Annotated in this window: 216 protein-coding genes, 2 tRNA genes and 1 pseudogene (2 of these 219 cut by a window edge); 134 read left to right on the forward strand and 85 right to left on the reverse strand. The window is 67.5% G+C overall.

What is annotated here, in order from left to right; genetic code table 11:
* The 3 genes from ACAM54_RS07055 to pbpC form a co-directional block, all read right to left on the reverse strand.
* Window positions 1-429, reverse strand: the 5' portion of a protein-coding gene (locus ACAM54_RS07055; protein WP_369650276.1) for a CynX/NimT family MFS transporter. It extends 852 nt beyond the left edge of the window; the window shows 429 of its 1,281 coding nt (coding positions 1-429); the start codon lies at window positions 427-429; its stop codon lies beyond the left edge, outside the window.
* A 61-nt stretch (window positions 430-490) separates the two neighbouring features.
* Complete coding sequence (locus tag ACAM54_RS07060; protein ID WP_369650277.1) at window positions 491-1,180, reverse strand: FadR/GntR family transcriptional regulator; 690 nt, start codon at window positions 1,178-1,180, stop codon at window positions 491-493.
* A gap of 112 nt (window positions 1,181-1,292) precedes the next feature.
* Window positions 1,293-3,548 carry a penicillin-binding protein 1C gene (gene pbpC / locus ACAM54_RS07065; protein WP_369650278.1) on the reverse strand — a complete coding sequence of 752 codons (2,256 nt, stop codon included), beginning with the start codon at window positions 3,546-3,548 and terminating at the stop codon, window positions 1,293-1,295.
* Window positions 3,549-3,814: 266 nt separating this feature from the next.
* Here pbpC and ACAM54_RS07070 point away from each other — a divergent pair, with 266 nt between their 5' ends.
* The gene (locus ACAM54_RS07070; RefSeq protein ID WP_186454143.1) at window positions 3,815-4,021 is read left to right on the forward strand and encodes a hypothetical protein; all 207 of its coding nucleotides are present in this window, start codon (window positions 3,815-3,817) and stop codon (window positions 4,019-4,021) included.
* 18 nt (window positions 4,022-4,039) lie between these two features.
* Here the strand turns inward: ACAM54_RS07070 and ACAM54_RS07075 are convergent, their stop codons facing one another.
* From ACAM54_RS07075 to mnmH, 5 genes are read right to left on the reverse strand one after another with little or no spacing between them, the layout of a single operon-like run.
* The gene (locus ACAM54_RS07075; protein WP_209499796.1) at window positions 4,040-4,666 is read right to left on the reverse strand and encodes a LysE family translocator; all 627 of its coding nucleotides are present in this window, start codon (window positions 4,664-4,666) and stop codon (window positions 4,040-4,042) included.
* Between the two features lie 28 nt (window positions 4,667-4,694).
* Entirely contained in the window at window positions 4,695-4,964 is a 270-nt protein-coding gene (locus ACAM54_RS07080; protein ID WP_018903218.1) for a DUF2277 domain-containing protein, read from the reverse strand.
* Between the two features lie 33 nt (window positions 4,965-4,997).
* Window positions 4,998-5,492 (reverse strand): GNAT family N-acetyltransferase, encoded by a 495-nt coding sequence (locus ACAM54_RS07085; RefSeq protein WP_145741367.1) that lies wholly within the window; start codon window positions 5,490-5,492, stop codon window positions 4,998-5,000.
* Complete coding sequence (locus ACAM54_RS07090; protein ID WP_209499792.1) at window positions 5,489-5,914, reverse strand: GNAT family N-acetyltransferase; 426 nt, start codon at window positions 5,912-5,914, stop codon at window positions 5,489-5,491. Before ACAM54_RS07090 ends, ACAM54_RS07085 begins: the two co-directional genes overlap by 4 nt.
* 33 nt (window positions 5,915-5,947) lie before the next feature.
* On the reverse strand, window positions 5,948-7,021 hold the full coding sequence (mnmH, locus tag ACAM54_RS07095) for a tRNA 2-selenouridine(34) synthase MnmH (RefSeq protein ID WP_369650279.1): 1,074 nt from the start codon (window positions 7,019-7,021) through the stop codon (window positions 5,948-5,950).
* 199 nt (window positions 7,022-7,220) lie between these two features.
* Here mnmH and ACAM54_RS07100 point away from each other — a divergent pair, with 199 nt between their 5' ends.
* The 4 genes from ACAM54_RS07100 to ACAM54_RS07115 all read left to right on the forward strand — a co-directional run bounded on the left by ACAM54_RS07100 (window position 7,221) and on the right by ACAM54_RS07115 (window position 9,064).
* Window positions 7,221-7,697, forward strand: coding sequence for a hypothetical protein (locus tag ACAM54_RS07100; protein WP_369650280.1), 477 nt, complete (start codon window positions 7,221-7,223; stop codon window positions 7,695-7,697).
* Between the two features lie 13 nt (window positions 7,698-7,710).
* A complete protein-coding gene (locus ACAM54_RS07105; protein ID WP_369650281.1) occupies window positions 7,711-8,160 on the forward strand; it encodes a ribonuclease HI family protein in 450 nt (149 codons plus the stop codon).
* 43 nt (window positions 8,161-8,203) lie between these two features.
* Window positions 8,204-8,452 carry a DUF3297 family protein gene (locus ACAM54_RS07110; protein ID WP_062362845.1) on the forward strand — a complete coding sequence of 83 codons (249 nt, stop codon included), beginning with the start codon at window positions 8,204-8,206 and terminating at the stop codon, window positions 8,450-8,452.
* Window positions 8,453-8,542: 90 nt separating this feature from the next.
* On the forward strand, window positions 8,543-9,064 hold the full coding sequence (locus tag ACAM54_RS07115) for an O-acetyl-ADP-ribose deacetylase (RefSeq protein ID WP_369650282.1): 522 nt from the start codon (window positions 8,543-8,545) through the stop codon (window positions 9,062-9,064).
* A 19-nt stretch (window positions 9,065-9,083) separates the two neighbouring features.
* On the opposite strand, the gene ACAM54_RS07120 is transcribed toward ACAM54_RS07115, so the two are convergent.
* A complete protein-coding gene (locus ACAM54_RS07120) occupies window positions 9,084-15,113 on the reverse strand; it encodes an alpha-2-macroglobulin (RefSeq protein ID WP_369650283.1) in 6,030 nt (2,009 codons plus the stop codon).
* Between the two features lie 152 nt (window positions 15,114-15,265).
* Between ACAM54_RS07120 and opgC the strand changes: the two genes are divergently transcribed.
* Window positions 15,266-16,408, forward strand: coding sequence for an OpgC domain-containing protein (gene opgC / locus ACAM54_RS07125; protein ID WP_145741380.1), 1,143 nt, complete (start codon window positions 15,266-15,268; stop codon window positions 16,406-16,408).
* Between the two features lie 19 nt (window positions 16,409-16,427).
* On the opposite strand, the gene ACAM54_RS07130 is transcribed toward opgC, so the two are convergent.
* Entirely contained in the window at window positions 16,428-17,213 is a 786-nt protein-coding gene (locus ACAM54_RS07130; RefSeq protein WP_209535461.1) for an SGNH/GDSL hydrolase family protein, read from the reverse strand.
* A 182-nt stretch (window positions 17,214-17,395) separates the two neighbouring features.
* Here ACAM54_RS07130 and ACAM54_RS07135 point away from each other — a divergent pair, with 182 nt between their 5' ends.
* Together ACAM54_RS07135 and ACAM54_RS07140 are read left to right on the forward strand one after the other, a co-directional pair.
* A complete protein-coding gene (locus tag ACAM54_RS07135) occupies window positions 17,396-17,932 on the forward strand; it encodes a hypothetical protein (RefSeq protein ID WP_145741382.1) in 537 nt (178 codons plus the stop codon).
* A gap of 17 nt (window positions 17,933-17,949) precedes the next feature.
* Window positions 17,950-19,251: a tol-pal system YbgF family protein gene (locus ACAM54_RS07140; RefSeq protein ID WP_369650284.1), complete on the forward strand. Its 1,302-nt coding sequence runs from the start codon at window positions 17,950-17,952 to the stop codon at window positions 19,249-19,251.
* 13 nt (window positions 19,252-19,264) lie between these two features.
* On the opposite strand, the gene ACAM54_RS07145 is transcribed toward ACAM54_RS07140, so the two are convergent.
* Together ACAM54_RS07145 and argH are read right to left on the reverse strand one after the other, a co-directional pair.
* A complete protein-coding gene (locus ACAM54_RS07145; protein ID WP_369650285.1) occupies window positions 19,265-20,743 on the reverse strand; it encodes a rhomboid family intramembrane serine protease in 1,479 nt (492 codons plus the stop codon).
* Between the two features lie 131 nt (window positions 20,744-20,874).
* Complete coding sequence (gene argH, locus ACAM54_RS07150) at window positions 20,875-22,272, reverse strand: argininosuccinate lyase (RefSeq protein ID WP_369650286.1); 1,398 nt, start codon at window positions 22,270-22,272, stop codon at window positions 20,875-20,877.
* A gap of 22 nt (window positions 22,273-22,294) precedes the next feature.
* Between argH and ACAM54_RS07155 the strand changes: the two genes are divergently transcribed.
* Genes ACAM54_RS07155 through ACAM54_RS07165 form a run of 3 tightly spaced genes read left to right on the forward strand, consistent with a single transcriptional unit; the run spans window position 22,295 to window position 25,388 of the window.
* Window positions 22,295-23,395, forward strand: a complete 1,101-nt coding sequence (locus tag ACAM54_RS07155; RefSeq protein ID WP_209499776.1) for a sensor histidine kinase — start codon at window positions 22,295-22,297, stop codon at window positions 23,393-23,395.
* Window positions 23,392-24,138, forward strand: coding sequence for a LytTR family DNA-binding domain-containing protein (locus tag ACAM54_RS07160; protein ID WP_012746510.1), 747 nt, complete (start codon window positions 23,392-23,394; stop codon window positions 24,136-24,138). The genes ACAM54_RS07155 and ACAM54_RS07160 overlap by 4 nt, the downstream gene beginning before the upstream one ends.
* Window positions 24,135-25,388 (forward strand): AI-2E family transporter, encoded by a 1,254-nt coding sequence (locus ACAM54_RS07165; protein WP_145741392.1) that lies wholly within the window; start codon window positions 24,135-24,137, stop codon window positions 25,386-25,388. The genes ACAM54_RS07160 and ACAM54_RS07165 overlap by 4 nt, the downstream gene beginning before the upstream one ends.
* Before the next feature lie 4 nt (window positions 25,389-25,392).
* On the opposite strand, the gene ACAM54_RS07170 is transcribed toward ACAM54_RS07165, so the two are convergent.
* Window positions 25,393-26,646 (reverse strand): MFS transporter, encoded by a 1,254-nt coding sequence (locus tag ACAM54_RS07170; protein WP_369650287.1) that lies wholly within the window; start codon window positions 26,644-26,646, stop codon window positions 25,393-25,395.
* Window positions 26,633-27,157: an N-acetyltransferase family protein gene (locus ACAM54_RS07175; protein WP_369650288.1), complete on the reverse strand. Its 525-nt coding sequence runs from the start codon at window positions 27,155-27,157 to the stop codon at window positions 26,633-26,635. The genes ACAM54_RS07170 and ACAM54_RS07175 overlap by 14 nt, the downstream gene beginning before the upstream one ends.
* A 49-nt stretch (window positions 27,158-27,206) precedes the next feature.
* Between ACAM54_RS07175 and ACAM54_RS07180 the strand changes: the two genes are divergently transcribed.
* On the forward strand, window positions 27,207-28,151 hold the full coding sequence (locus tag ACAM54_RS07180) for a LysR family transcriptional regulator (protein ID WP_145741398.1): 945 nt from the start codon (window positions 27,207-27,209) through the stop codon (window positions 28,149-28,151).
* Here ACAM54_RS07180 and ACAM54_RS07185 read toward each other — a convergent pair.
* From ACAM54_RS07185 to ppc, 5 genes are all read right to left on the reverse strand, one after another.
* A complete protein-coding gene (locus ACAM54_RS07185; RefSeq protein WP_209499766.1) occupies window positions 28,132-29,370 on the reverse strand; it encodes an MFS transporter in 1,239 nt (412 codons plus the stop codon). The two genes, ACAM54_RS07180 and ACAM54_RS07185, sit on opposite strands and share 20 nt — an antisense overlap.
* 167 nt (window positions 29,371-29,537) lie before the next feature.
* Window positions 29,538-30,077, reverse strand: coding sequence for a hypothetical protein (locus tag ACAM54_RS07190; protein ID WP_369650289.1), 540 nt, complete (start codon window positions 30,075-30,077; stop codon window positions 29,538-29,540).
* 30 nt (window positions 30,078-30,107) lie between these two features.
* Window positions 30,108-38,297: a glucoamylase family protein gene (locus ACAM54_RS07195; protein ID WP_369650290.1), complete on the reverse strand. Its 8,190-nt coding sequence runs from the start codon at window positions 38,295-38,297 to the stop codon at window positions 30,108-30,110.
* A 94-nt stretch (window positions 38,298-38,391) separates the two neighbouring features.
* Window positions 38,392-38,610 (reverse strand): hypothetical protein, encoded by a 219-nt coding sequence (locus ACAM54_RS07200; RefSeq protein ID WP_145741406.1) that lies wholly within the window; start codon window positions 38,608-38,610, stop codon window positions 38,392-38,394.
* 183 nt (window positions 38,611-38,793) lie between these two features.
* Window positions 38,794-41,637: a phosphoenolpyruvate carboxylase gene (ppc, locus tag ACAM54_RS07205; protein WP_369650291.1), complete on the reverse strand. Its 2,844-nt coding sequence runs from the start codon at window positions 41,635-41,637 to the stop codon at window positions 38,794-38,796.
* A gap of 83 nt (window positions 41,638-41,720) precedes the next feature.
* Between ppc and hemC the strand changes: the two genes are divergently transcribed.
* The 4 genes from hemC to ACAM54_RS07225 all read left to right on the forward strand — a co-directional run bounded on the left by hemC (window position 41,721) and on the right by ACAM54_RS07225 (window position 45,900).
* The gene (gene hemC, locus ACAM54_RS07210; protein ID WP_309924791.1) at window positions 41,721-42,647 is read left to right on the forward strand and encodes a hydroxymethylbilane synthase; all 927 of its coding nucleotides are present in this window, start codon (window positions 41,721-41,723) and stop codon (window positions 42,645-42,647) included.
* 17 nt (window positions 42,648-42,664) lie between these two features.
* Window positions 42,665-43,438 (forward strand): uroporphyrinogen-III synthase, encoded by a 774-nt coding sequence (locus tag ACAM54_RS07215; protein WP_209499760.1) that lies wholly within the window; start codon window positions 42,665-42,667, stop codon window positions 43,436-43,438.
* Window positions 43,435-44,526, forward strand: a complete 1,092-nt coding sequence (locus tag ACAM54_RS07220) for a uroporphyrinogen-III C-methyltransferase (RefSeq protein ID WP_145741413.1) — start codon at window positions 43,435-43,437, stop codon at window positions 44,524-44,526. Before ACAM54_RS07215 ends, ACAM54_RS07220 begins: the two co-directional genes overlap by 4 nt.
* 90 nt (window positions 44,527-44,616) lie before the next feature.
* Window positions 44,617-45,900 carry a heme biosynthesis HemY N-terminal domain-containing protein gene (locus ACAM54_RS07225; protein ID WP_145741415.1) on the forward strand — a complete coding sequence of 428 codons (1,284 nt, stop codon included), beginning with the start codon at window positions 44,617-44,619 and terminating at the stop codon, window positions 45,898-45,900.
* A gap of 116 nt (window positions 45,901-46,016) precedes the next feature.
* On the opposite strand, the gene ACAM54_RS07230 is transcribed toward ACAM54_RS07225, so the two are convergent.
* Window positions 46,017-49,229 (reverse strand): Rne/Rng family ribonuclease, encoded by a 3,213-nt coding sequence (locus tag ACAM54_RS07230; protein WP_369650292.1) that lies wholly within the window; start codon window positions 49,227-49,229, stop codon window positions 46,017-46,019.
* 559 nt (window positions 49,230-49,788) lie between these two features.
* On the opposite strand from ACAM54_RS07230, the gene ACAM54_RS07235 reads away from it, so the two are divergent.
* The 4 genes from ACAM54_RS07235 to ACAM54_RS07250 are packed head-to-tail and all read left to right on the forward strand — an operon-like array spanning window position 49,789 to window position 52,993.
* A complete protein-coding gene (locus ACAM54_RS07235; protein WP_369650293.1) occupies window positions 49,789-50,901 on the forward strand; it encodes an RluA family pseudouridine synthase in 1,113 nt (370 codons plus the stop codon).
* Entirely contained in the window at window positions 50,894-51,565 is a 672-nt protein-coding gene (locus ACAM54_RS07240) for an HAD family hydrolase (RefSeq protein ID WP_369650294.1), read from the forward strand. The genes ACAM54_RS07235 and ACAM54_RS07240 overlap by 8 nt, the downstream gene beginning before the upstream one ends.
* A 10-nt stretch (window positions 51,566-51,575) precedes the next feature.
* Window positions 51,576-51,947, forward strand: coding sequence for a Rieske 2Fe-2S domain-containing protein (locus ACAM54_RS07245; RefSeq protein WP_145741423.1), 372 nt, complete (start codon window positions 51,576-51,578; stop codon window positions 51,945-51,947).
* 2 nt (window positions 51,948-51,949) lie between these two features.
* A complete protein-coding gene (locus tag ACAM54_RS07250) occupies window positions 51,950-52,993 on the forward strand; it encodes a S49 family peptidase (RefSeq protein ID WP_145741424.1) in 1,044 nt (347 codons plus the stop codon).
* An 18-nt stretch (window positions 52,994-53,011) separates the two neighbouring features.
* Here ACAM54_RS07250 and ACAM54_RS07255 read toward each other — a convergent pair whose 3' ends face one another.
* From ACAM54_RS07255 to ACAM54_RS07265, 3 genes are read right to left on the reverse strand one after another with little or no spacing between them, the layout of a single operon-like run.
* Window positions 53,012-54,166 (reverse strand): MFS transporter, encoded by a 1,155-nt coding sequence (locus ACAM54_RS07255; RefSeq protein WP_369650295.1) that lies wholly within the window; start codon window positions 54,164-54,166, stop codon window positions 53,012-53,014.
* Between the two features lie 2 nt (window positions 54,167-54,168).
* Window positions 54,169-54,933 (reverse strand): SAM-dependent methyltransferase, encoded by a 765-nt coding sequence (locus ACAM54_RS07260; RefSeq protein ID WP_145741428.1) that lies wholly within the window; start codon window positions 54,931-54,933, stop codon window positions 54,169-54,171.
* The gene (locus tag ACAM54_RS07265) at window positions 54,930-55,511 is read right to left on the reverse strand and encodes a nucleoside triphosphate pyrophosphatase (protein ID WP_145741431.1); all 582 of its coding nucleotides are present in this window, start codon (window positions 55,509-55,511) and stop codon (window positions 54,930-54,932) included. Before ACAM54_RS07265 ends, ACAM54_RS07260 begins: the two co-directional genes overlap by 4 nt.
* A gap of 81 nt (window positions 55,512-55,592) precedes the next feature.
* Between ACAM54_RS07265 and ACAM54_RS07270 the strand changes: the two genes are divergently transcribed.
* The 22 genes from ACAM54_RS07270 to nagZ all read left to right on the forward strand — a co-directional run bounded on the left by ACAM54_RS07270 (window position 55,593) and on the right by nagZ (window position 75,030).
* Window positions 55,593-56,150 (forward strand): DUF177 domain-containing protein, encoded by a 558-nt coding sequence (locus ACAM54_RS07270; RefSeq protein ID WP_369650296.1) that lies wholly within the window; start codon window positions 55,593-55,595, stop codon window positions 56,148-56,150.
* Between the two features lie 146 nt (window positions 56,151-56,296).
* Window positions 56,297-56,479: a 50S ribosomal protein L32 gene (gene rpmF / locus ACAM54_RS07275; RefSeq protein WP_007830466.1), complete on the forward strand. Its 183-nt coding sequence runs from the start codon at window positions 56,297-56,299 to the stop codon at window positions 56,477-56,479.
* Window positions 56,480-56,540: 61 nt separating this feature from the next.
* On the forward strand, window positions 56,541-57,638 hold the full coding sequence (gene plsX, locus ACAM54_RS07280; protein ID WP_080515724.1) for a phosphate acyltransferase PlsX: 1,098 nt from the start codon (window positions 56,541-56,543) through the stop codon (window positions 57,636-57,638).
* Window positions 57,638-58,615: a beta-ketoacyl-ACP synthase III gene (locus ACAM54_RS07285; protein ID WP_209499755.1), complete on the forward strand. Its 978-nt coding sequence runs from the start codon at window positions 57,638-57,640 to the stop codon at window positions 58,613-58,615. Before plsX ends, ACAM54_RS07285 begins: the two co-directional genes overlap by 1 nt.
* Before the next feature lie 52 nt (window positions 58,616-58,667).
* On the forward strand, window positions 58,668-59,621 hold the full coding sequence (fabD, locus tag ACAM54_RS07290) for an ACP S-malonyltransferase (protein ID WP_369650297.1): 954 nt from the start codon (window positions 58,668-58,670) through the stop codon (window positions 59,619-59,621).
* A gap of 26 nt (window positions 59,622-59,647) precedes the next feature.
* Complete coding sequence (fabG, locus tag ACAM54_RS07295; protein WP_145741438.1) at window positions 59,648-60,391, forward strand: 3-oxoacyl-ACP reductase FabG; 744 nt, start codon at window positions 59,648-59,650, stop codon at window positions 60,389-60,391.
* A 98-nt stretch (window positions 60,392-60,489) separates the two neighbouring features.
* The gene (gene acpP, locus ACAM54_RS07300; protein WP_007830471.1) at window positions 60,490-60,729 is read left to right on the forward strand and encodes an acyl carrier protein; all 240 of its coding nucleotides are present in this window, start codon (window positions 60,490-60,492) and stop codon (window positions 60,727-60,729) included.
* 96 nt (window positions 60,730-60,825) lie between these two features.
* The gene (gene fabF, locus ACAM54_RS07305) at window positions 60,826-62,070 is read left to right on the forward strand and encodes a beta-ketoacyl-ACP synthase II (protein WP_145741440.1); all 1,245 of its coding nucleotides are present in this window, start codon (window positions 60,826-60,828) and stop codon (window positions 62,068-62,070) included.
* Between the two features lie 13 nt (window positions 62,071-62,083).
* The gene (locus tag ACAM54_RS07310) at window positions 62,084-62,566 is read left to right on the forward strand and encodes a hypothetical protein (RefSeq protein ID WP_145741442.1); all 483 of its coding nucleotides are present in this window, start codon (window positions 62,084-62,086) and stop codon (window positions 62,564-62,566) included.
* Between the two features lie 9 nt (window positions 62,567-62,575).
* Window positions 62,576-63,250 carry an RNA polymerase sigma factor RpoE gene (gene rpoE / locus ACAM54_RS07315; RefSeq protein WP_369650298.1) on the forward strand — a complete coding sequence of 225 codons (675 nt, stop codon included), beginning with the start codon at window positions 62,576-62,578 and terminating at the stop codon, window positions 63,248-63,250.
* 17 nt (window positions 63,251-63,267) lie between these two features.
* Entirely contained in the window at window positions 63,268-63,930 is a 663-nt protein-coding gene (locus ACAM54_RS07320) for a sigma-E factor negative regulatory protein (RefSeq protein ID WP_209499753.1), read from the forward strand.
* 30 nt (window positions 63,931-63,960) lie between these two features.
* Window positions 63,961-65,019, forward strand: a complete 1,059-nt coding sequence (locus ACAM54_RS07325) for a MucB/RseB C-terminal domain-containing protein (protein ID WP_369650299.1) — start codon at window positions 63,961-63,963, stop codon at window positions 65,017-65,019.
* 102 nt (window positions 65,020-65,121) lie between these two features.
* Entirely contained in the window at window positions 65,122-66,603 is a 1,482-nt protein-coding gene (locus ACAM54_RS07330; protein WP_209534756.1) for a DegQ family serine endoprotease, read from the forward strand.
* Window positions 66,604-67,125: 522 nt separating this feature from the next.
* Complete coding sequence (gene lepA, locus ACAM54_RS07335; RefSeq protein ID WP_012746544.1) at window positions 67,126-68,937, forward strand: translation elongation factor 4; 1,812 nt, start codon at window positions 67,126-67,128, stop codon at window positions 68,935-68,937.
* 8 nt (window positions 68,938-68,945) lie between these two features.
* Window positions 68,946-69,911 carry a signal peptidase I gene (gene lepB, locus ACAM54_RS07340; RefSeq protein ID WP_145741447.1) on the forward strand — a complete coding sequence of 322 codons (966 nt, stop codon included), beginning with the start codon at window positions 68,946-68,948 and terminating at the stop codon, window positions 69,909-69,911.
* Between the two features lie 31 nt (window positions 69,912-69,942).
* Window positions 69,943-70,311, forward strand: a complete 369-nt coding sequence (locus ACAM54_RS07345; protein ID WP_027729515.1) for a DUF4845 domain-containing protein — start codon at window positions 69,943-69,945, stop codon at window positions 70,309-70,311.
* Between the two features lie 17 nt (window positions 70,312-70,328).
* Window positions 70,329-71,015, forward strand: coding sequence for a ribonuclease III (gene rnc, locus ACAM54_RS07350; protein ID WP_145741449.1), 687 nt, complete (start codon window positions 70,329-70,331; stop codon window positions 71,013-71,015).
* A gap of 7 nt (window positions 71,016-71,022) precedes the next feature.
* Complete coding sequence (gene era, locus ACAM54_RS07355; protein ID WP_145741451.1) at window positions 71,023-71,988, forward strand: GTPase Era; 966 nt, start codon at window positions 71,023-71,025, stop codon at window positions 71,986-71,988.
* Between the two features lies 1 nt (window position 71,989).
* The gene (gene recO, locus ACAM54_RS07360; RefSeq protein WP_369650300.1) at window positions 71,990-72,763 is read left to right on the forward strand and encodes a DNA repair protein RecO; all 774 of its coding nucleotides are present in this window, start codon (window positions 71,990-71,992) and stop codon (window positions 72,761-72,763) included.
* Window positions 72,760-73,524: a pyridoxine 5'-phosphate synthase gene (locus ACAM54_RS07365; protein ID WP_209534759.1), complete on the forward strand. Its 765-nt coding sequence runs from the start codon at window positions 72,760-72,762 to the stop codon at window positions 73,522-73,524. Before recO ends, ACAM54_RS07365 begins: the two co-directional genes overlap by 4 nt.
* 13 nt (window positions 73,525-73,537) lie before the next feature.
* On the forward strand, window positions 73,538-73,930 hold the full coding sequence (gene acpS, locus ACAM54_RS07370; protein ID WP_145741456.1) for a holo-ACP synthase: 393 nt from the start codon (window positions 73,538-73,540) through the stop codon (window positions 73,928-73,930).
* A complete protein-coding gene (gene nagZ / locus ACAM54_RS07375) occupies window positions 73,927-75,030 on the forward strand; it encodes a beta-N-acetylhexosaminidase (protein WP_369650301.1) in 1,104 nt (367 codons plus the stop codon). The genes acpS and nagZ overlap by 4 nt, the downstream gene beginning before the upstream one ends.
* Window positions 75,031-75,037: 7 nt before the next feature.
* Here the strand turns inward: nagZ and ACAM54_RS07380 are convergent, their stop codons facing one another.
* The 4 genes from ACAM54_RS07380 to ACAM54_RS07395 all read right to left on the reverse strand — a co-directional run bounded on the left by ACAM54_RS07380 (window position 75,038) and on the right by ACAM54_RS07395 (window position 79,163).
* Window positions 75,038-75,568 carry a M48 family metallopeptidase gene (locus ACAM54_RS07380; protein WP_369650302.1) on the reverse strand — a complete coding sequence of 177 codons (531 nt, stop codon included), beginning with the start codon at window positions 75,566-75,568 and terminating at the stop codon, window positions 75,038-75,040.
* Window positions 75,565-76,827 carry an Hsp70 family protein gene (locus ACAM54_RS07385; protein ID WP_369650303.1) on the reverse strand — a complete coding sequence of 421 codons (1,263 nt, stop codon included), beginning with the start codon at window positions 76,825-76,827 and terminating at the stop codon, window positions 75,565-75,567. Before ACAM54_RS07385 ends, ACAM54_RS07380 begins: the two co-directional genes overlap by 4 nt.
* A gap of 2 nt (window positions 76,828-76,829) precedes the next feature.
* Entirely contained in the window at window positions 76,830-78,392 is a 1,563-nt protein-coding gene (lysS, locus tag ACAM54_RS07390) for a lysine--tRNA ligase (RefSeq protein ID WP_369650304.1), read from the reverse strand.
* A gap of 123 nt (window positions 78,393-78,515) precedes the next feature.
* On the reverse strand, window positions 78,516-79,163 hold the full coding sequence (locus ACAM54_RS07395; protein ID WP_369650305.1) for an LON peptidase substrate-binding domain-containing protein: 648 nt from the start codon (window positions 79,161-79,163) through the stop codon (window positions 78,516-78,518).
* A 49-nt stretch (window positions 79,164-79,212) separates the two neighbouring features.
* Between ACAM54_RS07395 and ACAM54_RS07400 the strand changes: the two genes are divergently transcribed.
* The gene (locus tag ACAM54_RS07400; RefSeq protein WP_307697515.1) at window positions 79,213-79,773 is read left to right on the forward strand and encodes a YggT family protein; all 561 of its coding nucleotides are present in this window, start codon (window positions 79,213-79,215) and stop codon (window positions 79,771-79,773) included.
* A 12-nt stretch (window positions 79,774-79,785) separates the two neighbouring features.
* Here the strand turns inward: ACAM54_RS07400 and accD are convergent, their stop codons facing one another.
* The 19 genes from accD to ACAM54_RS07495 all read right to left on the reverse strand — a co-directional run bounded on the left by accD (window position 79,786) and on the right by ACAM54_RS07495 (window position 99,356).
* The gene (gene accD / locus ACAM54_RS07405) at window positions 79,786-80,658 is read right to left on the reverse strand and encodes an acetyl-CoA carboxylase, carboxyltransferase subunit beta (RefSeq protein WP_012746558.1); all 873 of its coding nucleotides are present in this window, start codon (window positions 80,656-80,658) and stop codon (window positions 79,786-79,788) included.
* Window positions 80,659-80,750: 92 nt separating this feature from the next.
* Window positions 80,751-81,608, reverse strand: coding sequence for a tryptophan synthase subunit alpha (trpA, locus tag ACAM54_RS07410; protein ID WP_369650954.1), 858 nt, complete (start codon window positions 81,606-81,608; stop codon window positions 80,751-80,753).
* A gap of 71 nt (window positions 81,609-81,679) precedes the next feature.
* Window positions 81,680-82,957 carry a tryptophan synthase subunit beta gene (trpB, locus tag ACAM54_RS07415; RefSeq protein ID WP_369650306.1) on the reverse strand — a complete coding sequence of 426 codons (1,278 nt, stop codon included), beginning with the start codon at window positions 82,955-82,957 and terminating at the stop codon, window positions 81,680-81,682.
* Window positions 82,958-83,004: 47 nt separating this feature from the next.
* A complete protein-coding gene (locus ACAM54_RS07420) occupies window positions 83,005-83,700 on the reverse strand; it encodes a phosphoribosylanthranilate isomerase (RefSeq protein ID WP_369650307.1) in 696 nt (231 codons plus the stop codon).
* Window positions 83,697-84,509: a tRNA pseudouridine(38-40) synthase TruA gene (gene truA / locus ACAM54_RS07425; RefSeq protein ID WP_145741470.1), complete on the reverse strand. Its 813-nt coding sequence runs from the start codon at window positions 84,507-84,509 to the stop codon at window positions 83,697-83,699. The genes ACAM54_RS07420 and truA overlap by 4 nt, the downstream gene beginning before the upstream one ends.
* Before the next feature lie 33 nt (window positions 84,510-84,542).
* The gene (locus ACAM54_RS07430) at window positions 84,543-87,317 is read right to left on the reverse strand and encodes a FimV/HubP family polar landmark protein (protein ID WP_369650308.1); all 2,775 of its coding nucleotides are present in this window, start codon (window positions 87,315-87,317) and stop codon (window positions 84,543-84,545) included.
* Between the two features lie 167 nt (window positions 87,318-87,484).
* Window positions 87,485-88,627 carry an aspartate-semialdehyde dehydrogenase gene (gene asd, locus ACAM54_RS07435; protein ID WP_369650309.1) on the reverse strand — a complete coding sequence of 381 codons (1,143 nt, stop codon included), beginning with the start codon at window positions 88,625-88,627 and terminating at the stop codon, window positions 87,485-87,487.
* Between the two features lie 91 nt (window positions 88,628-88,718).
* Window positions 88,719-89,807 carry a 3-isopropylmalate dehydrogenase gene (gene leuB / locus ACAM54_RS07440; protein ID WP_145741476.1) on the reverse strand — a complete coding sequence of 363 codons (1,089 nt, stop codon included), beginning with the start codon at window positions 89,805-89,807 and terminating at the stop codon, window positions 88,719-88,721.
* Between the two features lie 40 nt (window positions 89,808-89,847).
* Window positions 89,848-90,498 (reverse strand): 3-isopropylmalate dehydratase small subunit, encoded by a 651-nt coding sequence (gene leuD / locus ACAM54_RS07445; RefSeq protein ID WP_369650310.1) that lies wholly within the window; start codon window positions 90,496-90,498, stop codon window positions 89,848-89,850.
* 19 nt (window positions 90,499-90,517) lie between these two features.
* A complete protein-coding gene (gene leuC, locus ACAM54_RS07450; protein ID WP_145741480.1) occupies window positions 90,518-91,939 on the reverse strand; it encodes a 3-isopropylmalate dehydratase large subunit in 1,422 nt (473 codons plus the stop codon).
* A gap of 48 nt (window positions 91,940-91,987) precedes the next feature.
* A complete protein-coding gene (locus ACAM54_RS07455; protein WP_369650311.1) occupies window positions 91,988-92,941 on the reverse strand; it encodes a LysR substrate-binding domain-containing protein in 954 nt (317 codons plus the stop codon).
* Window positions 92,942-93,057: 116 nt separating this feature from the next.
* On the reverse strand, window positions 93,058-93,198 hold the full coding sequence (locus tag ACAM54_RS07460; protein ID WP_145741484.1) for an entericidin A/B family lipoprotein: 141 nt from the start codon (window positions 93,196-93,198) through the stop codon (window positions 93,058-93,060).
* Between the two features lie 123 nt (window positions 93,199-93,321).
* A complete protein-coding gene (gltA, locus tag ACAM54_RS07465; protein ID WP_021006166.1) occupies window positions 93,322-94,632 on the reverse strand; it encodes a citrate synthase in 1,311 nt (436 codons plus the stop codon).
* A 24-nt stretch (window positions 94,633-94,656) separates the two neighbouring features.
* Window positions 94,657-94,980 (reverse strand): succinate dehydrogenase assembly factor 2, encoded by a 324-nt coding sequence (locus ACAM54_RS07470; RefSeq protein WP_145741486.1) that lies wholly within the window; start codon window positions 94,978-94,980, stop codon window positions 94,657-94,659.
* Window positions 94,981-94,999: 19 nt separating this feature from the next.
* Complete coding sequence (locus tag ACAM54_RS07475; RefSeq protein WP_012746572.1) at window positions 95,000-95,701, reverse strand: succinate dehydrogenase iron-sulfur subunit; 702 nt, start codon at window positions 95,699-95,701, stop codon at window positions 95,000-95,002.
* 27 nt (window positions 95,702-95,728) lie between these two features.
* Window positions 95,729-97,537 (reverse strand): succinate dehydrogenase flavoprotein subunit, encoded by a 1,809-nt coding sequence (sdhA, locus tag ACAM54_RS07480; protein ID WP_145741488.1) that lies wholly within the window; start codon window positions 97,535-97,537, stop codon window positions 95,729-95,731.
* A 7-nt stretch (window positions 97,538-97,544) separates the two neighbouring features.
* Window positions 97,545-97,910 carry a succinate dehydrogenase, hydrophobic membrane anchor protein gene (gene sdhD / locus ACAM54_RS07485; RefSeq protein ID WP_369650312.1) on the reverse strand — a complete coding sequence of 122 codons (366 nt, stop codon included), beginning with the start codon at window positions 97,908-97,910 and terminating at the stop codon, window positions 97,545-97,547.
* 13 nt (window positions 97,911-97,923) lie between these two features.
* Window positions 97,924-98,370: a succinate dehydrogenase, cytochrome b556 subunit gene (gene sdhC / locus ACAM54_RS07490; RefSeq protein ID WP_369650313.1), complete on the reverse strand. Its 447-nt coding sequence runs from the start codon at window positions 98,368-98,370 to the stop codon at window positions 97,924-97,926.
* Window positions 98,371-98,597: 227 nt separating this feature from the next.
* Window positions 98,598-99,356, reverse strand: a complete 759-nt coding sequence (locus ACAM54_RS07495; protein WP_209534768.1) for a GntR family transcriptional regulator — start codon at window positions 99,354-99,356, stop codon at window positions 98,598-98,600.
* Window positions 99,357-99,539: 183 nt separating this feature from the next.
* Here ACAM54_RS07495 and ACAM54_RS07500 point away from each other — a divergent pair, with 183 nt between their 5' ends.
* The 6 genes from ACAM54_RS07500 to ACAM54_RS07525 all read left to right on the forward strand — a co-directional run bounded on the left by ACAM54_RS07500 (window position 99,540) and on the right by ACAM54_RS07525 (window position 108,023).
* Window positions 99,540-100,526, forward strand: a complete 987-nt coding sequence (locus tag ACAM54_RS07500) for a malate dehydrogenase (RefSeq protein ID WP_145741494.1) — start codon at window positions 99,540-99,542, stop codon at window positions 100,524-100,526.
* Between the two features lie 15 nt (window positions 100,527-100,541).
* A complete protein-coding gene (gene tam, locus ACAM54_RS07505) occupies window positions 100,542-101,321 on the forward strand; it encodes a trans-aconitate 2-methyltransferase (RefSeq protein ID WP_369650314.1) in 780 nt (259 codons plus the stop codon).
* A complete protein-coding gene (locus ACAM54_RS07510) occupies window positions 101,318-102,316 on the forward strand; it encodes a CoA ester lyase (protein ID WP_369650315.1) in 999 nt (332 codons plus the stop codon). Before tam ends, ACAM54_RS07510 begins: the two co-directional genes overlap by 4 nt.
* A 31-nt stretch (window positions 102,317-102,347) precedes the next feature.
* Window positions 102,348-102,902: a hypothetical protein gene (locus ACAM54_RS07515; RefSeq protein ID WP_369650316.1), complete on the forward strand. Its 555-nt coding sequence runs from the start codon at window positions 102,348-102,350 to the stop codon at window positions 102,900-102,902.
* Between the two features lie 81 nt (window positions 102,903-102,983).
* Complete coding sequence (locus tag ACAM54_RS07520) at window positions 102,984-105,572, forward strand: bifunctional aconitate hydratase 2/2-methylisocitrate dehydratase (protein ID WP_369650317.1); 2,589 nt, start codon at window positions 102,984-102,986, stop codon at window positions 105,570-105,572.
* A 192-nt stretch (window positions 105,573-105,764) separates the two neighbouring features.
* Complete coding sequence (locus tag ACAM54_RS07525) at window positions 105,765-108,023, forward strand: acyl-CoA dehydrogenase (RefSeq protein WP_369650318.1); 2,259 nt, start codon at window positions 105,765-105,767, stop codon at window positions 108,021-108,023.
* Here the strand turns inward: ACAM54_RS07525 and ACAM54_RS07530 are convergent.
* A complete protein-coding gene (locus ACAM54_RS07530; RefSeq protein WP_209534775.1) occupies window positions 107,929-108,774 on the reverse strand; it encodes a helix-turn-helix transcriptional regulator in 846 nt (281 codons plus the stop codon). The two genes, ACAM54_RS07525 and ACAM54_RS07530, sit on opposite strands and share 95 nt — an antisense overlap.
* A gap of 132 nt (window positions 108,775-108,906) precedes the next feature.
* Here ACAM54_RS07530 and ACAM54_RS07535 point away from each other — a divergent pair, with 132 nt between their 5' ends.
* From ACAM54_RS07535 to ACAM54_RS07565, 7 genes are all read left to right on the forward strand, one after another.
* Window positions 108,907-109,320 (forward strand): hypothetical protein, encoded by a 414-nt coding sequence (locus tag ACAM54_RS07535; protein WP_369650319.1) that lies wholly within the window; start codon window positions 108,907-108,909, stop codon window positions 109,318-109,320.
* Between the two features lie 153 nt (window positions 109,321-109,473).
* A complete protein-coding gene (locus ACAM54_RS07540) occupies window positions 109,474-112,368 on the forward strand; it encodes an aconitate hydratase (protein ID WP_369650320.1) in 2,895 nt (964 codons plus the stop codon).
* Window positions 112,365-112,817, forward strand: a complete 453-nt coding sequence (locus ACAM54_RS07545) for a metallophosphoesterase family protein (RefSeq protein ID WP_369650321.1) — start codon at window positions 112,365-112,367, stop codon at window positions 112,815-112,817. The genes ACAM54_RS07540 and ACAM54_RS07545 overlap by 4 nt, the downstream gene beginning before the upstream one ends.
* Window positions 112,818-112,963: 146 nt before the next feature.
* Window positions 112,964-113,272 (forward strand): FeoA family protein, encoded by a 309-nt coding sequence (locus ACAM54_RS07550; RefSeq protein ID WP_026283843.1) that lies wholly within the window; start codon window positions 112,964-112,966, stop codon window positions 113,270-113,272.
* The gene (locus ACAM54_RS07555) at window positions 113,265-115,160 is read left to right on the forward strand and encodes a ferrous iron transporter B (RefSeq protein ID WP_369650322.1); all 1,896 of its coding nucleotides are present in this window, start codon (window positions 113,265-113,267) and stop codon (window positions 115,158-115,160) included. The genes ACAM54_RS07550 and ACAM54_RS07555 overlap by 8 nt, the downstream gene beginning before the upstream one ends.
* Window positions 115,161-115,223: 63 nt before the next feature.
* A complete protein-coding gene (locus ACAM54_RS07560) occupies window positions 115,224-115,517 on the forward strand; it encodes a DUF6587 family protein (protein WP_192326626.1) in 294 nt (97 codons plus the stop codon).
* Between the two features lie 5 nt (window positions 115,518-115,522).
* Entirely contained in the window at window positions 115,523-116,707 is a 1,185-nt protein-coding gene (locus ACAM54_RS07565; protein WP_369650323.1) for an FAD-dependent monooxygenase, read from the forward strand.
* 24 nt (window positions 116,708-116,731) lie between these two features.
* On the opposite strand, the gene ACAM54_RS07570 is transcribed toward ACAM54_RS07565, so the two are convergent.
* From ACAM54_RS07570 to ACAM54_RS07600, 7 genes are all read right to left on the reverse strand, one after another.
* Complete coding sequence (locus ACAM54_RS07570) at window positions 116,732-117,982, reverse strand: SMI1/KNR4 family protein (protein WP_369650324.1); 1,251 nt, start codon at window positions 117,980-117,982, stop codon at window positions 116,732-116,734.
* 73 nt (window positions 117,983-118,055) lie between these two features.
* Window positions 118,056-118,916, reverse strand: coding sequence for a tryptophan 2,3-dioxygenase (gene kynA, locus ACAM54_RS07575; protein WP_145741520.1), 861 nt, complete (start codon window positions 118,914-118,916; stop codon window positions 118,056-118,058).
* Window positions 118,913-120,199 carry a kynureninase gene (kynU, locus tag ACAM54_RS07580; RefSeq protein ID WP_192326618.1) on the reverse strand — a complete coding sequence of 429 codons (1,287 nt, stop codon included), beginning with the start codon at window positions 120,197-120,199 and terminating at the stop codon, window positions 118,913-118,915. The genes kynA and kynU overlap by 4 nt, the downstream gene beginning before the upstream one ends.
* A gap of 11 nt (window positions 120,200-120,210) precedes the next feature.
* Entirely contained in the window at window positions 120,211-120,864 is a 654-nt protein-coding gene (gene kynB / locus ACAM54_RS07585) for an arylformamidase (protein WP_369650325.1), read from the reverse strand.
* Window positions 120,865-120,942: 78 nt separating this feature from the next.
* On the reverse strand, window positions 120,943-121,260 hold the full coding sequence (locus tag ACAM54_RS07590; protein WP_369650326.1) for a YkgJ family cysteine cluster protein: 318 nt from the start codon (window positions 121,258-121,260) through the stop codon (window positions 120,943-120,945).
* Between the two features lie 24 nt (window positions 121,261-121,284).
* Window positions 121,285-122,220, reverse strand: a complete 936-nt coding sequence (gene argF / locus ACAM54_RS07595; RefSeq protein ID WP_369650327.1) for an ornithine carbamoyltransferase — start codon at window positions 122,218-122,220, stop codon at window positions 121,285-121,287.
* Complete coding sequence (locus ACAM54_RS07600) at window positions 122,217-123,425, reverse strand: aspartate aminotransferase family protein (RefSeq protein ID WP_209534783.1); 1,209 nt, start codon at window positions 123,423-123,425, stop codon at window positions 122,217-122,219. The genes argF and ACAM54_RS07600 overlap by 4 nt, the downstream gene beginning before the upstream one ends.
* A gap of 160 nt (window positions 123,426-123,585) precedes the next feature.
* Between ACAM54_RS07600 and ACAM54_RS07605 the strand changes: the two genes are divergently transcribed.
* Entirely contained in the window at window positions 123,586-123,906 is a 321-nt protein-coding gene (locus tag ACAM54_RS07605; RefSeq protein WP_145741530.1) for a DUF3579 domain-containing protein, read from the forward strand.
* Window positions 123,907-124,044: 138 nt separating this feature from the next.
* Here ACAM54_RS07605 and rpsT read toward each other — a convergent pair whose 3' ends face one another.
* Window positions 124,045-124,359 carry a 30S ribosomal protein S20 gene (rpsT, locus tag ACAM54_RS07610; RefSeq protein WP_007831346.1) on the reverse strand — a complete coding sequence of 105 codons (315 nt, stop codon included), beginning with the start codon at window positions 124,357-124,359 and terminating at the stop codon, window positions 124,045-124,047.
* A gap of 106 nt (window positions 124,360-124,465) precedes the next feature.
* Here rpsT and murJ point away from each other — a divergent pair, with 106 nt between their 5' ends.
* The 5 genes from murJ to ACAM54_RS07635 all read left to right on the forward strand — a co-directional run bounded on the left by murJ (window position 124,466) and on the right by ACAM54_RS07635 (window position 128,404).
* A complete protein-coding gene (murJ, locus tag ACAM54_RS07615; RefSeq protein ID WP_369650328.1) occupies window positions 124,466-126,019 on the forward strand; it encodes a murein biosynthesis integral membrane protein MurJ in 1,554 nt (517 codons plus the stop codon).
* 100 nt (window positions 126,020-126,119) lie between these two features.
* Window positions 126,120-126,971: a SirB1 family protein gene (locus ACAM54_RS07620; RefSeq protein ID WP_124957143.1), complete on the forward strand. Its 852-nt coding sequence runs from the start codon at window positions 126,120-126,122 to the stop codon at window positions 126,969-126,971.
* Window positions 126,971-127,399 carry a bleomycin resistance protein gene (locus tag ACAM54_RS07625; protein WP_369650329.1) on the forward strand — a complete coding sequence of 143 codons (429 nt, stop codon included), beginning with the start codon at window positions 126,971-126,973 and terminating at the stop codon, window positions 127,397-127,399. Before ACAM54_RS07620 ends, ACAM54_RS07625 begins: the two co-directional genes overlap by 1 nt.
* 129 nt (window positions 127,400-127,528) lie before the next feature.
* Window positions 127,529-127,957 carry a YciI family protein gene (locus tag ACAM54_RS07630; protein ID WP_369650330.1) on the forward strand — a complete coding sequence of 143 codons (429 nt, stop codon included), beginning with the start codon at window positions 127,529-127,531 and terminating at the stop codon, window positions 127,955-127,957.
* Between the two features lie 30 nt (window positions 127,958-127,987).
* Complete coding sequence (locus ACAM54_RS07635) at window positions 127,988-128,404, forward strand: YciI family protein (protein ID WP_309932948.1); 417 nt, start codon at window positions 127,988-127,990, stop codon at window positions 128,402-128,404.
* Between the two features lie 10 nt (window positions 128,405-128,414).
* Here the strand turns inward: ACAM54_RS07635 and ACAM54_RS07640 are convergent, their stop codons facing one another.
* Window positions 128,415-129,389 carry a formylglycine-generating enzyme family protein gene (locus ACAM54_RS07640; RefSeq protein ID WP_192326610.1) on the reverse strand — a complete coding sequence of 325 codons (975 nt, stop codon included), beginning with the start codon at window positions 129,387-129,389 and terminating at the stop codon, window positions 128,415-128,417.
* 44 nt (window positions 129,390-129,433) lie between these two features.
* Here ACAM54_RS07640 and ACAM54_RS07645 point away from each other — a divergent pair, with 44 nt between their 5' ends.
* Entirely contained in the window at window positions 129,434-130,729 is a 1,296-nt protein-coding gene (locus tag ACAM54_RS07645) for an RNA polymerase sigma factor (protein WP_369650331.1), read from the forward strand.
* A gap of 24 nt (window positions 130,730-130,753) precedes the next feature.
* Here the strand turns inward: ACAM54_RS07645 and ACAM54_RS07650 are convergent, their stop codons facing one another.
* The 5 genes from ACAM54_RS07650 to purM all read right to left on the reverse strand — a co-directional run bounded on the left by ACAM54_RS07650 (window position 130,754) and on the right by purM (window position 135,168).
* Window positions 130,754-131,746, reverse strand: coding sequence for a GlxA family transcriptional regulator (locus ACAM54_RS07650; RefSeq protein ID WP_369650332.1), 993 nt, complete (start codon window positions 131,744-131,746; stop codon window positions 130,754-130,756).
* Window positions 131,713-132,336: a DJ-1/PfpI family protein gene (locus tag ACAM54_RS07655; RefSeq protein ID WP_369650333.1), complete on the reverse strand. Its 624-nt coding sequence runs from the start codon at window positions 132,334-132,336 to the stop codon at window positions 131,713-131,715. Before ACAM54_RS07655 ends, ACAM54_RS07650 begins: the two co-directional genes overlap by 34 nt.
* Window positions 132,333-132,917 carry a cysteine hydrolase family protein gene (locus ACAM54_RS07660; protein ID WP_369650334.1) on the reverse strand — a complete coding sequence of 195 codons (585 nt, stop codon included), beginning with the start codon at window positions 132,915-132,917 and terminating at the stop codon, window positions 132,333-132,335. The genes ACAM54_RS07655 and ACAM54_RS07660 overlap by 4 nt, the downstream gene beginning before the upstream one ends.
* 103 nt (window positions 132,918-133,020) lie before the next feature.
* Window positions 133,021-134,085 (reverse strand): AI-2E family transporter, encoded by a 1,065-nt coding sequence (locus ACAM54_RS07665; protein ID WP_369650335.1) that lies wholly within the window; start codon window positions 134,083-134,085, stop codon window positions 133,021-133,023.
* A 42-nt stretch (window positions 134,086-134,127) separates the two neighbouring features.
* Window positions 134,128-135,168, reverse strand: a complete 1,041-nt coding sequence (gene purM, locus ACAM54_RS07670; protein WP_369650336.1) for a phosphoribosylformylglycinamidine cyclo-ligase — start codon at window positions 135,166-135,168, stop codon at window positions 134,128-134,130.
* Window positions 135,169-135,287: 119 nt separating this feature from the next.
* On the opposite strand from purM, the gene hda reads away from it, so the two are divergent.
* The 5 genes from hda to ACAM54_RS07695 all read left to right on the forward strand — a co-directional run bounded on the left by hda (window position 135,288) and on the right by ACAM54_RS07695 (window position 140,017).
* On the forward strand, window positions 135,288-135,974 hold the full coding sequence (gene hda, locus ACAM54_RS07675) for a DnaA regulatory inactivator Hda (RefSeq protein ID WP_369650955.1): 687 nt from the start codon (window positions 135,288-135,290) through the stop codon (window positions 135,972-135,974).
* Window positions 135,975-135,993: 19 nt separating this feature from the next.
* Window positions 135,994-137,637 (forward strand): polynucleotide adenylyltransferase PcnB, encoded by a 1,644-nt coding sequence (gene pcnB, locus ACAM54_RS07680; protein ID WP_369650337.1) that lies wholly within the window; start codon window positions 135,994-135,996, stop codon window positions 137,635-137,637.
* On the forward strand, window positions 137,634-138,233 hold the full coding sequence (folK, locus tag ACAM54_RS07685; protein ID WP_369650338.1) for a 2-amino-4-hydroxy-6-hydroxymethyldihydropteridine diphosphokinase: 600 nt from the start codon (window positions 137,634-137,636) through the stop codon (window positions 138,231-138,233). Before pcnB ends, folK begins: the two co-directional genes overlap by 4 nt.
* Before the next feature lie 115 nt (window positions 138,234-138,348).
* A complete protein-coding gene (locus ACAM54_RS07690; protein ID WP_012746613.1) occupies window positions 138,349-138,993 on the forward strand; it encodes a DUF47 domain-containing protein in 645 nt (214 codons plus the stop codon).
* Between the two features lie 13 nt (window positions 138,994-139,006).
* Complete coding sequence (locus ACAM54_RS07695; RefSeq protein WP_145741555.1) at window positions 139,007-140,017, forward strand: inorganic phosphate transporter; 1,011 nt, start codon at window positions 139,007-139,009, stop codon at window positions 140,015-140,017.
* Window positions 140,018-140,041: 24 nt separating this feature from the next.
* Here ACAM54_RS07695 and ACAM54_RS07700 read toward each other — a convergent pair whose 3' ends face one another.
* Window positions 140,042-140,488, reverse strand: coding sequence for an NINE protein (locus ACAM54_RS07700; protein WP_145741557.1), 447 nt, complete (start codon window positions 140,486-140,488; stop codon window positions 140,042-140,044).
* Entirely contained in the window at window positions 140,485-141,009 is a 525-nt protein-coding gene (locus ACAM54_RS07705) for an N-acetyltransferase family protein (protein ID WP_369650339.1), read from the reverse strand. Before ACAM54_RS07705 ends, ACAM54_RS07700 begins: the two co-directional genes overlap by 4 nt.
* A gap of 183 nt (window positions 141,010-141,192) precedes the next feature.
* On the opposite strand from ACAM54_RS07705, the gene rpsP reads away from it, so the two are divergent.
* From rpsP to hisC, 7 genes are all read left to right on the forward strand, one after another.
* Window positions 141,193-141,456 carry a 30S ribosomal protein S16 gene (gene rpsP / locus ACAM54_RS07710; protein ID WP_007831311.1) on the forward strand — a complete coding sequence of 88 codons (264 nt, stop codon included), beginning with the start codon at window positions 141,193-141,195 and terminating at the stop codon, window positions 141,454-141,456.
* Between the two features lie 16 nt (window positions 141,457-141,472).
* Window positions 141,473-142,027: a ribosome maturation factor RimM gene (gene rimM / locus ACAM54_RS07715; RefSeq protein WP_025569496.1), complete on the forward strand. Its 555-nt coding sequence runs from the start codon at window positions 141,473-141,475 to the stop codon at window positions 142,025-142,027.
* Window positions 142,028-142,043: 16 nt separating this feature from the next.
* The gene (gene trmD / locus ACAM54_RS07720) at window positions 142,044-142,790 is read left to right on the forward strand and encodes a tRNA (guanosine(37)-N1)-methyltransferase TrmD (protein ID WP_145741561.1); all 747 of its coding nucleotides are present in this window, start codon (window positions 142,044-142,046) and stop codon (window positions 142,788-142,790) included.
* 110 nt (window positions 142,791-142,900) lie between these two features.
* On the forward strand, window positions 142,901-143,284 hold the full coding sequence (gene rplS, locus ACAM54_RS07725) for a 50S ribosomal protein L19 (protein ID WP_018903298.1): 384 nt from the start codon (window positions 142,901-142,903) through the stop codon (window positions 143,282-143,284).
* Window positions 143,285-143,432: 148 nt separating this feature from the next.
* Window positions 143,433-144,152 carry a CoA pyrophosphatase gene (locus ACAM54_RS07730; protein WP_369650340.1) on the forward strand — a complete coding sequence of 240 codons (720 nt, stop codon included), beginning with the start codon at window positions 143,433-143,435 and terminating at the stop codon, window positions 144,150-144,152.
* Between the two features lie 48 nt (window positions 144,153-144,200).
* Window positions 144,201-145,202: a CobD/CbiB family protein gene (locus ACAM54_RS07735; protein WP_025569489.1), complete on the forward strand. Its 1,002-nt coding sequence runs from the start codon at window positions 144,201-144,203 to the stop codon at window positions 145,200-145,202.
* Window positions 145,203-145,222: 20 nt separating this feature from the next.
* On the forward strand, window positions 145,223-146,311 hold the full coding sequence (gene hisC / locus ACAM54_RS07740) for a histidinol-phosphate transaminase (protein ID WP_369650341.1): 1,089 nt from the start codon (window positions 145,223-145,225) through the stop codon (window positions 146,309-146,311).
* Here the strand turns inward: hisC and rsgA are convergent.
* From rsgA to ACAM54_RS07755, 3 genes are read right to left on the reverse strand one after another with little or no spacing between them, the layout of a single operon-like run.
* The gene (gene rsgA, locus ACAM54_RS07745) at window positions 146,305-147,261 is read right to left on the reverse strand and encodes a ribosome small subunit-dependent GTPase A (protein WP_025569485.1); all 957 of its coding nucleotides are present in this window, start codon (window positions 147,259-147,261) and stop codon (window positions 146,305-146,307) included. The two genes, hisC and rsgA, sit on opposite strands and share 7 nt — an antisense overlap.
* 15 nt (window positions 147,262-147,276) lie before the next feature.
* A complete protein-coding gene (locus ACAM54_RS07750) occupies window positions 147,277-147,627 on the reverse strand; it encodes a 4a-hydroxytetrahydrobiopterin dehydratase (RefSeq protein WP_025569483.1) in 351 nt (116 codons plus the stop codon).
* 28 nt (window positions 147,628-147,655) lie between these two features.
* Window positions 147,656-148,921 (reverse strand): M48 family metallopeptidase, encoded by a 1,266-nt coding sequence (locus tag ACAM54_RS07755; protein WP_309932940.1) that lies wholly within the window; start codon window positions 148,919-148,921, stop codon window positions 147,656-147,658.
* 58 nt (window positions 148,922-148,979) lie between these two features.
* Between ACAM54_RS07755 and orn the strand changes: the two genes are divergently transcribed.
* The 6 genes from orn to ACAM54_RS07785 all read left to right on the forward strand — a co-directional run bounded on the left by orn (window position 148,980) and on the right by ACAM54_RS07785 (window position 155,663).
* A complete protein-coding gene (orn, locus tag ACAM54_RS07760; RefSeq protein WP_369650342.1) occupies window positions 148,980-149,576 on the forward strand; it encodes an oligoribonuclease in 597 nt (198 codons plus the stop codon).
* Between the two features lie 233 nt (window positions 149,577-149,809).
* A complete protein-coding gene (locus tag ACAM54_RS07765) occupies window positions 149,810-151,705 on the forward strand; it encodes a DEAD/DEAH box helicase (protein WP_369650343.1) in 1,896 nt (631 codons plus the stop codon).
* Between the two features lie 212 nt (window positions 151,706-151,917).
* Complete coding sequence (locus ACAM54_RS07770; RefSeq protein ID WP_209499731.1) at window positions 151,918-152,991, forward strand: NAD/NADP octopine/nopaline dehydrogenase family protein; 1,074 nt, start codon at window positions 151,918-151,920, stop codon at window positions 152,989-152,991.
* A complete protein-coding gene (locus ACAM54_RS07775; RefSeq protein ID WP_209499730.1) occupies window positions 152,981-153,988 on the forward strand; it encodes a 3-hydroxybutyryl-CoA dehydrogenase in 1,008 nt (335 codons plus the stop codon). Before ACAM54_RS07770 ends, ACAM54_RS07775 begins: the two co-directional genes overlap by 11 nt.
* Window positions 153,985-154,788, forward strand: a complete 804-nt coding sequence (locus tag ACAM54_RS07780; RefSeq protein ID WP_145741574.1) for an alpha/beta fold hydrolase — start codon at window positions 153,985-153,987, stop codon at window positions 154,786-154,788. The genes ACAM54_RS07775 and ACAM54_RS07780 overlap by 4 nt, the downstream gene beginning before the upstream one ends.
* A complete protein-coding gene (locus ACAM54_RS07785; RefSeq protein WP_369650344.1) occupies window positions 154,785-155,663 on the forward strand; it encodes a zinc-binding alcohol dehydrogenase family protein in 879 nt (292 codons plus the stop codon). The genes ACAM54_RS07780 and ACAM54_RS07785 overlap by 4 nt, the downstream gene beginning before the upstream one ends.
* Here ACAM54_RS07785 and ACAM54_RS07790 read toward each other — a convergent pair.
* Complete coding sequence (locus ACAM54_RS07790; RefSeq protein WP_025569755.1) at window positions 155,660-156,136, reverse strand: MarR family winged helix-turn-helix transcriptional regulator; 477 nt, start codon at window positions 156,134-156,136, stop codon at window positions 155,660-155,662. The two genes, ACAM54_RS07785 and ACAM54_RS07790, sit on opposite strands and share 4 nt — an antisense overlap.
* A 159-nt stretch (window positions 156,137-156,295) precedes the next feature.
* Here ACAM54_RS07790 and ACAM54_RS07795 point away from each other — a divergent pair, with 159 nt between their 5' ends.
* From ACAM54_RS07795 to ACAM54_RS07905, 23 genes are read left to right on the forward strand one after another with little or no spacing between them, the layout of a single operon-like run.
* Window positions 156,296-158,488, forward strand: coding sequence for a thiamine pyrophosphate-dependent enzyme (locus ACAM54_RS07795; RefSeq protein WP_369650345.1), 2,193 nt, complete (start codon window positions 156,296-156,298; stop codon window positions 158,486-158,488).
* A gap of 4 nt (window positions 158,489-158,492) precedes the next feature.
* Window positions 158,493-160,001, forward strand: a complete 1,509-nt coding sequence (locus tag ACAM54_RS07800; RefSeq protein WP_369650346.1) for an indolepyruvate oxidoreductase subunit beta family protein — start codon at window positions 158,493-158,495, stop codon at window positions 159,999-160,001.
* 20 nt (window positions 160,002-160,021) lie between these two features.
* Complete coding sequence (locus ACAM54_RS07805) at window positions 160,022-161,014, forward strand: 2Fe-2S iron-sulfur cluster-binding protein (protein ID WP_369650347.1); 993 nt, start codon at window positions 160,022-160,024, stop codon at window positions 161,012-161,014.
* A 19-nt stretch (window positions 161,015-161,033) separates the two neighbouring features.
* Window positions 161,034-162,347 carry a Rieske 2Fe-2S domain-containing protein gene (locus ACAM54_RS07810; protein ID WP_369650348.1) on the forward strand — a complete coding sequence of 438 codons (1,314 nt, stop codon included), beginning with the start codon at window positions 161,034-161,036 and terminating at the stop codon, window positions 162,345-162,347.
* The gene (locus ACAM54_RS07815) at window positions 162,347-162,835 is read left to right on the forward strand and encodes an aromatic-ring-hydroxylating dioxygenase subunit beta (RefSeq protein WP_369650349.1); all 489 of its coding nucleotides are present in this window, start codon (window positions 162,347-162,349) and stop codon (window positions 162,833-162,835) included. Before ACAM54_RS07810 ends, ACAM54_RS07815 begins: the two co-directional genes overlap by 1 nt.
* A 7-nt stretch (window positions 162,836-162,842) precedes the next feature.
* Complete coding sequence (locus ACAM54_RS07820) at window positions 162,843-164,471, forward strand: AMP-binding protein (protein ID WP_369650350.1); 1,629 nt, start codon at window positions 162,843-162,845, stop codon at window positions 164,469-164,471.
* On the forward strand, window positions 164,468-165,640 hold the full coding sequence (locus ACAM54_RS07825; RefSeq protein WP_369650351.1) for a thiolase family protein: 1,173 nt from the start codon (window positions 164,468-164,470) through the stop codon (window positions 165,638-165,640). Before ACAM54_RS07820 ends, ACAM54_RS07825 begins: the two co-directional genes overlap by 4 nt.
* Window positions 165,637-166,890, forward strand: coding sequence for an SDR family NAD(P)-dependent oxidoreductase (locus ACAM54_RS07830; RefSeq protein ID WP_369650352.1), 1,254 nt, complete (start codon window positions 165,637-165,639; stop codon window positions 166,888-166,890). The genes ACAM54_RS07825 and ACAM54_RS07830 overlap by 4 nt, the downstream gene beginning before the upstream one ends.
* Before the next feature lie 16 nt (window positions 166,891-166,906).
* Window positions 166,907-167,719 carry a cyclase family protein gene (locus ACAM54_RS07835; RefSeq protein WP_209534811.1) on the forward strand — a complete coding sequence of 271 codons (813 nt, stop codon included), beginning with the start codon at window positions 166,907-166,909 and terminating at the stop codon, window positions 167,717-167,719.
* Window positions 167,716-168,447 (forward strand): SDR family NAD(P)-dependent oxidoreductase, encoded by a 732-nt coding sequence (locus ACAM54_RS07840; RefSeq protein WP_369650353.1) that lies wholly within the window; start codon window positions 167,716-167,718, stop codon window positions 168,445-168,447. Before ACAM54_RS07835 ends, ACAM54_RS07840 begins: the two co-directional genes overlap by 4 nt.
* A 53-nt stretch (window positions 168,448-168,500) precedes the next feature.
* Window positions 168,501-169,667, forward strand: coding sequence for an ABC transporter substrate-binding protein (locus ACAM54_RS07845; RefSeq protein WP_369650354.1), 1,167 nt, complete (start codon window positions 168,501-168,503; stop codon window positions 169,665-169,667).
* A gap of 25 nt (window positions 169,668-169,692) precedes the next feature.
* Entirely contained in the window at window positions 169,693-170,838 is a 1,146-nt protein-coding gene (locus ACAM54_RS07850; protein WP_369650355.1) for an ABC transporter substrate-binding protein, read from the forward strand.
* Between the two features lie 18 nt (window positions 170,839-170,856).
* Window positions 170,857-172,182, forward strand: a complete 1,326-nt coding sequence (locus ACAM54_RS07855) for an aromatic ring-hydroxylating dioxygenase subunit alpha (protein WP_369650356.1) — start codon at window positions 170,857-170,859, stop codon at window positions 172,180-172,182.
* Complete coding sequence (locus ACAM54_RS07860; RefSeq protein WP_369650357.1) at window positions 172,179-172,646, forward strand: aromatic-ring-hydroxylating dioxygenase subunit beta; 468 nt, start codon at window positions 172,179-172,181, stop codon at window positions 172,644-172,646. Before ACAM54_RS07855 ends, ACAM54_RS07860 begins: the two co-directional genes overlap by 4 nt.
* Window positions 172,647-172,697: 51 nt before the next feature.
* Window positions 172,698-173,861, forward strand: a complete 1,164-nt coding sequence (locus tag ACAM54_RS07865; protein ID WP_369650358.1) for an ABC transporter substrate-binding protein — start codon at window positions 172,698-172,700, stop codon at window positions 173,859-173,861.
* Between the two features lie 52 nt (window positions 173,862-173,913).
* Window positions 173,914-174,969 (forward strand): branched-chain amino acid ABC transporter permease, encoded by a 1,056-nt coding sequence (locus tag ACAM54_RS07870; RefSeq protein WP_369650359.1) that lies wholly within the window; start codon window positions 173,914-173,916, stop codon window positions 174,967-174,969.
* Entirely contained in the window at window positions 174,966-176,753 is a 1,788-nt protein-coding gene (locus ACAM54_RS07875; protein ID WP_369650360.1) for an ATP-binding cassette domain-containing protein, read from the forward strand. Before ACAM54_RS07870 ends, ACAM54_RS07875 begins: the two co-directional genes overlap by 4 nt.
* Window positions 176,750-177,481 carry an ABC transporter ATP-binding protein gene (locus ACAM54_RS07880; protein ID WP_209499712.1) on the forward strand — a complete coding sequence of 244 codons (732 nt, stop codon included), beginning with the start codon at window positions 176,750-176,752 and terminating at the stop codon, window positions 177,479-177,481. The genes ACAM54_RS07875 and ACAM54_RS07880 overlap by 4 nt, the downstream gene beginning before the upstream one ends.
* Complete coding sequence (locus ACAM54_RS07885) at window positions 177,471-179,075, forward strand: ATP-dependent acyl-CoA ligase (RefSeq protein ID WP_369650361.1); 1,605 nt, start codon at window positions 177,471-177,473, stop codon at window positions 179,073-179,075. Before ACAM54_RS07880 ends, ACAM54_RS07885 begins: the two co-directional genes overlap by 11 nt.
* Entirely contained in the window at window positions 179,072-179,833 is a 762-nt protein-coding gene (locus tag ACAM54_RS07890) for an SDR family NAD(P)-dependent oxidoreductase (protein WP_369650362.1), read from the forward strand. The genes ACAM54_RS07885 and ACAM54_RS07890 overlap by 4 nt, the downstream gene beginning before the upstream one ends.
* A 52-nt stretch (window positions 179,834-179,885) precedes the next feature.
* Window positions 179,886-180,662, forward strand: a complete 777-nt coding sequence (locus ACAM54_RS07895; RefSeq protein ID WP_369650363.1) for an SDR family NAD(P)-dependent oxidoreductase — start codon at window positions 179,886-179,888, stop codon at window positions 180,660-180,662.
* Window positions 180,662-181,189, forward strand: coding sequence for a MarR family winged helix-turn-helix transcriptional regulator (locus tag ACAM54_RS07900; protein WP_145741612.1), 528 nt, complete (start codon window positions 180,662-180,664; stop codon window positions 181,187-181,189). The genes ACAM54_RS07895 and ACAM54_RS07900 overlap by 1 nt, the downstream gene beginning before the upstream one ends.
* Window positions 181,189-181,647 (forward strand): acyl-CoA thioesterase, encoded by a 459-nt coding sequence (locus ACAM54_RS07905; RefSeq protein ID WP_369650364.1) that lies wholly within the window; start codon window positions 181,189-181,191, stop codon window positions 181,645-181,647. The genes ACAM54_RS07900 and ACAM54_RS07905 overlap by 1 nt, the downstream gene beginning before the upstream one ends.
* A 6-nt stretch (window positions 181,648-181,653) precedes the next feature.
* On the opposite strand, the gene ACAM54_RS07910 is transcribed toward ACAM54_RS07905, so the two are convergent.
* Window positions 181,654-182,046 carry a hypothetical protein gene (locus ACAM54_RS07910; protein WP_369650365.1) on the reverse strand — a complete coding sequence of 131 codons (393 nt, stop codon included), beginning with the start codon at window positions 182,044-182,046 and terminating at the stop codon, window positions 181,654-181,656.
* Window positions 182,047-182,541: 495 nt separating this feature from the next.
* Between ACAM54_RS07910 and ACAM54_RS07915 the strand changes: the two genes are divergently transcribed.
* Window positions 182,542-182,748 (forward strand): short-chain dehydrogenase, encoded by a 207-nt coding sequence (locus ACAM54_RS07915; protein ID WP_145741618.1) that lies wholly within the window; start codon window positions 182,542-182,544, stop codon window positions 182,746-182,748.
* Window positions 182,749-182,790: 42 nt separating this feature from the next.
* Window positions 182,791-183,198, forward strand: coding sequence for a hypothetical protein (locus ACAM54_RS07920; protein WP_369650366.1), 408 nt, complete (start codon window positions 182,791-182,793; stop codon window positions 183,196-183,198).
* A gap of 54 nt (window positions 183,199-183,252) precedes the next feature.
* Here the strand turns inward: ACAM54_RS07920 and ACAM54_RS07925 are convergent.
* A tRNA-Lys gene (locus tag ACAM54_RS07925) sits at window positions 183,253-183,328 on the reverse strand.
* A gap of 136 nt (window positions 183,329-183,464) precedes the next feature.
* On the opposite strand from ACAM54_RS07925, the gene ACAM54_RS07930 reads away from it, so the two are divergent.
* From ACAM54_RS07930 to ACAM54_RS08010, 17 genes and pseudogenes are all read left to right on the forward strand, one after another.
* Window positions 183,465-184,172 carry an SDR family NAD(P)-dependent oxidoreductase gene (locus ACAM54_RS07930; protein WP_192324975.1) on the forward strand — a complete coding sequence of 236 codons (708 nt, stop codon included), beginning with the start codon at window positions 183,465-183,467 and terminating at the stop codon, window positions 184,170-184,172.
* 257 nt (window positions 184,173-184,429) lie between these two features.
* Window positions 184,430-184,576, forward strand: coding sequence for a hypothetical protein (locus ACAM54_RS07935; RefSeq protein ID WP_164547758.1), 147 nt, complete (start codon window positions 184,430-184,432; stop codon window positions 184,574-184,576).
* Window positions 184,577-184,589: 13 nt separating this feature from the next.
* Window positions 184,590-185,174, forward strand: coding sequence for a prepilin peptidase (locus ACAM54_RS07940; protein ID WP_369650367.1), 585 nt, complete (start codon window positions 184,590-184,592; stop codon window positions 185,172-185,174).
* 39 nt (window positions 185,175-185,213) lie between these two features.
* Window positions 185,214-186,056, forward strand: a complete 843-nt coding sequence (gene cpaB / locus ACAM54_RS07945) for a Flp pilus assembly protein CpaB (protein WP_145741624.1) — start codon at window positions 185,214-185,216, stop codon at window positions 186,054-186,056.
* Window positions 186,057-186,080: 24 nt separating this feature from the next.
* Window positions 186,081-187,592 carry a type II and III secretion system protein family protein gene (locus tag ACAM54_RS07950; RefSeq protein WP_369650368.1) on the forward strand — a complete coding sequence of 504 codons (1,512 nt, stop codon included), beginning with the start codon at window positions 186,081-186,083 and terminating at the stop codon, window positions 187,590-187,592.
* A gap of 20 nt (window positions 187,593-187,612) precedes the next feature.
* Window positions 187,613-187,894, forward strand: coding sequence for a hypothetical protein (locus ACAM54_RS07955; RefSeq protein WP_369650369.1), 282 nt, complete (start codon window positions 187,613-187,615; stop codon window positions 187,892-187,894).
* A 129-nt stretch (window positions 187,895-188,023) separates the two neighbouring features.
* Window positions 188,024-188,233 (forward strand): Flp family type IVb pilin, encoded by a 210-nt coding sequence (locus tag ACAM54_RS07960; protein ID WP_145741630.1) that lies wholly within the window; start codon window positions 188,024-188,026, stop codon window positions 188,231-188,233.
* Window positions 188,234-188,311: 78 nt separating this feature from the next.
* Window positions 188,312-188,491: a Flp family type IVb pilin gene (locus tag ACAM54_RS07965; RefSeq protein WP_145741632.1), complete on the forward strand. Its 180-nt coding sequence runs from the start codon at window positions 188,312-188,314 to the stop codon at window positions 188,489-188,491.
* Between the two features lie 90 nt (window positions 188,492-188,581).
* Complete coding sequence (locus tag ACAM54_RS07970; RefSeq protein ID WP_145741633.1) at window positions 188,582-188,758, forward strand: Flp family type IVb pilin; 177 nt, start codon at window positions 188,582-188,584, stop codon at window positions 188,756-188,758.
* A 46-nt stretch (window positions 188,759-188,804) separates the two neighbouring features.
* A complete protein-coding gene (locus ACAM54_RS07975; RefSeq protein WP_369650370.1) occupies window positions 188,805-190,067 on the forward strand; it encodes a pilus assembly protein TadG-related protein in 1,263 nt (420 codons plus the stop codon).
* A 5-nt stretch (window positions 190,068-190,072) separates the two neighbouring features.
* The gene (locus ACAM54_RS07980) at window positions 190,073-190,537 is read left to right on the forward strand and encodes a TadE/TadG family type IV pilus assembly protein (RefSeq protein ID WP_369650371.1); all 465 of its coding nucleotides are present in this window, start codon (window positions 190,073-190,075) and stop codon (window positions 190,535-190,537) included.
* Complete coding sequence (locus ACAM54_RS07985; protein ID WP_369650372.1) at window positions 190,534-190,962, forward strand: TadE/TadG family type IV pilus assembly protein; 429 nt, start codon at window positions 190,534-190,536, stop codon at window positions 190,960-190,962. Before ACAM54_RS07980 ends, ACAM54_RS07985 begins: the two co-directional genes overlap by 4 nt.
* Before the next feature lie 19 nt (window positions 190,963-190,981).
* Window positions 190,982-192,133 carry a CpaE family protein gene (locus ACAM54_RS07990; RefSeq protein ID WP_369650373.1) on the forward strand — a complete coding sequence of 384 codons (1,152 nt, stop codon included), beginning with the start codon at window positions 190,982-190,984 and terminating at the stop codon, window positions 192,131-192,133.
* 54 nt (window positions 192,134-192,187) lie between these two features.
* Window positions 192,188-193,561: a CpaF family protein gene (locus ACAM54_RS07995; protein WP_369650374.1), complete on the forward strand. Its 1,374-nt coding sequence runs from the start codon at window positions 192,188-192,190 to the stop codon at window positions 193,559-193,561.
* A 9-nt stretch (window positions 193,562-193,570) separates the two neighbouring features.
* Entirely contained in the window at window positions 193,571-194,563 is a 993-nt protein-coding gene (locus tag ACAM54_RS08000) for a type II secretion system F family protein (protein ID WP_145741645.1), read from the forward strand.
* A gap of 12 nt (window positions 194,564-194,575) precedes the next feature.
* Complete coding sequence (locus tag ACAM54_RS08005; RefSeq protein WP_145741647.1) at window positions 194,576-195,484, forward strand: type II secretion system F family protein; 909 nt, start codon at window positions 194,576-194,578, stop codon at window positions 195,482-195,484.
* Window positions 195,485-195,599: 115 nt separating this feature from the next.
* Window positions 195,600-196,001 (forward strand): annotated as a pseudogene (locus ACAM54_RS08010) (type II secretion system F family protein); the annotation flags it as partial.
* A gap of 30 nt (window positions 196,002-196,031) precedes the next feature.
* On the opposite strand, the gene ACAM54_RS08015 reads toward ACAM54_RS08010, so the two are convergent.
* Window positions 196,032-196,721: a response regulator gene (locus ACAM54_RS08015; RefSeq protein ID WP_369650375.1), complete on the reverse strand. Its 690-nt coding sequence runs from the start codon at window positions 196,719-196,721 to the stop codon at window positions 196,032-196,034.
* An 18-nt stretch (window positions 196,722-196,739) separates the two neighbouring features.
* Complete coding sequence (locus tag ACAM54_RS08020; RefSeq protein WP_369650376.1) at window positions 196,740-198,428, reverse strand: sensor histidine kinase; 1,689 nt, start codon at window positions 198,426-198,428, stop codon at window positions 196,740-196,742.
* A 459-nt stretch (window positions 198,429-198,887) separates the two neighbouring features.
* Here ACAM54_RS08020 and ACAM54_RS08025 point away from each other — a divergent pair, with 459 nt between their 5' ends.
* The 4 genes from ACAM54_RS08025 (at window position 198,888) to ACAM54_RS08040 (ending at window position 202,797) form a co-directional block, all read left to right on the forward strand.
* Window positions 198,888-200,042 carry a site-specific integrase gene (locus ACAM54_RS08025; protein WP_369650377.1) on the forward strand — a complete coding sequence of 385 codons (1,155 nt, stop codon included), beginning with the start codon at window positions 198,888-198,890 and terminating at the stop codon, window positions 200,040-200,042.
* 275 nt (window positions 200,043-200,317) lie between these two features.
* Window positions 200,318-200,731 carry a LexA family protein gene (locus ACAM54_RS08030; RefSeq protein WP_369650378.1) on the forward strand — a complete coding sequence of 138 codons (414 nt, stop codon included), beginning with the start codon at window positions 200,318-200,320 and terminating at the stop codon, window positions 200,729-200,731.
* A 39-nt stretch (window positions 200,732-200,770) separates the two neighbouring features.
* Window positions 200,771-201,517, forward strand: coding sequence for a DUF5131 family protein (locus ACAM54_RS08035; RefSeq protein ID WP_369650379.1), 747 nt, complete (start codon window positions 200,771-200,773; stop codon window positions 201,515-201,517).
* An 8-nt stretch (window positions 201,518-201,525) separates the two neighbouring features.
* A complete protein-coding gene (locus ACAM54_RS08040) occupies window positions 201,526-202,797 on the forward strand; it encodes a three-Cys-motif partner protein TcmP (protein WP_369650380.1) in 1,272 nt (423 codons plus the stop codon).
* A gap of 44 nt (window positions 202,798-202,841) precedes the next feature.
* On the opposite strand, the gene tcmP is transcribed toward ACAM54_RS08040, so the two are convergent.
* From tcmP to ACAM54_RS08055, 3 genes are all read right to left on the reverse strand, one after another.
* The gene (gene tcmP / locus ACAM54_RS08045; RefSeq protein ID WP_369650381.1) at window positions 202,842-204,020 is read right to left on the reverse strand and encodes a three-Cys-motif partner protein TcmP; all 1,179 of its coding nucleotides are present in this window, start codon (window positions 204,018-204,020) and stop codon (window positions 202,842-202,844) included.
* An 80-nt stretch (window positions 204,021-204,100) separates the two neighbouring features.
* Complete coding sequence (locus ACAM54_RS08050) at window positions 204,101-204,658, reverse strand: hypothetical protein (RefSeq protein WP_369650382.1); 558 nt, start codon at window positions 204,656-204,658, stop codon at window positions 204,101-204,103.
* A gap of 2 nt (window positions 204,659-204,660) precedes the next feature.
* A complete protein-coding gene (locus ACAM54_RS08055; protein ID WP_369650383.1) occupies window positions 204,661-205,239 on the reverse strand; it encodes a ComF family protein in 579 nt (192 codons plus the stop codon).
* A gap of 653 nt (window positions 205,240-205,892) precedes the next feature.
* On the opposite strand from ACAM54_RS08055, the gene ACAM54_RS08060 reads away from it, so the two are divergent.
* The 3 genes from ACAM54_RS08060 (at window position 205,893) to ACAM54_RS08070 (ending at window position 207,169) form a co-directional block, all read left to right on the forward strand.
* Window positions 205,893-206,132, forward strand: coding sequence for a helix-turn-helix domain-containing protein (locus ACAM54_RS08060; protein WP_369650384.1), 240 nt, complete (start codon window positions 205,893-205,895; stop codon window positions 206,130-206,132).
* Window positions 206,133-206,306: 174 nt separating this feature from the next.
* Window positions 206,307-206,546, forward strand: coding sequence for a hypothetical protein (locus tag ACAM54_RS08065; protein WP_369650385.1), 240 nt, complete (start codon window positions 206,307-206,309; stop codon window positions 206,544-206,546).
* A gap of 197 nt (window positions 206,547-206,743) precedes the next feature.
* A complete protein-coding gene (locus ACAM54_RS08070) occupies window positions 206,744-207,169 on the forward strand; it encodes a hypothetical protein (protein ID WP_369650386.1) in 426 nt (141 codons plus the stop codon).
* A gap of 332 nt (window positions 207,170-207,501) precedes the next feature.
* On the opposite strand, the gene ACAM54_RS08075 is transcribed toward ACAM54_RS08070, so the two are convergent.
* From ACAM54_RS08075 to ACAM54_RS08100, 6 genes are all read right to left on the reverse strand, one after another.
* Window positions 207,502-207,729 (reverse strand): type I toxin-antitoxin system ptaRNA1 family toxin, encoded by a 228-nt coding sequence (locus ACAM54_RS08075; RefSeq protein ID WP_369650387.1) that lies wholly within the window; start codon window positions 207,727-207,729, stop codon window positions 207,502-207,504.
* 69 nt (window positions 207,730-207,798) lie between these two features.
* Window positions 207,799-209,499, reverse strand: coding sequence for a P-type conjugative transfer protein TrbL (trbL, locus tag ACAM54_RS08080; protein ID WP_369650388.1), 1,701 nt, complete (start codon window positions 209,497-209,499; stop codon window positions 207,799-207,801).
* Window positions 209,499-209,741 carry an entry exclusion lipoprotein TrbK gene (trbK, locus tag ACAM54_RS08085; RefSeq protein ID WP_369650389.1) on the reverse strand — a complete coding sequence of 81 codons (243 nt, stop codon included), beginning with the start codon at window positions 209,739-209,741 and terminating at the stop codon, window positions 209,499-209,501. Before trbK ends, trbL begins: the two co-directional genes overlap by 1 nt.
* Complete coding sequence (trbJ, locus tag ACAM54_RS08090; protein ID WP_369650390.1) at window positions 209,741-210,562, reverse strand: P-type conjugative transfer protein TrbJ; 822 nt, start codon at window positions 210,560-210,562, stop codon at window positions 209,741-209,743. Before trbJ ends, trbK begins: the two co-directional genes overlap by 1 nt.
* A gap of 83 nt (window positions 210,563-210,645) precedes the next feature.
* The gene (traJ, locus tag ACAM54_RS08095) at window positions 210,646-211,014 is read right to left on the reverse strand and encodes a conjugal transfer transcriptional regulator TraJ (RefSeq protein WP_369650391.1); all 369 of its coding nucleotides are present in this window, start codon (window positions 211,012-211,014) and stop codon (window positions 210,646-210,648) included.
* Window positions 211,015-211,392: 378 nt separating this feature from the next.
* On the reverse strand, window positions 211,393-211,650 hold the full coding sequence (locus ACAM54_RS08100) for a hypothetical protein (protein WP_369650392.1): 258 nt from the start codon (window positions 211,648-211,650) through the stop codon (window positions 211,393-211,395).
* A 112-nt stretch (window positions 211,651-211,762) separates the two neighbouring features.
* On the opposite strand from ACAM54_RS08100, the gene ACAM54_RS08105 reads away from it, so the two are divergent.
* Window positions 211,763-212,500: a hypothetical protein gene (locus ACAM54_RS08105; protein ID WP_369650393.1), complete on the forward strand. Its 738-nt coding sequence runs from the start codon at window positions 211,763-211,765 to the stop codon at window positions 212,498-212,500.
* A 296-nt stretch (window positions 212,501-212,796) separates the two neighbouring features.
* Here ACAM54_RS08105 and ACAM54_RS08110 read toward each other — a convergent pair whose 3' ends face one another.
* Both ACAM54_RS08110 and ACAM54_RS08115 read right to left on the reverse strand, forming a co-directional pair.
* Window positions 212,797-213,759, reverse strand: a complete 963-nt coding sequence (locus tag ACAM54_RS08110; protein WP_369650394.1) for a replication initiator protein A — start codon at window positions 213,757-213,759, stop codon at window positions 212,797-212,799.
* A gap of 767 nt (window positions 213,760-214,526) precedes the next feature.
* Window positions 214,527-214,602: transfer RNA gene (locus ACAM54_RS08115), tRNA-Ala, on the reverse strand.
* A 94-nt stretch (window positions 214,603-214,696) separates the two neighbouring features.
* Here ACAM54_RS08115 and ACAM54_RS08120 point away from each other — a divergent pair.
* Complete coding sequence (locus tag ACAM54_RS08120; protein ID WP_369650395.1) at window positions 214,697-215,563, forward strand: alpha/beta hydrolase; 867 nt, start codon at window positions 214,697-214,699, stop codon at window positions 215,561-215,563.
* A gap of 12 nt (window positions 215,564-215,575) precedes the next feature.
* On the opposite strand, the gene ACAM54_RS08125 is transcribed toward ACAM54_RS08120, so the two are convergent.
* Window positions 215,576-216,553 carry a GMP reductase gene (locus ACAM54_RS08125; protein ID WP_145741655.1) on the reverse strand — a complete coding sequence of 326 codons (978 nt, stop codon included), beginning with the start codon at window positions 216,551-216,553 and terminating at the stop codon, window positions 215,576-215,578.
* Window positions 216,554-216,896: 343 nt separating this feature from the next.
* Here ACAM54_RS08125 and azu point away from each other — a divergent pair, with 343 nt between their 5' ends.
* Complete coding sequence (azu, locus tag ACAM54_RS08130; RefSeq protein WP_192325004.1) at window positions 216,897-217,358, forward strand: azurin; 462 nt, start codon at window positions 216,897-216,899, stop codon at window positions 217,356-217,358.
* Window positions 217,359-217,417: 59 nt separating this feature from the next.
* Window positions 217,418-219,847 carry a UvrD-helicase domain-containing protein gene (locus ACAM54_RS08135; RefSeq protein WP_145741657.1) on the forward strand — a complete coding sequence of 810 codons (2,430 nt, stop codon included), beginning with the start codon at window positions 217,418-217,420 and terminating at the stop codon, window positions 219,845-219,847.
* A 23-nt stretch (window positions 219,848-219,870) separates the two neighbouring features.
* Here the strand turns inward: ACAM54_RS08135 and ACAM54_RS08140 are convergent, their stop codons facing one another.
* Both ACAM54_RS08140 and ACAM54_RS08145 read right to left on the reverse strand, forming a co-directional pair.
* Window positions 219,871-220,695, reverse strand: a complete 825-nt coding sequence (locus ACAM54_RS08140) for a BPSS1780 family membrane protein (protein ID WP_145741659.1) — start codon at window positions 220,693-220,695, stop codon at window positions 219,871-219,873.
* Window positions 220,696-220,705: 10 nt separating this feature from the next.
* A protein-coding gene (locus ACAM54_RS08145; RefSeq protein ID WP_192325006.1) for a homoserine kinase crosses the window boundary here: on the reverse strand, window positions 220,706-221,700 show its 3' portion. It continues 52 nt past the right edge of the window; the window shows 995 of its 1,047 coding nt (coding positions 53-1,047); its start codon lies off the right edge, out of view; its stop codon occupies window positions 220,706-220,708.

Raw genomic sequence — 221,700 nt, forward strand, 5'->3', positions numbered from 1 at the left:
CACCGCGATGCCGCTGCCCGCGATGGCCGAGGCCATGAACAGCAGCGGGATGCTGCCGGTGCCGCGCAGCAGCGTGCCCACCAGGATGAGCACCATGCAGGCGAGCAGCGTGCGCTCGGTGCCGAAGCGCCGGCCCAGGCCCGGCGCCAGCGGCGCGAACACGCCGAGGCAGACGATGGGCAGCGTGGTCAGCAGGCTCGCGGCGGTGGCCGAGAGTCCGGTGGCCGCGATGATCTCCGGCAGCACGACCGACAGGCTGGCGAACACCGGCCGCAGGTTGAAGGCAATCAGCACCACGCTCGCGCCCAGCAGGATGCGGCGGCCCAGGCCGGCCGCGGGCGTGGGGCGCGGCGCGGGCGTGCTGTCGGCCTCGGCGTCGATCAGCAGTTCGTCGGCGGCACGGGCCGCCCGGAACGCCACCGCGCTCATAAGGCAACCTCCGTGCTTCGCACTGCGGTGCGAGCCCCCTTCGGAGCGGCCGGGCGTGGGCTCATCGGACAAGCTCTGCGTCTTGTACCAGCGCGTCGATCATGGGCGACATGAAGGCGCGCACCGCCTCGGCGGCGCGGTCGGGGTCGCGGCTTGCAATGGCCTCCATGATGGCGGTGTGCGCGGCCGTGTCGGGTTCCGGCAGGCTGGTGCCCATCGTGCTCGCGATGGTTTCCTTGATGTAGCCGGCGATGAAGCGGCAGGTCTCGGCCAGCGCCAGGTTGCCCGAGATGTCGACGATGGCAAGGTGAAAGGCCAGGTCGCGTTCGATGAAGCTCGCGCCGCCGTCCTTCGCGTCGGGTACGCCGCGCTTTTCGAGCAGGGATTGGAGGCTGCGCAAATCCTTGGCGGTGTGGCGGACGGCGGCCAGCCGTGCGGCCTCCACCTCGAGTGCGCGGCGCACTTCGAACTGGTCCCGGAGGCTCGCGCGCCGCATCTTCTGCAGGCTGACCGAGGGATCGAAGCCCGAGCGCACATAGGTGCCCGAGCCCTGCCGCACTTCGAGCAGGCCGCGCGACACCAGCGTCTTCACGGCTTCGCGCACCGTGCCGCGGCTCACGCCGAGCAATTGCGCGAGCTGCGGCTCGATCGGAATGCGCGATCCGACGGTCCAGCGGCCGGCCGCGATCTCGGCGCGGATGCTGTTGGCGGCACTGTCGGCCAGGGAGGTTCGGGGGGCTTGGAGAAGCATATGAATAAGAAAGACCTAATTCATTCAATCATTGGATGAATTCTCGCGCGACTGCAATGCCGCAGTCGAAAGAAGGGGGATTGCGGCTAGGGGCCGGTGGCGGCCGCCGCGCTCATCGGCGCGCGCTTTTCGCGACCACGCCCGCGCCGCGCACTTCGAGCTTGCGCTGGTCGACGACCTTGCCGGTGGCGTCGACGAGTTCGATCACGTGGCGCCCGGGCCATGGCAGCCACTGCGCGCTGGTGCCGCGCGCAAAGTGCTTGCCGTCGATGCGCCATTGCACGCCGCGGCCTTCGGCCTCGAAGCGCACGCGCTGGTGCAGCGGCGGGATGTCGGGGTCCAGCGCGATGATGGTGCCGTCGGCCGGCGCGGTGATGCGCGCGGCCGCCGCGCCTGCCGGGGTGCCTGCGCCGGCGTTGTCGAGCGCGAAGAGCGGCTGCTCCGTGCCCTGCAGAAACCATTCGCTGCGCGCCGCCTCGAGCGGATTGCCGTCGGCGCCCGGACCGAACGCCACCGGCGCCTCGACCAGGCCGGCCGGCGGCCTGGGCGCGCGGCTCGGCTCGCGCGCGTGCAGGAAGCGCATCACCTCGGCCCACACCGGCGCCGCGCCGCTGGTGCCGCTCACGTCCCACATCGATGCGCCGCTCGCGTTGCCGACCCATACGCCGACGGTGTAGCGCTGCGACCAGCCCACGGCCCAGTTGTCGCGCATGTCCTTGCTGGTGCCGGTCTTCCCCGCGGTCCAGAAGCGCGTGGAAAGAATGCTGTCGAGACCGAAGGTGCGCGTGCGTGCGTTCGCGTCGGACAGGATGTCGCCCACGATGAAGGCCGCGCGCGGATCGACGATGGGCGCGGCGTCGTCGCCGGCCCCGGCTTTCGCTGCCAGAGCCCGCGCAGTCAGCGTGGGCTGCCCGTAGCGCCCGCCGTTGGCCAGCATGCGATAGGCATTGGTGAGCGACAGCAGCGACACCTCGGCACTGCCGAGCGCGAGGCTGTAGCCGTAGTAGTCGCCGCTTTCGCGCAGCGGCAGTCCGGCCGCACGCAGCTGGCGCGCGAAGGATTCGGGCGACACCATCACCAGCGTGCGCACGGCAGGGACGTTGAGCGAGGCGGCGAGCGCGGTGCGCGCCGACACCGGCCCCTTGAACTGGCGGTCGTAGTTCTGCGGAATGTAGAGCCCGCTCGCGGTGCTGATCTGCGCCGACGAATCGTCGATCAGCGAGGCCGCGGTGAGCCGCCGCTCGGCGATCGCCTGCGCATAGAGCAGCGGCTTGAGCGTGGAGCCGGGCTGGCGCAGCGCGGTGACCGCATCGACCTCGGCCGCCTGGCTCAGCGGGCCTGACGAGCCGACCCAGGCAAGCACTTCGCCGCTCGCGTTGTCGAGCACCACGAGCGCGCCGTCTTCCACGTGGCGGCCGCGCAACTCTTTCAGGTGGCGCTGCAGCGTGGCCAGCGCAAAGCGCTGCAGCGGTGCGCGCAGCGTGGTCCGCACGGCGGCCTCCCTGCCGGCTGCCGTCTGGCGGGAAGTCGGTGCGGCCGTTTCGCCGGCCTCGCGCAACTCCTTCAGCGCACGCCGCGCCGCATGCGGCGCAATGCCTTCGGTCGCATCGAAGGCACGCCGCTGCACCGCCGCGCTCGTGAACATGTCCAGCGCGTCGCAATCGATCTTCTGCCCCGGCTCCATCGCGCGCATCACCTCGCAGGCGCGCTGCGCCACCAGCGCCGGCTTGGCATTGGGCGCGCGCACCAGCGCCGCGGCCACGCTGGCCTCGCGCGCGTCCAGGCCGCTGGGCGCCTTGCCGAACAGCGTGCGCGAGAGCGCGTCGATGCCCACGATCTCGCCGCGGAACGGCACGGTGTTGAGGTAGGCCTCCAGGATCTGGTCCTTGCGCCAGCTGCGCTCCAACTGCGCGGCCGCCATGGTCTGGCCGATCTTCTGCGTGAAGCTGCGCCCGCTGTTGGCGCGGCGCAGGTCGTCGTCGAGCAGGCCCGACAGCTGCATCGTGATGGTCGATGCGCCGCGCGTGCGGGTGTTCCACAGGTTGCCCCAGGCGGCGGACGACACGGCGCGCCAGTCGATGCCGCTGTGCTCGTAGAAGCGCCGGTCTTCGCTCAGCACCATGGCCATGCGCAGCGCGGGCGAAACATCGGCCAGCGCCACCCACTGGCCGCGCCGCACGCTGGCATCGGTGCGCATGCGCTGAAGCAGCTCGCCGTTGCGGTCGAGCACGGCGGTGTCGGACGGGCGGAACTCGCGCTTCACCTCTTCGAAGCTCACGGCGCCGGCAACAACCGGCAGCGCGCAGGCGATGACCGCCAGCGCTGCGGCAAGGCAGCTGCGGCTGGCGGGGAAGGGCAGGCGGGGCATGGCGGTGGAAAACGGGAGTCGGCGGCGCGGCGGCGCCATTCTCGGCGAAGCGGCCACGGGAAGTGCACCTACTTGCGAACGGGTGCGCCGCCGCCTGCCACGGCAGGAACTTAGCGCCAAAGTTTGCAGCACGTTCCACATCCGGTAACGAACTTCACGCCCCGGCCTCATGGCGGATACGCAGCCGAGACGGAGCTGGCCTTCAATGCAGATGCCGGCTTGCGGAGGCAAGCCGTCTTTCTAGAACTCCAAGGAGAAACCGAATGATGATCAAGACATTGGCCGTTCTGCTTGCCGCATCGGCCGCGCTGGCCGGCTGCGTCGTTGCACCCTATGACCGTCCGGCACCGCGTCCGCACTATGGGTACGGAGACCGCGACCGCGACGGCGTGCCCAACCGCTACGACCGCGATCGCGACGGCGACGGCATACCGAACCGCTACGACCGCAACCCGAACAATCCTTACCGCTGACCTTGGCCGTCGCGCGCCTCAAGCGGGGCGGCGCGCGAGCAGCGCCCACACGCCCGCTGCGCTCAGCAGCGAGCCGCCCGCCAGATTGAAGCGCCGCTGCGCGCGCGGCGAGGAAAGCAGCTTGCGGGCCGATCCCGCGAACACGGCGTAGAGCGTGGCATTGAGCGCCGCCATCGCCACGAAGGTGACCGCCAGCACCCAGAGCTGGCGGGTCACGCCGGCCGCGGGGCTCAGGAACTGCGGCAGGAACGCCACGAAGAACACGATGCCCTTGGGGTTGAGCGCCGTCACCAGGTAGGTGTTGGCGAACAGCCGCCAGCGCGAATCAGGGGCGGCAGGCGCCGCGATCTCGGCGCCGCCGATGCCCGCGCGCAGCAGCTTGATGCCGAGGTAGAGCAGATACAGCCCGCCCGCCCACTTCACCACCGTGAACCAGAACGCCGATGCGGCCAGCAGCGCGCCGAGGCCGAGCAGCGAAACCACCAGCGCGGTGGAATCGCCGAGCGCCACCGCCGCCACCAGCGGCACATTCGCGCGCCGGCCGTGCGACATGGAATAGCTGATCACCGTGAGGATGGTCGGCCCCGGAATGACCAGCAGCACGGACGATGCGGCGACGAAGGCAAGCCAGAGTTCGATCGGCATGGGTTCTCCAGAAAATAACGGTTGGCTGTCAGGTGCCGAAGCGCGCGGCCGACCTGGCCTTTGCGCGCTCGGCCTCGATGGCGCGGTCGCGCGGCTCGGCCGTGGTGACCAGCGAGCCGATCAGCCGTGCGGCACTCGCGGACATCTCGTCGACCGCGCGTTCGAAGGCTTCCTGGTTGGCCTTGGACGGCACGCTGAAGCCGCTGAGCTTGCGCACGAACTGCAGCGCGGCGGCGCGGATCTCCTGCTCGGTGGCGGGAGGCTCGAAGTTGTAGAGGGTCTTGATGCTTCTGCACATGGGCGCGCTCCGGGGGGCAACGGACGCTCCAGTCTAGCGAAGCAGCGCCATCGCGTGGGCGTCGTGGTAGATGCCGTCGATCAGGCTCGCATGGCGCAGCAGGCCTTCGTGCTCGAAGCCGAATCGCTCGTACAGCGCCTTCGCCTTCGGGTTGTCCGCGCGAACGGAGAGTTCGAGGCGGGTCAGTCCGCGCGCCCATGATTTGTCGATGGCCGCCTGCAGCAGCTGCGCGCCGAGTCCGCGCCCGCGTGCCTCTGGCAGCAGCGCGATGCCGAGCACGCCGATGTGGGCCCTCGAGTGGCCGAAGACCGGCGATACGTCGCACCAGCCCACGACCTTGCCGCTGCCATCGACCGCCACGAAATGGGGAAAGCCCGCTGCCAGCACGTTGCGGTAGAAGGCCAGCGATTGTTCCCATGGCGGCGCCTGCGTCAGCGCCAGGTACTTCTGTTCGCGCGCCACCGCGTCGAGCGCCTTGTGCAGGCTTTCGAAGTGGCGCTCTTCGGTGGAAACGACGCAATGGTTCATTCGACCAGGCCGCGTTCGACCGCCTGCGCCTGGTTCTCGAAGATCGCCATCGCGGTCTTCATGCGCCTGAAGCCGAGCTTCCCGTAGAAGGGCTCCTTGCCGGCCACCGCATAGAGAATGATCTTGCGGTGCCCGCGCGAGAGTTCCACCAGCCGCGAGACGATCTGCCTGCCAAGTCCGATGCCCTGATGGCTCGGGTGCACCGCCACGTCGCAGATGTAGGAGCAGTCGAGCCCGTCGGCCATGGCGCGGCCCGCGCCGACGAGGCGGCCCGCGTCGAACACCAGGCACTTGAACATGCTGTTGCCGAACACGAGCTTCAGGCCGTCGGGCTGCTTGTTGCCCAGCGGTGCGGCCTGGTAGAGCCGAGAGAGTTCGTCCCAGTCGAGGCCTTCGAGCGAATCGCGCCATTCGAGTGTCATGAGCCTGCCTTGCCGTTGCCGTGGATGCGCCCGCTACCCCGCGGCGTTCAACCGGAGGATGGCATCCGCCACCGCGTCGATGCCCGCGTCCGTCAGGTCGGGCGCCGCCACCTGCTGGCGCAGCAGCCACTTCTCGAAATGGCGCGCCTGCGAGCGTTCGTAGTGCGGATCGTAGTGAAGCGCCATCAGTTCGGCAAAGAGCTGCGGCAGCTCGCCCGCGAGCGCCCATTCCTGCCAGCGCTGCACCACCGCCTTGCCCTGCATTTCCTTGAGCCTGTCGAGCTGGGCCGCCAGCGCGGCGCGGTCGTCGCCCAGGTAGGCGTAGTCGCGCAGCAGGTAGTCGAGCCGTGCGGCCGCGTCGGCCTGGACCTCGATGCAGTCGGCGGCGCGCATGTGCGCGACCAGCGGGATCGGCACCGAAAGCCGGCCGATGCGCGCGCTCTCGCCTTCGACGTAGAGCGTGCGCGAGACGTCGAGCGCGTCGAAGCAGGTGGCGATGCGGGTCTCGAACTGTTTTTGCGAGGGCTGCGGCACGCCGGGCAGGGCGCCCAGCAGCGAGCCCTTGTGGCTCGCGCAATGCTCCAGGTCGAGCACCTGTTCGCCGCGCGCGGCCAGCGCCTGCAGGACGCGCGTCTTGGCGCTGCCGGTGGCGCCGCAGATCACCTTGAGCCGGAGCTTGGGCACCGTGGCCTCGATCTGCGCCAGCACGTGCTGGCGATAGCTCTTGTAGCCGCCGGCGAGCTGCTGCGCGTCCCAGCCGACCAGGCGCAGCCAGGTCACCATCGAGCCGCTGCGCAAGCCCCCGCGCCAGCAATACACGAGCGGGCGCCAGTTGGCGGGCTGTTCGGCAAAGCGTTCGCGCAGGTGCCGCGCGAGGTTGGCGGCCACCATGGCACCGCCCACGCGCCGCGCCTCGAAGGCGCCGGTCTGCTTGTAGATGGTGCCGACGATGCGGCGCTCCTCGTCGTCGAGCACCGGGCAGTTGATGGCGCCGGGAATGTGGTCGAGCGCGAACTCGGAGGGCGAGCGCGCGTCGATGAGGGTGTCGAAGCGGTGCAGGTCGGCCACGCGCGTGGGCTGGTGGCGCGGGTTGTCGTGCTCACGCATGGGTTTGCCCCTGGTGGCGCCGCAGCCGGCCGCTTGCCGGGCCGGCACCGGCGGCCAGGGCGAACATTGCAATCGATACGGTCATGGCCTGGGTGCGGTTGGAGGAAGGAGCGGACAACCTTCGATTGTAGAAACCCGGCCAGAATGCAGGGCAGGGGAGACACTGTCGTCTTCGGCTGCCAACGGCGGAGGTCGCATGATGCGCACATCGGTTCTGTTCATTCCGGTCTTTTTGGGCGCGGCGGCCGCAGCCATGGGCGCGCAGGCGGCCGAGGTGGTGCGCTGCACCGATGCGAGCGGAGGCATCGTCTACACCGACGGCCCTTGCCCCGCCGGCAGCCGGCTCTCGCGCCAGGTGCCCCTCACCGAACCGCTGACGGTGACCCCGCCCGCTTCTCCCGAAGAAGCGCGCCGGCCGGCGTACACGCCACCGCCGCCGCCGCCCGCAGCCAGCAATGCGCCGCAGGGCCCGGCCATCATTCCGCGCAACGTCGACGAGCCGCAGCGCCCCGCGCCAGAATCGCCGCCGGTCTATAGCTGGGGGCCGGACCCGTACTACGATGCCGGCCGTCCGATTGTCCGCCCGCCACGGCCTCCACGCCCGCAGGATCCGGGACCGCCTCCGGGCCAGCGGCCGTGCCAGAACCTCGCGGGCATCAAGCGCAACAACTGCTGAATCGACGGAGCCGATGCAACTTCCCCACTGGACCGTGTACTGCGACGGCAGCGCGATGCCGAACCCCGGCCGCATGGGCGCCGGCGCGGTCATCACCGAGCCCGACGGCACCCGCCACACCCTGTCGCTGGCCAGCCATGCGACGGGCTGCAACAACGAAGCCGAACTCAGGGCGCTGACCCTCGCGCTCGAGGACCTCAAGGCCAGGGGCGCGACCGCGGTGCGGGCCTATACCGACAACAGCATCCTCGTCGAGCAGCTCGGCACGCCCGGCGCCCGGCCGATCGCGCGCATGGCCGGCTTGTTCGACGACGCCCGCGCACTGCTCGGCTCGTTCGAGGAGGCGAGCCTGCGCTGGGTGCCGCGGCATCGCAATCACGAGGCCGACGCGCTCGCGCGCGCCTCGCTGGGCTTTGCGCCCAAGCCGGCGGCCCGGACGGCGAGGAAGAAGAAGCGGCGCTAGCTGCGGCCAGGGGGCCCGGGACAGAGGCCATATCATCCGCGTCATGACCGAAGCCAATTCTCTCCCCCCTCTTCCCGACCACCTGTCCACCGACCCGCGCAGCCCCCATCACGTGGCGGCTGTCTTCGAGCACGACATCGGCATCCGCTTCAACGACAAGGAACGCCTCGACGTGGAGGAATACTGCATCAGCGAAGGCTGGATCAAGGTGCCCGCGGGCAAGACCGTGGACCGCAAGGGCAAGCCGCTGCTGCTCAAGCTGAAGGGCCGGGTCGAGGCGTTCTACCGGTAACAGAACCCACCGCGCGAGCGGCCGGGCATTCGACACGGGCCTGGCGCCGGGAGTAACCTGCCAACCATTCCATTCGACGCAGATCAAGCCATGCAGAAAGCTCTTCGCGCTGTGCGCGGCGACATCACCAGGCTGCAGGTCGATGCCATCGTCAACGCGGCCAATTCATCGCTGCTTGGCGGAGGCGGCGTCGATGGCGCCATCCACCGCGCGGCCGGACCCGAGCTCCTGCACGAGTGCCGGCTGCTCTCGGGCTGCAAGACGGGCGATGCCAAGTTGACCAAGGGCTACCGGCTGCCGGCCCGCTTCGTCATTCACACCGTCGGGCCGGTCTGGCGCGGCGGTGCGAGCGGCGAGCCGGAACTGCTGGCCTCGTGCTACCGGAAGTCGATGGAAATCGCCGGGCAGCACGGCGTTTGCAGCATCGCGTTTCCCTCGATCAGCACGGGCATCTACGGCTACCCGATCGAACGCGCGGCACCCATCGCGGTGGCCACGGTCCGATCGGCGCTGGCTGCGAGCGCCAGCGTGCAGGAAGCGACGTTCTGCTGCTTCTCGGACGCGGACCTTGCGGTGTACGAAGCAGCGCTTGCGGCAGCGGGGGCGGAATAGGGACCGACCCCGCCGCGCCTTACTTCGCCGCCTCCACCTTCACGCGCGCATTCGGCGTCTCGCCGAACATCTCGGGCGCGTACATGGCTTCGACACGGCTCGGCGGCAGCGCGAAGTCGCCGACGTTGTTGAGGCGCACGGTGTATTCGATCTTCACGACGCCCTTGGGCAGGTACTCGTAGTAGCTGCGGAAGGCCTCGAAGCTGCGCTCCTCGAAAGCCAGCCAGCCCGCGCCCGACTTGCGCTCGCCCTGCGTGGCGATCTGCGAGTCGCGGCCCAGGCCCGTGCCGAGGATGGTGGCGCCGCCCGGGATCGGGTCGCTCACCACGACCCAGGTCATGTCGGTGCTGGCATTCACCTCGACGGTCACGCGCAGCACGTCGCCGCGCGTGTACTTGCCCGCGGTGGCCTGCTCGACCGGCGTGATGGTCTTCTTGATGGCGTAGCCGGCAGCAAACGGCGCCTTCAACTGCACCGCGGCAATCGACTGCATCGTGAGCCACGGCTTGCCGCTGCCTTGCTGGGTGACCAGCAGGGTGTCGCGCACCGGCGCGCCGGCAGGCGATGCGGCCCAGGGCAGGAACATGGTGTTGTTCTTCAGGTTGCCCGGCGACGCGGGCGCGCCGAAGAAGGTGCTCTGGTTGGGCGCGCCGGCCGCGTCGGTGGTCTTCACGCGCTCGACGCTGCGCCAGTCGACCTGGGCCTTCACGGCGCCGAGCGTGGCGGCCGTGACGCCGGCCACCGGCGTGCTTTCGAACACCTTGGAGAACTTCTCGAGCGCCAGTCCGCCCCACAGGTTGGCGGTGGTGGTATGCCAGGCGCCGTTCTGCTGGCGGCCGATGAAGCCGTTGGCGAGTTTTCCGATGTCGTCCTTCCAGGCCGGATCGTCCATCACGCTGAGCAGGAGGCGCGCGGTGTTGACGTCGCCGTTGGTCATGAGCCACCACCAGTAGTCGTCCTGCTCGGTGCTGAAGACCAGCTTGGTGCCCTGGTAGGACAGGCGCGCCTTGAGCACGTTGCTGGCTTCATCGAGCCGCTGCTGGCGCTGCGGCACGTCCGGCACGCGCTTCAGGATGTTGAGCCAGTCGATCACGGCGCTGGTGGGCCACTGGTTGGGCGCGATGGTGATGCTGCCGAGCATGCTGCCCTTGGCCGTGCCGTAGCGCGACAGGGCCTCGAGCGCGGCGAGCTTGCGCACGTCCAGGTCCTTGCGCGGGCTCCAGAACTCGCGCTGGATGCGGCCTTCGACGAAGGCGATGAGGCCCGACTCCATCGGCGCGCGCGCCGCGTCGGGCAGCGCGAAGGCGGGGTTCAGCGCCGCCGCCTCGTGGGTGGCCGCCAGCAGGTACGAGGTGAGGATGTCGCTGCCGCGGTTCGATTCGCCGTCGCGCGGCGGAAAGTAGCTGGCCAGGCCGTCGCTGTCGAGGTAGGTCGGCAGCTGGGCCAGCACGCCCTGCCACATCTTCGCGTCGCGCAGGCCGACCGACTTGCTGGTCTTCTGTTCGAGGCAGATGAACGGGTAGTTGGCGAACCAGTCGCGCACGCCCGGCAGGCCCTCGGCCAGCCTGGGCTGCAATGCGAGCTTCAGGCCGCCGCGGCCGGGCAGGGCATCGGCAGGCGGCGCCACGTCGATGGTGAATGGCCCGTCGAGCTGCACCAGCGTGGCCTGCTGCACCGTGAGCGGCACCGACGGGATGATGCGCTGGCGCACCTTGAGCGCATCGCGTGCGCCGCCGAGGGTGTCCTTGGCCTCGATCTCCCACAGGATGGCTTCGGCGCGCGTCTGCGCGAGCTGCGCGGGCGCGGTCACGGTCCAGGCCACTTCACGCGCCTCGCCGGCCGGGATGTCCACCGTCTGCGGCTCCAGCGTGAGCAGCGTGGCGCGCGGCGCGGCCTCCACCTTCATCGGCTTCTGCGTGGTGTTGCGCAAGGTGATCTGGGCGTGGAACTGGTCGTCCTCGCGCACCAGCGGCGGCAGCCCGCTGATGATCTGCAGGTCCTGCGTGGCCTGGATGCTGGCCTGGCCGGTGCCGAACAGGCTGGTGCCCGAATCGGCCACGGCCACGATCCTGAAGGTGGTGAGCGCGTCGTTGAGCGGCACCGTCACCACGGCCTGGCCGTTGGCGTCGAGCACCACCTTCGGGTTCCACAGCAGCAGGGTGTCGAGCAGCTCGCGCGTCTGGCCCTTGCCGCCGCCGCCGCCCGCGGGCACGGCCTTGCGCCCGTAGTGGCGCCGGCCGACGATCTCCATCTGGGCGGTGGAGGTGGAGACGCCCCAGCTGCGCCGCTGCAGCATCGCGTTGAGCAGGTTCCAGCTGTCGTTGGGCATCAGCTCCAACAGCGCCTGGTCGACCGCGGCCAGCGCCACTTCGGCGCCGGCCGCGGGCCTGCCGTCGGGCAGCTTGGCGGAGATGGTGATCTGCGCCTTGCTGCGCACCGGGTAGCTGGGCTTGTCGCTGGTGACGGTCACGTCGATCTGGTGTGCGCGCGTGCCGACGCGGATCTCGGCCATGCCCAGGCGGTAGGCGGGCTTGCTGAGGTCGACCATCGCGGTGGGCGCGACGTATTCCTTGCCTTCGTACCAGAACGCGGTCCACCACTCGCGCGGTGCCTTGAAGCCCCAGGTGAAGAAGCTGTACCACGGCACCTCGCGCAGCCGCCCGCGCAGCGCGAGCACGCTCACGTAGGCATTTGGCCCCCATTCGGGCTTGACCTGCAGGCTCACGGTCGGGTCCTTGCCGTCGAGCTGCACCACATGGGTCTCGATGATGCCCTCGCGTTCCACCGACACCAGAGCGGTGGCAAAGCGGAAGGGGCTCCTCACCTGGAACTTGGCAACCTCGCCGGGCTGGTAGCTCTTCTTCTCGGGCAGCACGTCGATGCGGTCGTTGTCCTCGCCGCCGAACCAGAGTTCGCCCTGCTTGGTCACGTACACCGAGCTGGCGGCGCGGCTGTCGCGGCCTTCGCTGTCGGTGGCGCTGGCCACCAGCTCGACCTCGCCGGCTTCCTTGAGCTCGGACTCGCACAGCAGCAGGCCGCGCGCATCGCTCTTGCCGCTGCAGACGGTGCCGATGTCCTTGGTCTCGGTCTTGTTGTCGTAGGTGTAGAAGCCGCCCACCATGCGCTTGCGGCTGGTGGTGGTGATGCGCGCGACGGCGCGCACGTTGAGCGTGACGCCGGCCTGCGGCTTGCCCGAGAGGTCGAGCGCGAGCGCCTGGTACTTGAGCTTCTGGCTGGTCGAGACCCAGCCTTCGGTCTTGATGCCGGCAATCACCGAGGCGGGCCACAGCGTCTGCGTGCTGCGGATGGTCTGAACCTCGCCGTTCGGGTCGGCATAGGTGGCTTCCAGCAGCAGCTCGCGCGCGGCCTTGACCTTGGGCACCTTGTCGATCGTGACCTTGCCGGCGCCGTCCTTGTTGAGCGTGAGCGGCAGCTTGTCGGCGATCACGCGGGTGTCGCTGGCGCTGTTGATGTCTTCCTCGGCGCCTGCGGTGTCGGCGGCCGCCGCGGCGGGCGCTTGCGAGCTCTCGGCCTGCGCGCGCGGCGGGGTGAAGCTGAAGGCCTCGTGGTCGGCAAAGCTCAGGCTCTTGCCGCGCACCATCGCCGACACGCGCACCGGCAGGTTGGCGGCGCCGCCGCCGGCCACGTAGTTGATCTGCACGTCGGTGGGCACCGAGGCCACGCTCACCAGCGGCTTCTTGTCGGTGGGCGCGATGCGGCCCTCGAGCACGGGCAGGCGGAATTCTTCTACGCGGAACTGGCCGGTGGAGAAGCTGCGGCCGTAGCCGCCGTCGTCGCCTTCTTCTTCAGAGCCGCCGCTGTTGGCGTCCTTGCCCTTGCCGCTGCGCAGCATCACTTCGTACACGCCGAGCTTGGCGGCCGGCGGAATGGCAAAGGTATTCTCCGCGCTCAGGCCGCCGGTCGGCGTCTTGCGCCAGGCCAGCGGCTGCGTGAAGCGCTGGCCGCTGCCGGTGTGGGTGACGACCAGCGTGTCGGGCCGGTTCTCGGGCAGGCCGAAGCCCTTGCTGGTCTGGGTGCGGATCAGGTGCTTCATCGACACCGTCTCGCCGGCGCGCAGCAGGGTGCGGTCGAAGATGGTGTGGGCCACGCGGTCGGGCTCGGCCTGCAGGCTGGTGGGCACGTTGAAGCGCCAGGGCTCGATGCCGCGCTGCCAGTCGCTCCAGGTGAAGGCCAGGTCCTCCACGCCCTTGTCGTCCTTGGCGCGGGCGCTGACGAACCAGGCACCCGCGTTGTATTCGTCCGGCCCGTTGCAGTTGGGCGCGTCGGGCGCGATGCCTGCCAGCGTGACGATGCCGTTGGCGTCGGTGGTGCCCGATGCGACGGCAACGCCGCGGCAGTCGGACACGCGCACTTCGGCGTTCGGCACCACCTTGCCCTTGTCGAGCGTGGTGACCCAGGCCATCGAGTTCTCGCGGCCGAGCTTGAAGTGCACCGCCAGGTTGGTGGCCAGCGCGGTGGTGCGCACGTACATCGTGCGGCTGGCGCCGTAGCGCTCGTCGAGCAGCGCGTCGCCGAGTTTTTGCGAAGCGATCTCGAGCACGTGGAAGCCCGGCGTCAGCGGAATGCCGATGACCTCGAACGGGCGCGGATCGCCGCTCTCTGCCTTGGGCATGTCGAGCGCCTTCACGCCCGGCTGGCCCGCGAGCAGGGACAGCATGCGGCTTTGCACACGCGTGCGTTCGCCGGTCTCGATGACGGCGGGCAGTGCGCCCTTCACGTCCTTGCGCGCCTGTTCGCGGCTCACGGTGTATTCGTCGTAGCGGCGCACCTTGCGGAACCACGCGATGATCTCGGCGTCGGTCTTCGGGTTCATGTCGCTGACCTTGCCGGGCGTCAGCGCCTGCACCATCAGCGCGGGCTCCACGCGCCGCACGGTCACCGGCATCATGGCCGGCGTGCCGGGTTCGGCCAGCCGCTCGACCACGCCGAAGGGCGAGGCCGCGAACTTGGCCAGCGGCGGCATCGCGCCGGTGGCTACCTTCAGCGGAAAACTGCCGGGCGAAGCCAGCGGCCGGCCCGAGGCGTCTTCGAACTTGGCGGGCAGTTCGATGGTGAACTTGGTGTCTTCGGCGAATGGCGGGCTGAAGCTCGCGGCGCTGACCACGTCGTCTTCGCTGGGCGTGCCGCCGTCGTTCTCGAGCGTGGCGGCGATCGACTTGCCGCCGCCCTTGAGCTGGACCTGCCCAGCCATCTTGCGCGTGACCGGTGCGTTGAACTGCAGCTGCATCGGCCGCAGCGGCAGGCAGGCGGCCTGCGCGTTCTCGCGCTCGCAGCTGAAAGACACGGCAAAGGGTTCGCGCACCTGGAAGCTCAGGCGACGCTCCACGTTGTTGGCCACGCCCGAGGGGGTGGCCACGCCCTTGCCGTAGACGATCTGAACCTTGCTGCCCGGCGTGAGCGTGCGGTTGCATTGCAGTGCAATGAAGCGCAGCGGGTCCTTGGCGGCTTCCTTCTCGCGGCCGAAGGCCTTCAAGAGCCCGGTGCGCTGCTCGCCTTCGAGCAGCCGCACGGGAATGCGCTCGCCGATGCCGTCGGCCGCGCACCAGACGTTCTGGCGCACGCTCTCCACGGTGGCGGCGCCGTTGAGCTCGAGCACGAACATCTGCTGCTCGTCGATCCGGCCATAGCTGCCGGGCATGAAGTTGCGCACGAACGGTCCGCCGCTATTGAATTGGTAGCGCTCCGGCCCGGTCAGCTCGCCGCCCGAACCGGACTTGAAGCCGGGAATCCGGGTGACGGTGCAGCGCACGCCGGGCGGCAGGTCGTTCTCGAAATCCCAGACCCAGGCCTTCGCATCGGTCCAGCGGCCGGTGCCCTTGCCGGCCTGCGCGTCGGTGCAGCTCACGGCAAGCGGCGCGGGCGCCTTCGGATCGCCGAAGTTGACGGCGGGTTGGTCGAACTTGGCGACCACCTGGCGCACGCGCGCCACCTCGCCCTGCGGCGTCAGGCTGGTGATCTGGAGGGCGAGCGCCGGGACGGCGAACAATGCGCTGCCGGCCAGAAGCAGCGCTGGAATGGTTCTTTTCAATTTTTTTCTCCACCTGGAAGCAGCGCGCAGCGTAGCCGATTTGAATGTCGCTCCGGCAGTGCCGGACGTCATATGCCTCGGCCGCTCTTCATACAATCGGCCCTGTCGTGCGTGCGCCGCGCGGACCGCCACCAAGACCTCGCCGCCGACCGATGAAACGCTACTGGGAAATAGACGCCTTGCGCGGGCTGATGCTCGTGCTGATGACCGTCACCCATCTGCCCACCCGCCTGACCGACCCGCTGGGCCAGCCCTTCGGCTTCGTCTCGGCCGCCGAAGGCTTCGTGCTGCTGTCGGCCTTCGTGGCCGGGCTGGTCTACAGCCGCATCGGCTATGTGCGCGGCGTCGACCCGATGCGCCAGGCCTTCTGGCGGCGGGTGCTCAAGGTGTACCTGTGCCAGGCGGCGATCCTGCTGTTCCTGTTCACCGTCATTGCGGCGCTCGGGCTGCACATCGACCAGCCGGCGGTGAAGAACCTGGTGTCCTACTACCTGGCCGAGCCGCGCGACGGGTTCCTGTTCGGGCTGCTGCTGATCTACGAGCCCGCGCTGCTCGACATCCTGCCGATGTACATCTTCTTCATGCTGATGAGCCCGTGGGTGCTGGCCTTTGCGATGCGCCACGGCTGGACGCTGGTGATGGCCGCCAGCGTCACCCTGTGGGCGCTCGCGCAGTTCGACCTGAGCGAATGGATCTACGGGCTGGCGGTGCACTACCTCGGCCTGCCGGTTCCGTTCCACGAGATGGGCGCCTTCAACAGCTACGCCTGGCAGTTCCTGTGGTTTGCGGGCCTGTGCCTCGGCGCCAGCCGCAACCTCCCCGGCGCGCGGCCGCTGCGCTTTCCGGCCTGGCTGTGGATGCCCGCGCTGGCCATTGCGCTCTACGGCTTCTGGTGGCGCCACCACGGCATCAACGGCCAGGCGCCGTTCGGCGGCGACGTGGAACTGAACCTGCTGTTCGACAAGTGGCAGCTCGGGCCGCTGCGCCTCGTGAACCTGGTGGCGCTGGGCATCCTGGCGGTGCGCTTCGGGCCCGGGCTCATGCGCCGGATTCCGCGCCTGCACTGGCTCGAGGCCATGGGTGCGGCCTCGCTGCCGGTATTCTGCGCGCACCTGGTGGCGGTGCTGCTGGTGCTGGCCTTCTACGGCGACAGCCAGACCGCGCGGCCCTGGTGGGGCGACGGCCTGCTGCTGCTTACGGTGTTCGCGGGCATGTACGCGGTGGCGCGCTTCACGCGCGGGGCCGACCTGCCGCCGCCGGCGGAAGACGTGCCGGCGGAGGCCGCGCGGGCCTGAGGCCGGTCCGGAGCGCCGCTCAGGGCAGGGCAGACGCCGGCGCCGCGACCGGCACGGGTGCCGCCACGGCCCCCGGCAGGTGCCCCGCGATGACCGACTGCCAGAGCCGGTAGCCTTCGTCGGTCATGTGCAGCCGGTCGTTCCTGAACAATTCCGGCCGCGGACGGCCATCGGCACCGAGCATGGGCGTGAAGACGTCGATGTATTCACTGTCGGGCAGCCGGTTGAGGTAGGCCGAGATCACGTTGTTGGTTTCGCGGATCTTCGGCATCAGGTGCTCGCGCGAGGGGCTCGGCTTGATCGAGATGAAGCTGATGCGCGTATTGGGCAGCTCGGCGCGCACCGCGTTGGCAAAGCGCGCAAAGCTCTCGAGCACCTGCAGCGGCGTGCGGCCTTCGGCCAGGTCGTTGTCGCCGGCATACACCAGCACCTGCCGCGGCCTGTAGCGCACCACCAGGTCGCGCGCGAACAGGCTGCAGTCGGCCAGGGTCGAGCCGCCGAAGCCGCGGTTGACGATGGCGCCGGGCACCTGGCGGAAATCCTGGCCCAGGTTCTTCCACATGCGCACGGTGGAACTGCCCACGAACACCACGCCGCCGGGCGCCGGGAACTGCTGCTGGTCGGCCCGGAAGAAGGCGGCCAGCTCGTTGTGCCAGCGCGCCTTGGCCGCGAGGTATTCGGAGGAGGCGGCCGCATCGGCCGCCGTGCTGTCCAGCGACTCGTAGGGCAGGACGGCGTTGTGGTTCTGGGCCTGGGAGGCGAGTGCGGTTGTCAGCAGCAGCGCGGCGGCCAGCGCGGTTTTCATCGAAGGCATCGGAAAGGCAGAACGCTGATCGGATCGTATCCGCGGATTGTGGGGCATGAAGCGCCAGCCCGGATGCGGCTGCGCCACGCCGTCCGGACCCGCCCGAAGCGCCCTCAAGAAACATTCCGCAACGTATACTGCCTCGAAAAATCGGAGCGGGGCGCACGGCGTGCGGGCGGGGAATGAAGCAAATTGCGATCGTTGTCGCGCTCTGCGTGGGCGCGTGGTACTTTTTCATCGGCGGGCGCAAGCTCGACGAGGCCATGGTGCGCAAGTACTACGAGAACGAGGCGCACGCCATCTACTCGCGTGACGCGGAGAAGCTGTGCAAGCAGCTCAGCAAGAAGGCCGTGATCCAGAGCAAGACGATCATGATGGGCCGCACGCAGGAGACCACCAGCGACCGCGAGCAGGCCTGCGAGGCCGCGCGCAAGACCTTCAAGATGTTCGAGTCGGTGGGTGAGCGCATGGGCGGCATCCTCACCATCGAATACGAGTACCACATCGACAGCATCGAAGTGGCGAGCGACCGCAAGAGCGCCACTGTCGAAGGCACCAGCGTGCTCAAGATGGGCGAGGCGGCCATGCAGTTCAAGAGCAGCTTCACGCAGCGTCTGGAGCGCGAACTGGGCCAGATGCGGCTCGTGCGCGGCGACGACGTCACGGTGGTGCGCCTGGGCGGGCGCGGCGCCATGAGCCAGAGCGATTTCTTCAAGTAGCCGCAGGCTGCGCCATCATGCTCATCAAGGAATCGCTTCCGCCCCCGCCGCCTTTCTGGCACCGCCTCAACAGCTTCTTCGCGTTTCCGCTCCAGCTGCGGCCGTTGATGTATGGCCTGGCGCTCGCGTTCTGCAGCCTGCTGTTCGAGGCCATTCCTTTTCTGCATCCCGGCCTGTCGCTGGTCGTGATCGAGCTGGGCATCGTGCTGGCGGCCAGCCGCTACGGCTTCAAGGTCACCGCGCTTGGTTCGCGCGGCATCTGGCGCTCGGCCGATTTCCCGCGCGAGCTGAATGAAGACTGGGTCAACCTGCCCTGGAAGCTGTTCGCCATTTCGGTGGTGCAGGGCGCCCTGGTCGGCTGGCTGGCCTGGTACGAACCGGTGCTGGGCACCGTCGCGGTGTTCGTGGTGTCGTTCACCTTTCCGGCCGCGATGATCGTGCTGGTGCAGTCGGGCAGCTTCTTCCAGGCCATGAACCCCGGCCACGTGATGGATGCGATGCGCATCATCGGCTGGCCCTATGCGCTGCTGTGCTTCTTCCTGTTCCTGCTGAGCGCGGGCGCGCAGATCGCCATCGGCATGCTGCTGCCGATGATCGACGGCCTGATCGTGCTGCCGATCGCCAATTTCGCCTTCATCTACTTCGGCTGGGTGATGTCGAGCCTGCTGGGCTACGTGATGTACCAGCACCACGACGCCTTCGGCATCGACCTCCTGCCCGGCGGCGGCGTGGACGACGGCGCGCCGGTGGACCGCCGCACGCCCGAGCAGATCGCCGCGCAGCGCACCGATGCCGAAGTGGCGCAGCTGATCACCGACGGCGACGTGGCCGGCGCACTTGGCATCGCCTACGAGGCACAGCGCGTGGCACCGGCCGACGACCTGGCGGCGCAGCGCCGCTACCACCGCGTGCTGCTGCTCGCGCCCGAGAAGGCGTCCACGCTGCTCGACCAGGCGCGGCGCTTCATTCCGCTGCTGCTGCGGCGCGACCTGGCATCCGAAGCGCTCAAGGTCTTCAAGGCCTGCCGCGAAAAGGACAAGAGCTTCGTGCTCGACGACGCCCCCGCGGTGATGACGCTGGCCAGGGCCGAATGGCGCAATGGCGACGCGCACGCGGCGCTCGCGCTGCTGTCGGGCTTCGACCGGCGCTTTCGCGGCCATGCGGCCATTCCGCAGGCCTACGAACTGGCGGCCCGGGTGCTGGTGCAGGGGCTTGGCCGCGCCGACATGGCGCAACCGATCCTGGCCACGCTCGAATCGCGCTTTCCGGACAGCGAGCAGACGCAGGAAGTGCGCTGGCTGCTGCGGCCCGCGGCCTGATCTTCAGCCGCAGTCAGGCGCGCTCGAGGGCGCGCGTCACCATGTCGTTGGGCGCGATCCGCAGCAGGTGCGGCAGCCAGCTGACAGCCATGTCGCGCTCGCCGGCGTGCAGCAGGCCGTTGGCGCAGACCGACAGTGTGTCGGCCAGCTCCGGATGGTCGGGCGCGGTCTTCAGCAGCACGCGGCACAGCTTGTCGGCGTCCTGGAACTGGCGCACGCGCGTGAAGCGGCGCGCCAGGCGGGCCATGTCGTCGGGCTTGAGGCGCGCGCCCGGCTTGGCCTGGTCGAGGTAGGTGGTGTAGCTGGCGTGCTGCAGCGCCAGGGTGTCGGGGTCGGTGGCGGGCAGGCGGAAGATGCGGCGCGCAGCCTGGTGAAAATCTTCGCTCGCGGGCTGCAGCCGCGCGGTGTTGAACCAGGCGCGCAGCGTGTCGGCGTCGCCGGGGCGCAGGGCGGCGGCGGCGCGCCATTCGGCTGTGGCCGCCTCGAACTTCATGGCTGCGCCCAGTCGGCGTGCCGCGGCCACGTGGCGGTTGAATTCCTCATCGCCGTTCGATTGTTCCGAGACCACGGCCTCCGGCGTCTTCACCTTGTTGAGCGCCATGGCGCCGGCCATCAGGGCCGCGCCGGTCAAGAGTCCGCCCAGGTGCGCCATGTAGGCGATGCCCTGGCCGCCCACCGCGTGCTGCAGCAGCTCGTTGGCAATCCAGGCCGGCAGCAGCAGCAGCGCTGGCGCCGTGACGTAGTTGAAATAGAAGAACAGCTGGTAGAAGAACCGGATGCGCCGCAGCCGGTACATCACCGCGTACATGCCCATCAGCGCCGACACTGCACCCGAGGCGCCCAGGCCGTAGCTGCCCTTGCCTGCATAGGCCCAGCCGGCCAGCATCGAGGCACCTGCTGCGCCCAGGATGTAGAAGCCCAGGTAGGTGCCGCGGCCCAGCGCCAGCTCGACCGAAAAGCCGAACAGGAAGAGGAACAGCATGTTGCCCAGCAGGTGGCCGGTGCTGCCGTGCAGGAAGGCGGCGGTGACCCACGTCCAGGGCTTGAACTCCGCGTCCTTGGTGTAGTCCTGCGCCCAGCGCGTGGTGAACGGCACAGGCCGCATCGCCTCGTACTGCCGGCGGTCGCGCTTCCATTCGGCGTAGCGCGGGTTCGCGGGCGTGATGACCTCGTCGGCCTGCAGCTTGTGCAGGAACTTGCTGTCGTTCTGCAGAGCGTCCAGCAGCTGCGGATGGGCTTCCTCGTGCGGCAGCATGCGCCGCGCCGGCTTGCCGCGCTGGGGGTCCGTCTTTTCTAGCCACGCCACGAAAGGCGGCAGCTCCAGCTCGGGCAGCACGCTGTTCACGTAGTAGTGGGCCGCGCGCTCGTCGGCCTTTTCCTCGCTGCGCTGCGGTCCCCAGAACACGATCATGTTCACGAGGATCAGCAGCACCGTCATCCACGGCGGATTGCGCCAGCTCGGTCGGTTCTCGAGCGGGATGGCGTAGAACAAATGCGGCCTTGAATGTCAGTTGGTTCGAACGGCCGCGGAGCAGGCCATGCCAGTGCACCCACGGAACCGGCTTTGCCGGGCCGCAGGGTGCGCCCCCCGGTGGGGAGAGGCGCCGCAGGCGCTTCGGGGGGTCATCCCAACCTTGCGCGATGGCGCGCGATCTGCGCCTTCACTTGCGTCGGCGCGGTACCGCCGAGGACGTTGCGCGCGTTGAGCGAGCCGCGCAGGCTCAGCACGTCGTACACGTCCTTCTCGATGCTCGGGTTGAACTGCTGCAGCACGGCCAGCGGCAGCTCCGCGAGGTCGACCTTGTGCGAGGTGGCGGCCTTCACCGCATGGGCCACGGTTTCGTGCGCGTCGCGGAAGGGCAGGCCCTTTTTCACGAGGTAGTCGGCCAGGTCGGTGGCGGTGGCGTAGCCGCGCAGGGCGGCGGCTTCCATGGCCTCGGGCTTCACGGTGATGCCGCCGATCATCTCGGCAAAGATGCGCAGCGTGTCCTTGAGCGTGTCGACGGTGTCGAACAGCGGCTCCTTGTCTTCCTGGTTGTCCTTGTTGTAGGCCAGCGGCTGGCCCTTCATCAAGGTGATGAGCGCCATCAGGTGGCCGACCACGCGGCCGGTCTTGCCGCGGGCCAGCTCGGGCACGTCGGGGTTCTTCTTCTGCGGCATGATCGAAGAGCCGGTCGTGAAGCGGTCGGCGATCTGGATGAAGCCGAAGTTCTGGCTCATCCAGAGAATGAGTTCTTCGCTCATGCGGCTGATGTGCACCATGCACAGGCTCGCGGCGGCGGTGAACTCGATGGCAAAGTCGCGGTCGCTCACGGCGTCCAGGCTGTTCTGGCACACGCCGTCCATGTTAAGCGTTTTGGCGACCAGTTCGCGGTCGAGCGGGTAGCTGGTGCCGGCCAGCGCAGCGGCGCCCAGCGGCAGCCGGTTGACGCGCTTGCGCACGTCCTGCAGGCGCTCGGCATCGCGGCTGAACATTTCGACGTAGGCCAGCATGTGGTGGCCGAAGCTCACCGGCTGCGCCACCTGCAGGTGCGTGAAGCCGGGCAGGATGACCTCGATGTTCTTCTCGGCGATGTCCACCAGCGACACCTGCAGCGCCACCAGCAGTTCGGCAATCAGGTCGATCTCGCCGCGCAGCCACAGGCGCACGTCGGTGGCGACCTGGTCGTTGCGGCTGCGGCCGGTGTGCAGGCGCTTGCCGGCGTCGCCCACGAGCTGGGTCAGCCGGGCCTCGATGTTCAGGTGCACGTCTTCCAGGTCGAGTTTCCACTCGAAGGCGCCCGATTCGATTTCAGCGCGGATCTGCGCCATCCCACGCTCGATCTCGGCGTGGTCCTGCTTGCCGATGATGCCCTGCGCGGCCAGCATGCCGGCATGCGCCAGGGAACCCTCGATGTCGGCCTGCCACAGGCGCTTGTCGAAGAACACGCTCGCGGTGTAGCGCTTCACGAGGTCGCTCATGGGTTCGGAGAACAGGGCCGACCAGGCTTCGGATTTCTTGTCGAGTTGGTTTTGAGTCATGGGAGCCGTGCTAGAGGCAATAATGGGTTGGTTACCCAATGTATCTGTAATGCGCAACCCGTCGATTTTATCGGCCACCTCCACCTCCACGCCTGCGGCCCCGCCGGAAAGAGGGCGTTTGCCCGTGCGCGGCAGCCCGGGGCTGTTCGACGCCTGCCAGATCGGGGTGGTGCTGCGCGCGGTGCTGTTCGTGGAGGCGCTGGTGGCGACCGCGACGCTGTTCGTGTCGTCCTCTCCTGGGGAATGGCTGGTGCAGACCGCCACCGTCACGGGCGGCGCGCTGCCTGCGACGCTGCTGTGGCTGGTGGCGGCCTGCGGGCTCAAGAAGCCGCTGGGCCGTCTGCCGCGGCAGGCGCAGTACGCGGCCGGTGCCGCGCTGGGCGCCGTTTCCTCGCTCTACGGTTGCGGCCTCTTGCGGCTCACCGGCGTCCTGGGCACGGCGCCGTGGCTCGCCAGCGCCGTGGCGGGCGCGTTCATCGCGGGCATGGTCATGGCGGCGATGGTGCTGCGCGCGCGCGGCCAGACGCCGGCCGCCATGACGGCCCGGCTGGAGGAACTGCAGTCGCGCATCCGCCCCCACTTCCTGTTCAACACGCTCAACAGCGCCATTGCGCTGGTGCGGGAAGAACCCGCCAAGGCCGAGACCATGCTGGAAGACCTGGCCGAACTGTTTCGCCAGGCGCTGGCCGACCCCGGCGAATCCGGCACGCTGGCCGACGAAATCGCGCTCGCCGAGCGCTACCTGGCCATCGAGCAGGTGCGCTTCGGCGACCGGCTGCGCATCCGCTGGGACCTCGATGCCGCGGCCAGCAGCGCCAGGCTGCCGCCGCTGCTGCTGCAGCCGCTGGTGGAAAACGCCATCAAGCATGGTGTGGAGCCCAGCCCCGAGGGCGCCAAGCTGCGCATCCGCACCGAACGCCGCGGCAGCGTGGTGGTGATCGAGGTCGTCAACAGCCTGCCGCCGCTGCGCTGGGCCGACGAGCCCCTGCCGCGCGGCCATGGCATCGCCTTGGCCAACGTGCGTGACCGGCTGCGGCTCCTGCACGACATGCAGATGCAGTTCAGCGCCGGCATGGACCAGAAGAACTACCGCGTGCGCATTGCCATTCCCGCCGAATCATGACCCTCAAGACCTTGATCGTTGACGACGAAGCCTTGGCCCGCTCGCGCCTGCGCACGCTGCTGCGCGACTGCCGCTCGCCCGCCGCCGAGGTGGTGGCCGAGGCCGCCCAGGGCGCCGAGGCGCAGCAGCATCTCGCGGGCATGGCGCTGGACCTGGTGCTGCTCGACGTCCACATGCCCGGCATCGACGGCATCGAGGTGGCGCGCGCCCTGCGCGGGCGGGCCGATGCGCCGGCCGTGGTGTTCGTCACGGCCCATGCGGCCCATGCCGTGACGGCCTTCGACCTCGATGCGGTCGACTACCTGACCAAGCCGGTGCGCGCCGAGCGCCTTCAGCAGGCCCTGCAGAAGGCCGAGCGCTTCCTGAAGGAGCGGCGCGCGCTGCAGGCCGACGCGCTGCAGGAAAGCGTGCTCATCCAGGACCGCGGCCGTGCCGAGCGGGTGCCGCTGTCGGAGGTGCTCTACCTGAAGTCCGAATACAAGTACCTCACGGTGCGCACCGCCACCCGAAGCCACATCCTGGACGGCTCGCTGAACGAATTCGAGGAGCGCTATCCCACGCGCTTCCTGCGCGTGCACCGCAATGCGCTGGTGGCGCGCTCGGCCATCCGCGCGCTCGAGAAATACGACGACGGTGAAGACGCCGAAGGCTGGGCCCTGCGGCTCGACGCGATTCCCGAACCGGTCGCGGTGTCGCGGCGACAATTGGCTGCAGTGCGCGAAGTGCTGAAGGAAGCGCGATGACCGACGACAAGAAAACGGCCGGAGAGACACCGGCAACGCCGCAGCCCACGCCACCGCCCGCGGACGCGCCGCCCGAGGTGCCGCCGGAGCCCGTGCTGGAGTCCCCGCCCGAAGCGGTGCCGCCGGAACTGGCGGCGGAGCCCGAGCGCCTGCTGCTGCACATGCCGGTCGACGTGCGCAGCGCTTCGCTGGTGGTGCTCGCCGTGCTGGGCAGCGTTTTCGCGCTGCGATGGGGCCAGGCCGTGTTCATCCCGCTGATGCTGAGCCTGATGCTGACCTACGCGTTGTCGCCGCTGGTCGAGCAGCTGCACCGCCTGCGTCTGCCGCGCTGGATCGCTGCGGCGCTGATCCTCGTCGGCCTGTTCGGCGGCCTGGGCTGGACCGGCTACTCGCTTTCGGGCAATGCCACGCAACTGGCCGAATCGCTGCCCGTCGCGGCCCAGAAACTGGGGCAGGCCATGCGCAGGAGCAGGGGCGCCAGCGCCACGCCGCTCGACAGCGTGCAGCAGGCGGCCGCGCAGCTCGAGAAGGCGGCCGAGGAAAACTCCGCGCGCGTCGCGGCCCGCAAGGGCGTCGCGCGCGTCGTGATCGAGCGGCCGTCCTTCAACGTGCGCGACTACCTGCTGAGCGGCACTGTTGGCTTGCTCGAGGCGATCGGACAGCTCACGCTGGTCGCCTTCCTGACCTACTTCGCACTGTGCTCGGGCGACACCTTCCGGCGCAAGCTGATCAAGATCACCGGCCCGAGCCTGCAGAAGAAGAAGGTCACCGTTCATGTGCTCGACGACATCACCCGCAACATCGAGCGCTACCTGCTGGTGCAGATCCTCATCAGCGCGCTGGTGGGTGTGACGACCGGCCTCGCCTTCTGGGCCATCGGGGTGGAGAACGCGGCCGTGTGGGGAATCATCGCGGGCGTGACCAACCTCATTCCCTACGTCGGCTCGGTGATCGTGATGGTGGCCGCGGGGCTGGTGGCCTTCCTGCAGTTCAACAGCCTGGAGATGGGCGTCCTGGTGGGCGGCGTGTCGCTCGCCATCCACACGCTGGTCGGCAACCTGCTGATGCCCTGGCTCACCAGCCGCACCAGCCGCATGAATCCGGTGGCCGTTTTCGTGGGCGTGATCTTCTGGGGCTGGCTCTGGGGCGTGTGGGGGCTGCTGCTGGGCATTCCGATCACCATGGTGATCAAGTCGATCTGCGACCGGGTCGAAGACCTGCAGCCGATCGGGGAACTGCTGGGGGAGTAGGGGCTCATCCGGCACGCCGGCCGCGCTCCAGCCGGCCGAAGCGCACGATCATCCACGGCCCCAGCAGCGCGCCAAGTCCGACCGAACTCCATGCCGCCACCCAGCTGTACGTGCTGCCGAGGCCGAAGCGCGTCTGCCCCCAGTCCAGCGCAAGGCCGAACACCCACGGACTCAGCGCGCCGGCGCCGAAGCCCATCACCGAGCGCACCGAGTACGCCACGCCCAGCCGGTGCGGCGCCACCACGTCGGCCAGCGCGGTCGAATAGACGGAAGAGTCCGCGATCGCGAGCAGGTTGTAGATGGCGGCCATCGCGGCCAGCAGCCACAGCGGCCAGGTCCACATCCAGCCGAACGCGAAGGACATGCACAGGCTCATGAGCGTGGCGGCCATCATGATGCGTGCTCGGCCGAAGCGGTCGGACGCGGCACCGCCCCCGATGCTGCCGAACACGCTCACCAGGTGCGCGAGCGCCGCCAGCGCAATGCCCGCGCCCTGCCATGGGGCGGCGCCGCCGGCCGAGGCGACCAGGTAGGCCGGCAGCCAGGCCCACAGGGCCATCAGCTCCCAGCAGTGGAAGGCATAGGCCCAGTTGCCGGCCATGGCGGGTTTGTCGCGCACCGTCTCGGCCAGCGCATGCCAGGTGCCTTCGCGCGGCGTTCCCGTGCCGGCAGGCGGTGCGGGCGGCCGCATGCGCCGCAGTGCCGGCACCGTCAGCAGCGCACCCGCGAAGGTGCAGCCCGCCGCTGCCAGCAGGCCGAACCGCCAGTGCAGGGCATGGCTGAAGGCCGCCACCACCGCCAGCGACAAGGCGTAGCCCATCGACGCCGACCCAAGGAAGAGCCCCATCGCCCGGCCGCGCACGGCGGGCTCGGCGTTGCGCGCGAGCAGCTGCAGGCCCGGCGTGTACGAAGCGCCCGCGCACAGCCCGGCCAGGCCGTAGAGCAGCAGCGCCGAAAGATGGTCGTGCGCGAAGGCGGCAAAAGTCAGTGCCGAGCATGCGCTGACCGCGCTGCCGATGAAGAAGACGCGGTGCGGGCCGTAGCGGTCGGCCAGCAGGCCCACGGCAAACAGCGAGCTCATGTAGCCGACGTGCCATGCGCTCTGGATCGAGCCGGCCTGCGCGGCCGTCATGTGCCAGTCGGCCATCATGAAAGGCAGCACCCCGGAATAGGCGGTGACCACCATGGCCTGCAGCAGCCGGCTCGCGCACAGCAGCGCGAGCCATCCGCGCGCGGGGGCCGGTTCAGCGCAGCGCACGTTGCATGAGCACGGTGTCGACCCACTGCCCGAACTTGAACCCCACGTTGCGCAGCACGCCCACCGTTTCGAAGCCCAGGCCCTGGTGCACGCGCTGCGAGCCCGCGTTGGCACTGTTGCCGATCACCGCCACCATCTGCGCGAAGCCGCTGCCGGTGCAGCGCCGGATCAGCTCCTGGAGCAGCGCGCGGCCGATGCCATGGCCCTGCATGCCCTCTGCGACATAGATCGAGTCTTCGACCGTGTGGCGGTAGGCGGAGCGGCTGCGGTAGGGGCTCGCATAGGCGTAGCCGGCCACCTCGCCGTCCTTCACCGCAACAAGGTAGGGGAGGCCGCGCGCAAGCACGCCGGCGCGGCGCGCCTGCATCTCTTCGACGCTGGGCACCTCTTCCTCGAAGGAGCACAGGTCGTGCAGCACGTAGCGGCTGTAGATGGCCTGTACCGATGGCATGTGGTGCGCCCCGGCGTCGAGGATTTCAATGGCGGCGAGTGCTTGGGTTGGCGGAGGCATGGCGCCGATCTTGACGCTGCACTGTCAATAAGTGAAGCTTCGCTCACTGATGCAAGGCATAAGAAATACTTTGGACAAGACACTGAACCTCGATCAGCTCCGGTCTTTCGGCCTGGTGATCGAAACCGGCAGCTTCTCGGCCGCGGCCGACCGGCTCGGCCTCACGCAGCCTGCGGTGAGCCTGCAGATCCGCCAGCTGGAGCGCAGGCTCGCGGTGCGCCTGGTCGAGCGCGTCGGCAAGCGCGCCAGGGCCACGCCGGCCGGCGCGGAGCTGCTGCGGCACAGCCACCACATCGAGACCGCGGTGGAGAACGCCATCGACGCGCTGGCGGACCACGCGAGCGGCATCACGGGCCGCGTGCGGCTGGGCACCGGCGCCACCGCCTGCCTGTATTTCTTGCCGGCCGTGCTGCGCAGCCTGCGCGAACAGTTTCCGGCGCTCGGCATCGTGGTGAGTACCGGCAACACCGACGATCATGTCCGCAAGGTGGAAGAGAACAGCAGCGACCTTGCGCTGGTGACGCTGCCGGCCGCGGGCCGGTCACTGAGCGTCGTGCCGGTGCTCGACGACGAGTTCATCGCCATCGGCCGCAGCGATCTCGCGCCGCTGAAGGCGCGCGTGGCGCCCGCCGATCTGGCTGCGCTGCCGCTGGTGCTGTTCGAGCCCGCGGCCAACACGCGCAAGCTGGTCGACCGCTGGTTCGCGGCCGAAGGCCTGCAGCCGCAGCCTGTCATGGAGCTGGGCAGCGTCGAGGCCATGAAGGAAATGGTGGCTGCGGGGCTGGGCTACGGCATCGTGCCGCGCATGGCGATGACGGGCCGCGGCGCGCACCCCGGCCTGAAGATCAGCCGGCTGGACCCCCGCATGCACCGCACGCTCGCCGTGGTGATCCGGCGCGACAAGCCGGTCAACAAGGCCCTGCGCGTGGTGCTCGATGCGATCCTGGCGGCGGGCGCAGAGGCCGGCCGCGCTGCTACTCGGCCGAAGAAGTAGCCAGGGCGGCGCCGCCGCGCGCCCGGCCCAGCGTTCCGACGATGAGCGCCGCAATCAGCACCAGCACGCCGCTGAGCACCATCGCGCTGGAGATGCCGTGGTTGTCGACCGTCACGCCGCCGATCAGCGCGCCGGAAGCGATCGCCACCTGGAAGCCGCTCACGAGCAGAGCCTGGCCGGCTTCGGGAGCGTCGGGCACGGCCTCCATCATCCAGCCCGTGAGCGCGACAGGGATCAGGCCGAAGGCCACGCCCCAGATCACGACCACCACCGCGCCGGGCACGAAGCCGGAGCCGATCACGGTCGAAAGCAAGAGTGCCGTGGCCAGCATCAGCGCCGCCAGCAGGGTGGTGCCGCGCACGCTGCGCGCCACCAGGCTGCCGCCGAGGAAGGTGCCGACAAAGCCCACCGCGCCATAGACCAGCAACAGCGTCGAGACCGAGTTGGGCGCGAGCCCGAACACCTGCTGCAGCAGCGGCTTCAGGTAGGTGTAGGCCGCGAAGTGGCCGGCAATGAAGAACAGCACCGCGAGCAGCCCGACCTGCGCCATGCGGCGCGTCAGCGGCGTGAGCAGGTCGCGCGCACCGATGGCGCGCACCGGCGGTATCGCGGGCAGCAGCCACAGCTGCACCAGCAGCACCGCGGCTGCGAGCGCGCCGGTCACGGCGAACGAGGCGCGCCAGCCGAACTGCGTGCCCAGGAACGAGCCGGCGGGCACGCCGAGCACGGTGGCGGCGGACACGCCCGCCAGCACCAGCGACATGGCGCGCGCCTTGGAGGCGTCCGGCACCAGCTGCGTGGCGGCGGCCGGCGCGAAGGTCCAGAAGCCGCCCACGCACAGGCCGAGCATCAGGCGTGCGACCAGCATGGTCGCGAAGTTGGGCGCAAAGGCGGCCAGCAGGTTCGAGGCGATCAGCAGGGTGGTGAGCGCGATCAGCACGGTGCGCCGGTCGAGCCGGCCCGAGGCCACGATCAGCGCGGGGCCGGCAAAAGCCGCCAGCACGCCGGGCATGGTGATCATCAGGCCGGCCGTGCCGTCGGACACGTTCAGCCCGCGGGCGATGTCGGTCAAAAGGCCGATGGGCATGAACTCGGTCGAGACCATGGCAAAGGTGCCGACGGCGATCGAGCCGACCGCAAGCCAGGCGGAGCGGGCGGTCCTGGCGGGTTCGGGCGCAAGATCATCGATGCAGGGGTTGCTGCTGGGTGAATTCGTCATGGGAAGAGGTCCTGGGCCGCGTCGGCAAGCGCATACCGACACGTTGTTGCGAAAGGCTGCCCAGTGTCGGAGCGGACGGGTCCGCGACAAAGGGGCCTGCCGGCAGTAGTCAGTTTCCCGGCGGAGAACAATCGACCTTTTTGCCGTTCGCCGCCTTCCCGGTTCCGCTAGATGTGCGGTGCGCGAAGCTCCAGCACCCGCCCATCGGCAATGAACGAATCGCCCACCAGCACGCGAAAGGCCGCACCTGCGGGAAACCGCGCCGCTGCAGTTTCCGGCGACAGAAGCTCGATGCCGAGCGCATGCGGCTTTCCCCTTGCGAGCACTTCTCCCTGCGGCACGAACCAGCGCGCGGAGAAGCCTTCGCTGCCGACCACCAGCGCGCAGCGGTATTCGCCCGCGGCCAGCGGTACGTCGTGCGAAGGCAGCGCCGGCGGGCGCAGCGTGAGCTCGGCCAGGAAGTGGGGCGCGAACGCGCGCGTCGCATCGAAGGTCGCGGGCTCGGCCGGCGGCGCGCGACGCGGCAGCTTGCCGATGAGCCAGGCAATGACGTTGCCGATGATCGGCACCCACAGCACCATCAGCAGCGTGCCGATGTCGCGCGTGGTCGTGCCGCGCTCGGCGTAGTGCCGCACGATCGCGCCCGCGACCGCCACGCACAGCAGGATGAAGACGATGAGCTTGCGACGGGACTGGATGGTGGTCATGGACAGGGAAATGGAATCGGCCCGCGGACCTTAACTCACCCGCAGCACCGCATCCGCCGGCAGCGCCTGCCAGTCGATCCATTCGCCGATGGCGGCATGGTGCGTGGGCGTTCCGGCGGCATCGGGCGTTCCCCATTGCAGCGTCAGACGCCGCTGCCCGAGCCGCAGCGCAATCTCGAATCCCGGCCAGTGCGCGGGCACGCGCGGCGTCAGCGCGAGCATGCGGCCCTTCACGCGCAGGCCCAGCAGCGTTTCGACTGCGGCGCGGTGCAGCCATGCGGCCGAGCCGGTGTACCAGCTCCAGCCGCCGCGCCCGACATACGGCGCGGCGCTGTAGATGTCGCCGGCCATCACGTAGGGCTCCAGTTCGTAGGCGGGCCCGCGCTCGGGATGCATCGCGCGGTGCGCCGGGCTCAGGCCCTCGAAGCTGCGCCATGCCGCTTCATGGTCGCCCTGGATTGCCTGCGCCATCAGCGCCCACACCGCGCCGTGCGAATACTGCCCGCCGTTCTCGCGCACGCCGGGCGGGTAGGCCTGGATGTAGCCCGGATTGTTGGCCGAGTGGGCGAAGGGCGGCGCCAGCAGGCGCAGCAGGCCGGCCGGCCCGTCGTGCAGATGCGTCTTGACGGCGGCCATCGCCGGGCCGGTGCGGGCGTCGTCCGATGCGCCCGAGAGCACTGACCACGCTTGCGCGATCAGGTCGATGCGGCACTCGTCATTGGCCGACGAACCGAGCGGCGCGCTGTTGTCGAAGAAGGCGCGGCGGAACCAGGCGCCGTCCCAGCCGGCATCGTGCAGCGCGGCGATCCAGCCTCGCCGCGCCTCGTTCCAGCGCGCGGCCCTGGCGTGCTCGCCGCGCGCCTGGGCGATCGGCGCGTATTGCTCGACCACGCTGCACAGGAACCATGCCAGCCAGACCGATTCGCCGCGGCCTTCATGGCCGACCCGGTTCATGCCGTCGTTCCAGTCGCCGGTGCCCATCAGCGGCAGGCCGTGCACGCCGGTCTTCAGGCTGCGGTCGATGGCCAGCGCGCCGTGCTCGAACACCGTGGCCGTGCGGCCGCTGTGCTGCGGCGCGTAGTAGGCGTCCTCGGCGCCCGCGGGAATCGCGGGGCCTTCGATGAATCCGACCACATGGTCGAGCAGCGCGGCATCGCCGCTCACCTCGACGTAGTGCGCCGTCGCAAAGGGCAGCCACAGCAGGTCGTCCGAAAAATGCGTGCGCACGCCGGCGCCGCCGGGCATGTGCCACCAGTGCTGCACGTCGCCCTCGGGGAACTGGCGCGCCGCGTTGACGATGATCTGCTCGCGCAGCCGCGACGGATCGGTGAGCGCAAAGGCCATCGCATCCTGCAGCTGGTCGCGAAAGCCGAAGGCGCCTCCGGCCTGGTAGAAGCCGGCCTTCGACCAGAGCCGGCAGGCCAGCGTCTGGTAGACGAGCCAGCGGTTGGCCATGGCATCGAACAGCGGGTCGGGCGTGCGCACCTGCAGGCGGCCCAGCAGCTCGTCCCAGAAGCCGCGCACCTGCGCCAGCGCTTCGGACACGTCGCGTTCGCGCCAGCGGCGGGCGAGGGCGAGCGCCGCATCGGCGTCGTCGGCGTGGCCCAGCACGAAGGTGAAGCCGACGCTCTGGCCGGCGCCGACGACCAGCTCGCCGCCGACCGCCGCGCAGGCATCGAGCCCGCTGCCGGCCCGGCGCGCCAGCGTGTCGGGCACTTCGACGATGCCGCGCCCCGCGAAGAACTCGTTGCGGTCGCAGGTCCATTGCGTGGCACCCGGCAAACCTGCCAGCAGCAGGAAAGCCGTGCTGCCGCCAAAGCCCGTGCTCGATTCACGCTGCTGGCCGAACACCGCAGGCTGGTCTTCGGGCTTCCAGCAATGAACGGTGCGCCGGTCGCCGCGCGCGGCGCCGAGCTGCCACTCGGCCATGCCGAGCGCGCGCAGGCGCCGCTGGCCGGAGCCCTGGTTGTGCACGCGCACGTGCACCAGCTTGACGGCGTCGTCCCGGTCCGCGAAGAAGGTGGTCTCGATGGCGAGCTCCCGCTGCCGGCCCTCGAAGACCGTGTAGCCCTGGCCATGCCGCACGCGATGCCGCACTTCGCCGCCATCGCCCGCACCCTGGCCCGCCGGCGTGAGCGGCAACAGCACGCCCGAGGCGAGGTCCTGCAGCAGGTAGTGTTCGAAGGCCGGATCCTGCACCGGATCGTTCGACCATGGCGTGAGCTGGTGCATGCGGCTGTTGCCGGCCCAGGTGAAGCCGGTGCCCCATTCGGACACCTGGAAGCCGAAGCCGGCGTTGGCGATCACGTTGATCCAGGGGCGCGGCGTGCGGTGGCCGGCGCCGACCTCGAAGCGGAACTCGCCGCTGTCGGCATCGAAGCTTCCAGCAGGCGCTGCCGTGGACGGTGTCGCCGCGGGCCGGACCAGCAACGCGGCACGCGACGATGCGGCCGGGGCCTCGGCGTCCGTGCCGGCATCGACCCGCGCCTCGTGCAGAGCCGCCACCTGCGTCTCGAGGGGGCGCCCGTCGGCGGTGAACACCACGCGCGCCAGCTTCGAAAGCGCCGCCTTCTCCGAGGCCGCCACCTCGTGGTCGCGCAGCAGGTAGAAACCTGCCGTGTCGTTGCGTGGAAAGCTGTTCTGCGTCTGGTGCGCAACGCGCAGGCGCAGCGCCTCGATCTCGCGCTGCAGCGGCATCAGGTAGGAGTTCGGCTCGCCGTTGAGCACCACCAGGTCGCAGGCCACGCCGCCGAAGCCCCACCACGGCTGCGCACGCAGCAATGCGTTGATGAGCCCCATGCCGTCCATCGAATGGATCGCGACCAGCACGATGGGCTTGTCGCCCGAGATGCCGAAGCGCCAGATCTGCCGCAGGTCGACCAGTCCGCGGTCCTTCATCACGCGCGGCGTGGTGTAGGTGAGGATGGTCGTCAGGTCCTGCAGCGCAAAGGTCTGCGCGGGTGCGATGCTCAAGTCGCGCAGCCGCACCTGCGCCAGCGTGGCAGCCATGCGCGTGGCGCGTTCGACGTGCATCGGCTCCAGGTAGCGGTCGATGCTGGGCATCAGCGCCTCGATGCTTGCGTCGGCTGCGGTGGCGAAGCTCAGCCGCGCGGTGGCCCCCGGCGCGATCGACAGGCGCACGCGCAGGCATGCGATGGGATCGAGCCCGTTCACCGGCGTACCGTCGGCCGCCAGCGGCTGCGCATCGAGCGCGGGGTTCGCGAGCGAGCGGTTGCGGCCGATGAAGGCGCGCCGGTCGGTCATGCAGTCGATGGAAAGCACATGGGCATCGACCGAGGCAAGGAAGTGCGCGGCGGCCACCACCGGGTCGCCGTGCAGGCGCGGCTTGCGCGCCATCAGCAGCGCGCGCCATGCGGGTTCCCAGCGCGACTCGACGAACAGGTTGGCGAAGGCCGGATGCACCTCGTCGGCCTTGGGATTCGACAGCACCGGCTCGAAGTAGGAGACGAGTTCGAGCGTGCGGGTCTCTCCGCCGCTGTTGTGCAGCGTGATGTTGCGCAGCTCGGTGTCGTCCTCCGGGCTGATCAGCACCGTGGTGCGCGCTTGCAGGCCGTCGCCGGCCGCATCGAACTGCACCTGCTCGGCGAGGAAGCGGGTGCGGTAGGTCCAGCCGGCGCCGGGCGCGGGCAGGGCCGTGAGTGAAACGGGCTCCTGCCGGCCTCCATCTTTTTTGGTATCGCGCAGGTAGAAGAAGGTCCCGTGGCTGTCGCGCAGCGGATCGTCGCGCCAGCGGGTCACGTTGAATGCGTGCCACCGGCTGACGCCCGCGCCATTGGCGCGCAGGGCCACCGTGTAGCGCCCGTTCGACAGCAGGTGGGTGGGCTGGAAGCGGGACGCCGTCGGGTCCACCGCGCGGGGCTGGAACAGGGGCGCCAGTTCGGTCTGGCTGGGCTCGGGCGGCGTGCGCGGGTCGGCGCTGCCGATGATCTGCCGCGGCGTGCGTTCGTGCAGCAGCGATTCGTGCGCTTGCACCAGCGCGGCACTGCCGAACCAGCGGCGCGGCGCCTCGGTGCGCAGCACATGGCACAGCGCCACCAGCGACATGCCCTGGTGGTGCGCCATGAAGTTGCGCACCACGGTGAAGTCCTGTCCCTCGGCCTGGCGCGAGGTGGTGAAATCCACCGCGTCGTGAAAGCCGAATTCCCCGCGCGCGCCGAGCGATTCGAGCAGCTCCAGGTTGGCCACCGCCGCGGCCGGTTCGAGCACGGCGGCCATGGCGCTCGCGTAGGGCGCCACCACGCGGTCGGTGGGTGGCGTGCGGCGCAGCGCGAGGCGTGGCACGCCGAACGGCGAATACTGGTAGGCCAGCGAGTGGTCCTGCGCGAAGTAGGCCGACTCCGAAATGCCCCATGGCAGGCCCAGCGAACGGCCGAAGGCCTGCTGCTCGGCGATGGCCGCGGCGTTGGCCACCTGCAGCAGGCCGTCGGCAGGCTCCGGCATCACGAGCGCGGGCATCAGGTACTCGAACATCGAACCGGACCACGACTTGAGGCCGGGCTGGAAACCCACCAGCAGGAACGGCCGGCCCAGCGCCATCCAGTGGCGGCGAGGTACATCCCCCTTCGCAATCGCCAGGAAGCTCAACAAGCGCGACTCGGAGGCCAGCAGGTCGTAGTAGCTGGCATCGAGCACGTTCTCCTCGACACGCAGGCCGATGTGGAACAGGTGCCGCTTGGGGTCGTAGAGGCCGCTGAAATCCATGCAGGCGTGCAGCGCATCGCAGCGCTGAGCCAGCGCCTCCAGCGCGGGTTCCTCGTGGCGCTGGCAGCCCTCGGCAGCAAAGGCGCGGCAGGCCTGGGCCACGGCCACCAGGTGGCCCGCGAGGTTGCCGCTGTCCACGCTGGATACGTAGGCGGGCGGCAGCAACTGAAGCGTCTGCGTGTCGTACCAGTTGAAGAGATGGCCCTGGTGCTTCTGCATGCGGTCCACGGTGTCGAGCGTGGCCGTGATGCGCGCGAGCAGCGCCGCGGTGTCGATCCAGCGGAACTCGCGCGCGCAGCAGGTGGCCAGCAGGTACATGCCGATGTTGGTCGGCGAGGTGCGGTGGGCGATGGTCGGCCGCGGCTCGAGCTGCAGGTTGTCGGGCGGCAGGTGGTTGTCTTGCGGGCCGACCACGTGCTCGAAGAAGCGCCAGGTGTCGTGCGCCAGTTTCTCCAGGTAGGCGCGTTGTTCGGCGCTCAAAGGATCGGGCACCTGCGCATCGACGCGGCTGCTCCACCACGCCGCGAACGGCGCCAGCGCCCAGGTCAGGAACAACAGAGGCCCGGCCACCGGGTAGGCGCTCCAGCGCGCCGCCAGCGCGGCCAGCGCCAGGCAGAGCAGGCTGCTGAGGGCCGCGTTGCGCAGGAAGGGCAACAGCTGCTGGCTGGACTGGGCCTGGGCCTGGGCGGTCGTGGTCCATTGAAGCAGGTGCCTGCGGCTGACGGTCAGCCGCCATGTCGCCAGGAACATCGCATCGAGCAGCAGGCGCGCCTGTGCCGCCAGCTGCACGAACTGCCAGGCTGCGCCGGCCATGGCCCGCAGCAGTTCCACCGCACCGACGTCGAAGAAGTGGCGCAGCTCGATGGCGCGGCGCGTCGGTACCAGTCCCGCCAGGGCGCCGAGCAGCGGTCCGAGCATGAGCGCCGCGGCGACCGCGGCCAGCGCCCATCCGAGCGGCATGGCCTGCGTGAAGACCACGAGCACCAGCAGCGCGAAGGAGGCGGGCACCACCAGCGAGCGGCGCAGGTTGTCGCCCATCTTCCAGAGCCCGAGCGCATCGATGCCGAAGTGCCTGGCGCGCCACAGCAGCGGCAGCAGCTGCCAGTCGCCGCGCACCCAGCGGTGCACGCGCGATGCGGCCACGCCGGAGTGGTGCGGGTGGTCCTCGATCAGCACCACGTCGCTCACCATCGCGCAGCGCGCGACCGTGCCTTCGAGCAGGTCATGGCTCAGCACCGCGCCTTCGGGCAGGCGCCCGTCGAGTGCGGCATGCACCGCGCGCACGTTCAGCAGGCCCTTGCCGGTGAAGGAGCCGCTGCCGAACACGTCCTGGTAGATGTCGGATGCGCCGCTGCCGTAGGGGTCGAGCCCGCACTGCCCGGCAAACATCCAGTGGAAGAAGGAGCGCTCGCTGCGCATCGGAAACGGCGTCACGATGCGCGGCTGGAGGATGCCGAAGCCCGCGACCACGCGCCGCCCTTGTGCGTCGATCTCGGGGGCATTGAGCGGATGGGCGGCGATCGACACCAGGTCGCGCAGCGCGCCCGGCGGCAGGCCCGTGTCGCTGTCGAGGGTCAGCACATAGGGCGTTCGTCCCGGGGCCAGCTGCTGGCCCGGCGCAAGCGGCAGGAAGCCGCTGGCGTCGCCGCTTGCCAGCAGGCGCATCAGCATTTCGAGCTTGCCGCGCTTGCGCTCCCAGCCCATCCAGCGTTCTTCGGTACCGCTCCAGCTGCGCGGCCGGTGCAGCAGCAGGAAGCGCGGGGCCGCGCCGGCGGGCGCCGGATATCTGGCGTTGAGCGCGGCGATGCGCGCAACGGCATCGTCGAGCAGCGGCGCGTCTTCCGGCAGCGAGGCTTGCGGGGCATCGGCCCAGTCGGTCAACAGTGCGAACTGGGCGTGCGCCTCACGATTGGCGAGCCAGTGCAGTTCGAGCCGGTGCGCGAGCTGCGCGGTGTTCGCGGGTGAGCTCAGCAGCGTGGGAATGACGACCAGCGTGCGATGCCGTTCGGGAATGCCGGCCGCGAAGTCGAGGCGAGGCAATGCCTGCACCCGCACCGACTCGGCCACGATGCGCTGCGCCAGGGCGATCAACGCCTCCGAAAGCGGCCATGCGAGCAGTGCCATCGCTGCGATGGCGGTCCAGCCGCGCGGCGGAGGCAGGCCGTGCGCGACGGTCGCGAGCAGCCACACCGTGCCCAGGACGATGGACAGCACATAGGCGAGCAGGCGCCAGCCGCGGCGGCCATGCAGCCGCCGGGCCCTCGCCGGCCGGCCGGCACGGCCCGCCGGCGCATCGGACTGCAGCGCCGCGACCAGCGCATCGCGCCCTTGGCCGAACAGGTGGTAGCCGGCGGTGCTGTCGGCGCGATCGGTGCCGGCGCTGTCACGGCCGGCCGGCGCGGCGGCCGCGAGCCGCACCACGGCCTGGGCCACTTCGCGTTCGGATCGGCCGCAGTCGCGCGCGATCCGCTCCATCGCATGCGTGATCTGCTGGCGCGTGAGCTCGCTTTCATCGGCGAAGCTGGGCAGCTCGTGCAGCGCGCGCAGCGAGCGGCTGACGGGTTCGATCAGGCCGCTCCACTCGACCTGCCCGATCATGCGCAGCGTGGTGATGATGTTGCCGACCGTGAGGTTGGCCGCGGCCTGCGCGTTCTGCGCCTCGCCGATCAGCGCCGGCCCGTTGGGGCAGTGCTGCTCGGTCCAGCGCACCAGCGCCGGCGTGTTCTCTCCGTGCTCCACCGGCAGGCGCTGCCAGAGCTGCGTGAGGTACGCATCCTGCAGGTTGTGGCTTTGCAATGCGCGGTACAGCGTGTCGAGGTCCTGCGTCGACAGATGCGGTGCCGCGTCCCAGACCGCGTGCGCTATTTCGCGCGCCACCTTGTTCTCCGCAATGCTCTCGGCCACGCGGCGCAGGTTTTCGAGCAGCACCACGCGCAGGGTGGTGGGCAGCGCCCAGAGTTCGCCGAGCGTGAGCTCGTCGATGTCCTGGTAGGCGTTCAGAAAGGCGGTGAACAGCGTCTTGTTGAGCACGCTGTCGGTGTGGGCCACGTAGGCCCAGGCAATGCCGTAGACGCGCGGCAGGCCCGCGAGTGGCGGCGTGGCGAGCTTGGGCAGCCGCGCGTAGTAGCTGCGCGGCACGCCGTCGTGGATCTGCTGGAGCTGCGCCTCCACAAGGTGGAAGTTGTCGAGCAGCCATTCGGCTGCGGGAGATACATAGCGCCCGCTCTGCGAGATCAGTGCGATGTAGTCGAAAGCATTGCGCAGTGATTCGAGGTTTTCGTCCACGCGCGGGAAAAAGGGCGCTCCCTCGCGCGCGCGGCGCGGGTCGAGTTCGACCACCTGGGCCCGGGCCAGGCTGTGACCGTGCTGTTCGAAGCGCTGGGCTCCGAAGAGCTCGGCGCGGATCGGCAGCGCCACCGGGTCGTGGGGCGCAAGGAGCAGCGCGCGCGCGTACGCACTGAGATCTGCGAGCCGGTCAACGACAAAGGCGGCGCTCATGGCGCCGCCTTTGTCTGGAGTTCGAGGAGGGGGCCGCCTATTTGCCCCCTCTCGGGGGAAATTGCAGCCCGTGTCGCTTCAGGGTCTGCCACCCTCAAGCGACGGCGAACAGCCCGATACCGAAGGCGACCGCAACGAAAGCCATCGTGACGATCCGGCCCGCAGCGAGCGCGCGCACCCGCTGCATGTGGCTTCGCACCGAGAACCATCGCCCGTGGGCGCGTGCGCAATGGCGCATGTGAGAGGCCAGCGCTTCGAAATCGTGATGGACGAAATCGATCTGCGAATGAGTCAGCGACTGCGGGGTAGACATTGCAACGGGCTCCTGAATACGACTCGAGCTGCCGCGCGATTGCGAGAGATAGCGAGAAACTTTGAACGTCCCCCGACCCTACTCTCTTAATTGACCTTACGGGTTGCTATCCCGCGTTCCTTGCGTAGGAAAGGGCGCACAAAACGCCCTTTCCTGGCTTGCTCGATCGATCCGGAGATCTGCTCAACCCGTGTTGCGCAGGCCGGCCGCCACCCCGTTGATCGAGATGTGGATGCCGCGCTGCAGCCGCTCGCCGCCTTCGCCCGCGCGGTAGCGGCGCATCAGCTCGACCTGCAGGTGATGCAGCGGATCGATGTACGGAAAACGGTGGCGCACCGAGCGCTGCATCTCGGCGTTGCCCTCGAGCCTCTGCTTGGCGCCGGTGATGAGCGTGAGCGCGTCGGAGGTGCGGTGCCACTCGGTATCGATCATCGAGAACACCTTCTGGCGCAGCTTGCGGTCGGTCACCAGTTCGGCATAGCGCGACGCCAGCGCGAGGTCGCTCTTGGCCAGCACCATGTCCATGTTGGAGAGCAGCGTGCGAAAGAACGGCCACTGCGCATACATGCGGCGCAGCAGCGCGGTGCGCTCCTTGCGCGCGGCCGGCGTTGCGGCCGAGGCCAGGAACTGCTCCACGCCCGAGCCGAAACCGAACCAGCCGGGAATGGTGAGCCGGCACTGGCCCCAGCTGAAGCTCCATGGCACGGCGCGCAGGTCGTCGATCTTGTGGCTCGGGTTGCGCGAGGCGGGACGCGAGCCGATGTTGAGCTCGGCGATCTCGCGGATCGGCGTGGAGCCGAAGAAGTAGTCGCCGAAGCCCGGGGTTTCGTAGACCAGCTTGCGGTAGGCCGACATGCTCGCGGCCGACAGCTCCCCGGCCGCCGACAGGAAGGTGGCGGGCGCCGACTTGGCCTGCGGCAGCAGCGTGGCTTCGAGCGTGGCGGCCACCAGCGTCTCGAGGTTGCGCCGGCCGATCTCGCGGTTGGCGTACTTCGAGCCGATCACCTCGCCCTGTTCGGTGAGGCGGATCTGGCCGCGCACCGTGCCGGGCGGCTGCGCGAGGATCGCCTGGTAGCTCGGTCCGCCGCCGCGTCCCACCGTGCCGCCGCGGCCATGGAACATGCGCAGGCGAATCGGATGGGCCTTTTTCCTGTTGAGCTCGTCGAACAGTGCGACCAGCGCAATGCCTGCGCGGTAGAGCTCCCAGTTGCTCGTGAAGATGCCGCCGTCCTTGTTGCTGTCGCTGTAGCCGAGCATCACGTCCTGCTCGGCGCCCGAGCGCTCGATCAGCGCCTGGATGTTCGGCAGCGCATAGAAGGCACGCACGATGGGGGCGGCATTGCGCAGGTCCTCGATGGTTTCGAACAGCGGCACCACGATCAGGTCGCAGGTGGCGTTGCCGTCCATCTTGCCGCGCAGCAGGCCCACTTCCTTTTGCAGCAGCAGCGCCTCGAGCAGGTCGCTCACCGTCTCGGTGTGGCTGATGATGTAGTGGCGGATGGCGGCCGCACCGTAGCGCGCACGCGCGGTGCGCGCTGCCGCGAAGATCGCGAGCTCGCTCTGCGCGAGCGGCGAGTATTCGGCATCGGGCACACGCAGCGGGCGCGCGTCGTCGAGCAGCTTGAGCAGCAGCGTCTGCTTGGCCTCCTCGGCCAGCGAGGCATAGGCGGGCTCGATGCGCGCGGTGGCCAGCAGCTCGGCGATCACGGCCTCGTGCTTGTCCGAGCTCTGGCGCAGGTCGACCGTGGCCAGGTGAAAGCCGAACACCTCGACCGCGCGGATCAGCGGCCGCAGGCGCGGCGCCGCCAGCACGCTGCCGTGCTTCTCGACGAGCGACTCTTCCACCGTGTGCAGGTCGGCCAGGAATTCCTCGGCCTTCGTGTAGGGGTTTTGCGGCGGCACGGCGTGGCGCGCGGCTTCGCCGCCGGTGAGCTCGCGCAGCGTGGCCGCCAGCCGCGCATACACGCCGGTGAGCGCGCGCCGGTAGGGCTCATCCTTGCGGTGCTCGCTGGTGTCGGGCGAGCGCTCGGCCAGCGCCTGCATCTCGACCGACACGTCCACCAGCGTGGCGGACAGCGAGAGCTCGCCGCCCAGGTAGTGCACTTCGGTGAGATAGTGGCGCAGCGCCAGCTCGGCCTGGCGGCGCAGCGCGTATTCGAGCGTTTCGGCCGTCACGTTGGGATTGCCGTCGCGGTCGCCGCCGATCCATTGGCCCATGCGCAGGAAGGGCGCGACCGAAGGCACCACACCGCCCTGGCCCAGCGCCTTTTCGAGGTCGGCATAGACGCGCGGAATCTCGCGCAGGAAGGTGGCTTCGTAGTAGCTCAGCGCATTCTCGATCTCGTCGGCCACGGTGAGCTTGGAAAAGCGCAGCAGCCGCGTCTGCCAGATCTGCGTGACGCGGATGCGCATCTGCGTTTCGTTCTCGGCAAACTCGAGCGGCGTGAGCGCGTCCTTGGCGCCGGCGTAGGCGCTCTGGCGCAGCTTGATCTCGTCGCGCGTGGTGAGCAGCTGCGCAATGGCGCGCTCGGCATCGAGGATGCTCTTGCGCTGCACCTCGGTCGGGTGCGCGGTGAGCACCGGCGAGACATAGCTGCGTGCCAGCGAGGCCACCACTTCGTCGGGCTTGACGCCGGCCTTGCGGATGCGCGCGAGCGCGGTCTGCAGATCGCCGTCGGCGTTTTCGCCGGCGCGCTCGGCCTCGGTGCGGCGGCGGATTTGGTGGCGGTCTTCGGCCAGGTTGGCCAGGTGGCTGAAATAGGTGAAGGCGCGGATCACGCGCACCGTCTGGGCCGCGCTCAGGCCCTTGAGCAGGTTCTTGAGCGCGCGGTCGGCGGCGTGGTCCGCATCGCGGCGGAAGGCCACCGACAGCGTGCGGATCTTCTCGACCAGCGCATAACTCTCCTCGCCCTCCTGTTCGCGGATCACGTCGCCGAGGATGCGGCCCAAAAGCCGGATGTCGTCGATCAGCGGCTGGTCTTCGGCTTGCCGGCGCCTGGGCGGCGCAGGAGTCTTGCTGGCTTTCATTTCGATGTTTTTCCTGGTCTAGAAAAGAATGCGCCGCCTGCGTTGTTGCGGCGCAACATGCTAGCATTCCGGAGGTCTTCAACATGTACTTTTTGGGAGCGGCCTTGAGCAATATCGTGATCGCCACGCGCGAAAGCCGGCTCGCCCTGTGGCAGGCCGAACACGTGCAGGCGCTGCTGCAGGAAAGAGGCCACGCGGTCAGCCTGCTGGGCATGACCACGCGGGGCGACCAGATCCTCGACAAGTCGCTCAGCAAGGTGGGCGGCAAGGGCCTGTTCGTGAAGGAGCTCGAACTCGCGCTCGAGGAAGGCCGCGCCGACATCGCGGTGCATTCGCTGAAAGACGTGCCGATGGACCTGCCCGAGGGTTTCGTGCTGGCCTGCGTGCTGGAGCGCGAAGACCCGCGCGATGCGCTGGTGTCGCCGCGCCATGCCTCGCTCGACGAGCTGCCGCAGGGCGCCGTCGTCGGCACCTCCAGCCTGCGGCGCGTGGTGCTGCTGCGCGCCCTGCGGCCCGACCTGCGCATCGAGCCGCTGCGCGGCAACCTCGACACCCGCCTGCGCAAGCTCGACGAAGGCCAGTACGACGCCATCGTGCTCGCGGCGGCCGGACTCAAGCGGCTCGGGCTCGAACACCGCATCCGGGTCGCGTTCGATCCCGACACCATGCTGCCGGCCGCGGGGCAGGGCGCGCTCGGCATCGAGGTGCGGGCCGACCGCACCGAGCTGATCGCGCTGCTGGCCACGCTGGCGCATCCGCGCGATTGGCTGGCCACCGCCGCCGAGCGCGCGGTGAGCCGGTCGATGGGCGGCAGCTGTTCCATGCCGCTGGCAGCCCATGCGCGCTGGCAGGCCGATGGAGCGCTGCGCATCGATGCGGCCTGGGGCGACCCCGAGGGCAATGCCGCGCTGGTGCGGGTTCAGGCGCAAGCACCGGCCGCCGACTTCGCGCAGGCCGGCGCGCTCGGCGAACGTGCCGCTGCGCTGCTGCGCGACGCTGGCGCGCACTGACGATTTTTCAAACAACGATGGCTGCCAAGCCCGTCATCGTCACGCGGCCGGCGCGCGAGGCTGCGCAATGGGCGGACGAGTTCCGGGCCGCGGGGCTGGATGCCGCGGTGCTGCCGCTGATCGCCATCGAGCCCGCCATCGACGCGGAGCCGCTGCGCGCAGCGTGGAAGCGGCTTGCGGACTACGCGGCGCTGATGTTCGTGAGCGCCACCGCGGTCGAGCATTTCTTCCTGCATGCGGAAGAAGGGCAACGCGCAACCGGCCCGCGCTTCTGGGCCACGGGGCCCGGCACGGCACGCGCACTCTTGCGTGCCGGCGTGCCGCAAGGCGCCATCGACGCACCGCCTTCCGACGCCGCCCGCTTCGATTCCGAGGCCCTGTGGGAGCGCGTGAAAGGGCAGGTGGCCCAGGGCGTGCGCGTGCTGATCGTGCGCGGCGGCGATGCGGCCGGCCACCCGAGCGGACGCGACTGGCTCGCCCACGAGATCGATGCCGCCCAGGGGCTGCGCGACACCGTGGTCGCCTACCGGCGCCTGCCGCCATCCTTCGACGACGCGGCGCGTGCGCTGGCGCTCGATGGCGCCGCGGGGCGCGCGGTCTGGCTGTTCAGCAGCTCGGAGGCCATTGCCAACCTGTGCGATGCCATGCCGGGCACCGACTGGCATGCGGCCGTTGCGGTGGCGACCCATGCGCGCATCGGCGAAGCCGCGCGGGCCGCGGGATTCGGTTCGGTGCGCGTGTGCCCGCCGCTGCGGGAAGCCCTGGTCGCGTCGATAGAATCCTTCACATGAGTGCCGCGTCCCCGTCCGACGACTTCTCCCCCCCATCTTCCGCCGCGCCGGTGCCCGCCACGCTGGCGATGGCGCAGTCGCCGGAGTCGCAGGCGGCCGCCGCAACGATGCTCTCGCGCATCGGCTTCGGCCTGCTGGCCATCGTGGCGCTGGCGGCCCTGGTGACGGCCATCTCCCTGTGGCAGAAGGTCAGCGGCATGCAGGAGCAGCTGGCGCGCCAGAGCGCCGATGCGCTGGCCCAGTCGCTCGAGGCGCGCACGCTCGCGCGCCAGGCCATCGACACGGTACGCGAGACCGCAGCCCGCGCCGCGCTCACCGAAACCCGGGTTGCCGAGGTCGCGCTGCAGCGCTCGCAGCTCGAAGAACTGATGCAAAGCCTCTCGCGCTCGCGCGACGAGAACCTGGTGGTCGACATCGAATCGGCCGTGCGCCTGGCGCTGCAGCAGGCGCAGGTCACGGGCAGCGTGGAGCCCCTGCTGGCCGCCCTCAAGTCCGGCGACCTGCGTATCGCGCGCGCCGCGCAGCCCCGGCTGGCGCCGCTGCAGCGCGCCATGCAGCGCGACGCCGACCGCCTGCGCAGCAGCGCCAGCGCCGACAGCGGCGAAGCGCTGCAAAAGCTCGACGAGCTGATGCGCAGCGTGGACGACCTGCCGCCGCTCAACGCCGTGGCCATGCGCGGCTCGGGCCTCAATGCCTGGCAGCCCGAGCCCATTCCGGCCGATGCGGCCTGGTGGGAAAAACTGCTGCTGACGGTGCGCGCCGAAGCGCGGTCGCTGGTGCGGGTCGGGCGCATCGAACGTCCCGAGGCGGTGCTGCTGGCACCCGACCAGACCTATTTCCTGCGCGAGAACCTCAAGCTCAAGCTGCTCAATGCGCGGCTCTCGCTGCTGTCTCGGCAGGTGGACGCCGCGCGCAGCGAACTCGCCACGGTGGCCGCATCGCTGAACCGCTATTTCGATCCCGCATCGCGGCGCACGCAGGCCGCCGCCACGCAGCTGCAGCAGTTGCAGGCGCTCGTGAAGACCTCCGAACCCCCGCGCATCGACGACACGCTGTCGGCGCTGGCCACGGCGGCAGCGGGGCGCTGACGTGAGCCCCCACGTTCATCACTTCGTGTATTTGCTGCCCCCCAAAGGGGGCGCAGGCCTCCCTTGGGGCGGCCCGGCGAGGGGCCTGACGTGAGAGCCGCACTGTGGCTCCTCGCGCTGTTCGCCGTTGCGGCGGCTGTGGCGCTGTTCGCGGGCAACAACCAGGGCACGATCACCGTGTTCTGGCCACCCTGGCGCGTCGACCTGTCGCTGAACCTGGTGCTGGTCATCCTGCTGGCCGCGTTCGTGCTGCTCCATCTTGCATTGCGCGGCCTGGCGGCGCTGTTCTCGCTTCCGACCCAGGCGCGCCAATGGCGGCTGCAGCAAAAGGAACGCATGCTGCACTCGGCCCTGCTCGATGCCATGGTGCAGTTGCTCTCGGGCCGCTTCTCGCGCGCGCGCAAGGCCGCGCAAGCCGCGCTGGTGCAGGAAAAAACGCTGGCCGCGCTCGGCGCGAGCCTGCCGCAGGCCCAGCAGGTCCGCGTGCTGTCGCACCTGCTGGCTGCCGAGAGCGCTCAGGCCCTGCAGGACCGGGCCGCGCGCGACGCGCACCTGCAGCAGGCGCTCAACGAAAGCGTCGACCGCATCGTGCTGGCCAGTCCCGAAACGCGCGAAGGCGTGCAGCTGCGCGCGGCGCGCTGGGCGCTCGAAGACCGCGATCCCGCGGGCGCCCTGGCTCGGCTCGAGGAGCTTCCCCAAGGCGTGCAGCGGCGCACGCTCGCGCTGCGCATCCGCCTGAAGGCGGCGCGCCAGGATGGGCGCACGCTCGAAGCACTGGAAACGGCGCGCCTGCTGGCCAAGCACCGGGCCTTTTCCGAGGGCGCAGCGCAGAGCATCGTGCGCGGCCTCGCCACCGAGCTGCTGTCGGGTGCGCATGACCCGGCACAGCTGCTTCGCGCCTGGGCCGAGCTCGACGACGCCGAGCGTGAAATGCCCGAGGTCGCGATTCACGCCGCCCAACGCATGGTGGCACTGCGCGGCGATCTGTCGCTGGCGCGCGGCTGGCTGCTGCCGGCCTGGGAGCGCATGGTGTCGCAGCCCCGGGGCCTGGGCGATATGCTGCGCGTCAAGATGGCGCGCGCGCTCGAGGCGGGGCTCGATTCGGTGGATGCCGACTGGCTGGCCCGCATCGAAACGGCGCAGCGCAACAACCCGCGCGACCCCAACCTGCAGTACCTCGCGGGCATGGCCTGCATGAAGCGCCAGCTCTGGGGCAAGGCCCAGCAACTGCTGATGCAGGCCGGCCTGGGCCTGCAGGACACGGAGCTTTACCGGCGCGCCTGGCTGGCACTGGCCGAACTGGCCGAAACGCGCGGCGACGAAGAGCAGGCCGCAGCGGCCTGGAAGCGCGCGGCGCAGACCGAGAAGGTCTGACCGGCAATCGGTCCCGCGCTGCGGCGCTTGCTGCTCTCTCTTGCATTCCCCATAAAAAAACGGCGCCGATGTGGCGCCGTTCTTCATTGTTCCCGGGCCCTCGGGCCCGGGCTTCTTCAGTTCACGCCTTGCGCGTCGGAAGGCGCCTTTTCGAACGGCAGCGTCATCGCGCCGAGCTCGCGGCGGGTTTCAACCAGCACCAGCGGACCGTCGTCGAGCACGATCGCGGGCGGGCGCTCGCGCGGCACATGCACCGGCTTCGGCTCGGCCGCGATCGCTGCGCGGGCCTGTGCAATGCGCTCGGCGTCCGAGTTCACCCATTGCAGGCCCGAGCTCTCGGCGATCTGCGCGAGTTCGGTCAGCGGCAGTTCGAAGGGTTGCACCTTCGGCAGTGCACGGCCATTGGCCGCGGGCTTGCTGCTGCTCTCGACGGCGACAGGCACCGCCGCGACTGCAGCGACCGCGACCGCGGGAGTTGCGGGAGCGGCAGGAGCTGCTGCGGCCGGGCGATCGAAGTAGCTCCGCGGTGCCGGTTCGCGTGCTTCTGCTTCGGGCACTGCGGTGCGTTCGGCCATTGCGAGCGGCTGGGCCGGCTGGCGTGCCGGTGCTTCGCCGGCCTCGGCGTTGTCGGCCGATGCGCCGGCCACGCCGGTTTCGCTGTCGTCGCGCGGACCGCGCTCGCGGCGATCCCGGCCGTAGCGGTCGCGCGAACGGCCGCGGCGCTCTTCGCCTTCGCGGCGCGGTGCCTGCTGCTCGCCGGTACCGGCTTCGCCTTCATTGGCCGGTGCCATTTCGGCGGCTTCGGCAATGCGGATGTCCGCTTCGTCGAGATTGGCCGGGGCCTCGCCGTTGGCGAAACGCGGCTGGCCTTCGCTGCGGCGCTCGCGGCGGCCGTCGTTGCGCTCGCCTCGCGGTGCGCGTTCTTCGCGGCCGCCGCGCGGCGCACGTTCGGCTTGCGCGCCGTCCTGCGGGGCGACGTTGTCGCCGCCGGATGCGTCGCGCGGTGCATCGTTGCCATTGCGCTCGCCGCGCTCGGCCCGCTCGCCACGTTCACCGCGCTCACCGCGTTCCCGGCGTTCGCCGCGTGCGCGCGGCGCGCGTTCTGCCGGCGCATTGCCTTCATCGCCAGCGGGTGCGCCCGATGCCGGTTGCTGCGCTTCGAGGTTGCCGTCGACCAGTTCGGCCGATGCCGGCCGTGCCTCGCGGCCTTCGCCTTCGCGGCGCTCGCCGCGGCCACCGCGGCGCTGTTCGCCGTCGCGCGGGCCGCGTGCTTCACGGGGCTCGCGAGGTTCGCGGAGCTCGCGCGGCTCGCGTTGTTCGCGCGGCTGGGCGGCTTCGCTGCGGATCTCGCTGCCGCGTCCTTCACGGCGCTCGCCTCCGCGGCCACCGCGGCGTTCGCCGTCGCGGCCACCGGAGCGGCTGCCGTTTTCACCGCGGCCTTCGCCGCCGCGGCCACCGCGGCGCTGTTCGCCATCGCGGGCGCCGCGCGCTTCGCCGTCGCGGCCCGGGCGGCCGCCATCACGGCGCGTGGGCTTCGGAGGCTCGACCGGGATCACGGCCGGCGCGGGCGCCGGTGCCGGCGTGCCGCCGAACCAGCTCTTGATGCGGGCGAAGAAGCCGGTCTCGGCCGGTGCCGGTGCGCTTGCGACGGGGGGCGCAACCGGTGCCGGGGCCACGGCGGCCGGGGCACGCGCCGGTTCGGGCCGGGGCGGCACCACGGGCGCGGGCGCATCGGGCAGCACGCCCTTGATGACCGGCGTCTGCTTGTTGGTGGGCTCCTGCGAGCGGCGCGTGACCGAGGTCGGGTCCTCGATCTCGTCGGCCATCTTGTAGCTGGCTTCGATGTGGTCCAGGCGCGGATCGTCGTGCTTCAGGCGCTCGAGCTTGTAGTTCGGCGTTTCGAGCGTCTTGTTCGGCACCATCAGCACGGTGACGCGTTGCTTGAGCTCGATCTTGGCGATCTCGGGGCGCTTTTCGTTCAGCAGGAACGAGGCCACTTCGACCGGCACCTGCACGTGCACGGCAGCCGTGTTGTCCTTCAGGCACTCTTCCTGGATGATGCGCAGGATCTGCAGCGCGCTCGATTCGGTGTCGCGGATGTGGCCCGAGCCGCCGCAGCGCGGGCAGGGGATCGACGAGCCTTCGCTGAGCGCCGGCTTCAGGCGCTGGCGGCTCATTTCCATCAGGCCGAACTTGCTGATCGAGCCGAACTGCACGCGGGCGCGGTCTTGCCGCAGCGCGTCGCGCAGGCGGCTTTCGACTTCGCGGCGGTTCTTCGACTCGTCCATGTCGATGAAGTCGATGACGATCAGGCCGCCCAGGTCGCGCAGGCGCATCTGGCGGGCCACTTCGTCGGCGGCTTCGAGGTTGGTGCGCGTGGCGGTTTCCTCGATGTCGCCGCCCTTGATGGCGCGCGCCGAGTTCACGTCGACCGAGACCAGCGCCTCGGTGTGGTCGATCACGATGGCGCCGCCCGAGGGCAGCTGCACGGTGCGCGCATAGGCGGATTCGATCTGGTGCTCGATCTGGAAGCGGCTGAACAGCGCCGCGTCGTCGCGGTAGCGCTTCACGCGGGCGGCATGCTCGGGCATGACGTGCGCCATGAACTGCTGCGCCTGCTCGTAGATGTCGTCGGTGTCGATCAGGATGTCGCCGATGTCGTGATTGAAGTAGTCACGGATGGCGCGGATGACGAGCGAGGATTCCTGGTAGATCAGGAAGGCGCCCTTGCCGCCCTTGGCCGCGCCGTCGATGGCGCTCCAGAGCTTGAGCAGGTAGTTCAGGTCCCACTGGAGCTCGGGCGCCGAGCGGCCGATGCCGGCGGTGCGCGCGATGATGCTCATGCCCTTGGGGTACTCGAGCTGGTCCATCGCCTCCTTGAGTTCGGCGCGGTCGTCGCCCTCGATGCGCCGGCTCACGCCGCCGCCGCGCGGGTTGTTGGGCATCAGCACCACATAGCGCCCGGCCAGCGAAATGAAGGTGGTGAGGGCCGCGCCCTTGTTGCCGCGTTCTTCCTTCTCGACCTGGACGACCAGCTCCTGGCCTTCCTTGATGACGTCCTGGATGCGCGCCTGGTTGGCGGAAACGCCTTCGGCGAAGTATTGCTTGGAGATTTCCTTGAACGGCAGGAAGCCGTGGCGGTCTTCGCCGTAGTCGACGAAACAGGCTTCGAGCGAAGGCTCGACGCGCGTCACGACGGCCTTGTAGATGTTGCCCTTGCGCTGTTCGCGCCCTTCGATCTCGATTTCGTAGTCGAGGAGCTTTTGCCCGTCGACGATGGCCAGGCGGCGTTCTTCGGCCTGCGTGGCATTGATCAGCATCCGCTTCATGATGCGTTGTCCTTATATGTATCGTTCTACCGGCCCATGACGGGCCAACGATGCACGGACGACGCCCGCGAAACGAGGGGAATTGCCGCTTGGCCCCGGATGTTGTCGCTGCCGCGCCGAGCGCGGACAGGCCTCTTGAGCGTCAGCTCAGGAAGACAACCGGGGTGGGGGCGCGTGGATGGGCGCGAGCCAGGTTCGGTGTTGAGCAGCTATCTTATTGATAGCTGGTTGCGCAATGGTGGCGCGCGGTGCGGATGACTCAATGCCTGAGGCCGCTGGCAGAAGCCAGGTGGGCCAGCGCAGGCACATTTGAATCAGCAGCATCAACACAAGGGACTCGCTTCGATCCGCCGGCAGCTTGGAAGCTGCAGGCTGGGTATTCCGTATCGGTGTTTCGTGGGTGTCGGCTTGACTTGGGCGCCACGCCTGCCACTTTGCGCAATTGCGCGGGGTTTGCAGGTTCGGCGCCAAAGCGGCATCGACCTCGCAGCATGGTCCTGGGCGTTTGACTGCAGTGATCTAAACTTCTGTCTAATCAAGCACTTACACGACCGCGCTGGTGAAAAACATTATAGGTGCGAAGCGAAGCCCCGCGGCCGCTCCAAATCCCGCAGTTCCAGACTCCGCAGTCCAAGACGCTGCGGCGGAGGCTGGCGCGCCGCATGCGGCCATCAGATTCATCACCGTCGATGCGGAATCCGCGGGCCAGCGGCTCGACAACTTCCTGTTCCGCCACCTGAAGGGCGTGCCCAAGACGCATGTCTACCGGATCATCCGGTCGGGCGAGGTGCGCATCAACAAGGGGCGGGTGCAGGCCGAGACCCGCATCGAAGCCGGCGACGTGCTGCGGCTGCCTCCCATACGGATATCACCGCGGGCCGAAGAGGGCGCCGCGCCGCCCGCGCCGGCGCGCGAATTCCCGGTGCTGCTGGAGGACGACGCGGTGCTGGCCATCGACAAGCCCGCCGGCGTGGCCGTGCACGGCGGCAGCGGCGTGAGCTTTGGCGTGATCGAGCAGCTGCGGACGGCGCGCCCGGGCGCCAAGTTCCTCGAACTGGTGCACCGGCTCGACCGCGAGACCTCGGGCATCCTGCTGGTGGCCAAGAAGCGCAGCGCGCTCGTGGCGCTGCAGGATCAGTTCCGCGAACGCGAGACCGGCAAGACCTACCTTGCGCTGGTCGAGGGCGCCTGGCCTGCCAACAAGAAGGTGCTCGATGCGCCGCTCGCCAAGTACCTGCTGCCGGGCGACGGCGCGGGCGCCGGCGAACGCCGCGTGCGGGTGGTCGCCAAGGACCATCCCGATGCCATGCGGGCCGTGACGCTGGTGCGCGTGCTGGCGCGGCTCACGCTGCCGGGCGACGCCGCGCCGCTGTCGCTGCTGGCGGTCACCATCAAGACCGGCCGCACCCACCAGATCCGCGTGCACCTTGCATCGGCCGGCCATGCCATCGCGGGCGACGACAAATACGGCAACTTCGAGCGCCAGCGCGTGTTGCAAAAGCTCGGCCTCAGGCGCATGTTCCTGCATGCCTGGCGACTGCAGTTCACCCACCCCGCCACGGGCGAGCGCGTGGCGCTGCAGGCCGGCCTGCCGCCCGAGCTGCAAGCGTTGATGCCGCCCCAGGCGATCGAAGCGCTTGCCCAACATCCCACTCCCACGGCCAATGACTGATTCCTCCAGACCCCTGCGCTTCGACCTGATCGCCTTCGATTGGGACGGCACGCTCTACGACTCCACGCGGCTCATCGTGCGCTGCATCCAGGCGGCGGTGATCGACGTCGGCGGCGCCAAGCCGAGCGAGAACGACGCCGCATGGGTGATCGGCCTGGGCCTGGCCGAGGCCCTGGCGCGCGCCGCGCCCGATGTGCCGAAGGAAAAATACGCCGAGCTCGGTGCGCGCTACCGCTACCACTACCTGCAGCACCAGGACGACCTCGTGCTGTTCGACGGCGTGCTGCAGATGATCGACGCCCTGCGCGCGCGCGGCCACAAGCTCGCCGTGGCCACGGGCAAGTCGCGCCGCGGCTTGAACGAGGCGCTGAAGTCGGTCGCGCTGCGCGACCGCTTCGACGCCTCGCGCACCGCCGACGAAACCTTCGGCAAGCCGCACCCGCGCATGCTGCTCGAACTCATGGAGGAGCTCGAGGTGCCGCCCGAGCGCACCCTGATGATCGGCGACACCACGCACGACCTGCAGCTGGCGCTCAATGCCGGCTGCGCGAGCGTGGGCGTGAGCTATGGCGCGCACGAGCCCGAGAGCTTCGACGAACTGAAGCCGCTGTTCGTCGCCCACTCGGTGGCCAGCCTGGAGACATGGCTTCTCGCCAACGCCTGAAAATCGCGGCATGAGCGAAGAACAGCGCATTCCCCTGTGCAATGCCGCGGAGCTGGTCGAAGGCGGCCGGGCCGTCCCTTTCGATGTGGTCTATGGCGGCGAGACCTGCCGGGCCTTCGCTGTGCGCTTCGAAGGGCAGCCGCATGCCTACCTCAACCGATGCAGCCACGTGGCCATGGAGCTGGATTTCCAGCCCGACCGCTTCTTCGACGACAGCGGCCAGTGGCTGCTCTGCGCCACCCACGGTGCGGTCTACCGGCCGGACACCGGCGAATGCGCCGGCGGCCCATGCCGCGGCGGGCTCGTGAAGATCGCCCTCAGCGAACGTGACGGCGTGGTGCACTGGCATACTGCCTGGAACCTCCATCCCCTGATTTTTTGACAATGACCGACCCGAACCGCACGGAACCCGAAGGTTTTGATCCTTTTGAGCCGGCCACCCCCATTGCGTCCTCGCAGGGCGCGCCGAGAAACATGGCCAAAGACCCCACGCAGCGTCCCGGATGGGAGCGCGCAACGCTCGAGAAGCTCGCCTTCGCTTCGCTCAACGAGCAGAAGGCGGCGCGCCGCTGGAAGACCTTCACGCGCCTGTCGTGGCTCGCCTTCTTCATCTTCCTGGTCTGGCTGGCGATGTCGCGCAACGCGCCGAGCGCCGCCAAGACCACGGCCCACACGGCCGTGGTCGAGATCAAGGGCGAGATCGCCAACGGCGGCGACGCCAGCGCGGAATTCGTGGTGGCGGCCATGAAGACGGCCTTCGAGGACGAGGGTGCCAAGGGCATCGTGCTGCTCATCAATTCGCCCGGCGGAAGCCCCGTGCAGGCGGGCATCATTAGCGACGAGATCAAGCGCCTGAAGGCCAAGCACAAGAAGCCGATCTACGCGGTGGTCGAGGAAACCTGCGCCTCGGCCGCGTACTACATCGCCGCCGCCACCGACAAGATCTTCGTCGACAAGGCCAGTATCGTCGGCAGCATCGGCGTGTTGATGGACGGCTTCGGCTTCACTGGCGTGATGGAAAAGGTCGGCGTCGAGCGCCGGTTGCTGACGGCCGGCGAGAACAAGGGTTTCCTCGACCCGTTCAGCCCGATGAGCGACGCGCAGCGCGCCCATGCCCAGGCCATGCTGAACCAGATCCACGCGCAGTTCATCAACGTGGTGAAAAGCGGGCGCGGCGACCGGCTCAAGCTCGACACCCCGGGGCTTTTCAGCGGCCTCTTCTGGAGCGGCGAACAGGCCGTCGAATTCGGCTTGGCCGACCAGCTGGGCAATGTCGACTTCGTAGCGCGCGAAGTCATCAAGGCCGAAGAGGTCACCGACTACACCCGGCGCGACAACGTGGCCGAGAAACTTGCGAAGAAATTCGGCGCCGCCATGGGCGCGGCCACCGTCCGCTCGCTGCAGTCCGCCACGCCGGCGCTGCGCTGAGGCCGGCGGCCAGTCGCTTCAAGACCGTTTGCCGTCCTCGCCCGTGAGGCGGGCCGAGGCCGCCAGCGCCGCGGCAAAGACCACGACCACATAGAGCGCGGCCGTCAGCGAGCTGGCCCGCGCGAGCAGGCCGATCACCGCCGGGCCGGCCATGAAACCCAGGTAGGCCACGGCCGAGACGGCGGCAATGCCGATGGCGGGTTCAATGCCGGGCACGCGCGCCGAGGCGCCGAACAGGATCGGCACCACGTTCGCAAAACCGATGCCGACGCCCGCGAAGCCGAGCAGCGCGAGCCAGGGCAGGTCGGTCAGCAGCACCAGCGCCATGGCCGCGGCCGCCAGAATGCCGCTGCCGCGCAACAGTGCCGTCGGCGAGAAGCGCGCGCGCATGGCGTCGCCGCCGAACCGCGCCGCCGCCATGGCGGCGGAGAAGCTCGCGTAGGCCAGCGCGGCCTGCTTTTGCGGGCTGCCGAGTTCCTGCTGCATGTAGAGCACGCTCCAGTCGTAGATGGCGCCTTCCGCAATCAGGCCCAGCGCGGCGAGCACGCCAAGCACCGCCAGCGTGCCGCGGGGCAGCCGGAAGCGATGGTCCGCCGGGGCGGCATCGCTCGCGGCGGGCGGCCTGGGCAGCATGCGCGTCGACGCGACGGCAACCACCAGCACCATTGCCGCTGCCACCCACAGCAGATGCGCCTGCGCCCCGAGCCCGGCGGCCAGTGCCGCGCTGCCACTCGCGGCGCCGGCCATGCCACCCAGGCTGAACATGCCGTGCATGCCGCTCATCAGGGGCTTGCCACCGTGCAGCTCCAGCTGCGCCGCCTCGGTGTTGATGGCCACGTCGAACACGCTGGTCACCAGGCCGAAGACCGCCAGCAATGCCAAAAGGAAAAGATAGCCCGGCATCGCGATCAGGCCGGCAAGCAGCAGGGCATAGACGCAGCCGCAGAGCGCGGCCATGCGCCGCGGGCCGTGGCGGCCGATCCAGCGGCCGGCGCTGGTCAGCCCGAACATCGCGCCGGCGCCGGCCGCGAGCAGGGCCAGCCCGAGCTCGGCTTCGTCGATGCCGTAGTGCGCCTTGACCGTCGGAACATGGACGCCCCAGGTCGCAAAGATGAATCCGGACGAAAAGAACTGCGCGCGCGAGGCCCAGCGCGTGCCGGCGGTCACCCCCATCGTCAACGCCCGATCGCGAACACGGCCGGCAGGCGTTCGTCCAATGTGCCCGGCTGCGCCTTGGCGCGCCAGGATTTCACGGTTTCGCTGCGCACGTGGGCGCTGGCGAGCGTCAGGCCGCGTGCTACCGCGAGCCGGGTGTTGTGCTGCAGCGTTTGCACCAGCGCCTGAAGCAGCGCGGCGTTGCGGTAGGGCGTTTCGATGAACAGCTGCGTCTGGCCCGTCTTGAGCGCCAGCGCCTCGAGCTCGCGGATGCGCACCTGGCGCTCGCCGGCATCCTGCGGCAAGTAGCCGACGAAGGCGAAGTTCTGCCCGTTGAGGCCGCTCGCAGCCAGCGCCAGCAGCAGCGAGACGGGCCCGGTGAGCGGCACCACGGCAATGCCCAGGTCATGCGCGGCGCGCGCCACCGAGGAGCCGGGGTCGGCCACCGCCGGCATGCCGGCCTCACTCAGCAGGCCGACGTCGTGGCCTTCGAGCGCGGCGGCCAGCAACGGGCGGGCATCGAACTGCCCCGCGTGGTCGCCCTTCTTGTGCACCTCGCGCGGCAGTTCGCGGATGTCCTGCGCCTGCAGCGGCGCCGCCAGTGGCGCGACGGCATCGATCCGCTTCAGGTAGGCGCGGGCCGACTTGGCGTTCTCGCAGATCCAGTGGGTGATCCCGGCGGCGGCCTGGATCGTGCCCAGCGGCAGGGCGTCCTGCAGCGGCGCCTGGGTGTCGCAGCCGAAGTCGAGCGGCGCGGGAACGAGGTAGAGCTTGCCGTGCGTCACAGGAGTTCGACCCCCGCGGCGCGCAGCATCCGGCAGGTGCGGATCAAGGGCAGGCCGACCAGCGCCGTCGGGTCGTCGCTGTCGATCGCGCTCAGCAAGGCGATGCCGAGCCCTTCGCTCTTCGCGCTGCCTGCGCAGTCGTACGGCTGCTCGGCCTGCAGGTACTGCTCGATGGCGGCATCGCTGAGTTCGCGGAACACCACCCGCACCGGCGCCAGGTCGCGCTGGACGAAGCCGGTGGCCTCGCAGACCACGGCCACCGCGGTCTGGAACACCAGTGTCTGGCCGCGCATCCGGCGCAGTTGGGCCGTGGCGCGCGCGTGGTCGCCGGGCTTGCCGAGCGCCTCGCCCGCCAACTCGGCCACCTGGTCCGAGCCGATGACCACGGCTTCCGGAAAGCGTGCGGCTACGGCGCGCGCCTTTTCGAGCGCCAGCCGCTCGGCCAGCTCGCGCGGCGTTTCGCCGGCCAGCGCCGTTTCGTCGACTTCGGGTGCCTGTACATCGAAGGACAGGTGCAGGCGGTTCAGCAGTTCGCGCCGGTAGCGCGAGGTCGAGGCGAGGATCAAGGGGCGTTGCATGGGCCAGATTGTGCGGGAGCCGCGCAAAACCCTCGGGCATGCCTTTGGGGGTGACGCGGCCGGCGCGCTAGACTGGCGCGGATGAAGAGAGAATTTCCCCCCCAACGGCTCGACGTGGCCGGCTTTGCCGCCGCTGCCGCCACCCTGGACGCCACCGACCCGGTTCCGAGCTATGTGCGCCTTGCCGCCGAACTGGCGGCTCCGGCGCCCGATGCCGTGGTCCGCTGGACGGCGACCGGCGAAGAACGCCCGGGCGCCGACGGCAAGGCCGTGCCCTGGCTGCACCTGGAAGCCGAAGCGACCGTGCCGCTGACCTGCCAGCGCTGCCTGACGCCTGTGGAGACGCCGCTGGTGGTGGACCGCTGGTTCCGCTTCGTTGCCGACGAGGCCACGGCGGAGGCCGAAGACGAGGAGTCCGAGGAAGACCTGCTCGTCATGAGCCGGGACTTCGATCTGCCCACCCTGATTGAAGACGAGCTCCTGATGGAGATTCCCGTCATGCCCGTGCACGAGGTCTGCCCGGTCCCGGTGCGGCTCTCTTCCAGCGACGATGACTTCCAGGCGGCCGAAGAGGCCAAGCCGAACCCCTTCGCGGTGCTCGGCGCGTTGCGTTCGCGCAAGCCCGAAGAGGGCAAGTAGCCCTTTTTCGCCGCCTGGGCTATAATCATGGGCTTCGCGCGCGCCGCCGTGAGCAGCAAGACAGGCAAGGGCATTCCATGCATGCCCCTGGATTGCCACCGCAAGAGAGCGCATCCAATCACTCACCTAACAGTCCAGGAGCCATCATGGCCGTCCAGCAAAACAAGAAGTCGCCTTCCAAGCGCGGCATGCACCGTTCCCACAATGCGCTGGTCGTGCCCGGCATTGCCGTTGAGCCGACCACTGGCGAAACGCATCTGCGCCACCACATCAGCCCCAACGGTTTCTACCGTGGCCGCCAGGTGCTCAAGAACAAGTCTGAAGCCTGATCTCGCATCCCAAGGCCGAGGCCCGAAGCTACTTTTGCCGTAGCGTCGGGCCTTTGTTTTGATGGCTACGCCTTCTTCCCCCGAATCCACTGCTGCGCCTTCCGCAATCACGCTCGCCGTGGATTGCATGGGAGGTGACCATGGGCCGCGCGTCACGCTTGCGGCCTGCCGCGCGTTCCTCGAGCGGCACAGCGAAGCCTCGTTGCTGCTGGTCGGCGCGCCGGCTGCGCTGGCAGGCTTTGCCGCGCATCCGCGCGCCCGCATCGTCGCGGCCAGCGAGGTGGTGGGCATGGACGACCCGATCGAAATCGCCCTGCGCAAGAAGAAGGATTCTTCGATGCGCATCGCGATCCAGCAGGTCAAGGATGGCGCCGCCCAGGCGGCCATCTCGGCCGGCAACACGGGCGCCCTCATGGCCATTGCCCGCTACCTGCTCAAGACGCTCGACGGCATCGATCGCCCGGCCATCGCTCCTCAGCTTCCCAACGCCAAGGGCGGCGCCACCACGGTGCTCGACCTGGGCGCCAACGTCGATTGCGACGCGGAAGACCTGCTTCAGTTTGCCGTGCTCGGCTCGGCGCTGGTTTCGGCGCTCACGGGCAACGAGGCGCCTTCGGTCGGCCTGCTCAACATCGGCGAAGAGGCGATCAAGGGCAGCGAAACGATCAAAAAGGCCAGTCAACTGCTGCGTACGGCCGCCAACTCGAAGGATCTGAACTTCTACGGCAACGTGGAAGGTAACGATATTTTCAAGGGCACGACCGATATCGTCGTTTGTGACGGTTTTGTCGGAAACGTGGCACTGAAGGCGAGTGAAGGCGTGGCCTCGATGATCGGCGAGTTCATCCGCGTGGAATTTTCGCGGAGCATTTTCACGAAAGCGGCGGCAATTGTTGCCTATCCGGTTCTAAAAGCGTTTAAAAATCGGCTCGATCACCGTCGGTACAACGGTGCGGCCCTGTTGGGCCTGCGTGGCCTGGTTTTCAAGAGCCATGGCTCGGCCGACGAAGTGGCTTTCGGCCATGCGCTGGATCGCGCTTATGATGCCGCTCGCAACAACCTGCTCGATCGCGTGCGGGCCCGCATCGCTCACGCCGCGCCATTGCTCGCGCGGCAGGAGCCCGCGGTGCCAGCCGACGCGACGGCCCTTCACGTTTGATGAGCTCTTATTCACGCATCACCGGCACCGGCAGCTACCTGCCGCCGCGCCGGGTGACCAATGACGACCTTGCCAAGGAATTGGCAACGCGCGGCATCGAAACCTCGAACCAGTGGATCGTCGAGCGCACCGGCATCCATGCGCGGCACTTCGCAGCGCCTGAGGTCACGAGCAGCGATCTCGGCCTCGAGGCCGCCCGCCACGCACTCGAAGCCGCAGGCCGCAAGGCGGAAGACATCGACCTGATCATCGTCGCGACCTCGACGCCCGACATGGTGTTTCCTTCGTCGGCGGCCATTCTCCAGAACAAGCTTGGCGTGGCCGGCTGTCCGGCCTTCGACGTCCAGGCGGTCTGCAGCGGCTTCGTCTATGCGCTGACCGTGGCCGACGCCATGATCCGCACCGGCACCGCGCGTTGCGCGCTGGTGGTCGGCGCCGAAGTGTTCTCGCGCATTCTCGATTTCAACGACCGCACCACCTGCGTGCTGTTCGGCGACGGTGCCGGCGCCGTGGTGCTCGAGGCCAGCGAGGAGCCGGGCATCCTGGCGAGCGACCTGCATGCGGACGGCAAGCACGTCGGCATTCTTTGCGTGCCGGGCCACGTCTCGGGCGGCAATGTGCTGGGTACGCCGCTGCTGCACATGGACGGACAGGCCGTGTTCAAGCTCGCGGTGCGCGTGCTCGAGGATGCCGCCCGCGCCACGCTGGCCAAGGCGGGCAAGACCGAGGCCGACATCGACTGGCTCATTCCGCATCAGGCCAACATCCGCATCATGGAAGGCACGGCCAGGAAGCTGAAGCTCCCGCGCGAGAAGCTCATCGTCACGGTCAACGAGCATGGCAACACCTCGGCCGCCTCCATTCCGCTGGCGCTCGACGAGGCCGTGCGGTCCGGCAAGGTGAAGAAGGGCGAAACCGTCATGCTGGAAGGCGTGGGTGGTGGCTTCACCTGGGGCGCGGTGCTATTGAATCTGTAGTGCATCGCGATGCCCCTCCGGGCTGCGATGCGACACGACGCTTTTGATAAAAATGAAATCCTTTGCTTTTGTCTTCCCGGGTCAGGGCTCCCAGGCCGTCGGCATGCTCGATGCCTGGGGCGATCATCCGGCCGTGGCCGAAACCCTGCGCGAAGCTTCCGAAGCGCTGGGCGAAGACATCGGCGGGCTGATCAAGAACGGCCCGAAGGAAGAACTGGCGCTGACCACCAACACGCAGCCGGTGATGCTGGTGGCCGGCGTTGCCGCCTGGCGCGCCTGGCTGGCCGAAGGCGGGCCCACCCCGTCGATGGTGGCGGGGCATTCGCTGGGTGAATATTCGGCGCTGGTTGCGTCCGGCGTGCTGACGCTCGCGCAGGCCGCGCCGCTGGTGCGCTTTCGGGCGCGGGCCATGCAGCAGGCGGTGCCGGTCGGCGTCGGCGCCATGGCGGCGGTGCTGGGCATGGACGCCGCCAAGGTGGTGGCGGGCTGCGCGGAAGCCACGGCGTCCTTCGGTGCAGGCAGCGCCGAGATCGTGGAGGCGGTGAATTTCAACGATCCGATGCAGACCGTGATCGCGGGCAGCAAAGCGGCCGTCGACAAGGCCTGCGAACTGCTCAAGGCCGGCGGTGCCAAGCGCGCGCTGCTGCTGCCGGTGTCCGCGCCCTTCCATTCGAGCCTGATGAAGCCCGCCGCCGAGGCATTGCGCGAAAAGCTCGCCACCCTCACGCTGGCGGCGCCGCAGATTCCGGTGCTGAACAACATCGACGTGGCGGTCGAGACCGATCCCGCGCGCATCCGCGACGCCCTCGTGCGCCAGGCCGCCGGTCCGGTTCGCTGGGTCGAAAGCGTGCAGGCCTTGAAACTGCGCGGCGCAACCTCCATCATCGAGTGCGGGCCGGGCAAGGTGCTGGCCGGCATGGTCAAGCGCATCGCCCCCGAGCTGCAAGCCGCGTCGGTGTACGACCCGGCAACGCTCGCGGACACCCGACAATCGCTCGCCGGCTGAACGGCGCGGGCCCAGACACTTCTTTTATGAGCATTCCCAAATTCGAAGGGCAGGTCGCCCTGGTCACCGGCGCATCGCGCGGCATCGGCGCAGCCATCGCGCTCGAGCTGGCGCAGCGTGGCCTCAAGGTGGTCGGCACCGGCACCACCGAGGACAGCGCGGCCAAGATCACTTCGGCGCTCAGCGCCTTCGACGGCCGCGGCCGCGCACTCGACGTGAACGACGCCGTCGCGGTCGAGGCGCTGATCGACGAGATCGTGAAGGCCTACGGCGCCATCCACGTGCTGGTCAACAACGCCGGCATCACGCGCGACACGCTCGCCATGCGCATGAAGGACGACGACTGGGACGCGGTGCTCGACACCAATCTCAAGGCCGTGTTCCGCCTCTCGCGCGCGGTGATCCGCCCGATGATGAAGCAGCGCTACGGCCGCATCATCAGCATCACGAGCGTGGTGGGCGCCTCCGGCAATGCCGGGCAGGCCAACTACGCGGCAGCCAAGGCCGGCGTGGCGGGCATGACCCGCGCGTTGGCGCGCGAGCTGGGCAGCCGCAACATCACGGTCAACTGCGTGGCGCCGGGCTTCATCGAAACCGACATGACGGCCAGCCTGCCCGAGGCACAGCAGCAGGCGCTGCTGCAGCAGATCCCGCTGGGCCACCTGGGCAAGCCGGCCGACATCGCACATGCAGTGGCCTACCTCGCGTCGCCCCAGGCGTCCTACGTGACGGGGCAGGAGCTGCACGTCAACGGCGGCATGCACATGTAGCCGCAAGGCGCAAACTTTTCCCGTACCGGGCGCACGGCAAATGCCACAATGCGCCCGGCTAAAATCCACTGTTACCTACAACCCTCAGAGGGAACCAAATGAGCGATATCGAAGCACGTGTCAAGAAAATCATCGCCGAGCAACTCGGCGTGGAAGAGTCCCAAGTAACCAACGAGAAGGCCTTCGTGGCCGACCTCGGTGCAGACTCGCTCGACACGGTCGAACTGGTGATGGCACTCGAAGACGAATTCGGCATCGAGATTCCCGACGAAGACGCCGAGAAGATCACCACGGTGCAAAACGCCGTCGACTACGCCACCAAGAATCAAAAGGCCTGATCGGCCAGCTGACACTGCAACGACGGCCGGCGGCTCTTTTTTCAACCGCCCGCGCCGCTCGGCAGCTGTTCAGCGCTTCCAGAAAGGTTTGCCGGCATGACCAAACGCCGCGTCGTCGTGACCGGACTCGGTTGCATCGCTCCTGTCGGAAACACCGCAGCCGAATCCTGGGCCAATCTGCTGGCCGGGAAGTCGGGCATTGCGAACATCACCGCGTTCGATGCAAGCGCCTTCGCCTGCAAGTTCGCCGGTGAGGTCAAGGGTTTCGACATCACCCAATACATCTCGGAGAAGGAAGCGCGCCACATGGACCGCTTCATTCATCTGGGGCTTGCCGCCGCCATCCAGGCGGTGCAGGACAGCGGACTGCCGACCGGCGAAGCGCTGTCCTATGAGAAGGCCGTGCGCATCGGCTGCAACATCGGCTCGGGCATCGGCGGGCTGCCGATGATCGAAGAGACGCACGGCGAATACGCGAGCCGCGGACCGCGCCGCATTTCGCCGTTCTTCGTACCGGCTTCGATCATCAACATGATCTCGGGCCACGTCTCGATCAAGTACGGCTTTAAGGGTCCGAACATCGCCGTCGTGACCGCCTGCACCACGGGTTTGCACGCCATCGGCACGTCGGCACGCATGATCGAATACGGCGACGCCGACGTCATGATCGCGGGCGGCGCCGAGTCGACCATTTCTCCGCTCGGCATCGGCGGCTTCACCGCGCCTCGCGCGTTGAGCACCCGCAATGACGATCCTGCCACGGCTTCGCGTCCCTGGGACAAGGACCGCGACGGCTTCGTGCTGGGCGAGGGCGCCGGTGTGGTCGTGCTCGAGGAGTACGAACACGCCAAGGCGCGCGGCGCCAAAATCTATGCGGAAGTCTCGGGCTTCGGCATGACCGGCGATGCGTACCACATGACCGCGCCTGACGTCGACGGCCCGCGCCGGTCGATGGCCATGGCGCTGGCCAATGCGGGCGTCAACCCCGACGAGGTCCAGTACCTGAATGCGCACGGCACCTCCACGCAGATCGGCGACGTCAACGAGACCAATGCGGTCAAGCTGGCTTTCGGTGATCACGCGAAGAAGCTCGTCGTCAATTCGACCAAGTCCATGACCGGCCACCTGCTGGGCGGCGCCGGGGGCATTGAATCGGTGTTCACGGTGCTCGCGCTGCATCACCAGAAGAGCCCGCCGACCATCAACATCTTCAACCAGGACCCGGAGTGCGACCTCGACTATTGCGCCAATCAGGCGCGCGATCTCAAGATCGATGTCGCGGTCAAGAACAACTTCGGCTTCGGCGGCACCAACGGCACGCTGGTGTTCAAGCGCGTTTGAATCTTGCTCTTCCATGTACAGCGCACCCTCGGTGACCTATCCGGTGGGGCGCTCGCGCGGTGCGACCCGGATCCTGATTGCCACCTGGGCCCTGGGCGCCTGCTGCGCAGGTCTCTCGTGCTATTTGATCGATAGTGTCGGCTGGCGCCAGCTGCTGCTGGTGCTGAGCGTCCTGTTTTCCGGCGCTGCGGCCGGACTCGGGCTGCGAAGCGACGGTGCCGGCGTGCTGCACTTCGACGGCCTGTGCTGGAGCCTGACGGGCGCCGATCGCGGCCGGGCCGTTCATGCGGCGCGCGCCGCGGTGGCGCTCGACCTGCAATCGCTGCTGCTGGTCCACCTGACCCAGCCGGGCCGTGCCGGACGATGGATATGGCTCGAACAGCGCGCCATGCCGGAGCGCTGGCGCGATGTACGCCGTGCGGTATATTCGCGCGCCCCGTCCGCCTCGCCTGCGGGCGAGCCGTGGCGAGCAACCGCGCCTGCCGATGCGCCCTGAACCTCCCCGATGACAACTTCTCCCCCGCCAGTGCCACCGGACTCCGGCTTGCCCGATGGGGCCGCCGAGGCGCCGCGCCCGGGCGAGGTCGACCTCCAGCTGGTCCAGCGCACGGTCGCGGGCGACCAGAAGGCCTTCGAGCTGCTGGTCATCAAGTACCAGCGCCGGATCGAGCGCCTGATCGGACGCATGGTGCGCGACGTCGACCTGGTCGAGGACATCGCCCAGGAAACCTTCATCCGGGCCTATCGCGCGCTCCATCAGTTCCGCGGCGACGCCCAGTTCTACACCTGGCTCTACCGGATCGCGGTCAACACCGCCAAGAAGGCGCTGGTCGACATGAAGCGCGACCCGACCATCTCCGAAAGCGCCCTGCGGCCGTCTTCTGACGAGGACGATGAAACTTACCGCCCTGGAAACGAACCAATCAGCGACGAAACCCCCGAATCAGTCTTGGCAGCCAACGAGATCGCCCAGGTGGTCGAGGCGGCCATGGAAGCATTGCCGCCCGAATTGCGCCAGGCGGTCACCCTGCGCGAGATCGAGGGCATGAGTTACGAAGAGATCGCCGAGGTCATGGATTGCCCGATCGGCACGGTGCGCTCGCGTATTTTCCGGGCGCGTGAGGCCATTTCGGCCAGGGTCAAACCGCTGCTGGACAACCAGTCCGGCAAGCGTTGGTAGGTAAGCAGGTGAATGAAATGAATCAGACGATGACGGTTCGTGAACAGGTGTCCGCACTGGCGGACGGTCATTTGCATGGCGAGGACTTTGCGCGGGCCATCGACACCGTCTGCGCGGAAGAAGACGCGCGCGGTGCCTGGCGCGCCTATCACCTGGTGGGCGACATCCTGCGCTCGGGTGCCCATTCGCCCTGCAGCGACAGCAATGCATTCCTGGCCCGCTTCCAGCAGCGCCTGGCCGCGGAGCCCGTGATCGCGGCACCGGTGCCGGCCGCGGCCCCCGCGGTGCTGACGGCGCGGCACAGGGCCGAGGCAGCCAACGAGCCGGTGTTCCGCTGGAAGCTGGTGGCCGGCGCCGCGTCGCTGGTGGCGGTGGCCGCGATCAGCTGGACCCTGGTCGGAAACGGCATCGGTGTGCCGTCGCCGGGTGCCCAGATTGCAGCAGCGCAGCCGCAGCCGGCCGCCAATTCCGTGCTGGCCGCCGCTGCCGCCAACAGCCAGCTTCCGCCCACCGCCGCGCTCACGCCAACCCGCGTGATGGTCGGCAACGGCAGCCCGCAGGTCATGCTGCGCGACCCGCGCCTCGACCAGCTGCTCGAAGCGCACCAGCAAGCCGGTGGTGCATCGCAAATGCCCTCGGGCTTCCTGCGCAACGCGACCTTCGAAGGCCCTGCGCGCTGATCCGCGCCCGTCTCTCTAATGACCGTTCAGATGCCGATCTCCGCACGCGCGTTCGCGCTGGTGTTCGCTGCTTTTTGTTTTGCGCAGATCGCGGCCGCGCAGACCCGGCCCGGGCTGGCGAACGCCAAGGGGGCGGCCTCGGCCCAGGCGGGCGATGCGCCGCCCTCGATGAGCGTCGTCGAATGGCTGCAGCGCATGCACACGGGGGCCCGGCAGCGCAATTACGTCGGCACCTTCGTGGTGTCGGCCGCGGGCGGCGACCTGTCGAGCGCGCGCATCTGGCATGTGCGCGACGGCGACCTGCAGATCGAGCGCATCGAGGCGCTGTCGGGGCCACCGCGCTCCACGTTCAGGCGCAACCACCATGTGATGACCTTCCTGCCCGAGGCGAAGGTCGTGAAGGTCGAGAAGCGCGAAAACCTCGACCTGTTCCCCAATCTGCCCGACAAGCCCGACTCGTCGATCGGCGACTTCTACGACGTTCGCGCCGTCGGCAAGGACCGCGTGGCGGGCTTCGATGCCGACGTGGTGCAACTGGTGCCGCACGACGCACTGCGCTTCGGCTACCGCATCTGGAGCGAGCGCCGCTCCGGCCTCGTGGTGAAGCTGCAGACCGTGGACGCCGAATCCCGCGTGGTGGAGCAGTCGGCGTTTTCAGAATTGCAGCTCGACGCGCCGATCAAGGCGCAGGCGCTCGCGCAGATGATGACCAATACCAGCGGCTACCGCGTCGAGAAACTGGAGCTCGAACGCACCAGCGCGCAGGACGAAGGCTGGGTGCTCAAGGCGCCGGTGGCCGGCTTCAAGCCGCGCAGCTTCTACCGGCGTCCGGCCGGCAGCGACAGCAAGGCGGGGCAGGACCGCACCGTCCAGTGGACCTTCTCCGATGGCCTGGCCTCGGTGTCGCTTTTCATCGAGCGTTACGATGAAAAGCGTGCGCCGCGTGATGGCGTGCTGACGATCGGGGCCACCAACGCCATTCGCCGGCGATTGCCCGAGCCGGCGAGCGACTGGTGGCTGACCGCTGTGGGCGAGGTGCCGCAGCAGACGCTCAATGCGTTCGCTCAAAGCCTCGCGCGCACGCGCTGACCCGCTGCGCCTGCGCTGTAGTAGATGGCGCTGAACCAAGTCCGTATCACCGACTCATAGCTCTTCTTCTTTTGGCCGCTCTGTTCTTTTGAAAGAAAACCGATGATGTTCAAAGTCGAGGGACACAAGCTTCGTTCCTATCTCTTCGCATTCGGCATGGCCTGCTCGGCTGCCGTGGGTTTCGTGCCGGCAGCGCCGGCCATGGCGCAGACGCGCGGATTGCCCGATTTCGCCGATCTGGTGGAGCAGGTGGGGCCGGCCGTGGTCGGTATCCGCACGGTCGAGAAAGTGGCCTCGGGCGGCGGCAGCGGCGAAATGGACGAGGAGATGCAGGAGTTCTTCCGGCGCTTCTTCGGGCAGCCGCTGCCGGGCAACCCGCGTCCGGGCCCGCGCCCGAACCGGCCGCAGCAGCCGCAGGAGGAAGAGCGCCCGCGCGGCGTGGGCTCGGGCTTCATCCTGTCGGCCGACGGCTATGTCATGACCAATGCGCACGTGATCGAGGATGCGTCCGAAATCCTCGTCACGCTGACCGACAAGCGCGAGTTCAAGGCCAAGCTGATCGGTGCCGACAAGCGCAGCGACGTCGCCGTGGTCAAGATCGAGGCGACCAGCCTGCCGGTGGTGAAGATCGGCGACATCTCGAAGCTGCGCGTCGGCGAATGGGTCATGGCCATCGGTTCGCCCTTTGGCCTGGAGAACACCGTGACCGCCGGCATCGTGAGCGCGAAGCAGCGCGACACCGGCGACCTGGTGCCCCTGATCCAGACCGACGTGGCCATCAACCCCGGCAACTCGGGCGGCCCGCTGATCAACCTGCGCGGCGAAGTGGTGGGCATCAACAGCCAGATCTATTCGCGCTCGGGCGGCTACATGGGCATCTCGTTCTCGATCCCGATCGACGAGGCGATCCGCGTCAGCGACCAGCTGCGCGCCACCGGCCGCGTTTCGCGCGGGCTGATCGGCGTGACCATCGGCTCGGTCTCCAAGGACGTGGCCGAATCCATCGGGCTCGGCAAGGCGCGCGGTGCGCTCGTGAGCAGCGTGGTGCCGGGTTCGGCAGCCGACAAGGCCGGCGTGCGCGAGGGCGACATCATCACCAAGTACGGCGACAAGCTCATCGAAACCCCCAGCGACCTGTCGCGCTCGGTGGCCAGCACCAAGCCCGGCTCAAAGAACACGCTGACGGTGTTCCGCAACGGCAGCACGCGCGAGCTTTCGGTCACCGTGGCCGAGGGCGATGCGGAAGCCAAGCCGGCCGGCAAGCGCCAGCCCGAGCGCGAGGAGCCGCAGGCCAAGCCGTCGGCGGCCGGCAAGGCGCTCGGCCTGGTGGTCAGCGACCTGACCGAGGCCCAGAAGAAGGAGCTCAAGATGCGCGGCGGCGTGCGTATCGAGTCGGCGAGCGATGGCGCTGCGCGGGCCGGCCTGCGCGAAGGGGACGTGATCCTGGCCGTGGGCAACATCGAGGTATCGAGCGTCAAGGAATTCGAGTCCGCGGTCGCCAAGGCCGACAAGGGCAAGCCTCTGAGCGTGCTGTTCCGCCGTGGCGAGTGGGCCCAGTACGCCCTGATCCGCCCCGCACGCTGATCCGGCCTTTTCCGTCAAGTGGCCCCACCCGTCACTCGGGTTTGGGGCCTTTTTTTGAGGTGTTTGCGACGCTCGAGCGCCCGGTTTCAAAAAAAATTCCAGGCCAAAAGCGGGCGAGTTTTGTTTGTATCCACTAACTTATGAAGAGGCTTAGGACGATTTTCGGTAGAATAGAAGCCATTGGGCGGCGGGTCCGCGCATAAGGGGAGAGCTTTCCTCCACCATGCGAGATGTCAGACAGCAGTCCACCGGCGCTCCACAGATCGCCCACAAGTTGTTCATGGAGTGCTCCACCGATCTTGTGGATAAGTTGTTTATATCTTTGATGTTGTGGACCTGCAACGACCCGTTTTGACCCTGTCCCCGGATGTACGTGCCTCCCTTTTTGCCTACAATGAAGTTCCAACTACTGCAGTTGCCATTGCTTGTTGGTTCAGGGCGCGTCTCCAGAAGACGCGCCCTTTTTTCTTGCCTGTCGCACTCTGCGCACGAGCCAATTCAAGTACTTAAGCGTTCCCGTTGATGAATCACATCAGAAATTTTTCGATCATTGCGCACATCGATCACGGCAAGTCGACGCTCGCGGACCGCCTGATCCAGCGTTGCGGCGGCCTCGCGGAACGCGAGATGGAAGCGCAGGTGCTCGACTCGATGGACATCGAAAAAGAGCGTGGGATAACCATCAAGGCGCAGACCGCCGCGCTGCACTACAAGGCACTCGATGGGCAGGTCTACAACCTCAATCTGATCGACACGCCGGGCCACGTCGACTTCTCTTATGAAGTGAGCCGCTCGCTGTCGGCGTGCGAAGGTGCGCTGCTCGTCGTCGATGCATCGCAAGGCGTCGAAGCGCAGACCGTGGCCAACTGCTACACCGCGCTCGACCTCGGCGTCGAGGTGGTGCCGGTGCTCAACAAGATGGATCTGCCCAATGCGGATCCCGACAACGCACGCAGCGAGATCGAGGACGTGATCGGCATCGACGCGACCGATGCCATTCCGTGTTCCGCCAAGACCGGCCTGGGCATCGACGAGATCCTCGAAGCCATCGTGCACAAGATGCCTGCGCCGCGCGGCAATCCCGACGGCCCGCTGCGCGCGATGATCGTCGACAGCTGGTTCGATCCCTACGTCGGCGTGGTCATGCTGGTGCGCGTGGTGGATGGCCGCCTGGTGAAGGGCGAGCGCATCAAGATGATGGCGTCCGGCGCCATGTACAACGCCGACAACATCGGCGTCTTCACGCCGGCCAACGAACCGCGCGCGTCGCTCGAGGCCGGCGAGGTGGGCTACATCATCGCGGGCATCAAGGAACTGCAGGCCGCCAAGGTCGGTGACACCGTGACGCTGATCAAGCCGGGCACGGGCGGCGCGGCCGCCACCGCCACCGAGGCGCTGCCGGGCTTCAAGGAAATCCAGCCGCAGGTGTTTGCCGGCCTCTATCCGACCGAGGCCAGCGAGTACGACTCGCTGCGCGACGCGCTCGAAAAGCTCAAGCTCAACGATTCATCGCTGCGCTACGAGCCCGAGGTGAGCCAGGCGCTGGGCTTCGGCTTCCGCTGCGGCTTTCTCGGCCTGCTGCACATGGAGATCGTGCAGGAGCGCCTGGAGCGCGAGTTCGACCAGGACCTGATCACCACCGCGCCGAGCGTGGTCTATCAGGTGGTGCGCAACGACGGCGAAGTCATCATGGTCGAGAACCCGTCCAAGATGCCCGACGTCGGCAAGATGAGCGAGATCCGCGAGCCGATCGTCACCGTGCATCTCTACATGCCGCAGGAATACGTCGGGGCGGTGATGACGCTGGCCAACCAGAAGCGCGGCGTGCAGATGAACATGGCCTACCACGGCCGCCAGGTGATGCTGACCTACGAGATGCCGCTCGGCGAAATCGTGCTCGACTTCTTCGACAAGCTGAAGTCGGTGAGCCGCGGCTATGCCTCGATGGACTACGAGTTCAAGGAATATCGCGCGTCCGACGTGGTCAAGGTCGACATCCTGCTGAACGGCGAAAAGGTCGATGCGCTGTCGATCATCGTGCACCGCAGCCAGTCGCAGTACCGCGGCCGGGCGGTGGTCTCGAAGATGCGCGAGATCATTTCGCGCCAGATGTTCGACGTGGCGATCCAGGCGGCCATCGGGGTCAACATCATCGCGCGTGAGACAATCAAGGCGCTGCGCAAGAACGTTCTAGCCAAGTGCTACGGCGGCGACATCACCCGCAAGAAGAAACTGCTCGAGAAGCAGAAGGCGGGCAAGAAAAGAATGAAGCAGATCGGCTCGGTCGAGGTCCCGCAAGAGGCCTTCCTCGCGATTCTGCAAGTCGAAGACTGATCTCAAAAATGGCATTCATCACTTCCCTGGTCCTCGCGGCCTTCGCCGGCTATGTCGGTGCCTGGTACTTTGGTGCCATCGAGGGCAATTTCGCGCTCTTGCTGTTCCTGGCCACAGTGGTCACCGGCCTGTACTGGCTGGCCGAGCGCTTCTACTTCCTGCCTCGGCGCGAGCGTGCCGCCGCGGCGCTCGAGGCCTCCCTGAGCGAGCGCAACGCGCGCCTGGCCGGCCAGGGCATCACGCAGGTCGACACCGTCGACGCCAAGGCCAGCGAGCGGCTGCGGATGCAGCCCTGGTGGCTCGACTGGACGGCGGGGCTCTTCCCGGTGATCCTGGTGGTGTTCCTGCTGCGCTCGTTCCTGTACGAGCCCTTCAAGATTCCGTCGGGATCAATGATGCCCACGCTGCTCACGGGCGACCTGATCCTGGTGAACAAGTTCACCTACGGCCTGCGCCTGCCGGTCATCAACACCAAGATCACCGAGGGTACGCCGCTGGCGCGCGGCGACGTGGTGGTGTTCCGCTACCCGCCCAAGCCGAGCATGGACTACATCAAGCGCGTGGTCGGCATCCCGGGCGACGAGGTGGCCTACCTGAATAAGAAGCTCACGATCAACGGCCAGCCGGTGTCCAAGAACCCGATGCCCGACTATCTCGACAGCGAGTCGATGCGTCTGCTCAGGCAGTTCAGCGAAGACCTCGGCGGCAAGCAGCACAGGCTGCTCAACGACGATGCCGGTCCGGCTTTCGTGCAGGGCGCGACCGACTTTCCGTACCGCGAGAACTGCCGCTACTCCGTTGAAGGCGTGGTGTGCAAGGTGCCGGCCGGCAACTACTTCATGATGGGCGACAACCGCGATAATTCGGCGGACTCCCGTTTCTGGGGCTTCGTTCCGGACAAGAACATCGTGGGCAGGGCGTTCTTCGTCTGGATGAACTTCGGCGACCTGGGTCGCATCGGTCCATTCCAATAAGCAGTCAGCATTGTTCGAGGGGTAAGAGGGCATGAGAACAAATCGGTCCATCCGCAGCAGGGCCGCGCACCAGCGCGGCATCTCGTTCATCGGTCTGGTGTTTGTCGCCGTGGTGCTGGGTTGCGTCGGCGTCGTCGTCGCGCAGGTCATCCCGACGCTGATCGAATGGCAGGCCATCGACAAGGCCGCCAACAAGGCCAAGGAAGGCACCACCGTGCCCGAAGTGCGCGCCATCTTCGATCGGGCCCAGGCCATCGACGACTTCCAGTCGGTCTCGGGCAAGGACCTCGACATCAAGAAGGTCGGCGACAAGGTGGTCGTCTCGTATGCCTACGAGCGCGAGATTCCCTTGTTCGGGCCGGCCTATCTGGTGCTCAAGTACAAGGGCCAGACCCGCTGAACGCGGCGACACGCAAGGTGGACGGCGGCCTCACGGCGCTGCAGGAGCGCCTCAAGCATTCGTTCTCCGACGCGCGGCTGCTCCAGCTCGCGCTCACGCACCGCAGTTTTTCGGCCGACCACAACGAGCGCCTGGAGTTCCTTGGCGACTCGGTGCTCAACCTCGCGGTCTCGCACCTGCTCTACACCCGCCTCTCGGCCCTGCCCGAAGGCGACCTGTCGCGCGTGCGGGCCAACCTGGTCAAGCAGGACACCCTGCACCGCCTGGCGCTGGAACTGCAGCTGTCGCCGCTGCTGCGGCTCGGCGAGGGCGAGGCGCGCTCCGGCGGGCCCAACCGGCCCTCGATCCTGGCCGACGCGCTCGAAGCGCTGATCGGCGCGGTCTACCTCGATGCCGGCTTTTCGGCCGCCGAGGCGCTGGTGCGGCGGCTCTACGAGTCGGTCGAGATCAATCCGCGCATGGACGCGGTGGCCAAGGATCCGAAGACCGAATTGCAGGAATGGCTGCAGGGTCACAAAATGAAGCTGCCGGTGTACCGCGTGGCGGCCACGCTCGGCGCAGCGCACAAGCAGACCTTCGATGTCGAGTGCGAGGTGCCGGAGCTGGGCCTGCGCGAACGCGGCATCGGTGGTTCGCGACGTGCCGGCGAGCAGGCTGCCGCGGCGGCCATGTTGATCCGGCTCAAGGCACGCGGGGCCGCGTGAAACCAGAATGAACGACGCTATCAATTCAGCAGCAGACTCCCAGGGCCCGGCGGGCGATACGGGCGCAAGCGGCCCTCAGCACTGCGGCCTGATCGCCATCGTCGGCAAGCCCAATGTGGGCAAGTCGACGCTGCTCAATGCGCTGGTGGGCCAGAAGATCAGCATCACCTCGCGCAAGGCGCAGACCACGCGGCACCGCATCACGGGCATGCGCACGCTGGGCGCCACGCAGTTCGTGTTCGTCGATACGCCGGGTTTCCAGACCCTGCATGCGAACGCGCTGAACAAATCGCTCAACAAGACCGTGCAGGGTGCGGTCGGCGACGTGGACCTGATTCTTTTCGTGGTCGAGGCCGGCAGCTTCACGCCGGCCGACGAGCGGGTGCTCAAGCTGCTCGGCAAGGGCATTCCGACCGTGCTGCTGGCCAACAAGCTCGACAACGTGCACCGCCGCGGCGACATCGCGCCCTGGCTGCAGAGCATGCAGGCGAAGCACTCCTTCGCTGAGTTCGTGCCCATGTCGGCCAAGAACCCGAAGGACGTCGAGCGCCTGTTCGGCATCTGCGAGAAGTACCTGCCCGAACAGCCCTGGTTCTACGCCGAGGACGAGCTCACCGACCGCAGCGAGAAGTTCCTCGCGGGCGAGCTGGTGCGCGAGAAGCTGTTCCGCCTGACCGGCGACGAGCTGCCCTACACCTCGACCGTGATCATCGACAAGTTCGAGGAAGAGCCGCCGCAGAAAAAGGGCCAGAAGCGCCTGCTGCGCATCGCGGCCACCATCGTGGTGGAACGCGACGGCCACAAGGCCATGGTGATCGGCGACAAGGGCGAGCGCATCAAGCGCATCGGCATGGAAACCCGGGTCGAGCTCGAGAAGCTGGCCGACGCCAAGGTTTTCCTCGAACTGTGGGTCAAGGTGCGGTCCGGCTGGGCCGACGACGAAGCCCGCGTGCGCTCGTTCGGCTACGAATGAAGTGGCAACTGCCCACCGCGTTTCGCACGAACCGGCGTACGTGCTCCATCGCTACGACTGGAGCGAGTCGAGCCTGATCCTCGAGGTCTTCACCCGCCACCACGGGCGCATCGCGCTGGTGGCCAAGGGGGCGAAGCGGCCGAGCTCCAATTTCAGGCCGGTGCTGCTGCCGCTGCAGCCGCTGCAGCTCAACTACGGCGGCGACGCCGAGATCCGCACGCTCAAGGGCGCCGAGTGGATGGGCGGCCATGTCATGCCGACCGGCGAGGCGCTGCTGTCGGGCTACTACGTCAACGAACTGCTGCTGCGCCTGCTGGCGCGGGACGATGCCCACGAGGCGCTGTTCGATGCCTATGCGGGCGTGGTCCAGGTGCTGGCGGGCGACCACGCCGGCGCGCAAGCCGCCACCCAGGCTGCCGCGCTGCGCGCCTTCGAGCTGCTGCTGCTGCGCGAAGTGGGCCTGCTGCCGTCGCTCGACGCGCAGACCCTCACGCTCGAGCCGCTGGTGGCCGACGCCCGCTACACCCTGGTGCCGGAAGCCGGCCTGCGGCTGGCGGGCGAGGACGAGGCGGCGCTGGCCGGTGCCGGCTGGCAGTCGCTGCAGGGCGTGCTCGACGATCGCGCGCCCTTCACGGCCACGCTGCGCGAGATCGCCACCATGAATGCCGGCAGCAACAGCGCCCTCAGGAACCAGCTGCGCGCCCTGCTCAACTACCATTGCGGTGTGTCCACGCTGCGCACGCGGCAGATGATGAGAGATTTGCAAGCCCTATGAGCACTTCCGGCCAATCCGCTACCACCTCGCTGTCGGTCAACCTCAACAAGGTGGCCCTGGTGCGCAATACGCGCGCTCTCGGCATTCCGAGCGTGATCACCGCCGCCAAGGCCTGCCTTGCCGCCGGAGCGCAGGGCATCACCGTGCACCCGCGGCCCGACGAGCGCCACATCCGGCCGCATGACGTGAGCGACCTGGCCGCGCTGCTGGCCAGGGACTGGCCCGCGATCGAGTTCAACATCGAAGGCAACCCCTTCCACAACCTGATGGACTTCGTGCGCGCGTTGAAGCCGCACCAGGCCACCTTCGTGCCCGACAGCGAAACCCAGTCGACCAGCGACCATGGCTGGAGCTTCCCCGAAGACGCCGACCGGCTGCGCCCGCTGATTGCCGAAGCCCAGGCCCTGGGCGTGCGCGTGAGCCTGTTCATGGACCCCATTCCCGAAATGATGGCCGCAGCCAAGGCGGTGGGCGCCGACCGCGTCGAGCTCTATACCGAAGGCTATGCCGCATCGCGCGGCACGCCAAACGAGCAGGCCGTGCTGGCGCGCTATGTCGAAGCGGCACGCGCGGCGCAGGCGGCGGGCCTCGGCCTCAATGCGGGCCATGACCTGAGCCGCGACAACCTCACGCCGTTCCTGCGCGCGGTGCGCGGCGTCCAGGAAGTTTCCATCGGGCATGCCTTCATCGCCGATGCGCTCGAACTCGGCTACGCCGCCACCACCAAGGAATACCTGCGCTGCATCGAAGAAGCGCAGTGAACGCTGGAGCGGCATGATCTACGGCATTGGTACCGACATCTGCGACCTGCGGCGCATCGCCGCAACGTTCGAGCGCCAGGGCGAGCGCTTCGCCCACCGGGTGCTCAGCGACGCCGAATTCGCGGTCTGGAAGGCCCGCAGCGAGCGTTGGCCCAAGCGCGGCCTGAGCTACCTCGCCACGCGTTTTTCCGCCAAGGAGGCCTTCAGCAAGGCCATCGGCCTGGGCATGCGCATGCCGATGAGCTGGCGCCTGTGCGAGATCGCCAACCTGCGCAGCGGCAAACCGGTCATCGTGCTGCATGGCGAACTCAAGGAGTGGTTCGAGGCCAGAGGCCTCACGGCCCACGTCACCGTGACCGACGAAACCGAATATGCCGCGAGCTTCGTGGTAGTGGAGAAGCCATGACCGCTGGGCCCACCCGTTCCCATGCGCCGCTGATCATCGACGTGGCGGCCACCGGGCTGAACGACGCCGACCGCCGGCGCATCGCCAACCCGCTGGTCGGCGGCGTGATCCATTTCGCCCGCAACTGGCAGGACCGTGCGCAGATGGGCGCGCTCAATGCCGAGATCAAGGCGATCCGCCCCGACCTGCTGATCTGCGTGGACCACGAAGGCGGGCGCGTGCAGCGCTTTCGCACCGACGGCTTCACGCGCCTGCCTTCGATGCGCTCGCTGGGCGAGTTGTGGATGCGCGATGCCATGCGCGCGACGCAGGCCGCAACGGCCGCCGGCCAGGTGCTTGCCGCCGAACTGCGCGCCTGCGGCGTCGACTTCAGCTTTGCGCCGGTGCTCGACCTGGACTACGGCGGCAGCAGCGTGATCGGCGACCGCAGCTTCCACCGCGATCCGCGCGTGGTGGCGCTGCTGGCCAAGAGCGCGATGCACGGCATGCTGCAGATGGGCATGCGCAACTGCGGCAAGCACTTTCCGGGGCACGGCTTCGTCACCGCCGATTCGCACGTGGAAATTCCGGTCGACCGGCGCGGCCTCAAGGCCATCCTGGCCGACGATGCGCGGCCTTACGACTGGCTCGCAGGCACGCTCACGGCGGTGATGCCGGCGCACGTGATCTATCCGAAGGTCGACAAGCGGCCCGCGGGCTTTTCGTCCAGGTGGCTCAAGGACATCCTGCGCAGCCGGCTGGCCTTCGATGGCGCCATCTTCAGCGATGACCTGAGCATGGAAGCGGGGCGCTACATCGACGGCGAGCTGCTGAGCTATGCCGATGCCGCGCTGGCGGCGCTCGATGCGGGCTGCGACCTGGCGATGCTGTGCAACCAGAGCATCGGCGATGGCCGGACGCTCGACGAACTGCTCGACGGCTTTGCCGCGGCGGCCAGGGCAGGGCGCTGGAAGCCCGATGCAAAGAGCGAAGCACGCCGGCGGGCGCTGCTGCCGGAAACGCCGCCGCCCGACTGGAACGCGCTGGTCGATTCGGCGGGGTACCGGCACGCGAGGCAGGAGCTCGCGCAGGCCGGGCTCGCAGCGCCGCACGGCGCCTGAGGGACGGCTACGGCGTAGCCGGAGCCGGCAGCGAGCTCGCCCACAGGCGCTCGCCACCCGAATCCAGGTGCGTCAGGTACAGCCGGACGTCGAATTCGAGCCGGTGGTAGTCCGGCTCCATGTGCTCGCAGAGCGCATAGAAGCTCTTGTCATGGTCCCGCTCCTTCATGTGCGCGAGCTCATGGACCACGATCATGCGCAGCCATTCCAGCGGCACTTCCCTGAACAGGCTCGCCACCCGGATTTCGCGCTTGGTCCTGAGCTTGCTGCCCTGCACGCGCGAAACGGTGGTGTGGGTGCCGAGCGCGTTGCGGATCACATGCAGCTTGCTGTCGAACGCCACCTTGGAAAGGGGCGGGGCCTTGCGCATGAAATCGCTCTTGAGTGCGCTCACGTAGTCGTAGAGTGCACGGTCCGTCTGCACCTCGTGCAGGGGGCCGGGATAGCGCTTGCGCAGCAGGGGAGCGAGCCCTTCGGTGGCGACCAGCTGCTGCACCTGCGCCAGCAGCGCGGGTGGGTAGCCCGCGAGGTATTTCATGCCACCGGTCCCGCGCAGGCGAGCCCGGTCGCCACGCCGCCGAACAGGTCGCCCTCGACGAGGGTCACGCCTGCGAAGCTCCTGCGCAAGGCCTGCTGGAACGGCCGCAGCGCCGAGGAGCCGCCCGTCAGGTAAATCGCGTCGAGGTCGCCGCTGCGCAGCCCGGCGCGCTTGACGCAGGCATGCGCGCAGGCAATCACGTTCTCGAGCAGCGGAGAAAGCTGCTGCGCCATGTCGGCGGGCGAGAGCGAGGCGGCCAGGCCCGGCTCGGCGCACGAGAGGTCGATGGCGGTGGCCGCATCGTTCACCGAGGCATCGATCTTCGCCTGCTCGACCTCGCTCGCGATGCGGTGGCCGTGCCGCTCTTCGAGCACCGTCATCAGCCGGTCGTGCAGCCGCGTGTCGCTGTAGCTGGTGCGCAGGTCCTTCGCCTGCCGCACCGCCTTGGCGGCATAGAGCCAGTTGATCAGGTGCCAGGACGAAAGCTCGAAGAACACCTTGCTCGGCACTTCGCGCCCCTGCGCGCCCGTATGGCGAAAGCCGAATTCCGGCATGACGCGGTCGAGGTTGAGGCGCTGGTCGAAGTCGGTGCCGCCAATGTGCACGCCGCTGGTGGCCAGCACGTCGCTGCTGCGGTCCTCGCGCGCGGCGCGGTCGGGGCCCACGCGCACGACGGTGAAGTCGGAGGTGCCGCCGCCAACGTCGACGATCAGCACCAGCGACTCCTTCGCGATGCGCTGTTCGTAGTCGAAGGCCGCGGCAATCGGCTCGAGCTGAAAGGCGATGTCGCGGAAGCCGGCCGCGCGGGCCGCGTGGCGCAGGCTTTCTTCGGCGCGCTCGTCGCGTTTGGAATCGTCATCGACAAAGTGCACGGGCCGGCCAATCACCACGCGCTCGGGCACCCGGCTCAATTCGCGGCCCGCGCGCACCGCGAGCTCGCGCAGGAAGCGCGCGATGATGTCCTCGAAGCTCACGAGGCCGTCGTAGATGGCCGTTTTCTCCTGCATCAGCGCGCTGCCGAGCAGGCTCTTGAGCGAGCGCATCAGGCGGCCTTCGACGCCCGCAAGGTAGAGCGCCACCGCCTCGCGGCCGAAATGCGTCGTGCGGTCTTCGGCGTTGAAGAAGATCGCGGTCGGCAGCGTGGTGGCCGCGCCTTCGATGGGCAGCAGCCGGGCCGCGCCGTCGACCCGGCAGGCCACGGCGGAATTGGAGGTGCCGAAGTCGATGCCGATCGTCGGCAGCGACGACGGTGACTTCACGCTCAAGATTCCCTGCGCAGCGCCGGGAACAGGATCACGTCGCGGATGCTCGGCGAATCGGTCAGCAGCATCATCAGCCGGTCGATGCCGATGCCGCAGCCACCGGTGGGCGGCATGCCGTACTCGAGCGCACGCACGAAGTCGTGGTCGTAGAACATGGCTTCGTCGTCGCCGCTGTCCTTGGCGGCCACCTGCGCGTTGAAGCGCGCGGCCTGGTCCTCGGCGTCGTTGAGCTCGCTGAAGCCGTTGCCGAACTCGCGGCCCGTGATGTAGAGCTCGAAGCGCTCGGTGACCTCGGGGCGCTCGTCGTTGGCGCGCGCCAGCGGCGAGATCTCGGTCGGGTGCTCCATGATGAAGGTCGGCTGCCAGAGCTTCTCTTCCACCGTCTCTTCGAAGTACATCACCTGCAGGCTGGCGAGGCTGCGCTGCGAGAGCTTGTCCTTCTCTTCGTTCAAGCCGAGCTTGCGCAGCGCGTTGACGAGCCAGGCGCTGTCGTCGACGCCGGTGCTGGCGTCCGTGTACTTGAGGATGGCTTCGCGGATCGTCAGACGCTCGAAGGGCTGCGTCAGGTCGACCGGCTTGCCCTGGTAGGTGAGCTGCTGCGTGCCCACGGCCTTGTCGGCGATGGTGCGGATCAGCGTCTCGGTGAAGTCCATCAGGTCGCGGTAGTTCCAGTAGGCCGCGTAGAACTCCATCATCGTGAACTCGGGGTTGTGCCGCACCGAGATGCCCTCGTTGCGGTAGCTCCGGTTGATCTCGAACACGCGCTCGAAGCCGCCGACGATCAGGCGCTTGAGATACAGCTCGGGCGCGATGCGCAGGAACATCTCCTGGTCGAGCGCGTTGTGGTGCGTCTTGAAGGGCTTGGCATTGGCGCCGCCGGGAATCGGGTGCAGCATCGGCGTCTCGACTTCGAGGAAGCCGTGGGCCACCATGAACTCGCGCAGCGCGCTCACGGCCTTGCTGCGCGCGGTGAAGCGCACGCGGGCGGTTTCGTCGGTGATCAGGTCGACGTAGCGCTGGCGGTACTTCTGCTCCTGGTCGGCCATGCCGTGGAACTTGTCGGGCAGCGGGCGCAGGCTCTTGGTGAGCAGGCGCAGCCTGGTGACCTTGACCGACAGCTCGCCGGTCTTGGTCTTCATCAGCGTGCCCTCGGCGCCCACGATGTCGCCCAGGTCCCAGCGCTTGAACTCGGCGTAGGCCTCTTCGCCGATGGCATCGCGCGTGACGTAGAGCTGGATGCGGCTGGTCGCGTCCTGCACGGTGGCGAAGCTGGCCTTGCCCATCACGCGCTTGAGCATCATGCGGCCGGCCACGCTCACGGCGATGGCCTGCGCCTCGAGGGCTTCGGCATCGGCGGCGCCATGCGCCTCGATCAGCGCGGCGGCGCGGTGGCCCGGCTTGAAGTCGTTCGGGAACGCGACCCCCTTGCCCTCGGCCTGGGCGGCGCGCATCAGCTTGAGCTTTTCGCGGCGCTCCGCGATGAGCTGGTTGTCGTCGACGGCGGGCGCGGCGGCGGGAGCCGCGGCGGGCGTGGGAATGGAGGGGATCAGGTGGTCGGACATGAAGAGCGGGTGGGGGCGCAACAAAAGCGAGCGCAACCGGGCATTTTAGCCGATCGGGTGCAAACGGAACCGGCCTCCAGTGCCCGCCAATCCTGCGCGAAACGCTATGAAAGAAGTAGCAATCTATTCAGTGATGCCCGCACGTGCCAGCAGATCGCTGACCAGTTCGAGCCGCATCAGCGGACTGTCGAGTTCCATGAGCCGCTGCCGCAGTTCGAGCTGCATGGGCACCAGTTCGCACCAGCGGTTGGCCACCCAGCCGCAATCGTCGAAGCGGTAGGGCTCGCCGATGGGCAGGCGCAGGGCCTCGGCGCCCTGTACGTGGCGGCGTTCTTCGAGGGTGTCGACGAGGCGCCGCAGCGCCGTGGCGGTGTGCTGGAGGTCGCCTGGAATTTCGAGCGCGGTGTCTTCGGCCATGGCTTCCACTTCGGCAACCCACAAGCCGTATTTCTGCAGTTCGGCGGCGCGGACCCGGAAGCGCTGCGTGCCGACGCACTCGATCTGCAGCAGGCCGCTCTGCGGCGAGTCGAATTCGCGGATGACCGCCAGCGTGCCGACGGCTGCGAAGCTCTCCGCCTCGGCGCCGGCCTTGCGCACTTCGCTGCCGCTCGTGAGGCTGACCACGCCGAAGGGGGCGCCGGCCTTGCGGCATTTGCCGATCATGTCGAGATAACGCACCTCGAAAATGCGCAGTGGAAGCACGCCGTCCGGAAACAGAACGGTGCCGAGCGGGAACAATGGCAGTGAATGCAAAAGGGGCTGTGTCGTCATCAAGGAACCTTGCATGGCTATCATCGCATTCCCCTCACGACCACGCCCCATGCTCTACCAGATCCCCTCGTTCCTTCTCGACGTGATCGTCGGCCTGCTCGGCGGCGCCTGCCTGCTGCGCCTTTACATGCAGTACCACCGCGTGCCTTTCGGCAATCCGCTCGGGCGCTTCATCTTCGCGATCACCGACTGGATCGTGCTGCCGCTGCGCCGCATCGTGCCGCCGGTGAAGCGCTGGGACCTGGCGAGCGCCATTGCGGCCTGGCTGCTCGTGCTGGCGAAGTTCCTGCTGCTGTGGCTCTTGATCGGCAACCTGGGGCGGATCGCCGCCTTGCCGCTGGTTTCGCTGGTGGGGCTGCTGCAGCTCGCGGTTTCTGGCCTCACGGCGCTGCTGGTGGTCTATGCCGTGCTGTCGTGGATACCGGGCGCGTCGCCGATGCTGCTCGACCTCATTTCCCGGCTGGCCGAACCGCTGGTGCGGCCGTTTCGGCGGTTCATTCCGCTGATCGGCGGCGTGGACCTGTCGCCCCTGGCCGCCATCGTGGTGCTGCAGGTGATTGCGATCGTGCTGGGCAACCTGCTGGTCTGGGCTTACCGGCTGGGCGCCTGAGCGATCTCCTGGTCAGCTGACTGCGTCGGCCGGCTGGCGCAGCAGCATCGCGAGGGTGCTCGCAATGGTCTTGCGCAACTCGCGGCGGTCGCTGATGAAGTCGATTGCGCCCTTGGTCTGCAGGAACTCTGCGCGCTGGAAGCCTTCGGGCAGCGTCACGCGCACGGTCGATTCGATCACGCGCGGGCCGGCAAAGCCAATCAGCGCCTTGGGTTCTGCAATGACCACGTCGCCCACGAAGGCGAAGCCGGCCGAGACGCCGCCCATGGTCGGGTCGGTCAGCACGCTGATGTAGGGCAGGCCCTTCTTCGCGAGGCGGGTGAGCGCAGCGTTGGTCTTGGCCATCTGCATCAGCGACAGCAGGCCTTCCTGCATGCGCGCACCGCCCGTGGCGGTGAAGCAGATGAACGGCACCTTCTGCTCGATGGCGGTCTCGACGCCGCGCACGAAGCGCTCGCCGACCACGCTGCCCATGGAGCCGCCCATGAACTCGAATTCGAAGCAGGCCACGACCACACTGATGCTGTGGACCGAGCCGCCCATGACGACCAGGGCGTCGGTCTCGCCGGTGTTCTCCAGCGCTTCCTTGAGCCGTTCGGGGTACTTGCGGCTGTCCTTGAACTTGAGCGCGTCGACCGGCAGCACTTCCTGTCCCACTTCGTAGCGGCCTTCGGCGTCGAGGAAGGCGTCGAGCCGCGCGCGGGCGCCGATGCGGTGGTGGTGGCTGCAGCTCGGGCAGACGTTCTGGTTGTGTTCGAGGTCAGTCTTGTAGAGAACGGTCTCGCAGGCGGGGCACTTGATCCACAGGCCCTCGGGCACCTGGCGGCGCTCCGACGGGTCGGTTTGTGCGATCTTGGCGGGTAGCAGTTTTTCAAGCCAGCTCATAGGACTCCGAATTTTTCAGGAAGGATGCCTTCCTGACGATTAGCTCCCTCCCCCGCGTGCGGGAGAGGGGCTGGGGGTGAGGGGCAGCGTGATTATCGGCCAGCCGCGTTCTTGGGGGTAGCCGCCGGCAGCGCGTCCAGCGCCTCCCGGATGCCGGCCAGGAATTCGCGCACCGCGGGCACCACCTTCTCGCGCGGCTGTCCGTCAATCAGCTGGATGATCTTCGTGCCGATCACGACCGCATCGGCGGCCGAACCCACGGCCTGGGCGGTGCGCGCGTCGCGGATGCCGAAGCCCACGCCCACCGGAATGCTCACGTGCTCGCGGATGCGCGGGATCATCTGGCCGACCGCTTCGGTGTCGAGGTGGCCGGCGCCCGTCACGCCCTTGAGCGACACGTAGTAGACATAGCCGCTCGCGATGCGCGCGACCTGCGCCATGCGCTCGCTGGTGCTGGTGGGGGCGAGCAGGAAGATCAGGTCGATGCCCGCGGCCTTGAGGTCGGCGGCGAAAGCCTCGCACTCCTCGGGCGGGTAGTCGACCACCAGCAGGCCGTCGACGCCCGCGGCCGATGCGTCGCGGATGAAGGCTTTCTTTCCGTGCACGAGGTCGTAGCGCTCGACCGGGTTCGCGTAGCCCATCAGCACCACGGGCGTGGTCGCGTCCTTCTGGCGGAAGGCGGCCACCATGGCGAGCACCTGCTTCATGCCGACGCCAAGGGCCAGCGCGGCCTCACCGGCCTTCTGGATCACCGGGCCGTCGGCCATCGGGTCGGAAAACGGCACGCCGAGCTCGATCACGTCGGCGCCCGCCTCGACCATGCCGTGCATCAGCTCGGGCGTGATGTCGGCAAAGGGGAAGCCGGCCGTGACGTAGGGAATCAGGGCCCTGCGGCCTTGCGACTGGAGTGTCTTGAAGGTAGCGGCAATGCGGCCGGTACGGGCCCCCACGCTTGCCACTTCGTGTGCTGCGCTGCCCCCCGAGGGGGCGTTCGCACCTTGGAGCGGTCCTGCGGTGCTCATCACTTGCCTCCCTTCACGCTCAGGCCGCGCATCGAGGGCCGGTCGTAGAAATCGACGCCCGACAGGTCGGCGACGGTGCCGATGTCCTTGTCGCCGCGGCCCGAGAGGTTCACCAGGATCGACTGGTCCGGCCGCATGGTCTTGGCGAGTTTCATGGCGTAGGCCACGGCGTGGCTGGATTCGAGGGCCGGAATGATGCCTTCGGTGCGGCACAGGTAGTGGAAGGCTTCGAGCGCCTCGGTGTCGGTGATGCCGACGTACTCCGCGCGGCCGATGTCGGCCAGGTAGGCGTGCTCGGGGCCCACGCCCGGATAGTCGAGGCCGGCGCTGATGCTGTGGGTTTCGGTCACCTGGCCGTCCTCGTTCTGCAGCAGGTAGGTGCGGTTGCCGTGCAGCACGCCCGGGCTGCCGCGCAGGATGGACGCCGAGTGCTTGCCGCTGTCGAGCCCTTCGCCCGCGGCCTCCACGCCGATCAGGCGCGTGCCTTCGAACGGAATGTAGGGATGGAAGATGCCCATCGCGTTGCTGCCGCCGCCCACGCAGGCCACCACCACGTCGGGCTGTCGGCCCTCGGCTTCGCCGGTGATCCCTTGGGCCGCGAGCATGGCGGGCATCTGGTCGATGCACTCGGTGCCGATCACGCTCTGGAAGTCGCGCACCATGGTCGGGTAGGGGTGCGGGCCGGCCACGGTGCCGATGATGTAGAAGGTGTTCTCCACGTTCGTGACCCAGTCGCGCATGGCTTCGTTGAGGGCGTCCTTCAGCGTCTTGCTGCCCGACTCCACCGGCACCACGGTGGCACCCAGCAGGTTCATGCGGTAGACGTTGGGGCTCTGGCGCTTGACGTCCTGGCTGCCCATGTAGACCACGCATTCGAGGCCGTAGCGCGCGCAGATGGTGGCGGTGGCCACGCCGTGCTGGCCGGCGCCGGTCTCGGCGATGACGCGGGGCTTGCCCATGCGGCGCGCGAGCATCGCCTGGCCGATCACGTTGTTGATCTTGTGCGCGCCGGTGTGGTTGAGGTCTTCGCGCTTCAGGTAGATCTGCGCGCCGCCCATTTCGCGGCTGGTGCGCGCGGCGTGGTAGATCGGCGAGGGACGGCCGACGAAGTGCTTCAGCTCGTAGTGGAATTCGGCAAGGAAGGCCGGATCGTCCTTGAACCTGGCGTACGCGTCGCGCAGTTCGTTGATCGCGTGGGTGAGCGTTTCGCTCGCGAAGGTGCCGCCGTAATTGCCGAAATGGCCGGTGGCGTCGGGTTGCTGGTAGTTGCTTTGCATGGTTCTCGATCGGTGGGCCGCAGCCCGACATCGATCGGCTGCGGCGGCTAGCTGGAGAAGGACGCGTCGGCCGCCCTGACGGCTGCGACGAATTGCCGGATCTTGCCGGCGTCCTTCAGGCCCTTGTTCCCGGGACCGTCGATTTCGACGCCCGAGCTCACATCAACGGACAGCGTCTTGCAGCGCGTCCGCAGGATGCGAATGCCATCGCTCACGTTTGCAGGTGTGAGCCCACCACTCAAGACGAGGTGAGCGTCGACGGCGGGTGGAAGAAGTGACCAATCGAATGCCTTGCCGCCACCGCCATAACCTTCGACATGGGCGTCGAGCAGGATGGCCTGGGCGTGGGAGTAATCGGACGCGTATTTTACGAGGTCGAAGCCCGCTCCGGCGGCGCCCAGCGGAATACGGGCCGCGCGCATGTAGCGAAAGCGCCCCGGGCCGGTGGCCTGCTCGCACTGTTCGGGCGTTTCTTCGCCGTGGAACTGCGCGATCGCGCCCTTCATGCGCGAGAGGGCTGCTATGACTTTGGAAGCATCCTCGTTCACGAACAGCAGCACCGGCGTGATGAAGGGCGGCAGGCGGGAGGCGAGTTCGGCGGCGCGCTCGGCCGTCACGGCGCGGGGGCTTTTCGCGTAGAGCACGAAGCCGATGGCATCGGCGCCGGCCTCGATGGCGGCATCCACGTCGGCCTCGCGCGTGAGGCCGCAGATCTTGATGCGGGTGCGGGGAGCGGCAGTCATGGCGGCCCATCATAAGGAGCGCCGCCGGCCTGCAGCGTGGCCTCGGCCGGCAGACCCCACTTGGCGTCGTACAACGGCCCGAGAAAATACAACCCGTTGGCCGAGAAGGTCGGCGCCGCCACCTTGCGGCTGCGCGCCTCGAGCACCTCGGTGATCCATTCGGGCCGTTCGTCGCCGCGGCCGATGCGCACGAGGCAGCCCATCAGGTTGCGGATCATGTGGTGCAGGAAGGCATCGGCCTCGAACTCGAAATGCCAGCGGCAGCGGTCGCCGCTGCCGTGGCGCGTGATTTCGATGCGCCGCAGGTCCTTGACCGGCGAGCGCGCCTGGCAGGCCGAGGCGCGGAACGAGCTGAAGTCGTGCCGGCCCACCAGCAGGGCGGCGGCGGCGCGCATCGCATCGCCGTCGAGCGGATGCATCGACCAGCCGACCCGGCCCGAATCGAGGCTGGGCCGCACGGGCGACTGCGACAGCACGTAGAGATAGCGCCGCGCGAGTGCGCTGGCGCGGCAATGGAATTCGCCCGGCACCGGCTGGGCCCACTGCACGGCGATGTCGTCGGGCAGGAAGCGGTTGGTGCCGCGCACCCACGAGAAGGGCTCGCGTTCGACGGCGGTGTCGAAGTGCACCACCTGCATCAGCGCATGCACGCCGGCGTCGGTGCGGCCGGCGCACAGCGTGCCGATGGGCTGCGCCGCGAACTTGGCGAGGGCCGCCTCGAGCTTGTCCTGCACCGTGCGGCCCGAGCGCTGGCTCTGCCAGCCCTCGTACGCCTGGCCGTTGTAGCGGATGCCTAGCGCCAGCCTCACGAATTCAGGAAGAACAGCGGAAAAAGCCGCTCGTCAGCGCAGTTCGGCGAGCAATTGCCTCGCCTGCGACTTGAGGTCGCCGGCGCTTTCGGCTTCGACTTCCTCGACCAGCGAGCGGGCGCCTTCGACGTCGCCAATGGCCTGCAACTCGCGCGCCAGCGACAGCTTGACGGCATGGGGGCTCTCGTCGCCATCGTCGTCCTGCGCGGCTTCGGCAGCGGGCCTTCCTGCGGTTTCGGCGGTGCCGGCCACCGGGCGGGCGGGCAGGCCGGCCAGCGCGCTCATGTCGAATTCGATGAAGCCCGAGTCCGCGGGCAGGTTGCCGCGCAGCCCGGCCGGGCGGGTGTTGGCATCGGCTTCGCCGAGCGCGCCGGGGCGGGTGATCGGCGACAGCGCGCCGGGGGCGGTGTCGAAGTCGTTTTCCAGGTCGACCGGTGCCGTGGGCGCATGGGCATGGCCGTTGGACAGTGGGGCGCTGCTGGCGGCCGGCGGCGCATAGGCCGTCTTCGGCAGGCTGGCACTCACCGGGGCCGGGGCGGGTGCCGGCGGCTGGCTCAGGTCCAGATCGAAGTCCAGCGGCGCGACCGAGGGCACGAAGGCTGGCGTGGCCGCGACGGGCGCGGGCACCGGCGCTGGCGCGGGCTTGGCTGCTGCCGTGGCCAGGGCGCCCGCAAAGGCGGCGCTCTCGGCCGGGCTCACGCCGCGGGACGCGCCCGAGTCGTACAGCGGATTGCCCGGATCGAGGTCCTTGCCCATCTCGACCACGCGGTTCCAGTCGGCACCGGTGCCGTTGGTCAGCTTGTGCACTTCGGCCGCAAGGCCTTCATAGGCGCGGACGTCGCGGCGCTTGGCATGGATTTCGAGCAGCTTGAGGTGAATGGCCGTGCGGTCCGGATTCACGCGCAGGGCCTCGCGGAGGATCTCCTCGGCCTGCAGGTCGCGGCCGTAGGCCAGGTACACGTCCGCTTCGGCCACGGGATCGACATCGCCCGCATCGAGCTGGCTCGGCGAGTACGACAGCGACGACACGGTGGAATCGCCGCGCTGCTTGGTGTCGACCGATTCGCCGCCGCTGGCGCCGAAGAACGAGTCCTTCGGAATGCGGCTTTCGAGGAACACGCTCTCGCTCATTTCTTCGCGGCGGCGGCCCAGCACGCGGTACAGCAGGAAGCCGACCAGCAAGGCGATCAGCGCCGCGCCGCCGAGCATCAGCGGGTTGTCCATCAGCTCTTCGAAGAAGCCGCGCTCCACCGGAGGCGGCGGAGGCGCTGCCTTGACGACCGGCTTGGGCGCCGGTGCAGGGGCGGCGGCCGCGGCGCTTGCCGCCGCTGCGGGAGCGGCCGGCGCAGCTTCGGAAGTTGCAGCAGGCACGGGCTCGGCCGCCGGAGCGGCCGGTGCCGCTGCAGCTGGCGCGGGAGTCGCTGCGGGTGCTGCCGGTGCCGAAACAGCAGCGGGGGGCGTGGCGGGGGCGACGGGCGCAGCCACCGGGGCAGGGGCGGCGGCAGCAGGCGCCGCAGCGGCCGGTGCCGTGGTTGCGGCGACCCCCGGGTTGGGAACCGGAATGCCGGGGGCTGCCGGGGCGGGTGCCGGCGCCGAGCCAGCGGCTGGCGCCGCCGAACCGGTGGCTGCCTTGAGCTTGGCCAGTTCGTTGATGTTCTTCGACAGCTCGGCAACGCGGTTGTTGCTGTCCTGCGCCTGGCGGGCCTGCGCGACCTTTTCCTCGGCGGCGCGGGCTGCTGCGCTGCCCTGCGAGATCGTCAGCTTGTCAGGGGCGCTCGCCGCGGCGTTGCGGTCCTCGACATTGGCCTGCAGCTTGCCCGAAGCCTTGCGGTCGGCGGCGGCCACGTTGGACGTGGGTGCATTTTCGGCAAGGCGCTGGCGGTAGGCGCCGAAGTCGCGGCTCTGCGCAGTGATGGTGCGGCGCGCTTCCGACGGAAGAATGGCGCCGGCTTCGGCGGCGCTCGGCAGATCGAGCACGGCGCCGGCCTTCATGCGGTTGACGTTGCCGCCAACGAATGCATCGGGATTGGCAAGCAGGAGCGCCACCAGCATCTGGTCGAGCGAGATGTCGGCGGGCTTGTGGGCTCCGGCGATCTTGCTGGCGGTATCGCCGCGCTGGACCGTGACCTGTTCGCCGCCGCCAGCCGGGCGAGCCGGTGCTGTGGCGCCGGGCGCCTGCGGTGCGGCCGTGGCGGGCACCGGCGCGGCCGGGGCTGTAACCGGTGCGACGGGCGCGCGCTCGCGGCGTGCGCGTGCTGCCGCGGCAGCCGGACGTTCCACAGGCGGCGGCGTGCTCACCTGGGGCGTGGCGGGCGCGATGGACGCGCTCGGCGCCGCCTGGCGCGTGGCCGGCGGATCGAGCAACACGGTGTAGTCGCGCACCATCCGGCCCGACGAGCCGTTGGCTTCGAGCAGCAGGTCGACGAAGGGATCGTTGAGCGGACGGCTGCCGGTGAGCCGGACGACGTACTGGCCGCCCGCGCGGCGCTGCAGCGTGGCCTTGACGTCTCTCAACGCATCGTTGTAGGGGACGCCCGCGTTCTTGAAGGCGTCGGCACTGGCGACGTTGATCTTCAGGCTCTCCGCTTCGGCGGCAGCCATTTCGGTCACGTCGATTTCGGCGCGGAGCGGTTCGCCCAGTGCTGACTGCACCTTCAGCTGCCCGAGCGCGAAGGCGCTGGCGCCGGTGCTTGCAATACCCAGGACCACGGCGACGGCCGTACCCAGAACGGAGAGGCGAAGGCCGTTCAAGGGCAGGGAGGGGCGAGCGGCCGATGGGCGGGCCGCGGGCAACAAATGTCTTGTCATGCTGATAGGGGCGGCTCAGGCCCAGAATTTGTAAGAGGACGTTAGCATCATCACCGGGTACTGACAAGGCAGTGCGCCTGTTCTACCCAGTGCGCGCATACTTACGCACACATTCAGTGTTGCCGCATGGCAACACTTGGGGTCCATGGAGAGCCTGCGCGCCCCCATCAAGCCTCGAGCAGGATGCGCAGCATGCGGCGCAGCGGTTCCGCCGCACCCCACAGCAACTGGTCGCCGATGGTGAAGGCGCCGACGTACTCGGGGCCCATTGCCAGCTTGCGGATGCGGCCGACCGGGATGTTCATGGTGCCCGTCACCGCCACCGGCGTCAGGTCCCTCAGCGTTGCTTCACGGGTGTTCGGCACGACGCTGGCCCAGGGGTTGTCCGCGGCAATCATCGCTTCGATGTCGGCCACGGGCACGTCCTTCTTGAGCTTGAAGGTCAGCGCCTGGCTGTGGCAGCGCATCGCGCCGATGCGCACGCAGAAGCCGTCGACCGGCACGGCGGCGGTGCCGAAGCCCGCGCCCTGGCCGAGGATCTTGTTGGTTTCCGCGCCGGCCTTCCATTCTTCCTTGGACATGCCGTCGCCCAGGTCCTTGTCGATCCAGGGAATCAGCGAGCCGCCCAGCGGTGCGCCGAAGTTGGCGGTTTCGGAAGCGCTGAGGTTCTGCTGCCTGTGCAGCACCTTGCGGTCGATCTCGAGGATGGCCGACTTGGGGTCGTCGAGCAGCGCGCGCACCTCGGCGTTGAGCGTGCCGAACTGGGTCAGCAACTCGCGCATGTGCTGCGCGCCGCCGCCCGAAGCCGCCTGGTAGGTCATGCTGGTCATCCACTCGACCAGGCCCGCCTTGTAAAGGGCGCCCACGCCCATAAGCATGCAGCTCACGGTGCAGTTGCCGCCGATCCAGTTCTTGCCGCCCTTGGCGAGCGCGTTCTGGATCACCGGCAGGTTGACGGGATCGAGCACGATGACCGCGTCGTCCTGCATGCGCAGCGTGGAGGCGGCGTCGATCCAGTGGCCGCTCCAGCCGGCGGCGCGCAGCTTGGGGAACACCTCGCTGGTGTAGTCGCCGCCCTGGCAGGTGATGACGATGTCGCACTTCTTCAGTGCTTCGATGTCGTTCGCATCCTTGAGCGCGGTCTCGTTCCTGGCCATGGCCGGGGCCTTGCCGCCGGCGTTGGAAGTCGAGAAGAAGACCGGCTCGATGAGCCCGAAGTCGCCTTCGGCCTGCATGCGGTCCATCAGAACCGAGCCGACCATGCCGCGCCAGCCCACGAGGCCGACCAGAGGTTGAGATGCGTTCGCCATTTCAGTTTGCCCTTATGAAAAAAGAAAGAAGTTGTCTTTTCTTGCCCCCGACTCGTCGAGCCGGGGAGGGGCGTGACGAAGCGGGCTGCGGTTAGCCGGTAATCGTCTTTTTGGTGATTGCTGCAACAACCGCATCGCCCATTTCGCGGGTGCCGACGCGCTTGGTGCCTTCTGACCAGATGTCACCGGTGCGCAGGCCGGAGGCGAGCACGTGCTTGACCGCCGACTCGATCCGGTCGGCAGCTTCGGCTTGGTTGAGTGAAAAACGGAGCATCATGGCAGCGGACAGTATTGTAGCCAATGGATTGGCAACCCCTTTGCCGGCAATGTCGGGCGCGCTGCCGTGGCTGGGCTCGTACAGGCCCTGGTTGCTCGAATTGAGCGAGGCCGAGGGCAGCATGCCGATGGAGCCGGTGAGCATGGCGGCCTCGTCCGAGAGGATGTCGCCGAACATGTTGCCGGTGACGATCACGTCGAACTTCTTGGGTGCCTTCACGAGCTGCATGGCCGCGTTGTCGACGTACATGTGGTCGAGCTCGATGTCCGGATAGTCCTTGTGCACCTCGGTCACGATGTCCTTCCAGAACTGGAAGGTCTCCAGCACATTGGCCTTGTCGACGCTGGTCACGCGCTTGCTGCGCTTGCGTGCGGCCTCGAAGGCGACGCGGGCGATGCGCTCGACCTCGGGGCGCGAATAGCGCATGGTGTCGAAAGCCTCGTCGGCACCCGGAAAGTGTCCGTCGACGGCCGTGCGGCGGCCGCGCGGCTGGCCGAAGTAGATGTCGCCGGTCAGCTCGCGGATGATGAGGATGTCCAGGCCCGAAATCAGCTCGGGCTTGAGGCTCGAGGCACCCACCAGCTGCTCGTAGCAGATGGCCGGGCGGAAGTTCGCGAACAGGCCCAGGTTCTTGCGCAGGCCCAGGATGGCCTGCTCGGGCCGCAGCGGGCGGTCGAGCTTGTCGTACTTCCAGTCGCCGACCGCGCCGAACAGCACTGCGTCGGCTTCCTTGGCGAGCTTGAGCGTGGCTTCGGGCAGCGGGTGGCCGTGCGCTTCGTAGGCCGCGCCGCCGACCAGCGCCGTTTCCATCTCGAAAGAGAGGTCGAGCGCGTCGAGCACGCGGATGGCTTCGGCCACGATTTCGGTGCCGATGCCGTCGCCCGGGAGAACTGCGATTTTCATGATTGGGTCTGAGGTTTTTTGAAAAAGGAAATGCGGTCGATCACGAGATCATCGTGTGCGCGAGCCAGGGCTTCTGCGCCAGCCGCTCGGCCTCGAAGGCCTTGATCTTGTCCTTGTGGCGCAGCGTCAGGCCGATGTCGTCCAGGCCGTTGATCAGGCAGTACTTGCGGAAGGCCTGCACGTCGAACGCGAACTCGCTGCCATCGGGCTTCACGACCACCTGGCGTTCCAGGTCGATGGTGAGCGTGTAGCCGGGGAAGGCGAAGGTCTCATCGAACAGCTGCGCCACCTGGGCCTCGGGCAGCACGATCGGCAGCAGGCCGTTCTTGAAGCTGTTGTTGAAGAAGATGTCGGCATAGCTCGGCGCGATGATCGCGCGGAAACCGTACTGGTCGAGCGCCCACGGCGCATGCTCGCGCGACGAGCCGCAGCCGAAGTTCTTGCGCGCCAAAAGGATCGAGGCGCCGGCGTAGCGCGGCTGGTTCAGCACGAAGTCGGGGTTCGGCTTGCGGCTGGCCGGGTCCTGGCCCGGAAAGCCGGCGTCCAGGTAGCGCCATTCGTCGAACAGGTTCTGGCCGAAGCCGGTGCGCTTGATCGACTTGAGGAACTGCTTCGGAATGATCGCGTCGGTGTCGACGTTCTCGCGGTCCATGGGGGCCACGAGGCCCTTGTGCACGGTGAATTTCTGCATGTGTTGCTCCAGATCCGGATCAGGCGAAGGTGCGCACGTCGACGAAGTGGCCGTGCACCGCGGCCGCGGCGGCCATGGCCGGGCTCACGAGGTGGGTGCGGCCGCCGGCACCCTGGCGGCCTTCGAAGTTGCGGTTGCTGGTGGAGGCGCAGCGCTCGCCGGGCTCCAGGCGGTCGGCGTTCATGGCCAGGCACATCGAGCAGCCGGGCTCGCGCCATTCGAAGCCCGCGGCCTTGAAGATCAGGTCGAGTCCTTCGCGCTCGGCCTGCTCCTTCACCACGCCCGACCCGGGCACCACCAGCGCGAGCTTGACGTTCTTGGCCACTTTCTGGCCCAGCTTCTTCACCACGGCGGCGGCTTCGCGCATGTCCTCGATGCGGCTGTTGGTGCACGAGCCGATGAACACCTTGTCGACGAAGATGTCGTTCATCGCCTTGTTCGGCTCCAGGCCCATGTAGACCAGCGCGCGCTCGATGGCGCTGCGCTTGCTGGCGTCCTTTTCCTTGTCGGGATCGGGCACGCGGCCGTTGATGTCGACCACCATCTCGGGCGAGGTGCCCCAGGTGACCTGCGGCTGGATCTGCGTGGCGTCGAGTTCGACCACGGCGTCGAACGTGGCACCGGGGTCGGACTGCAGCGTGCGCCAGTAGGCCACGGCCTGGTCCCACTCCACGCCCGTGGGTGCAAGCGGCCGGCCCTTGACGTAGCTGATGGTCTTCTCGTCGACCGCCACCAACCCGGCGCGCGCGCCGGCTTCGATGGCCATGTTGCAGACCGTCATGCGGCCTTCCATGCTCAGGTCGCGGATCGCCGAGCCCGCGAACTCGATCGTGTAGCCCGTGCCGCCGGCCGTGCCGATCTTGCCGATGATGGCCAGCACGATGTCCTTGGCGGTGCAGCCGAAGGGCAGCTTGCCCTCGACCTTCACGAGCATGTTCTTCGCCTTCTTGCCGAGCAGCGTCTGCGTGGCCATGACGTGCTCGACCTCGCTGGTGCCGATGCCGTGCGCGAGCGCGCCGAAGGCGCCGTGGGTGGAGGTGTGCGAGTCGCCGCAGACCACGGTCATGCCGGGCAGCGTGGCGCCCGATTCGGGCCCGATCACGTGCACGATGCCCTGGCGCTTGCTCAGGAACGGAAAGAACGCGGCGGCGCCGAATTCCGCGATGTTCTTGTCGAGCGTGGTGACCTGCTCCTTGCTGGTCGGGTCGGCGATGCCTTCATAGCCGCGCTCCCAGCCGGTGGTCGGCGTGTTGTGGTCGGCCGTGGCCACCACCGAGCTGATGCGCCACAGCTTGCGGCCGGCCACGCGCAGGCCCTCGAAGGCCTGCGGGCTGGTGACTTCGTGCACCAGATGGCGGTCGATGTAGAGGATCGCGGTGCCGTCTTCCTCGGTGTGGACGACGTGTTCGTCCCAGATCTTGTCGTAGAGCGTGCGTGCCATGTCGTTCTCTTCTCTTGTCTTTCGTGGGGAGGTGGATTGTCTTGCGTTCTAGGCGGCGAGCGGCTCGGCGGCATCGTGGGCGGCCGTGGGCGTGTGCAGATGGTTGACCAGCGTGCGCGCGGCCACCGGCAGGGTGGAGAAGTCGCGCGCCACCAGGCGGATCTCGCGCCGGGACCAGGCGTCGTTCAGCGCCACGCTGCGCAGGCGGCTGCCGATGCCTGCCTGCAGCAGTTCGAAGGCGCGCTGCGGCATCACGCCGATGCCCAGCCCGTTGTCGATCATGCGGCACATCGCGTCGAGCCCGGTCACGTGGATGCGCAGCTTGACGCTGCGGCCCGCCTCGAGCGCGGCCTGGTGCATGGCCACGTAGATCGAGCTGTTGGTGTGCAGGCCGACATGGTCGAAATCGAGCGAGGCGGCGAAATCGATCGGCCCCTGCGTGGCCAGCGGGTGCCCGGCGGGCGCGATCAGCACGAGCCGGTCGTGGCGGTAGGGCAGCGTCTGCAGCTCGTTGGTGCCGTCGGGAATGTGGCAGATGCCGAGGTCGGCGGCGCCTTCCTGGACCGCGCGCACCACTTCGTTGCTCAGGTGCTCCTCGAGGTCGATCTTGATCGCATCGTGCTCGCGCGTGAAGGCGCCGAGGTCTTCCGGCAGAAACTGCACGATGGCCGAGATGTTGGCATGCACGCGCACATGGCCGCGCACGCCCTCGGCGTATTCGCTGAGCTCGCCCTGCATCTTCTCGAGGCTGTAGAGCACCGAGCGCGCATGGTGCAGCAGGCTTTCGCCCGCAGGGGAAAGATCGACGCCGCGCGCATGGCGGTAGAGGAGGGCGGTGCCCAGCGTGGCTTCGAGGTCCGACAGCCGCTTGCTGATGGCCGATGCGGCAATGAATTCGCGCTCCGCGGCGCGCCCGATGCTGCCGAGTTCACAAACGGCCACGAACAGCTGCAGCGACGTGAGGTCGATGCGCCGGGCGAAATTGCGTTCGGAAGGGGTCATACGGGTCTTGGCATCTCGTATGGAGATGGAAGCCCGTATTTTCCCCTTGTTTTCAGGCCTGAGTCATCGTCATGCGCGATGACATTACTGTCGGCGCGCGATGAGCAAAAGAGGCGTCATTGACGCTTCTTGGCCGAATCCTCCATCTTTTCACCTGCCTTCTGCACGTCCTGGCCGGCTCCCCTCCAAGTGTTGCAACCCGACAGTGGCACGGCAAGAGCAAATGCGACGGCGAACAATGCGACAAGCGATTTCATGATGAAACTCCTTCGACTAAGTGCTCTGCAGGCTATCGCCGGCTTCGCGGCGCCGGATGTCAGCCAAGACGCAAAAAAGCTGCCCGAGGGCAGCTTTCCGGCTTGAGCGCAAGCAGCGCGCGTTCAGCGCTTGCCGATGGGCTGCACGTCGCGCTTGGGCGAGCCTTCGAACAGCTGGCGCGGGCGGCCGATCTTGTACTCGGGGTCGCCGATCATTTCGTTCAGCTGCGCAATCCAGCCGACCGTGCGGGCCAGCGCGAAGATCGCGGTGAACAGCGGCACCGGGATGCCGATGGCGCGCTGCACGATGCCCGAGTAGAAGTCGACGTTCGGGTAGAGCTTGCGCGACACGAAGTACTCGTCTTCCAGCGCGATCTTCTCGAGTTCCTTGGCGAGCTTGAACAGCGGGTCTTGTTCCAGGCCCAGCTCGGTCAGCACTTCGTTGCAGGTTTCCTGCATCAGCTTGGCGCGCGGGTCGTAGTTCTTGTACACGCGGTGGCCGAAGCCCATGAGCTTGACGTTCGAGTTCTTGTCCTTGACCTTCTTGATGAACTCGCCGATCTTCTCCACGCCGCCTTCCTTCTGGATGTCGTAGAGCATGTTGAGCGCCGCTTCGTTGGCGCCGCCGTGGGCCGGGCCCCACAGGCATGCCACGCCGGCCGCAATGGCCGCGAAGGGGTTGGTGCCCGACGAGCCGCACAGGCGCACGGTCGAGGTCGAGGCGTTCTGCTCGTGGTCCGCGTGCAGGATGAAGATGCGGTCGAGCGCGCGCTCGAGCACCGGGTTCACCTTGTACTCTTCGCACGGCGTGGCGAACATCATGTGCAGGAAGTTGCCCGCATAGCTGAGGTCGTTCTTCGGGTACATGTACGGCTGGCCGATCGTGTACTTGTAGGCCATGGCCACGAGCGTGGGCATCTTCGCGATCAGGCGGATCGCGGCGATCTCGCGGTGCTCGGGATTGTTGATGTCCGTGCTGTCGTGATAGAAGGCCGACAGGGCGCCCACCAGGCCGGTCATGATGGCCATCGGATGCGCGTCGCGGCGGAAGCCGCGCAGGAAGAACTGCATCTGCTCGTTGACCATCGTGTGGTTGGTCACGAGCTTGGTGAAGTTGGTCTTCTTGGCCTGGTCCGGCAGCTCGCCGTAGAGCAGCAGGTGGCAGGTCTCGAGGAAGTCGCAGTTGGTCGCGAGCTGCTCGATGGGGTAGCCGCGGTACAGCAGTTCGCCCTTGTCGCCGTCGATGTAGGTGATGGCCGACTGGCAGGCGGCGGTCGACATGAAGCCCGGGTCATAGGTGAACATGCCGGTCTGCGCATACAGCTTGCGGATGTCGATCACGTCGGGGCCGACGGTGCCCTTGTAGATCGGCAGTTCGACGCTGTCTCCGCCGTTGCTGAACGACAGCGTGGCCTTGGTATCGGAAGCTTTCATTTCGGGTTTCTTTCAGAGGAGTATTCAGGAGGGCGAAGAGGAAACGGAGGTTGCGGGACGCTGCGCGCCGTCGGTGCGCATCAGCTGCAGCAACTCGACCACCTCGGCCCCGGCCCATGCGGGCTCGGGCTCCTTTCTTCGCAGGAGAAGATCGAGGAGATCGTTGTCCGACAGGTCCATCAAGGTCTCCATCGCTCCCGCCTGGCCGTTGGTCATGCGGGATTCGTGCCGCTCGAAGAAGCGGGCGATGAACAGGTCGTTCTCGAGCAGGCCGCGCCGGCAGCGCCATTTCAGCTTGCTCAGCGCGCGTTCGCTGATCAGCTCGGACGGGTCGGCGGCGGTTTGCATGGTTTCTCTCGGAAAAGGATCAGATGGCGCGGCGCACCATCAGTTCCTTGATCTTGCCGATCGCCTTGGTCGGGTTCAGGTTCTTCGGGCACACATCGACGCAGTTCATGATCGTGTGGCAGCGGAACAGGCGGTACGGGTCTTCGAGGTTGTCCAGGCGTTCGGCGGTGGCTTCGTCGCGGCTGTCGGCGATGAAGCGGTAGGCCTGCAGCAGGCCGGCCGGGCCCACGAACTTGTCGGGGTTCCACCAGAAACTCGGGCAGCTGGTGGAGCAGCTCGCGCACAGGATGCACTCGTACAGGCCGTTGAGCTCGTCGCGCTCCTCGGGCGACTGCAGGCGCTCCTTCTCGGGCGGCACGTTGTCGTTCTGCAGGTACGGCTTGATCGAGTTGTACTGCTTGAAGAACTGCGTCATGTCCACGATCAGGTCGCGGATGACGGGCAGGCCCGGCAACGGCTTGAGCACGATCGTGCCCTTGAGCGTGAGCATGTTGGTCAGGCAGGCGAGGCCGTTCTTGCCGTTGATGTTCATCGCGTCGGAGCCGCAGACGCCTTCGCGGCACGAGCGGCGGAACGACAGCGTGGGATCCTGCGCCTTGAGCTTCATCAGGGCGTCGAGCAGCATGCGCTCATGGCCGTCGAGTTCGATCTCGACTGTCTGCATGTAGGGCTTGGCGTCCTTGTCCGGGTCGTAGCGGTAGATCTGGAATGTGCGCTTCATCGTGAAACCTTGTGATGTTGTTCTTGTTTAGAACGTACGGACCTTGGGAGGAACGGAGTCGACCGTCAGCGGCTTGAGGTTGACCGGCTTATAGGAGAGGCGGTTGTCCTGGCTGTACCAGAGCGTGTGCTTCATCCAGTTGGCGTCGTCGCGGCCGAGCGGCGCGACCGGGTCGTCGGCCGGGCGCTCGTAGTCCTCGACCGTGTGTGCGCCGCGGCATTCCGTGCGGGCGGCGGCCGAAACCATGGTGGCCTGCGCCACTTCGATCAGGTTGTCGACTTCGAGCGCCTCGATGCGTGCCGTGTTGAACACCTTCGACTTGTCCTTCAGGCCGATGGCGTTGACGCGCTCGCGCACGGCGGCGATCTTGACCACGCCCTCGTCCATCGAGGCCTGCTTGCGGAACACGGCGGCATGCTGCTGCATGACGGCGCGGATCTCGCCTGCCACGTCCTGCGCGTACTCGCCACCGGTGGCGGCTTCGAGGCGGTTCAGGCGCTCCAGCGTGCGGTCGGCGGCATCGGCCGGCAGCGGCTTGTGCTCCTTGTGCTTGTCGTTGAACTCGACGATGTGGTTGCCGGCCGCGCGGCCGAACACCAGCAGGTCGAGCAGCGAATTGGTGCCCAGGCGGTTGGCGCCGTGCACGCTCACGCAAGAGCATTCGCCCACCGCATAGAGGCCGTTCACCACGGCGCTGTTCTGGTCGCCCTGCTGCACCACGACCTGGCCGTTGATGTTGGTGGGGATGCCGCCCATCTGGTAGTGGATGGTCGGCACCACGGGGATCGGCTCCTTGGTGATGTCGACGTTGGCGAAGTTCACGCCGATTTCGTACACCGAGGGCAGGCGCTTGTGGATGGTCTCGGCACCGAGGTGGTCGAGCTTCAGCAGCACGTAGTCCTTGTTGGGGCCGCAGCCGCGGCCTTCCTTGATTTCCTGGTCCATTGAGCGCGAGACGAAGTCGCGCGGCGCCAGGTCCTTCAGCGTGGGCGCATAGCGCTCCATGAAGCGCTCGCCGTTGCTGTTGAGCAGGATGGCGCCTTCGCCGCGGCAGCCTTCGGTCAGCAGCACGCCCGCGCCGGCCACGCCGGTCGGGTGGAACTGCCAGAACTCCATGTCCTGCAGCGGAATGCCCGAACGCGCGGCCATGCCCAGGCCGTCGCCGGTGTTGATGAAGGCGTTGGTCGAGGCCTGGAAGATGCGGCCTGCGCCGCCGGTGGCCAGCAGCACGGTCTTGGCCTGCAGGATGTGCAGGTCGCCGGTTTCCATTTCGAGCGCGGTCACGCCGACCACGTCGCCTTCGGCGTCGCGGATCAGGTCGAGCGCCATCCACTCGACGAAGAACTGGGTGCGGGCTTCGACGTTCTTCTGGTAGAGCGTGTGGAGCATCGCGTGGCCGGTACGGTCGGCCGCGGCGCAGGCGCGCTGCACGGGCTTCTCGCCGTAGTTGGCCGTGTGGCCGCCGAAGGGACGCTGGTAGATGGTGCCGTCGGGGTTGCGGTCGAAGGGCATGCCGAAGTGCTCGAGCTCGTACACGACCTTCGGGGCCTCGCGGCACATGAATTCGATCGCATCCTGGTCGCCGAGCCAGTCGGAGCCCTTGATCGTGTCGTAGAAGTGGTAGTGCCAGTTGTCCTCGCTCATGTTGCCGAGCGAGGCGCCCACGCCACCTTGGGCCGCGACGGTGTGCGAACGGGTGGGGAACACCTTGGAGAGCACGGCCACGTTCAGGCCGGCACGGGCCAGTTGCAGCGAGGCGCGCATGCCGGAGCCGCCGGCACCGACGATCACGACGTCGAACTTGCGCTTGGTGATTTGTTCTTTTGTGTAGGTCATGGTGGGGTCAGATCTTCCAAAGCACTTGAATGGCCCAACCCGCACAACCGACAAGCCAGACGATGGTGAAAATTTGCAGGGCAAGGCGAATGCCGACGGGCTGGATGTAGTCCATCCACACGTCGCGCATGCCGACCCACACGTGATAGAGCAGGGCGGCGATCACCGAGAAGGTCAGCACCTTCATCCACTGCGCCGCGAAGATGCCGGCCCAGAGGTCGTAGCCGATGGGGCCGCGCGTGAAGATCAGCTGCGCGAGCAGGATGATCGTGAAGAGCGCCATCAGGCCGCCCGTGATGCGCTGGCTGAGCCAGTCGCGCAAACCGTAGTGCGCGCCGACGACGATGCGCTTGGAGCCGTAATTCACAGACATGGTTGGCTCCTTCTCAGTACAGGCCGAACAACTTGGCGCCGAGCACCAGGGTGAGCAGGATGCTCAGGGCCAGCGTGACCATGGCGGAGGTATGGCCGAACTCCTTGGTGACGGCGGCGTGGCTCACGTCCATCCAGAGATGGCGCAGGCCGGCGATGAAGTGGTGCAGGTAGGCCCAGATCAGCGCGAGCGCCACCAGCTTGATGAACCAGCCCGGAACGAAACCAAGGCCGCTGTTGAATGCGGCCTTGAACCTGGCGAAGGAGTAATCGGATGAAAGCGAGGTGTCGAACATCCAGATGATGAACGGCAGCAGCAGGAACATGAGGATGCCGCTGACGCGATGCAGGATCGACACGATGCCGGCCGGCGGCAGCCGGTAGGTCGTGAGATCGGTGAAGGCATTGATGTTCCGGAATTCGCGGCGCGGCGGCCGGGGGGGAGTTGCAAGCTCTGTCATTGGGGGGAAGGCTTTCGTGGCTTGATGGCTTGTTCTGAGAGCGAACGCTTTTGTTTCTTCTCGGGGAATGCAAACAACGCAAAATTCTATTGCAATGCACCATTGCGTGGCGGAGGTGCCCGTGTCGGCGCAGCGCTGCAGTCGGATGCTAGGGAGTTCGCGGCGTGTTGCGCACGAATCTTTGGCGCTGCGATGCTGTGGGGTCGTGATGCCATCTGGATGCGCGCTCAGCCGAGCTGGTTGCGGTAGTGGTGCGTGTCGGTGCGATAGAGGCCGCGGCGCAGTTCCATCGGCGTGTCGTGGTAGGTGTGGGCCAGGCGCTCCACGCTCAGCAAAGGCATCTGCAGCGGCACGTCGAGCAGCGCGGCCTGCTCGGCATCGGGCAGCACCGCGCGGATCTTTTCTTCGGCGCGCACCATGCGCACGCCGAATTCGGTTTCGAACATGGCGTACATCGGGCCCGGCCAGGCGCGCAGCCGCTCGGCCGTGAGACCCTTGAACGGCGCGCCGGGAAGCCAGAGGTCCTCGAGGATGGTCGGGATGCCGCCGTAGGCGAGCACGCGCCGCACCTGCAGCACCGCGTCGCCCGTGCGCAGGCCCAGGGCGCGCGCCACATCGGCCGAGGCGCGCTGGCGGCGGCAGTCGACGATGGTGCGCTCGGCGGGGCCTTCGGTGCTTGGCGTGCCGACATCGGGCACGAGCTTGAGGAAGCGGTATTGCACATGCTGCTCGGCATGCGTGGCGACGAAGGTGCCCTTGCCCTGGCGCCGCACCACGAGGTTTTCGGCCGAGAGTTCGTCGATGGCCTTGCGTACCGTGCCCTGGCTCACGCGGTAGCGTACCGCCAGGTCCATCTCGCTGGGAATGGGCTCGCCCGGCTTCCACTCGCCGGCCTGCAGGCTCTGCAGGATCAGCGTCTTGATCTGCTGGTAGAGCGGACTGAAGGAGGGCGTCGCAGAATCTTCGAGGACGGTGGGGACATTCATGGCAGCGGTGGAGGCGCCGTGGCGGAACCCCGGAGCATATCTTATATAAGACATAAGACGAGGCTCGTCGAATCGGCTTAAAATGCGGGCCGGCCTGCGCCGCGGGAAGGATTCCCGCCCTGCAGGACCATCGGCGCCACGCGCGCCCGCCGATACCGTTTCACCACCTTCTGGAGTCTTCCCATGAGCAAAAAACCCGTCCGCGTTGCCGTCACCGGTGCCGCCGGCCAAATCGGTTACGCCCTGTTGTTCCGTATCGCGTCCGGCGAAATGCTCGGCAAGGACCAGCCGGTCATCCTGCAACTGCTCGAGATCCCCGACGAGAAGGCCCAGAAGGCGCTCAAGGGCGTGATGATGGAACTCGACGACTGCGCCTTCCCGCTGCTGGCTGGCATGGAAGCCCATGGCGACCCGATGACCGCCTTCAAGGACGCCGACTACGCCCTCTTGGTCGGTTCGCGTCCGCGCGGCCCGGGCATGGAGCGTGCCGAGCTGCTGGCCGTCAACGGCGCCATCTTCACGGCGCAGGGCAAGGCGCTCAACGCCGTGGCCAGCCGCAACGTCAAGGTGCTGGTGGTGGGCAACCCGGCCAACACCAATGCCTACATCGCCATGAAGAGCGCACCCGACCTGCCGCGCAAGAACTTCACCGCCATGCTGCGCCTGGACCACAACCGCGCCGCCAGCCAGATCGCCGCCAAGACCGGCAAGCCCGTGGCCGACATCGAAAAGCTCGTCGTCTGGGGCAACCACTCGCCCACGATGTACGCCGACTACCGCTTTGCCACCATCAAGGGCGAGAGCGTCGCCAAGATGATCAACGACCAGGAATGGAACGCCAACACCTTCCTGCCGACCGTCGGCAAGCGCGGCGCGGCCATCATCGAGGCCCGTGGCCTGTCGTCGGCCGCCTCGGCCGCCAACGCCGCCATCGACCACATGCGCGACTGGGCCCTGGGCACCAACGGCAAGTGGGTCACCATGGGCATCCCGTCGGACGGCCAGTACGGCATTCCGAAGGACACGATGTTCGGCTTCCCGGTCACCTGTGAAAACGGCGAGTACAAGCTGGTCGAAGGCCTGGAAATCGACGCATTCAGCCAGGAACGCATCAACAAGACGCTCGAAGAGCTGCAAGGCGAACAAGCCGGCGTTGCGCACCTGATCTAAGCAGGACCGGCCGGCATGCTCGACTGGAACCCCGCGCTCTACCGTCGCTACGAGGACGAGCGCACCCGCCCTGCACAGGAACTCCTGGCGCGGGTGCCGTTGTCCGGAGCGGCCCGCGTGGTCGACCTCGGCTGCGGCCCGGGCAATTCCACCGAACTGCTGGCCAATCGGTTCCCGCAGGCGCAAGTCGTCGGGACCGACAACTCCGAAGCCATGCTGGCCAGCGCGCGCGAGCGCCTGCCGCAGGCGCGCTTCGAGTTGAGCGACATCGCGACCTGGGCGCCGCAAGACGAAGCGCCCGACCTCATTTACGCCAATGCAGCCCTGCAGTGGGTGCCGGATCACGAGCAGCTGATCCCGCGCCTGTTCGCTGCGCTGGCCCCCGGTGGCGTGCTCGCCATCCAGATGCCCGACAACCGCGAGGAGCCCACGCACCGCCTGATGCGCGCCGTGGCCGCCGAGGCGCCCTGGGCCGAGCCCATCGGCGATGCCGACCGGCTGCGCACCTTGCTGCTGCCGCTGGGCGGCTACTACGACCTGCTCGCGCCCGTCGCGGCCAGGGTCGATGTGTGGCACACCATCTACCAGCACCCGATGGCCGATGCCGCCGCCATCGTCGAATGGGTGCGCGGCACCGGGCTCAAGCCCTTCGTCGACCGCCTGCCGGCCGACCTGCAGGCCAGCTACCTGGCCGAGTACGAGCGCCGCGTGGACCAGGCCTATCCGGCGCGCACCGACGGCAAGCGGCTGCTGGCCTTCCCGCGCATGTTCATCGTGGCGCAGAGAAAAGCATGACCAAGAGCGCTCATCCCGCGGAAGTACTGCTAGGCGCGCAGGCCGGCGCTGTGACCTTGCCCGTGTGCGACCACTACAGCGGCGTCGAGGCGCGCATGAAGAAGAGCCTGGCGCTGCAGGCCGAGATGGCCGACGAATTCGGCGCCTGCGTGTTCGACGTCACGCTCGATTGCGAGGACGGCGCCCCCGTGGGCGGCGAGGCGGAGCATGCCGCGCTCGTGACCGAACTGGCATTGGCCGCCAAGCCCGGCATGCGCGTGGGCGTGCGCGTCCACCCGGTGGACCATCCCGCCTTTGCCGGTGACGTGATCACCATCGCCGGCCGCGCCGGCCACCGGCTCAGCCACCTGATGGTGCCCAAGGTCGAGTCCGCGGCCGACGTGGCGCAGGCGGTGGCGGCGCTCGAGGCGGCCGATGCCGATGCGCTGCCGCTGCATGTGCTGATCGAATCGCCGCTGGCCGTGCACAACGCGTTCGAGATCGCCGCGCATCCGCGCGTGCAATCGCTGAGTTTCGGCCTGATGGACTTTGTCTCTGCCCATGCGGGCGCCATTCCCGCCGATGGCATGGGGGCCGTCGGCCAGTTCACGCATCCGCTGGTGGTGCGCGCCAAGCTGGCCATCGCCTCCGCTGCGCATGCATACGGCAAGGTGCCTTCGCACTGCGTGGTCACCGAGTTCAACGACACCGACGCCATGCGCATGGCAGCCCGCAAGGCGGCCGCCGAATTCGGGTATACGCGCATGTGGAGCATTCACCCGAACCAGATCCGGCCCATCCTGGAGGCGTTTGCGCCCGATGAGGCGCAGATTCAAATTGCCATAAAAATCATTACAAATGCGGCTCTCGCGGATTGGGCTCCGACCCAAATTGATGGCACATTGCACGACCGCGCGAGCTATCGCCATTTTTGGCAAGTGCTGACGCGTGCCCACGCAACAGGGCGCGCGTTGCCTCCCGAGGCGAAAGCCTGGTTTGCACTCGCGGCCTCCTGAAACTTCCGAATCCAGCCCCAAGGAAACACCCATGAAGAAAATTGCCCTGATCGCCACCCTGGCCCTGGCGCTTCCGTTCGCCGCCATGGCGCAGACCACCACCCCTGCCAAGCCGGCTGCCAAGACCGAGGCCAAGAAGGCGCCCCCCAAGAAGCAGGTCACCCGCAAGGCCGCCAAGGCCGTCGAGGAAGTGACGCCCATTGCCGATGAAACCAACATCGTGCTGACCGAGGCCGACCTGGCCGTCGCCAAACGCGTCTCCGTCGGCAAGGCCCAGTGCGAACTCGGCGCCGACGTGACCGTGGACGCCGACGAGAAGAAGCCGGGCTTCTTCAATGTGTCGACCAAGGGCGTGAAGTACCGCATGCACCCGGTCGAAAGCCGCACCGGCGCCATCCGCCTCGAAGACCCGCGTGCCGGCGCCATGTGGCTGCAGCTGGGCAACAAGTCGATGCTGATGAACCAGAAGGCGGGCCTGCGCATTGCCGACGAATGCCAGACGGCCGAGCAGGTCGCGTTTGCCGAAGAAATGAAGAAGAACCCGCCGAAGAGCCTGTTCGAAGGCGCTGACCCGGCCAAGAAGTAAGAGAGTCCCACACACGGGGTGCGGCGCGGCTCTTGCTTGCCGTGCCGCACACCCGCAAGCCCAGTTTCCGGAGAAAAGAAGATGTTGCAAGCCTACGTTGACCATGTTGCCGAACGCGCCGCGCTCGGTATTCCACCGCTGCCATTGAGCGCGAAGCAAACCGCCGAAGCCATCGAGCTCCTCAAGAGCGCGAATGCCAAGGATGGCGCCTTCCTGCTCGATCTGCTCACCCATCGCGTGCCTGCCGGCGTCGACGACGCGGCCAAGGTCAAGGCGAGCTACCTGGCGGCCGTGGCCCATGGTACCGAGAAGAGCGCGTTCATCTCGCGCGCCCGCGCCACCGAATTGCTCGGCACCATGCTCGGCGGCTACAACATCAGCCCGATGATCGACCTGCTCGACGACGCCGAGGTAGGCGCCGTGGCGGCCGAAGGCCTGAAGAAAACCCTGCTGATGTTCGACCAGTTCCACGACGTCAAGGAAAAGGCCGACAAGGGCAACGCCCACGCCAAGGGCGTGCTGCAGAGCTGGGCCGATGCCGAATGGTTCACCAGCCGCCCCGAAGTGCCGCAAAGCATCACGGTCAGCATCTTCAAGGTGGCCGGTGAAATCAACACCGACGACCTCTCTCCCGCACCCGACGCCACCACGCGTCCCGACATTCCGATGCATGCGCTGGCCATGCACAAGAACGCCCGCCCCGGCATCGTCCCTGAAGAAGACGGCAAGCGCGGCCCGGTGAAGTTCATCGAGGACCTGCGCGCGCGCGGCCATCTCGTGGCCTATGCCGGCGACGTGGTCGGCACCGGCTCCTCGCGCAAGAGCGCCACCAACTCGGTGCTCTGGTTCACCGGCGAAGACATTCCCTTCGTGCCCAACAAGCGCTTCGGCGGCGTCTGCCTCGGCGGCAAGATCGCGCCGATCTTCTACAACACCATGGAAGACTCGGGCGCGCTGCCCATCGAGCTCGACGTGAGCCAGATGAACATGGGCGACGTGGTCGAGCTGCGCCCCTACGAAGGCAAGGCCCTGAAGGACGGCAAGGTGATTGCCGAGTTCAAGGTCAAGAGCGACGTGCTGTTCGACGAAGTGCGCGCCGGCGGCCGCATTCCGCTGATCATCGGCCGCGGCCTCACGGCCAAGGCGCGCGAGGCGCTGGGCCTGCCGGCCTCGACGCTGTTCCGCCTGCCGCAAAGCCCGGTCGACACCAAGAAGGGCTTCTCGCTCGCGCAGAAGATGGTCGGCCGCGCCTGCGGCCTGCCCGAAGGCCAGGGCGTGCGCCCCGGCACCTACTGCGAACCCAAGATGACCTCGGTCGGCTCGCAGGACACCACCGGCCCGATGACGCGCGACGAGCTCAAGGACCTGGCCTGCCTGGGCTTCTCGGCCGACCTCGTGATGCAGTCGTTCTGCCACACGGCGGCCTACCCGAAGAAGGTCGACGTCAAGATGCACCATGAACTGCCCGAGTTCATGGCCAACCGCGGCGGCGTCTCGCTGCGCCCGGGCGACGGCGTGATCCATTCCTGGCTCAACCGCCTGCTGACGCCCGACACCGTCGGCACCGGCGGCGACAGCCACACCCGCTTCCCGATCGGCATCAGCTTCCCCGCAGGCTCCGGCCTCGTGGCCTTCGCGGCCGCCACCGGCGTGATGCCGCTGGACATGCCCGAATCGGTGCTCGTGCGCTTCAAGGGCAAGATGCAGCCCGGCGTCACGCTGCGCGACCTGGTCAACGCGATTCCGCTGTACGCCATCAAGAGCGGCCTGCTCACGGTCGAGAAGAAGGGCAAGAAGAACATCTTCTCGGGCCGCATCCTCGAGATCGAAGGCCTGCCGGACCTGAAGGTGGAACAGGCCTTCGAATTGAGCGACGCGTCCGCGGAGCGCTCGGCCGCCGGCTGCACGGTGCACCTGAACAAGGAACCGATCATCGAGTACATCAACAGCAACATCACGCTGATGAAGTGGATGATTGCCGAAGGCTACGCCGACGCCCGCACGCTGCAGCGCCGCATCGCCGCGCAGGAAGCCTGGCTCGCGGACCCGCAGCTGCTCAAGGGCGATGCCGACGCCGACTACGCCGCCGTGATCGAGATCGACCTGGCCGAGATCCACGAACCCATCGTGGCCTGCCCGAACGACCCTGACGACGTGAAGACGCTCAGCGACGTGGCCGGCGCCGTGATCGACGAAGTGTTCATCGGCTCGTGCATGACCAACATCGGCCACTTCCGCGCCGCGTCGAAGCTGCTCGAAGGCAAGCGCGACATCCCGGTCAAGCTGTGGATCGCACCGCCCACCAAGATGGATGCGCAGCAGCTCACCGAGGAAGGCCATTACGGCGTGTTCGGCAATGCCGGTGCACGCACCGAGATGCCGGGCTGCTCGCTGTGCATGGGCAACCAGGCGCAGGTGCGCGAAGGCGCCACGGTGATGTCCACCAGCACCCGCAACTTCCCGAACCGCCTGGGCAAGAACACCAACGTGTACCTGGGCTCGGCCGAACTGGCCGCGATCTGCTCGCGCCTGGGCCGCATCCCGACGCGCGAGGAGTACATGGCCGCGACCGGCGTGCTCGATGCATCGAGCGCGCAGATCTACCAGTACCTGAACTTCGACAAGATCGACGACTACAAGACCGAGGCCGGCGCCGCCGTCGCGGCCTGATCCTCAGGCGATCCGCGCATTGGACAGGGGCCCCGCTTCGGCGGGGCTTTCTTGCGTCTGGGGTGCCGCTTTTGACTGCCTCCCCGGCCGTCTCCGACACGCAAGGGCGCCCTCGGCCGGCCGGGAGAGCGGGCCTCTCCGACAAGAATGGCTTGTCTCCGCCGCTTGTCGCGGAGAACAAGGAGACACGCCATGCCTTTGGCCTCTCTGGTCGGCCGATGGGCCATGCGGCCGTTTTCCAGGGCGCTGCCGCCGCTCGGCGACACCGAACGCGCCGCGCTCGAGGCCGGCACCGTCGGCTTCGAAGGCCTGCTTTTTGCGGGGCGTCCGGACTTCGACCTGCTCTCGGCCATGGGGTCCAACCGGCTCAGCGAGCGCGAGCAGTCCTTTCTGGACCGCGAGGTGCGCGAGCTGTGCCGCATGCTCGACGACCACGCCATCGACCAGGCGCGCGACCTGCCGCCCGAGGTGTGGCGCTACCTGCGCAACAAGCGCTTCTTCGGAATGATCATTCCCGAGCAGTTCGGCGGCCTCGGGTTCGGCCACTACGCGCACGCCACGGTGGTGGCGCGCATCGCCACCGTCAACATCGCCGCTGCCGTGACCGTGATGGTGCCCAACTCGCTTGGCCCGGCGGAGCTGCTGCTGCGCTACGGCACCGACGCGCAGAAGTCGCGCTACCTGCCACGCCTGGCCGATGGCCGCGAGCTTCCGTGCTTCGGGCTGACCTCGCCCTACGCGGGCTCCGATGCGGCGGCCATTCCGGACCGCGGCGTCATGGTCGAGCGCGAGTTCGGCGGCCGGCGCACGCGCGGCTTCCTGGTCGATTTCGACAAACGCTACATCACGCTCGCGCCCGTCGCCACCGTCGTGGGGCTCGCCTTCCATGCGGTGGACGAGAGCAGGCCCGAGGGCGAGCGCGAGCTCGGCATCACCTGCGCGCTGATTCCGGTGCCGCACGAAGGCATGGAGATCGGCCGGCGCCACCGCCCGATGGACAGCGCCTTCATGAACGGTCCGATCCATGGCCGCCAGGTGTTCGTGCCGGTGGACTGGGTGATCGGCGGCGAAAAGCAGGTGGGCCAGGGCTGGCGCATGCTGATGGAGTGCCTGGCCGCGGGCCGCGCCATCTCGCTGCCCGCGCTCGGCTCGGCCATGCAGCAGACCGCGCTCTACGTGAGCAACGGCTATGGCCAGATCCGCGAGCAGTTCGGCCTTCCGATCGGCAAGTTCCATGCGGTTGCAGGGCTGGTCGCGCAGATGTCGGCCGAGCTCTATGCGAGCGATGCGGCGAGGCGCTTCACCGCGGCCGCGCTGGACAAGGGCGAGCGGCCGAGCGTGGCCAGCGCGATCCTCAAGGTGCAGCTCACGGAGGCCGGGCGGCGGGCCGTGAACCACGGCATGGACATCCTGGGCGGCAAGGGCATCATCGCGGGGCCGTCGAACCTGCTCGGCGTGTCGTACCGGCAGGCGCCGATCGCCATCACGGTGGAGGGCGCCAACATCCTGACGCGCGCGCTCATCGTGTTCGGCCAGGGCGCGATCCGCTGCCACCCGCATGTGCTTGACGAAATGGCGGCCGTGCAGGCGCGGGACGAGACGGCGCTGGGCCGGGCACTGATCGCGCACGGCAAGCACGTGGCCGCCAATCTGTGGCACAGCCTGTTCGGTGCGCCGGTGCTGGGCGAGCCGCCCGAGGCGCTGGCCCGCGAGGCGCGGCTGATCGCGCGCATGAGCGCCAAGTACGCGCTCACCGCCGACCTGGCCATGGGCCTGCTCGGCGGCCGGCTCAAGCGCATGGAACTGCTGTCGGCGCGGCTGGGCGACGTGCTCGCGCACCTGTACCTGGCCAGTGCCAGCGTGTGGCGCTATCGGGTCGATGCGGCGCCCGAATTGCTGCCCTTTGCGCAGGCCGCGATCCGGCTGCAGCTGGACGAGGCGGGGAAGATCCTGCGCGACCTGTATGCCAACCTGCCGACCGCCGGCCGGCGCGTGATCGGTGCGCTGGTGCTGCGCCGCTCCGCGCACCTGGCGCCGCTGCGCGACGTGCAGCTGATGGCGCTGGCCGAGCTGCTGCGCACCAATCCGCGCATCGTCCAGCGGCTGGCGCCGGACCTCAGCGAGCCCGCGGCCGGCGGCCTGCGCGACCTGATGCGCGCGATGGAACTGGGCGAGCAGCTCGGTGGCGACACCGCGGCCGTGCTCAACAAGGCGCTGCGGCGTACCCGCTCGTTCGAGGAGGCCGCATGCTCGGCACCCGATCCGGGACTGGCGCTCGCCTATCTCAAGGCCGCCGACAAGGTGATCCAGGTCGACGACTTCGAAGGTCCCGCGCAGCAGCAGGCGCGCGCGGCGCTCAGCCGGCCGGCTGCGCCGCCAGTGCAGCCAGCGCCGCGGCCGTCTGGCCATCGGCCGGAAAGAAGGACTCCACCGCCAGTTCCTGCAAAGTGACGTCCACCGGCGTGCCGAAGATGGTGGTGGTGCTGATGAAGCTCAGCACGCCGCTCGGCGTGGCCAGCTGAAAGGGCACCACCACGCCCGAAAGCTCCGTGTCGGCAGCGGGCGTGTCGTGGCTCACCTGCGGCGCGGGATAGGCTTCGAGCTCGTCGTGCAGGGCCTGCAGCACCGCGTCGCCGGTCGCCGCAATCTGTTGCTGCAGCCGTTCGAGCAGATGGGCACGCCACTGCGCGAAGTTGGCGATGCGCGAAGCCAGGCCCTCGGGATGCAGGCTCAGTCGCAGCACGTTGATGGGCGCCTTCACCAGTTCGGGGGCGGCGCCGGCCATCAGCATCGGCACCAGCGCGTTGTGCGCCACCAGGTTCCAGTGCCGGTCGACGGCCAGCGCAGGGAACGGCTCATGGCCCTTGAGCACCAGGTCCACCGCGCGCCGGGCCGAGGCCATGGCCGGATCGTCGAGCGAGCGCTGCCGGTACATCGGCGCGAAGCCCGCGGCCACCAGCAGCGCATTGCGCTCGCGCAGCGGCACGTCGAGCCGCTCGGCCAGGCGCAGCACCATCTCGCGGCTGGGCGCGGCGCGGCCGGTCTCCACATAGCTCAGGTGGCGGGTCGAGACCTCGGCTTCCTGCGCCAGGTCGAGCTGGCTGAGCCGGCGGCGGGTGCGCCAGTGCCGCAGGTGGGCGCCGAAGGGATCGCGCGCGCCGGGCTGGCCGGCCGGGGTGGAGTGGGTGCGGGTGGTGTTCATGGACGGCATTCTGGCGCGGTGCCGATGCGGCGCCATGACCTCCGAGGTCATCGACGCGACGCATGCCGGACGGAATCATTGGCTCCAACGCGGCAGGACTGGCTTGCGGCGTACCACCCGAAGGAGATTCTCATGTCCGTCTTTGCATCCCCCCGCTTCCTGCCCAACGTGATGTGGGCCGACGCCGCGTCCTGCGCCGCGACCGGTGCGCTGCAGGTCGGGTTCACCGGCGCGCTTGCCGGGCTGACCGGCCTGCCGGCGCCGCTGCTCATGGGAACCGGTGTGTTCCTGCTGGCCTATGCCGCCGCTGCGGCCTGGATGGCCAGCCGCCGCACGCCACCGCGCACGCTGATCGGCCTTGTGGTGGCCGGCAACTTCGGCTGGGCCGTGGCCTGCGTCGCGCTGCTGGTGAGCGGCGCATTCGCAGTCACCGCACTGGGCACGGCCTGGGTGCTGGCGCAGGCGCTGTGCGTGGTGGTGCTGGCCGAACTGCAATGGACCGGCCTGCGCCGCACCCGCGGCGGCGCGGACATGGCCTTGGCCTGAGTCCACGGGATGCCGGCAACGCCCATCCATCCGGCATTTTTCGCGATGAGGAACGCCGCGTGTCGAAGGACCGGGTTGGAAGACAGACTACAGCAGCTGACATCGTTCCCCGCTATCCTTGAAGAGCTTCCACGAACAATCAGGAGTTCCTCAATGGCCAAAGCACCGGCGCACGCTTTTGCGTCCACCCTCAAGACCTTCAAGACCGCATCGGGCAAGTCCGGCAAGTACTGGTCGCTGAAGGAACTGGCCAGGCAATATCCCAGCGTCGAACGGCTGCCGGTGTCGATCCGCATCGTGCTCGAGTCGGTGCTGCGCAACTGCGACGGCAAGAAGGTCTCGGCCAAGCATGTCGAAGAGCTGGCCCGCTGGGCGCCCAATGCGGACCGCATCGACGAGATCCCGTTCGTCGTCACCCGCGTGGTGCTGCAGGACTTCACCGGCGTGCCGCTGCTGGCCGACCTGGCCGCCATGCGCAGCGTGGCCGCCAAGCTCGGCAAGTCGCCCAAGACCATCGAGCCGCTGGTGCCGGTCGACCTGGTGGTCGACCACTCGGTGATGGTCGACTACTACGGCACGCCCAAGGCGCTCGACCTCAACATGAAGCTCGAGTTCCAGCGCAACAACGAGCGCTACCAGTTCATGAAGTGGGGCATGCAGGCCTTCGACACCTTCGGCGTGGTGCCGCCGGGCTTCGGCATCGTGCACCAGGTCAACCTCGAATACTTTGCGCGCGGCGTCTACAAGAGCTCGAGCGACGATGCCGAGGTGCCGGTGTACTACCCCGACTCGCTGGTGGGCACCGACAGCCACACCACCATGATCAACGGCGTGGGCGTGGTCGGATGGGGCGTGGGCGGCATCGAGGCCGAGGCCGCCATGCTGGGCCAGCCGGTGTACATGCTGACGCCCGACGTGGTGGGCTTCGAATTGACCGGCAAGCTGCGTGAAGGCGTCACGGCCACCGACCTGGTGCTGTACGTCACGGCCATCCTGCGGGCCGAGAAGGTGGTGGGCAAGTTCGTCGAATTCTTCGGTCCCGGCGCCGCCTCCATCGCGGTGCCCGACCGCGCCACCATCGGCAACATGGCGCCCGAGTACGGCGCCACCATGGGCTTCTTCCCGGTCGATGAAATGACCGTGGCCTACTTCGAGGGCACGGGCCGCACCCGGGAGGAGGTCGAGCGCTTCGAGGCCTACTACAAGGCGCAGGGCCTGTTCGGCATGCCGGCGCCCGGCGACATCGACTACACCAAGATCGTCAAGCTCGACCTGGGCACGGTGTCGCCGAGCCTGGCGGGCCCGAAGCGGCCGCAGGACCGCATCGACCTGGGTCACCTGTCGACCAAGTTCGCCGAACTCTTCAGCAAGCCCAACGACGCCAACGGCTTCAACCAGCCGGCCGAGCGGCTGAAGCTGCGTTATCCGCTCGCCGTGAACGGCCAGGGCGACGACGAGGAGGCCGCGCCGCCGCCGCCGGGCGCGCCGCGCGACGTGGTCGAGATGGTGGCCAACCGCTCGACCAAGGCGGCCGCCCATGTGAGCGCCACGGCGCCATCGTCGCCCAAGAATGGCGTGACCATCGGCAACGGCGACGTGCTGATCGCGGCGATCACCTCGTGCACCAACACCTCCAACCCGAGCGTGATGCTCGCGGCCGGCCTGCTGGCCAAGAAGGCGGTGGAGGCGGGCCTCACGGTCAAGCCGCACGTCAAGACCTCGCTCGCGCCGGGTTCGCGCATCGTCACCGAATACCTCGAGAAGGCGGGCCTGCTGCCGTACCTCGAGAAGCTGGGCTTCTACCTGGCCGGCTACGGCTGCACCACCTGCATCGGCAACGCGGGCGACCTCACGCCCGAGATCAACGACGCCATCGTCAAGAACGACCTTGTCGGCGCGGCCGTGCTCTCGGGCAACCGCAACTTCGAGGCGCGCATCCATCCGAACCTGAAGGCCAACTTCCTGGCTTCTCCGCCGCTGGTGGTGGCCTTCGCGATCGCGGGCAACGTGATGGTCGATCTCATGACCGAGCCCGTGGGCAAGGGCAGGAACGGCAAGGACGTGTACCTGGGCGACATCTGGCCCAGCCCGAAGGAGATCGACCAGAACCTGCGCCATGCGATGAACGCCAAGTCGTTCCGCGCCAACTACGACAAGGTCAAGACCGACCCGGGCAAGTTCTGGAGCAGCATCAAGGGCACGACGGGGCAGGTCTACGACTGGCCCAAGTCGACCTACATCGCCGAGCCGCCGTTCTTCGAGGGCTTCAAGATGGAGCCGCACGCCTCGGACGCAGGCTTCAAGGGCGCGCGGATCATGGCGCTGTTCGGCGACTCGATCACCACCGACCACATCTCGCCGGCCGGCTCCATCAAGGAAAGCTCGCCCGCGGGCATCTGGCTCAAGGCGCACGGCGTGGCCAAGGCCGACTTCAACAGCTACGGCTCGCGGCGCGGCAACCACGACGTGATGATGCGCGGCACCTTCGCCAACGTGCGCATCAAGAACCTGATGATCCCGCCCGACGTCAACGGCACGCAGGAAGAGGGCGGCGTCACGCTGCACTTCCAGCCCGGGGCAAGCAACGGCTCGCCGAGCGAGCCGGAGAAGATGTTCATCTATGACGCCGCCATGAAGTACATGGAGCAGGGCGTGCCGACGGTGGTCTTCGGTGGCGAGGAATACGGCACCGGCTCGTCGCGCGACTGGGCTGCCAAGGGCACGCAGCTCCTGGGCATCAAGGCCGTGGTGGCGCGCAGCTTCGAGCGCATCCACCGCGCCAACCTGGTCGGCATGGGCGTGCTGCCGCTGCAGTTCCGCGGCGCCGATTCATGGCAGACGCTGGGCCTCGTGGGCGACGAGAAGATCGACGTGGTGATCGGCGGCGAGCTCAAGCCGCAGATGGACGTGAAGCTCGTGGTGCACCGCGCCGACGGCAGCCATCAGGAAGTGACGGTGCGCCTGCGCATCGACACGCCGATCGAGGTCGACTACTACAAGCACGGCGGCATCCTGCCGTTCGTGCTCAGGCAGCTGCTCGCGGCTTGACCCGCGTCGGCCTCATCTCCGACACCCACGGCCTGCTGCGCCCGGAGGCCGTGGCGGCGCTGCAGGGCAGCGACTTCATCGTGCATGGCGGGGACATCGGCGATGCCGGCATCCTCGAGGCGCTGGCCGCCATCGCGCCGTTGACGGTGGTGCGGGGCAACAACGACCGCGAGCCCTGGGCCGAGCGCATTCCGGAAACGGCCCTGCTGAACGCCGGCGGCGTGCTCGTGCATGCGATACACGACCTGTCCCGGCTCGCCGCCGCCTCCGCCGGGGTTCGCGTGGTGGTCTCCGGCCACTCCCACAAGCCGAAGATCGAGGGGCGCGGCGGCGTGCTCTACGTCAACCCGGGCAGCGCCGGGCCGCGCCGATTCAAATTGCCAATTGCAGTGGCCGAACTCATTGTCGATGGCGATGCCGTGTCGGCGCGCATCATTGAACTGGGCTGAATGCGTCGTGAGCAGCCGGGATTCCGGCCAAAAAAGAACCCGGCCCGCGAGGTCAAAGGGGCTTCGTCAGGTTTCTGCGATTGAGAATTGATAGCATCTAGCTTTTGCTCCATTGGCGCGCCTGGAATCCGGCGCACTTTCTTACCGTGCAAACCAACCATTTCGGGGCCGCGCCGGCATCTTCCGGCCTGCGGCTCGACCAGCTTCCCGACAACCAATGGGCCACCGTGCTCGACGTGGCACGGCCCGAGGGGGCGGACGACCGCGAGCTCGTGCTGCGACTGACCGAGATCGGCTTCGTGCCGGGCGAGGCCGTTCGCATCGTGGCCCGCGGCCTGCCGGGGCGTGAACCGCTGGCGGTGCGGCTGGGCCACACCACCTTTGCATTGCGGCGCCATGAGGCCGCATTGATCCACGTGGCGCCGGGTTTGGCGGAGGGCGCAAGCCATGGTTGAGGCTGTCATCCAGGGACCGGGGCGCCTTGCGGCCACGGCGCAGCCGGCGCGCATCGCGCTGCTGGGCAATCCGAACTGCGGCAAGACGGCGCTGTTCAACCTGCTCACCGGCAGCCGCCAGAAGGTGGCCAACTATGCCGGCGTGACGGTCGAGCGCAAGGAAGGCTCGCTTCGCACCGCGTCGGGCCGGCGCGTGTTCGTGCTCGACCTGCCGGGCGCCTACAGCCTCAACGCGCTCAGCGTGGACGAGGCCGTGACGCGCGACGTGGTCACGGGCAAGAGCAGCGAGCCCCTGCCCGACCTGCTGGTGTGCGTGACCGACGCCACCAACCTGCGGCTCAACCTGCGGCTCGTGCTCGAAGCAAAGCGCCTGGGCCTGCCGATGGTGGTGGCGCTCAACATGACCGACATGGCCAGGAAGCAGGGCATCGCGGTCGATACGGCCGTGCTGTCGCGCGAACTGGGCGTGCCGGTCATCGAGACCGTGGGCGTGCAGTCGGGCGGCGCGCAGGGCCTGCTCGAAGCCCTCGATGCGCCGGTGGCCGCCGCGGCGCCGCTGCCCTGGCAGGCGCCGGGGCTGGACGACGTGCTGGCCACGCAGCGCGAAGTGCGCCGCATCCTGGCGCTGGCCGTGCGCGAGCCGGTCGGCAGCCTGGCCGCCAGCGACCGCATCGACCGCGTGGTGATGCACCCGGTGTGGGGCCTGCTGGTGCTCGCGGTCACGATGTTCCTGATGTTCCAGGCCGTGTTCAGCTGGGCCAACGTGCCCATGGACGCCATCAAGGCCGCGACCGAGGGCCTGGGCAGCCTGCTGAAGGCCCACATGCCCGAAGGCATGCTGCAGAGCCTGCTGGTCGATGGCGTGATTGCCGGAGTGGGCGGCGTGATCGTGTTCCTGCCGCAGATCCTGATCCTGTTCCTGTTCATCCTGGCGCTCGAAGACTCGGGCTACCTGCCGCGCGCGGCCTTCCTGCTGGACCGTGTGATGGGCACGGTGGGGCTGTCGGGCCGCTCCTTCATTCCGCTGCTGTCGAGCTTCGCCTGCGCCATTCCGGGCGTGATGGCCACGCGCACCATCAGCAACTGGCGCGACCGCATCACCACCATCATGATCGCGCCGCTCATGACCTGCTCGGCGCGCCTGCCGGTCTATGCGCTGCTGATCGCGGCCTTCATTCCGGCGCGCACCGTGGGCGGCGTGTTCAACCTGCAGGGCGTGGTGCTGTTCGCGCTCTATGTCTTCGGCATCGTGTCGGCCATGGCGGTGGCGTGGGTGATGAAGCGCTTCCGCGACAACAAGCAGCACTCGCCGCTGATGATGGAGCTGCCGGCCTACCGCTGGCCCAATGTGCGCAACCTGGCGCTGGGGCTCTACGAGCGGGCGTGGATCTTCATCCAGCGCGTGGGCACGATCATCCTCACGCTCACGATCCTGCTGTGGTTCCTGTCGACCTTCCCGTCGCCGCCCGAAGGCGCCACGGGGCCGGCCATCCAGTACAGCCTGGCGGGCATGATCGGCCGCGGCCTGGAGCACATCTTCGCGCCCATCGGCTTCAACTGGCAGATCTCCATCGCGCTGGTGCCGGGCATGGCGGCGCGCGAAGTGGCGGTGGGCGCGCTCGGCACGGTGTATGCGCTCTCGGCCAGCGGCGACGACGTGGCCGGCCAGCTCGAGCCGCTGATCGCGGGCAGCTGGTCGCTCGCCACGGCGCTGTCGCTGCTGGTCTGGTACGTGTTTGCGCCGCAGTGCATCTCGACCTTGGCGGCGGTCAAGCGCGAAACCGGCTCATGGAAGTACGTCTGGATCATGGCCGGCTACCTGTTCGCGCTGGCCTACCTGGCATGCTTCATCACCTACCACGTGGCGCTGGCGCTGGGCGCCGGATGACCTGCCGCAAGCTTTGCGCGATGTTTCTGGGTTAGTCTCGAACGCGCCTTGGAGTAAACGGACATGACACAGCAATTGATCGTGGGATTGATCGTCGCGGCCGCCGCGTTCTATGCGGTCTGGCGCTGGATGCCCGCGGGCTGGCGGCGCAGTGCCGCGCACAAGCTCGCGGCCGGCACGCACCGCGCCGGGCTGGTCGACCAGCAGCGCGCCGAGCAGCTGGCGGCTTCGCTTGCCAAGACCTCGGGCTGCGGCTCCTGCGACAGCTGTGGCAGCTGCGGTCCGAAGACGCCCGCCAACAAACCATCCGAATCCGAAAAAGCCGGCCACAGCCCGCTGTCCACGCACAGCCGCTGAGGCCGATGCCCACGCACGTCCTCGTCGTCGGCGGCGGCATCGGGGGGCTTTCTGCTGCGCTGGCGCTGTCCCGCGGCGGCCACCGCGTCGATGTCTTCGAGCAGGCGCCCGTGTTCGCCGAGATCGGCGCCGGCATCCAGATGGGGCCCAACGTCACGCGGCGTCTTGCGCAACTGGGCCTGGCCGAAGGCCTGGAGGCCATCGCCGCGCGGCCCGATGCCCTGGTGGTGCAGAGCGCGGGCAGCGGCGCCGAACTGGCCCGCCTGCCACTGGGCGATGCCATGCGCGAGCGCTACGGCGCTCCCTACCTTTGCGTACACCGCGCCGACCTGCATGCGCTGCTGCTCGAAGCGGTGCGCGCCCGCGGCAGGGGCACCCTGGTGACCGATGCGCGCATTGCGCAGGTCGAGACCAGCGACGATCTCGTGTGCATCTCGAGCAGCGGTGCGCGGGCCTGGGAGGGCGAGGCACTGATCGGTGCCGACGGCCTCTGGAGCGTCGCGCGGCAGCGCCTCGATGTGCCATCCGCAGCCGAGCCGCCACGCGCCACCGGCCACACGGCCTGGCGGGCGATGGCCGAGCAGGCCGCGCTGCCGCAGGCCCTGCGCCGCGGCCGGATCGACGTGTGGCTCGGTCCGCAGCTGCATGCGGTGGCGTACCCGGTGCGCGGCGGCGCCTGGCTCAACGTGGTGGTGATCGCGGAATCGGCACTGGCCGGGGATGCACGCGACTGGAACCAGGCCAGCAGCCTCGCCGCGCTGCAGAAGGCCACGGGCCGCAGTGGAGGCGCCTTGCAGGCACTGCTCGAAGCCATGCCCGGCTGGCGCGCCTGGACGCTCAGCGACCGGCCGCCGCTGGCTTCCGCGGCCGAGATGGCCCACGAGCGCGTGGCGCTGGTGGGCGATGCCGCGCATCCGATGGTCCCCTACCTGGCGCAGGGCGCAGGCATGGCCATCGAGGATTCGGTGGCCCTGGCCGAGGCGCTGGGCCAAGGCGATGCCACCGACGTGCCGGCCGCCTTCGCCCGCTATGCCGAAGCGCGCTGGCAGCGCAATGCGCTCGTGCAGGCCAAGGCCCGGCGCAACGGCCAGATCTTCCATGCGGCCGGCGCGGTGCGCATCGGCCGCGACCTGGCGATGCGCACGCTCGGCGCACGCCTGCTGGACCAGCCCTGGCTGTACGGCGGCTGAGGGCGACCGCGCCACAGGGGCGGTTCAGAGCCTGAAGGTCTGCAGGTGCTCGATGCGTTCGGCCAGGCCCTCGGCACCCAGGTAGTGGCCATGCGTGCCTTCCCGGACCTCGAGCAGTGTGGCTTCGAGTTCGGCCAGCGTCGCATCGCGTTCGATGACAAAGGCGGGCGGCACGTCGATGCCCGCCTCGGCGCATGCATCGGCGATCAGGTGCGCGCTGGCGGGCGCACCGCAGGCCGCGCACTTGACGATGGCCGCCACGCTGGGCTCGGCGCCGTTGGCGAGCAGCGCACTCGTGAGTTCGGGCGAGATCTGCCCGTCGACATTGCCCAGCGCATCGCGCGCCACCGGCGCGCCCGCGCGCACCAGCGCCATGGCCGCGGCGAAGGCGCCCTGGCCGATGGCCACGTCGGTGGCCAGCGCGCTGCCCTGCTGCGGGCCGTCGAAGCTCACGCCCGCGGCCGCGAGTTCGGCCACCAGCTCCGCGTCGTCGGTGCCGATGGCGTGGTGCAGCGCGGCACGCGCGATGGCCGGCAGCCGGCGCAGCGTGCCGTCTGCCAGCGGCGTGCGCCAGTCGACCACGGCGCGGCAATAGAAGGCCACCAGCTTGTCCATCAGGTCGAGGTCCAGCCCGTGGTCCTGGTGCCGGTCGTCGAGGTATTGCAGCAGATCCTGGCCCGAGAAATAGTCCCCCGTGGGCGCCAGCGGATCCTCGTCCAGGTGCAGCGCCGCGAAGGCGCCGCGCAGGTCGGGCGCGATGGTGCTCACGCTGTCTTCGTGCAGCGCATGCGTCCAGGCGGGCGGCAGCCCGTGCTTCCACGCGACGATGCGGCCGTGCTCGGGGCCGGGCTCGACCACCGCATAGACGCGGTCGCAGTATTCGAAGCCGCCGAAGGGCAGGTGCGTGAGCTTGCCGCTCCAGGCGCGGCCTTCTTCCTTGGCGGCCTCTTCGGCCAGCTCCTGTTCATGTTCGATCCAGCCCTGCAGGTCGCGGTAGCCGTCGCTGCCGTCCCAGAACAGCTCCGACCAGCTGATCGATTCCACGTTGCCGCCCATCGGCAGCGACAGGTCGTAATCGAGCCGCCCGCCCGCCGTCTGCCGCCACAGCGCGGCCAGCGCCTCGGGCAGCGGGCCGGCGCACAGCGCCTCGATGGCGGCGATCCGCTGCGCCGGCATGGGCGGCTGGGCCTCGAAGATCACGCGGTCCGCGAACAGGACCACACCATGCTCGCGCAGGGTTGCGAGCTCGTCGGGCGAGAACTGGACATCGTTCATGGCGGGGCCTCCGTTGTTGTTGCCAACCAATGTAGCGCTTCAGGCAGATGGGGCAAGCGGGGCAAGCGATAGCTCACAGGTCGGTACGCAGCTTCCAGATTTCGGGGAACAGCACCACATCGAGCATCTTGCGCAAGTAGCTCACGCCGCCGGTGCCGCCCGTGCCGCGCTTGAAGCCGATCACGCGCTCCACCGTGGTCACGTGGCGAAAACGCCAGAGGCGGAAGGCGTCTTCGAGGTCGGTGAGTTTTTCGCCGAGCTGGTACAGGTCCCAATGGTCGTGCGGGTTGCGGTACACCGTGAGCCAGGCCGCTTCCACGCCGTCGCTGGCTTCATAGGGCAGGGTCCAGTCGCGCTCCAGGTGATCGGCGGGCACCGGCAGGCCATGGCGTGCGAGCAGCTTCAGCGACTCGTCGTAGAGCGAAGGCGAGCGGTAGGCCGCGTCCACCTGCGCGAGCAGATCGGGCCGGTGCGCATGCGGCTTGAGCATGGCGGCGTTCTTGTTGCCGAGCGCAAACTCGATGCAGCGGTACTGCGCGCTCTGGAAGCCGCTGGAGTTGGCAAGGTAGGGGCGCATCGCCGTGTACTCGGGCGGCGTCATGGTCGAGAGCACGGTCCATGCGCTCACCAGCTGCTCCATGATGCGGCTCACGCGCGCGAGCATCTTGAAGGCGTCGGCCAGCTTCTCCTCGGCGATGCAGGTGGTGGCGGCGCGCAGCTCGTGCAGCATCAGCTTCATCCAGAGCTCGCTGGTCTGGTGCTGCACGATGAACAGCATCTCGTCGTGCGCGGGCGAAAGCGGATGCTGGGCATTGAGGATTTCATCGAGGTGCAGGTAGTCGCCGTAGCTCATCGACGCGCTGAAATCCAGCTGCGCCTTTTCCTCGTGGACGATCTTCTCGGGGCTCTGGCCCGTGCTCTTTTCGGTGCTCATGTCACTGCGTTCTTGCGGTTGAATTCGGCGCGTTGCCACTCGCCCGTCCGGAGCACCTGCACCAGATGCTCGACCGAGTTCCACACATCCTCGAAGCCAAGATACAGCGGCGTGAAGCCGAAGCGAAGGATGTCGGGCATCTGCGAATCGCCGGCGCGGTAGTCGCCGATCACGCCGCGCGCGATCAGCGCCTGCACGATGGCGTAGGCGCCTTCGTCGCGGCTCAGGCACACCTGCGAGCCGCGGCGTGCGTGTTCGCGCGGCGTGACGAGCGCGAGGCCCTGGCCCGCGCAGCGTTCTTCCACCAGCGCGATGAACAGGTCGGTGAGCGCGAGCGACTTGGCGCGCAGCGCGGCCATCGCGCCGTTTGAACCGTTGAAGACTTCGGCCGCGAGCACGGTGTCGAGTCCGCATTCGAGCCCCGCCAGCGCGATGACCGGCTGCGTGCCGCAGAGATAGCGGCCCACCCCCGGCGCGGGGCGGTAGTGCGGCGTGAACTCGAAGGGCGCGGCATGGCCCCACCAGCCCGACAGCGGTTGCTCGAACTTGCCCGCATGCCGCGTATGCACCCAGGCAAAGGCCGGCGCGCCGGGGCCGCCGTTCAGGTACTTGTAGCCGCAGCCGATGGCGTAGTCGGCATTGCTGTCGTTCAGCGCGACCGGCACCGCGCCCGCGCTGTGCGCCAGATCCCACACCGTGAGCGCGCCGGCGGCGTGCGCGGCGGCGGTGATGGCCTTCATGTCGTGCATGGCGCCGGTGCGGTAGTTCACGTGCGTGAGCATCAGCACGGCCACTTCGTCGGTCAGCACCGAATCCGGGCCTTGCAGTTCGCTCGCATCGATCAGCTTGAGCGTGAAGCCGCGTTCGCGGCACAGCGACTCGGCAATGTAGAGGTCGGTCGGGAAGTTGCTGCGCTCGCTGACCACCAGCCTGCGCCCGCTGTGCGTCTGCTGCGAGAGCGCCGCGAACAGCACCTTGTAAAGGTTGACCGAAGTGCTGTCGGTGCACACCACTTCGCCGGGCGCGGCGCCGATCAGGCGAGCCACCTTGTCGCCCAGGCGCTGCGGCAGGTCGAACCAGCTGGCGGTGTTCCACGAGCGGATCAGGCCTTCGCCCCATTCCTTGGCCACCACTTCGGCAATGCGTGCCGGCGCGGCCTTCGGCAGCACGCCGAGCGAGTTGCCGTCGAGGTAGAGCACGCCCTCGGGAATGGTGAATTGGTCGCGCAGGGCGCGCAGCGGGTCTTGCGCGTCGAGCGCGCGGCAGTCTTCGAGGGTCGTCATGATGGAGGTTTTCAGCGGGGAAGCTCGCGCAGCACGGCGCGAACCGGGGAGGCATCGGCGCTGACCAGCCTGAGCGGCAGCGCGATGAGTTCGTAGTCGCCCTCGGGCACCTCGTCGAGCACGAGGTTCTCGAGCACGCGCAGGTCGAGGCGGCGGATGCGCTGGTGGCTTTGCAGCGTCTTGCTGTCGGCCGGGTCGATGCTGGCGGTGTCGATGCCGATCAACTTCACGCCCATGGCCGCGAGCCTTTCGACGGTGGCGGGCGCGTAGGCCGCGAGCTGCGGGTCCCAGTGGGCGACGGGCATGGCGGTGTAGGTACGCACCAGCACGCGCGCGGGCAGGGTGCTGTCGATGGCGTGGGCGATGTGCTCCCACTCGATCAGCGGCCCCTTGGCGATGGCATGGATCACCCGGCAGGGGCCGAGGAAGGGTGCGAGGTCCACGAGGCCGATGGCCTGGCCTTCGGGGTCGTAGTGCAGCGGCGCGTCGGCATGCGCGCCGACGTGGGGCGAGAGCTTGATCTCGCTGACGTTGACCGGGCAATCCGGCGAAATGGTGGCTGCCCAGCGCTGCTGGTAGGGCGTGTCGCCGGGGAACACCGGCGTGCCTTCATGCACGGGCGGCGAGATGTCCCAGAGGCGGGGTTGGGGTTGCAGGGAACGCATGGCGCGAAGTTAGCGCCGGGCGGGGCGTCGTGGTGTCGGTTATTTCCAACACACGGCGTGACGAGATGATCGATCGGCTCAGAGGGGCAGCGACGCCAGGCCGGGCAGCCCGTGCCGTGCGCGGGCCCGCTCGCAGGCGTGGCTGCCGGCCTGCAGCTCATGACAGGGGTTGGGGCGCCATTCGTAGATGCCACAGGCCACGGCCTGGCCGATCTTGCCGGTGAGCGCGGCGCAGCGCGGCGGCGTGTGATCGGTACCGCGCATGCGGCAGAGGGTGTGGTTCACTTCGACGGCAAGGCCGGACGGCACCTGTCCGCCGTTCTCGTCGAGTTCGTGGATGCTGAAGTCGACGCGGTAGCTGGCGCAGCAGGCGCCGCATTGCTGGCAATGGGACACGTGGCCGCACCTTCGGTCAGATGCCTAAAGCCGCCCCAGCAGCAGGAACTCCATCAGCGCCTTCTGCGCATGGAGCCGGTTCTCGGCCTCGTCCCACACCACCGACTGCGGGCCGTCGATGACCTCGGCCTGCACTTCCTCGCCGCGGTGCGCGGGCAGGCAGTGCATGAAGAGGGCGTCGGGCTGGGCGATGCGCATCATGTCCTCGTCGACGCACCAGTCGGCAAAGGCCTTGCGGCGGGCCTCGTTCTCGGACTCGTAGCCCATGCTGGTCCAGACGTCGGTGGTCACCAGGTCGGCGCCGTGGCAGGCTTCCATCGGGTCCTTGAAAACCTGGTAGCTGTCGGCCGAGCGCAGGCCCGCCACCGACTGGTCGACTTCGTAGCCGCTGGGCGTGCTCACGTGCACCTTGAAGCCGAGGATCTCGCTGGCCTGCAGCCAGGTGTTGGCCATGTTGTTGCCGTCGCCCACCCAGGCCACCGTCTTGCCCTGGATCGAACCGCGGTGCTCGATGTAGGTGAAGATGTCCGCGAGGATCTGGCAGGGGTGGAACTCGTTGGTCAGGCCGTTGATCACCGGCACGCGCGAGTGCGCGGCGAAGGTGTCGATCTTGGTCTGCTCGTAGGTGCGGATCATCACGAGGTCGACCATGCGGCTGATGACCTTGGCGCTGTCCTCGATGGGCTCGGCGCGGCCGAGCTGGCTGTCGCCGGTGGTCAGGTGCACCACGCTGCCGCCGAGCTGGTACATGCCGGCCTCGAAGCTCACGCGGGTGCGCGTGCTGGCCTTCTCGAAGATCATGGCCAGCGTGCGGTCGGTCAGCGGTTGGTGCTTCTCGTAGGTCTTGAACTTCTTCTTGATGATCGCCATGCGATCGAAGAGGTAGGCGTATTCATCGGCCGTGAAGTCTGAGAACTGCAGGTAGTGGCGGATGGCATTGGGCGTGGCGGCGGTCGTCATTGCGCTGCAGGCTCCGACAGGAATGTTTTGACGATGGGCGCGAGGATGGCGACGATCTCGTCGGCCTCGGCAATGCTCAGGATGAGCGGCGGCACCAGGCGGATCACCTTGTCGGCCGTCACGCTCAGCAGCAGGCCGGCGTCGCAGGCGCGGTTCAAAATGACGCCGCAGGGCCGGTCGAGCTCGATGCCCAGCATCAGGCCCTGGCCGCGGATTTCCTTCACGCCGGCCAGGCCGCCGATTTCGCGTTCGAGCGCGGCCTTCAGGTGCTCGCCCACGGCGGCGGCGTTCTCGAGCAGCTTGTGCTCTTCCATGATGCGGATGGTTTCGATGCCGGCGCGCATCGCGAGCGGGTTGCCGCCGAAGGTGGTGCCGTGGTTGCCGGGGCCGAAGATGTGGGCGGCCTTGGGGCCAGCTACCACGGCGCCGATCGGCACGCCCGAGCCCAGGCCCTTGGCCAGCGGCATGACGTCGGGCTTGATACCGGCCCACTGGTGCGCGAACCACTTGCCGGTGCGGCCCATGCCGCATTGCACTTCGTCGATCATCATGAGCCAGTCGCGCTGGTCGCACAGGGCGCGCACCTGCCTCAGGTACTCCCAGCGCATCGGGTTGATGCCGCCTTCGCCCTGGATGGTCTCGAAGAACACGGCGACCACGTTGGGGTTGCCTTCGGTGGCCTTTTTCAGTGCCTCGATGTCGTTCAGCGGCACGCGGATGAAGCCCTCGACCAGCGGGCCGAAACCGGCCTGCACCTTCGGGTTGCCGGTGGCCGACAGGGTGGCGATGCTGCGGCCGTGGAAAGCGGCTTCGTACACCACGATCTCGGGCCGCTCGATGCCCTTGTCATGGCCGAACTTGCGCGCGAGCTTCAGGGCGGCCTCGTTGGCCTCCAGCCCGGTGCAGCAGAAGAAGGCATTGGTCAGGCCCGAGAGCTCGGTCAGCTTGGCGGCCAGCTGTTCCTGGCCGGGCACGTGGTAGTAGTTGGAGCTGTGGATCAGCTTGCTGATCTGGTCCTGCAGCGCGGGCACCAGCTCGGGGTGGTTGTGGCCCAGCGTGTTCACGGCAATGCCGCCGAGGCCGTCGAGGTAGGCCTTGCCCGCGGTGTCCCAGACTCGGCAGCCCTGGCCGTGCGACAGCGCGATCGGCAGGCGACCGTAGGTGTTCATGACGTGGGGCGAGGTGGGCTGGGCGGTAGCGCTCATTCGGTTCTCCAGATAGGGAACCGCGGATTCTAGGCGTGCGCCTTGACGGCTTCGTTGAGGATTCCGCATTACAGCAATGCCCGCTGCCCGGGAGGCGAAAGGCGCCCGGATAGAATCGCTTGTTGCACCGCAGCACCTGCTGCGGGCGCCTCATTCAACGATGATTTCCCCCACTGCCAAAGAAATCTTCATCCAGGGCATCACCCGCGATGGCCGGACTTTCCGCCCCAGCGACTGGGCCGAGCGGCTGGCCGGCGTGATGTGCTCCTTCCGCCCCGGCGGCGCCTATCCGGGCAGCCACCTGAGCTATTCGCCCTGGTGCATTCCGACCACCATCAACGGGGTCAAGTGCGTGGTGGTGAACCGCGCCCTGCGCGACGCCGAACCCATGGCCTGGGACTTCTGCGTGAACTTCGCGCGCGACAACGACCTGCAGGTGGCCGAGGCCTGCCTGGTGCCCGACGTGCCGCCCAAGGCCTGAGCGGGCGGCTTCCTCCGGCAGGACGGAAGCGATCGGACATGAAAAAACCGCCCGAAGGCGGTTTTTTACACTTTGCTGCAGCGCACCCCGATCAAACGGCGGACCGGAGAATTCCGGTCCGGGCTTGCCTGACAGGTGTCAGGCGGCGGCCTTTTCAGGCGCGAGGGCGAGGGCCTTGACCTTCGCCGACAGGCGGCTCTTGTCGCGAGCAGCCTTGTTCTTGTGGAAGATGCCCTTGTCGGCGACGGTGTCGACGATGCTCTGGGCCTTCGCGAAGAGTTCGCTTGCCTTGGTCTTGTCGCCGGCCAGGACGGCCTTCTCGACATTCTTCACGGCGGTGCGGTATTTGGAGCGCAGCGAGGTGTTCGCAGCGTTGAGCTTGGTGTCCTGGCGGACGCGCTTACGGCCGGAGGCGAGGCGCGGGTTCTTTTTCTTGGGCTTGGCGGATGCCATGGTTTGGTTCCTTAGGTGTCTGAGGATGATGCAGCAAAGCCCTCCATTATAGGCCGGGTTGCCTTTTTCGCCGAATCGGGGCTTGCCGGGCCCTACACTCGCCCCCGTGTCCCTGTTCAAATCCGCTTCCACCGTATCCCTGCTGACCCTCGCTTCGCGGATCACGGGCCTCGTGCGCGACGTGCTTTTTGCCTCGGTGTTCGGCGTCAGTGCGCTGACCGACGCGTTCAACGTCGCCTTCCGCATTCCCAACCTGTTCCGGCGGGTTTTCGGCGAAGGCGCCTTCAGCCAGGCCTTCGTGCCGGTGCTCGCGGCGCGCAAGACCGAAGCCGGCCAGGAGGGCGCCAAGGCGCTGATCGACCATGTCGCCACGCTGCTGACCTGGGCGCTGGTGGTGGTCTGCGTGGCCGGCGTGGCCGGCGCGCCGCTCCTGGTGTGGGCCATGGCCAGCGGGCTGGCGGGCTTCGATGCCGCCGTGGTCATGACGCGCTGGATGTTCCCCTACATCGGCTTCATGTCGCTCGTGGCGCTGGCGGGCGGCATCCTGAACACCTGGCGCAAGTTCGCGGTGCCGGCCGCCTCGCCGGTGCTGCTCAACATCGCGCTGATCCTGGCAATCGTCGTCGGGGCGCCGTTGTTCCGCCGCTACGGCATCGAGCCGATCTATGCCCAGTGCGTGGGCGTGCTGGTCGGCGGCGTGCTGCAGCTGGCCATCCAGATTCCGGCGTTGCGTGCGCTGGGCCTCCTGCCGCGCATCGGTGCGAGCTTCAAGGCCCTGGGCGACGCCTGGCGCGACCCCGCCACGCGCCAGGTGCTGAAGCTGATGCTGCCCGCCCTGCTGGGCGTGAGCGTGGCGCAGATCTCGCTGCTCATCAACACGCAGATCGCCTCGCATCTTGCGGTCGGCAGCGTGACCTGGATCGGCAATGCCGACCGCCTCATGGAGTTTCCGACCGCGATGCTCGGCGTGGCGCTCGGCGTGGTGCTGATGCCGCAGCTGGCCGGCGCCCGCGCGGCGAAGGACGACGCGCGCTACTCGTCGCTGCTCGACCTGGGCCTGCGGCTGGTGGTGCTGCTGTCGGCGCCGTGCGCCGTCGCGCTGCTGCTCTTTGCCCAGCCGCTGGTGGCCGTGCTGTTCCACAACGGCGCCTACCAGGGCGAGGACGTGCAGCGCACCACCGTGGCGCTGATGGGCTACGGCGTCGGGCTGATCGGCCTGGTGGCCATCAAGGTGCTCGCGCCCGGCTACTACGCCAGGCAGGACACGCGCACGCCCATGCTGATCGCCGTGGGCGTGCTGGTGCTGACCCAGGTCCTCAATTTCTTCCTGGTGCCGGTGCTGCAGCATGCGGCGCTCACGCTGACCATTGCCATCGGCGCGCTGGTCAATGCGGTCTGGCTGCTGGTCGGGCTGATCCGCCGCGGCAGCTACAAGCCCGAACCCGGCTGGGGCAAGTTCGCGCTGCAGGTGCTGGCGGGAATGCTGGTGCTCGCGGCCCTGCTGGCATGGGGTTCGCGCCACTTCGACTGGATCGGCCTGCGCGAGCAGCGCTTCCTGCGCATCGGCCTGCTGGCCGCGCTGATCGCCGGCGCGGCGCTGCTGTATTTCGCGGTGCTCGCGGCCGTGGGCGTGCGGCTTCGCAGTTTCGTGCGCCGGTAAGAGGCCTTGCGGTGCGGCTTTCCGCAACGCAGCCGTTTTCGAACTGCGCAAGCTGAAAACACCGCCTTGACGCTCCCCGAATGCTCCTCTACAAAGACACATGACGTTCAGCTTTCAGGTTCCCACGGCCCTGGCGTATTTCGAATCGCTGGTGCAGAGCGACGAGCACTTTCCGCTGCTGGAGGCTGCCGCCAGCCTCGCGCAGGACGAATACCCCGACCTCGACGTGCAGCAGGTGCTGGGCGACGTCGACCAGCTGCTCGCGCGCCTGAAGCGCCGGCTGCCGGCCGATGCTGCGCCGCTGGCCCGGCTGCGCGCGCTCAACCAGTTCTTCTTCAACGACCTGAACTTCGGCGGCAACGTCAACGACTACTACGACCCCGACAACAGCTACCTGAACGCCGTGCTGCGCACGCGCCGCGGCATTCCCATTTCGCTGGCGGTGCTGTGGATGGAGCTCGCGCAGGGGCTGGGCCTGCAGGCGCGCGGCATCGGCTTTCCGGGCCACTTCATGCTCAAGGTCACGTTGCCCAAGGGGCAGGTGGTGATCGATCCCTTCACCGGCAAGTCGCTCTCGCGCGAAGAACTCGGCGAGCGGCTCGAACCCTACAAGCGCAGCAACGGGCTGGTCGGCGACTTCGACGTGCCGCTGGGCCTGTACCTGCAGCCCGCCAGCTCGCGCGAGATCATCGGGCGCATGCTGCGCAACCTGAAGGAAGTGCACCGCGCGCAGGAAGACTGGCAGCGAGCCATCGCCGTGCAGGACCGCCTCATCGCGCTGTTGCCCAACGCCTGGGGCGAGTACCGCGACCGCGGCATCGCGCATGCCGAGCAGGGCAACACGGCGGCCGCCGTGCGCGACCTCGAAACCTACCTCGAGCATGCGGAAGACGCGCTCGACGTCGATGTCATTGCAGAGCGCGTCGCGGCGCTGCGGCGCGAATCCGACTGATGGCCACCAGCACCGGCGTGGCAGACGCCCCCGATCTCGGCACCCTGCATGAGTTTCACGGCGTGCAGCCCGTGCTGCCGGTGTCCGACGCCGCGCGCGCCGCGCGCTGGTTCCGCGACGTGCTGGGCTTCGAGATCGACTTCATCGCCGGCGAACCGCCGAGCTATGCGCGGGTCAAGAAGGGCGACCGCAGCTACGGCGACCCGGTCTACCTGCGCCTGTGGCAGTGCAACACGCGCGGGGCGCCGCCCTGGCGCGGCGAGATCGTGATCCACGTGGGCAAGGACATCGACGGCCTGCACGCCGCCTACGCGAAGCGCGGCGTCACGGTGATCGAGCCGCCCGTCTCGCAGCCCTGGGGCCTGCGCGAATTCGCCATCCGCGAGCCCGACGGGCATGTGCTGCGCTTCTGCGGCTATCTGCCCTGAATTCTGATACATAAAATTACAAATAGATCGAGACGGGCGTGTCGATCAGGCTTGCGCTCGCGCGACGTGTGAACAGGAGCGCGCAAATTCCAGCACCTCCCGACTTCATCAACCTTCAGGAGAAACGACATGCGATTCATGGTTCTGGTCAAGGCCAACAAGGATTCCGAAGCCGGCGTGATGCCGAGCACCGAGGTGCTCACCGCCATGGGCAAGTTCAACGAGGAACTGGTCAAGGCCGGCGTGCTGCTGGCGGGCGAAGGGCTGCATCCGTCTTCCAGGGGTGCGCGCGTGCGCTGCGAAGGCCTCAAACGCACCGTCATCGACGGTCCTTTTGCCGAAACGAAGGAACTACTCGCGGGCTTCTGGCTGCTTCAGGTCAAATCGAAGGAGGAAGCCATCGAGTGGATCAAGCGCAGCCCGTTCCAGGAGGGCGAGATCGAGATCCGCCAGGTGTTCGAAGCCTCCGATTTCGGCGACTCGATGACGCCCGAACTGCTGGCGCAGGAAGAGCGCCTGCGCGCCGAATCCGAGGCCCGGGCCAAGGCCGGCAGCTGAACGGCAAGACTGCACCGAAGGAGATCCGCCATGCGATTCATGCTGCTGATGATTCCCCACGGCTACGAGACCGCCGCGCCCGGCACCATTCCCGACGACGTCGATGCGGTGGCGGCCATGATGGCCTACAACGAGTCGATGCAGAAGGCCGGCGTGCTGATCAGCTGCGACGGCCTGCATCCGCCCTCGATGGGTGCGCGCGTGAGCTTTCCGGGCCGCAAGCCCAAGGTCGTCGACGGTCCTTTCGCCGAAGCCAAGGAAGTGCTCGGCGGCTACTGGATCATCGACGTGCCCTCGCGCGCCGATGCCATCGAATGGGCCACGCGCTGCCCCGGCAGCGAGAACGAGGTCATCGAGGTCCGGCAGATCCAGGAAATTGCCGACTTCCCGCCCGACGTGCAGGCCCTGACCGCCGAATTCGCGTCGATGCAGGCGGTCAAGAAATAAGACCCGCTGATCAGTCCTCTCGCACCAGCCGGATGCCCACCAGCGTGTAGCGCGTGTCCGGCGCGTTCCAGTTGCGATAGGCCGCCCGGGCATAGAAGGCCCAGGTGTGCCAGGAGCCGCCGCGGCGTACCCGCACTCCGCCTTGGGCGGGGCCCTGCGGGTCGTCGAGTGGCGACTGCGCGTAGTATTTCTCGCCATGCCAGTCGGCTACCCATTCCCACGCATTACCGTGCATGTCGTAAAGGCCCCAGGCGTTCGGCGCAAAGCTGCCGACCGGCGCGGTGAACGCGTAGCCATCGTCGCCGTCCAGCGCCATCGGCTGCCAGCGCGGCCAGTACCGGGCGCTGTTCGCATCGAACACGTTGGCCGCGCCCAGCAGCGAATGCGGGTCGTCGCCCGAGCTGTAGCGGCTGCGCGTGCCGGCGCGGCAGGCGTATTCCCATTCGGCCTCGGTCGGCAGCCGGTAGCGGCGGCCCTCGGTCTTGCTCAGCCAGGCCGCCAGCGCCTGGGCGTCGTTCCAGGTCACGTTGACGACCGGATGGTCGTCGCCTTGCGCGAAGCCGGGGTTGCGCCAGGAGTAGCGCGGGTCGCGGCCCTCGAAGGCGTCGCCGCGCTTCGTGGTGGCCGGGTCGTAGTCGGCGCGCCAGCCGTAGCCGCCGGTTCCGTCGGCCACCGACTCGGGCACGTAGCCCGAGGCTTCGACGAAGCGCCGGAACTGGCCGACCGTCACCTCGTGCCGGCCCATCCAGAAGGAGTGGGTGATGCGCACCCGGTGAACCGGCCCCTCGTCGCCCAGCTGCGCGAATCGCTCTCTCGGCAGCTGCCCATAGGCGGCGGCCAGCGATTCGGGCGGTTCGTCGCTGCCCATCAGGAACTCGCCGGCCGGCAGCCTGACGAAAGCCATGCCGAGGCTGTTGCGTTCGACCTCGGCGGCTTGGGCACCGCCGAGGACCATGGCCAGGATCAGGAGGCAGCACTGCTTCATGTGCGGATGCTATTGCACCCCCTGGACAATGAGGAAGCGCACGCATGAGCAATGGCAGGAACCAGGAAGCGGTCAGCCGCACCATCGAGGCGGTATGGCGCATCGAATCCGCCAGGATCATCGCCACCGTCGCGCGCATGGTGCGCGACGTGGGCCTCGCCGAGGAACTGGCGCAGGACGCGCTGGTGTCGGCCCTCGAGCAATGGCCCGAAAAAGGCGTGCCCGACAACCCCGCCGCCTGGCTCACCGCCGTGGCCAAGCGCCGCGCGCTCGACCGGCTGCGCCACCGGCAGCTGGCCGAGCACAAGGCGCCCGAGATCGGCCGCGAGCTCGACGCGCAGCACGAGATGGCCCAGGCCGACTTCGCCGAAGCCGTCGATGCGGCCATCGACGACGACATCGGCGACGACCTGCTGCGGCTGGTGTTCACCGCCTGCCATCCCGTGCTTTCGACCGAGGCGCGCGTGGCGCTCACGCTGCGCCTGATGGGCGGCCTCGGCACCGACGAGATCGCCCGTGCCTTTCTCGTGCCCGAAGCCACCGTGGCGCAGCGCATCGTGCGCGCCAAGCGCACGCTGCTCGAAGCGCGCGTGCCCTTCGAGGTGCCGCGCCGGCATGAACTCGAAGCGCGGGTCGCCTCGGTGCTCGAGGTGCTCTACCTGATCTTCAACGAAGGCTACTCGGCCACGGCCGGCGACGACTGGATGCGCCCTGCGCTGTGCGAGGAAGCCATGCGCCTGGGCCGCATCGTGGCCGAGCTGATGCCCGATGCCTCGGAAGTGCATGGCCTGGTGGCGCTGATGGAAATCCAGGCCTCGCGCACCGCCGCCCGCGTGGGCGCCTCGGGCGAGCCGGTGCTGCTGCTCGAGCAGAACCGCGCGCGCTGGGACCACATGCTGATCCGGCGCGGCCTGGCGGCACTGGCGCGTGCCGAGGCGCTCGGCGGCGCCTTCGGCCCGTATGCGCTGCAGGCGGCCATTGCCGCCTGCCATGGCCGCGCGCGCACGGCAGAAGACACCGACTGGCCGCGCATTGCTGCGTTGTACGACGCGCTGGCCGAGCTGTCGCCATCGCCCATCGTCGAATTGAACCGCGCGGTGGCGCTGTCGATGGCTTTCGGGCCGGCCGCGGGGCTCGAGGTGGTGGATGCGCTCGTGGGCGAGCCGGCGCTGCGGGCCTACCACCTGCTGCCGGCGGTGCGCGGCGACCTGTTGCTGAAGCTCGGGCGCCGCGACGAGGCGCAGAAGGAATTCGACCGCGCCGCCTCGCTCACGCGCAACACGCGCGAGCGGACCCTGCTGCTGGCGCGTGCGCGAGCCTGTGCGGCTGCGCAGGGCTGAGGTTCCTCAAGAGGCCGGCGGCCGCTACGCCTTCAACGCCGAGGCCGAAGGCGAACCGGGCAATCCGAACTGGTGCCAGGCGCGCCGCAGCTGCGTGTCCGAGCCGAAGCCCGAGATTTCCGCCGCCCGCGTCACGCTCGCGCCCGAGGCCAGCGCAAGCTGCGCGGCCGCCAGCCGCAGCCGCCGCAGGTAGGCCAGCGGCGCCACGCCCGCATGCTCGACGAACAGCCGCGTCAGGTGCCGTGCCGAGGTGTGGGCCACTTCCGCCATCCGCGGCACGCTCCAGTCGGCCTGCGGCTGCTCGCTGACGGCGTCCTGCACGCGGTGCAGTGCGGCGTGCAGGTGGTTGCGGTAGGCCAGGAAGGGCGACAGCTCCGGATCGTGCGGACCGCGCCGCTGCGCCACCACCATCGCCTGTGCCACCTGGGCGGCCAGTGCTTCGCCGCACACGTCGGCGATGCGGTGCAGCACCAGGTCGATGCCGGTGGTGACGCCCGCGCTGCTGTACACCGGCGGATCGATCACGAACACGCGGTTGGCCACCACCTCGCAGCGCGGCTCCACCGCGCGCAGTTCGTCGAGGTGATGGTGGTGCGTGGTGGCGCGCCGGCCGGAGAGCGCACCGGCGTGCGCGGCCAGCAGCGCGCCGGCGCAGACGGTGACCAGCTCGAGCCGGCCGGGTTCGAAGCGCTGGCCGCGCAGCCAGTGCAGCAGCTCCTGCGTTTCGGCGTTGTCGATCGGGATGGCGTCTCCGGGCAGCCCGACCAGCACGAGCCAGGCCGGGCCCGGCCATTGCGTCGGCAAGGGCGCGATGTTGGCGAGCGCAACGCCCACGGATCCGATCGAGGTGGGACGCGGGCCCGCGAATTCGATCTCGAAGCGCTCGGGCTGGCCGGCCGCGCGCAGCCGCTGGTTCGCGATGCGCAGCGCTTCGGCCGGGCCGGCCCAGTCGAGCACCAGGCTGCCCGGCAGCAGCACGAACACTACGCGGATGGGCTGCGGCTGTTGGAGGTCCATGCGTAGTCCATCTGGCGCGCCGTGCGTTCGGCCAGCGTGCGGTCGGCCAGCCGTTCGACCAGGTAGAGGCTCATGTCGATGCCCGCGCTGATGCCCGCGGAACTGACGATGCGGCCGCTGTCGACCCAGCGCTCGTTTTCGCGCACGTCGAGCGAGGGGAACTGCTCGCGCAAGTCTGCAATGTCTTCCCAGTGCGTGGTGACGGCTTCGCGCGTGGCCACGCCGCTCTTGGCGAGCAGGAAGACGCCGGTACAGACCGAGGCGACGAGCTGCGCGCCGGCCGCGCAACCGGCGATCCAGCGCAGGGTGGCGGCGCTTGCCATGGGCGCATCGACCACGCCGCCGGGCACGATCAGCAGGTCGGCCTTCGGAGCCGCGTCCAGGTCGTGGTCGGCCAGCAGGCGCAGGCCGGCGCGTGCCTGCACGGGCTGGCTGGCGCTCGCCGCCACCGAAGCCACCTCGAAAGGCGCCGGCGTACCGGGATCCATGCGCTGGCTCACGCGGCTCGCGGTGGTGAACACCTCGAACGGCCCCGCGAAGTCGAGCGCCTCGACGCCGTCGTAGGCGAGGATCAGTACGCGAAGGCTCATGCGGCCAGGCTTTCCGTGGCGTGGGCGTCGGCGCGCTCGAGCGCCTGCGCCACGCTGCAGACCGTGGCGAACCGGCCATCCAGCACAGCCGCCGTGCGCGCCTTGATATCGGCGGCGGCAAGCGGCCGGCCGTCGGGTTGCGGCATGTCGAAGGTCAGCGTGGCCTCGGTCACGTAGTCGACCTCCCAGCCCAGGTCCGAGGCGTGGCGCGCCGTGGTTTCGCAGCATTGCTCGGTGCGGATGCCGCTCACGATCAGCCGGCCGATGCCCTGCTGCGTGAGCCAGATGTCGAGCCCGCTGTTGACCAGCGCGCTGTGGCGGTGCTTGGTGAAGGTGGCCGCCGCCTCAAATGGCGCCAGGCCGTCGATCGGCCGCACGAAGCCCGACTCGACCGCGAAGGGATGGCTCGCGGCAGCGGGACCGTCGACGTGGAAGACGCGCACGATCGGAAGACCGGCGGCCAGGCAGCCCTCGATCAGCGCGTTCTGGGCAGCGAAATAGGGCTGCGCAACGCGCTCGGACCAGTACGCGCGCTGGCGAAACGATTCCTGCGCGTCGATCACAATCAGACAGGATTTCATGGCGTTGGCTCGAAACGGCGAAGTGGATGATGCCGCCTATTCTTCTGCGCCGCCAGGGCACGGTCCGCGCCGAAGCGGACCAGAACCGATCAAATCAGGACATCTAGACAAGCCCCGCGGCCTGCAGCTCTTTCTTGAGGTACGCGTAGAAAAGCGGCGCCGCCACCAGCCCCGCCGGGCCGAACACCGCCTCGGCCACGAACATCACCGCCAGCAGTTCCCACACCCGCATCTGGGTGCGGCTGCCGACCACCTTGGCGTTGATCACGTATTCGGCCTTGTGGATGAGGATCAGGAACGCCAGGCAGGCCAGCGCCGTCACGGGCGACACCGACAGCGCCACCAGCGTGATCACCGAGTTGCAGACCAGGTTGCCGACGATGGGCACCAGGCCCGCCACGAAGGTCAGCGTGATCAGTGCCGGCGTGTAGGGCAGGTGAGGACCCCAGAGCGGCATCAGGAACAGCAGGAAGATGGCGGTCAGCAGCGTGTTGAAGGCGGCGATCCAGAACTGCGCGGCCACGATCTGGCCGAAGGCCTCGCCGAAGATGGCGATGCGCCGGTGCAGCTGCGCGGCGAGCGGCCGGCGCTGCAGCGGCGAGGGTGCGATGGCCGCCAGCCCGCCGACGATGAGCCCCACGTAGGCAAACAGCAGGCCGCCGAGCCACGCCCGTCCGGCCAGCGCCAGCGATCCGGCCTGGGCACGCAGGTAGTTGGCGACCACGCGCTGCACCTCGGCCGCGCCTTCGGGCAGGTAGACCGCAATCTCGGGCGGGAGCTTGAGCCGCAGTTCGAGCACCGTGCGCGCCGTGTAGTCGAGCAGCTCGCGGTATTGGTCGGGCGCGTCGAGGATGTACTCGCGCGCCTGCGACAGGCCCAGCGAGATCAGCGCAATGGGCGCCAGCAGCACCAGCGTGACCGCCAGCACCCGGGCCAGCACGTCGGCACGCCCGGGCGGCAGCTTCAGCCGCGCCAGGCCGGCGCCGATCAGGCGCGCGAACCAGCGGGTGGCCAGGAAGCCGATGCACACGCACAGCAGGCCGGGCAGCAGGTGCTGCCACATCACCAGCAGCAGCGCGGCCGGCATCAGCAGGTAGCTGGCCAGCACCACGTTGCGCGAGGCGGCCTGGGGCTTGGTCTCGAAGGTGGCGAGGGAGGGTTTGGCCATCAGGTTCCGGGTGCTGCGCTTGCGAGCCTGGCAGCGGGGAGATCAGCCAACCACGACGGCGGCGCCCGCGCCGCGTTCGGCGATGGTGCCGATCTCGAACACCGATTCGCCGGCCGTGCGCAGCGTGGCGGCGCAGGCGGCGGCTTCGGCCGCGTCGATCACCACCACCATGCCGATGCCGTTGTTGAAGGTGCGGTTCATCTCGATGTCGTCGATGCCGGCCACCTTCTGCAGCCAGGCGAAGAGTTCGGTCTGCGGCCAGCTGCCCTTCCTGAGGTGGGCGGCCGTGCCTTCGGGCAGCACGCGCGGGATGTTCTCGAGCAGGCCGCCGCCCGTGATGTGGGCCAGCGCCTTGATCGGATGCTTGGCCAGCGCCTCGAGCACCGGCTTCACATAGAGATGGGTGGGTTCCATCACGGCTTCGCGGAACGGCTTGCCGTCGAGCGTGGCGGGCAGATCGGCCCCCGCGCGCTCGATCACCTTGCGCACCAGGCTGAAGCCGTTGGAATGCACGCCGGCCGAGGCCAGGCCCAGCACCACGTCGCCCGGCTTCACGTTCTGGCCCGTGAGGATCTTCGCCTTTTCGACCGCGCCAACCGCAAAGCCCGCCAGGTCGTACTCGCCGGCCGGGTACATGCCGGGCATTTCGGCGGTTTCGCCGCCGATCAGCGCGCAGCCGGAAATCTCGCAGCCGCGGGCGATGCCGCCGATCACGGCCGCGGCCGTGTCCACGTCGAGCTTGCCGCAGGCGAAGTAGTCGAGAAAGAAGAGCGGCTCGGCGCCCTGCACCAGCACGTCGTTGACGCTCATGGCCACCAGGTCGATGCCGACCGTGTCGTGCATGTTCCATTCGAAGGCCAGCTTGAGCTTCGTGCCCACGCCGTCGGTGCCGCTCACCAGCACCGGCTCCTTGTAGCGCTTGGGCACCTCGAACAGCGCGCCGAAGCCGCCGATGCCGGCCAGCACGCCTTCGCGCAGTGTCTTCCTGGCGAGCGGCTTGATGCGGTCGACCAGTGCGTCGCCGGCATCGATATCGACACCTGCATCCTTGTAGCTGAGCGGGGTGGGCGTGGGGGAAGTCATGGTCGGACGGTGTCGAGAAGGGCGGGAAGGTGGAGGCGCCGGCGACCGAAGCGGCCGGGCCGATAGAATTCCCGTTGATTTTAAGGGCCCCAGCGGCCCCCTCCATGAACCTTCCCGGGATGAAACAGCTCGCGCTCGATATCGGCATTGCGACGGGCCCCAGCTTCGACGCCTTTTTTGCCGGCCCCAACGAGGCGGCGCTGCGCCACCTGCAGGTGTGGGTGGGCGGCGCCGGCAGCCCTGCGCTGCACTCGCCGGTGCCAACCTATCTGTGGGGCGAAGGCGGCAGCGGCAAGACCCATCTGCTCGAATCGGTGCGTGTCGCACTGCGCGAGCAGGGCGCGAGCGTGGGCTGGCTGCATGCCGGCCTGCTCGAGCCGCCCGAATTCGACGAGCGCTGGGGTGCCGTGCTGCTCGACGACGTGCACCTCTATACCGCCGTGCAGCAGCATGCGGCCTTCAACTGGTTCGTCAACGCGCAGACGCTGCAGCGCGGCGTGGTGGCCGCGGGCGCGCTGCCGCCGGCCGACCTGCCGCTGCGCGAGGACCTTCGCACCCGGCTGGGCTGGGGCCATGTGTTCCACCTGCAGGTGCTGAGCGAAAGCGAACGCCGCGCGGTGCTGCGCCAGGCCGCCGACACGCGCGGCGTCATGCTGTCGGACGAGGTGCTCGACTACATGCTGCACCGCTTCAGCCGCGACCTGGGCAGCCTGATGGAGCTGCTCACGCAGCTCGACGGCTATGCCCTGCAGACACAGCGCGCGATCACGATCCCGCTGATCCGATCCATGCTCGAAAACGAATAGAGAAGAGCTTCAACCAACAATGATCAAGAAATTCATCGACAAGCTGCTCGGCAAATCGGCCGGCGGCGCACAGGGCAAGAGCCGCTTCGGCAAGCGCCAGGAGGTGCCGGCAGAGGTTCACAAGATCGATCCAGCCCTGGTCGACGAACGTGCCAGGAACGTCGTCACCACGCTCCAGCAGGCCGGCTACGAGGCCTACGTGGTGGGCGGCGCGGTGCGCGACCTGCTGCTGGGGCTGCGTCCCAAGGACTTCGACGTGGCCACCAACGCCACGCCCGAGCAGGTCAAGTCGCTCTTCCGGCGCGCCTTCATCATCGGGCGGCGCTTTCGCATCGTGCACGTGGTGTACGGCCGCGGCCGCGAGCACGAGGTGATCGAAGTCTCCACCTTCCGCGCCTACATGGACAACGCCGCTGCCGAGCAGGTGGCCGGCAACGAGCGCACCAGCAAGGGCGAGCTCGCGAGCATGAAGCATGCGGTGGATGCCAGCGGCCGCGTGCTGCGCGACAACGTCTGGGGCCCGCAGGAGGAAGACGCCGCGCGCCGCGACTTCACCGTGAACGCCATGTACTACGACCCGGCCAACCAGGTCGTGGTCGACTACCACAACGGCATCCGCGACGCCCAGAAGCTCACGCTGCGCATGATCGGCGATCCGGCCACGCGCTACCGCGAAGACCCGGTACGCATCATCCGCGCGATCCGTTTCTCGGCCAAGCTCGCGGCGCTCGGCTTCAAGATGGAAGCCAAGACGGCCGCGCCGCTGGTCGAGTCGAGCAAGCTGCTGGCCGACGTGCCGCAGAGCCGCCTGTTCGACGAAATGCTCAAGCTGCTGCAGACCGGCCACGCCATTGCCACCGTCGAGCAGCTGCGCAAGCTGGGCCTCGCCAAGGGCATCTATCCGCTGCTCGACGTGGTGGTGGAGCGGGCCGACCAGCCCTTCGTGAAGGCGGCGCTGCAGGACACCGACCGCCGCGTCGGCGAAGGCAAGCCCGTGGCGCCGAGCTTCCTTCTGGCCTGCGTGCTGTGGGCCGACGTGCGCGACGGCTGGGCGCAGCGTGTCGAGGGCCGGCATGGCCAGCGGCCGCAGCCGCCGTTCCCGGCGCTGCAGGATGCGATCGACGACGTGTTCAACGCCCGCATCGGCGACGTCTCGGGCCGCGGCAAGCTCGCTGCCGACATGCGCGAGATCTGGATGATGCAGCCGCGCTTCGACAAGCGCACCGGCTCCACCCCCTACAGCCTGGTGGACCAGGCGCGGTTCCGCGCCGCCTTCGACTTCATGCGGCTGCGCGCCGACGTGGGCGAGGTCAGCGAGGCCATTGCCGAGTGGTGGCAGGAGTTCAGCACCGCCGACGACATCCGCCAGCAAGACCTGCTGGAGCAGGTGCGCGACGAGCAGAAGACCCGCCAGCGCGTGCGAATGCGCGAGCCGGCGGCGCCCAAGCCCTCCCGCGGCGAACCGGCGGCGCGCCAGCGCCAGCCCGATGCCGACGCGCGGCAGGACGACGAGGCCGAGGAAGTCGAAGTCGAGGCCGGCGCCGTGCCGCCCGATGGCGAACCGGCTGCGCCGCGCAAGCGCCGCCGTCGCCGCAAGCCGCGCACCGGAGGTGGTGGTGGTGAAGGCGGCGGCGGGGGCGGCGGGAGCGCCGCAGCCGAATGAGCGCACCGAACCGGCCGAAGGACGGCAAGAGCGGCGGCGGCCAGGGCGGCCGGCCGCCGTCGCGCGGCGGCTCTTCGCCGAAGCCGAGGAGCAGCGGACCGGCGCCCGCGCGCCGCACGCGCGAGGACTATCCGACCGTGCAGGCCTTCGTCGCCATCGGTGCCAACCTGGGCGACGCCCAGGCTGCCGTGAAGGCGGCCATGGACGCCATCGGCACCATCGAGCGCACCGTGGTGACGGCGCGCTCGTCGCTCTACCGCAGCGCGCCGGTCGATGCGACCGGGCCCGATTTCATCAACGCCGTGGTGGCCGTGCGGACCGGGCTCACGGCCGAGGCGTTCCTTTCCGAACTGCACCTGCTCGAGGAGCAGGCCGGCCGCGAACGGCCTTTTCCCAATGCGCCGCGCACGCTCGACCTCGACCTGCTGATGCACGGCAACGCGGTCAAGGACACGCCCGCGCTGGCCTTGCCGCACCCGCGCATGCGCGACCGCGCCTTCGTGCTGAAACCGCTCGCCGAGATCGCGCCCGACAAGGTGCCGCGCGCGGCGCTTGCCCGCGTTTCCTCGCAGGTCATCGAGCGGATTCGCGACTGAGCAGTCGGGGCGGTGAACCCCGTTGGCCGGGCGGCTTTGCTCCGCCCATTACACTTGCGCGGTTTTTCATGACGTTGTCACGCATTTGTGGCAGCCGCGAACCCAGGAGAGCGCCATGTTCGGCAAGCTGCTGCCCCGCGAGGGGAATTTTTTCGAGATGTTCAACCAGCACGCCGAGCGCATCGTCGAAGCGGCGCGGGCGTTCGAGCAACTCGTGGCCAATTACAGCGACGTGCACCTGCGCGAGCAGTACAACCGCGACGTCGACAATGCCGAGCGTGCGGCCGACCGCGTCACGCACGACGTCAACCGGCTGATCCACAAGACCTTCATCACGCCGATCGACCGCGAGCAGATCCACAAGCTCATCAACACCATGGACGACGTGGCCGACCTGATCCAGGACTCGGCCGAGACCATGGCGCTGTACGACGTGCGCCACATGACCGACGAGATCGTGCGCCTCACCGCCCTGAGCGTGAAGTGCTGCGACCGCCTGAAGGACGCCGTCAAGTTCCTCGGCAAGATCGCCGATCCGGCGGTGGCCGAGGCCACGCTCAAGACCTGCGAGGAAATCGACCGCCTCGAGTCCGACGCCGACCGCGTGATGCGCAGTGCCATGAGCAAGCTGTTCCGCGAGGAGCCCGACGTGCGCGAGGTGATCAAGCTCAAGGCAATCTACGAATTGCTCGAGACGATCACCGACAAGTGCGAGGACGTGGCCAACGTCATCGAGGGCATCGTCCTCGAGAATTCCTGAGCGGTAACCATCGATGGCAACGGTTCAGGTCGCCCTCTGGGTGGTGATGGTGCTGGTCGCGCTCGCGATCCTGTTCGACTTCATGAACGGCTTCCACGATGCGGCGAACTCTATCGCCACCGTGGTGTCCACCGGCGTGCTCAAGCCGGGCCATGCCGTGCTGTTCGCGGCTTTCTTCAACCTGATCGCGATCTTCATCTTCCACCTGAGCGTGGCGGCGACGGTCGGCAAGGGCATTGCCCAGCCGGGCGTGGTCGATGTGCACGTGGTCTTCGGTGCGCTCGTGGGTGCCATCAGCTGGAACCTCGTGACCTGGTACTACGGCATCCCGAGCAGTTCGTCGCATGCGCTGATCGGCGGCATCGTGGGCGCCGTGATCGCCAAGACCGGCACCGGCGGCCTCGTGGCGTCGGGCATCTGGAAGACCGTGGCCTTCATCTTCGTTTCGCCCTTCCTCGGTTTCGTGCTGGGCTCGATGATGATGGTGCTGGTGGCCTGGGGCTTCCGGCGCGCCACGCCGTCGCGCATCGACCGCTGGTTCCGGCGGCTGCAGCTGGTGTCCGCCGGCGCCTACAGCCTGGGCCATGGCGGCAACGACGCGCAGAAGACCATCGGCATCATCTGGATGCTGCTGATCGCCACCGGCTATGCCTCGGCCACGGACTCGAGCCCGCCGACCTGGACCATCGTGAGCTGCTACGCCGCGATTGCGCTGGGCACCATGTTCGGCGGCTGGCGCATCGTGAAGACCATGGGCCAGAAGATCACCAAGCTCAAGCCTGTGGGCGGCTTCTGCGCCGAGACCGGCGGTGCGCTCACGCTGTTCCTGGCCACCGCGCTGGGCATTCCCGTGTCGACCACCCACACCATCACCGGCGCCATCGTCGGCGTGGGCTCGGCGCAGCGCGCAAGCGCGGTGCGCTGGGGCGTGGCGGGCAACATCGTCTGGGCCTGGATCTTCACGATCCCGGCGTCGGCTTTCGTGGCCGCCATCGCCTACTGGCTCAGCCTGCAGCTTTTCTGAGCTTCCGGCGCGCGCAGCGGCCAGCTACTGCGAAATCTTCCGGCCTTCCTCGACCTGGTGTTCGAAGTAGCGCTGGAAGCTGAACACGATGCTGGCCATCAGCACCGTGGTGCCGAACAGGAGCGCCAGCACCACGGCGCCGATCGTGGCCCAGTTCGTGCGGCCCGGCGCGGCGTCCGAAGGCGCGCTGCCGTTGAATCGGGCATTCCACTTCTCGGGCGTCATGAGGCCGTAGACGATGGCCGTCAGCGCGCATCCCGCGATGGTGAAGCCCAGCAGCGGAATCAGCACCCAGCTCCAGCCGTCGTCCAGGCCGTACATGCGCGCGCGCTCGATGCCGTACAGGCCCAGCGCCGTGGGAATGGGCAGCAGCCAGCCGAGCCAGTCGCCCATGCCGCGAAGGTAGAAGCGGTGCAGGCCCAGCGGGCCGCCCAGGAAGGAGAGCCAGGCGGCAATGGTCTTGTTTTTCATTCGGGTTGGGTGGTGCTGCCTTCGCCCAGCACTTTTTCCATCAGGACCACGTCGCGCCATTGGCCGAACTTCCAGCCGCAGTCCTTGAGCACGCCCACGTGCGTGAAGCCCTGGCTGCGGTGCACGCCGACCGAGCCGGCATTGGCCGAATCGCCGATGACGGCGATCAGCTTGCGCACGCCCGCCGCTTCGGCGGCCTGCGAGAGGGCGGCCAGCAGCCGGGCGCCCAGGCCCTTGCCGCGTGCGGCTTCGGAGATGTAGATCGAGTCTTCGGCCGAAAAGCGGTAGGCCGGGCGGGGCTTGAACCAGTTGCAGTAGGCAAAACCCAACACCTCGCCGTCTTCTTCGGCCACGAGGTAGGGCAGGCTCTTGCCAAGAACGTCGGCGCGCCGCGCGGCCATGTCCTCGGCCGAGGGAGGCTCGGTCTCGAAGGTGCCGGTGCCGTTGAGCACGTGGTGGGCGTAGATGGCCGTGACGGCCGCGATGTCTTCGTCGCGGCTGGGGCGGATGGTGAGGGTCATGCAGGTGGCAAACGGAATGCGGCAAGCGCGGAAATTCGGAGAAAACGCAGGTCGGGCTATAATCGCAGGCTTTTCAGCGTGTCGCTGGCCGGGTGGCCATGTCGCGTGTCTCGACGTTGAAAGAACACTGTGAGCGGGCCTCTGTCAAAAAAACGGGCTTGCTGCACCACCCAAGGATAAATCATGGTCGTCATTCGACTTTCCCGCGGCGGCTCCAAAGGCCGTCCGTTCTTCAACATCGTCGTGTCGGACAAGCGCGTTCGCCGCGATGGCCGTTTCATCGAGCGCCTGGGTTTCTACAACCCGACCGCCAAGGAAAACGAAGAAAGCATCCGTATTGCCCAGGACCGCCTGGCCTACTGGAAGAGCGTCGGCGCACAAGCTTCGCCCACGGTCCTGCGCCTGATCAAGCAAGCCGCTGCAGCGGCTCCCAAGGCGGCGGCTTAAGCCGTCCGGCACGCCAATGCTGCCCGCACTCGAAGCCGCCGAATTGCCGGCGGATGCGATCGAGGTAGGGCGCATCGCCGATGCATGGGGCATCAAGGGCTGGTTCAAGGTCCTGCCCCACAGCGCCCAGCCCGAGGCGCTTTTTTCTTCCAAGCGCTGGTTCCTGCAGGCTCCCGGAGCCTCGGCAACCGCAGCTTTCCGGCTCGCGATCCGCGAAGCCAAGGAACATTCCGACTGCATCGTCGCCTCGTCCGAGGATGTGCCCGACCGCAATGCGGCCGAGGCGCTTCGCGGCGCGCGCGTGTTCGTGCCGCGCTCGAGCTTTCCCACGGCCGGCGACGACGAGTACTACTGGGTCGACCTGATCGGCCTGTCGGTGGTAAACCGCGAAGGCGTGGCGCTCGGCACGGTGCGCGAACTGCTCGCCACCGGTCCGCAGACCACGCTGGTGCTCGCGGCCGAGGAAGACGGCAAGGCCATCGAACGCATGGTGCCCTTCGTCTCGGTCTTCGTCGACAAGGTCGACCTGGCCGGCCGCCTCATCACGGTCGACTGGCAGCCCGATTTCTGATCTGGGGCTCGCGCGCATGCGCTTCGACGTCCTCACGCTGTTTCCCGAGCTGTTCGCGCCCTTCATGGCCAGCGGCGTGACGCGCCGCGCCTACGAGTCGAAGCAGGTCGAGGTCGTGCTCTGGAACCCGCGCGACTTCGCGCAGGGCAACTACAAGCGCGTCGATGACCGGCCCTTTGGCGGTGGCCCCGGCATGGTGATGATGGCTGAGCCGCTGTCGGCCTGCCTTGACGCGGCGCTGGCCGCGCGCGGTTCCCAGGCGCCGGTCGTGCTGTTCTCCCCGATCGGCCAAACCTTGCGCCACGAAGCGGTCGAGCGCTGGTCGGCCAGCGAAGGCGCGGTGCTGGTCTGCGGCCGCTACGAAGGCATCGACCAGCGCTTCATCGACACTCGCGTGACGCACCAGATCAGCCTCGGCGATTTCGTTCTCTCGGGCGGCGAGATCGCGGCCATGGCGCTGCTCGATGCCGTGGCGCGGCTGCAGCCCGGCGTGCTGGGCGACGAAGCCAGCCACGTGCAGGACAGCTTCAATCCTTCGCTCGACGGCCTGCTCGACTGCCCGCACTACACCCGGCCGGAGCAATGGAACGGGCAGGGCGTGCCGGCCCCGCTGCTGTCGGGGCACCACGTGCAGATCGAGCGCTGGCGCCGCGACCAGCGCCTGGCCATCACCGCCGCCCGGCGGCCCGACCTGATTGCCGCCGCACGCGCCGCCGGCCGCCTGAGCAAGGCCGATGAGGCGGTCCTGAAAAAAAAGCTATAATCTTCGGTTCCCCGATCCTCTGCCCGGCCGCGCCTGGCTTTTATTGCGTTCAGCAATAGATCCAAAGGCGCCTTTTGTGTAGCGCGAGCATGATCGAATATCAGGAAATCATGAACCTCATCGAAACCCTCGAGCAGGAAGAAATCGCCCGCCTCGGCAAGAAGATCCCCGATTTCATGCCCGGTGACACGGTCATCGTCAGCGTGAGCGTCGTCGAAGGCACCCGCAAGCGCGTGCAGGCCTACGAAGGCGTCGTGATCGCCAAGCGCAATCGCGGCCTCAACAGCGGCTTCACGGTGCGCAAGATCTCCAGCGGCGAAGGCGTGGAGCGTACGTTCCAGACCTACAGCCCGCTGATCGCCGGCATCGAAGTCAAGCGCCGCGGCGATGTCCGCCGCGCCAAGCTGTACTACCTGCGCGAGCGCAGCGGCCGTTCGGCACGCATCAAGGAAAAGCTGCCGGGCAAGTCGCAAGCAGCATCGGCCGCCAAGTAAGCTGCCTTTTCCTGCCGTGCAAAAAGCCGCCGCTCTGGCGGCTTTTTGCGTTGTGCGCCGTGCACGCTTCTTGCAAAAAGACAGCGCGGCCTTTTTACGCTCTACTCTTTCACTGAAACTCTCTCACTTGACCCACTCCACCGCCCCCATGCAATTCGCTCCCGTCGAACCCGTCAATGCCGTGGTGCCGCCCACGCTGCTGCCGTTCGACCCGCGCGAGGCGCCTGTGGTCGGCGGCCCCGATGGCCTGCCGGCCGTGGCCACCGCGCAGTTGACCACCGAGTCCCTGCGCAGGCGCTTTGCCGCGCCGCCCGAGTGGACGCCCGAATTGCGGCGCGAGCCGCGCCTGACCGACCGTGTCCCGGCGCAGGCGGCCGTGCTGGTGCCCATCGTGCAGCGCCCGCAAGGCGCTACCGTGCTGCTGACCGAACGCACGGCGCATTTGTCCAATCATTCGGGGCAGGTGGCGTTTCCGGGCGGGCGCGTCGACCCCGAGGACGCCAACATCGCGGCGGCCGCACTGCGCGAGGCCTGGGAAGAGGTGGGACTCTCGGCCCAGTACATCGAAGTGCTTGGCAGCCTTCCGACCTACACCACCATCACCTCGTTCATCGTGACGCCCGTGGTCGCGCTGGTGAAGCCCGAATTCGAGCTCACCATCAACCCCTACGAAGTGGCGCTGGCCTTCGAGGTGCCGCTGGCCTGGCTCATGGACCCGGCCAACCATCGCCGCCATACCGTGCCCGCGCCCGACGGCACCCGCCGCGAGTGGTATTCGATGCCCTACCGGGACGGGACCGAAGAGCGCTTCGTCTGGGGCGCCACCGCGGGCATGCTGCGCAATCTCTATCGTTTCCTCAGCGCCTGACTTCGCCCCGGGGCGAGTCGCGGCAGGCGCCCTCGCTATCATCGAAGGATGAGCTTCTTTGCCATCCTGTGTGCGTTGCTGATCGAGCAGGTGAGGCCGCTCGCCTCCCACAACCCGGTGTACGCCGGCGTGCTGGCCTGGACGCGCTGGACCAGCCGCAATTTCGACGCAGGCAAGCCGCACCACGGATGGGTTGCATGGGGCCTTGCGGTGCTCATGCCCACGCTGATGACGCTGGGCATCCACCTGCTGCTGGTGTTCACGGTGGGGCTGCCGTTCGCGGTGCTCTGGAGCATTGCGGTGCTCTACGTCACGCTCGGCTTCCGGCAGTTCAGCCACCATTTCACGGACATCCGCGATGCGCTCGACGAAGGCGACGAGCCGCTCGCGCGCTCGCTGCTGGCGCACTGGCAGGGCGTCGATGCGGCCGAGCTGCCGCGCAGCGAAATCGTGCGCCACGTGATCGAGCATTCGGTGATTGCGGCGCACCGCCATGTGTTCGGCGTGCTGGCCTGGTTCTCGGTGCTGGCCGCGCTCGGCTTGGGGCCGGCCGGTGCGGTGTTCTATCGCATGAGCGAATTCGTCTCGCGCTACTGGCACCACAAGAATGGCGCGGCGGTGCAGCCCTCGAGCGTCTCGGTGCAGCGGGCCGCGGAGCGCGCGTGGCACGCGATCGACTGGCTGCCCGCGCGCATCACCGCACTGGGCTTTGCCGTCGTCGGCAGCTTCGAAGAGGCGATCGACTGCTGGCGCAACGACGCGCGGCGCTTTCCGAGCGAGAACGACGGCGTGATCCTCGCGGCGACCTCGGGCGCGGTCAATGTGCGCCTGGGCGGCGGCGCGCTGAGTCCGATCCCGGTCACCGATCCGCTGCCGCGCGCGCAGGCCGGCGATTCGATGGCCGATGGCCGCCGCCTCGACAGCGGCAGCACGCCGGGCCGCGAGCCCGAGCCCGGCCACCTGCGCAGCGTGGTGGGCCTGGTGTGGCGCTCGGTGGTGATGTGGATGGTGCTGCTGGCCCTGCTCACGCTGGCCCGCCTGCTCGGCTGAGCGGCGGTCCCCCAGAAATCATGACCACCCCCGCACCGGCCTTCTGGAGCCCGCGCATCGCCGCGCTCGAACCCTATGTGCCCGGCGAGCAGCCGCGCATCGCCAATCTCGTCAAGCTCAACACCAACGAGAACCCGTACCCGCCGTCGCCGCGCGCCATCGACGCCATCCAGCAGGCCGCGGCGAACGGCCTGGAGCGCTATCCGGATCCCGCCTCGCTCGCGCTGCGCGAAGCGGTGGCGCGGCAGGCCGGCCTGCTGGATGGCCAGGTCTTTGCGGGCAACGGCTCGGACGAGGTGCTGGCGCACGCCTTCTTCGCCTTCTTCCAGCAGGCCGAGCCGCTGCTGATGCCCGATGTGAGCTACAGCTTCTACCGGGTCTATGCGCAGCTCTACGGCATCGGCTGCGAGCTGCTGCCGGTCGACGAAGGCCTGCGCATCGACGTCGATGCCATGGCAGCCCGCGCCTGCAGCGGCTGCGCAGGCCTGGTGATCGCCAACCCGAATGCGCCCACGGGCATCGGGCTGCCGCTCGCGCGCATCGAGCAGCTGCTCGCGGCCTGCCCCGAGCGCGTGGTGCTGGTCGACGAGGCGTACGTCGATTTCGGCGGCGAGAGCGCGCTGCCGCTCGTCGGCAAATATCCGAACCTGCTGGTGGTGCAGACCTTGTCCAAGTCGCGCTCGCTGGCCGGCCTGCGGGTCGGTTTTGCCTGCGGGCAGGCGCACCTGATCGAGGCACTGGTGCGCGTCAAGGACAGCTTCAACTCCTATCCGCTCGACCGGCTTGCCACGGCCGGTGCGGTGGCCGCGCTCGAAGACGAGGCCTGGTTCCAGACCACGCGCGACAAGGTCGTCGATACCCGCGAAGGCCTCAGCCTGCAGCTCGAAGACCTGGGCTTCGAAGTGCTGCCTTCGCAAGCCAACTTCGTGTTCGCGCGCCATCCGGAGCGCGACGCCGCCGAGCTGGCGGCGCTGCTGCGCGAGCGCGCGGTGCTGGTGCGGCACTTCAGGCAGCCGCGCATCGCGCAGTACCTGCGCATCAGCATCGGCACGCGCGAGCAGTGCGGGGCGCTGCTGCAGGCGCTCGAATCGATCCTGGGCGTTCAGTAGCGCGACTGGCTGAGCTCGGCGAAGAGTTCGCCGTAGATTTTGTAGCGCGTGGCGCTGATCGGCCCCGGCTTGCCGGGCGCGTCCACATTCGCGATCACGCCGCAGCCCGGCTCGTGCAGGTGGGTGCAGTTGTAGAACTTGCAGTCGTTCGCATGCGCGGCAATGTCGGGCATCAGGCCCGCGAGCTGCATCGGCGCGATGTGATTGAGGCCGAATTCCTGGAAGCCCGGCGAATCGATCAGGCTGGTGGTGCGCGCCTCGTCGACCCAGTACCAGGTGGTGCTGGTGGTGGTGTGCTTGCCCGAATTCAGCGCCTGCGAAATTTCGCCGGTCAATGCGGTGGCACCGGGCACCAGCAGGTTGATGAGCGTGCTCTTGCCGGCGCCCGAGGGCCCCAGAACCAGCGTGCTCTTGCCCGCGAGCAGCTTCATGAGCGATGCGTAGTCGGCCTCGCCCGACGCCTTGAGCGAGAGCGGCAGCACGCCATGGTGCATGCGGCGGTAGGGCGCAAGCTTGTTCCAGGCGCGCTCGAAGGGCTCGGCCAGGTCGCTCTTGTTGAGCGCGATGATCGGCGTGATGCGTTCGGCCTCGGCGGCAATGAGCGCGCGCGCGAGTTGATGCTCCGAGAACTCCGGCTCCGCCGCGATCAGGATCAGCACATGGTCGAGATTGGCCGCGAACGACTTGGTGCGGATTTCGTCCTGGCGGTAGAAGAGGTTGCGCCGCGGCACGACTTCTTCGATGGTGCCTTCGTCCTCGCTGGCCTGCCAGCGCACGCGGTCGCCGACCACGGCCTGGCTCTTCTTGCCACGCGGATGGCAGATCAGGCGCTCGCCTGCGGGCGTTTCGACCAGACAATGGCGGCCGTGGCTCGCGATCACCAGGCCGTCGTGAAGAATGCGCGCGGAGGTGCCGGCCCCCTTGGCGGGAGTGCGGCCCGGCTTAGCCAACGGCGGGTTTCCTCATCACGGTGCCGGACTGGCAGCGACCAGCGCATTGGCCTGGCGCGCGCATTCGAAGTCGGTGCTCGAGAGCCCGCCCACGTCGTGCGTGTTGAAGCGCACCACGCAGCGGTTGTAGTGCACCGACAGGTCCGGATGATGGTCCTGCGTGTGGGCAATGAAGGCCAGCGCGTTCACGAACGCGATGGTCTCGAAGTAGTCGGCGAAGCTGAAGGTCTTCTCGATTGCCACATTGGCACCGTCGCCGTCGAGCTTCCAGCCATCGAGCTTGGCGAGGCCGGAGACGATCTCGGTGGCGCTCAGTGCCTTGCGGGGGATGTTTTTCCAGTCTTTGGGCTTGAACATGCTGCTCATGGTCTGGGCTTTCCGGCAAATGTCTTCTTCAGGCCGCCGTCATGCGCGCGAGGCGCTCGGAGGCCGGGGGGTGGGAATAGTAGAACTTGACGAACACCGGGTCGGGCGTGAGCGTCGACGCGTTGTCCTGGTAGAGCTTGAGCAGGGCGGCCGACAGGTCGGCACCGCTGGTTTGCGCCACCGCATAGGCATCGGCCTCGAACTCGTGCTTGCGCGACAGGCGTGCGGGCAGCGGCGCGACGAAGAAGCCGAACACCGGCACCGCGAGCATGAAGAGCAGCAGCGCGAGTGCATCGTTGGGCGCCGTTGCCGCCATGTTGGGCTGCACGCCGAGCCCCGTGTAGAACCAGGCCTGGGTCGACACCCAGCCCAGCAGTGCGAAGCCCGCCAGGCTCAGCGCGAACATCGCAACGAGGCGCTTCACGATGTGGCGGTGCTTGAAGTGGCCGAGTTCGTGCGCCAGCACGGCCTCGACTTCGGCCGCGTCGAGCTGGCGCAGCAGCGTGTCGTAGAACACCACGCGCTTGCTGGCCCCAAAGCCGGTGAAATAGGCATTGGCGTGGGCACTGCGGGTGCTGCCGTCCATCACGAACAGGCCCTTGGCGGCAAAGCCGCAGCGCTTCATGAGCGCCGTCACGCGTTCCTTGAGCGTGGGATCGTCGAGCGGCTTGAACTTGTTGAACAGCGGCGCAATGAAGGTGGGGTACACCAGCATCCCCAGCAGGTTGAAGCCCATCCACACGGCCCAGGCCCAGAGCCACCAGGTGGTGCCGGCCGCGCCCATGAGCCACAGGATCAGCGCCGCAATCGGCAGCCCGATCGCGGCGCCGAGCGCCGTCGACTTGAGCGTGTCGGCCAGCCAGAGGCGCAAGGTCATCTTGTTGAAGCCGAAGCGCTCCTCGAGCCTGAAGGTCTGCCAGAGCGTGAAGGGCAGTTCGAGCAGGCCGCCGATGACCGCAAAGGCCGCCAGCAGCGCCAGCTGCTGCACCATGCCGCCGCCGAGCCAGCCCAGCAGTAGCCGGTTGAGCGCGTCGAGTCCGCCCAGCAGCGTCCAGCCCAGCAGCAGTGCGGTGCTCCAGGCCATTTCGACGAGGCCGAAGCGCGCCTTGGCAATGGTGTAGTCGGCCGCCTTCTGGTGGGCGGCAAGGCTGATGGTGTGTTCGAAAGCCGCCGGCACCGCGCCGCGGTGCCGCGCCACGTGGCGCACCTGCCGCGAGGCGAGCCAGAACTTCACGAGCAGGCCCGCGACCAGTGCAACGGCGAAGGCAGTGGTGAAGATGAGCGAATAGGACATGACTGGCGAGTTTAGCCCTCGGGTCCGGCCGGCGCAGGCCTTCGACGACAATCCAGCCATGTCCGAATCCCTTGACCCCACGACCGTCGCAACCCTCCCTGTCCTCAAGAAAAGCGACCAGAACCTGGTCTGGCTCGACTGCGAAATGAGCGGCCTCGACCCCGAGAAAGAGCGCCTGCTCGAGATCGCCGTGGTTGTCACCGGCCCCGACCTCACCCCCCGCATCGACGGCCCCGTGCTGGTCATCCACCAGAGCGACGCGGTGCTCGACGCCATGGACGCCTGGAACAAGGGCACGCACGGCCGCAGCGGCCTGATCGACAAGGTGAAGGCCTCCACGCTGGACGAAGCCGTCGCCGAGCAGCAGCTGCTGGAATTCGTGGCCCGCTATGTTCCCAGGAGCGGCTCGCCCATGTGCGGCAACACCATCGGGCAGGACCGGCGCTTCCTGGTCAAGTTCATGCCCAAGCTGGAGGCGTACTTCCACTACCGCAACCTCGATGTCAGCACCTTGAAGGAGCTGGCCAAGCGCTGGAAGCCCTCCGCCTACAGTGCCTTCAAGAAGCAGCAGGCGCACACCGCGCTGGCCGACGTGCACGAGTCCATCGAGGAGCTCGCGCACTACAGGGAAACCTTTTTGAAATTGACGGATTAGGTAAAAACCCCGAGTCGTGCCATAATCGACGGCTTCGCTGATCTGGGGGATTTTCCGGTCAGCGTCTCTTGCATCTCCCTATCTTGCACACCGCGCCCGATCGCATCCGCTGATCAAAAAGGGCCGCAGCCTCCGGCGGAAGCCAGAAGTTGAATGTCGTTGGATGGTTGATGTTTTTAACCACCAACGGGGCGCCGCCCACGGCAGCGCTCGCGTTTGAGATTGATATCTACATGACCGACGCTTTTGAAGCGCAGGGCGAGTTCGCGCCTGTGCAATCCACCAACAACAACGAATTCATCGCCGCCCCGGACACCGTGTCCGAAGCGCCGATCCTCGAGGCGCTCGACGCCGCGGCGCCTGAAGCAGCCGTGGCCGAAGAAGCCCGCGTGCCCAATGGCTTCATCAAGCTCGGCCTCGCACCCGAACTGATCGCCGCCGTGGCCGACCTGGGCTTCACCCAGCCCACCACCGTGCAGGACAAGGTGATCCCGCTCGCGATGGGCGCTGAAGCCGGCCAGGACGGCAAGGCCCGCTTCGTCGACCTGATGGTCTCGAGCCAGACCGGCTCGGGCAAGACCGCCGCCTTCCTGCTGCCCGTGCTGCACACGCTGCTCAAGCGCCAGGCCGAGGCGGAAGCCGAAGCCAAGGCCGAATTCCAGCGCCTGGCGGCCGAAGCCGCTGCCCGCGGCGAAGCCGTGCCGAAGAAGCCCAAGCGCAAGGACCCGACCAACGCGCGCCATTTCAAGGCCGCCACACCCGGCGCCCTGATCCTCTGCCCGACGCGCGAACTCGCGCAGCAGGTGGCGCACGATGCCATCGAGCTGGTTCGCCATTGCCGCGGCCTGCGCGTGGCCAACGTGGTGGGCGGCATGCCCTACCAGCTGCAGATCGCCAAGCTGCAGAACGCCGACCTCGTGGTGGCGACGCCCGGCCGCCTGCTCGACCTGCAGCGCTCGCAGCAACTCAAGCTCGACCAGGTCAAGTTCCTGGTGGTCGACGAGGCTGACCGCATGCTCGACCTCGGCTTTGCCGACGACCTGGCCGAAGTCAACCAGCTCACCATCGAGCGCCAGCAGACCATGATGTTCAGCGCCACCTTCGCGCCGCGCATCCAGCAGCTGGCCCAGCGCGTGATGCGCGAGCCGCAGCGCATCACCATCGACAGCCCGCAGGAGAAGCACGCCAATATCAAGCAGTCGCTGTACTGGGCCGACAACAGCCAGCACAAGCGCAAGCTGCTCGACCACTGGCTGCGCGACACCAGCATCAACCAGGCCATCGTGTTCGCGAGCACGCAGGTCGAGTGCGACGGTCTCGCCAATGACCTGCAGCAAGAAGGCTTCAGTGCCGTCGCGCTGCACGGCGCCCTGAGCCAGGGCCTGCGCAACCGCCGCCTGATGGCGCTGCGCCAGGGCCAGGTGCAGATCCTGGTGGCCACCGACGTGGCCGCCCGCGGCATCGACGTGCCCACCATCACCCACGTCTTCAACTTCGGCCTGCCGATGAAGGCCGAGGACTACACCCACCGCATCGGCCGCACCGGCCGTGCAGGCCGCGACGGCCTGGCCATCACCTTTGCCGAGTTCCGCGATCGCCGCAAGATCATGGACATCGAGCAATACAGCCGCCAGCAGTTCAAGGCCGAAGTGGTGGCCGGCCTCGAGCCGCAGCAGCGCATGCCGCAATCGCGTCCGCCGATGGGCGAGTACCGCGGCGGCCGCGGCGACAACCAGTCGCGCGACCGCAAGTTCGGCAATGGCGGCGGCGGTGGTTACCGCGGCGGCAACAGCGGCGGCTACGCCGGTGCCAGCGGCTTCAACGACCGCAACGCACGCGGTCCGGCCGCACCGGGTCCGCGCGGCTTCCAGGGCGGCAACAACGCCGGCTTCGGCGGCGGCCGTGACGATGGCGGCAATGGCGGTGGCTACGGCCGCAAGCCGGGCTGGGGCGACAGCGCCCCGCGCGGCGGCCACGGCCAGGGCCACCACGGTGGTGGCCGCGGCGACGGCGGCTTCGCGCCCCGTGAAGGCTTCGCTCCGCGCGGCAATGGCGCAGGCCATGGCGGCCCGGGCAAGGTGTTCGTGCCGCGCGACGCCCAAAAGCGTGCGTTCAAGCCCACGCGCTGATCCATTTCCAAGCGGCCGGCCGGCCGCTTCGCCCCAGAAAAGCCCGCGCTTCCCACGAAGCGCGGGCTTTTTCATTGCGGGTTTCCGCGGGGGCCGCAGGCACGAAACTTGATTGACACATGAATCGATGAAAAGTAATGTATTGAGGCATTGCTTCCCCGGTCCGTACCGCGGCTGCCGGTTCATCGACGTCTGCCTTTCAAAGTTCGAACATGAAAATTGCGATTCTTGGTGGTGGCCACGGCGCCTATGCGGCCGCTGCGGACCTGTCCGAAGCCGGCCATGAGGTGCGCCTGTGGCGCCGCGATGCGGCCGCGCTCCGGCCGGTGGTGCAGGCCGGCGCCATCACGCTGAAGGACGCCGGCGGCGCGCGCGAGGTGCCGCTGGCGCTGGCCACCGCCGACATCGCCGCGGCGCTCCAGGGCGCCGAGCTGATCGTCATTCCCACGCCCGCCATCGCCCAGCACGACATCGCGCTGGCCATGGCGCCGCACCTGGCCGACGGCCAGGTCGTCTTCCTGCCGCCGGGCACCTTCGGCAGCTATGTGATGGCAAGGGCGGTGAAGCAGGCCGGCAGCCGCGCCGACGTGGCCTGGGCCGAAACCGGCACCCTGCCGTACCTCGCGCGCAAGCACGGCGAGCGCGAGGTGAACGTCACGATCCGCGCCATCCGCCTGCCGACCGGCGTCTACCCGGCGCGCAAGGAGGCCGAGGCCATCGAGCTGATCCGCCGCGCCTACCCGGCGGTGCATGGCTGCGGCAATGCGCTCTCGGGCGCGCTCATGAACGCCGGCCCCGTCATCCACCCGCCGCTGATGGTGATGAACGCCGCGCCGCTGCAGCACTTCGAGCGCTGGGACATCCACAACGAAGGCACGCAGCGGGCCGTGCGCGACGTGACCGACCGGCTCGACCAGGAGCGCATGGCCGTGCGCGAAGCCTTCGGGCAGGGCGCGCCGCACTATCCGCTGGCCGACCACTACAACAACGACCAGTGGATGTACGGCGACGCGCACAAGCAGCTCGTCAAGTCGGGCGACTGGCGCGAGAACATCGACCTGCACACGCACCGCTACATCACCGAGGACACCGAGCTCGGCCTCGCCTTCCTGGCCTCGGCCGCGCGCCATGCGGGGGTGGACGCGCCCATCGCGCACGGCCTGCTGGCGATCGTCGGCGGCTTTCTCGGCCGCGACCTGCGCTACGGTCCGCGCACTTTCGAGAGCCTGGGCCTGGCCGACCTGAGCGCGGCGCAGCTCGCGCAGAGGCTGCACGATGGTGAATGAGCGCATGTCGTTGCCCCGCTTCGCGGCGGTTGGCGCGGGCCGCATGGGGCGCGGCATCGCGATCGCCTTCGCCTACGCGGGCCACCGCATCTCGCTGGTCGACCTGCGCCAGCGCAGCGATGCAGCCTGGCAGCGGTTGCAGGACGAAGCGCAGGCCGAGATCGAAGCCAGCCTCGCCGGCCTGGCGCAGCTCGGCGTGATCGATGCGACGCAGATCCAGTCCATTGCCGCCCGCGTGGACGTCGTGAGCGCCGCCGAAGCGCCCCAGGCGCTGGCCGCCGCCGAGCTGGTGTTCGAAGGCGTGCCCGAAACCCTGGAGGCCAAGCGAGAGGCCTTCGAGCAGCTCAACCGCCATTGCCGGGACGACGCCATCCTCACCTCCACTACCAGCAGCATCCTCGTGACGCAGCTGGCGGCGCTGGTGCGGCTGCCCGGGCGCTTCCTGAACATGCACTGGCTCAATCCGGCCTATGTGATTCCGGTGGTGGAGCTCAGCTGCCACCCGGGCACCGATGCCGCCGTGCTCGCGCGCACCAAGGCGCTGATGGAAGCCATCGGCAAGCTGCCCGTGGTCTGCGGCGCGTCGCCCGGGTACATCGTGCCGCGCCTGCAGGCGCTGGTGATGAACGAGGCGGCCCGCATGATCGAGGAGGGCGCCGCCACCGCCGAGGAAATCGACAAGGCCACGCGCTACGGCCTCGGCCTGCGCTTTGCCGCGCTCGGTGTGGTCGAGTTCATCGACTTCGGCGGCTGCGACATCCTGCACCACGCGAGCCGCGAGATGTCGGCCTCGATCGACAAGGGCCGCTACACCGCGCCGGCCATCGTTGATCGCATGGTCGAGGAAGGGCGGCTCGGCCTGAAGAGCGGCAGCGGCTTCTACGACTACCAGGGCCGCGACATCGCGGCCTACCGGCGCGACGTGCTGTCGCGCACGCTCGGCGAGTTGAAGCACGCGGGCCTGTGGCGCGCGCCGGCCAGCGAGACGCTGCCGTGACCATCCGCCGCGCCTTTGCCGACCTGTCGGTGGGGCAGGTGCACTACGCGGCATGCGGCGATGCGAGTGCGACGGCCGTGCTGCTGCTGCACCAGTCGCCGCGCAGCTGGGCCGAATACCGCGCGGTGCTTCCGCTGCTCGGCGCGCGGTACCGCGCCATTGCCATGGACACCGCGGGCTTCGGCGATTCGGCGGACGGCGGCGTGCCCGCGGGCATCGCGCAGTGGGCGCGCGTGGCCTGCGAGCTGCTCGATTCACTCGGCATTGCGCGGGCCGACGTGGTGGGGCACCACACGGGCGGCGTCATCGCGGTCGAACTCGCGGCGGCGTTTCCGGACCGCGTGCGCAGCCTCGTGCTGTCGTCCACGCCGTACACCGGCGAAGCCTTTCGCATCGCAAGGGCCGAGAGGCCGCCCATCGACGAGGTCGCCCCAAGCGAAGACGGAAGCCATCTCGCCGCACTCTGGCAAAAGCGCCAGGGCTTTTATCCCGAAGGGCGCCCCGACCTGCTCGAGGCCTTCGTGCGCGATGCATTGAAGGTCGGCCATCGCGTGGAGCAGGGGCACCGCGCCGTCGCGTCCTACCGTATGGAAGAGCGCATCGGCCGCGTGACGCAGCCCGTGCTCATCGTCCGCGCCACCGCCGATCCGTTTGCCGCCCCGCATGCAGAGGAGCTGCTCCACCACCTGCCGCAGGCACGCATCGTCGACATCGAAGGCGGCATGGTCCCCTTGCCGGACCAGATGCCTGAAGCCTTCGCGCAGGCGGTGCTCGACTTTCTTTCGACGCTGCCCTCATGAAAGCCATCCGCATCCACGGCTTCGACGCGGTGCCCGTGCTCGAAGACCTGCCCGACCCGGCGCCGCGGCCCGGCCGCACCATCGTGCGCATGCAGGCCGCCACCGTCGGCCACATCGACCGCACCGTGTGGCGCGGCAGCTTCCTGCGCCATCCGCCGCTGCCCTACACGCCCGGCGTGGAAGCCGCAGGCGTTGTCCTCGCCAGCGGGCGTTTTGCCGCCGGAGCGCGCGTGTGGCTGCGCGGCAGCGGCCTGGGCACGCTGTTCGACGGCACCTGGTGTGAGCAGATCGATGCACCCGACGAAGCGCTCGGCTTGCTGCCCGATGCACTGCCGATGACGGTCGGCGCCGCGTTCTTCTCGCCCACCACGTCGGCCTGGGTGGCGCTGCATGAAGTCGCGAAGCTGCAGGGCGGCGAGCAGGTGCTGGTCACGGGGGCGAGCGGTGCGGTGGGCTCGCTCGCCGTGCAGCTGGCGCGCGAGCTTGGCTGCACCGTGAGGGCGGTCGATCCGGACGCCGAAGCCCCGCCGCCCGCGAGTGCAGACCTGCTGATCGACACGGTCGGCGGCAGCGTTCTTTCGGCGGCCTTGCCTGCCGTGCGGCCCGGCGGGCGTGCCGTGCTCATCGGCTACACCGCAGGCCCCACGCTGCAGCTGGACATCGCGCACTTCCTGCAGCGCGACGTGGCGCTGCTGCCGCTCAACATGTTCAGGCGCGAAGCCGCCGGCCGGGCCGTGGCGCCCGAGCTGCTCGCGCGGCTGGCCGACGGCCGCCTGCACCTGGAGGTGCGCAGCTTCGCCCTGGCCGATGCCGCCATGGCGCTCGAATGGATCGCGCAGCGCGGTCATCGCGGCCGCGCGGTGCTGGTGCCCTAGTCTTCCTCCGGCTCCTCGACTGGCACATGCACGTGCAGGTCGATCATCTGCCGCAGGGTCTGCTTCAGTTCTTCGGCGCGCCGCAGGCCGAAGGGTTCGAGCACGCGCCGCTCGTGGTCGCGCGCGAGTTCCATCAGGTGCTCCACCGCCTTCAAGCCCTTGCGCGTGATGCGCACCAGCGTGATGCGGCGATCACTTTCATGGGGCAGCCGCTCGACCTGTCCGCGTGCCTCCATGCGGTCGAGCAGCCGCGTGACGGTCGGCTGCTTGGTCACCGTCACCTGCGCGAGCTGGCCGATGCTGATCGGCTCGCTGCCCGCGAGCGAGGCCATCACGCGCCACTCGGACACGGAGAAGCCCTGCTGCCGCGCCACCTCGTGGAACTCCGAGGAGATCAGCTGGCTGGCCTGCGCCAGCAGTGCCGGCAGGTAGTCATCGACGAAGCGATGCGTTTCAGGAGAGGGCTCGGCCATAGAGGCACCTCACGGCCAAGCGCCTCGAACCAGCCGCGGGCACGCTGTTTGCATGTCTAGGGTAATTCATGATTGTGGATACATTCATTTGTCAACATTATAGAAAGCACGGTGCGGCAGCTTGCACGCACCGTCCCACGAGAGAGAACAAGGACCGACATGGCTGAGCGTTCGTTCGTCGAAGAAGTCAAGAAGCTGCGGCTTTCTGGCGGAGATGTGTTTCGCGGTGAAGGCATTCTGGCGGTCACCAAGGCCTTGCTCGAATCGGGAGTTTCCTATGTGGCGGGGTACCAGGGGGCACCCATCTCGCACCTGATGGACGTGCTGGCCGATGCGCAGGACATCCTCGCCGAGCAGGGCATCCGCTTCGAGAACAGCGCGAGCGAGGCCACCGCAGCCGCCACGCTGGCCGCTTCCGTCAACTATCCATTGCGCGGCGCCGTCACCTTCAAGGCTACCGTGGGTACCAACGTGGCCTCGGACGCGCTGGCCAACCTGGCCTCGGGCGGCGTGACCGGCGGCGCGCTGATCATCGTGGGCGAGGACTACGGCGAGGGCTCGTCGATCATGCAGGAACGCAGCCATGCGTTCGCGATGAAGTCGCAGATCTGGCTGCTCGATCCGCGGCCCAACCTGCCGAGCATCGTCGATGCGGTGAAGCAGGGCTTCGACCTTTCGGAAGCGAGCCATACGCCCGTGATGCTGCAGCTGCGCATCCGCGCCTGCCACGTGCACGGCCACTTCATTGCCGGCGACAACAAGCGCGCGAAGTTCACGCTCAAGGACGCGCTCGAGAATCCGCGGCGCGACGTCGGCCGCATCGTGCTGCCGCCCGCGAGCTTCGTGCACGAGCAGGAGAAGGTGCGGGACCGCTGGCCCGCGGCCGTGCGCTTCATCGAGGAGCGCAAGCTCAACGAATTCTTCTCCGAGGACGCCGACGACATCGGCATCATCGTGCAGGGCGGCAGCTACAACACGCTGCTGCGCGCACTCGAGCGGCTCGGCCTGGCCGACGTGTACGGCAACACCCAGGTGCCGCTCTACGTGATGAACGTGGCCTACCCCGTCATCGAGAGCGAGGTGATCCGCTTCTGCGAAGGCAAGCGTGCGGTGCTGGTCGTGGAAGAGGGCCAGCCCAACTTCGTCGAGCAGAACCTCGCGACCATCCTGCGCCAGGCCGGCTCCACCACCGCGCTGCATGGCAAGGACATGCTGCCCGTGGCCGGCGAGTACACCGCATCCGAACTGCTGAAGGGCGCGCGCAGCTTCTGCGAGCGCTACGAACGCCTGGCGCCGCTGCCGGTGCCCGTGCCGGTGCGCAAGGTGATCCCGCTGAAGGAGGTGGCCGCCATCGGCGTCGATGCCGCACCCGAGCCGGCCATGCCGTCCTCCTCGCTTGCCGAGGTCGTGCATGCGCGCCCGCCGGGCTTTTGCACCGGCTGCCCCGAGCGGCCGATCTTCAGCGCGATGAAACTGGTCGAGCGCGAGCTTGGTGCGCACCACGTGAGCGCCGACATCGGCTGCCATCTGTTCTCGATCCTGCCGCCCTTCAACATCGGCAACACGACCATGGGCTACGGGCTCGGCGGCGCCGGCGCCTCGGCGCTCAATGCGCCGGCAGGCAAGCGAGCGATCTCGATGATGGGCGACGGCGGCTTCTGGCACAACGGCCTGACCAGCGGCGTGGCGAATTCCGTCTTCAACAAGAGCGACAACCTCACCATCGTCGTCGACAACAACTACACCTCGGCCACGGGCGGCCAGGACATCCTCTCGTCGAACGCCGTCAACAGGACGCGCAGCACCGGCCACGAGATCGAGCGCGCCGTGCGCGGCGTGGGCGTCGAGTGGGTGAAGACGATGCGCCGCACCTACGACGTCGCCGGCATGCGCGACGCGCTGAAAGAAGCGCTGACCACGACGAAGAAGGGCCCCAAGGTCCTGATCGCGCAATCGGAATGCATGCTCAACAAGCAGCGCCGCGAGAAGCCGCTGGTGCGCAAGGCCATCGCCGACGGCAAGCGCATGGTGCGCGAGAAGTTCGGCGTCGATTCCGACACCTGCACCGGCGACCACTCGTGCATCCGCCTGTCGGGCTGTCCCTCGCTGTCGATCAAGCCGAATCCCGATCCGCTGCGCACCGACCCGGTCGCGACGGTGCTCGACAGCTGCGTGGGCTGCGGCGTGTGCGGCGAGGTCTCGCATGCCGCGGTGCTGTGCCCCTCGTTCTACAAGGCACAGATCGTGAGCAACCCGAGCCGCTGGGATGTGCTGCGCGAGCGCCTGCGCAGCGCCATCATCGGCTGGCTGCAGCGCGGCGAAGCGCGCCGCCGCGAAACCTATGCCTTCTGACGCGATGACGAACAAGGCGCAACCGATAAAAATCGCGATCCTTGCCATGGGCGGGGAAGGAGGCGGCGTGCTGGCCGACTGGATCGTCGACATGGGCGAGGCCAATGGCTACGTCGCGCAGACCACCTCGGTGCCCGGCGTCGCGCAGCGCACCGGCGCGACCATCTACTACGTCGAGCTGTATCCCAATGCGCAGGCCGAGGCGGATGGCGGCCGTCCCGTGCTCGCGCTGATGCCGCTGCCGGGCGACGTCGACGTGGTGCTGGCGTCGGAGCTCATGGAGGCGGGGCGCGCGGTGCAGCGCGGACTCGTCACCAGCGACCGCACCACGTTGATCGCCTCCACGCACCGCGTGTTCTCGATCGCCGAGAAGAGCGCGCTCGGCGACGGCCGCGTCGACAGCGCGCAGCTGCTCGCGCACACCGCGCGGGCCGCCAAGCGCTTCATCCGCTTCGACATGGCGCAAGCCGCCGAAGCCGCGGGCAGCGTGATCAGCGCCGTGCTGTTCGGCGCGCTGGCCGGCTCGGGCGTGCTGCCGTTCAGTCGCGCGCAGTTCGAGGCCACCATCGAGCGCGGTGGCGTGGGCGTGAAGCCCAGCCTCAAGGCCTTTGGCGGCGCATTCGCCCGTGCCCAAGGCGGCGACGATGGCGAAACGCCACCCGAAACCGCTGCGGCCACATCGGCCCCGCAACCGCGCCACCCGGCCGTGCGCGCGCTGGTCGAACATGTGCAGCACGGCTTCCCGCCAGCCGCGCAGGACTTCCTGCTGGAGGGCGTGCGCCGCCTCATCGACTACCAGGACCCGGCCTATGCCGGCCTGTACCTGGATCGCATGGGCGCGATCGCTGCCCTGCCGAACAACGGCGATCACCGCCTGCTGCGCGAAACCGCGCGCTATCTCGCGCTCTGGATGTCGTACGAAGACACGGCCCGTGTCGCCGCGCTCAAGACCCGTGCCACCCGCTTCGAGCGCGTGCGCGGCGAGGCGCGCGTGCAGCCCGGCCAGGTGCTCGCCATCAACGAGTACATGCATCCGCGCCTGCAGGAAATCTGCGAGACGCTGCCGGGCGGCCTGGGCCGCTGGCTCATGAATTCCACGCTGCCGAAGAAGATCGTCGAGCGCTTCACGCAGCACGGCCGCGTGATCCGGACCAGCTCGCTGCGCGGCTACCTGATGTTGCGCACGGTGGCCGCCATGAAGCGCTGGCGCCGCTCGACCATGCGCTATGCGGAAGAGAACCGCCGCATCGAGGAATGGCTGCAGCGCATTGCCGCCACCGCGCAGCGCAACCCCGAACTGGCCGTCGAGCTCGCGCAGTGCCAGCGCCTGGTCAAGGGCTACAGCGACACGCACGAACGCGGCATCCGCAACTACGACACCGTGATGCGCGCGGTCGAGCGCGCCGGTGCGGCGCTGGCCCCGGCCACGCTGCGCGAGCTGCGCGATGCGGCGCTGGCCGACGAACACGGCCACAAGCTGCAGGCTGCGCTGGCGCAGCACGCATTGGCCTGAAGAGACATAACGGACGCACGATGACCGCTCCCACCGCCACGCTCCAGCTTCGCGTTGCCGAAGCGCGCCAGCTCAATCCGCTGATCCGCATGCTGCGGCTGCGCGCCGAGGACGGCCGCGCGCTGCCTGGCTTTACGGCGGGCGCCCACATCCGCGTGCAAGTATCACTGCCCGAAGGCAAGACCGACTGGCGCCACTATTCGCTGATCAACTTTGCGACGGCGCGCAACGCCACCAACGCGCCGACGGAATACGTGATCGCCGTGCGCAAGGAGGCCGAGGGCCGTGGCGGCTCGCGCTTCATGCACGAGCAACTGAAAGAGGGCGACACCCTCGCCATCGAGGCGCCGAAGAACGACTTTCCGTTGCACACCGGCCCGGGCGGCTCGGTGCTGGTGGCGGGTGGCATCGGCGTCACGCCGCTCGCCACCATGGCCGCGCGCCGCCGCGCCGAGGGCGCCCCGGTGCGCATGCACTATGCCGGCCGCAGCCGCGAACTGATGGCCTTTTTGCCCGAACTGCAGGCGCTGCTCGGCGACGACCTGCGCGTGCATGCCGACGCCGAAGCAGGCGCGCCGCTGGATATCGACGCGTTGCTCGACGGCGTGCCCGCGGGCGACCGCCTCTACGTCTGCGGTCCCAAGCTCATGCTCGACGCCATGCTGGCCCGCACCCAGGCGCGCGGCTGGGAGCACGACCGCGTGCACTTCGAGCTCTTCACCGAGCCGGTTGCGGAAGAGGGCGACCAGCCCTTCGAGGTGGAACTCGCGCAATCGGGCCAGCGCTTCACCGTGCCGGCCGACCAGAGCATCCTCGACTGCCTGATCGAGCACGGCTGCGACCCGATGTTCGACTGCAAGCGCGGCGAATGCGGCGTGTGCGCCACGCCCGTGCTCGAAGGCGAGATCGACCACCGCGACTACGTGCTGACCGCCCGCGAGAAGGCGGAAGGCAACGTGATGCAGATCTGCATCTCGCGTGCCAAGGGTGCGCGCCTGGTGCTCGACATCTGAAGCAGGAGCCACGAGAACCATGACCTCGTACCGAGACAACCCCGATGCCATCCGCGCGCTGGTTCAGAACGACCGCGTGCACCGCGACCTGTACACCAGCCAGGAACTGTTCGAGCTGGAGCAGGAGCACTTCTTTGCCAACACCTGGAACTACGTCGGCCACGAGAGCCAGCTGCCGAAACCCGGCGACTGGATCAGCAACGAGATCGCCGGCCGCCCGCTGATCGTCGTTCGCCACGCCGACGGCAGCGTGCGCGCGATGATGAACCGCTGCGCCCACAAGGGCTCGCGGCTGGTGAACGGGCCTTGCGGCAACACCGGCAAGTTCTTCCGCTGCCCGTACCACGCCTGGACCTTCAAAACCGACGGTGCGCTGCTCGCCATTCCGCTGAAGACCGGCTACGAGAACACCGCGCTGCACGCGTGCGAATCGGCCAAGGGACTGACCACGCTCAGCCATGTGCGCAGCCACCGCGGCTTCATCTTCGTGAAGATCAACGATGCGGGGCCGGACTTCGACGCGTACTTCGGCGATTCGCTGAGCTCTATCGACAACATGGCCGACCGCTCGCCCGAGGGCGAACTCGAGATCGCGGGCGGCTGCCTGCGCTTCATGCACCAGTGCAACTGGAAGATGTTCGTCGAGAACCTCAACGACACCATGCACCCCATGGTGGCGCACGAATCCTCGGCCGGCACCGCCAAGCGCATGTGGGCCGACAAGCCCGCCGACGAGCCCAAGCCCATGGCGGTCGAGCAGTTCGTGCCCTTCATGTCCGACTACAAGTTCTTCGAGGACATGGGCATCCGCACCTACGACAACGGCCACAGCTTCACGGGCGTGCACTTCAGCATCCACAGCAAGTACAAGGCGATCCCGGCCTATGACGACGCCATGAAGGCGCGCTACGGCGAGGAAAAAACCGCGCAGATCCTCGGCATGGCGCGCCACAACACGGTGTACTACCCGAACCTCACGATCAAGGGCGCGATCCAGGCGATCCGCGTGGTCAAGCCGATCTCGGCCGACAGGACGCTGATCGAGAGCTGGACCTTCCGCCTCAAGGGCGCGCCGCCCGAGCTGCTGCAGCGCACCACCATGTACAACCGGCTCATCAACTCGCCGTTCTCGGTGGTGGGGCATGACGACCTGCAGGCCTACCGCGGCATGCAGGCCGGCCTGCATGCGAGCGGCAACGAGTGGGTGAGCCTGCATCGCAACTACGACCCGTCGGAGCTGAAGGGCGGAGAGATCACCACGGGCGGCACCAACGAGCTGCCGATGCGCAACCAGTACCGCGCATGGGTCCAGCGCATGATGGAGACCATGTGATGGCCGGCATCGAAGTCACCCGCCAGGTCCTGATCGATTTCGTCGTGAACGAAGCGCACCTGCTCGACACGCGCCGCTACGAGGAGTGGAACGCGCTCTTTACCGACGATGCCTTCTACTGGGTGCCGCTGGTTCCCGACCAGGAAGACGGCCTCAACCACACCTCGCATCTCTACGAGGACAAGCTGCTGCGCGAACTGCGCATCGAGCGCCTCAAGAGCCCGCGCGCCTTCTCGCAACAGCCGCCGAGCCGCTGCCACCACCTGCTGCAGGTTCCGGTGGTCGAGCAGTTCGATGCCGAAGCCAACCGCTTCGTGGTGCGCACTGGATTCCACTACACCGAATCGCAGGGCGACGAGCTTCAGTTCTACGTCGGCACCTTCTTCCATCACCTCACGGTGCGGGACGGCGCGCTGCGCATGACGCTCAAGCGCGTCAACCTGCTCAACTGCGACGCGGCGCTGCCGGCCGTGCAGCTCTTCATCTAGGCGCGCGATGCCACAACACGCCACCGTCCACGACGTCTTTGCGGCCACCGCGGCGCGCACGCCGCAAGCCGAATTCCTGTTCACCGAGTCGGTGACGGCCGCCGCCTACGGCATCGAAGCGGGTGCCATCCGCTGGGCTGATGCTGCCGCACAGATCGAGCGGCTGCGCGCGGCCTACGCGCAAGCCGGCTACGGCCATGGCCACCGCGTTGGCCTGCTGCTGGAGAACCGGCCTGCTTTCATCTTCCACTGGCTCGCGCTGAATGCCTTGGGCGTGAGCGTGGTGCCGATCAACGCCGAGATGCGGTCGGCCGAGCTGGTCTACCTGATCGGCCACAGCGAGATCGGCCTGGCCGTGACGCTGCCCGAGCGTGCGGCCGACCTGCGTGCCGCGGCAGCGCAGGCGGACGTGGCTTTCGAGACGATGGGGCCTGATGACGCAGTGCCGCCAGCGAAGAGCGCCGCACCGCGCGCCCATGAGCCCGTGGGCACCGAAACCGAATGCGGCCTGCTCTACACCTCGGGCACCACCGGCCGCCCCAAGGGCTGCATCCTGAGCAACGCCTATTTCCTGCGCGCGGGGGAGTGGTATGCGGCGCTCGATGGCGTCTGCAGCATCCGGCGCGATGCCGAGCGCGTCATCACGCCGCTGCCGCTCAACCACATGAACGCGATGGCCTTCTCCACCATGGTGGTGCTGATCGCGGGCGGCTGCCTGGTGCAGCTCGACCGCTTCCATCCGAAGACCTGGCTCGCGAGCGCACGCGAAAGCGGCGCGACCATTGCGCACTACCTGGGCGTGATGCCTGCGATGCTGCTTTCCGCACCGGCATCGGCCGCCGACCGCGACCATGCGATCCGCTGGGGCTTCGGTGCCGGCGTCGACCGCAAGAACCACGCGCCCTTCGAAGAACGCTTCGGCTTCCCATTGGTCGAGGCCTGGGCCATGACCGAAACCGGCGCGGCCGCCTGCATCATGGCCAATCGCGAGCCGCGGCTCGTGGGTACGAGCTGCTTCGGGCGGCAGGAAGATTTCGTGCAGATCCGGCTGGTGGGCGAGGACGGCGGCGACGTCGGTATCGATGCGCCGGGCGAACTGCTGGTGCGCTCGGCCGGCGACGACCCGAAGCGCTACTTCTTCTCGGGCTACCTGAAGGACGACGAAGCCACGCGCGAGGCCTGGGCCGGCGGCTGGTTCCACACCGGCGACCTCGTGCGCCGCGATGCCGAAGGCAACTTCTTCTTCGTCGACCGCAAGAAGAACGTGATCCGCCGCAGCGGCGAGAACATCTCGGCCGTCGAAGTGGAGAGCGTGCTCAACCAGCACCCGGCGGTGAAGGCTTCGGCCGTGGCCGCCACGCCCGACGCGGTGCGCGGCGACGAGGTGCTGGCCTGCATCGTGGTGCGCGAAGGCGCCGATGCATCGCAGCGCGAGCAGCTCGCCGCCAGCATCGTCGAGCATGCGCTCGCGCAGCTGGCCTACTACAAGGCGCCGGGCTACGTGGCCTTCGTTGATGCGCTGCCGCTCACGCCGTCGCAGAAGATCCAGCGTGGCCAGCTGCGCGAGATGGCGCAGTCGCTGCCGGGGCAGCAGCATTGCATCGACACGCGCGCGATGAAAAAGAGGCAGGCATGACGAAGCAGCGGCTCTCCTACGAAGGCGTTGCGGTGGCCGTGCCGGTCACGATGCCTTATGTGCGCTACTCCACGCGCACCGCGCACTGGTTCATCGGGCAGGCCATCGAGGCGCTGGTCGAAGCCAGCGGCGTGGCCAAGGAGCAGATCGATGGCCTCTGCCTGAGCAGCTTCTCGCTTGCGCCCGACACCGCCGTGGGCGTCACGCAGCACCTGGGCCTGTCGCCGCGCTGGCTCGACCACGTGCCCACGGGCGGCGCCTCGGGCGTGATGTGCCTGCGCCGCGCGGCGCGCGCCGTGCAGGCGGGCGATGCCGACATCGTGGCCTGCGTGGGCGCCGACACCAACCACGTCGACTCCTTCCGCCAGACGCTCGGCAGCTTCAGCAACTTCGCGCGCGATGCGAGCTATCCCTACGGCTCGGGCGGGCCGAACTCGATCTTTGCCTTCATCACCGCCAACTACATGCGCACCTACGGCGCGAAACGCGAGGACTTCGGCCGTATCTGCGTCGACCAGCGCACCAATGCGCTCGGCAACCCGAACGCGATGTTCAAGAAGCCGCTCACGCTCGACGAGTACATGGCCGCTCGGCCGATCTCCGACCCGATCCATCTTTTCGACTGCGTGATGCCCTGCGCGGGTGCCGATGCCTTCCTCGTGATGAGCGAGGAGCGCGCGCGAGACCTCGGTCTTGCGCACGTGGTGATCCGCGGCGCCATCGAGCGCCACAACGCCTATGCCGAAGACCCGGTGATGGTGCAGGGCGGCTGGCGCATGGACCGCGACGACCTCTACGCGCAGGCCGGCATCCAGCCCGCGGAACTCGACTTCGTGCAGACCTACGACGACTATCCCGTCATCGTGATGATGCAGTTCGAGGATCTGGGCTTCTGCGAGAAGGGCGAGGGCCCGGCCTTCGTGCAGTCGCACACGATGACCTTCGACGGCAGCTTTCCGAACAACACGAGCGGGGGGCAGCTCTCGTCCGGGCAGGCCGGTGCAGCGGGCGGCTTCCTCGGCATGGTCGAGGCGATCCGGCAGCTCACGGACCAAGCCGGACAACGCGCTGTGCCGAACGCCCGGCTGGGCCTCGTCGCCGGCTTCGGCATGGTCACTTACGACCGCTGCCTGTGCACAGGCGCCGTCATTCTCGGGAGATCGGCATGACGATGCCCCTGATGCGCCCCCCGCGCAAGAACCCGGTGCTGCGCACCCGGCAGATGAACCTGCCGCCCGGCGCGCGCGGCCGCGTGGCGCTCGGCCTCACGGCGGCCGCCGCCGAAGGTCGCTTCGAGCTGCAGGCCTGCGACCGATGCGGCACGGTGCAGTACCCGCCGCGCGAGGTCTGCCATAAGTGCCTCTCGGCCTCCTTGCGCTGGCGCGCACAGAGCGGCGAGGGCGAACTGCTCGGCAGCACCACGCTGCACCACAGCAACGACCTGTTCTTCCGCGAGCGGCTGCCCTGGCGGCTGGGCCTGGTGCACCTGGATGCCGGACCGACGCTCATGGTCCACCTGCATGGCGAGGTCGGCGATGCGCCTGAGCGCGTGCGTGTCGGCGCCCGGCTCGATCGAGCTGGGCAGGCCGTTCTCATTGGTTTTCCGATTGAAGGGAGTCCCCACATGGCCGACGACAAGATGCTGCGCGAGATGACCAGCGACCCGAAGTTCCGCAAGGTGCTGGTGACCGACGGGAAGACCGAGACCGGCCAGGCCATCGTGCGTGCGCTGGTCAAGGCCGGCGCAGACATCGTCTGGGTCGGCCATGCCGAGCCGTGGAAGAAGATGGGCGATGGGCTTGACGACATCTCGGCGCTGCCGCAAGTCACGCTGGTGCCGCTGGACCTGACCAACGGCCGGCAGGTGACCGAGCTCGCGGGCTCCATCGGCGGCAAGGTCGACATCGTGATCAACAACGCGGAGGTGCACCGCACTTTCGGCATCGGCGCGCGCCGCGGCACCGACGTGGCCAAGGCCGAGATGGACATCAACTACTTCGGTCTGCTGCGCCTCGCGCAGGAGTTCGGCCCCGCGCTCAAGGGCCGCTCGGCCGACGGCACGACGGGTGCCACGGCCTGGGTCAACCTGCTGTCGATCTACGCGCTCAGCAACTTCCCGCCGCACGGCACCTTCAGCGCTTCGAAAGCGGCGGCGCACTCGCTCGCGCAGTGCCTGCGCGCCGAGATGCGGCCGGCCGGCATCCGCGTGATCAATGTGTTCCCGGGCCCCATCGACGACGAATGGAACCAGCACACGCCGCCGCCCAAGCTGGCACCCACCGCGCTGGCCAATGCCATCGTCAAGGCGCTGCGCGACGGCGTCGAGGACGTCTATCCCGGCGACGTGGCGCAGGAGTGGCTGGAGCGCTGGCGAGACAACCCGAAGGTGCTCGAACGCGAACTCGCGGCGGGCGGCTGAGACAGGAGCCAAACGAATGACCACGACAACCGAACTGATGTCCGCCGCAGAAATCCTCGGCGGCCTCGTGACCGCGATGGCCAGCGGCCGCATCCGCGTGATCGACCTCACGCAGACGCTCACGCCCGAGTTCCCGCAGATCGCGCTGCCGCCCGAGATGGGCCAGTGCTGGCCCTTCCGCATCGAGGAAGTGTCGAAGTACGACGAGCGCGGCCCGGGCTGGTACTGGAACAATTTTTCCTGCGGCGAGCACACCGGAACGCACTTCGACGCGCCCATCCACTGGATCTCGGGCCGCGACCTGCCGAACAACTCGGTCGACACCATTCCCGTGCAGCACTTCGTGGCGCCGGCCTGCGTGATCGACTGCTCGGCCGACGTGCAGGCGAACGACGACTACCTGCTGAGCGTGGCCGACATCGAGCGCTACGAAGCGGCACACGGCCGCATCCCGAAGGGCGCATGGGTGCTGATGCGCACCGACTGGTCCAAGCGCAGCGACCCCGAGGCCTACCAGAACTTCGACGAGACCGGACAGCACACGCCCGGCCCGAGCACCGAGGCCGTGCGCTTCCTGGTCGAGCAGCGTGACGTGCTGGGCTTCGGCTCCGAGGCCATCGGCACCGATGCGGGGCAGGGCTATCACCTGCGGCCGCCATACCCGTGCCACTACTACATGCACGGCGCGGGGCGCTACGGGCTGCAATGCCTGAGCAACCTCGACCTGCTGCCACCCTCGGGCGCGGTGCTGATCTGCCCGCCGCTCAAGATCGAGAAGGGCAGCGGCAGTCCGCTGCGGGTGCTCGCGCTGGTGGGAGCTTCAACATGAGCACGGCGCCCAAGGTCGCGGCCGTCACCGGCGGCAGCGCCGGCATCGGCAAGGCAATCTGCGAAGACCTGCTCGCGCAGGGCTACGAGGTGGTGTCGCTCGCGCGCCGCAAGGCCGGGATCGACCATCCGAGACTGCACAGCATCGAGGTCGACCTGAGCGACCGTGCCGCCACGGGCGAGGCGGTGCGCGAACTGGTCGAGCGCTTTTCGCCGACCACCATCGTGCACAACGCTGGCGTGATCCGCGCGGCGTTGCTGCCCGAAGTGAAGCTCGGCGATCTCGATGCGCTGGTCGACCTGCACCTGGGCTGTGCCATCCAGCTGGTGCAGGGCGCATTGCCCGCGATGCGCGCACAGCGCTTCGGCCGCGTGGTGCTGCTGTCGTCGCGCGCCGCGCTCGGCCTGGCCACGCGCACCAGCTATTCGGCCACCAAGGCCGGCATGCTGGGCATGGCGCGCACCTGGGCGCTCGAGCTGGCCGCGGACGGCATCACCGTGAACGTGGTGGCACCGGGTCCGATCCGCACTGACATGTTCTACGACGTGGTCGAGGCCGGCAGCGAGAAGGAACGCGCGCTCGCCGCCTCCGTGCCTGTCAAGCGGCTCGGCGAAGCGGCCGACGTGGCACGCGCCGTGCGTTTCTTTGCCGACCCCGACAGCAGCTTCATCACCGGGCAGGTGCTCTACGTCTGCGGCGGCACCAGCGTCGGCAGCCTCGCCCTCTAGTTTTTTCCGCGTTCATCCGTTCCGTTCAAAAACATCACCTCTGGAGCATCGCCATGAAAGTCCTGAACCGATTCCGTGCCGTCGCGGGCATTGCCGCGGCCTTCGGCGCCCTGAGCGCCGCGGGCGCGTGGGCGGCCGATCTCAAGGTCGGCTTCATCACGTCGCTGTCGGGACCGGTGTCGTCGCTCGGCATTCCCTACGAGAAGGGCATGAAGGCCGCGATCGCCTACCAAGCCGACATCGGCGGTCGCAAGATCCAGCTGGTGCAGCTCGACGACGCCTCCGATCCGTCCACGGCCGCGCGCAACGCACGCAAGATGATCGACGAGGACAAGGTCGACGTGATCATCGGCACGGCCGGTTCGCCCGGCGCGCTGGCCATTGCCGGCGTGGCGCGCGAAACGAAGACGCCGCTGATCTCCATCGCCAACGCCAACCTGCCGGGCGAAGAGGGCGCATGGATGGTCACGCTGCCGCAGCCTGCGCCGCTGATGGTGAGCGCGGTGGTCGAACGCATGAAGAAGTCGGGCGTGAAGACGGTCGGCTACATCGGCTTTTCCGACGCCTGGGGCGACCTGGTGTACGGCGCGCTGCAAAAGAGCGCGGAGCCTGCAGGCATCAAGATCGTCTCGAACGAGCGCTATGCGCGCGCCGATTCATCGGTGACCGGCCAGGTACTCAAGATCGTGGCCCTGCGGCCCGATGCGGTGATCACCGGCACCTCGGGCACGCCCGGTGCGCTGCCCTACCTGGCGCTTGCGGAGCGCGGCTACAAGGGCCAGATCTACGGCATGCATGCGCTGATCAACCCGGACTTCGTGCGCGTGGGCGGTGCCTCGGTCGAAGGGCTGCTCGCGCCCACCGGCCCGGTGATCGTGGCCGAGCAGTTGCCGAGCGAGAACCCGATCCGCAAGGTGTCGATGGATTTCCGCGCGGCCTACCAGAAGGCCAACGGCGCGCCGCCGACCGATGCCTTCTCGGCCTACACCTTCGATGCCTGGCTGCTGTACCTCGACGCGGCCCAGCGCGCGCTCGCCACCAAGGCCGAGCCCGGCACGCCGCAGTTCCGCCTTGCGCTGCGCGACGCCATCGTGAGTACCAAGGAGCTGGTGGGCACGCACTCGGTCTACAACTTCAAGCCGACGGACCGCTATGGATCGGACGAACGGTCGCGCGTTGTCGTGAAGCTGGAAAAAGGCCAGTGGAAGCTGGTTCCCTGAAACAACATACGCTGGAGCAACCTCAATGAAAAAGAACCTGGCCCGGATCCTCGGCCTCACCGCCGTGGCACTGGCGGCCGCACAAGCCATGGCGGCCGACCTCAAGATCGGCTTCATCAGCTCGCTCTCGGGCCCGGTCGCTGCCTTGGGCGTGCCGTACGAGAAGGGCATTCGCGCCGCCATTGCCGAACACCCGGAAATCGGCGGCCGCAAGGTCCAGCTGATCGTGCTCGACGATGCCTCCGACCCCACCACCGCCGGGCGCAACGCGCGCAAGCTGGTGGTGGAAGACAAGGTCGACGTGCTGATCGGCACCTCGGGCGTGCCGGGCGCGATGGCCATCGCATCGGTGGCGCGCGAACTCAACACCCCGCTGATCTCGCCCACGCCCGTCACCATCCCCGGCCCCGAAGGCGCATGGACCGTGACCGTGTCGCAGCCGTTCCAGCTCATGGTCGCAGGCGTGGTCGAACGCATGCAGAAGTCCGGCGTGAAGACCGTGGCCTTCATCGGCTTTTCCGATGCGCTGGGCGACCTGGCCTACGACTCGCTCGTGAAGAGCGCCGACAAGGCCGGCATCAAGGTGGTCGCGAACGAGCGCTATGCGCGCAGCGATTCCTCGGTGGCCGGGCAGGTGCTCAAGATCGTCGCGCAGCGGCCCGATGCCGTGTTTGCCGGCAACTCGGGCACGCCCGGCGCGCTGCCCTACCTCGCGCTCGCCGAGCGCGGCTACAAGGGAAAGATCTACGGCACGCACGGCCTCATCAACGCCGACTTCGTGCGCGTGGGTGGTGCCGCCATCGAAGGCCTGCAGGTGCCCAGCGGCCCCGTGCTGGTGGCCGACCAGCTGCCCGACAGCAACCCGATCAAGAAGGTGTCGATGGGCTTTCGCAACGCCTACCAGAAGGTGAACGGCGCGGTGCCGACCGATGCCTTCTCGTCCTACACCTACGACGCCTACCTGCTGCTGGCCGATGCGGCCTCGCGCACCAAGGGCGAGCCCGGCACGCCGCAGTACCGCAGCGCGCTGCGCGACGCCATCGCCAGCACCAAGGAATTGGTGGGCACGCACGGCATCTACACCTTCAAGCCCGACGACCGCTACGGTTCCGACCAGCGCGGCGTGGTGATCGTGCAGATGAACAAGGGCCAGTGGAAGCTCGTTCCCTGAGAAGCTGAGCGCCCGCCGATGACCAGCTACCGCCATCATCCAGACCGCATCGCCGCGCTCGTGCAGGATGACCGCGTGCACCGCGACCTGTACCTGAGCGAGGAGATCTTCGCGCTCGAGCAGGAACGCCTGTTCGCGAACACCTGGGTCTATCTCGGCCACGCGAGCCAGGTGCCGGAGCCGGGAGACTTCGTGGCGCAGGACATTGCGGGCCGGCCGCTGCTCATGGTGCGCCAGCCCGACGGCGCGGTGCACGTCATGTACAACCGCTGCGCCCACAAGGGCACGCAGCTGGTGACCGACGAATGCGGCAACACCGGCCGCTTCTTCCGCTGCCCTTACCACGCCTGGACCTACAAGCTCGACGGCGCACCGCTCGGTGTGCCGCTGAAGAACGGCTACGAAGGCACGCAGCTCAAGGCCTGCGAGTCGGGTCGTGGGCTTTCGGTGGTGAAACACGTGAAGGTCTACCGCGACTTTGTGTTCGTGCGGCTCGCGGACACCGGCCCCTCGTTCGAGGACTACTTCGGCGAGGTGCTCGGCGCCATCGACAACATGGTCGACCGCTCGCCCGAGGGCCGGCTCACGGTCGGCGGCGGCGTGCTGCGCAACATCGTCCACTGCAACTGGAAGATGTACCTCGAGAACATCAACGACACGGTGCATCCGATGTCGACGCACGAGTCGGCCACCAAGGCGGCGGAGGCGCTGTGGGAAGGCCATGCCCCAACCGACCCCAAGCCGATGGCGATGGAGCAGATCCTGCCCTTCGGCTCGGGCTACGAATTCTTCGACAGGATGGGCGGGCGGGTGTTCGCCAATGGCCACAGCGTGCTGGGCGTGAACTTCAGCATCCATTCCAACTATGCGCAGCTGCCCGAGTACGAGACTGCGATGCGCGCCGCGCATGGCGAGGAGCGCGCGGCCGAGATCCTGCAGCGCTCGCCGCAGAACTCGGTCTTCTATCCGAGCCTGTCGGTCAAGGGCTCGCCGCAGGCCATCCGCGTGATCCGCCCGCTGGCCGCCGACCGCACGCTCGTCGAGGCCTGGAGCTTCCGCGCAGCGGGTGCGCCGGATCTGCTCTTCGAACGGGCCATGAGCTACAACCGGCTCGTGTTCTCGCCGATGTCGGTGGTCGCGCACGACGACGTGCACCTGTTCGAGAGCATCCAGCAGGGCCTGCGCGCCGGCGGCAACGAATGGGTGAGCCTGCACCGCAACTACGACCCGGCGGAGCTTGCGCAGCCGACCCTCACCACCAACGGCACGAATGAGCTGCTCATGCGCAACCAGTTCCGCGCCTGGGCAAGGTCGATGGTGGCGGGCATGGAGGCCGCGGCATGAATGGCGACCCGCGCGATTTCGTTGCCCATGAGGCCGCACTGCTCGACGAGCGGCGCTTCGACGACTGGCTGGCGCTCTTCACCGAAGACGGCCATTACTGGATTCCGCTGCTGGGCGCCGCCCAGGCCGATCCGTTCTCGCACAACTCGCTGGCCTACGAAGATCGGCTGCTGCTGCAGCTGCGCGTGGATCGCCTGAAGAACCCGCGCGCCCATTCGCAGCATCCCGCGAGCCACAGCCAGCATGTGCTGCAGCCTTCGCGCATCGAGGAAGAGACGAGCGATGCAGTGCGCCTGCGCACGCCGTTCCTCTATATCGAAGCGCGCGGCGAATCGCAGATCCTGCTGACCGGCACCGCCCGCCACCGCCTCGTGCGCACGTCCGAGGGCTGGGCCATCCGCGAGAAGCGCATCGACCTGCTCAACGCCGCGCGCCCATTGCCGGCGATCCAGTTGTTCATCTGAGTTTTCCCCGTCCATTTCCATCCACCCATCCATCCTCACCGGAGCTACGACATGAAGAGCCTGATGCAGACCTTGACGCGCGGTGCCCTCGCCGCGGCGCTGACCGCCTGTGGTGTTGCGAGCGCATTCGCGGCCGACCTCAAGGTCGGCCTGAGCGTGTCGCTGTCGGGGCCCAATTCCTCGCTGGGCGTGCCCTATGCCAAGGGCATGCAGGCCGCGCTGGCCTACAAGCCGGAAGTCAACGGCCGCAAGGTGCAGCTCATCGTGCTGGACGACGGCTCGGACCCGACCACGGCCGGGCGCAATGCCCGCAAGCTGATCGAGGAGGACAAGGTCGATGTGCTGATGGGCACCTCGGGCGTGCCTGCCGCCATTGCCATGGCCCAGGTCGGCAAGGAAGCCAAGGTGCCGATGATCGGGCTCACACCCATCCTGCTCGACCCGGCCGAGAACCCCTGGGTCGTGACGGTGGCGCAGCCCACGCAGCTGATGATCGATGCGGTGGTCGAGCGCATGAAGCGCAACAACGTCAAGACCGTGGGCTACATCGGCTTCACCGATGCCTGGGGCGACCTGGTCTACAACGCACTGATGAAAGCTGCGCCTGAAGCCGGCATCAAGGTGGTGAGCAACGAGCGCTATGCGCGCGCTGACGCTTCGGTGACCGGTCAGGTGCTGAAGATCGTCGCGCTCAGGCCCGATGCCGTGATGACCGGCGGTGCCGGCACGCCGGGCGCGCTGCCCTTCCTTGCACTGCAGGAGCGCGGCTACAAGGGCGGCGTGTACGGCCAGCACGGGCTGATCAACCCCGACTTCGTGCGCGTGGTCGGTGCCGCGGGGCAGAACGCACTGATGCCCACCGGCCCGGTGATCGTGGCCGAGCAGTTGCCCGACAGCCATCCGACCAAGAAGATCGCGACCGATTTCCGCGCCGTGTTCCAGAAGGTCAACAACGCGCCCACCAGCGACGCGTTCTCGGCCTATTCCTTCGACGGCTGGCTGGTGTTCGCCGATGCCGCCTCGCGCGCCATGAAGAAGGCGGAGCCGGGTACCGCCGAATTCCGCGTCGCGCTGCGCGACGCCATCTTCAGCACCAGGGAAGTGGTGGGCACGCACGGCGTCTACACCTTCAAGCCCGGCAGCCTCTACGGTGTGGACGAACGCGCCCGCGTGATCGTCAAGCTCGACAACGGCCAGTGGAAGCTCGCACCTTGAACCACCCCATGCAAGCAACAACAACGACAACGATATTGCCAAGGGCTTTTCCATGACATGGGACGTGGCGCTGATCCTCGTCACCGATGGCCTGGCCAACGGTGCCGTCTATCTGCTGGCCGGACTCGGGCTGGTATTGATCTTTTCCGTCACGCGGGTGGTGTTCGTGCCGTTCGGCGATATCGCGGCCTTCGCGGCGCTGTCGCTCGCGGCCTTCGAGACCGGCCGCGTGCCGCCGACCATCGGCATGGTCGCCGTGCTCGCGGCGCTCGCGCTGGCCACGGAGATCGGCAGCCTGCTGCGGCGCAGGGAGGCCCAGCGCATTCCCAAGGCGGTGCTGATGTGGGGCGTGCTGCCTGCCATCCCGTGCCTGTTGGCGTGGCTGGCCGCGCGGCCCGGCGTGCCGGTGGCGGTGCACATTGCCGTGGCCGTGCTGCTGGTGGTGCCCATTGCGCCGCTGCTCGCACGGGTGGTGTTCCAGCCGATCGCGGATGCCTCGGTGCTGGTGCTGCTGATCGTCTCGCTGGCGCTGCACTTCCTGCTCTCGGGTCTCGGCCTTCTGTTCTTCGGGCCTGAAGGCTCGCGCACCACGCCGCTCACGAGCGCCGTGTTCACGCTGGGCGACGGCTTCACGGTCAGCGGCCAGGTGGTGCTGATGGTGGGTGCGGCCATCGTGCTGAGCGGATTGTTCTTCCTGGTGTTCGAGCGCACGGTGGCCGGCAAGGCGCTGCGCGCCACGGCCGTCAACCGGGTGGGTGCGCGGCTGGTCGGCATCCGGCCGGTGCGCACCGCGCTGCTGGCCTATGGCTGCGCTTCGCTGCTGGCCGGGCTCATCGGCGTGCTGATCGCGCCGGTGACCACCATGTACTACGACTCGGGCTTCATCATCGGCCTGAAGGCCTTCGTGGCCGCGATCATCGGCGGGCTCGTGAGCTACCCGATGACGGCCGTGGGCGCGCTCGCGGTCGGCGTGGTGGAAAGCTTCGCCTCGTTCTGGAGCGGGGCGCTGAAGGACGTGATCGTGTTCAGCCTGCTGATACCGGTGCTCATGCTGCGGTCGTTCATGGCCGCGCACTCCGAAGAGGAAGAAGAAGAGGTGGAGCAATGAACGGCAACCGCAAGCGCATGGTGGGGATCGCCGCGGTGGTCGCCGTGCTGGCCCTGGTGCCGGCTGTGGCGGGCAGCTTCACGGTCTCGCTGCTCAACGACATCGGCATCGGTGCGCTGGTGGCGCTCGGGCTGGTGCTGCTCACCGGCGTGGGCGGCGCGACCTCGTTCGGGCAGGCGGCCTTCGTGGGCATCGCGGCCTATGCCACGGCCTGGCTCACCACCACGCAAGGCATGTCGCCATGGATCGGCCTCTTGTTCGCGCTGCTGCTCACGGGACTCTCGGCACTGGCCATCGGCATGCTCACGCTGCGGCTGGGCGGGCACTTCCTGCCGCTCAGCACCATCGCCTGGGGCCTGTCGATCGCGATGCTGTTCGGCAACGTCGATGCGCTCGGACGCCACACGGGCCTGTCGAACATTCCGGCGCTGCAGATCGCGGGCTGGTCGCTGGCCGATCCGCGTTCGATGTACTACCTGATCTGGGTGGTGGTCGGGCTGGCCTGCCTGTTCAGCCACAACCTGCTGCGGTCGCGGCCGGGGCGCGCGATTCGCGGCCTGCGCGGCGGTGCCACGCTGCTCGCGAGCGTGGGCGCCGACGCCTACCGCGTGCGGCTCACGCTGTTCGTCACGGCAGCCCTCTTCGCAGGGCTGGCGGGCTGGCTCTACGCGCACATGAACCGCTTCGTGAGCCCTTCGCCTTTCGATGTGCGCGCGAGCATCGAATACCTGCTGATGGCGGTGGCCGGCGGGCTCGGCCAGCTGGCGGGCGCGCTGGTGGGTGCCGCGCTGGTGCTGGTGCTGAAGAACGGCCTGCAGGACGTGCTGCCGATGCTCACGCAGCGCGCCGGGCAGCTGGAGGCCGTGGCCTTCGCGACGCTCTTCATCCTGCTGCTGCACTTTGCGCGCGGCGGCCTCATGGGTCTGCTGCGGCGCTGGACGCGCCGCCGCGCCGGCACGCAAGCTGCCTCGCGCCACGAAGCGCCCGCGGTCGATCCGCTGCCGCACCGGCAGCTGCCCGCGCGCGGCACGCAGGTGCTGTCGGTGAACGGCGCGGTCAAGCGCTTCGGCGGGCTGGTGGCGGTCAACGACGTGAGCTTCGAGGTGAATGCGGGCGAGATCGTCGGGCTCATCGGGCCCAATGGCGCGGGCAAGTCGACCATGTTCAACCTGCTGACCTGCACGCTGCCGATGACCTCGGGCCAGGTGCGCTTTCTCGACCGCGATATCGCCGGCATGCCGCAGCGGCAGGTGGCGCGGCTGGGGCTGGCGCGAACCTTCCAGCACGTGAAGCTCAGGCCGCACATGAGCCTGCTCGACAACGTGGCGCTGGGCGCGCATTCGCGCACCCGCTCGGGCATCCTGAAGGCCGGCCTGCGGCTCGACCGCAGGGAAGAGATGCAGATCCTGCAGGAGGCGCAGCGCCAGCTCGACCGCATCGGCCTGGGGGACCGCGCGCACGAACTCGCGGGCAGCCTGCCGCTGGGCACGCAGCGCATCCTGGAGATTGCACGTGCGCTGGCCGCCGACCCGGTGCTGCTGGTGCTCGACGAGCCCGCGGCGGGCCTGCGCCGCAAGGAAAAGATGGCGCTCGGCGACCTGCTGCGCAAGCTGCGCGAGGAGGGCGTGACCATCCTCATCGTCGAGCACGACATGGACTTCGTGATGAAACTGGTGGACCGTCTGGTGGTGATGAACTTCGGCTCCAAGCTCGTGGAGGGCGTGCCGTCGGCGGTGCGCGCCGACGAGCGCGTGCAGGCGGCTTACCTGGGGAGTGTCGTATGACGGCGATGCTGGAGATTGGCGACCTGCACGTGTCCTACGGGCAAGTGGAAGCGGTGCGCGGCGTGTCGCTCGACCTGCAGCCGGGCCAGATCATCTCGGTGATCGGGCCCAACGGCGCGGGCAAGACCACGCTGCTCGCGGCCGCCATGGGACTGCTGCCTTGCAAGGGCACGCTGCGCTTCGAGGGCGAAGACCTGCAGGGCCTCGACGTGGAGGCGCGCGTGGAGCGCGGCCTGTGCCTGGTGCCCGAAAAGCGCGAGCTGTTCGGCGAGCTCACCGTGCTCGACAACCTGCAGCTCGGCGCCTATGCCAAGCGGCTGCGCGGCGACGCGATGAAGAAGCGGCTGCAGTCGGTGTACGACCGCTTCCCGCGCCTGGCCGAGCGCCGTTCGCAGCGCGCCGACACGCTCTCAGGCGGCGAGCGGCAGATGCTTGCGGTGGGCCGCGCCCTGATGTCCGCACCGCGCCTGCTGATGCTCGACGAGCCCAGCCTCGGCCTCGCGCCGCTGATCGTGCGCGACATTCTTTCCATCGTGCGCAAGCTGCGCGAGGACGGCGTCTCGATCCTGCTGGTGGAGCAGAACGCGCGTGCCGCGCTCGAAAGCTCGGACCATGGCTACGTGCTGGAAACCGGCGAGATCGCGCTGTCGGGCGCATCGGGCGAACTCGCGAGCGATCCGCGGGTGCAGGCCACCTACCTCGGCGGAGGCACGCACGATGACGAGTGAAGCGCGCGCGCTGCCGCCGGGCCAGCGCACGCTGCCCGCGATGCTGCGGCGGCAGGCGGAACGCTTCGCCGGGCGTCCGCTGCTGCGGATCGCGGGGCGGCAGTGGACGCATGGCGAGGCGGCCGCAGCGGCTGCGCTGCGTGCCGGCGCGCTGGCAGAGGCCGGCGTGGCGCGCGGCGACCGCATCGCCGTGATGTGCGGCAACCGCATCGAGTTTCTCGAAACCTTTCTCGGCGCGGGCTGGCTCGGCGCGTCGGTGGTGCCGGTCAACACTGCGTCGATGGGGCCGCAGATCGAATACTTCCTCGCCAACAGCGAGGCGAAGCTGCTGGTGATCGAGGCGGGTTTTCTCGAGCGGCTGAAGACGGCCGATCTGGGACGCACGGCGCTGCGCGAGGTCTGGGTCGTCGGCGAGACGGCCGCTTCATGGGCACTGTCTGCAGGCGTTCGCGTCTCGAGCTATCCCGAAGGCGGGCCACCCCTTGCGCCGGCCGCGGTGCAGCCCGGCGACCCGCTCGCCATCCTCTACACCTCCGGCACCACCGGTCCGGCCAAGGGTGTGGTCTGCCCGCATGCGCAGTATTTCTGGTGGGGCGTGAACAGCGCCGAGGTGCTCGGCGTCGGCCGCGACGACGTGCTGTGCACCACGCTGCCGCTGTTCCACATCAATGCGCTCAACACCTTCGCGCAGGCCGCGCTGACCGGGGCCGAGGTGGTGTTCGAGTCGCGCTTTTCCGCCTCGGGCTTCTGGCCGTCGATGCGCGCCAACGGGGCGACCGTGGTCTACCTGCTGGGCGCGATGGTGCCCATCCTGCTGGCCCAGCCCGAGGGCGAAGGCGAGCGCGATCACCGCGTGCGCATCGGGCTCGGGCCGGGCGTGCCGTCGGCGGCCGGGCAGGCCTTCAGGGCGCGAACCGGCGTGCCGCTGCTCGAGGGCTATGGATCGACCGAGACCAACTTCGCGATCGCCACCGCGCCCGATTCGCCGCGCGGCGGCGTCATGGGCTGGCTGCGCCCCGGCTTCCAGGCGCGCGTGGCCGATGAAGGCGATGCGGAACTGCCGGCAGGCGAGGCCGGCGAACTGCTGTTGCGCGCGGACGAGCCTCATGCCTTTGCGAGCGGCTACTTCAACATGCCCGAGAAGACGGTCGAGGCCTGGCGCAACCTCTGGTTCCATACCGGCGACCGCGTGGTGCGGGATGCCGATGGTGCCTTTCGTTTTGTCGACCGCATCAAGGACGCCATCCGCAGGCGCGGCGAGAACATCTCGTCCTTCGAGGTCGAGCAGGTGCTGCTGAGCCACCCTGGCGTGGCCTCCTGCGCCGTGTACCCGGTGCAATCCGAACTGGCCGAGGACGAGGTGATGGCCGCGCTGGTGCCGCGCGAGGGCCAGCGCATCGACCTGGCCGACCTGGCGCGCTTCTGCGAGAGCCGCCTGCCGTATTTCGCCGTGCCGCGCTACATCGACGTGCTGCCGGACTTGCCGCGCACCGAGAACGGCAAGGTGCAGAAGTTCAAGCTGCGCGAGCGCGGCGTCAGCGAACAGACCTGGGACGGGCGGCCCGGCGTGCGTCCCCCGGCAAAGACGGCATGAGTTCCGCGCCGCCACCGCTTGCCGGCCGGGCCGCGTTCGTGACCGGCGCGGGGCAGGGCCTGGGTGCCGCCATTGCGCGCGGATTGGCCGAAGCGGGTGCGCGCGTGGTGCTGGCGGACATCGATGCCCACGGCGCTGAATCCGCAGCCGCGGGCTTGCGCGCCGCGGGCGCCGACTGCATCGCGATGGAGCTCGACGTGCGCAGCGAGGCGGCGTTCTCCCGCTGCTTCGAAGCGGCAGTGGCCCATTTCGGCGCCGTCGACGTGCTGGTCAACAACGCCGCGCGCACGCCGTTCACTTCGCCCTGGGACATCACGCCCGAAGAGTGGGACGACGTGCTGGCCGTCAACCTGCGCGGCAGCTTCTTCGGCTGCCGCATTGCCGGGCGGCACATGCGCGAGCGCGGAGCCGGCCGCATCGTCAACCTGGCGTCGTTGGCGGGCCAGCAGCCCAGCGCCGCAACCGGCGTGCACTATGCAGCCAGCAAGGCGGCGCTGCTGGCCTTGACGCGCAGCTTTGCGCAGGAACTCGCACCGCATGGCGTCACGGTGAATGCACTGGCGCCGGCAGCGGTTCGCAGCCCCGCGCTCGATGCACTGGACCCGGCTCGGCAGCAGGCGCTCAAGGCGCAGATTCCGCTGGCCCGCTTCGGCCGGCCCGAAGAGGTGGCGGCCGCCGTGGTCTACCTCGCGTCGCCCGCGGCGGCCTTCATGACGGGCGCCACGCTGGACCTCAATGGCGGCCGCTTCATGCGCTGAACAGGCGATGCGCCGCACACGCTAAAATAGTTCAGAACTAAACAATTCAGGTATGCACGCAAATTCATTGAACGGCCGCCACGCCCTCGTCACCGGCGCCGCACGCGGCATCGGGGCCGAGATCGCCCGCACCCTGGCTGCCGAGGGCGCAACGCTCACGCTGCTCGGGCGCGACCTTGATGCGCTCCAGCGTGTGGCCGCGTCGCTCGCGGGCCGGGGCCACGGCGTGGCCGCGGCCGACGTGGCCGACGCGCAGGCGGTGCAATCGGCCTTCGCGCTGGCGCGTGCCGAGCGCGGGCCGCTCGCCATCCTCGTCAACAACGCGGGCGCGGCCGAGAGCGCGCCTTTTCTCAAGACCTCGGCCGAACTCTGGCAGCGCATGCTGTCGGTGAACCTCACCGGCACCTTCCTGTGCACTCAGGCCGCGCTGCCCGACATGCTCGAAGCCGGCTGGGGCCGCATCGTCAACATCGCCAGCACCGCGGGCCAGAAGGGCTATGCCTACGTCGCGGCTTACGCGGCGGCCAAGCACGGGGTGATCGGGCTCACGCGCTCGCTTGCGCTCGAAGTGGCGCGCAAGGGTGTCACGGTGAACGCGGTGTGCCCCGGCTACACCGACACCGACATCCTGCGCGCGAGCGTTGCCAACGTGGTGGGCAAGACCGGGCGCAGCGAGGCCGATGCGCTGGCCGAGTTCTCCAGCGTCAATCCGCAGCGCCGCATCGTGCAGCCCGCCGAGGTGGCCGACGCGGTGCGCTGGCTCTGCGGCAGCGGCGCCGCATCCGTCACCGGGCAGTCGGTTTCGGTGTCGGGCGGAGAGGTGATGTGATGCGCAACGATGCCTCGCACGCCGCGCTCAGCGATGCCGAAGAGCTCGGCCACGAGGCCCGCGCCGGCCGTGAAGACCACGCCATGCTCAGGCTGTGGCTGCGCATGCTCGCCAGCACCACGCAGATCGAGGCCGAGATCCGGCGCCGGCTGCGCGAGCGCTTCGGCATCTCGCTGGCGCGCTTCGACTACATGGCCCAGCTCTACCGCTATGAAGACGGCCTCAAGATGCGCGTGCTGTCGCGCTACCTGATGGTGACCGGCGGCAACGTCACGGGCCTGACCGACGAGCTGGAGCGCGATGGCCTGGTGGCGCGCGCCCACAGCCCCGACGACCGCCGCTCGTGGATCGTGAGCCTCACGCCCAAGGGCCGCGCGAGCTTCGAGACCATGGCCAAGGAACACGAGCAATGGATCCTCGAGATGTTCTCGGGCCTCGACATGAAGACCGTCAGGCAGATGCATGCCCAGCTCGGCCAGCTGCGCGTGCACGTGATGCGCAGCGAGCCTGCGGGCGAGGAGGGCTGATGGCGATGAGCACAAGCGGAACCGAGGCGCCCCAGGCCGAGTTCCAGCGCGCGCGGATGATCCGCTTTTCCGATTGCGACCCGGCGGGCATCGTCTTCTATCCGCAGTACTTCGTCATGCTCAACGGCCTGGTGGAAGACTGGGTGAGCGAAGGGCTCGGCGTCGACTACCACGCGCTCATCAGCGAGCGGCGCATCGGCCTGCCCACGGTGCGGCTCGAGGCCGACTTCCGCGCCGTGAGCCGGATGGGCGATCAAGTCATGCTGGGCCTGGCGGTGGAGCGGCTGGGCTCGCGCTCCATGGCGCTCGCGCTGCGCTGCTTCGACCCCGCCAGCGGCGAGCTGCGCATGCAGCTCAGGCAGGTGCTCGTGACCACATCGCTCGAGAGCCATCGCGCCGTGGAAATTCCGCAAGACCTGCGCACGGCCATCCTGCGCGGCGCGCCCTCGCTCGCCTGAAGCGCATCAGGGCGGCGGCTCGTCGCCGGGCGCGCGCGCCGCGCGCTGCCTGAGCCAGCCGCTGAGTTCCCTTTTTCCCTTGGCGTTGGCCTGCCGCCAGGCCTCGCGCGCGACCGCGATGAAGCGCTCTTCGGCCGCATCGGGCACTTCGGAGGGGCGGTCTTCCTTGTCGAGCCAGCCCGCCTCCACCTCGCAATGCTGCTCGATCTGCCGTGCCAGGTTGTCGCCGATGGGGCGGGAGCTCTTGATCTGGCTCCACATGCTGGGCGAGATTTCGATCTTCCTGGCAAAGGCCTGGTCCAGTCCCTTGGCAGGCAGGCCGGCGGCAATGGCCCCTTCGAGAAAGCGGCGGTGCAGCGCAAGAACATTGCGGCGGCGCGCGACGGTGATATTGGGCACTGTTTGAAAACAACAACAACGAGACAACGAAAGATTGTCCCGGTTGTTGACGCTGCCGTAAACACTATTTACAGTTCGGCTCATTCGCGGTTCCGGCCGCACAAAGAAACAACTTCACCAGGAATCATCGTGACCTCCGCCGCACTGAACCTCACCAGCATTCGACCCGCTTCGGGCCGATCGCTCGTGCGCGTTGCAGCGTTCAAAGGTCAGATGCCCCCGGGCGGAGGTTGCGCTTAAAGCGCACTTCCCAAGCTCTCTTCACCAGAGGCCCGGACACCGCAAGGTTCCGGGCCTTTTTGTTTTGCCATTTCGGGTGTGCCTTCGCCACACCGCCAGTTTCCAGCCGCGTGGACGGCCTGGCGGGATGTGCAGGAAAGTGGACCGTTCCTGTGCGGCGACGTCGTACGGGGCAGCACCCCAGGGTGCTGCCCGTCGCGCGAGGACACAACCGAAATGGAGAAAAAACCCGCGCCATCAACCCAAGGAGCCCCCATGCGCAAGCGCAGCAACACCCCCATCCGCATGATCGCAGTCCGTCCGGCGCAGCCGCGCCGCCGCATGGCGTGGGCGCTTGCGCAGCGCCTGGGCATCGGCATGGCGGCCGGGCGGGGCGCACCGGCGCCTTCGCTTGCGCCGACGGACCGCAGCCTTGAATATCCCGACCTCGACCAGCGCGTGCGCGAGGTCGGCGAGTGGTAGTGCTGCAAGGCGTCGACATGAACATGAAGGGGTGAGTGCCGCATGGACAACAAGCAAGCCATCATCGAAAGCCTTGCGCGGGCATTGGAAAGCTGGGTGCGCCATGCCGGTGCCGCGCAGCTCTGGCAGGTGCAGCAGCAAGGCGGCCTGGGCGCGTCCATCGCGGTGGACGAGGACATCGTGCACGCCCGCGTCGAACTCGGCGGCCCGCGCAATCCGCTGTCGGAACTGGGCCGCACCGATGGGCGGCTGCCCGTGACGGAAGCTTTTCTAGGCAACGGCGCCGCAGCATGGGGCGCGCCGCCCCCGCATGGAGACCCGGCGCGCGAGGCCTGGTTCTTGTCGAACGAACTGGCACAGGAGCATGCGCGCCAATACCTGCTTGCAGAGTTCAGGGAAAAGCGGGAAGTGCTGTCGCGGTTTGTGGAGGCCTGGCTGGACAGCCAATAAAAAAGCCTGCTACCGATGAAGTAGCAGGCTTTTCAGCGTTTCCGCGATGTTGGTTGGTGGGCCCTGAGTGACTCGAACACTCGACCTACGGATTAAGAGTCCGCTGCTCTACCAACTGAGCTAAGAGCCCTTGCACAAAACGTTTTGCGTTTTTTGGCAAGACCGCAAGTATAGCGTAAAAATTCCGGGGCTCAACGATTTTGTGTGCGGCGGGGTTAGCATTCATCATCATCGACGGGCCGCGGCCCTCCAGCAGGAGATATTCCATGACAGACACGACCACCATGTCCCATGTTGTGATCACCGGGGCCGCGGGTGCGCTGGGCCGCGCGGTAGTCCAGCATTTTCTCGAGCAGGGCGCGCGCCTGGCGCTGGTCGACCATCGGGCGGACCGCCTGGCCGAGGTCTTTCCGGGCCTGGACAATTCGCAGCACCTGCTGCTGGCGGGCGACGTGACCTCGGCGGCCGACATGTCGGAGCTTGCGGGCCAGGCGCTCAAGGCCTTCGGCCGCATCGACGCGCTGGTCCATATTGCCGGCGGCTTCGAGATGGGCGAGGCCACGCATGCGCTCACGCGGGCAAGCTGGGACCGGATGATGAACCTCAACGCCTGGTCCTTCGTGGCAGTGACGCAGGCGGTGCTGCCTTCGATGATCGAACACGGCGCCGGCCGCATCGTGGCGGTGACCGCCAAGGTGGCGGCGCGCGGCCTGCCGGCCATGGCGGCCTACATCGCGTCGAAGAGCGCGCTGCAGCGCCTGGTCGAGGCCATGGCCGCCGAGGCCGCCCCGCATGGCGTGGCCGTCAACAGCGTGGCGCCCAGCGTGCTCGACACGCCGGCCAATCGGCAGGCCATGCCGGACACCAATCCCGCCGACTGGGTGTCGACCGCCGTCGCGGCGCAGACCATCGGCTTTCTTGCGTCGCCCGCGGCCGCGGCGCTGCATGGCCAGCACCTGACGCTCGACACCTGAGCTGAGGCAAGAGCGACAGCAAGGGCCCTGGCGGCAACGCCAGGGCCCTTTTTTTCGTTCCGTCGCGCGCCGCTTCCAGGCAGGCGGTTTGTCATGGTTGCGGGCCAAGGGGGCGGGGCACTTGTCTCCCTGGAAAAGGGGCGCACTGCTCATGTGCGCAGGCGGCGCGATTTCTACAGTGACTCCACGGCAAGACGCTTCGGCCCGGCAAGGGGAATGAAGCGGTGCCAGTCGACAACCATCACTGGGGAACACGCATGGAAACGCTCAACCTGCTGCCAAGAAGCTTCATGACCCTGCTGCGCGAGGACGCGGGCATGTCGTTCATGGAAGCCGCGCTCATCGGTTCGCTGGTGGTGGTTGTGTGCCTGCTCCTGCTGCTTGCCGTACGGCGCAGCGCTTGAAGGGGGCCGCAGCATGCAGGAATTCAACGCTGTCCTCGATCTGCTGGCCATGCTGGCCTCGGACTTCCGCATGGGCGGGCTCTTCGTGCTGCTGGTGATGGCCGCGGTGAGCGACGTGCGCTTCTACCGCATTCCCAACTGGCTGACCTTCGGCGGCATGGTGTTCGCGATCATCTACGGCACCTTCGCGGCGCGCACGCCGATGACCGGGGTGCAGAACGCCCTGGGCGGCCTGGGCACCGGCCTCGCGATCATGCTGCCGTTCTATGTGCTGGGGATCATGGGAGCGGGCGACGTCAAGCTGATGGCGATGGTCGGCGCCTTCATCGGCCCCTACCAGACGCTGCAGGCCATTCTGTTCACCTGCATCGTCGGCGGCTTTGCAGCCGTGGCGGTGGCCATCCACCGCCGCCGCCTGGGCCACATGCTGGCCAACGTCAAGGGTGCTGCGCAGGGCATCGTCGTCTCGGGCATTGCGGGCATACGGCCGAGCGGAACGATCGACACGCGGCAATCCATTGGAAAGCTGCCTTACGGCATCTGCATTTGCGTGGGGACGATCGCACAGGTCCTGGCGCATCAGTTGGGCTTCGTCTAGCCCGTCCCGTTCTTCATTTCATCCACGGCGGAGATTCGCATGAAAAACATCAAGGCGCTCGGGCTGCTTCTGCTGGCCCTCCTGACCGGCCTGGCGGCCGCGGTCTACGCAGCGGGCTGGGTCTCCCGACAGGGCGGCATCGCATCCAACAAGGTGGTGGTGGCCGCCGTCGACATCGAGCTCGGCAGCCGGGTCAACCCCCAGATGCTGTCGCTGGTCGACTGGCCGAGCGGCTCGCTGCCGCCCGGTTCGTTCAAGGACGCCAAGTCGCTGGAGGACCGCGTGGTCAAGGTCGGCGTGCTGCGCGGCGAGGCCATCCTGGAAGGCAAGCTCGCGCCCGTCGGCACCCAGGGCGGGCTCTCGGCGGTCATTGCCAGCGGCAAGCGCGCCATGACCGTGCGGGTCAACGACGTGGTCGGCGTGGCGGGCTTCGCGCTGCCGGGCAACTACGTCGACGTGATGGTCAACGCGCAGCAGGACAAGAACCGTGGCGAGGAGAACCGCCAGATCAGCAAGACCGTGCTCGAGAAAGTGCTGGTGCTGGCGGTGGCGCAGGAAGCCAACCGTGACGACACCAAGCCGAAGGTCGTGAGCGCCGTGACGCTGGAGCTTTCGCTCGAGGACTCCGAAAAGCTTGATCTGGCACGCAGCGTGGGAACCCTCTCGCTGGTGCTGCGCAACCAGATGGACAAGACCACGGTCGCCACCGCAGGCATCACCAAGGGCCAGTTGTTCGGCGAGAAGGAAATCCTGCCGATCTCCACCACCGTGGCAGCGCGGCCGGCCCCCGCGCGCGTGCCGCGCACCGCCCCCATGGCGCAGCGGCAATCGGAGTGCGTGGAAGTGATCCAGCACGCAGCCCGCACGCTCAACTGCTTCTGATCACCCCCGCAGGAGGAACCACAAGTGCAACATCTCTCTTCTTCTTCTTCACCCGCCTGGCTGTTGGCGGCACTCATGGCGCTGGCGGCACCCGCGATGGCCGCGGACGCGGTGCCGGCGGCGGCTGCTGCTGTGGCTGCAACCCCGGCTGCAGCACCGGCTGCGCCCGCCACCCGGCGCTGCACCGCGATCATTCCGGACGACCAGCCGACCTACGCCGTGCTGGGCAAGTCGGTGGTCATTCCGCTGAAGGCACGCGTTGCGCGCATCGTGGTCAGCGGCCAGCCGCCGAGCCGCGCGCCGGCCGCCGCACCCGCAGCCGCGGGGCAGCCGGCACCGGCCCCCGCCACGGCGGCGAACGCGGGCGACGGCATCGCCGACGTCGACGTCACGCTGCTGAGCCCGACCGACCTGTTCTTCCGCGGCCGCCAGGCGGGCTCGATGAACGTCGTACTGCAAAGCGTCGACGGCACCTGCTACATCAAGGACGTGATCGTCACCATCGATCCGGGCGCGCTGCAGTCCAAGCTCGCCGAGTTGATGCCGGAGGAAAACCACATCCGCGTGCGCAGCGCCGAAAAATCGATCGTGCTCACCGGCGAGATCAGCGATGCGCTCAAGCTCGACGACGTGATGAGCCTGGCCATGGCCTACGGCGCCGACGGCAAGAAGGTGGTGAACCTGCTGCGCGTGACGGCGCCGCAGCAGGTGATGCTCGAAGTGAAGATCGCAGAGGTCAGCAAGACGCTGCTGGACCGGCTCGGTGCGCGCGTCGGCCTGAGCCGCTCGGGCAACGGGGGCCGCGACAGCTACTCGCTGATCTCCAGCTTCCTGAGCGGAGGCGGCGGCCTGCTCGAGGCGATAAGGATCGGCCGCACCTCGATCGGCATCGACGGCCAGAAGGACGACGGCCTGGTGCGCATCCTCGCGGAGCCCAACATCATGGCCATCAGCGGCCAGCAGGCAAGCTTCCTGTCGGGCGGAAAGATCTTCATCCCGGTCGCACAGAGCGCCGCCGGCGGCGGGGGAACGAACATCACGCTGGAAGAGAAGGAGTTCGGCATCGGGGTCAAGTTCACCCCGACCGTGCTCAACGGCGGACGCGTCAACCTCAAGATGGTCTCGGAGGTGTCGGACCTGTCGCAGACCGGCTCGCCCTTTACCACCGTGACTGGTGTGACCGCCGTGCTGCCCTCGCTCACGGTGCGCCGCGCAGACACCACCGTGCAGCTCAACGACGGCCAGAGCTTCGTCATCGCGGGGCTCATCAAGAGCAACGTCACGGAATCCATCAAGCGCTACCCCGGATTGGGCGAAGTGCCGGTGATGGGGGCGCTGTTCCGCAGCACCGAGTTCCAGAACGACCAGACCGAGCTGATGTTCGTGATCACGCCGCGCCTGGTTCGTCCGCTGGCCGAGGCCCCGCGTGTTCCGACCGACAACCACGTCGTTCCCAGCCGCGCGGAGGTGTACCTGAACGGCAGCCTCGAAAGCGCCACCCCGGCACCGGTTGCACCGGCCGGCCAACCCCAATGACACCCGCGAGGAGCACCACCATGTTCATCAAGTCGACCACTCTCGCGCTGACGCTGCTGCTGGCCACCGGCTGCTCCCACGTCACGCCCAACTACGACGCGCGCTTTGGCGATGCGGTGCGCGACGCGAAAAGGAAGATGACGATCAACCCCGATGCCGGCAAGGACGGGAACCCGGTTGTCGGCATGGACGGCCGCGCGGCGCGCGAGTCGATGCTGCAGTACCACGAGTCCTATAAGACGCCGCCGCCTGCGGTGAACGTCATCAACATCGGCGGAGCGATTGGTGGTGGCACCAAGTGACCGCGGCCTGCATTCCCAACCCCCTGTTCGGAAAGGAGAACACCACGATCTGCAACAACCCGATTTCTCCAACCTGTTTGATGAACCACGAAATCCATTCGTTTATTTGAACCTTGAAAGGAAAGACTCATGAACAACTTTTTCCAGGCCATTGGCCAATTCACCCGCGGTTTCCTCCGCGACGACGATGGCGCCCAGGTCATCGAGTACGCGCTGATCATCGCTGTCGTCTCGATCGCACTGGTCGTTGCGCTGAAGGCGCTTACTGCCAACGGTGGCGGCTTCTCGACCTTCATCGCAACCGTGACCAGGTGCCTCACGGGAGGGGCTTGCCCGTAAGCAGCTCGAGGGCGGGGCGGGCAGGGCGTTGTCCGCTTCCCCCGCTGTCCTTTTCAACACAGAAACGAGGTAGTCACCATGTTCAAGTCATTTCTGCAGGACGAGAGCGGCGCTCAAGTCATCGAGTACGCGCTGATCATCGCCGTCGTCTCGATCGCGCTGGTTGTTGCGCTGAGGGCGCTCACCGATAACGGTGGCAGCTTCTCGACCTTCATCGCTACTGTGGGCAGGTGCCTCACGGGAGGGGCCTGCCCGTAAGCAGCTCGAGGACTCGGCGCGGGGACGGCTTGTCCATTCCCCGCCCTCCGCCGTCCAAACGCCACCCAGCACAAAAGCGAGGTACTCATCATGTTCAGTTCATTCCTGCGGGATGAAAGCGCTGCTCAGGTGGTGGAGTACGCGCTGGTCATTGCCGTGGTCTCGATCCTGCTGATCATCACGCTGCGGCCACTGGTAACGGACACCGGCCTCAGCGATCTCGTCGATCTGGTCCGCACCTGCCTCGACGGCGTGGACTGCGGCTGAAGCGCAGGGCTTTTTCGAACCGCCACCACTGCACAGGAAGCCGATCATGCAAGTCCACACTCCCGGCCGCCGTCAGCGCGGCGCGATGATCATCACCGCCGCGCTGGTGCTGTTGTTCCTCCTCGGATTCATGGGCATCGCGCTGGACTTCGGCCACCTGTTCGTTGTCAGGACAGAGCTGCAGACCGCCGTGGACAGTTGCGCACTGGGTGCAGCGCGCGAACTCGACAAGCAGGGCACGGCGATAGATCGAGCTCGCAGCGCTGGTCAAACGGCTGGCAACGCGAACAGCGTCAACATGCAGTCGGCCACCTGGAGCGGGCAGGGCCAGCTGGTCTTTGCCGACATCACTTTTCGCGACGCTGCCTATGCCCCCACGACCGATCCCCTCGTGGCCACCTATGCACAGTGCGTGCACACCCAGCCCAACATCGTCATCTGGCTCATGAAAGCCATGGGTGCCTTCTCCGGAAATGCGGCCGACTATCCTGCGACGGGCAGCGTTGCGGCCAGCGCAGTGGCAACCCGCGCCAGCGCGCAAACGACGTGCCCCATTCCGGTCGGCATGAAACCCAAGCCGGGTGGCGTGGCGCCCAACTACGGTTTCGTCGTCGGCGAATGGGTGAAGCTGATCCAGGCGCAGAGTGGGGCTGCGGGCGGCGAAATCGGCTGGGCCAATCTCGACGGCAGCAACAGTGCCTCGGAGACCGAATCCGAAATGAACAATCACTGCGGAACGAAGGTGGGCGACACGCTCGGCACGCCCGGCGTGCAGACCTCCATTGTCGACGTCTGGAACCAGCGCTTCGGCATCTACAAGAACACCGGCGATCCGAGCACCCAGCGGCCCGACTACACCGGCTATGCCTACACCGCGCTCAACTGGCCCGCGCAGTTCAATGCCTACGACGGCAGCCCCGGTGGCGGTAGCGCCCAGAACTTCCTGATCAAGCGGGCGGCTTATGCGTCCTGCGCCGACACCGGCACGAAAGTGAACGGCGCGAACAGCTGCGAGTCGATCACCGGGCTTTCGCTCAACAGCTTTCAGAAGCTGGCAGCGCCCGGGAACGTCGCAGGCGGCCACAAGCAATATGGGCTCGATCGTCGCATCGTCACGGCGCCGATCATCGACGGCGCCGGGCATGTGATCGACTACGCCTGCCTGCTGATGCTGCAGCCGCTGAGCATTCCGATGACCGACACGTGGCTGGAATTCCGCGGCAATGCGGGCGATCCCCTTAGCCCGTGCACCACGAGCGGGCTCGCTGGCGGCGCGGCAGGCCCACTGGTTCCGGTCCTGGTGAGGTGATGCAAATGAAAAAGACATTCAACCACAGGCAGCAGCGCGGCGCGGCACTGATCGAGCTGGCGCTCATCACGCCGCTCCTGCTCCTGCTCACATTCATCACGACCGAGTTCGGCCGCGCCATGTACGAATACAACCTGGTCGTCAAGTCGACGCGCGATGCGGTTCGCTACCTGTCGGTCCAGACGCCGGGCACGCACATCGCCGAGGCGCGCAACCTCATGGTGTACGGCAACACCACCGGCACGGGCACGCCGCTCGCGCGTGGCCTGAGCCTCGCGAACGTACCCGTGGGCAGCTGCTGCACCTGGCAGACGGCGGGGGCGAACCCGCTCATCACGACCGTGACGGTGCGCATCAGCAGCTACACCTTCCATTCGCTCTTTCCGTCGGTGATGGGCGTCGTGTTTGCCGATGCGAACGGCAACATCGTCTTCAGCGACGTCACCGCCACCATGAGGGCTCCATCATGAAACGCCGAATGGCCGGTGCCACCACCGTGGAATTTGCTCTGGGCCTGCTCATCTTCCTCATGCTGCTGCTGGGCATCCTGGACTTCGCGCGCATGCTGTTCACGTGGAGCATGGCCAGCGAGGCCACGCGCGCCGGCGCGCGTTACGCGGTGGTATGCGACGACACGGGACAGCAGGCGCTGGTGCTCGCGCGCATGCAGGCATTGCTGCCGCAGATCACCGCAGTGAGCGTGGCCTGGACGCCGTCGGGCTGCACGGCTGCCACCTGCGAGGGCGTCACGGTCGGCATCACCGGGCTCAACTACCAATGGATCTCGCCCATCGTCGGGGCAACGGCGCCGCTGATCCCGATGCCGAGTTTTTCCACCTTCCTGCCGCGCGAAGTCATGCGGAAGGACCCCCACAGCCCAACCATCTGCTCGTAGAGACGAAACGGAACCCGCCATGAAGATCTCCATCATCTCCCCCAATCCAGCCCACCTGCAGGACATGCGCAAGGTGCTGGAGGCCCGCTCCCACGCGGTCTCGCTGTTCGAAGGAGGCAAGAGCCGCATGCAATGGGTCGTCGAACGGTCGGCGCCCGAACTGCTGCTGGTGGACGGCATGTGCTGCGATACCCAGGAACTGGCGATGGTGGAGCAGCTCACGATGCGCCATCCCGCAATCGCCGTGGTGCTGATGTGCGCAATGCAGACGCCCGAGTTCCTGATTCTTGCCATGCGTTCGGGCGTGCGCGAAGTGTTGCCTTCGCCGCCCGAGCCGGCGGCGCTCGAAGCGGCCGTGGAGCGCATCGCGCTCAAGATGGCCGGCACGCAGGCGCGCGAGCCGGGGCAGGTGGTCGCGTTCATGCCCTGCAAAGGCGGCAGCGGCGCCACCTTTCTCGCGACCAACATCGGGCATCAGCTCTCCATGCGGCGCTCGGTGCTGCTGATCGACCTGAACCTGCAGTTCGGCGATGCCCTTTCCTATGTGAGCGACCTGCGGCCCACCTCCACGGTGGCCGACGTGGCCCGCGACATCGGCCGGCTCGATGCCTCGCTGCTCGCTGCCAGCGTGGTGAAGGTGGCGCCGGGATTCAGCATTCTTGCCGCGCCGGAGGATCTCACGCGCGCCTTGGAGGTCAAGGCCGAGCACGTCGATGCGATCCTGCAAGTGGCTGCGGCCCAGTACGACTTCGTGCTGTTCGACCTGGGCCTGCGCATCGATCCGCTCACCATCCGCGTGCTGGACCGCGCGGACCGCATTTTCCCGGTGCTCCAGCCGAGCCTGCCGCACATCCGCAACGTGACGCGCCTCATGCAGATGTTCAAGTCGCTGGGCTATCCGGCCGGCAAGGTCGAACTGCTGGTCAACCGCAGCGCCGGCGGCGGGGAGATCGGGTTGTCCGACATGCGCCGCTCGCTGGGCGGGGCCACGCTGGTCAGCGTGCCCGACGGCGGCAAGGATGTGGACGCCTCGATCAACCGCGGCGTGCCCCTGGCGGAGATGTCGCGGGGCAGCGCGCTCTGCAAGCGGCTCGAGGAGATCTCCCACACGCTCAGTCCACGCCCGAAGGAAGCACCGGGCTTCATTGGCCGGCTCTTCCGCCGCGCCTGATGCCCGCGTTGCACTCTTACGAATCTTCTTCTTCCAACAGCAAGGCAGGTCCACATGTCATTCAGAGAACAGCTCAATGCGATCGAAGCCGAGCCGGTCGCGCGCTCGCCGGCGCTGCCCCTGGCCGATGCGCCGCTTTCATCCTTCGCTTCGGACACCTACAAGCTCCTGAAGGAGCGGATGCACCTGAAACTGCTGGACCGCTTCGACCTGGCGGTGCTCGAAACCCTGAAGCCCGAGGTGCTGCGCCACGAGATCTCCACGATGGTCACGCGGCTGCTGCAGGAAGAGCCCGAGGCGCTGAACGACATCGAGCGGCGCACGCTGATCCGCGACATCCAGCACGAAATGCTCGGCTTCGGGCCGATCGAGCTGCTCATGGCGGACCCGACGGTGTCCGACATCCTGGTCAACTCGCATGACCAGATCTATGTGGAGCGCAAGGGCCGCCTGGAGTTGACGGATGTCAGTTTCACCGACGAGAAGCACCTGCTGCGCATCATCGACAAGATCGTCTCGCTGGTGGGGCGGCGCATCGACGAATCGAGCCCCATGGTCGATGCCCGCCTGCCGGACGGGTCGCGCGTCAATGCGGTGATCGCGCCGGTGGCGCTGGATGGCCCGATGATGTCGATTCGCCGCTTCGCGAAGATCCCGCTGAGGATGGAAAACCTGGTGAATGACCTGAAGACGCTGACGCCCCAGATGGCGCTGATGCTCGAAGGCCTGGCCGGCGCAAAGATCAACATGCTCATCTCCGGCGGCACCGGCGCCGGCAAGACGACGCTGCTGAACATTCTCTCCGGCTTCATTCCCGCCACCGAACGCATCATCACCATCGAGGATGCGGCCGAGCTCCAGCTCCAGCAGCCGCACGTCGCGCGGATGGAAACCCGGCCGATGAACATCGAGGGCAAGGGCGAGATCACGCAGCGCGCGCTGGTGCGCAACGCGCTGCGCATGCGGCCCGACCGCATCGTGATCGGCGAGGTGCGTGGCGCCGAGGCGGTCGACATGCTGCAGGCGATGAACACCGGCCATGAAGGCTCGCTGACGACCATCCACGCCAACACCCCGCGCGACGCGCTGGCGCGGCTGGAGAACATGATCAGCATGGCCAACCTGAACCTTCCGCATCACTCCGTGCGCCAGCAGATCGCGTCGGCCATCACCGTCGTGATCCAGGTCCTGCGCCTGGTCGACGGCCGGCGCAAGGTCACCAGCATCCAGGAGATCACCGGCATGGAAGGCGAGGTGGTCACGATGCAGGAGATCTTCGCGTTCCGCCAGACCGGCATGGGCCCCGACGGCCTGGTGCGCGGGTATTTCCAGGCCACGGGCGTGCGGCCGAAATTCGTCGAGCGCCTGCACTCTTTCGGCGTTGTGCTGCCCGACGCCATGTTCGATCCCGACAAGCACTACGAATAGGAGGCCATCATGCTCGACAACCTGGTTGGCGACACGCTCATCACACTGTCCGTGCTGGTCTTCGTGACAGTGCTGATGGTGATCGAGGGGCTGTACATGCTGTGGCGTTCTTACAGGGGCCCCGAGGCGCAGAAGATCGGCAAGCGCCTGCAGGCGCTGTCGGCCGCCACCGACCGCATCGCGCAGGCACGGCTCGTGAAGGACCGCGTGCTCAGCGATGCGCCGTGGCTGCAGCGCGTTCTGCTGAAGCTTCCGCGAGCCCACGGCCTGGATCGCTTCATTCTTCAGGCCGGGCTGGAGTGGACGGTGTCCCACGTGCTGCTCGCCTGCGCGCTGTCCGGCATGCTTGTTTTCTTCGCGATGGTGTCGCTTGCGAACCAGCCCGCGTGGATTGCCATGCTCGCGGGCGCCGCTGGCGCGGCGGTGCCATTGCTCTACCTGAATTACCGGCGCAGCCGCCGCCTGGCCCATCTCGAAAGGCAACTGCCGGACGCGCTGGACCTGGTGACACGCGCACTGCGCGCAGGCCATTCGTTCGCCAGCAGCGTGCAGATGATCGGCGACGAGATGTCCGAGCCCATTGCGGGCGAGTTCCGCATGGTGGCTGACGAGGTCGGCTTCGGGGTCTCGCTGCAGCAGGCGCTCACGAACATGAGCGAACGCGTGCCGCTCACCGACCTGCGCTACTTCGTGGTGTCGGTGCTGATCCAGCGCGACTCCGGCGGCAACCTGACCGAGGTGCTCGGCAACTTGAGCCGGCTCATCCGCGACCGGCTCAAGCTGCTGGCGCGGGTAAGGGTGCTGTCGGCGGAAGGGCGCCTGTCGGCCTGGATCCTCGGCCTGATGCCCTTTGCGCTGGTGGCGCTCATGAACGCCTTCAATCCAGAGTTCATGTCGCCGCTGTGGACCGATCCGATCGGCATCACGGCCATCAAGTACATGCTGGGCCTGATGGTGGTCGGCGTGCTGATCCTGCGCAAGATCGTGAAGATTCGTGTCTGAAGGAGAAATGCCATGCTGTTTCCCATCCTCGTGTTCGTTACCGTGTCCCTCGCCATTGGCGGATTCGCGGTCTGGATGCTGCCCACGCGCACCGAGCAGCGCCTGCGGGCGGTGGCGCCTTCATCGGGCAAGTCGGCCTGGACCGAAACCGCCGTCAAGGTCGTTGGCCCCTTCGCCCAGCTGTCCTCGCCCACGGGCGAAGGCGAGACCTCGCCGCTGCGCCTGCGGTTCCTGAACGCGGGCATCCGCCACCCGGATGCGAGCCTGTTCTACTTCGGCCTGAAGACGCTGCTGCCCCTCGGCCTTGCCGGCCTGGTCTTTGTGACCATACGCGCGGCAGGGGCCGGCGAGGGGCTCACGACCCTGCTCTGGCTGGCGGTGGCTGCGTTGTTCGGCTGCTACCTGCCCAACATCGTGCTGCGCGTGATGATCAAGGGGCGCCAACGCGAGATCTTCGAGAATTTTCCCGATGCCGCCGACCTGATGCTGGTGTGCGTCGAGGCGGGCCTCGGGCTCGATGCCGCCCTGGTCAAGGTGACCGAGGAAATCCGCGTCAAGAGCACGGCCCTGGCGCAGGAACTGCATTGGACCAACCTCGAGATGCGCGCGGGCGGCACACGCGAGAAGTCGCTGCACAACCTTGCGCTGCGCACCGGCGTGGAGGAAATCGGGACCTTCGCCACCATGCTGGCCCAGGCCGACCGGTTTGGCACCAGCATCGGCGAATCGCTGCGCGTGTTTTCGGACGACCTGCGCCACAAGCGCCAGGTTCGCGCGGAAGAGCTTGCCGCCAAGGTGCCGACCAAGATGCTGCTGCCGCTGGTGCTGTGCATCTTTCCGTGCATCTCGATGGTCATCCTCACGCCGGCGGCCATCCGCATGGTCCGCATCATCGGGCCGATGCTCGGCGGCGGGCAGTGAGCCCGGGTGCCCGCGCTCAGTTGAGCGCGGCGTCGAGCTGGTGCTTGATGGCGTAGATATACAACTCGAGCCGGTTCGCCACGTCGAGCTTCTGGTAGACCGACGTGAGGTGATGCTCGATGCCGCCTTGGTCAAGGTCACCGAAGAGATCCGCGTCAAGAGCGAGGCCCTGGCGCTGGAGCTGCACTGGACCAATCTGGAGATGCGCGCAGGCGGCACGCGCGAGAAGTCGCTGCGCAACCTTGCGCTGCGCACCGGCGTGGAGGAGATCGGGACCTTCGCGACCATGCTGACCCAGGCCGACGGCACCAGCATCGGCGAATCGCTGCGCGTTTTTTCTGAGGACTTGCGTCACAAGCGCCAGGTTCGCGCGGAAGAACTGGCCGCCAAGGTGCCGACCAAGATGCTGCTGCCGCTGGTGCTGTGCATCTTTCCATGCATCTCGATGGTCATCCTGACGCCGGCGGCCATCCGCGTGATCCGCATCATCGCGCCGATGCTCAGCGGCGGGCTGTGAGCCCTGGAGCGCCGCCCGCATTCGATGCATTCAATGGGGCGCGGCGTCGAGCTGGTGCTTGATGGCGTAGATGTACAGCTCCAGCCGGTTCGCCACGTCGAGCTTCTGGTAGATCGACGTGAGGTGGTTGCGGAAGGTGTGCTCGGTCACGAACAGCCGCGAGGCGAGCGTCTTGTTCGCGGCGCCGCTGCCTTCCACCACGGCGCGGATGATCTGCCGCTCCTTCTGCGTGAGGCTCGCGATCCTGGCCGCTTCGGGGTCGGCCTTCACCGGCTTCTTCGGTGCGGTCAGTTCGGAGAACACGCGGCCCATGGCCTGCGCGTCGATGCACAGCTCGCCGTTGTGCACGCGCGCGATCGCATCGAGCACCTCTTCGGCCGAAGCGTCCTTGCACAGCACGCCCCTGGCGCCGCGCAGCACGGCAAGGTCCAGCGTCTGCTGCTTGCGCTCGGCCGTGAGGATGAGCGCGCGCGAGACGTCGTTCGACAGCAGCTTGGGAAGGATGTCGAGGGAGCATCGGCCCCCCAGGTCCAGATCGAGCAGGATGACGTCGGGCACCACGTGCTCGGTCTGTTCCAGCGCCTGCTCGAAGCAGTTGGCGGTGGCGACAACCTTCATGCGCGGCTGCTCGCCGTCGATCAGCTTCGACAGGCCCCACAGCATGGTCTGGTGGTCGTCCACGAGCATGACGCCGATGGGGTGCGTTGTTGTGGCTTGCATGTTGACACCTTCGCCTTCCTAGATGGGTATTTCGATCAGTACGGCCGTGGCGCCGCCCGCGCCTTGGCCGACTTGCGCATGCCCGCCGAGGGCGGCTGCGCGTTCGCTGATGGAACGTGGGCGGAAGTCCGAGAAGTCCATGCCGCAGGACTCGTTTTCGATCCTGATCTGCAGCTTGCCGTCCGTGCAGCCGATGCGGATGCAGCCGCGGTGCGCATGGGTGTGCTTGCAGATGTTGTTCAGTCCCTCGCGCACCAGCTGCAGCACTTCGGCCGTCATCCGGTCGTCCAGGTGGACGTCGCCATCGACCAGGATCTCGATGTCGATGCCGTAGAGCGTCTTGATGCGCGCGGCCTGGCGGTGCAGGTGCGGAAGAATGAACTCGCAGTGGCTTTCTCCGCCATGCTTGACGATGCCCGCATAGTGGCGCAGGTCGGCCACCACGCCCTCGGCCATGCTGGCGAGCTTGTCCAGGTCTTCGACCAGCGGGTTGTCGGCGCCCGCCTTCTTGCGCAGCGCGCTCAGTCCCAGCTTCAGGCCGATGTAGGGCTGGATCGCCGTGTCGTGCAGGTCCAGCGAGATCTTCAGGCGCTCCTTCGAGGCGGCCTCCGAGGCCATCCGGTCGAGCACCCCGATCGTCTCGATCACCGGAAAGACCTGGCTCATCATGTGCGAAAGGAACAGCGCGTCGGACTTGCGGAACAGCCCTTCGTTCGTCGACACGTAGATGCGTCCCTCTCCCTGGCGCATCGGCAGCGGTGCGCTGATGAAGGAGCGCGCCTCCAGCATGGCGGCAACCGCAGCGCTGCGCCGAAGGCCCGGCTCGTCTTGCGGGTACCAGCGGCGCAGGCGCAGGTCGAAGGCATGGCCCTGCACGCACAGCCGGCTCAGCGGCCACGGCAGGCGGTTGCGCAGCACGATGTGGCCGGGGTTCAGCGCCATCAGCGGCAATTCGAAAGCCTGGTCGATGGTCTCGACGTCGACCGCCTCGCCCGCGTGGCTTTGCCTGAGCGTGCGCATGACCCAGCAGCCATTGGCCGTGTCGCGCGTCAGGAGCACGCAGTGGCTTGCCTTGTAGAAGGCCAGCGTCTTCTCCAGGGTGCTGGCGATGGTGCGGGCCACGCCGAAGCGGGGGTTCGACAGCCGGCTCACCTGGCTCAGGAGGGACAGGCGCCGCCGCAGTTCGACCTTCGAGCCGCCCCAGTGCCCGATCATGTGGCCCAGTGCCAGCAGGAAGGTGGTGCGCATCAGCAGCTGCGGCGTGTCGTTCGCGAGGTTCGTTCCCAGGCCGCAGACGGCAAAAGAGGCTACCGAGGCCATGGTGACCCGGGCGCCTTCCTCGTATCCCCACCTGAAGGACGAGGTGAGGATGGCAAAGAAATAGAAGAGGAAATACAGGCTGCCACTGCCGCCGCTCGCGAAGACGATGAGCGTGAACCACAGCACGTCGAACCAATGGATGGCCTTGCCCTGGAAGTAGGGCTGGCCCTTTCGCGTGCAGATGTACACGCCGAGGCTGTAGAGCGCGTAGCAGGAGAACGTGAGCCAGACGGCGCTGCCTACGCGCAGTTGCGGATCGCGAAGGTCAACCGCAACCGCCAGCAGCGCCGACACCGACAGCACCAGCCGCATCCGCGACACCATGAGCGCATCGGCGGTGAGGCTGGAGTCGGTCCCGTAATCGGGGTCGATGGAATGGGCTTGCATGGCGCTTTTTTTTCAAGTGCATAGAGCGGCTCATGCCCTGCCAGCCAACCACGACAAGGCGCCCATGCCCCTGGGAAGGAAGCTCTGTGACGTAACACCTTGGTTCACTTTTGCGCCAAAATTAATATCTGCGAGGATTTCACATTACTACTTTTGTAGTCGAAAGCAATACTTTTTGTTTAACCCCGACCGCAATGTGTACTTTTGTTGCCGAATGATGCAAATTGCGGCCGCCGGCCAGCAGATGTATCGGCGCCCAAGGGAGTGCCCATCGGCCGGGCAAAGAAAAAGGGCTCGGAAAGATCCGAGCCCTTCTGATGGGATGGTGGAGAGGAGGAGGATCGAACTCCCGACCTCCGCATTGCGAATGCAAAAACATCTCAAGCATTCATAGGCGATTCGGCCGAAGAATCGAATATTTGCCACAATACTGCCACACTCAGCTAGAAAAGCAGCTCGATGGCAACCTTCCGCAAGCGCGGTCCTTACCAATGGGAAGCGCAGATTCGACGCCGCGGCTACCCGGCGCAAAGCAAGACGTTTGAAACCAAGGCCGAGGCAGAGGCCTGGGCCAACATGATCGAGTCCGAGATGGCGCGCGGCGTGTGGGTGAGCCGTGGCGAAGCGGAGGCAACGACGCTTCATGAGGCGTTGACCCGGTATGAAACCGAAATCGTGCCGGCGAAGAAGGGCGCGGCGCAAGAAGAGTCGGTACTACGGATCTGCAAGGCGACTGACCTGGCCAAACGACCGCTGGCCACGATCCGCAGCGCGGATGTGGCGAAGCTCCGCGACGAATGGCTAGCAGATTGCAAGCCTGCGACCGTGCTACGCAGGCTGGCGGTCTTGTCGCACGTGTTCAGCATCGCTCGCAAGGAGTGGGGCATGGAAAGCCTCTCGAACCCTGTTGAGCTTGTGCGCAAGCCGCAGCCGAACAACGCGCGCACTCGGCGTGTGATTGACGACGTGTCGGCTGAAGACGGCGATGACTCGGACCGTGGCGCACTGGAAGGCGAGCTTGATCGGCTGGTGGCGGCCAGCGGCTCGGCGCTGCTGCCATCCATCATTTGGCTGGCCGTTGAGACCGCGATGCGCCGAGGAGAGATCATCGCATTGCGCTGGGAGCATGTGGACTTGAAACGTCGGGTCGCTCATCTGCCGGCGACGAAGAACGGTACTGCCCGCGATGTGCCTCTATCCACCCGAGCCGTGGAAGTGCTTCAGGCATTGAAGGATGCCCGTGATGCCCTCGAAAAGGGCGATGACTGCGATGAGAGAGCTGGCTCGGCCGAGAAGACTGATGGAGCCGACGAAGAGGTTGAAACTTCTCGGGTGTTCGGAATTCGCAGCGATGCTGTCACCAGGGCCTTCGTGCGCGCGGTAGCTCGCGCACGAAAGCTCTACGTCAAGGAGTGCAAGAACGCGCGGAAGCATCCGGACGAAAGGCTCCTCGTCGACCTACGATTCCATGATTTGCGGCACGAAGCCACTTCTCGCCTCGCCTCCGTTTTTCCGTTGCATGAGCTGACGAAAATTACCGGCCACAAGGATCCGCGCATGTTGATGCGGTACTACCACCCACGTGCCGAAGATCTGGCCAAACGGCTGGCGTGAAGAGGGGGTGACTCAAACGCTGCGCCGCAGGATTGTTGGCGGTCCAGAACCCCGACCGGCTTCCCTTGAGGGTGCATGCGTGTTAGGCTTGATTTTGTCACAAAATCATGAGAGCACAGTCATCACCAAAGCCTCGGCACGGCGGGACCCGCCAGGGTGCTGGGCGCAAGGCTGCCTACGGAGAGCCCACCAAGACGGTTCGAGTGCCACAGAGCTATGTTCCTATAGTCGCTCAGTATCTAGACGCGCTGAAGCGCTCGAACGCGGACGAACGCATGCGCCCGGTTGCAGCCCTACGACCGCCTACTGTGGTGCCTGTGCTCGGGCGCCGCGTCCGCGCCGGTAAGCCCACATCGGGCGACGACTATCAAGAAGAGGCCGTGGACCTCGGGCGGCACCTGGTACGTGATTCCAGCAGTACTTTTGTCATGAAGGTCGATGGCTGGTCCATGCGCGACGCCGGCATTGCTGATGGCGATGAGTTGATCATCGATTGCGGCTTGACTCCGGAGGATGGACGCATCGTCGTGGCTGAAATTGATGGCGAGCTCACCGTCAAACGCTTGAGGCGAACAACCACTGGCTGGCTGCTTCAAGCGAGCAACCCTGATTTTGCCGATGTGCAGATCGCAGAGAAGAACGATCTGCACATTTGGGGCGTCGTGACCCGCTTGCTTCGTGCGGTGTAGAGACGCCTGCACAAATAATTGAAGAGTTAGGAGAATCTCATGTCCCAATCCAGCCGAATCGAATGGACCGAGGCAACTTGGAATCCGACCGTGGGTTGCACGAAAATTTCGCCAGGCTGCAAGAACTGCTACGCGGAGTCGATGGCCAAGCGCCTTAAGGCGATGGGCACACCCGGCTATGAGAACGGATTCAAGCTGACGATTCTTCCGGATCGCCTGTCGGAGCCGCTAATGCGGAAGAAGCCGACGGTGTACTTCGTGAACTCGATGTCAGACCTTTTCCACAAAGGGGTGGATGAAAGTTACATCGCGCAGGTCTTCGACGTGATCCGGCAGTGCCCGCAGCACACCTTCCAGGTTCTGACCAAGCGCGCTGATCGCATGGCTTCTTTCTTTCGAAGCCATGAGGTTCCGACCAACGCCTGGATGGGCGTTTCCGTCGAAGACAAAAAGTATGGTGTCCCTCGCATCGAGGGCCTGCGCCAGGTCGATGCTCGTATCCGTTTTCTATCGGTTGAACCGCTGCTCGAAAATGTTGGTGATCTTGATCTGACGGACATTCATTGGGTGATCGTTGGCGGTGAGTCTGGACCGAAGGCCCGTCCAATGAAGCTGGAATGGGTTGAGAATATCCGTCAGCAATGTGAGGACCAGGGAGTGCAATTCTTCTTCAAGCAATGGGGCGGTTGGGGGGCCGACGGCAAACGTCGGTCCAAGAAGGCCAACGGGCGTTTGCTTGCAGGCAGGACTTGGGACGACATGCCGGCACTGTCCGCCCACATCTGAAGGAACGCATGACGCTGAAACAGTACAACTGGAAAGACGGCCCCGATCTCATTCAGCAGCACAGCGTCGCAAAGCACCGTATCCTTGAAGCGTACCTTGCCGCTTACTTCAGAACACTGGTCAGCTCACCCAACCAGGAGGTTCTAAAGTTGACCCTCGTGGATGGATTTGCCGGTGGTGGCCTGTACGTCCACAACGACACGCGAGAGCTGGTCAAAGGTTCGCCGTTCATCTTCCTGGACGCGACGCGTGAGGCCGAATACCTGATCAACAAGGACCGTCGCAAGCCGGTTCAGTTTCAGGTCGACTACTTTTTCACCGAGGCAGACCGTCACGCCCATCTTCATCTCGACAAGATCCTGCGCGAGAAGGGCTATGGCGACCGCATCGGCAATGGCATCTACCTCCAGCACGCCAAGTTCCAGGACCAAGCCGACTCAATCATCGAATTTGTCAAGAAGAAGAGCCCGAAGAACGGCCGCTCCATCTTCGCGCTCGACCAATATGGCTACAGGGAGGTGCCCGCGCATCTCATGCGCAAGATTTTCGACGCGCTGCCAAGCGCTGAAGTCATCCTGACCTTCGGTGTTGACTCGTTTGTCAACTTCGCAAATGACGGCGATCGGGGGAAGGATTTGCTCGATGGGCTTGGCATCCCCGACATCTTCGGCGGCCGATCGATTGAAGAAATCAAGTCGTCCGAGCGCGATTGGCGCCTCTTCATCCAGAGCACCCTGTACCGCAAGCTGGTCGAGAACTGTGGTGCCCGGCACTTCACGCCATTCTTCATCCGCAACCGCAGTGGTCACGGCGATTACTGGTTGATTCACCTGTCGCAACACCACCGTGCACGGGACGTCATGACCGAAGTCCATTGGGCGAATAACAACTACTTCATCCATTACGGCGGCGCTGGCCTCGACATGTTTCAGATGGTCGGCTACGACCCGGTTCATGATGCGGCCCACCGGGGACAGTCCGCGCTGGGATTTGAGTTCGATGATGTTGCGCGGCACGCGAGCATCGCAGCGCTCAACGAGCACATCCCCCGTAGGGTCTACTCCGACGACACGGGCATCAGCTTCGGAGAGCTGTTCGCGACTACGTGCAACAGTTCACCGGCTTCAGCGCAAATCTATCGAGAGTCGATCGGTAAGCTGCTTGACGAGCGAGTCATCGAAGTCGTCAGTGCCGATGGTTTGAGGCGCCGTTCGGCCGCACAGATCAAGGCAACCGATCAGATCATGCCGCCCCGGCAGCGTCCGCTGCTCTTGAACTAACCACGACAATAGCGAAAGAACATCGCCCGCAATTGCCTAGATCACTAGATCAGGCAAATGCGCTCGGCCTTCTCGAAATGCAAGGGCCGCGTGCGCCGACGGGATGCATTGGCATCCTGGTTTTGCACTTTCCCCGCCTTGACCAGCCTCATCAGTGAGGCCTGCAATTCCCCGGGCAGCCAGTTTGTTGACTCCAAGATGTCTGCAAACTCCGGTACCCCTATCTTGCGCGCTCCGTTGGCCAGGTAAGCCAGCCAATACTGGTCGACTTCATCGGGGCTGCTGCGCGCATCGCCGGCTTCCTCCACCGCTTGTTCCGTGAACATGTCGACGACGCCCGAATTCTTCGCGCGAACGTCGAGCTGCGTCACGGTGCGAACCTGAGCTTGGACCAGATCGACCTTCTCCGAGATGTCCATGAACTCCGTGATCCCGGTTGGGTGGCTGGTCAGGTAGACAAGGTGGTACTTCGTGCGCCTTTGTAGCGGGTCCAGCACGCTCACATATGCTGTGCGGGCCCGATAGCCTCGCGAGCTAGCTGGCACACGTGCCTTCAGACCTTCTCGATACGCGTTGACCAGGGTCTTCTCGCGCTCGCTCGACGAGAGTCCCGAAAGGGCTACAGATTTGCCCAGCAGCCGGACCATCGCCTCCTGCCATTCCTTCATCGACACAGTGCGGTTAACGAAGTTGTACGCAAAGTTGATCAGAAACTCCGAGCGCGGACGCTTGAGGAGGGGCGACAAGGTTTCGACGCCAACGTCCTTCCAGCCCTTGGGATCGATGAAGAAGAAGGTAAATGCATCGGTCCCGCACCAGGCGAGAATTTCGGCGCGAAGGTCGACGAAGTCTCCGTGCCGACACTCGTGAGCGATTGTTGGATGTACACCGCTTTTGAGAAACTCCGACAAACGTTTGTATGGTGCGGCCGACTTCTCGATGTAGAGAGCCCGCATTCGCACATCGACATTCAAGCTGGCGAGCTTTGCTTTGCAAGCCTCCAGTGTCCGTAAGGAAAGAGCGATGGAAGTGCCATCGAGCTTTTCGTCTGGCGAGCCCCAGGGGCCTGCAAAGCAGTCTACAAAACAGATTTCGGCCCGGCCGTTAGTCTTGGCCGCCATGCCGATGATCAGGACTAGCTTTTCGAGGTAGCTCTCCAGGAGAGCATGCTTGACAAGTGCCTGTTCTCGGCCTTCATAGATATCCGGGACGATCGCTGTCATGCTTGACGGTTCGTCATTGCTATTCCTTGCACCTTTGCAAGCAGGCGAGTCCGTGCGCTATATGACGGCTCGGCATACCGTCAGGCGAACAGCGGTACGTCGTGCTTGAGTGCCGCGATCCGATTGGACAGGCCAATTTTTTCTTCGGCCTTGAGCTTTGCGTGCTCGGACATAAAGGTCAGCAACTCCTCGAACTGCTGGACCGTCCCTACGTTCTTGAAGGCCTTCGCCTTGTTCACGAAGATGACGGATTTCTTCCGGCGAGCCAGCAACTCGATGACGTTGCTGAGCGTGCCGGTACTCTTCGTGTCCCAAATCATGAGGCCGAAGTCGGCGACTTCGGCCATGCATAGGTCTTTGGCGGTGAAGAAGGCTCTCGAACCTTGGGCGTGCTTGGTCTGAACGACATGGACGGGCCAGTCGCCGACATTGTTTCGAGGCTTGGTGCCGCTGCAGTAAACGGTTGTTTTCGTCGTGCCTGCGTTGACAAGATGCCACTGAATGGAGGTGTCTGCGCCATCGGCATCGCCCACCACAATGTTGAAATCGGACGCAACGATGTTGTCGATGCGCTCCTTCACCTTGGCGTCAAGGTTTTTGATGTTCATCGAACCAGCGATGAAAACGGTCGTCGTCATTTCTAGCTCCAGGTGAGCGCCGCCATGTAGATGCGGCGGACTTTCGGGTACGTCCGCAGCACTTTACACGCTGCCTCCATGGAGGCCCCCGTCTGATATAGATCGTCGATGACCAGAACGTTCCACGGGCCGTCGCCCTCTAGGTCGTCGCGGACGCTGAAGCCGTCGCCGATGGCCGCCAGTTTCGAAGCCTTGTCGGGTAAGTCTTTCAACGGCTGCCCGTTGGGGGCCTTGTTTAGGAGTTCGTCGAACACGGGCGTTCCGACCAACTTTCCGAGTGCCTGAGCGACCTCGGCGACGGGTTGCCGATCGCGTTTCTTCGATGCCGGCATGGGGACGATGAAGCCGACGCTGGCGAGCTTTGGGTAGATGTTGTCGGCGAGGGCCTGGGCGAGCGCCGGCGCCTGATCCCATGCAAATCTGTACTTCAGCTGGAAAGTCGCTTCTCCAGCCTCGGTCCGCACGTTGTCGAACTGAGGGCGTCCATTGAGGTCGCCGAGGTATGTGCTGTGGTCCATGTGCTTGTCCAGCACCCAGCCAGCGTCCCAAGGGCCGTGGATCTCTCTGAGATTTACCTTCACGCATTCCTCCTCTGTTGCTTGGCAGCCGCCATGTGCCGATACTGGCCTTTCGTTACATGCTGACACGCGGTTGGCCCGGAGCGGGAGCGGGGTTTCCCGTGGGGCGAATAGTCGCTTCCGCCCCGCGCGGCCATCGCAGTGGCGAATGCCATCTGGTAGCCCCAGAACAACTGCGCGCGCCTCGGCGCTGGCCGAGCCAGCAGCATGGTTCAGGTGTCATCGCCAGGAAATCGGCCCGCTCGGTGCGAACCTGCATGTCGGGTGGTGTGGGAGGGGCGCAGTCTGCCCCTATCCCGATCCTGGCACGGGCACAGGCACAAGACCTGCAGCATCGTCGGAAACGGCGATGAAGGGCCGCTGACCAGCCTCGCCGGAAGTGACGAGGGCTGTTGCGCGTCTCCCGCTCCGGGCCGCCTGGCTGACTTGTCCAGTGGGGTCAGCCAGGAACTGCAACTACCTGTTCGGGTAGTTGCGCGCTCTGCGCACGCGAGGGAAAAAGCGCCATGCATGCCCCTCTTTCGCCACTTCCCACTCCGTGGCCACCACCTATCCCGGCATCGGCGCTTCCACGTAGGGGCTGCCCCGCTTCAGCGCAAAGCACATTGGCTGCAGCCATCGGGAACCAGATCAGGGTACTCCGACGTGCGGCCGACATGACCACACAGCGCTCGCTCGCCCTTCGGGCAGGAATGTCGGTGTCGATGCTTTCGAGGCTTGAGCGCGGCCTCGTCACCCCTTCGTTGAAAACGCTTGAGCAGATCGCGCACGCTCTGCGCCAGCCGGTTCCGATCCTCGTGGACGTTCAACTGCCACTGCCATTCACGGCACCGGAGCCGGCAGCGCGCGAATCGCCAGAAATGGCGATGAGCTGCCAAGCCGGCCAATTTGGGTAGCCAAATCACGACCGGCCAAATAGGATCGGGAAGCCGGCTTTTGGCTACTCTGCCCACAGTCGGCCAACTTGCGTATACCCAACTTGGCTAGACTCTTGGCCGACGGACGCCATGCGAAGATTCGGCTATTCGTGCTGGCAGTTTCAGTGCCGTGAATTTCAGGGAATAAAAAATATGAACGAACTATCTCAAGTGACGCTTTGCGGCGGAATGGCTGTGCTTGCCTTGGTCATGGGCCTTCGATGGATGCGCAACGCTCGAACCTGGTTCATGGCATGGCCTGCATTCTGCCTAGTTGGTGTGCTCATGAGCATCGCACTTCAAAACGAAACACTTGGACAGCTGTCGGTTTGGCTCGGCATGGCGGCAGTCGCCTTGCAAATCGTTATCGACGCCCGAGCAAAGCGGCGGTGACCCGGCGGCCCACTCGGGCCTTCCGTTGCACCTCCAAGGCGCTCGGGGAATTTAGCGGCTAAATTTAGAAAGCCTCGTCGAGGAGCGATTCGCACGACATCGCTTCACCGGTAAGAATAATAATAAGAATATTATTCTTCTTACCGGACCGGCGGCGAGGCTCGCCGCCGGTCTAGAAAGCGGAGGAAGCGAGCTACGTGAAAGATGCAGATCATGCGGCCTGTGGTCGCGCCCGTGCCTTCGCTGACGCAGAGGCTTCCTCCGCACACGAGTTCGGCGATCAGTTCGATCCAGGCGATGCCTATCGAGATCTACGCAAGCGCGTAATTGATGGCACACTGACTTTCGAGCAGGCCAAGGCTCTTCTGCTGAAGCCCATTCAGGAAGGACGGACTAGGCACATGACCAGATCCATCATTGACGTGATAGGTCGCTCCGAGGCTCTCAAGCTCATGGGGGACGCCGTGTTGAAGGCTGTCGAAGAAGACAAACGCCTCGGCTTGCCCAAGGGTGTGCAAATCGATGGCGTGCTCTACAAGCAGTTCGTGGATGGCTCCCTCGAACGGTTCGGCCCAACTGGTAGTCCGATCGCAAAGCCTCTCGCGCCGATAGTCACAAAGTAATGATGACCTCGTCGCCGGGAGTTGTTCAGCGCACGAGCATGGGGGTCGCCCGAAATTTAGCGGCTAAATTCCGCCCCCAGCAGCAACGTCGTGATGGCGGTCATCTTTCCTTGGCCGTTTCCGACGATGCTGCTGGAGGGCCGGAGGAAGGCCGCAGAGCGATTTCCCGGCCTGCCGCACCCTTACACCGTCACTGAGGACCGCGGGCGCTGCCCTTGACCTGCTCCCTCCCACTCGCCTGGCAACCGGGCAAAGAAAACGCCTCGACGTGCGAGGCGGAAATGACCGACGACGACCCAGGGACGAGCCGCGCGTGGAACGCAGCCGATGGGCTAGTACTCCAAGCGTTGCCGAACGCCTGAGACGGCTTCTCGAAAGTCCGCGTGTGTCGCTCGTCCGGTGTTGGCCTGGTAGTAGATGACCGTGAACATATTCACGGCGGCTTCCGCAAGCGCCTCGAGCTGGTGCGCCTCGTCATGATCGAGCCAGTCAACGCCCGCGAGCAGTTCGGCCGCGTGATGAACAGCCTGAGCTGCTTGAGTAAGATTCAAAGTTGCCATGATGCACATCCTTTGCATGTGTTGATTGGAAGTGCCGGCCGGCCCCACGCCGGCCGGTGCGCCTGTCGCCTAGGTTTGCCTCCGGTTGGCGAATGCGGAAATCTCGGCGGCTGCGTCGACGGACTTTTCGCTATCGTTGAACCCGGAGAGGCTGTCGCCCGTGAAGGCTGGCGGCGTTCCGCCTGACGCCATTCCGGTGGCAATGAACGCTCGCGCCGCCTGGGCCTTGCCAGCGACAGTCTTCGTCTTGTTGATGTCGGCCTTGTCCTGCCGATCCGCGGCAGCGCTGCCAGGCGCGCGAATTTCGGCCGCGACCCGACCACCTGTTGTCTGCGAGGCTCGGTGGCTTGCAGCATCCATGACGCTGCCGATCTTGCTTTTCGCAACAGCCGCGATCCCAGTGCCGAGGGCGCCAAGCACCGACCGGCCGCCCTCGTTGTCAGGTCCATCGCTGTCGCCTCCGGTCGCCGCTTCGTAGTCGCCATTCTTCGGCGGTGATGCTTGCCCGCCGCCGATCGGTGCGTTGTCGTTCGCGACCGTCTTCGAGCCCGGCTCGGACTGGCTGCCCGAATCCTCCTCAGGCGCGGTGTCGCCCTTCCAGCCCGCGTTTTGGCCGCCGAAGCTGCCCAGCCCGCCACCGCTGTCTCCCATCGCCGCAGCGAAGGGCGTCGAGGTGCTGGCACCGGCTGAGCCGCCGCCATCGCCGCCGGCCATGAAGTCCGGCATGCCGCCCACCCCCGTGTTGTTGCTGTTGGAGGTTCCGGCCTGGTCGAACGCCGCCTTGATGGCCGATCCCCAGCCGGCAGCGCTCGCGCCCGCGGAAGTCGCCACACTCATCGCTCCGGCCGCTGCCGCGCCGGCCATGGCCGCAGCCGCCATCAGTGTTCCTGTTCCGGCCCCGCCCATGCTGGCCGCGCCACCCACGCTCGCCCCAGTAATGATCCCCGCGATCAGCGGAGGAATCTTGTTTACGAGATAGAGCAGCAAGCCTGCCACGACCAGGATCACGGCCAAGTCCCTGAGCGTCGCATCGCCCATCTTGACGTAGTACTCATTGAGCACGGCTTGGCCGATCCCGACGAGCAGCGTCATACCCATCAGAGAGGCAGCGATCCCGAGCACGGTCTTGTAGTAGTTGATCGCCATGTCGGAGGTCCAGCGGGAACCGCCAAAGCCCAGGAAGAAGATGCCCGCGTAGGCCAATATCCAACCCGACACCAACAGCACGACCATGTTGATGGCAACAAGCGCGAGCATTCCCAAGGTAAGAATGGCGATGACTGCGCCGATCGCGGTTTCAATCGGCGCCCACACGGACGAGTTGTCGATCACCTTCGAGAAGATCTTGAATCCGATGTCTACGATCCCTGACGGTGTGAGCCCTGGGACGCCAGCGGCATCGCCGGCGAGCTGCTTGAGCGAATTCATGATTGCTGTTGCAATCGGCGAAGCGTTGCTCAGCAGGAAGAAGAAAAATCCTGTGAACATCACGTAGCGGATCAGCTCGGCGAATATCTCGCCAATGTCCGCCTTGCGCAGAGCCATCATGCCGAAGGTCCACACCATGCTGATGAGGGCCAGTGCCCAAAACAGCCGCGTGGCGGCGGCGCTTATGGAGCCACCCCACGTCGCAGCTTGAGCTTGGTAGCGGGCCGTCACGTTGTCCAGTACACCAGCGCTATCGATTGCGGCGTGTGCCGTCAGAGAAAAGAGCGCCGCCATCATCAGCAGCGCCAGCGCGATTGAGCGCGTACGAGTCAATATTTTCATCACCACACCTTTTTCTCACTCGGGCTGTACGATCCCCGCCGCGCACACTTCGAGCCGAACTCCCGGCGCACAGCGTCCGTTACGGGCATGGCCTCGATCGCGGCTTTAGCACAGTTCGTGTCGTTGACATCTGGCATCACGTAAGGCGGCGGTGTTGGTACTTCCGTCTTGCCGCAGCCGGCAAGCGCAACAACCATCACAGCCGCGAGCGCCCACGCACAATTGATGCGAGCCGTCGTCATCACCAGACCTTCACCGGGCTGTCGCGGTACGTGCCACTGCGCGCGCGGGCACTGCCAGCTGCACGCATCGCCTCGTCATCAGCCTGCGCCTGCATCCGCGTCGTCGTCGCGTTCTGCTGAGCGATCAGCAAGCCACGGATTTGTAGGAGCTGATTGGCCTGCGAACTGGCGAGCTGGTTGGCGTAGCCCAGCGCCTGCATCTGGCCGTTCGCCCCTTGCGCGGCCGACTGCAAACGCTGCAACGTGCGCGCGTCCGTTTCCATCGCGTCTTGCTGCTTGTCCAGGCCCTTGAACAGCGCGTCGTTCGCCTTCTTTTGCGACTCCGACTGGTACTTCTGCTGGTTGGACAGCAGCATGGATCGCGTTGCATCGTCGCAGGAACCGCCGTTGAAGCACGGCGAGTTCTTGTAGTAGCTCACGTCCTGGAACTTGCCGAGGTAAGCATCGATGCTGCCGAGCTGCTGCTTGTAGTAGCTCAGCGTGTCGATGGTGCTGCGCAACGAATTCATTGTTGCCTGTGCCTGGTCCCAAATCTGCGTCACCGGCGCGGCGGTGTTTTGCAGCATGTTCTGGTACTGCTGCATTTGCAGTTGGTACTGCTCGACTTGCTTGGCGTATTGCTCAACCTGCTTAGCAGTCTGAGCGACGGCCTCGATTGCCGACATGATGTTTTGCCCCAAGTTGGCCCCGTCGAACGTCGGGATGCCTGCTTGCGTCGGTGCCACGGCACCGACCGCCAAGGCGATGACGAGGCCGGTTTTAGCCGCTAAATTTCTTAGCCGAGTTTTAGCGGCTAAATTCTTCTGCTGGATGGACTGCATGGTGGCTCCTTGAACAGTTGATCGCCACGGAATACGACATCGCGCTACGTGGCCTCGCGCGATGGCTTCTGAAGATGACTCGACTAAGAGAAGACCACGGTCTTCATGATTTCGGACAACTTGCCCTGGTTCTGATCGATCTTGGTCAGGGCCGCGAGGACAACGCGACGCTGCTCTTGGAGAGTGAATCCGGCGAGGCGCTTGTCATTGCTCAACCACATCTTGAGCAGGCCGCCGAGCCGTTCGAGGTCCCGATTGACTTTCACCAAGTCCCTCACGCGCTCGTAGTCGAGGGCGCACTTCACCTCGTAGCCCTGACCAACCTTGCGCAAGAAGCCGGCGGTGCTGTTTCCGGTGGATCGAGCCAGCTCTTCGATCCTTCGCTTCTCGTCAGGAAAAACGCGCACGATGATTGGCGTATTGCCCTTTCGAGTGGACTTCCTCTCCGTCATGGAGTCACCTCAGCTGCGGTAGCAGCTCGGCCCCGCAGGGCAGGACTCCCGTTGAGCGCCGTAGGTGCGAATAAGGGTGTGCGATGAACCTGGACGGCCTTGGCCCGTACAGGTACAGCGCATATCCTGCCCCGTTTTCCGGAGTCATTCCGGCCGTGGCGACTCGCCACGTTCGCGCATTTTTTTCGCGGCAAGATGCAGCCGGACAACGCTGAATCTGTTGAAGGCATGGGATCTGCGCGTTCACAGCGTGTTTGCTGCGTGCTTATAGCGCTGTAGTTGCGCATGTGCAGCGCGAATGCGGTGCACATGCTGCGCAGAATAGACGCGATATCTTTGACGAGGCGCGTTCGTCCGATCAGCAGCGTTTCGCTCATTTCAATCGCGAGATTCATTGATTTCCTCCTCGCTCGATGTGAACGCTCCGTCCAGTAGCGACGCGACCACGTCCACGGGGAAATACATGCGTCGCCCGATGTAGACCTTGCGGGCCTTGAGTTGCCGCGTCCATGCCTCGGTGGGTTTGAGCAGGGCCATACGCAAGCCTTCGGGCTTGCGGCTCAAGGTCATGGCCAGTTGCTCCAAGGTCATGACCGCGCCGTACTGCTCCTTCAGGATTTCGAATGTCGAACTCACACACTTGGCCTATTGCTCATTGATTGATGCCTATGCGCCGGATTCTTGTGAAGGCTGGACTAAGATTCCAGTGCAAATAACGAGCGGTTTTCTTACTAGGAAGAATTTGCCCATGGCTCGACCAACAAGGACAACAGTGGAGCGCCGGCGAGGCGGTATGCGCGCTGCGGCGGCGATGCGCGAACTGGCCCGACGGATCGGCGCATCGAACCCTCATCAGTTCGCTGGACGTTTCGATGCGATCACCGGCATGAGGACTCAGACATCTGGCAAATGGCGGCAGTGCTTCACGGGCGAGAAGGCACTTTCGGTGCAACAGCTTCGGCTACTCTCGTGTATGGACGCTGATGCGATCACACTGCATGACGCCGGGCCTTGCGATCTATGGCTTGCGCTGTGGGGAGAACCAGGAGCGCTCTGGCAGCTTTGCCGAACGAGGCTAGACAGCGATGGCCCGATGATCGAAGACACGAAGTGGTCGGAAGTCGCCGACGGCTGTATGCAGGCTCGTTCGTTCGAAGCGACGCTCGCGGAGTTCGAAGCGGAGTTGCTGTTGGCCGAGGCCTATGGCCAACCCCTTACGCTTCGACATCTCACAGAAACTGTTGCCTTGTTTCGACTGCATGGTGCACTGAGCGCGCTCGCCGTGATGGTTGCCGACTCGCAAGGCTTGGCTCGTTGCCTTCAGGCGTGCTTCACCGACGCAGCCGTGCATTCCGATCTGACCCGCCTAGGTGTTGTCGACGGCGTGGGTCAAGAGCTGGCCGAGTTCGTTGATTCCCCAGGCGCGGCAATTCCGGCGATGGACCGATGGGACGCGTTGGCCTTGAAGGTAGCGTGGATCGGGTGAGGCATCGATTGTTGGTCACAACAACGCCGTGCGGAGAGGCGTCGTCGCATCCCTGGACGACTTGCTTTGCGGGTCGCACGGACCTTCTTTTTGGTGTCAATCGACGTTATAAGAAATATAGGGTTACCTGCGCGCGCGCGTTACGCCATGGGGGAGCCGCGTCACTGCTCGCGCGAACGGGCATTGGCGTTCGTGAAAGTACGTGCCCGGGCGTCCGTGAAAGTACGTGTCGATCCACAAGTCCGCGTCCGTGAAAGTACGATCCTATCCACACCCCGGATTCACTATCCACAGGCTCAACAGGAGTGCGACGCGGCACCGCGCTTTGCCTTTTGTCGCTTGAGCGATAGCAGGATGTCGGCGCGCTGCGCTTTATGGCCCTTGTCCGCGCGGGCGTAGAAGGTCACGGCGTCGGCCTCGGCATCAAGGGCGAGCCGGTAGTCCGGCAAATCGTTCGCATCAGCGATGGCCTTCAGCGCTGAACGGAACTTGCGCACGGTATCGGTGCTGCCGCTCTTGGCGTGCAGAGTACTGACGGCGACCCTCCATCGGGGCTGGGCGCCGCAGTGCTTGCGAGCCATTTCGTAGATTCGCCGATCCAGAGGTTTGCGAAGACGAAAGTAGTCTCGGCTGAGCGTGAGGACACGCCGGCTTTGGATAGAGCGCCAAAGCCAGTCGGGCAACGTCACTTCGATTGCCACCATCTTGTTGTCGTGGTCACGTTCGATGATCCGCCATGCATCGATAAGGCCGAAGCCCGCTCGCTCGCGCTTGCTGGCGGTCTCGATGTTAGTTTCGACCACCGTTCCCTTAAGGCGTCGAAGCGCTTCGACCAGGCGCCTGTAGCCGACGCCGGCCGTGGGCCGGTTCGTTGTGACTAGGAAGTCATAGGCAGTGAAGCGAACCGTTCGGCTCACGTCTTCTCTCTCTCTGTTCAGCGCCTCAACGAGTTGGCTGATGCAGTAGATCCATAGATCCTTGTCATGGATCGTCGCGCAGCCGTCCACGCCAGGCTTGATGGTGACGGTGAGGCCATTGCGCGCGTAGGAGCGCACGCGCCGGTCGCCGGCCTTGAGGGCAAACAAAGGGTGCTCCATGCTGGCAAGGTCGTCCTTCGGCGACGCATCCAAGATGTCTGCGACGAAGAAGTCTCGCTGCTGATGGCGAAGAGGGGCGAGGCGCTGGAGTTGCGGCGCGGGCTCTGCTTGCGTGCCGCAGGTGGGCGGTCCAGCAACCGCCTCCGTGATGACGGTGAGCATGGCTCACCCTCGCGCGGCGTTGTCGAACTCTGCTTGTGGCGGTTGGTGATGTTGCCGCTGGCGGGCGACCTGTTCCGCCTTCGTCGGTCGTCCCCGGCGCGGGTGATGCTCATCTCTGACAGCGGCGACGCGGGGCAGGGCAACGCCGGCTACGTGCTCTTCCAGCCATCGCTCAACGTCTTCGGTGCGCCACAGGAGGCGCTTTGTGCCTGGCAGCCGGCAGATGGGCGGGAGGGACTGAGGATTGCGGGTGGCGTCGCTACGGATGCTTGCGACGGACTTGTGCAGGCATTGAGCAAGCTGTTCGGCCGTCAGGAGAACGGCCACAGCGGTTGTGACAGGTGTCTGTCTCATTTCGATAACCCCGTAAGGTCATCAAGCAGTCGCGCAGGAAGACTACTCGGTCGCGACCTGGACAACACCCGAGTCCGGCCATTTTGTATGGGGGGAGAGGTCGGCTCGATCCGGCAAATTGCAGATCAGCCGCCGCTTCATCAAGCCAACTGCGCTATGGCAGTTGGGCTCGGTATTGACCTTGGCGACACCGAAGCCCGGCCATTGGGGTGTGAAATCCGGGTGTCAAGCGCCCGATTTTGTCGGGCTGAGTGAGTCTATCAGCAGTGTTCGGCAAAATCGTGCATTCGCCTGCAGATATGCCCGGCGGCTTGCCACAAATCTGCCACACCCACACCGCAAAAACCTGCACTCCAAAGCAAATCAACGCCTCACACTGCAAAGCGTAAGACGTTGATTTTCAAGGGAAAAGTTGGTGGAGAGGAGGAGGATCGAACTCCCGACCTCCGCATTGCGAACGCGGCGCTCTCCCAGCTGAGCTACCCCCCCAACGCAAGCCAGATTTTAACCAGAACCCGCCCGGGAACGCATGGCCCGCATGCCAAGATGCGCGCTTCGAAAAAAGAAGGAAAGCACAACCCGCATGGCCTCGTACGAACCCGCCTGGCTGGAAGGCATGTACAACAATCTTGCGCGCGTGAAGGAGCACCCGGCGTACTTCGCCCGCTGGGGGCGCGACTCGCAAGCCGTGCGCGAAACCCTGCCCGGCCGGATCGACGTGCCCTACGGCCAGGGCGTGAACGAGACGCTCGACATCTTTCCGGCACCCGTGCCCGGCGCACCGGTGCTGGTGTTCATTCACGGCGGCTACTGGCGCGCGATGGACAAGCGGGACCATTCGTTCATTGCGCCCGCGTTCAACGATCGCGGCGTGTGCGTGGTGATGCCCAACTACGCGCTGTGCCCCGGAACGGCGGAAGCGCCCGTGACCGTGCCGGGCATCCTCATGCAGATGGTGCGCGCGCTCGAGTGGATCTGGCGCCATGCCGCGAGCTTCGGCGCCGACCCCTCGCGCATCACCGTGGCCGGGCACTCGGCCGGCGGCCACATGGCGGCCGCGCTGCTGGCCTGCGACTGGAAGGCAGTCTCGCCTGATCTGCCGGTGCGGCTGGTGCGCAATGCGCTGTCGATCTCGGGCCTCTACGACCTTCGCCCGCTGCAGCGCACGCCGTTCCTGGAAAACGTCCTGAAGCTCTCCGATGCGGATGCCCTGCGCGCCAGCCCGGCGCTGTGGCCGGCCCCAGCGCGCGGCCAGCTGCACGCGCTGGTGGGCGGCGACGAAAGCAAGGAGTTCATCCGCCACAACGCGCTGATCCGCGATGCGTGGGGCCGCAACGCCGTGCCCGTGTGCGAATCGCTGCCGGGGCTGAACCACTTCAGCATCGTCGACGCGCTGGCGGACCCGGCCCACAGGCTGCATCGCGGCGCGGCGCAGCTGCTGGAGGCCTGACCCGGCGAGGGCCTACATCAGCAGGTGCTCGCCTGCGTTGTCGCCGCCGAGCGTGACGTAGTTGACCTTGCGGATGTCCATCAGCGCGCGGCCGCCCGCGTAGCTGATGGAGCTCTGCACGTCCTGCTCCATCTCGATCAGCGTGTCGGCCAGCTTGCCCTTGATGGGCTCGAGGATGCGCTTGCCCTCGACGTGCTTGTACTCGCCCTTGTTGAAGTCGCTGGCGGAGCCGTAGTACTCCTTGAAGAGCGCGCCGTCGACCTCGACGGTGCGGCCCGGCGATTCCTCGTGCCCCGCGAACAGCGAGCCGATCATCACCATCGAGGCGCCGAAGCGCACGCTCTTGGCAATGTCGCCGTGGTCGCGGATGCCGCCGTCCGCGATGATCGGCTTGGTGGCCACGCGCGCGCACCACTTGAGCGCGCTGAGCTGCCAGCCGCCGGTGCCGAAGCCGGTCTTGAGCTTGGTGATGCAGACCTTGCCCGGGCCGATGCCGACCTTGGTGGCGTCGGCGCCCCAGTTCTCCAGGTCGATCACCGCTTCGGGCGTGCCGATGTTGCCGGCAATCACGAAAGAGCCCGGCAGCTTCTGCTTGAGGTAACCGATCATGTTCTTCACGCTGTCGGCATGGCCGTGCGCGATGTCGATGGTGACGTATTCGGGCACCAGGCCCTCGGCCGCCAACTGGTCGACGGTGTCGTAGTCGGGCTTCTTCACACCCAGCGAGATCGAGGCGAACACGCCCTTGCCGTGCATCTGCCTGACGAACTTCACGTTGTCCAGGTCGAAGCGGTGCATCACGTAGAAGTAGCCGTTCTGCGCCAGCCACAGGCAGATCGGCTCGTCCACCACCGTCTTCATGTTGGCCGGCACCACCGGCAGTCGGAAGCTGCGTGCGCCGAGCGTCACGCTGGCGTCGCACTCCGAGCGGCTTTCCACGCGGCACTTGCGCGGCAGCAAAAGAATGTTGTCGTAATCGAAGATTTGCATGAGAAACCAAGCTTCCTGTGAAGGGTGCGCCGCCGAACGATTTCGGCGGCGTGGGCGCTTGGTCCCGGCCCGGTCATTGGCGCCATGCAGGCACAAAAAAACCGGGCGACAAGAAACTTGGGCCCGGTGATTGATTATAGGGAGGTGGTGCTCCGCCTTCCTGCGCGCTTTCGTATAGACCTTATTCGCCGGCCGGTCTGCCCGGCCGGGCCGCGGCGGCGATGCGCAGCCCGCGGCAGTACCATTTGATGCAGATCAGTGCCGCGCGGCGGGCGCGCTCGACAATGCCGCTGGCGCAGCACGTCCTGCGCCCCGTTCATTTCTTCTTCTGGAGATTGTTTCCATGCTTCGCCGCCACCTCGCCGCCACCGCCGTTCTGGCGCTCGCTTCTCTCGCCGCTTCCTCCGCCTTCGCTGCCGACTGCAGCGTGGAGATCGAAGGCAACGACGCGATGCAGTTCAACAAGCCTGCCATCGAGGTGAGCAAGAGCTGCAAGGAATTCACCGTCAAGCTCAAGCACGTCGGCAAGCTGCCGAAGCAGGCCATGGGCCACAACTGGGTGCTTGCCAGGACGGCCGACGTGCAGGCGGTCGCCGCCGACGGCATCGCTGCCGGCCTGCCGCAGAACTATGTGAAGGCTGGCGACGCGCGCGTCGTGGCGCACACCAAGATCATCGGCGGCGGCGAAAGCGACAGCGTGAGCTTTCCGGTCGCCAAGCTGGGCGCGGCCGACAGCTACACCTTCTTCTGCTCCTTTCCGGGCCATTCGTCGATCATGAAGGGCACGCTGAAACTCGCGAAGTAAAAAGGGCGCGGGCAACCCGGCCGCCGCCTCGGGACGCCCCGGCTTCCTACAATGCCGGGATGTCTCTTTTCGGCTCGTACGACGCCACTGCCGGCGCACCCCCCTCCCCAGCGGCCGATTCGCCCCTGCTCGCCAACCTCAACCCGGAGCAGCGCGCCGCGGTCACCCTGCCTGCGGGCAATGCCCTGATCCTTGCCGGCGCCGGCTCGGGCAAGACGCGGGTGCTGACCACCCGCATCGCCTGGCTGCTGCAGACCGGCCAGGTCTCCGCCGGCGGCATCCTGGCCGTGACCTTCACCAACAAGGCCGCCAAGGAAATGATGACGCGGCTCACGGCGATGCTGCCCGTGAATGTGCGCGGCATGTGGATCGGCACCTTCCACGGCCTGTGCAACCGCTTCCTGCGCGCGCACTGGAAGCTGGCCAACCTGCCTTCCACCTTCCAGATCCTCGACACGCAGGACCAGCTCTCGGCCATCAAGCGGCTGATGAAGCAGTTCAACGTCGACGACGAGCGCTTTCCGGCCAAGCAGACCCAGTGGTTCATTGCCGGCGCCAAGGAAGACGGCCTGCGCCCGAAGGACGTGGAGATCCGCACCGAGGACGACCGCAAGAAGGTCGAGCTCTACCAGCTCTATGAAGAGCAGTGCCAGCGCGAAGGCGTGGTCGACTTCGGCGAACTCATGCTGCGCAGCTACGAACTCCTGCGCGACAACGACGCGGTGCGCGAGCACTACCAGCGGCGCTTCCGCCACATCCTGATCGACGAGTTCCAGGACACCAACCGCCTGCAGTACGCGTGGATCAAGATGATCTCGGGCAGCACCGCGGCGGGAGGCCAGTTCGTGCCGGGCCAGAACAACAGCGTGATCGCCGTGGGCGACGACGACCAGAGCATCTACGCCTTCCGCGGCGCGCGCGTGGGCAACATGGCCGACTTCGTGCGCGAGTTCGACGTGCAGCACCAGATCAAGCTGGAGCAGAACTACCGCAGCTACAGCAACATCCTCGACTCGGCCAACGAGCTCATCAGCCACAACAAGAAGCGCCTGGGCAAGAACCTGCGCACCGACCAGGGCCCCGGCGAGCCGGTGCGCGTGTACGAGTCGCCCACCGACCTGGCCGAGGCGCAGTGGATGGTCGAGGAAATGCGCCAGCTCGTGCGCGACGGCTTCGACCGCAAGGAAATGGCCGTGCTCTACCGCAGCAATGCGCAGAGCCGGGTGATCGAAACGGCGCTCTTCAATGCCTCAGTGCCGTACCGCGTGTACGGCGGCCTGCGCTTCTTCGAGCGCGCCGAAATCAAGCACGCGCTGGCCTACCTGCGCCTGCTCGAGAACAAGGACGACGACACCAGCTTCCTGCGCGTCGTCAACTTTCCGCCGCGCGGCATCGGCGCGCGCACGCTGGAGCAATTGCAGGACGCGGCGCGCACGGCAGGGCGTTCGCTGCATGACGCGGTGCATGCCGTCGGCGGCAAGGCGGGCTCGAACCTCACGGCCTTCGTCGCCAAGATCGACGTGCTGCGCGAGCAGACGCAGGGCGCCAGCCTGCGCGAGATCATCGAACTGGTGCTCGACCACAGCGGCCTCGTCGAACACTACAAGGCCGACCGCGAAGGCGCCGACCGCATCGAGAACCTGGAAGAACTGGTGAACGCGGCCGAGAGCTTCGTCACGCAGGAAGGCTTCGGCCGCGATGCGGTGGCGCTGCCCATCGACGAACTGCGCCAGTCGCCCGCGAGCCAGGGGCTCGATCCGAACCGGCCCGTCATCGACGAGCCGCTCGCGCCCGATGCCGAAACCGGCGAAACGCTGAGCCCGCTGGCCGCCTTCCTCACGCATGCGGCGCTCGAATCGGGCGACAACCAGGCGCAGGCCGGGCAGGACGCGGTGCAGCTCATGACCGTTCACGCCGCCAAGGGCCTGGAGTTCGACTGCGTGTTCATCACCGGCATGGAAGAGGGCCTGTTCCCGCACGAGAACTCGATGAGCGATTTCGAGAGCCTCGAGGAAGAGCGCCGCCTGATGTACGTGGCGATCACGCGCGCGCGCAAGCGCCTCTACCTGAGCCATTCGCAGACGCGCATGCTGCACGGCCAGACGCGCTACAACGTGAAGAGCCGCTTCTTCGAGGAGCTGCCCGAAGGCGCGCTCAAGTGGCTCACGCCGAAGAACCAGGCCTTCACGCCCTCGGCCTTCGGCTATGGCGGCGGCTATGCGAGCACGCGCGGCGGCGGCGGCAGCTACAGCAGCGGAGGCGGCTACGGCGGCAGCAAGGACACTTTCGCGAGCCCGCCGGTGCCGCCGCAGAAGGCCGCGCCCTCGCACGGCCTGCGCTCGGGCATGCAGGTGTTCCACAACAAGTTCGGCGAAGGCACGGTGCTGTCGCTCGAAGGCACCGGCGACGACGCGCGCGCGCAGGTCAAGTTCGCGCGCCACGGCGTGAAGTGGCTCGCGCTGTCGGTAGCCAAGCTCACGCCGGTGTGAACGGGCGCCGGCCCTGAGGCCGATCAGCCCGGATCGAAGCTGTCGCGGAAGGTGAACCAGGTGGAGCTCAGCGACATGGCCGCGAGCACCAGCGCCGATCCCACGATCAGCACGTTGCCGATGAGGGCCGCGCCGCCGGCCGCCGCGCCCACGCCGATCAGCACGGTGGCGATGAGCCCCATGCCGATGCCCGCGAGCAGGAACACGCCGAACCACGCCAGCACGAAGAGAGCGTAGGCGCCGAAGTTGCGGAACAGCGCCACCACGCTGAAGAAGATGCTCTTGACCGGCTCCACGCCGTGCCAGTGCACGAGCGCCGGGGCGTGCCACATCGCCAGCGAGAGCGGCAGGTTCAAGCACATCAGGAACATGCGCGCCACCTGGAAGTCGCTGCTGGCCATGGTCTCGGCTGACGGCATGTCGTCGAGCAGGTAGGCGCGTGCCAGCTGGCCGCCGTCGATGAAGCTCGTGAGCAGCACGGCCACCACGAAATACGCCGCCGAGATCACGCCGAGCTTGACCAGCGAGCGCCACTCGGTGCGCATGGCGCCGGCCACCGCCACGAACATGGCGGAGCCGGTGGGCCGCTGCGCGTGGCCGGCGGTGCCGACGCCCTCTGCGTTGTCGGTGTAGGCCACCGAAGTGGCCACCATCAGGCCCAGCGTCATGAAGGGCAGCAGGACCGGCGCCAGCACGCTGCCCACCAGCGGCAGCAGCGACACCGTCGAAATCAGCGCCATCAGCAGGAAGAACAGCGAGATGAAGGCGAGCGGCTGCCGCCAGAAGGTCTTGAGCCCGAGGCGGACCCATTCGGCGCCGGTTCGCGCCGGCACGATGTGGAGTTTCATTTTTGAAGGGTCAGGCGGGCAGCGGCTCGAGCGACTGCGCCATGGCATGCGGATGGTTGGCGCGCTCGCGCAGCACGCGCTCGAAGTGCGCCGGGTCGTGCGGCTTGAGCATGCTGGCTTCGCGCGGCAGGTGGAAGTCCCACAGCCGAGAAATCCAGAAGCGCAGCGCTGCGGCCCGCAGCATGGCGGGCAGCAGGGCGCGCTCTGCCGCATTCAGCGGGCGCACGCTTTCGTAGGCCGCAAGCAGCGCGTCGGCGCGTTCGGCATCGTGCCGTCCGGTCGAGAGATCGACGGCCCAGTCGTTCAGGCACACGGCCAGGTCGAACAGCCAGGTGTCGGTGCCCGCGAAATAGAAGTCGAACACGCCGGTGAGGCGCGGCGCCGTGCCGGCCGTCTCGCCGGTGGCGAACATCACGTTGTCGCGGAACATGTCGGCATGCACCGGGCCGCGCGGCAGCGCCGCATAGGCCGAGGATTCGGCGATGTGGTTCTGGTAGGCGAGCTCGGCGCGCAGCAGCGCGGCCTGCGATTCGTCGACGTACGGCAGCACCACCGGCACGGTGTCGTTCCACCAGGCGAGGCCGCGCAGGTTCGGCTGGATGCGCGGAAAGTCGCGCGCGGCCAGGTGCATGCGCGCGAGCAGGGCGCCCAGTTCGGCGCAATGGGCCGTGCCCGGCGCCAGTTCGCTTCGGCCCGAGAGCCGCTGCACCAGCGCGGCCGGCTTGCCCGCCACCTGGAGCAGCAGTTCGCACGGGGCGTTCGCGGGAATGGTGAGCGCATGGCCCGACGGCGGCTGGATGGCCGGGTCGGCCACCGGCTCGGGCACCGGCAGGCCGCGGCCCGCCAGGTGCTTCATGAGACAAAGGTAGTAGGGGAGCTGCTCGGCACTCAGGCGCTCGAACAGCGTCAGCACGAACTCGCCGCTTTCGGTGGTCGCGAAGTAGTTGGTGTTCTCGATGCCGCCCTCGATGCCGCGCAGCTCGCGCAGGGGGCCGAGACCCAGGC

It is taken from the genome of Variovorax sp. V93, assembly GCF_041154485.1.
Lineage (GTDB): Bacteria > Pseudomonadota > Gammaproteobacteria > Burkholderiales > Burkholderiaceae_C > Variovorax > Variovorax beijingensis_A.

Coding starts and splice junctions, on each gene's coding strand:
- ACAM54_RS08065 (WP_369650385.1), top strand. CDS start 206,307: ATGAACGAACTATCTCAAGTGACGCTTTGCGGCGGAATGGCTGTGCTT.
- ACAM54_RS07890 (WP_369650362.1), top strand. CDS start 179,072: ATGAGTTCCGCGCCGCCACCGCTTGCCGGCCGGGCCGCGTTCGTGACC.
- ACAM54_RS08020 (WP_369650376.1), bottom strand. CDS start 198,428: ATGCAAGCCCATTCCATCGACCCCGATTACGGGACCGACTCCAGCCTC.
- plsX (WP_080515724.1), top strand. CDS start 56,541: ATGGCTACGCCTTCTTCCCCCGAATCCACTGCTGCGCCTTCCGCAATC.
- ACAM54_RS07805 (WP_369650347.1), top strand. CDS start 160,022: ATGACCGCTCCCACCGCCACGCTCCAGCTTCGCGTTGCCGAAGCGCGC.
- ACAM54_RS07620 (WP_124957143.1), top strand. CDS start 126,120: ATGACGTTCAGCTTTCAGGTTCCCACGGCCCTGGCGTATTTCGAATCG.
- ACAM54_RS07520 (WP_369650317.1), top strand. CDS start 102,984: ATGTTGCAAGCCTACGTTGACCATGTTGCCGAACGCGCCGCGCTCGGT.
- ACAM54_RS07785 (WP_369650344.1), top strand. CDS start 154,785: ATGAAAGCCATCCGCATCCACGGCTTCGACGCGGTGCCCGTGCTCGAA.
- ACAM54_RS07115 (WP_369650282.1), top strand. CDS start 8,543: ATGCAGAAAGCTCTTCGCGCTGTGCGCGGCGACATCACCAGGCTGCAG.
- ACAM54_RS07270 (WP_369650296.1), top strand. CDS start 55,593: ATGAAGAGAGAATTTCCCCCCCAACGGCTCGACGTGGCCGGCTTTGCC.
- ACAM54_RS07840 (WP_369650353.1), top strand. CDS start 167,716: ATGAGCACGGCGCCCAAGGTCGCGGCCGTCACCGGCGGCAGCGCCGGC.
- orn (WP_369650342.1), top strand. CDS start 148,980: ATGTCCGAATCCCTTGACCCCACGACCGTCGCAACCCTCCCTGTCCTC.
- trbJ (WP_369650390.1), bottom strand. CDS start 210,562: ATGCAGTCCATCCAGCAGAAGAATTTAGCCGCTAAAACTCGGCTAAGA.
- ACAM54_RS07460 (WP_145741484.1), bottom strand. CDS start 93,198: ATGAAATCGCTTGTCGCATTGTTCGCCGTCGCATTTGCTCTTGCCGTG.
- asd (WP_369650309.1), bottom strand. CDS start 88,627: ATGGCGAACGCATCTCAACCTCTGGTCGGCCTCGTGGGCTGGCGCGGC.
- ACAM54_RS07400 (WP_307697515.1), top strand. CDS start 79,213: ATGCTCTACCAGATCCCCTCGTTCCTTCTCGACGTGATCGTCGGCCTG.
- ACAM54_RS07900 (WP_145741612.1), top strand. CDS start 180,662: ATGCGCAACGATGCCTCGCACGCCGCGCTCAGCGATGCCGAAGAGCTC.
- ACAM54_RS08050 (WP_369650382.1), bottom strand. CDS start 204,658: ATGACGACGACCGTTTTCATCGCTGGTTCGATGAACATCAAAAACCTT.
- ACAM54_RS07110 (WP_062362845.1), top strand. CDS start 8,204: ATGACCGAAGCCAATTCTCTCCCCCCTCTTCCCGACCACCTGTCCACC.
- cpaB (WP_145741624.1), top strand. CDS start 185,214: ATGAAAAACATCAAGGCGCTCGGGCTGCTTCTGCTGGCCCTCCTGACC.
- ACAM54_RS07160 (WP_012746510.1), top strand. CDS start 23,392: ATGACCCTCAAGACCTTGATCGTTGACGACGAAGCCTTGGCCCGCTCG.
- ACAM54_RS07605 (WP_145741530.1), top strand. CDS start 123,586: ATGATTTCCCCCACTGCCAAAGAAATCTTCATCCAGGGCATCACCCGC.
- lepA (WP_012746544.1), top strand. CDS start 67,126: ATGAATCACATCAGAAATTTTTCGATCATTGCGCACATCGATCACGGC.
- ACAM54_RS08040 (WP_369650380.1), top strand. CDS start 201,526: ATGACGCTGAAACAGTACAACTGGAAAGACGGCCCCGATCTCATTCAG.
- opgC (WP_145741380.1), top strand. CDS start 15,266: ATGAAACGCTACTGGGAAATAGACGCCTTGCGCGGGCTGATGCTCGTG.
- ACAM54_RS07495 (WP_209534768.1), bottom strand. CDS start 99,356: ATGAATGTCCCCACCGTCCTCGAAGATTCTGCGACGCCCTCCTTCAGT.
- sdhA (WP_145741488.1), bottom strand. CDS start 97,537: ATGACCTACACAAAAGAACAAATCACCAAGCGCAAGTTCGACGTCGTG.
- lysS (WP_369650304.1), bottom strand. CDS start 78,392: ATGTCCGACCACCTGATCCCCTCCATTCCCACGCCCGCCGCGGCTCCC.
- ACAM54_RS07695 (WP_145741555.1), top strand. CDS start 139,007: ATGGCAACGGTTCAGGTCGCCCTCTGGGTGGTGATGGTGCTGGTCGCG.
- trbK (WP_369650389.1), bottom strand. CDS start 209,741: ATGACGACGGCTCGCATCAATTGTGCGTGGGCGCTCGCGGCTGTGATG.
- ACAM54_RS07765 (WP_369650343.1), top strand. CDS start 149,810: ATGACCGACGCTTTTGAAGCGCAGGGCGAGTTCGCGCCTGTGCAATCC.
- ACAM54_RS07455 (WP_369650311.1), bottom strand. CDS start 92,941: ATGACCCCTTCCGAACGCAATTTCGCCCGGCGCATCGACCTCACGTCG.
- ACAM54_RS07515 (WP_369650316.1), top strand. CDS start 102,348: ATGAAGAAAATTGCCCTGATCGCCACCCTGGCCCTGGCGCTTCCGTTC.
- ACAM54_RS07365 (WP_209534759.1), top strand. CDS start 72,760: ATGAGCACTTCCGGCCAATCCGCTACCACCTCGCTGTCGGTCAACCTC.
- ACAM54_RS07985 (WP_369650372.1), top strand. CDS start 190,534: ATGAAACGCCGAATGGCCGGTGCCACCACCGTGGAATTTGCTCTGGGC.
- ACAM54_RS07905 (WP_369650364.1), top strand. CDS start 181,189: ATGGCGATGAGCACAAGCGGAACCGAGGCGCCCCAGGCCGAGTTCCAG.
- ACAM54_RS07265 (WP_145741431.1), bottom strand. CDS start 55,511: ATGCAACGCCCCTTGATCCTCGCCTCGACCTCGCGCTACCGGCGCGAA.
- ACAM54_RS07310 (WP_145741442.1), top strand. CDS start 62,084: ATGTACAGCGCACCCTCGGTGACCTATCCGGTGGGGCGCTCGCGCGGT.
- ACAM54_RS07130 (WP_209535461.1), bottom strand. CDS start 17,213: ATGAAAACCGCGCTGGCCGCCGCGCTGCTGCTGACAACCGCACTCGCC.
- ACAM54_RS07185 (WP_209499766.1), bottom strand. CDS start 29,370: ATGACGAATTCACCCAGCAGCAACCCCTGCATCGATGATCTTGCGCCC.
- ACAM54_RS08060 (WP_369650384.1), top strand. CDS start 205,893: ATGACCACACAGCGCTCGCTCGCCCTTCGGGCAGGAATGTCGGTGTCG.
- ACAM54_RS07600 (WP_209534783.1), bottom strand. CDS start 123,425: ATGAGCGCTACCGCCCAGCCCACCTCGCCCCACGTCATGAACACCTAC.
- nagZ (WP_369650301.1), top strand. CDS start 73,927: ATGACCGCTGGGCCCACCCGTTCCCATGCGCCGCTGATCATCGACGTG.
- ACAM54_RS07165 (WP_145741392.1), top strand. CDS start 24,135: ATGACCGACGACAAGAAAACGGCCGGAGAGACACCGGCAACGCCGCAG.
- ACAM54_RS07475 (WP_012746572.1), bottom strand. CDS start 95,701: ATGAAGCGCACATTCCAGATCTACCGCTACGACCCGGACAAGGACGCC.
- purM (WP_369650336.1), bottom strand. CDS start 135,168: ATGACTTCCCCCACGCCCACCCCGCTCAGCTACAAGGATGCAGGTGTC.
- tcmP (WP_369650381.1), bottom strand. CDS start 204,020: ATGACAGCGATCGTCCCGGATATCTATGAAGGCCGAGAACAGGCACTT.
- ACAM54_RS07640 (WP_192326610.1), bottom strand. CDS start 129,389: ATGAAGCAGTGCTGCCTCCTGATCCTGGCCATGGTCCTCGGCGGTGCC.
- ppc (WP_369650291.1), bottom strand. CDS start 41,637: ATGAAAGCCAGCAAGACTCCTGCGCCGCCCAGGCGCCGGCAAGCCGAA.
- ACAM54_RS07240 (WP_369650294.1), top strand. CDS start 50,894: ATGACTGATTCCTCCAGACCCCTGCGCTTCGACCTGATCGCCTTCGAT.
- ACAM54_RS07820 (WP_369650350.1), top strand. CDS start 162,843: ATGCCACAACACGCCACCGTCCACGACGTCTTTGCGGCCACCGCGGCG.
- ACAM54_RS07630 (WP_369650330.1), top strand. CDS start 127,529: ATGCGATTCATGGTTCTGGTCAAGGCCAACAAGGATTCCGAAGCCGGC.
- ACAM54_RS07650 (WP_369650332.1), bottom strand. CDS start 131,746: ATGGACCTCCAACAGCCGCAGCCCATCCGCGTAGTGTTCGTGCTGCTG.
- ACAM54_RS07570 (WP_369650324.1), bottom strand. CDS start 117,982: ATGAACGATGTCCAGTTCTCGCCCGACGAGCTCGCAACCCTGCGCGAG.
- mnmH (WP_369650279.1), bottom strand. CDS start 7,021: ATGCGTGAGCACGACAACCCGCGCCACCAGCCCACGCGCGTGGCCGAC.
- ACAM54_RS07200 (WP_145741406.1), bottom strand. CDS start 38,610: ATGTCTACCCCGCAGTCGCTGACTCATTCGCAGATCGATTTCGTCCAT.
- ACAM54_RS07705 (WP_369650339.1), bottom strand. CDS start 141,009: ATGACCCTCACCATCCGCCCCAGCCGCGACGAAGACATCGCGGCCGTC.
- ACAM54_RS07220 (WP_145741413.1), top strand. CDS start 43,435: ATGAGTGCCGCGTCCCCGTCCGACGACTTCTCCCCCCCATCTTCCGCC.
- ACAM54_RS07940 (WP_369650367.1), top strand. CDS start 184,590: ATGCAGGAATTCAACGCTGTCCTCGATCTGCTGGCCATGCTGGCCTCG.
- ACAM54_RS07090 (WP_209499792.1), bottom strand. CDS start 5,914: ATGACACTCGAATGGCGCGATTCGCTCGAAGGCCTCGACTGGGACGAA.
- ACAM54_RS07825 (WP_369650351.1), top strand. CDS start 164,468: ATGACGAAGCAGCGGCTCTCCTACGAAGGCGTTGCGGTGGCCGTGCCG.
- ACAM54_RS07140 (WP_369650284.1), top strand. CDS start 17,950: ATGCTCATCAAGGAATCGCTTCCGCCCCCGCCGCCTTTCTGGCACCGC.
- ACAM54_RS07755 (WP_309932940.1), bottom strand. CDS start 148,921: ATGTCCTATTCGCTCATCTTCACCACTGCCTTCGCCGTTGCACTGGTC.
- ACAM54_RS07735 (WP_025569489.1), top strand. CDS start 144,201: ATGAGCTTCTTTGCCATCCTGTGTGCGTTGCTGATCGAGCAGGTGAGG.
- traJ (WP_369650391.1), bottom strand. CDS start 211,014: ATGACGGAGAGGAAGTCCACTCGAAAGGGCAATACGCCAATCATCGTG.
- trbL (WP_369650388.1), bottom strand. CDS start 209,499: ATGAAAATATTGACTCGTACGCGCTCAATCGCGCTGGCGCTGCTGATG.
- ACAM54_RS07810 (WP_369650348.1), top strand. CDS start 161,034: ATGACCTCGTACCGAGACAACCCCGATGCCATCCGCGCGCTGGTTCAG.
- ACAM54_RS07625 (WP_369650329.1), top strand. CDS start 126,971: ATGGCCACCAGCACCGGCGTGGCAGACGCCCCCGATCTCGGCACCCTG.
- pcnB (WP_369650337.1), top strand. CDS start 135,994: ATGATCAAGAAATTCATCGACAAGCTGCTCGGCAAATCGGCCGGCGGC.
- trmD (WP_145741561.1), top strand. CDS start 142,044: ATGCGCTTCGACGTCCTCACGCTGTTTCCCGAGCTGTTCGCGCCCTTC.
- rpoE (WP_369650298.1), top strand. CDS start 62,576: ATGACAACTTCTCCCCCGCCAGTGCCACCGGACTCCGGCTTGCCCGAT.
- ACAM54_RS08135 (WP_145741657.1), top strand. CDS start 217,418: ATGTCTCTTTTCGGCTCGTACGACGCCACTGCCGGCGCACCCCCCTCC.
- ACAM54_RS07395 (WP_369650305.1), bottom strand. CDS start 79,163: ATGACGACACAGCCCCTTTTGCATTCACTGCCATTGTTCCCGCTCGGC.
- ACAM54_RS07075 (WP_209499796.1), bottom strand. CDS start 4,666: ATGCCGATCGAACTCTGGCTTGCCTTCGTCGCCGCATCGTCCGTGCTG.
- acpP (WP_007830471.1), top strand. CDS start 60,490: ATGAGCGATATCGAAGCACGTGTCAAGAAAATCATCGCCGAGCAACTC.
- ACAM54_RS07655 (WP_369650333.1), bottom strand. CDS start 132,336: ATGAGCCTTCGCGTACTGATCCTCGCCTACGACGGCGTCGAGGCGCTC.
- leuC (WP_145741480.1), bottom strand. CDS start 91,939: ATGGCACGCACGCTCTACGACAAGATCTGGGACGAACACGTCGTCCAC.
- ACAM54_RS07790 (WP_025569755.1), bottom strand. CDS start 156,136: ATGGCCGAGCCCTCTCCTGAAACGCATCGCTTCGTCGATGACTACCTG.
- ACAM54_RS08015 (WP_369650375.1), bottom strand. CDS start 196,721: ATGCAAGCCACAACAACGCACCCCATCGGCGTCATGCTCGTGGACGAC.
- ACAM54_RS08025 (WP_369650377.1), top strand. CDS start 198,888: ATGGCAACCTTCCGCAAGCGCGGTCCTTACCAATGGGAAGCGCAGATT.
- ACAM54_RS07255 (WP_369650295.1), bottom strand. CDS start 54,166: ATGGGGGTGACCGCCGGCACGCGCTGGGCCTCGCGCGCGCAGTTCTTT.
- ACAM54_RS07855 (WP_369650356.1), top strand. CDS start 170,857: ATGACCAGCTACCGCCATCATCCAGACCGCATCGCCGCGCTCGTGCAG.
- ACAM54_RS07795 (WP_369650345.1), top strand. CDS start 156,296: ATGGCTGAGCGTTCGTTCGTCGAAGAAGTCAAGAAGCTGCGGCTTTCT.
- rplS (WP_018903298.1), top strand. CDS start 142,901: ATGAACCTCATCGAAACCCTCGAGCAGGAAGAAATCGCCCGCCTCGGC.
- ACAM54_RS07250 (WP_145741424.1), top strand. CDS start 51,950: ATGACCGACCCGAACCGCACGGAACCCGAAGGTTTTGATCCTTTTGAG.
- azu (WP_192325004.1), top strand. CDS start 216,897: ATGCTTCGCCGCCACCTCGCCGCCACCGCCGTTCTGGCGCTCGCTTCT.
- ACAM54_RS07420 (WP_369650307.1), bottom strand. CDS start 83,700: ATGACTGCCGCTCCCCGCACCCGCATCAAGATCTGCGGCCTCACGCGC.
- ACAM54_RS07155 (WP_209499776.1), top strand. CDS start 22,295: ATGGGTTGGTTACCCAATGTATCTGTAATGCGCAACCCGTCGATTTTA.
- ACAM54_RS07320 (WP_209499753.1), top strand. CDS start 63,268: ATGAATCAGACGATGACGGTTCGTGAACAGGTGTCCGCACTGGCGGAC.
- fabF (WP_145741440.1), top strand. CDS start 60,826: ATGACCAAACGCCGCGTCGTCGTGACCGGACTCGGTTGCATCGCTCCT.
- era (WP_145741451.1), top strand. CDS start 71,023: ATGAACGACGCTATCAATTCAGCAGCAGACTCCCAGGGCCCGGCGGGC.
- tam (WP_369650314.1), top strand. CDS start 100,542: ATGCTCGACTGGAACCCCGCGCTCTACCGTCGCTACGAGGACGAGCGC.
- ACAM54_RS07955 (WP_369650369.1), top strand. CDS start 187,613: ATGTTCATCAAGTCGACCACTCTCGCGCTGACGCTGCTGCTGGCCACC.
- ACAM54_RS07085 (WP_145741367.1), bottom strand. CDS start 5,492: ATGAACCATTGCGTCGTTTCCACCGAAGAGCGCCACTTCGAAAGCCTG.
- ACAM54_RS07850 (WP_369650355.1), top strand. CDS start 169,693: ATGAAAAAGAACCTGGCCCGGATCCTCGGCCTCACCGCCGTGGCACTG.
- ACAM54_RS07970 (WP_145741633.1), top strand. CDS start 188,582: ATGTTCAGTTCATTCCTGCGGGATGAAAGCGCTGCTCAGGTGGTGGAG.
- ACAM54_RS08140 (WP_145741659.1), bottom strand. CDS start 220,695: ATGAAACTCCACATCGTGCCGGCGCGAACCGGCGCCGAATGGGTCCGC.
- ACAM54_RS07230 (WP_369650292.1), bottom strand. CDS start 49,229: ATGAAGCGGATGCTGATCAATGCCACGCAGGCCGAAGAACGCCGCCTG.
- ACAM54_RS07500 (WP_145741494.1), top strand. CDS start 99,540: ATGAGCAAAAAACCCGTCCGCGTTGCCGTCACCGGTGCCGCCGGCCAA.
- hemC (WP_309924791.1), top strand. CDS start 41,721: ATGTACTTTTTGGGAGCGGCCTTGAGCAATATCGTGATCGCCACGCGC.
- gltA (WP_021006166.1), bottom strand. CDS start 94,632: ATGAAAGCTTCCGATACCAAGGCCACGCTGTCGTTCAGCAACGGCGGA.
- kynB (WP_369650325.1), bottom strand. CDS start 120,864: ATGCGTTCCCTGCAACCCCAACCCCGCCTCTGGGACATCTCGCCGCCC.
- ACAM54_RS07930 (WP_192324975.1), top strand. CDS start 183,465: ATGACAGACACGACCACCATGTCCCATGTTGTGATCACCGGGGCCGCG.
- ACAM54_RS07895 (WP_369650363.1), top strand. CDS start 179,886: ATGCACGCAAATTCATTGAACGGCCGCCACGCCCTCGTCACCGGCGCC.
- ACAM54_RS07775 (WP_209499730.1), top strand. CDS start 152,981: ATGGTGAATGAGCGCATGTCGTTGCCCCGCTTCGCGGCGGTTGGCGCG.
- ACAM54_RS08125 (WP_145741655.1), bottom strand. CDS start 216,553: ATGCAAATCTTCGATTACGACAACATTCTTTTGCTGCCGCGCAAGTGC.
- ACAM54_RS08035 (WP_369650379.1), top strand. CDS start 200,771: ATGTCCCAATCCAGCCGAATCGAATGGACCGAGGCAACTTGGAATCCG.
- ACAM54_RS07835 (WP_209534811.1), top strand. CDS start 166,907: ATGACCACGACAACCGAACTGATGTCCGCCGCAGAAATCCTCGGCGGC.
- trpB (WP_369650306.1), bottom strand. CDS start 82,957: ATGCAAAGCAACTACCAGCAACCCGACGCCACCGGCCATTTCGGCAAT.
- ACAM54_RS07080 (WP_018903218.1), bottom strand. CDS start 4,964: ATGTGCAGAAGCATCAAGACCCTCTACAACTTCGAGCCTCCCGCCACC.
- acpS (WP_145741456.1), top strand. CDS start 73,538: ATGATCTACGGCATTGGTACCGACATCTGCGACCTGCGGCGCATCGCC.
- ACAM54_RS07975 (WP_369650370.1), top strand. CDS start 188,805: ATGCAAGTCCACACTCCCGGCCGCCGTCAGCGCGGCGCGATGATCATC.
- ACAM54_RS07660 (WP_369650334.1), bottom strand. CDS start 132,917: ATGAAATCCTGTCTGATTGTGATCGACGCGCAGGAATCGTTTCGCCAG.
- leuB (WP_145741476.1), bottom strand. CDS start 89,807: ATGAAAATCGCAGTTCTCCCGGGCGACGGCATCGGCACCGAAATCGTG.
- ACAM54_RS07215 (WP_209499760.1), top strand. CDS start 42,665: ATGGCTGCCAAGCCCGTCATCGTCACGCGGCCGGCGCGCGAGGCTGCG.
- argF (WP_369650327.1), bottom strand. CDS start 122,220: ATGACGACCGCCGCCACGCCCAATGCCATCCGCCACTACCTGCAGTTC.
- ACAM54_RS08075 (WP_369650387.1), bottom strand. CDS start 207,729: ATGGCAACTTTGAATCTTACTCAAGCAGCTCAGGCTGTTCATCACGCG.
- ACAM54_RS07980 (WP_369650371.1), top strand. CDS start 190,073: ATGAAAAAGACATTCAACCACAGGCAGCAGCGCGGCGCGGCACTGATC.
- ACAM54_RS07800 (WP_369650346.1), top strand. CDS start 158,493: ATGACGAACAAGGCGCAACCGATAAAAATCGCGATCCTTGCCATGGGC.
- ACAM54_RS07960 (WP_145741630.1), top strand. CDS start 188,024: ATGAACAACTTTTTCCAGGCCATTGGCCAATTCACCCGCGGTTTCCTC.
- ACAM54_RS07750 (WP_025569483.1), bottom strand. CDS start 147,627: ATGAGCAGCATGTTCAAGCCCAAAGACTGGAAAAACATCCCCCGCAAG.
- sdhD (WP_369650312.1), bottom strand. CDS start 97,910: ATGTCTGTGAATTACGGCTCCAAGCGCATCGTCGTCGGCGCGCACTAC.
- rimM (WP_025569496.1), top strand. CDS start 141,473: ATGCTGCCCGCACTCGAAGCCGCCGAATTGCCGGCGGATGCGATCGAG.
- pbpC (WP_369650278.1), bottom strand. CDS start 3,548: ATGCCCCGCCTGCCCTTCCCCGCCAGCCGCAGCTGCCTTGCCGCAGCG.
- ACAM54_RS07510 (WP_369650315.1), top strand. CDS start 101,318: ATGACCAAGAGCGCTCATCCCGCGGAAGTACTGCTAGGCGCGCAGGCC.
- lepB (WP_145741447.1), top strand. CDS start 68,946: ATGGCATTCATCACTTCCCTGGTCCTCGCGGCCTTCGCCGGCTATGTC.
- ACAM54_RS07635 (WP_309932948.1), top strand. CDS start 127,988: ATGCGATTCATGCTGCTGATGATTCCCCACGGCTACGAGACCGCCGCG.
- ACAM54_RS07530 (WP_209534775.1), bottom strand. CDS start 108,774: ATGAACACCACCCGCACCCACTCCACCCCGGCCGGCCAGCCCGGCGCG.
- ACAM54_RS07730 (WP_369650340.1), top strand. CDS start 143,433: ATGCAATTCGCTCCCGTCGAACCCGTCAATGCCGTGGTGCCGCCCACG.
- ACAM54_RS07325 (WP_369650299.1), top strand. CDS start 63,961: ATGCCGATCTCCGCACGCGCGTTCGCGCTGGTGTTCGCTGCTTTTTGT.
- ACAM54_RS07690 (WP_012746613.1), top strand. CDS start 138,349: ATGTTCGGCAAGCTGCTGCCCCGCGAGGGGAATTTTTTCGAGATGTTC.
- kynA (WP_145741520.1), bottom strand. CDS start 118,916: ATGAGCACCGAAAAGAGCACGGGCCAGAGCCCCGAGAAGATCGTCCAC.
- ACAM54_RS08110 (WP_369650394.1), bottom strand. CDS start 213,759: ATGCTCACCGTCATCACGGAGGCGGTTGCTGGACCGCCCACCTGCGGC.
- ACAM54_RS08005 (WP_145741647.1), top strand. CDS start 194,576: ATGCTGTTTCCCATCCTCGTGTTCGTTACCGTGTCCCTCGCCATTGGC.
- fabD (WP_369650297.1), top strand. CDS start 58,668: ATGAAATCCTTTGCTTTTGTCTTCCCGGGTCAGGGCTCCCAGGCCGTC.
- rpsP (WP_007831311.1), top strand. CDS start 141,193: ATGGTCGTCATTCGACTTTCCCGCGGCGGCTCCAAAGGCCGTCCGTTC.
- ACAM54_RS07345 (WP_027729515.1), top strand. CDS start 69,943: ATGAGAACAAATCGGTCCATCCGCAGCAGGGCCGCGCACCAGCGCGGC.
- ACAM54_RS07180 (WP_145741398.1), top strand. CDS start 27,207: ATGCAAGGCATAAGAAATACTTTGGACAAGACACTGAACCTCGATCAG.
- ACAM54_RS08120 (WP_369650395.1), top strand. CDS start 214,697: ATGGCCTCGTACGAACCCGCCTGGCTGGAAGGCATGTACAACAATCTT.
- ACAM54_RS07175 (WP_369650288.1), bottom strand. CDS start 27,157: ATGCCTCCGCCAACCCAAGCACTCGCCGCCATTGAAATCCTCGACGCC.
- folK (WP_369650338.1), top strand. CDS start 137,634: ATGAGCGCACCGAACCGGCCGAAGGACGGCAAGAGCGGCGGCGGCCAG.
- ACAM54_RS07430 (WP_369650308.1), bottom strand. CDS start 87,317: ATGACAAGACATTTGTTGCCCGCGGCCCGCCCATCGGCCGCTCGCCCC.
- ACAM54_RS07965 (WP_145741632.1), top strand. CDS start 188,312: ATGTTCAAGTCATTTCTGCAGGACGAGAGCGGCGCTCAAGTCATCGAG.
- ACAM54_RS07990 (WP_369650373.1), top strand. CDS start 190,982: ATGAAGATCTCCATCATCTCCCCCAATCCAGCCCACCTGCAGGACATG.
- ACAM54_RS07285 (WP_209499755.1), top strand. CDS start 57,638: ATGAGCTCTTATTCACGCATCACCGGCACCGGCAGCTACCTGCCGCCG.
- ACAM54_RS07190 (WP_369650289.1), bottom strand. CDS start 30,077: ATGACCACCATCCAGTCCCGTCGCAAGCTCATCGTCTTCATCCTGCTG.
- ACAM54_RS07245 (WP_145741423.1), top strand. CDS start 51,576: ATGAGCGAAGAACAGCGCATTCCCCTGTGCAATGCCGCGGAGCTGGTC.
- ACAM54_RS07135 (WP_145741382.1), top strand. CDS start 17,396: ATGAAGCAAATTGCGATCGTTGTCGCGCTCTGCGTGGGCGCGTGGTAC.
- ACAM54_RS08105 (WP_369650393.1), top strand. CDS start 211,763: ATGGCTCGACCAACAAGGACAACAGTGGAGCGCCGGCGAGGCGGTATG.
- ACAM54_RS07525 (WP_369650318.1), top strand. CDS start 105,765: ATGCCTTTGGCCTCTCTGGTCGGCCGATGGGCCATGCGGCCGTTTTCC.
- ACAM54_RS07880 (WP_209499712.1), top strand. CDS start 176,750: ATGACGGCGATGCTGGAGATTGGCGACCTGCACGTGTCCTACGGGCAA.
- ACAM54_RS07935 (WP_164547758.1), top strand. CDS start 184,430: ATGGAAACGCTCAACCTGCTGCCAAGAAGCTTCATGACCCTGCTGCGC.
- rpsT (WP_007831346.1), bottom strand. CDS start 124,359: ATGGCATCCGCCAAGCCCAAGAAAAAGAACCCGCGCCTCGCCTCCGGC.
- hisC (WP_369650341.1), top strand. CDS start 145,223: ATGACCACCCCCGCACCGGCCTTCTGGAGCCCGCGCATCGCCGCGCTC.
- ACAM54_RS07860 (WP_369650357.1), top strand. CDS start 172,179: ATGAATGGCGACCCGCGCGATTTCGTTGCCCATGAGGCCGCACTGCTC.
- ACAM54_RS07770 (WP_209499731.1), top strand. CDS start 151,918: ATGAAAATTGCGATTCTTGGTGGTGGCCACGGCGCCTATGCGGCCGCT.
- ACAM54_RS07565 (WP_369650323.1), top strand. CDS start 115,523: ATGCCCACGCACGTCCTCGTCGTCGGCGGCGGCATCGGGGGGCTTTCT.
- accD (WP_012746558.1), bottom strand. CDS start 80,658: ATGAGCTGGCTTGAAAAACTGCTACCCGCCAAGATCGCACAAACCGAC.
- ACAM54_RS07380 (WP_369650302.1), bottom strand. CDS start 75,568: ATGAAATACCTCGCGGGCTACCCACCCGCGCTGCTGGCGCAGGTGCAG.
- ACAM54_RS07645 (WP_369650331.1), top strand. CDS start 129,434: ATGAGCAATGGCAGGAACCAGGAAGCGGTCAGCCGCACCATCGAGGCG.
- ACAM54_RS07815 (WP_369650349.1), top strand. CDS start 162,347: ATGGCCGGCATCGAAGTCACCCGCCAGGTCCTGATCGATTTCGTCGTG.
- ACAM54_RS07845 (WP_369650354.1), top strand. CDS start 168,501: ATGAAAGTCCTGAACCGATTCCGTGCCGTCGCGGGCATTGCCGCGGCC.
- ACAM54_RS07560 (WP_192326626.1), top strand. CDS start 115,224: ATGACACAGCAATTGATCGTGGGATTGATCGTCGCGGCCGCCGCGTTC.
- fabG (WP_145741438.1), top strand. CDS start 59,648: ATGAGCATTCCCAAATTCGAAGGGCAGGTCGCCCTGGTCACCGGCGCA.
- ACAM54_RS07870 (WP_369650359.1), top strand. CDS start 173,914: ATGACATGGGACGTGGCGCTGATCCTCGTCACCGATGGCCTGGCCAAC.
- ACAM54_RS07555 (WP_369650322.1), top strand. CDS start 113,265: ATGGTTGAGGCTGTCATCCAGGGACCGGGGCGCCTTGCGGCCACGGCG.
- kynU (WP_192326618.1), bottom strand. CDS start 120,199: ATGACGACCCTCGAAGACTGCCGCGCGCTCGACGCGCAAGACCCGCTG.
- ACAM54_RS08030 (WP_369650378.1), top strand. CDS start 200,318: ATGCGCCCGGTTGCAGCCCTACGACCGCCTACTGTGGTGCCTGTGCTC.
- ACAM54_RS07330 (WP_209534756.1), top strand. CDS start 65,122: ATGATGTTCAAAGTCGAGGGACACAAGCTTCGTTCCTATCTCTTCGCA.
- ACAM54_RS07470 (WP_145741486.1), bottom strand. CDS start 94,980: ATGCAAACCGCCGCCGACCCGTCCGAGCTGATCAGCGAACGCGCGCTG.
- ACAM54_RS07865 (WP_369650358.1), top strand. CDS start 172,698: ATGAAGAGCCTGATGCAGACCTTGACGCGCGGTGCCCTCGCCGCGGCG.
- ACAM54_RS07700 (WP_145741557.1), bottom strand. CDS start 140,488: ATGAAAAACAAGACCATTGCCGCCTGGCTCTCCTTCCTGGGCGGCCCG.
- ACAM54_RS07915 (WP_145741618.1), top strand. CDS start 182,542: ATGCGCAAGCGCAGCAACACCCCCATCCGCATGATCGCAGTCCGTCCG.
- ACAM54_RS07995 (WP_369650374.1), top strand. CDS start 192,188: ATGTCATTCAGAGAACAGCTCAATGCGATCGAAGCCGAGCCGGTCGCG.
- leuD (WP_369650310.1), bottom strand. CDS start 90,498: ATGCAGAAATTCACCGTGCACAAGGGCCTCGTGGCCCCCATGGACCGC.
- ACAM54_RS07665 (WP_369650335.1), bottom strand. CDS start 134,085: ATGGCCAAACCCTCCCTCGCCACCTTCGAGACCAAGCCCCAGGCCGCC.
- ACAM54_RS07540 (WP_369650320.1), top strand. CDS start 109,474: ATGGCCAAAGCACCGGCGCACGCTTTTGCGTCCACCCTCAAGACCTTC.
- ACAM54_RS07920 (WP_369650366.1), top strand. CDS start 182,791: ATGGACAACAAGCAAGCCATCATCGAAAGCCTTGCGCGGGCATTGGAA.
- ACAM54_RS07060 (WP_369650277.1), bottom strand. CDS start 1,180: ATGCTTCTCCAAGCCCCCCGAACCTCCCTGGCCGACAGTGCCGCCAAC.
- ACAM54_RS07875 (WP_369650360.1), top strand. CDS start 174,966: ATGAACGGCAACCGCAAGCGCATGGTGGGGATCGCCGCGGTGGTCGCC.
- ACAM54_RS08000 (WP_145741645.1), top strand. CDS start 193,571: ATGCTCGACAACCTGGTTGGCGACACGCTCATCACACTGTCCGTGCTG.
- ACAM54_RS07195 (WP_369650290.1), bottom strand. CDS start 38,297: ATGAGCGCCGCCTTTGTCGTTGACCGGCTCGCAGATCTCAGTGCGTAC.
- argH (WP_369650286.1), bottom strand. CDS start 22,272: ATGACTCAAAACCAACTCGACAAGAAATCCGAAGCCTGGTCGGCCCTG.
- ACAM54_RS07100 (WP_369650280.1), top strand. CDS start 7,221: ATGCGCACATCGGTTCTGTTCATTCCGGTCTTTTTGGGCGCGGCGGCC.
- ACAM54_RS07105 (WP_369650281.1), top strand. CDS start 7,711: ATGCAACTTCCCCACTGGACCGTGTACTGCGACGGCAGCGCGATGCCG.
- ACAM54_RS07535 (WP_369650319.1), top strand. CDS start 108,907: ATGTCCGTCTTTGCATCCCCCCGCTTCCTGCCCAACGTGATGTGGGCC.
- hda (WP_369650955.1), top strand. CDS start 135,288: ATGAAACAGCTCGCGCTCGATATCGGCATTGCGACGGGCCCCAGCTTC.
- ACAM54_RS07830 (WP_369650352.1), top strand. CDS start 165,637: ATGACGATGCCCCTGATGCGCCCCCCGCGCAAGAACCCGGTGCTGCGC.
- sdhC (WP_369650313.1), bottom strand. CDS start 98,370: ATGACAGAGCTTGCAACTCCCCCCCGGCCGCCGCGCCGCGAATTCCGG.
- rpmF (WP_007830466.1), top strand. CDS start 56,297: ATGGCCGTCCAGCAAAACAAGAAGTCGCCTTCCAAGCGCGGCATGCAC.
- ACAM54_RS07070 (WP_186454143.1), top strand. CDS start 3,815: ATGATCAAGACATTGGCCGTTCTGCTTGCCGCATCGGCCGCGCTGGCC.
- ACAM54_RS07885 (WP_369650361.1), top strand. CDS start 177,471: ATGACGAGTGAAGCGCGCGCGCTGCCGCCGGGCCAGCGCACGCTGCCC.